This is a genomic window from Allobosea sp. GW823-FHT01F03 (assembly GCF_058798075.1).
Map to the genome: position 1 here is coordinate 4,211,807 of NZ_CM179505.1, position 225,422 is coordinate 4,437,228.

General features: G+C 67.8%; 205 protein-coding genes (2 of these 205 running past the window's edge). 92 read left to right on the forward strand and 113 right to left on the reverse strand.

Annotated features, from left to right (window positions below; genetic code table 11):
* The 21 genes from AC3RCC_RS20225 to AC3RCC_RS20325 form a co-directional block, all read right to left on the reverse strand.
* Positions 1–1,013 carry the 5' portion of a HAMP domain-containing sensor histidine kinase gene (locus AC3RCC_RS20225; protein ID WP_492256387.1) on the reverse strand. 487 nt of this gene lie to the left of the window's left edge, so only the first 1,013 of its 1,500 coding nucleotides appear in the window; it begins with the start codon at positions 1,011–1,013; its stop codon lies beyond the left edge, outside the window.
* A complete protein-coding gene (locus AC3RCC_RS20230) occupies positions 997–1,680 on the reverse strand; it encodes a response regulator transcription factor (RefSeq protein ID WP_066470705.1) in 684 nt (227 codons plus the stop codon). Before AC3RCC_RS20230 ends, AC3RCC_RS20225 begins: the two co-directional genes overlap by 17 nt.
* A gap of 188 nt (positions 1,681–1,868) precedes the next feature.
* On the reverse strand, positions 1,869–3,092 hold the full coding sequence (locus AC3RCC_RS20235; RefSeq protein WP_492256388.1) for a trypsin-like peptidase domain-containing protein: 1,224 nt from the start codon (positions 3,090–3,092) through the stop codon (positions 1,869–1,871).
* A gap of 130 nt (positions 3,093–3,222) precedes the next feature.
* Positions 3,223–3,690 carry a cytochrome c-type biogenesis protein gene (locus tag AC3RCC_RS20240; RefSeq protein WP_492256389.1) on the reverse strand — a complete coding sequence of 156 codons (468 nt, stop codon included), beginning with the start codon at positions 3,688–3,690 and terminating at the stop codon, positions 3,223–3,225.
* A 5-nt stretch (positions 3,691–3,695) separates the two neighbouring features.
* Positions 3,696–5,678 (reverse strand): heme lyase CcmF/NrfE family subunit, encoded by a 1,983-nt coding sequence (locus AC3RCC_RS20245; protein WP_452119513.1) that lies wholly within the window; start codon positions 5,676–5,678, stop codon positions 3,696–3,698.
* A 10-nt stretch (positions 5,679–5,688) separates the two neighbouring features.
* Positions 5,689–6,171 (reverse strand): cytochrome c maturation protein CcmE, encoded by a 483-nt coding sequence (gene ccmE, locus AC3RCC_RS20250; RefSeq protein WP_291635036.1) that lies wholly within the window; start codon positions 6,169–6,171, stop codon positions 5,689–5,691.
* 41 nt (positions 6,172–6,212) lie between these two features.
* Positions 6,213–7,322: a c-type cytochrome biogenesis protein CcmI gene (gene ccmI, locus AC3RCC_RS20255; protein WP_492256390.1), complete on the reverse strand. Its 1,110-nt coding sequence runs from the start codon at positions 7,320–7,322 to the stop codon at positions 6,213–6,215.
* Between the two features lie 78 nt (positions 7,323–7,400).
* Positions 7,401–8,777: a sensor histidine kinase gene (locus AC3RCC_RS20260; protein WP_492256391.1), complete on the reverse strand. Its 1,377-nt coding sequence runs from the start codon at positions 8,775–8,777 to the stop codon at positions 7,401–7,403.
* Positions 8,778–8,784: 7 nt separating this feature from the next.
* Positions 8,785–9,450, reverse strand: coding sequence for a response regulator transcription factor (locus AC3RCC_RS20265; protein ID WP_291634883.1), 666 nt, complete (start codon positions 9,448–9,450; stop codon positions 8,785–8,787).
* Between the two features lie 43 nt (positions 9,451–9,493).
* The gene (locus tag AC3RCC_RS20270) at positions 9,494–9,820 is read right to left on the reverse strand and encodes a PepSY domain-containing protein (RefSeq protein WP_291634881.1); all 327 of its coding nucleotides are present in this window, start codon (positions 9,818–9,820) and stop codon (positions 9,494–9,496) included.
* A 186-nt stretch (positions 9,821–10,006) separates the two neighbouring features.
* On the reverse strand, positions 10,007–13,939 hold the full coding sequence (locus AC3RCC_RS20275; protein ID WP_492256392.1) for a baseplate multidomain protein megatron: 3,933 nt from the start codon (positions 13,937–13,939) through the stop codon (positions 10,007–10,009).
* Complete coding sequence (locus AC3RCC_RS20280; protein ID WP_492256393.1) at positions 13,939–14,397, reverse strand: NlpC/P60 family protein; 459 nt, start codon at positions 14,395–14,397, stop codon at positions 13,939–13,941. The genes AC3RCC_RS20275 and AC3RCC_RS20280 overlap by 1 nt, the downstream gene beginning before the upstream one ends.
* Positions 14,394–15,284: a phage/gene transfer agent baseplate hub protein gene (locus AC3RCC_RS20285; RefSeq protein ID WP_492256394.1), complete on the reverse strand. Its 891-nt coding sequence runs from the start codon at positions 15,282–15,284 to the stop codon at positions 14,394–14,396. Before AC3RCC_RS20285 ends, AC3RCC_RS20280 begins: the two co-directional genes overlap by 4 nt.
* A gap of 10 nt (positions 15,285–15,294) precedes the next feature.
* Positions 15,295–15,936, reverse strand: a complete 642-nt coding sequence (locus tag AC3RCC_RS20290; RefSeq protein WP_291634874.1) for a DUF2460 domain-containing protein — start codon at positions 15,934–15,936, stop codon at positions 15,295–15,297.
* 54 nt (positions 15,937–15,990) lie between these two features.
* Positions 15,991–16,578 (reverse strand): phage tail tape measure protein, encoded by a 588-nt coding sequence (locus AC3RCC_RS20295; protein ID WP_492256395.1) that lies wholly within the window; start codon positions 16,576–16,578, stop codon positions 15,991–15,993.
* 35 nt (positions 16,579–16,613) lie between these two features.
* Positions 16,614–16,781, reverse strand: coding sequence for a phage tail assembly chaperone (locus AC3RCC_RS20300; RefSeq protein WP_492256396.1), 168 nt, complete (start codon positions 16,779–16,781; stop codon positions 16,614–16,616).
* Between the two features lie 41 nt (positions 16,782–16,822).
* Positions 16,823–17,176, reverse strand: a complete 354-nt coding sequence (locus AC3RCC_RS20305; RefSeq protein ID WP_492256397.1) for a gene transfer agent family protein — start codon at positions 17,174–17,176, stop codon at positions 16,823–16,825.
* Positions 17,177–17,188: 12 nt separating this feature from the next.
* A complete protein-coding gene (locus AC3RCC_RS20310; RefSeq protein WP_492256398.1) occupies positions 17,189–17,599 on the reverse strand; it encodes a phage major tail protein, TP901-1 family in 411 nt (136 codons plus the stop codon).
* A gap of 22 nt (positions 17,600–17,621) precedes the next feature.
* Positions 17,622–18,032 (reverse strand): DUF3168 domain-containing protein, encoded by a 411-nt coding sequence (locus AC3RCC_RS20315; protein WP_291634866.1) that lies wholly within the window; start codon positions 18,030–18,032, stop codon positions 17,622–17,624.
* Complete coding sequence (locus tag AC3RCC_RS20320) at positions 18,029–18,370, reverse strand: phage head closure protein (RefSeq protein WP_492256399.1); 342 nt, start codon at positions 18,368–18,370, stop codon at positions 18,029–18,031. The genes AC3RCC_RS20315 and AC3RCC_RS20320 overlap by 4 nt, the downstream gene beginning before the upstream one ends.
* A gap of 11 nt (positions 18,371–18,381) precedes the next feature.
* Positions 18,382–18,966 (reverse strand): head-tail connector protein, encoded by a 585-nt coding sequence (locus AC3RCC_RS20325; protein ID WP_492256400.1) that lies wholly within the window; start codon positions 18,964–18,966, stop codon positions 18,382–18,384.
* A gap of 72 nt (positions 18,967–19,038) precedes the next feature.
* Here AC3RCC_RS20325 and AC3RCC_RS20330 point away from each other — a divergent pair, with 72 nt between their 5' ends.
* On the forward strand, positions 19,039–19,818 hold the full coding sequence (locus AC3RCC_RS20330; RefSeq protein WP_492256401.1) for a S1 family peptidase: 780 nt from the start codon (positions 19,039–19,041) through the stop codon (positions 19,816–19,818).
* A gap of 118 nt (positions 19,819–19,936) precedes the next feature.
* Entirely contained in the window at positions 19,937–20,803 is an 867-nt protein-coding gene (locus AC3RCC_RS20335; RefSeq protein ID WP_291634858.1) for a S1 family peptidase, read from the forward strand.
* Positions 20,804–20,827: 24 nt separating this feature from the next.
* Here AC3RCC_RS20335 and AC3RCC_RS20340 read toward each other — a convergent pair whose 3' ends face one another.
* The 10 genes from AC3RCC_RS20340 to AC3RCC_RS20385 all read right to left on the reverse strand — a co-directional run bounded on the left by AC3RCC_RS20340 (position 20,828) and on the right by AC3RCC_RS20385 (position 29,795).
* Positions 20,828–22,069, reverse strand: coding sequence for a phage major capsid protein (locus AC3RCC_RS20340; RefSeq protein WP_492256402.1), 1,242 nt, complete (start codon positions 22,067–22,069; stop codon positions 20,828–20,830).
* Between the two features lie 50 nt (positions 22,070–22,119).
* Positions 22,120–22,641, reverse strand: coding sequence for an HK97 family phage prohead protease (locus AC3RCC_RS20345; protein ID WP_492256403.1), 522 nt, complete (start codon positions 22,639–22,641; stop codon positions 22,120–22,122).
* Positions 22,638–22,814 (reverse strand): hypothetical protein, encoded by a 177-nt coding sequence (locus AC3RCC_RS20350; protein ID WP_291634853.1) that lies wholly within the window; start codon positions 22,812–22,814, stop codon positions 22,638–22,640. The genes AC3RCC_RS20345 and AC3RCC_RS20350 overlap by 4 nt, the downstream gene beginning before the upstream one ends.
* Positions 22,811–23,011 (reverse strand): hypothetical protein, encoded by a 201-nt coding sequence (locus tag AC3RCC_RS20355; protein ID WP_291634851.1) that lies wholly within the window; start codon positions 23,009–23,011, stop codon positions 22,811–22,813. Before AC3RCC_RS20355 ends, AC3RCC_RS20350 begins: the two co-directional genes overlap by 4 nt.
* Entirely contained in the window at positions 23,008–24,180 is a 1,173-nt protein-coding gene (locus AC3RCC_RS20360; RefSeq protein WP_492256404.1) for a phage portal protein, read from the reverse strand. Before AC3RCC_RS20360 ends, AC3RCC_RS20355 begins: the two co-directional genes overlap by 4 nt.
* Positions 24,181–24,364: 184 nt before the next feature.
* A complete protein-coding gene (locus AC3RCC_RS20365; RefSeq protein ID WP_492256405.1) occupies positions 24,365–25,651 on the reverse strand; it encodes a DNA-packaging protein in 1,287 nt (428 codons plus the stop codon).
* Positions 25,602–26,009, reverse strand: a complete 408-nt coding sequence (locus AC3RCC_RS20370) for a hypothetical protein (RefSeq protein WP_492256406.1) — start codon at positions 26,007–26,009, stop codon at positions 25,602–25,604. Before AC3RCC_RS20370 ends, AC3RCC_RS20365 begins: the two co-directional genes overlap by 50 nt.
* A 161-nt stretch (positions 26,010–26,170) precedes the next feature.
* A complete protein-coding gene (locus AC3RCC_RS20375; RefSeq protein ID WP_492256407.1) occupies positions 26,171–26,752 on the reverse strand; it encodes an LOG family protein in 582 nt (193 codons plus the stop codon).
* Positions 26,749–28,131, reverse strand: a complete 1,383-nt coding sequence (locus AC3RCC_RS20380; RefSeq protein WP_492256408.1) for a M20/M25/M40 family metallo-hydrolase — start codon at positions 28,129–28,131, stop codon at positions 26,749–26,751. Before AC3RCC_RS20380 ends, AC3RCC_RS20375 begins: the two co-directional genes overlap by 4 nt.
* A gap of 128 nt (positions 28,132–28,259) precedes the next feature.
* A complete protein-coding gene (locus AC3RCC_RS20385) occupies positions 28,260–29,795 on the reverse strand; it encodes a helicase HerA-like domain-containing protein (RefSeq protein WP_492256409.1) in 1,536 nt (511 codons plus the stop codon).
* Positions 29,796–29,945: 150 nt separating this feature from the next.
* Between AC3RCC_RS20385 and AC3RCC_RS20390 the strand changes: the two genes are divergently transcribed.
* From AC3RCC_RS20390 to scpA, 4 genes are all read left to right on the forward strand, one after another.
* On the forward strand, positions 29,946–30,332 hold the full coding sequence (locus tag AC3RCC_RS20390; RefSeq protein WP_291642830.1) for a DUF2267 domain-containing protein: 387 nt from the start codon (positions 29,946–29,948) through the stop codon (positions 30,330–30,332).
* 172 nt (positions 30,333–30,504) lie between these two features.
* Positions 30,505–32,430 carry a methylmalonyl-CoA mutase family protein gene (locus AC3RCC_RS20395; protein ID WP_492256410.1) on the forward strand — a complete coding sequence of 642 codons (1,926 nt, stop codon included), beginning with the start codon at positions 30,505–30,507 and terminating at the stop codon, positions 32,428–32,430.
* Positions 32,427–33,254 carry a bifunctional hydroxymethylpyrimidine kinase/phosphomethylpyrimidine kinase gene (gene thiD / locus AC3RCC_RS20400; protein WP_492256411.1) on the forward strand — a complete coding sequence of 276 codons (828 nt, stop codon included), beginning with the start codon at positions 32,427–32,429 and terminating at the stop codon, positions 33,252–33,254. Before AC3RCC_RS20395 ends, thiD begins: the two co-directional genes overlap by 4 nt.
* A complete protein-coding gene (gene scpA, locus AC3RCC_RS20405; protein WP_492256412.1) occupies positions 33,251–35,416 on the forward strand; it encodes a methylmalonyl-CoA mutase in 2,166 nt (721 codons plus the stop codon). The genes thiD and scpA overlap by 4 nt, the downstream gene beginning before the upstream one ends.
* 178 nt (positions 35,417–35,594) lie before the next feature.
* On the opposite strand, the gene AC3RCC_RS20410 is transcribed toward scpA, so the two are convergent.
* The 5 genes from AC3RCC_RS20410 to AC3RCC_RS20430 all read right to left on the reverse strand — a co-directional run bounded on the left by AC3RCC_RS20410 (position 35,595) and on the right by AC3RCC_RS20430 (position 39,961).
* Entirely contained in the window at positions 35,595–35,861 is a 267-nt protein-coding gene (locus AC3RCC_RS20410; protein ID WP_492256413.1) for a hypothetical protein, read from the reverse strand.
* 101 nt (positions 35,862–35,962) lie between these two features.
* Positions 35,963–36,757 carry an ABC transporter permease gene (locus AC3RCC_RS20415; protein WP_291641936.1) on the reverse strand — a complete coding sequence of 265 codons (795 nt, stop codon included), beginning with the start codon at positions 36,755–36,757 and terminating at the stop codon, positions 35,963–35,965.
* A complete protein-coding gene (locus tag AC3RCC_RS20420; RefSeq protein WP_492256414.1) occupies positions 36,754–37,653 on the reverse strand; it encodes an ABC transporter permease in 900 nt (299 codons plus the stop codon). Before AC3RCC_RS20420 ends, AC3RCC_RS20415 begins: the two co-directional genes overlap by 4 nt.
* Positions 37,650–38,828, reverse strand: a complete 1,179-nt coding sequence (locus tag AC3RCC_RS20425) for an ABC transporter ATP-binding protein (RefSeq protein ID WP_291649537.1) — start codon at positions 38,826–38,828, stop codon at positions 37,650–37,652. The genes AC3RCC_RS20420 and AC3RCC_RS20425 overlap by 4 nt, the downstream gene beginning before the upstream one ends.
* A complete protein-coding gene (locus AC3RCC_RS20430; protein ID WP_452119087.1) occupies positions 38,825–39,961 on the reverse strand; it encodes a polyamine ABC transporter substrate-binding protein in 1,137 nt (378 codons plus the stop codon). The genes AC3RCC_RS20425 and AC3RCC_RS20430 overlap by 4 nt, the downstream gene beginning before the upstream one ends.
* A gap of 130 nt (positions 39,962–40,091) precedes the next feature.
* Here AC3RCC_RS20430 and AC3RCC_RS20435 point away from each other — a divergent pair, with 130 nt between their 5' ends.
* Positions 40,092–40,811: a DUF3750 domain-containing protein gene (locus AC3RCC_RS20435; protein WP_492256415.1), complete on the forward strand. Its 720-nt coding sequence runs from the start codon at positions 40,092–40,094 to the stop codon at positions 40,809–40,811.
* A gap of 147 nt (positions 40,812–40,958) precedes the next feature.
* On the opposite strand, the gene AC3RCC_RS20440 is transcribed toward AC3RCC_RS20435, so the two are convergent.
* Together AC3RCC_RS20440 and AC3RCC_RS20445 are read right to left on the reverse strand one after the other, a co-directional pair.
* Positions 40,959–41,801, reverse strand: coding sequence for a lytic transglycosylase domain-containing protein (locus tag AC3RCC_RS20440; protein WP_492256416.1), 843 nt, complete (start codon positions 41,799–41,801; stop codon positions 40,959–40,961).
* Positions 41,798–43,081, reverse strand: a complete 1,284-nt coding sequence (locus tag AC3RCC_RS20445) for a cystathionine gamma-synthase family protein (protein WP_492256417.1) — start codon at positions 43,079–43,081, stop codon at positions 41,798–41,800. The genes AC3RCC_RS20440 and AC3RCC_RS20445 overlap by 4 nt, the downstream gene beginning before the upstream one ends.
* Before the next feature lie 132 nt (positions 43,082–43,213).
* Here AC3RCC_RS20445 and AC3RCC_RS20450 point away from each other — a divergent pair, with 132 nt between their 5' ends.
* Positions 43,214–43,684 carry an Lrp/AsnC family transcriptional regulator gene (locus AC3RCC_RS20450; RefSeq protein WP_291641924.1) on the forward strand — a complete coding sequence of 157 codons (471 nt, stop codon included), beginning with the start codon at positions 43,214–43,216 and terminating at the stop codon, positions 43,682–43,684.
* Between the two features lie 3 nt (positions 43,685–43,687).
* On the opposite strand, the gene AC3RCC_RS20455 is transcribed toward AC3RCC_RS20450, so the two are convergent.
* Both AC3RCC_RS20455 and AC3RCC_RS20460 read right to left on the reverse strand, forming a co-directional pair.
* Entirely contained in the window at positions 43,688–44,692 is a 1,005-nt protein-coding gene (locus tag AC3RCC_RS20455; protein ID WP_492256418.1) for an alpha/beta hydrolase, read from the reverse strand.
* Positions 44,693–44,786: 94 nt separating this feature from the next.
* On the reverse strand, positions 44,787–45,938 hold the full coding sequence (locus AC3RCC_RS20460; RefSeq protein ID WP_291649532.1) for an alpha/beta hydrolase: 1,152 nt from the start codon (positions 45,936–45,938) through the stop codon (positions 44,787–44,789).
* Between the two features lie 125 nt (positions 45,939–46,063).
* Here AC3RCC_RS20460 and meaB point away from each other — a divergent pair, with 125 nt between their 5' ends.
* Genes meaB through AC3RCC_RS20475 form a run of 3 tightly spaced genes read left to right on the forward strand, consistent with a single transcriptional unit; the run spans position 46,064 to position 49,117 of the window.
* Positions 46,064–47,038 carry a methylmalonyl Co-A mutase-associated GTPase MeaB gene (gene meaB / locus AC3RCC_RS20465; protein WP_492256419.1) on the forward strand — a complete coding sequence of 325 codons (975 nt, stop codon included), beginning with the start codon at positions 46,064–46,066 and terminating at the stop codon, positions 47,036–47,038.
* Between the two features lie 14 nt (positions 47,039–47,052).
* The gene (locus AC3RCC_RS20470; protein ID WP_492256420.1) at positions 47,053–47,694 is read left to right on the forward strand and encodes a pyroglutamyl-peptidase I; all 642 of its coding nucleotides are present in this window, start codon (positions 47,053–47,055) and stop codon (positions 47,692–47,694) included.
* Between the two features lie 43 nt (positions 47,695–47,737).
* Positions 47,738–49,117 (forward strand): TIGR03808 family TAT-translocated repetitive protein, encoded by a 1,380-nt coding sequence (locus AC3RCC_RS20475; protein WP_492256421.1) that lies wholly within the window; start codon positions 47,738–47,740, stop codon positions 49,115–49,117.
* A gap of 8 nt (positions 49,118–49,125) precedes the next feature.
* Here the strand turns inward: AC3RCC_RS20475 and AC3RCC_RS20480 are convergent, their stop codons facing one another.
* From AC3RCC_RS20480 to AC3RCC_RS20490, 3 genes are read right to left on the reverse strand one after another with little or no spacing between them, the layout of a single operon-like run.
* Positions 49,126–49,743, reverse strand: a complete 618-nt coding sequence (locus AC3RCC_RS20480) for a ParB-like protein (protein WP_492256422.1) — start codon at positions 49,741–49,743, stop codon at positions 49,126–49,128.
* Positions 49,743–51,419, reverse strand: coding sequence for a SulP family inorganic anion transporter (locus AC3RCC_RS20485; protein WP_492256423.1), 1,677 nt, complete (start codon positions 51,417–51,419; stop codon positions 49,743–49,745). Before AC3RCC_RS20485 ends, AC3RCC_RS20480 begins: the two co-directional genes overlap by 1 nt.
* Positions 51,420–51,479: 60 nt before the next feature.
* The gene (locus AC3RCC_RS20490; protein ID WP_492256424.1) at positions 51,480–52,484 is read right to left on the reverse strand and encodes an asparaginase; all 1,005 of its coding nucleotides are present in this window, start codon (positions 52,482–52,484) and stop codon (positions 51,480–51,482) included.
* Between the two features lie 118 nt (positions 52,485–52,602).
* Between AC3RCC_RS20490 and AC3RCC_RS20495 the strand changes: the two genes are divergently transcribed.
* Both AC3RCC_RS20495 and AC3RCC_RS20500 read left to right on the forward strand, forming a co-directional pair.
* Complete coding sequence (locus AC3RCC_RS20495) at positions 52,603–53,427, forward strand: alpha/beta hydrolase (protein WP_492256425.1); 825 nt, start codon at positions 52,603–52,605, stop codon at positions 53,425–53,427.
* Between the two features lie 59 nt (positions 53,428–53,486).
* On the forward strand, positions 53,487–53,723 hold the full coding sequence (locus AC3RCC_RS20500) for an Lrp/AsnC ligand binding domain-containing protein (RefSeq protein WP_291641903.1): 237 nt from the start codon (positions 53,487–53,489) through the stop codon (positions 53,721–53,723).
* A 12-nt stretch (positions 53,724–53,735) separates the two neighbouring features.
* Here the strand turns inward: AC3RCC_RS20500 and AC3RCC_RS20505 are convergent, their stop codons facing one another.
* On the reverse strand, positions 53,736–54,677 hold the full coding sequence (locus AC3RCC_RS20505; RefSeq protein ID WP_492256426.1) for a LysR family transcriptional regulator: 942 nt from the start codon (positions 54,675–54,677) through the stop codon (positions 53,736–53,738).
* Between the two features lie 211 nt (positions 54,678–54,888).
* Here AC3RCC_RS20505 and AC3RCC_RS20510 point away from each other — a divergent pair, with 211 nt between their 5' ends.
* The 11 genes from AC3RCC_RS20510 (at position 54,889) to AC3RCC_RS20560 (ending at position 69,705) form a co-directional block, all read left to right on the forward strand.
* On the forward strand, positions 54,889–56,490 hold the full coding sequence (locus tag AC3RCC_RS20510) for an ABC transporter substrate-binding protein (protein ID WP_291634200.1): 1,602 nt from the start codon (positions 54,889–54,891) through the stop codon (positions 56,488–56,490).
* Between the two features lie 145 nt (positions 56,491–56,635).
* The gene (locus tag AC3RCC_RS20515) at positions 56,636–57,613 is read left to right on the forward strand and encodes an ABC transporter permease (RefSeq protein WP_291634198.1); all 978 of its coding nucleotides are present in this window, start codon (positions 56,636–56,638) and stop codon (positions 57,611–57,613) included.
* Positions 57,610–58,536: an ABC transporter permease gene (locus AC3RCC_RS20520; protein WP_291634196.1), complete on the forward strand. Its 927-nt coding sequence runs from the start codon at positions 57,610–57,612 to the stop codon at positions 58,534–58,536. Before AC3RCC_RS20515 ends, AC3RCC_RS20520 begins: the two co-directional genes overlap by 4 nt.
* Positions 58,537–58,538: 2 nt before the next feature.
* Positions 58,539–59,522: an ABC transporter ATP-binding protein gene (locus tag AC3RCC_RS20525; RefSeq protein WP_492256427.1), complete on the forward strand. Its 984-nt coding sequence runs from the start codon at positions 58,539–58,541 to the stop codon at positions 59,520–59,522.
* The gene (locus AC3RCC_RS20530) at positions 59,519–60,535 is read left to right on the forward strand and encodes an ABC transporter ATP-binding protein (protein WP_492256428.1); all 1,017 of its coding nucleotides are present in this window, start codon (positions 59,519–59,521) and stop codon (positions 60,533–60,535) included. The genes AC3RCC_RS20525 and AC3RCC_RS20530 overlap by 4 nt, the downstream gene beginning before the upstream one ends.
* A 141-nt stretch (positions 60,536–60,676) precedes the next feature.
* A complete protein-coding gene (locus AC3RCC_RS20535; RefSeq protein WP_452119106.1) occupies positions 60,677–62,968 on the forward strand; it encodes an NADP-dependent malic enzyme in 2,292 nt (763 codons plus the stop codon).
* Between the two features lie 202 nt (positions 62,969–63,170).
* Positions 63,171–64,790: a peptide ABC transporter substrate-binding protein gene (locus AC3RCC_RS20540; protein WP_291634188.1), complete on the forward strand. Its 1,620-nt coding sequence runs from the start codon at positions 63,171–63,173 to the stop codon at positions 64,788–64,790.
* A 287-nt stretch (positions 64,791–65,077) separates the two neighbouring features.
* Positions 65,078–65,998: an ABC transporter permease subunit gene (locus AC3RCC_RS20545; protein ID WP_492256429.1), complete on the forward strand. Its 921-nt coding sequence runs from the start codon at positions 65,078–65,080 to the stop codon at positions 65,996–65,998.
* Positions 65,999–66,002: 4 nt separating this feature from the next.
* Positions 66,003–67,124, forward strand: coding sequence for an ABC transporter permease subunit (locus AC3RCC_RS20550; RefSeq protein WP_492256430.1), 1,122 nt, complete (start codon positions 66,003–66,005; stop codon positions 67,122–67,124).
* A gap of 1 nt (position 67,125) precedes the next feature.
* The gene (locus tag AC3RCC_RS20555; protein WP_492256431.1) at positions 67,126–68,721 is read left to right on the forward strand and encodes an ABC transporter ATP-binding protein; all 1,596 of its coding nucleotides are present in this window, start codon (positions 67,126–67,128) and stop codon (positions 68,719–68,721) included.
* A 126-nt stretch (positions 68,722–68,847) separates the two neighbouring features.
* A complete protein-coding gene (locus AC3RCC_RS20560) occupies positions 68,848–69,705 on the forward strand; it encodes a D-amino-acid transaminase (RefSeq protein ID WP_492256432.1) in 858 nt (285 codons plus the stop codon).
* A gap of 56 nt (positions 69,706–69,761) precedes the next feature.
* Here the strand turns inward: AC3RCC_RS20560 and guaD are convergent, their stop codons facing one another.
* Positions 69,762–71,078 carry a guanine deaminase gene (guaD, locus tag AC3RCC_RS20565; RefSeq protein ID WP_492256433.1) on the reverse strand — a complete coding sequence of 439 codons (1,317 nt, stop codon included), beginning with the start codon at positions 71,076–71,078 and terminating at the stop codon, positions 69,762–69,764.
* Between the two features lie 68 nt (positions 71,079–71,146).
* On the opposite strand from guaD, the gene xdhA reads away from it, so the two are divergent.
* The 16 genes from xdhA to AC3RCC_RS20645 all read left to right on the forward strand — a co-directional run bounded on the left by xdhA (position 71,147) and on the right by AC3RCC_RS20645 (position 88,699).
* Positions 71,147–72,670: a xanthine dehydrogenase small subunit gene (gene xdhA / locus AC3RCC_RS20570; protein ID WP_492256434.1), complete on the forward strand. Its 1,524-nt coding sequence runs from the start codon at positions 71,147–71,149 to the stop codon at positions 72,668–72,670.
* Between the two features lie 22 nt (positions 72,671–72,692).
* Positions 72,693–75,020 carry a xanthine dehydrogenase molybdopterin binding subunit gene (gene xdhB, locus AC3RCC_RS20575; protein WP_492258810.1) on the forward strand — a complete coding sequence of 776 codons (2,328 nt, stop codon included), beginning with the start codon at positions 72,693–72,695 and terminating at the stop codon, positions 75,018–75,020.
* Positions 75,017–75,883: a xanthine dehydrogenase accessory protein XdhC gene (gene xdhC, locus AC3RCC_RS20580; protein ID WP_492256435.1), complete on the forward strand. Its 867-nt coding sequence runs from the start codon at positions 75,017–75,019 to the stop codon at positions 75,881–75,883. The genes xdhB and xdhC overlap by 4 nt, the downstream gene beginning before the upstream one ends.
* On the forward strand, positions 75,867–77,426 hold the full coding sequence (locus AC3RCC_RS20585; RefSeq protein WP_492256436.1) for an ABC transporter ATP-binding protein: 1,560 nt from the start codon (positions 75,867–75,869) through the stop codon (positions 77,424–77,426). The genes xdhC and AC3RCC_RS20585 overlap by 17 nt, the downstream gene beginning before the upstream one ends.
* A complete protein-coding gene (locus tag AC3RCC_RS20590; RefSeq protein WP_492256437.1) occupies positions 77,413–78,495 on the forward strand; it encodes an ABC transporter permease in 1,083 nt (360 codons plus the stop codon). Before AC3RCC_RS20585 ends, AC3RCC_RS20590 begins: the two co-directional genes overlap by 14 nt.
* Positions 78,492–79,415 carry an ABC transporter permease gene (locus AC3RCC_RS20595; RefSeq protein ID WP_291634167.1) on the forward strand — a complete coding sequence of 308 codons (924 nt, stop codon included), beginning with the start codon at positions 78,492–78,494 and terminating at the stop codon, positions 79,413–79,415. Before AC3RCC_RS20590 ends, AC3RCC_RS20595 begins: the two co-directional genes overlap by 4 nt.
* 28 nt (positions 79,416–79,443) lie before the next feature.
* The gene (locus tag AC3RCC_RS20600; RefSeq protein WP_492256438.1) at positions 79,444–80,520 is read left to right on the forward strand and encodes a BMP family ABC transporter substrate-binding protein; all 1,077 of its coding nucleotides are present in this window, start codon (positions 79,444–79,446) and stop codon (positions 80,518–80,520) included.
* Between the two features lie 194 nt (positions 80,521–80,714).
* Positions 80,715–81,884 carry an ABC transporter substrate-binding protein gene (locus AC3RCC_RS20605; RefSeq protein ID WP_291649508.1) on the forward strand — a complete coding sequence of 390 codons (1,170 nt, stop codon included), beginning with the start codon at positions 80,715–80,717 and terminating at the stop codon, positions 81,882–81,884.
* 196 nt (positions 81,885–82,080) lie between these two features.
* Positions 82,081–83,007, forward strand: a complete 927-nt coding sequence (locus tag AC3RCC_RS20610) for a branched-chain amino acid ABC transporter permease (protein ID WP_291634161.1) — start codon at positions 82,081–82,083, stop codon at positions 83,005–83,007.
* The gene (locus AC3RCC_RS20615; protein ID WP_492256439.1) at positions 83,004–83,999 is read left to right on the forward strand and encodes a branched-chain amino acid ABC transporter permease; all 996 of its coding nucleotides are present in this window, start codon (positions 83,004–83,006) and stop codon (positions 83,997–83,999) included. Before AC3RCC_RS20610 ends, AC3RCC_RS20615 begins: the two co-directional genes overlap by 4 nt.
* A complete protein-coding gene (locus AC3RCC_RS20620; RefSeq protein WP_492256440.1) occupies positions 83,996–84,745 on the forward strand; it encodes an ABC transporter ATP-binding protein in 750 nt (249 codons plus the stop codon). Before AC3RCC_RS20615 ends, AC3RCC_RS20620 begins: the two co-directional genes overlap by 4 nt.
* A 3-nt stretch (positions 84,746–84,748) precedes the next feature.
* Complete coding sequence (locus AC3RCC_RS20625; protein WP_492256441.1) at positions 84,749–85,447, forward strand: ABC transporter ATP-binding protein; 699 nt, start codon at positions 84,749–84,751, stop codon at positions 85,445–85,447.
* A 68-nt stretch (positions 85,448–85,515) separates the two neighbouring features.
* Entirely contained in the window at positions 85,516–86,904 is a 1,389-nt protein-coding gene (locus AC3RCC_RS20630) for an ethanolamine ammonia-lyase subunit EutB (RefSeq protein WP_492256442.1), read from the forward strand.
* Positions 86,901–87,758, forward strand: coding sequence for an ethanolamine ammonia-lyase subunit EutC (gene eutC, locus AC3RCC_RS20635; protein ID WP_492256443.1), 858 nt, complete (start codon positions 86,901–86,903; stop codon positions 87,756–87,758). Before AC3RCC_RS20630 ends, eutC begins: the two co-directional genes overlap by 4 nt.
* Entirely contained in the window at positions 87,758–88,216 is a 459-nt protein-coding gene (locus tag AC3RCC_RS20640; protein WP_492256444.1) for a cupin domain-containing protein, read from the forward strand. The genes eutC and AC3RCC_RS20640 overlap by 1 nt, the downstream gene beginning before the upstream one ends.
* A 108-nt stretch (positions 88,217–88,324) precedes the next feature.
* Positions 88,325–88,699 (forward strand): PilZ domain-containing protein, encoded by a 375-nt coding sequence (locus tag AC3RCC_RS20645; protein ID WP_291634147.1) that lies wholly within the window; start codon positions 88,325–88,327, stop codon positions 88,697–88,699.
* A 190-nt stretch (positions 88,700–88,889) separates the two neighbouring features.
* On the opposite strand, the gene AC3RCC_RS20650 is transcribed toward AC3RCC_RS20645, so the two are convergent.
* Positions 88,890–90,134 (reverse strand): flavin-dependent oxidoreductase, encoded by a 1,245-nt coding sequence (locus AC3RCC_RS20650; RefSeq protein WP_492256445.1) that lies wholly within the window; start codon positions 90,132–90,134, stop codon positions 88,890–88,892.
* A gap of 174 nt (positions 90,135–90,308) precedes the next feature.
* On the opposite strand from AC3RCC_RS20650, the gene AC3RCC_RS20655 reads away from it, so the two are divergent.
* From AC3RCC_RS20655 to AC3RCC_RS20665, 3 genes are all read left to right on the forward strand, one after another.
* Positions 90,309–90,695, forward strand: a complete 387-nt coding sequence (locus tag AC3RCC_RS20655) for an HU family DNA-binding protein (protein ID WP_184231591.1) — start codon at positions 90,309–90,311, stop codon at positions 90,693–90,695.
* A gap of 183 nt (positions 90,696–90,878) precedes the next feature.
* Positions 90,879–92,054, forward strand: a complete 1,176-nt coding sequence (locus tag AC3RCC_RS20660; protein WP_492256446.1) for a vWA domain-containing protein — start codon at positions 90,879–90,881, stop codon at positions 92,052–92,054.
* 106 nt (positions 92,055–92,160) lie between these two features.
* Positions 92,161–92,757, forward strand: coding sequence for a hypothetical protein (locus AC3RCC_RS20665; RefSeq protein ID WP_492256447.1), 597 nt, complete (start codon positions 92,161–92,163; stop codon positions 92,755–92,757).
* Positions 92,758–92,927: 170 nt separating this feature from the next.
* Here the strand turns inward: AC3RCC_RS20665 and AC3RCC_RS20670 are convergent, their stop codons facing one another.
* Complete coding sequence (locus AC3RCC_RS20670; protein ID WP_291634138.1) at positions 92,928–93,350, reverse strand: universal stress protein; 423 nt, start codon at positions 93,348–93,350, stop codon at positions 92,928–92,930.
* Positions 93,351–93,554: 204 nt separating this feature from the next.
* On the opposite strand from AC3RCC_RS20670, the gene AC3RCC_RS20675 reads away from it, so the two are divergent.
* Positions 93,555–94,790, forward strand: a complete 1,236-nt coding sequence (locus tag AC3RCC_RS20675; protein WP_291634136.1) for an MFS transporter — start codon at positions 93,555–93,557, stop codon at positions 94,788–94,790.
* 6 nt (positions 94,791–94,796) lie between these two features.
* On the opposite strand, the gene AC3RCC_RS20680 is transcribed toward AC3RCC_RS20675, so the two are convergent.
* Both AC3RCC_RS20680 and AC3RCC_RS20685 read right to left on the reverse strand, forming a co-directional pair.
* Positions 94,797–95,117 carry a 2Fe-2S iron-sulfur cluster-binding protein gene (locus tag AC3RCC_RS20680; RefSeq protein WP_291634134.1) on the reverse strand — a complete coding sequence of 107 codons (321 nt, stop codon included), beginning with the start codon at positions 95,115–95,117 and terminating at the stop codon, positions 94,797–94,799.
* 172 nt (positions 95,118–95,289) lie between these two features.
* Positions 95,290–95,628, reverse strand: coding sequence for an Hpt domain-containing protein (locus tag AC3RCC_RS20685; RefSeq protein ID WP_291634132.1), 339 nt, complete (start codon positions 95,626–95,628; stop codon positions 95,290–95,292).
* A gap of 270 nt (positions 95,629–95,898) precedes the next feature.
* On the opposite strand from AC3RCC_RS20685, the gene AC3RCC_RS20690 reads away from it, so the two are divergent.
* Positions 95,899–102,591: an apolipoprotein A-IV repeat region-like domain-containing protein gene (locus AC3RCC_RS20690; RefSeq protein WP_492256448.1), complete on the forward strand. Its 6,693-nt coding sequence runs from the start codon at positions 95,899–95,901 to the stop codon at positions 102,589–102,591.
* Positions 102,592–102,720: 129 nt separating this feature from the next.
* On the forward strand, positions 102,721–104,202 hold the full coding sequence (locus AC3RCC_RS20695; RefSeq protein WP_492256449.1) for a protein adenylyltransferase SelO: 1,482 nt from the start codon (positions 102,721–102,723) through the stop codon (positions 104,200–104,202).
* Positions 104,203–104,309: 107 nt separating this feature from the next.
* On the opposite strand, the gene AC3RCC_RS20700 is transcribed toward AC3RCC_RS20695, so the two are convergent.
* From AC3RCC_RS20700 to AC3RCC_RS20725, 6 genes are read right to left on the reverse strand one after another with little or no spacing between them, the layout of a single operon-like run.
* On the reverse strand, positions 104,310–104,786 hold the full coding sequence (locus AC3RCC_RS20700) for a hypothetical protein (RefSeq protein ID WP_492256450.1): 477 nt from the start codon (positions 104,784–104,786) through the stop codon (positions 104,310–104,312).
* Between the two features lie 5 nt (positions 104,787–104,791).
* Positions 104,792–105,400 (reverse strand): ABC-type transport auxiliary lipoprotein family protein, encoded by a 609-nt coding sequence (locus AC3RCC_RS20705; protein ID WP_492256451.1) that lies wholly within the window; start codon positions 105,398–105,400, stop codon positions 104,792–104,794.
* Between the two features lie 4 nt (positions 105,401–105,404).
* On the reverse strand, positions 105,405–106,538 hold the full coding sequence (locus tag AC3RCC_RS20710) for an MlaD family protein (RefSeq protein ID WP_291634121.1): 1,134 nt from the start codon (positions 106,536–106,538) through the stop codon (positions 105,405–105,407).
* Between the two features lie 9 nt (positions 106,539–106,547).
* The gene (locus tag AC3RCC_RS20715; RefSeq protein WP_492256452.1) at positions 106,548–107,360 is read right to left on the reverse strand and encodes an ABC transporter ATP-binding protein; all 813 of its coding nucleotides are present in this window, start codon (positions 107,358–107,360) and stop codon (positions 106,548–106,550) included.
* A 35-nt stretch (positions 107,361–107,395) separates the two neighbouring features.
* Positions 107,396–108,541, reverse strand: coding sequence for an MlaE family lipid ABC transporter permease subunit (locus tag AC3RCC_RS20720; RefSeq protein ID WP_492256453.1), 1,146 nt, complete (start codon positions 108,539–108,541; stop codon positions 107,396–107,398).
* 6 nt (positions 108,542–108,547) lie between these two features.
* Positions 108,548–109,699 (reverse strand): MFS transporter, encoded by a 1,152-nt coding sequence (locus AC3RCC_RS20725; RefSeq protein WP_492256454.1) that lies wholly within the window; start codon positions 109,697–109,699, stop codon positions 108,548–108,550.
* Here AC3RCC_RS20725 and AC3RCC_RS20730 point away from each other — a divergent pair.
* On the forward strand, positions 109,694–110,755 hold the full coding sequence (locus tag AC3RCC_RS20730) for a hypothetical protein (RefSeq protein WP_492256455.1): 1,062 nt from the start codon (positions 109,694–109,696) through the stop codon (positions 110,753–110,755). The two genes, AC3RCC_RS20725 and AC3RCC_RS20730, sit on opposite strands and share 6 nt — an antisense overlap.
* A gap of 18 nt (positions 110,756–110,773) precedes the next feature.
* Here AC3RCC_RS20730 and AC3RCC_RS20735 read toward each other — a convergent pair whose 3' ends face one another.
* The 3 genes from AC3RCC_RS20735 to AC3RCC_RS20745 all read right to left on the reverse strand — a co-directional run bounded on the left by AC3RCC_RS20735 (position 110,774) and on the right by AC3RCC_RS20745 (position 113,663).
* Positions 110,774–111,658, reverse strand: a complete 885-nt coding sequence (locus tag AC3RCC_RS20735; protein ID WP_291634110.1) for an ABC transporter permease — start codon at positions 111,656–111,658, stop codon at positions 110,774–110,776.
* A complete protein-coding gene (locus AC3RCC_RS20740) occupies positions 111,655–112,470 on the reverse strand; it encodes an ABC transporter ATP-binding protein (RefSeq protein ID WP_291634108.1) in 816 nt (271 codons plus the stop codon). Before AC3RCC_RS20740 ends, AC3RCC_RS20735 begins: the two co-directional genes overlap by 4 nt.
* A gap of 164 nt (positions 112,471–112,634) precedes the next feature.
* Positions 112,635–113,663 carry an ABC transporter substrate-binding protein gene (locus tag AC3RCC_RS20745; protein WP_291634106.1) on the reverse strand — a complete coding sequence of 343 codons (1,029 nt, stop codon included), beginning with the start codon at positions 113,661–113,663 and terminating at the stop codon, positions 112,635–112,637.
* 285 nt (positions 113,664–113,948) lie between these two features.
* On the opposite strand from AC3RCC_RS20745, the gene AC3RCC_RS20750 reads away from it, so the two are divergent.
* Entirely contained in the window at positions 113,949–114,746 is a 798-nt protein-coding gene (locus AC3RCC_RS20750) for a creatininase family protein (RefSeq protein ID WP_291634104.1), read from the forward strand.
* 187 nt (positions 114,747–114,933) lie between these two features.
* Here AC3RCC_RS20750 and soxR read toward each other — a convergent pair whose 3' ends face one another.
* On the reverse strand, positions 114,934–115,395 hold the full coding sequence (gene soxR, locus AC3RCC_RS20755; protein WP_291634102.1) for a redox-sensitive transcriptional activator SoxR: 462 nt from the start codon (positions 115,393–115,395) through the stop codon (positions 114,934–114,936).
* 74 nt (positions 115,396–115,469) lie between these two features.
* Here soxR and AC3RCC_RS20760 point away from each other — a divergent pair, with 74 nt between their 5' ends.
* The gene (locus AC3RCC_RS20760; protein ID WP_291649950.1) at positions 115,470–116,024 is read left to right on the forward strand and encodes an NADPH-dependent FMN reductase; all 555 of its coding nucleotides are present in this window, start codon (positions 115,470–115,472) and stop codon (positions 116,022–116,024) included.
* Positions 116,025–116,171: 147 nt separating this feature from the next.
* Positions 116,172–116,942 carry an MBL fold metallo-hydrolase gene (locus tag AC3RCC_RS20765; protein ID WP_492256456.1) on the forward strand — a complete coding sequence of 257 codons (771 nt, stop codon included), beginning with the start codon at positions 116,172–116,174 and terminating at the stop codon, positions 116,940–116,942.
* Between the two features lie 141 nt (positions 116,943–117,083).
* On the opposite strand, the gene AC3RCC_RS20770 is transcribed toward AC3RCC_RS20765, so the two are convergent.
* From AC3RCC_RS20770 to otnK, 3 genes are all read right to left on the reverse strand, one after another.
* Positions 117,084–118,595, reverse strand: coding sequence for a malonate--CoA ligase (locus AC3RCC_RS20770; RefSeq protein ID WP_291634096.1), 1,512 nt, complete (start codon positions 118,593–118,595; stop codon positions 117,084–117,086).
* Positions 118,596–118,633: 38 nt separating this feature from the next.
* Positions 118,634–119,968: a malonyl-CoA decarboxylase gene (locus AC3RCC_RS20775; RefSeq protein WP_291634094.1), complete on the reverse strand. Its 1,335-nt coding sequence runs from the start codon at positions 119,966–119,968 to the stop codon at positions 118,634–118,636.
* Between the two features lie 136 nt (positions 119,969–120,104).
* Positions 120,105–121,370 (reverse strand): 3-oxo-tetronate kinase, encoded by a 1,266-nt coding sequence (otnK, locus tag AC3RCC_RS20780; protein ID WP_492256457.1) that lies wholly within the window; start codon positions 121,368–121,370, stop codon positions 120,105–120,107.
* A gap of 293 nt (positions 121,371–121,663) precedes the next feature.
* Here otnK and AC3RCC_RS20785 point away from each other — a divergent pair, with 293 nt between their 5' ends.
* From AC3RCC_RS20785 to AC3RCC_RS20815, 7 genes are all read left to right on the forward strand, one after another.
* Positions 121,664–122,710, forward strand: a complete 1,047-nt coding sequence (locus AC3RCC_RS20785; RefSeq protein ID WP_492256458.1) for an ABC transporter ATP-binding protein — start codon at positions 121,664–121,666, stop codon at positions 122,708–122,710.
* Positions 122,707–123,804 carry an ABC transporter ATP-binding protein gene (locus AC3RCC_RS20790; protein WP_492256459.1) on the forward strand — a complete coding sequence of 366 codons (1,098 nt, stop codon included), beginning with the start codon at positions 122,707–122,709 and terminating at the stop codon, positions 123,802–123,804. Before AC3RCC_RS20785 ends, AC3RCC_RS20790 begins: the two co-directional genes overlap by 4 nt.
* A 25-nt stretch (positions 123,805–123,829) precedes the next feature.
* On the forward strand, positions 123,830–125,335 hold the full coding sequence (locus AC3RCC_RS20795; RefSeq protein ID WP_492256460.1) for an ABC transporter substrate-binding protein: 1,506 nt from the start codon (positions 123,830–123,832) through the stop codon (positions 125,333–125,335).
* Positions 125,336–125,519: 184 nt separating this feature from the next.
* The gene (locus AC3RCC_RS20800) at positions 125,520–126,464 is read left to right on the forward strand and encodes an ABC transporter permease (RefSeq protein WP_492256461.1); all 945 of its coding nucleotides are present in this window, start codon (positions 125,520–125,522) and stop codon (positions 126,462–126,464) included.
* Positions 126,464–127,351: an ABC transporter permease gene (locus tag AC3RCC_RS20805; protein ID WP_452119150.1), complete on the forward strand. Its 888-nt coding sequence runs from the start codon at positions 126,464–126,466 to the stop codon at positions 127,349–127,351. The genes AC3RCC_RS20800 and AC3RCC_RS20805 overlap by 1 nt, the downstream gene beginning before the upstream one ends.
* Before the next feature lie 23 nt (positions 127,352–127,374).
* Positions 127,375–129,177: a gamma-glutamyltransferase family protein gene (locus AC3RCC_RS20810; RefSeq protein ID WP_492256462.1), complete on the forward strand. Its 1,803-nt coding sequence runs from the start codon at positions 127,375–127,377 to the stop codon at positions 129,175–129,177.
* Between the two features lie 118 nt (positions 129,178–129,295).
* On the forward strand, positions 129,296–130,021 hold the full coding sequence (locus AC3RCC_RS20815; RefSeq protein ID WP_492256463.1) for a DUF1028 domain-containing protein: 726 nt from the start codon (positions 129,296–129,298) through the stop codon (positions 130,019–130,021).
* Positions 130,022–130,252: 231 nt separating this feature from the next.
* On the opposite strand, the gene AC3RCC_RS20820 is transcribed toward AC3RCC_RS20815, so the two are convergent.
* The 4 genes from AC3RCC_RS20820 to AC3RCC_RS20835 form a co-directional block, all read right to left on the reverse strand.
* Positions 130,253–131,209 (reverse strand): dihydrodipicolinate synthase family protein, encoded by a 957-nt coding sequence (locus AC3RCC_RS20820; RefSeq protein WP_291634076.1) that lies wholly within the window; start codon positions 131,207–131,209, stop codon positions 130,253–130,255.
* A gap of 66 nt (positions 131,210–131,275) precedes the next feature.
* Positions 131,276–132,265: a TRAP transporter substrate-binding protein gene (locus AC3RCC_RS20825; RefSeq protein WP_291634074.1), complete on the reverse strand. Its 990-nt coding sequence runs from the start codon at positions 132,263–132,265 to the stop codon at positions 131,276–131,278.
* Positions 132,266–132,297: 32 nt separating this feature from the next.
* Positions 132,298–133,566, reverse strand: a complete 1,269-nt coding sequence (locus tag AC3RCC_RS20830; protein WP_291634072.1) for a TRAP transporter large permease — start codon at positions 133,564–133,566, stop codon at positions 132,298–132,300.
* Complete coding sequence (locus AC3RCC_RS20835) at positions 133,566–134,189, reverse strand: TRAP transporter small permease (protein WP_492258811.1); 624 nt, start codon at positions 134,187–134,189, stop codon at positions 133,566–133,568. Before AC3RCC_RS20835 ends, AC3RCC_RS20830 begins: the two co-directional genes overlap by 1 nt.
* A gap of 91 nt (positions 134,190–134,280) precedes the next feature.
* Here AC3RCC_RS20835 and AC3RCC_RS20840 point away from each other — a divergent pair, with 91 nt between their 5' ends.
* Positions 134,281–134,946 (forward strand): GntR family transcriptional regulator, encoded by a 666-nt coding sequence (locus AC3RCC_RS20840; RefSeq protein WP_492256464.1) that lies wholly within the window; start codon positions 134,281–134,283, stop codon positions 134,944–134,946.
* A gap of 176 nt (positions 134,947–135,122) precedes the next feature.
* Here AC3RCC_RS20840 and AC3RCC_RS20845 read toward each other — a convergent pair whose 3' ends face one another.
* The 10 genes from AC3RCC_RS20845 to AC3RCC_RS20890 all read right to left on the reverse strand — a co-directional run bounded on the left by AC3RCC_RS20845 (position 135,123) and on the right by AC3RCC_RS20890 (position 144,617).
* Entirely contained in the window at positions 135,123–136,202 is a 1,080-nt protein-coding gene (locus AC3RCC_RS20845) for a D-TA family PLP-dependent enzyme (protein ID WP_492256465.1), read from the reverse strand.
* Positions 136,199–136,657, reverse strand: coding sequence for a RidA family protein (locus AC3RCC_RS20850; RefSeq protein WP_291634064.1), 459 nt, complete (start codon positions 136,655–136,657; stop codon positions 136,199–136,201). Before AC3RCC_RS20850 ends, AC3RCC_RS20845 begins: the two co-directional genes overlap by 4 nt.
* A gap of 46 nt (positions 136,658–136,703) precedes the next feature.
* Complete coding sequence (locus AC3RCC_RS20855) at positions 136,704–137,210, reverse strand: GNAT family N-acetyltransferase (protein WP_492256466.1); 507 nt, start codon at positions 137,208–137,210, stop codon at positions 136,704–136,706.
* A 95-nt stretch (positions 137,211–137,305) separates the two neighbouring features.
* Positions 137,306–138,472 carry an amidohydrolase/deacetylase family metallohydrolase gene (locus AC3RCC_RS20860; RefSeq protein ID WP_492256467.1) on the reverse strand — a complete coding sequence of 389 codons (1,167 nt, stop codon included), beginning with the start codon at positions 138,470–138,472 and terminating at the stop codon, positions 137,306–137,308.
* 165 nt (positions 138,473–138,637) lie between these two features.
* On the reverse strand, positions 138,638–139,570 hold the full coding sequence (locus AC3RCC_RS20865) for an N-carbamoyl-D-amino-acid hydrolase (protein ID WP_291634058.1): 933 nt from the start codon (positions 139,568–139,570) through the stop codon (positions 138,638–138,640).
* Positions 139,567–140,706: a diaminopropionate ammonia-lyase gene (locus tag AC3RCC_RS20870; RefSeq protein WP_492256468.1), complete on the reverse strand. Its 1,140-nt coding sequence runs from the start codon at positions 140,704–140,706 to the stop codon at positions 139,567–139,569. Before AC3RCC_RS20870 ends, AC3RCC_RS20865 begins: the two co-directional genes overlap by 4 nt.
* A gap of 32 nt (positions 140,707–140,738) precedes the next feature.
* A complete protein-coding gene (locus tag AC3RCC_RS20875) occupies positions 140,739–141,773 on the reverse strand; it encodes an ABC transporter ATP-binding protein (RefSeq protein ID WP_291634054.1) in 1,035 nt (344 codons plus the stop codon).
* The gene (locus AC3RCC_RS20880) at positions 141,770–142,759 is read right to left on the reverse strand and encodes an ABC transporter ATP-binding protein (RefSeq protein WP_291634052.1); all 990 of its coding nucleotides are present in this window, start codon (positions 142,757–142,759) and stop codon (positions 141,770–141,772) included. Before AC3RCC_RS20880 ends, AC3RCC_RS20875 begins: the two co-directional genes overlap by 4 nt.
* A 2-nt stretch (positions 142,760–142,761) precedes the next feature.
* Positions 142,762–143,679: an ABC transporter permease gene (locus AC3RCC_RS20885; protein ID WP_291649980.1), complete on the reverse strand. Its 918-nt coding sequence runs from the start codon at positions 143,677–143,679 to the stop codon at positions 142,762–142,764.
* Positions 143,676–144,617 (reverse strand): ABC transporter permease, encoded by a 942-nt coding sequence (locus AC3RCC_RS20890; RefSeq protein WP_291634049.1) that lies wholly within the window; start codon positions 144,615–144,617, stop codon positions 143,676–143,678. Before AC3RCC_RS20890 ends, AC3RCC_RS20885 begins: the two co-directional genes overlap by 4 nt.
* On the opposite strand from AC3RCC_RS20890, the gene AC3RCC_RS20895 reads away from it, so the two are divergent.
* Positions 144,571–144,696, forward strand: coding sequence for a hypothetical protein (locus AC3RCC_RS20895; RefSeq protein WP_291634206.1), 126 nt, complete (start codon positions 144,571–144,573; stop codon positions 144,694–144,696). The two genes, AC3RCC_RS20890 and AC3RCC_RS20895, sit on opposite strands and share 47 nt — an antisense overlap.
* A gap of 45 nt (positions 144,697–144,741) precedes the next feature.
* On the opposite strand, the gene AC3RCC_RS20900 is transcribed toward AC3RCC_RS20895, so the two are convergent.
* From AC3RCC_RS20900 to AC3RCC_RS20910, 3 genes are all read right to left on the reverse strand, one after another.
* The gene (locus AC3RCC_RS20900; RefSeq protein WP_291649982.1) at positions 144,742–146,340 is read right to left on the reverse strand and encodes an ABC transporter substrate-binding protein; all 1,599 of its coding nucleotides are present in this window, start codon (positions 146,338–146,340) and stop codon (positions 144,742–144,744) included.
* Positions 146,341–146,557: 217 nt separating this feature from the next.
* Positions 146,558–147,970 (reverse strand): amidase, encoded by a 1,413-nt coding sequence (locus AC3RCC_RS20905; protein WP_492256469.1) that lies wholly within the window; start codon positions 147,968–147,970, stop codon positions 146,558–146,560.
* 166 nt (positions 147,971–148,136) lie between these two features.
* A complete protein-coding gene (locus AC3RCC_RS20910) occupies positions 148,137–149,369 on the reverse strand; it encodes a M20 family metallo-hydrolase (RefSeq protein ID WP_492256470.1) in 1,233 nt (410 codons plus the stop codon).
* Between the two features lie 184 nt (positions 149,370–149,553).
* Between AC3RCC_RS20910 and AC3RCC_RS20915 the strand changes: the two genes are divergently transcribed.
* Positions 149,554–150,966: an MATE family efflux transporter gene (locus tag AC3RCC_RS20915; RefSeq protein WP_452119163.1), complete on the forward strand. Its 1,413-nt coding sequence runs from the start codon at positions 149,554–149,556 to the stop codon at positions 150,964–150,966.
* A gap of 416 nt (positions 150,967–151,382) precedes the next feature.
* Here AC3RCC_RS20915 and AC3RCC_RS20920 read toward each other — a convergent pair whose 3' ends face one another.
* Positions 151,383–153,479 (reverse strand): methyl-accepting chemotaxis protein, encoded by a 2,097-nt coding sequence (locus AC3RCC_RS20920; protein WP_291634039.1) that lies wholly within the window; start codon positions 153,477–153,479, stop codon positions 151,383–151,385.
* 419 nt (positions 153,480–153,898) lie between these two features.
* On the opposite strand from AC3RCC_RS20920, the gene AC3RCC_RS20925 reads away from it, so the two are divergent.
* From AC3RCC_RS20925 to AC3RCC_RS20940, 4 genes are all read left to right on the forward strand, one after another.
* Positions 153,899–154,654 carry a L,D-transpeptidase gene (locus tag AC3RCC_RS20925; RefSeq protein WP_291634037.1) on the forward strand — a complete coding sequence of 252 codons (756 nt, stop codon included), beginning with the start codon at positions 153,899–153,901 and terminating at the stop codon, positions 154,652–154,654.
* Positions 154,623–155,276, forward strand: coding sequence for a HutD/Ves family protein (locus AC3RCC_RS20930; RefSeq protein ID WP_492256471.1), 654 nt, complete (start codon positions 154,623–154,625; stop codon positions 155,274–155,276). Before AC3RCC_RS20925 ends, AC3RCC_RS20930 begins: the two co-directional genes overlap by 32 nt.
* 92 nt (positions 155,277–155,368) lie before the next feature.
* Positions 155,369–156,673: a UDP-glucose dehydrogenase family protein gene (locus tag AC3RCC_RS20935; protein ID WP_492256472.1), complete on the forward strand. Its 1,305-nt coding sequence runs from the start codon at positions 155,369–155,371 to the stop codon at positions 156,671–156,673.
* Between the two features lie 98 nt (positions 156,674–156,771).
* A complete protein-coding gene (locus tag AC3RCC_RS20940; RefSeq protein ID WP_492256473.1) occupies positions 156,772–157,536 on the forward strand; it encodes a DUF2076 domain-containing protein in 765 nt (254 codons plus the stop codon).
* Between the two features lie 162 nt (positions 157,537–157,698).
* Here AC3RCC_RS20940 and AC3RCC_RS20945 read toward each other — a convergent pair whose 3' ends face one another.
* From AC3RCC_RS20945 to AC3RCC_RS20970, 6 genes are all read right to left on the reverse strand, one after another.
* The gene (locus tag AC3RCC_RS20945; protein WP_492256474.1) at positions 157,699–158,628 is read right to left on the reverse strand and encodes a lipid kinase; all 930 of its coding nucleotides are present in this window, start codon (positions 158,626–158,628) and stop codon (positions 157,699–157,701) included.
* Between the two features lie 157 nt (positions 158,629–158,785).
* The gene (locus tag AC3RCC_RS20950; protein WP_492256475.1) at positions 158,786–159,598 is read right to left on the reverse strand and encodes an LssY C-terminal domain-containing protein; all 813 of its coding nucleotides are present in this window, start codon (positions 159,596–159,598) and stop codon (positions 158,786–158,788) included.
* A gap of 156 nt (positions 159,599–159,754) precedes the next feature.
* A complete protein-coding gene (locus AC3RCC_RS20955) occupies positions 159,755–160,567 on the reverse strand; it encodes a L,D-transpeptidase (RefSeq protein ID WP_291645238.1) in 813 nt (270 codons plus the stop codon).
* A gap of 168 nt (positions 160,568–160,735) precedes the next feature.
* On the reverse strand, positions 160,736–161,155 hold the full coding sequence (locus tag AC3RCC_RS20960; protein WP_291634024.1) for a hypothetical protein: 420 nt from the start codon (positions 161,153–161,155) through the stop codon (positions 160,736–160,738).
* Entirely contained in the window at positions 161,152–161,583 is a 432-nt protein-coding gene (locus tag AC3RCC_RS20965; protein WP_291634022.1) for a T6SS effector amidase Tae4 family protein, read from the reverse strand. Before AC3RCC_RS20965 ends, AC3RCC_RS20960 begins: the two co-directional genes overlap by 4 nt.
* A 90-nt stretch (positions 161,584–161,673) precedes the next feature.
* Positions 161,674–163,128, reverse strand: a complete 1,455-nt coding sequence (locus tag AC3RCC_RS20970; RefSeq protein ID WP_492256476.1) for a lipopolysaccharide biosynthesis protein — start codon at positions 163,126–163,128, stop codon at positions 161,674–161,676.
* A gap of 194 nt (positions 163,129–163,322) precedes the next feature.
* Between AC3RCC_RS20970 and AC3RCC_RS20975 the strand changes: the two genes are divergently transcribed.
* The 3 genes from AC3RCC_RS20975 (at position 163,323) to AC3RCC_RS20985 (ending at position 165,490) form a co-directional block, all read left to right on the forward strand.
* The gene (locus tag AC3RCC_RS20975; protein ID WP_492256477.1) at positions 163,323–164,087 is read left to right on the forward strand and encodes a sulfite exporter TauE/SafE family protein; all 765 of its coding nucleotides are present in this window, start codon (positions 163,323–163,325) and stop codon (positions 164,085–164,087) included.
* Positions 164,088–164,153: 66 nt separating this feature from the next.
* Complete coding sequence (locus tag AC3RCC_RS20980) at positions 164,154–164,651, forward strand: GNAT family N-acetyltransferase (RefSeq protein WP_291645230.1); 498 nt, start codon at positions 164,154–164,156, stop codon at positions 164,649–164,651.
* Complete coding sequence (locus tag AC3RCC_RS20985; protein ID WP_492256478.1) at positions 164,648–165,490, forward strand: DMT family transporter; 843 nt, start codon at positions 164,648–164,650, stop codon at positions 165,488–165,490. The genes AC3RCC_RS20980 and AC3RCC_RS20985 overlap by 4 nt, the downstream gene beginning before the upstream one ends.
* 36 nt (positions 165,491–165,526) lie before the next feature.
* Here the strand turns inward: AC3RCC_RS20985 and AC3RCC_RS20990 are convergent, their stop codons facing one another.
* Complete coding sequence (locus tag AC3RCC_RS20990) at positions 165,527–166,012, reverse strand: PaaI family thioesterase (protein WP_291645226.1); 486 nt, start codon at positions 166,010–166,012, stop codon at positions 165,527–165,529.
* 97 nt (positions 166,013–166,109) lie between these two features.
* Positions 166,110–166,565 carry a MarR family winged helix-turn-helix transcriptional regulator gene (locus AC3RCC_RS20995; RefSeq protein ID WP_291634010.1) on the reverse strand — a complete coding sequence of 152 codons (456 nt, stop codon included), beginning with the start codon at positions 166,563–166,565 and terminating at the stop codon, positions 166,110–166,112.
* 310 nt (positions 166,566–166,875) lie between these two features.
* Between AC3RCC_RS20995 and groES the strand changes: the two genes are divergently transcribed.
* From groES to AC3RCC_RS21015, 4 genes are all read left to right on the forward strand, one after another.
* On the forward strand, positions 166,876–167,163 hold the full coding sequence (gene groES, locus AC3RCC_RS21000) for a co-chaperone GroES (protein WP_291634008.1): 288 nt from the start codon (positions 166,876–166,878) through the stop codon (positions 167,161–167,163).
* A gap of 47 nt (positions 167,164–167,210) precedes the next feature.
* Complete coding sequence (groL, locus tag AC3RCC_RS21005; RefSeq protein ID WP_291634005.1) at positions 167,211–168,848, forward strand: chaperonin GroEL; 1,638 nt, start codon at positions 167,211–167,213, stop codon at positions 168,846–168,848.
* 318 nt (positions 168,849–169,166) lie between these two features.
* On the forward strand, positions 169,167–169,553 hold the full coding sequence (locus AC3RCC_RS21010) for a DoxX family protein (RefSeq protein WP_492256479.1): 387 nt from the start codon (positions 169,167–169,169) through the stop codon (positions 169,551–169,553).
* A gap of 221 nt (positions 169,554–169,774) precedes the next feature.
* Complete coding sequence (locus AC3RCC_RS21015; protein ID WP_492256480.1) at positions 169,775–171,874, forward strand: ABC transporter ATP-binding protein/permease; 2,100 nt, start codon at positions 169,775–169,777, stop codon at positions 171,872–171,874.
* Between the two features lie 364 nt (positions 171,875–172,238).
* On the opposite strand, the gene AC3RCC_RS21020 is transcribed toward AC3RCC_RS21015, so the two are convergent.
* The 8 genes from AC3RCC_RS21020 to AC3RCC_RS21055 form a co-directional block, all read right to left on the reverse strand.
* Entirely contained in the window at positions 172,239–172,712 is a 474-nt protein-coding gene (locus tag AC3RCC_RS21020) for an META domain-containing protein (RefSeq protein WP_291642477.1), read from the reverse strand.
* A gap of 294 nt (positions 172,713–173,006) precedes the next feature.
* Entirely contained in the window at positions 173,007–173,981 is a 975-nt protein-coding gene (hisG, locus tag AC3RCC_RS21025) for an ATP phosphoribosyltransferase (protein ID WP_291642479.1), read from the reverse strand.
* A gap of 17 nt (positions 173,982–173,998) precedes the next feature.
* A complete protein-coding gene (locus AC3RCC_RS21030; protein ID WP_492256481.1) occupies positions 173,999–175,111 on the reverse strand; it encodes an ATP phosphoribosyltransferase regulatory subunit in 1,113 nt (370 codons plus the stop codon).
* Between the two features lie 252 nt (positions 175,112–175,363).
* Positions 175,364–176,938, reverse strand: coding sequence for a histidine--tRNA ligase (gene hisS / locus AC3RCC_RS21035; RefSeq protein WP_492256482.1), 1,575 nt, complete (start codon positions 176,936–176,938; stop codon positions 175,364–175,366).
* 243 nt (positions 176,939–177,181) lie between these two features.
* Positions 177,182–178,552, reverse strand: coding sequence for a glycolate oxidase subunit GlcF (gene glcF, locus AC3RCC_RS21040; RefSeq protein ID WP_492258812.1), 1,371 nt, complete (start codon positions 178,550–178,552; stop codon positions 177,182–177,184).
* Positions 178,553–178,675: 123 nt separating this feature from the next.
* Positions 178,676–179,863, reverse strand: a complete 1,188-nt coding sequence (locus tag AC3RCC_RS21045; RefSeq protein WP_492256483.1) for an FAD-binding protein — start codon at positions 179,861–179,863, stop codon at positions 178,676–178,678.
* A 69-nt stretch (positions 179,864–179,932) separates the two neighbouring features.
* Positions 179,933–180,217: a GIY-YIG nuclease family protein gene (locus AC3RCC_RS21050; protein ID WP_492256484.1), complete on the reverse strand. Its 285-nt coding sequence runs from the start codon at positions 180,215–180,217 to the stop codon at positions 179,933–179,935.
* Positions 180,218–180,276: 59 nt separating this feature from the next.
* The gene (locus AC3RCC_RS21055; protein WP_291642725.1) at positions 180,277–181,713 is read right to left on the reverse strand and encodes an FAD-linked oxidase C-terminal domain-containing protein; all 1,437 of its coding nucleotides are present in this window, start codon (positions 181,711–181,713) and stop codon (positions 180,277–180,279) included.
* Between the two features lie 164 nt (positions 181,714–181,877).
* Between AC3RCC_RS21055 and AC3RCC_RS21060 the strand changes: the two genes are divergently transcribed.
* From AC3RCC_RS21060 to AC3RCC_RS21070, 3 genes are all read left to right on the forward strand, one after another.
* Positions 181,878–182,783: a LysR family transcriptional regulator gene (locus AC3RCC_RS21060; protein ID WP_291642723.1), complete on the forward strand. Its 906-nt coding sequence runs from the start codon at positions 181,878–181,880 to the stop codon at positions 182,781–182,783.
* Positions 182,784–183,092: 309 nt separating this feature from the next.
* The gene (locus AC3RCC_RS21065) at positions 183,093–183,965 is read left to right on the forward strand and encodes a hypothetical protein (RefSeq protein WP_492256485.1); all 873 of its coding nucleotides are present in this window, start codon (positions 183,093–183,095) and stop codon (positions 183,963–183,965) included.
* A 65-nt stretch (positions 183,966–184,030) separates the two neighbouring features.
* Positions 184,031–184,957: an SMP-30/gluconolactonase/LRE family protein gene (locus AC3RCC_RS21070; RefSeq protein WP_291642720.1), complete on the forward strand. Its 927-nt coding sequence runs from the start codon at positions 184,031–184,033 to the stop codon at positions 184,955–184,957.
* Between the two features lie 169 nt (positions 184,958–185,126).
* Here the strand turns inward: AC3RCC_RS21070 and AC3RCC_RS21075 are convergent, their stop codons facing one another.
* From AC3RCC_RS21075 to mscL, 3 genes are all read right to left on the reverse strand, one after another.
* Positions 185,127–186,203, reverse strand: a complete 1,077-nt coding sequence (locus AC3RCC_RS21075) for an AbrB family transcriptional regulator (RefSeq protein WP_492256486.1) — start codon at positions 186,201–186,203, stop codon at positions 185,127–185,129.
* A gap of 99 nt (positions 186,204–186,302) precedes the next feature.
* Positions 186,303–187,493, reverse strand: a complete 1,191-nt coding sequence (locus tag AC3RCC_RS21080) for a pyridoxal phosphate-dependent aminotransferase (protein WP_492256487.1) — start codon at positions 187,491–187,493, stop codon at positions 186,303–186,305.
* Positions 187,494–187,634: 141 nt separating this feature from the next.
* Positions 187,635–188,054 (reverse strand): large conductance mechanosensitive channel protein MscL, encoded by a 420-nt coding sequence (gene mscL / locus AC3RCC_RS21085; protein ID WP_492256488.1) that lies wholly within the window; start codon positions 188,052–188,054, stop codon positions 187,635–187,637.
* Positions 188,055–188,378: 324 nt separating this feature from the next.
* Here mscL and AC3RCC_RS21090 point away from each other — a divergent pair, with 324 nt between their 5' ends.
* Positions 188,379–191,951 carry a PAS domain-containing hybrid sensor histidine kinase/response regulator gene (locus tag AC3RCC_RS21090; protein ID WP_492256489.1) on the forward strand — a complete coding sequence of 1,191 codons (3,573 nt, stop codon included), beginning with the start codon at positions 188,379–188,381 and terminating at the stop codon, positions 191,949–191,951.
* 99 nt (positions 191,952–192,050) lie between these two features.
* Here AC3RCC_RS21090 and AC3RCC_RS21095 read toward each other — a convergent pair whose 3' ends face one another.
* Positions 192,051–192,635 carry a thioesterase family protein gene (locus AC3RCC_RS21095; RefSeq protein WP_492256490.1) on the reverse strand — a complete coding sequence of 195 codons (585 nt, stop codon included), beginning with the start codon at positions 192,633–192,635 and terminating at the stop codon, positions 192,051–192,053.
* Positions 192,636–192,756: 121 nt separating this feature from the next.
* Here AC3RCC_RS21095 and AC3RCC_RS21100 point away from each other — a divergent pair, with 121 nt between their 5' ends.
* The 3 genes from AC3RCC_RS21100 (at position 192,757) to AC3RCC_RS21110 (ending at position 194,230) form a co-directional block, all read left to right on the forward strand.
* Positions 192,757–193,269 (forward strand): tyrosine phosphatase family protein, encoded by a 513-nt coding sequence (locus AC3RCC_RS21100; protein WP_291638887.1) that lies wholly within the window; start codon positions 192,757–192,759, stop codon positions 193,267–193,269.
* A 173-nt stretch (positions 193,270–193,442) separates the two neighbouring features.
* A complete protein-coding gene (locus AC3RCC_RS21105; RefSeq protein WP_291638888.1) occupies positions 193,443–193,907 on the forward strand; it encodes an Lrp/AsnC family transcriptional regulator in 465 nt (154 codons plus the stop codon).
* Between the two features lie 65 nt (positions 193,908–193,972).
* Positions 193,973–194,230: an exodeoxyribonuclease VII small subunit gene (locus AC3RCC_RS21110; protein WP_291638889.1), complete on the forward strand. Its 258-nt coding sequence runs from the start codon at positions 193,973–193,975 to the stop codon at positions 194,228–194,230.
* Positions 194,231–194,509: 279 nt separating this feature from the next.
* On the opposite strand, the gene AC3RCC_RS21115 is transcribed toward AC3RCC_RS21110, so the two are convergent.
* Together AC3RCC_RS21115 and AC3RCC_RS21120 are read right to left on the reverse strand one after the other, a co-directional pair.
* Entirely contained in the window at positions 194,510–195,097 is a 588-nt protein-coding gene (locus AC3RCC_RS21115; RefSeq protein ID WP_492256491.1) for a biotin transporter BioY, read from the reverse strand.
* A 93-nt stretch (positions 195,098–195,190) separates the two neighbouring features.
* Positions 195,191–195,859 (reverse strand): GntR family transcriptional regulator, encoded by a 669-nt coding sequence (locus AC3RCC_RS21120; protein WP_291638891.1) that lies wholly within the window; start codon positions 195,857–195,859, stop codon positions 195,191–195,193.
* 127 nt (positions 195,860–195,986) lie between these two features.
* Between AC3RCC_RS21120 and AC3RCC_RS21125 the strand changes: the two genes are divergently transcribed.
* Together AC3RCC_RS21125 and AC3RCC_RS21130 are read left to right on the forward strand one after the other, a co-directional pair.
* Entirely contained in the window at positions 195,987–196,907 is a 921-nt protein-coding gene (locus AC3RCC_RS21125; RefSeq protein ID WP_452116531.1) for a pirin family protein, read from the forward strand.
* 46 nt (positions 196,908–196,953) lie between these two features.
* Complete coding sequence (locus tag AC3RCC_RS21130; RefSeq protein ID WP_492256492.1) at positions 196,954–197,865, forward strand: DMT family transporter; 912 nt, start codon at positions 196,954–196,956, stop codon at positions 197,863–197,865.
* A gap of 17 nt (positions 197,866–197,882) precedes the next feature.
* Here the strand turns inward: AC3RCC_RS21130 and AC3RCC_RS21135 are convergent, their stop codons facing one another.
* A complete protein-coding gene (locus tag AC3RCC_RS21135; protein WP_492256493.1) occupies positions 197,883–199,109 on the reverse strand; it encodes an MFS transporter in 1,227 nt (408 codons plus the stop codon).
* A gap of 157 nt (positions 199,110–199,266) precedes the next feature.
* On the opposite strand from AC3RCC_RS21135, the gene dxs reads away from it, so the two are divergent.
* Positions 199,267–201,177 carry a 1-deoxy-D-xylulose-5-phosphate synthase gene (gene dxs / locus AC3RCC_RS21140; RefSeq protein ID WP_492256494.1) on the forward strand — a complete coding sequence of 637 codons (1,911 nt, stop codon included), beginning with the start codon at positions 199,267–199,269 and terminating at the stop codon, positions 201,175–201,177.
* A 4-nt stretch (positions 201,178–201,181) separates the two neighbouring features.
* Positions 201,182–201,922, forward strand: a complete 741-nt coding sequence (locus AC3RCC_RS21145; protein WP_492256495.1) for a TlyA family RNA methyltransferase — start codon at positions 201,182–201,184, stop codon at positions 201,920–201,922.
* A 3-nt stretch (positions 201,923–201,925) separates the two neighbouring features.
* On the opposite strand, the gene AC3RCC_RS21150 is transcribed toward AC3RCC_RS21145, so the two are convergent.
* Positions 201,926–202,360 (reverse strand): hypothetical protein, encoded by a 435-nt coding sequence (locus tag AC3RCC_RS21150; RefSeq protein ID WP_291645174.1) that lies wholly within the window; start codon positions 202,358–202,360, stop codon positions 201,926–201,928.
* Between the two features lie 155 nt (positions 202,361–202,515).
* On the opposite strand from AC3RCC_RS21150, the gene AC3RCC_RS21155 reads away from it, so the two are divergent.
* The 3 genes from AC3RCC_RS21155 to AC3RCC_RS21165 all read left to right on the forward strand — a co-directional run bounded on the left by AC3RCC_RS21155 (position 202,516) and on the right by AC3RCC_RS21165 (position 206,226).
* Positions 202,516–203,277, forward strand: a complete 762-nt coding sequence (locus AC3RCC_RS21155) for an SOS response-associated peptidase (RefSeq protein WP_492256496.1) — start codon at positions 202,516–202,518, stop codon at positions 203,275–203,277.
* Between the two features lie 63 nt (positions 203,278–203,340).
* Positions 203,341–204,948 carry a gamma-glutamyltransferase family protein gene (locus tag AC3RCC_RS21160; protein ID WP_492256497.1) on the forward strand — a complete coding sequence of 536 codons (1,608 nt, stop codon included), beginning with the start codon at positions 203,341–203,343 and terminating at the stop codon, positions 204,946–204,948.
* A gap of 141 nt (positions 204,949–205,089) precedes the next feature.
* Entirely contained in the window at positions 205,090–206,226 is a 1,137-nt protein-coding gene (locus tag AC3RCC_RS21165; protein WP_492256498.1) for an AGE family epimerase/isomerase, read from the forward strand.
* Between the two features lie 160 nt (positions 206,227–206,386).
* Here AC3RCC_RS21165 and AC3RCC_RS21170 read toward each other — a convergent pair whose 3' ends face one another.
* Positions 206,387–207,793, reverse strand: a complete 1,407-nt coding sequence (locus AC3RCC_RS21170; protein WP_492256499.1) for an FAD-binding oxidoreductase — start codon at positions 207,791–207,793, stop codon at positions 206,387–206,389.
* Positions 207,794–207,812: 19 nt separating this feature from the next.
* Positions 207,813–209,069, reverse strand: coding sequence for a class I SAM-dependent RNA methyltransferase (locus AC3RCC_RS21175; RefSeq protein WP_492256500.1), 1,257 nt, complete (start codon positions 209,067–209,069; stop codon positions 207,813–207,815).
* A gap of 185 nt (positions 209,070–209,254) precedes the next feature.
* Between AC3RCC_RS21175 and AC3RCC_RS21180 the strand changes: the two genes are divergently transcribed.
* Positions 209,255–210,298, forward strand: coding sequence for a cysteine synthase A (locus tag AC3RCC_RS21180; RefSeq protein WP_492256501.1), 1,044 nt, complete (start codon positions 209,255–209,257; stop codon positions 210,296–210,298).
* 87 nt (positions 210,299–210,385) lie between these two features.
* Here AC3RCC_RS21180 and AC3RCC_RS21185 read toward each other — a convergent pair whose 3' ends face one another.
* The 5 genes from AC3RCC_RS21185 to AC3RCC_RS21205 form a co-directional block, all read right to left on the reverse strand.
* Positions 210,386–211,753 carry a dicarboxylate/amino acid:cation symporter gene (locus AC3RCC_RS21185; RefSeq protein WP_291638904.1) on the reverse strand — a complete coding sequence of 456 codons (1,368 nt, stop codon included), beginning with the start codon at positions 211,751–211,753 and terminating at the stop codon, positions 210,386–210,388.
* A gap of 187 nt (positions 211,754–211,940) precedes the next feature.
* A complete protein-coding gene (locus tag AC3RCC_RS21190; protein ID WP_291638905.1) occupies positions 211,941–213,719 on the reverse strand; it encodes an SLC13 family permease in 1,779 nt (592 codons plus the stop codon).
* Between the two features lie 72 nt (positions 213,720–213,791).
* Entirely contained in the window at positions 213,792–214,781 is a 990-nt protein-coding gene (locus tag AC3RCC_RS21195; RefSeq protein ID WP_291638906.1) for a magnesium transporter CorA family protein, read from the reverse strand.
* Between the two features lie 92 nt (positions 214,782–214,873).
* Complete coding sequence (locus AC3RCC_RS21200; protein WP_492256502.1) at positions 214,874–215,734, reverse strand: SDR family oxidoreductase; 861 nt, start codon at positions 215,732–215,734, stop codon at positions 214,874–214,876.
* A 17-nt stretch (positions 215,735–215,751) separates the two neighbouring features.
* Positions 215,752–216,597 carry an SDR family NAD(P)-dependent oxidoreductase gene (locus AC3RCC_RS21205; RefSeq protein WP_492256503.1) on the reverse strand — a complete coding sequence of 282 codons (846 nt, stop codon included), beginning with the start codon at positions 216,595–216,597 and terminating at the stop codon, positions 215,752–215,754.
* A gap of 254 nt (positions 216,598–216,851) precedes the next feature.
* On the opposite strand from AC3RCC_RS21205, the gene AC3RCC_RS21210 reads away from it, so the two are divergent.
* Complete coding sequence (locus AC3RCC_RS21210; protein WP_291645150.1) at positions 216,852–217,649, forward strand: class I SAM-dependent methyltransferase; 798 nt, start codon at positions 216,852–216,854, stop codon at positions 217,647–217,649.
* A gap of 17 nt (positions 217,650–217,666) precedes the next feature.
* Here the strand turns inward: AC3RCC_RS21210 and AC3RCC_RS21215 are convergent, their stop codons facing one another.
* Complete coding sequence (locus AC3RCC_RS21215; RefSeq protein ID WP_492256504.1) at positions 217,667–219,442, reverse strand: acyl-CoA dehydrogenase family protein; 1,776 nt, start codon at positions 219,440–219,442, stop codon at positions 217,667–217,669.
* A 168-nt stretch (positions 219,443–219,610) separates the two neighbouring features.
* On the opposite strand from AC3RCC_RS21215, the gene AC3RCC_RS21220 reads away from it, so the two are divergent.
* Together AC3RCC_RS21220 and AC3RCC_RS21225 are read left to right on the forward strand one after the other, a co-directional pair.
* On the forward strand, positions 219,611–220,591 hold the full coding sequence (locus AC3RCC_RS21220) for an L-threonylcarbamoyladenylate synthase (RefSeq protein ID WP_291645146.1): 981 nt from the start codon (positions 219,611–219,613) through the stop codon (positions 220,589–220,591).
* 101 nt (positions 220,592–220,692) lie between these two features.
* Entirely contained in the window at positions 220,693–221,592 is a 900-nt protein-coding gene (locus AC3RCC_RS21225; RefSeq protein ID WP_492256505.1) for a LysR family transcriptional regulator, read from the forward strand.
* A gap of 17 nt (positions 221,593–221,609) precedes the next feature.
* Here the strand turns inward: AC3RCC_RS21225 and AC3RCC_RS21230 are convergent, their stop codons facing one another.
* On the reverse strand, positions 221,610–222,752 hold the full coding sequence (locus AC3RCC_RS21230) for a glycoside hydrolase family 19 protein (protein WP_492256506.1): 1,143 nt from the start codon (positions 222,750–222,752) through the stop codon (positions 221,610–221,612).
* 287 nt (positions 222,753–223,039) lie between these two features.
* Here AC3RCC_RS21230 and AC3RCC_RS21235 point away from each other — a divergent pair, with 287 nt between their 5' ends.
* The 3 genes in view from AC3RCC_RS21235 to AC3RCC_RS21245 are tightly spaced (at most 48 nt apart) and all read left to right on the forward strand, a layout consistent with a single transcriptional unit that may run on beyond the window.
* Positions 223,040–223,759, forward strand: a complete 720-nt coding sequence (locus AC3RCC_RS21235; RefSeq protein WP_492256507.1) for a GntR family transcriptional regulator — start codon at positions 223,040–223,042, stop codon at positions 223,757–223,759.
* Positions 223,756–225,147: a hypothetical protein gene (locus tag AC3RCC_RS21240; protein WP_492256508.1), complete on the forward strand. Its 1,392-nt coding sequence runs from the start codon at positions 223,756–223,758 to the stop codon at positions 225,145–225,147. Before AC3RCC_RS21235 ends, AC3RCC_RS21240 begins: the two co-directional genes overlap by 4 nt.
* 48 nt (positions 225,148–225,195) lie before the next feature.
* Positions 225,196–225,422, forward strand: the 5' portion of a protein-coding gene (locus AC3RCC_RS21245; protein WP_291645138.1) for a Bug family tripartite tricarboxylate transporter substrate binding protein. The gene runs 748 nt beyond the window's last position; only the first 227 of its 975 coding nucleotides appear in the window; its start codon is at positions 225,196–225,198; the stop codon falls past the right edge of the window.

Below are 225,422 nucleotides of genomic sequence, written 5' to 3' on the forward strand. Positions count from 1 at the left end.
TCGTAGAGCTCGCCGAGCCCATCGACGATCTCGGCGAGGTCGAGCGGGGCCATGCTGTCGCTGATTTGCCTGGTCTCGAGGCGAGCGATCATCAGGAGCGCGTTGAAGACGCGGATCAGCCCGTCGGCCTCGTCGATCGCGCCGTCCAATGCAGCGCGCAGCTGCTCCGGTGTCTCAGCGGTACGCAGCGCCTCCTCGGCGCGGTTGCGCAGGCGCGTCAGCGGCGTCTTGAGGTCATGGGCGATATTGTCGGAGACCTGCTGCATGCCGCTCATCAGCTCGCCGATGCGGTCGAGCATTGCGTTGAGATTGAGGGCGAGACGGTCGAGTTCGTCACCGGTGCCGGAGACGGCGAGCCGGCCCTTGAGGTCGCCGGCCATGATCGAGCGGGCGCTGTCGGTCATGCCGTCGATGCGCTTGAGCACGCGCCGCGCCACGAACCAGCCGCCGAAGCAGCCGAGCACCACGACGAGCACGAGCGACCAGGCGGCGGCGCGCTTGATGATGACGCGCAGCCGCTCGCGCTCCTCGACATCACGGCCGACGAGCAGCCGGAAACCGGCCGGCAGCATGAAGACGCGGACGATCGCGTGGTTGACCTGATCGAGCGCCTCCGACGAGCGCGCATACTGGATTTCCTTTTCACCCGGTCGGTCGAGCGTGCCGGGCTGGAGCGCCTCGATGTTCCCCGCGACGCGCTCGCCCGTCGGCGTGACCACGAGATAGAGCGAGGCGCCCGGACCGCGCGAGCGCCGTTCGATGACCTGGACCAGCCGCCGGATGCCGCCGAGGCGCTGCTGCTCGGCCAGGCCCTGGATCTCCGCATCGATGGTCGAGCGGATCTGGTCGTCGAGCAGGCTCTTGGCGTTCCAGGCGACATAGCCGAGCACGAAGGCGGCGAAGAGCGCGAAGACGACGAGATACACCGCCGTCAGCTTGAAGGCGGTGGTGCGGAAGAGGTTCGGCAGGAAGCGCTGGCCGCCGGCCGGCGCCGGATCAGCGAGCTGTGTCACGGACCATGTATCCCGCGCCGCGGATGGTGTGGATCATCGCATGCTCGAAGCCCTTGTCGATCTTGGCGCGCAGCCGCGAGACATGGACGTCGATCACATTGGTCTGGGGGTCGAAATGATAGTCCCAGACGTTCTCCAGCAGCATGGTGCGGGTCACGACCTGCCCGGCATGCTTCATCAGATATTCGAGCAGGCGGAACTCGCGCGGCTGCAGCACGATCTCCTCGCCGGCGCGGGTGACGCGATGGGCGAGCCGATCAAGCACGAGATCGCCGACCCGGTAGGTGGTCGGCTCGGAGGCCGGCGCGCCGCGCCGGCGGGCCAGAACCTCGACGCGGGCGAGCAGCTCGGAGAAGGCGTAGGGCTTGGGCAGGTAGTCGTCGCCGCCGGCCCGCAGGCCCTTGACCCGGTCGTCGACCTGAGCGAGCGCCGAAAGGATCAGGGCCGGCGTCGCGTCGTCCTGCTCGCGCAGCGAGCGGATCAGCGAGAGCCCGTCCATGCGCGGCAACATGCGGTCGACGACCAGCACGTCGTAGCCGCCGCCCTGGGCGAGCGCATAGCCCTCCAGCCCATCGGCTGCATGGTCGGGAACATGCCCGGCTTCACGGAAAGCCTTGACCAGATAGGCCGCCGCTTCGGCGTCGTCTTCGACGATCAGGAGTCGCATGGCGGCAAGTTACCTCAGCAAAAGGAAAAGCGGCAGGCCGGATGTGACGATCCGACCTGCCGCGGAAGCGGTGGGGTTCCCCGGCATGGGGGCGACGTGACAGCCGGGGAAATCCATCCGCCCGGAGCATGTTCCAGCTATAAGTTACGCTGACGCGCTGGAACACGCCCGACTTGGACTAGCCCGGATCAGGCCGCCGGCTGGCGACCGACCTCGAAGGAGAACTCGCGCTCCTTCCCGTCGCGCCAGACGGTCAGCTTGGTCTTGCTGCCCGGCGCGAAGGTAGCGATCTTGCGGGAGAGATCGCGGGCGTCGGCGATCTTCTCGCCATTGACGGCCAGGATCGTGTCGCCGCGCTTCAGGCCGGCCTTGGCGGCCGGACCGTCGAGCTGCGCCGAGGCGATCAGGGCGCCCTTGGCGTCCTTCAGGCCGATCGCATCGGCGACCTCGGCCGTGACCGGCTGGATCTGCACGCCGATGAAGCCGCGCGCCACCGTGCCGTCCTTCTTCAGCGATTCGACGACGCTGTTGACGGTCGCCGCCGGAATGGCGAAGGCGATGCCGACATTGCCGCCGGACGGCGAGAAGATCGCGGTGTTGACGCCGACGACCTCGCCCTTGAGGTTGAAGGTCGGGCCGCCGGAATTGCCACGGTTCACCGCCGCGTCGATCTGCAGGAAGTCGTCATAGGGACCCGAGCCGATGTCGCGGCCCTGGGCCGAGACGATGCCGGCCGTGACCGTGCCGCCGAGACCGAACGGGTTGCCGACCGCCATCACCCACTCGCCGATGCGCGGCTTGGCGCCGGCCAGCTGGACGAAGGGATAGTTGCCGGACTCGTTGACCTTGAGCAGAGCAAGATCGGTACGCGGATCGGTGCCGACGACCTTGGCGGTCAGGGTCTTGCCATCATCGGTGACGAGCTCGACCTGGGACGCCTTCTCGACGACGTGGTTGTTGGTGACGACATAGCCGTCCTGGCTGACGAAGAAGCCCGAACCCTGCGACATCGCACGACGCTCCGGCGCCGGCCGGCCGAGGCGCGGGTTCTGCTGCTCGTCGAACTGGCGGAAGAAGCGCTCCAGCGGGTGGCCGGGCGGCAGGACGTTCGGGCCGCCCTCGCCTTCCTCACCGGTGGCGGCGAGGCGCGAGTTGACGCGGACCGAGACGACGGCCGGCTTCACCTTCTCGGCGACGTCGGCGAAGGAGGGCAGCTGCATCTGCACGCCCGAAAGCTGGATCGGCTGGGCGTTGGCGCCGCCATGGCTGGTCAGCAGGTTGTCGGCAAGACCGGCCATCAGGCCGATGCTCAGGGTCGCAGCGCCGGCGATCAGAGCGCCGCGCTTCAGGATCGAGCGGGCCGGAGCCGGCTGACGGAAGGTGTTCTCGGTCTTGTTCTCGTTGGTATTCATGATGCAAACCTCGCGGCGGATCGCAGGGTCTTTCCTGCTTCGTCCCCTGCACCATGAGGCTTGGCGCCTTACCCGGATTTCGCCCGAGCATGACGATTTCGTAAGGTTCGCTGTGAGGCTTCGACCGGGCTCAATCGGACTCGGCGCGCGTCAATTCGTCGAGGCGGCGCTGCTCGTCGGCGGTCAGCGCCGGGGTCGCCGTGGCAGGCGCGTCGTTCATCCGCCGGCGCCGCCAGAGGAAGAGCAGGCCGGCGGCCAGGATCGTGAAAGGCGCCATCCAGAGCGCAAGCGTGCGGGCATTGACCGGCGGCCGCAGCAGCACGAAGTCGCCATAGCGGGCCACGACGAAATCGGTAACGGCACGATCGCTGTCGCCGGCGACCAGCCGCTCGCGCACGAGGATGCGCAGATCCTTGGCCAGCGGCGCATCGGAATCGTCGATCGACTGGTTCTGGCAGACCAGGCAACGCAGCCCCGAGGAGATCTCGCGCGCTCGCTGCTCGAGCGCAGCGTCGGGCAGGATCTCGTCGGGCTGAACGGCCATGGCCGGCCCGGCGAAGGCGAGCCCGAGGCAGATCAGCAGAGAGGCGACGCGCATCGACCTCACTCCGCCGGCTGCGGCATGGTAGCGGCAGGCGCGGCGCGGCGCGGCGCAGCCACCCGGAAGCGCCGGTCGGTCAGCGAGAGCGCGCCACCGAAGGCCATGATCAGCGAGCCGATCCAGATCAGCAGGACCAGCGGCTTGTCATAGGCCCTGACGGCGATGCTGCCATCGGCCTCGCGCTCACCGAGGCTGACATAGGCCTGGCTGAATCCGTCGCTGCGGATACCGGCCTCGGTCGTCGGCATGGCGCGTGCCGTATACATCCGCTTCATCGATTCGACCGGCTTCATCTCGCGCTCGCCGGACCGGATCTTGAAGCGCGCGACCTCCTCGGTGAAGTTCGGCCCGCTACGCGGCGCGATCGATTCCAGCGTGAAGGTGTAGCGGCCGCTGGTCAGGCTCTGGCCGGGCTTCAGGAAGCCGATCCCCTCGGTGCTCCAGGCGGTCGCGGCGATGCCGATCACGGTGACGCCGACGCCGGCATGGGCGAAGGCCGTGCCCCAGATCGAGCGCGGCAGGCCGCGTGCCCGCGACCAGATCGCGGCGGCGCCGCTGGCGCGGGCGACGACGCGCTCGCCGAGATCCCAGAACGCGCTCACGACCAGGAAGACGCCGAGCCCGACGCCGAGCGGGGCGAGCACGGGGCCGCCGCGCGTCAGGGCGAGCAGCGCGATCGTCACCAGCACGGCGAAGCCGAAAGCGAACTGGGCGCGCTGGGCCGCACCGAGCAGATCGCCGCGCTTCCAGGCGAGCGACTGGCCGATCGGAAGCAGCAGCAGCAGGGGCACGATCACCGGCACGAAGGTCGCGTTGAAGAAGGGCGGACCGACCGAGATCTTGTCGCCGGTCAGCATCTCCAGCACCAGCGGATAGAGCGTTCCGACGAAGACGGTGGCGCAGGCGGTGGCGAGGAAGAGATTGTTGACGACGAGCGCGCTCTCACGCGAGATCGGCGCAAACAGCCCCCCCTGCCGCAGGAGCGGCGCCCGCCAGGCGAACAGCGCCAGCGAGCCGCCGACGAAGAAGACCAGAATGGCCAGGATGAACAGGCCGCGCTGCGGGTCGGTGGCGAAGGAATGCACCGAGGTCAGGACGCCCGAACGGACGATGAAGGCGCCGAGCAGCGAGAGCGAGAAGGTCAGGATCGCAAGCAGGATCGTCCAGACCTTGAGCGCGTCGCGCTTCTCCATCACCACGGTCGAATGGATCAGCGCCGTACCGGCGATCCAGGGCATCAGCGAGGCGTTCTCGACCGGATCCCAGAACCACCAGCCGCCCCAGCCGAGCTCGTAATAGGCCCAGTAGGAGCCCATGGAGATGCCGAGCGTCAGGAAGGTCCAGGCCAGCAGCGTCCAGGGCCGGACCGCGCGCGCCCAGACGGCATCGATGCGCCCGTCGATCAGCGCCGCCACGGCGAAGGCATAGGAGATCGAAAAGCCGACATAGCCGACATAGAGCAGCGGCGGATGGATCGCGAGACCGAGATCCTGGAGCAACGGGTTGAGGTCCTGCCCCTCGGCCGGCGCCGGGACGAGTCGGCGGAACGGGTTGGAGGTCAGCAGCGTGAAGGCAAGGAAGGCGACCGTGATGGAGCCCTGGGCGGCCAACGCGCCGGCCCGCAGCCGCGCCGGAAGCGAGCGCCGGGACAGCGCGACCAACGCGCCGAAAAGGACGAGGATGAGGACCCAGAGTAGCATCGAGCCCTCATGGTTCCCCCAGACCGACGTCAGCTTGAAGATCAGGGGCTGCGCCGAATGCGAATTCGAAGCGACGTTCTCGACCGAGAAATCCGAGGCGACATAGGAGAACATCAGGCTGCCGAAGGCGAGCGCAACGAGCAGGAAACAGGCGATCGCGGCGGCCGGGCCGACCGAAGCCAGCACGGGATCCTGACGGGCGACGCCCCAGAGCGGCACCACCGTTTGGATAACGGCGACGCCCAGCGCCAGCGCCAAGGCGAAGTGACCAATTTCGACGATCATCGCTTTAGCCCTATTTCGCCGGCGCCGGCGTGGTGGCGGCGTCCGCCCCCGCCTTGGCGTCACCCGGCTGCCAATGTCCCTGCTTCTTCAAAGCGTCCGCAACTTCGCGAGGCATGTAGTTCTCGTCATGCTTGGCGAGCACCGAGTCGGCGCGGAAGCGGCCTGGCGCTTCGAGCACGCCCTCGGTGACGACGCCCTGGCCCTCGCGGAAGAGATCGGGCAGAAGGCCGGTATAGTTGACGGTGATCGTCGTCTTGGCATCGGTCACCGTGAAGCTGACCTTCTGGCCGGGCGTACGCACGACCGAACCCTCGCCGACCAGACCGCCGAGCCGCAGGCGCGTGCCCGGCATGAGCCCCTTCTCGACCACCTCGGTCGGCCCGTAGAAGAAGACGATGCTGTCGCGCAGCGCATAGGCGACGAGCCCGGCCGAGATCGCGAGCACCGCTCCGGCCGAGGCGATCAGCACCATGCGGCGCTGCTTTCGCGTCATGCCCTTGCGCACCGGGCTGCGTGGAAAGCCGGTCTGCGCGGTCATCGGGATGCCTCCTGCAAGCCGAGTTCGCCAGCGAGCGCGGCCAGCGCCGCGAGCGCGTCGGGATCGGCCGCGAGCCGCTCGCGCGCCGTCGCCAGGGATTTGAGAGCCGCCGACCGATCCGCGAGCACGCTCTGCGAGCGGATCAGGCGCGACCACTCGGCCAGCGTGCCGCCGCCCTCGCCGAGCCTGGCGGCCAGGCTGTCGACCATGCCGCGGATCGCCGCCGACTGGTCCTGGGCGGGCAATTTGGCGATCGCCGCCGCGGCAGAATCGGCAGGGCCCTGCAGGCTTTCGAGACGCGCCGCGACCGGCCCCCTCCAGGGTGCGTCCGCCGGCGCGCCGGCGAGCAGGGCCTGGAGCGAGGCGATCGCCTCCGGAATCTTGCCGTCCTGCTCCTGGCCGATCGCCAGGAAGAAGCGGGCGCGGGGATTGGCGGGGTCGAGCTTGACCGCTTCCGCCAGAGCCTCGCGCGCGCCGACGGTGACGACCCCTCCGGCCGCCAAGATCAAGGCCTCGCCGCGCCCCGCATGGCGCTCGGCAGTCGGACCGTCCAGGCGGATCGCGGCGGCGAAAGCCTTCGCGGCGTCCTCGAAGCGGCCCTGCCGCAGATAGACCGGCGCCAGCACCGACCAGCCCTTGCCGTCATTCGGATTGGCAGCGAGATGGGCCTCTATCCGTGCCAGCGCGATCGCGAAATCCTGCCCGGCGGCATCGGATTTGAGGCGCGCCGCCAGCGGCTGGTCCGGCATGCTCGGCGAGCCATAGGCGCCATAGACAAGCAAGGCCAGCAGCGGCACGCAAGAGAGCGCGATCGCCGAAGCGGCGCGGCGCCGGCGCAGGGAAGGTTCGCTGTCGCCCGCAGGCGCGGCTTCGACCTCGGCCGCCCGCAGCAGCCGGCGCGCCGCCTCGGCCTTGGCGGCCTCCGCCTCGGCGGCACCGATCAGGCGACGGCCGAGATCGCGCTCGATCTCGGCGACCTGGGCCCGGTAAAGCGAAGCCGCCCCCGCCGTGTCGGCGAAGATCGGCGGCTGGCGACGGCCGAGCGGCCAGAGCACGGAGAGGACCGCAGCCCCCGTCATGACCGCAAAGATGATCCAGATCAGCATCGGCCGTTCATAACCAATCGCGCGACGCGCTTCATGCCCGAAGATGGCGACAAAGGGTCACGCGGGCAATGCGCGGCATCAAACAGCCGGCAGAATCAGCCGGGCCCTGAGACCGCCCAGCGGCGAGTGCTCGAGCGTCAGCCCACCGCCATAGAGCTTGGCGAGATCGACGACGATGGAGAGCCCGAGCCCCGAACCCGGCGTGGTCTCGTCCAGCCGGCGGCCGCGCTTGATCACATCGGCCATGGCCTCGTCCGGCAAACCGGGACCGTCGTCGTCGATCAGCAGGGCGAGGCGCCCTTCCGGCAGGTCGCGGCCGGTATCCAGGCTGACCCGGACCTGAGAGCGAGCCCATTTGAAGGCGTTGTCGAGCAGGTTTCCGAGCATTTCCTCGAGATCCTGCCGCTCGCCGCGGAACCTGGCGTCGGGTGCGACGTCATGCCCCCCCCGGACGGCGCGCCCATGCGCGATCTTCTGAAAGGTCCGGATCAACGCATCGAGGGAAGGCGCGATCTCGGTGACGCCGCCGAGCGCACCGGACAGTGCCGCCGCCCGGGCACGGTCGAGATAGTACTGGACCTGATCGCGCATGATCGCCGTCTGATGGCGAACGGTCTGGGACAGCGGCCCCTGCGCGGCTTCAGCCTCGTTCTGCATCACGCTGAGCGGCGTCTTCAGTGCATGAGCGAGGTTGCCGACCTGCGTCCGCGCCCGCTCCAGGATCTCGCGGTTGGCGTCGATCAACTGGTTGAGCTCGCCGGCGAGCGGAGCGAGATCAGGAGGATATTCGCCGCCGATGCGGGCGCTCTCGCCGGTGCGGACCTTGCCGACGGCAGAGCCGAGACGAACCAGGGGGCGCAAACCGAAGCGGACCTGGATCAGGGTCGAAGCGACGAGCGCCAGGCCGAGCAGCAGGAAGGTCAGGGTCAGGGCGAAGCGGAAATCGCGGATATCGCCGTCGATCTCGTCGGCGGGGGCGGCGACGCCGACAGTAAAGCGGCCATCCTCGCCGACATCGATCTCGCGCTCGAGAATGCGCAGCTCGCGATCGTCAGGCCCGGAGATATAGCTTTCGCGCAGGCCGCGCGCATTGGGCCGCAAGGGCTGGTCGAGCAGCTTGGGCAATTGCCCGCCGACCAGCGAGCGCGAAGTGCGGACGTTCGGGCGCTCGCCGTCGAGCCTGATGATCTGCCAGTACCAGCCGGACAGCGGCAGATCGAATCGCGGCTCGCCGAGATCGCCGATCGCCTGCCGCTCGGCTTCGGGCGGGGCGGCGAGATCGGCGACGAGTTCCTTGATGTAGACGCTGAGGCGCTCGTCGAAGCCGCGCTCGGCCGAACGGCGGTAGAAGGTGGTCAGGCCGAAGCCCGCGAGGATCAGCACCAGCGCGCAGCAAATCACCGCCGAGACGAAGAGCCGCGCCCCGAGCGAGAAACGGCGTCGCGTGGCGGGCATATGCGCGTCAGGCCTTGGCGGCCGCGGCGATATAGCCCAGGCCGCGCACGGTTTCGATGATCTCGACGCCGAGCTTTTTGCGCAAACGGCCGACGAAAACCTCGATCGTGTTGGAGTCGCGGTCGAAATCCTGGTCGTAGAGATGCTCGACCAGTTCGGTGCGCGAGACGACGCGCCCCTGATGGTGCATCAGATAGGCCAGAAGCCGGTATTCATGCGAGGTCAGCTTGACCGGATTGCCGTCGACGACGACGCGGCTGGCGCGCGTATCGAGGCGGACGGGACCGCAGGTCAGTTCGGAGGTAGCGTGCCCGGCAGCCCGGCGCAGCAGCGCACGCACCCGGGCGAGCAGCTCCTCGATATGGAAAGGCTTGACGACATAGTCGTCGGCGCCGGCGTCGAAGCCGGCGACCTTGTCACTCCAGCGGTCGCGCGCGGTCAAAATCAGGACAGGCATCGTCTTTTCCGCCCGGCGCCAGCCCTGGAGCACCGAGACGCCGTCGATCTTCGGCAGGCCGAGATCGAGGATGACGGCGTCATAGGGCTCGGTCTCGCCGAGATAGAGCCCCTCCTCGCCGTCGAAAGCCTTGTCGACGGCATAGCCGGCATTCTCGAGCGCGTTGACGATCTGGCGGTTGAGGTCCTTGTCGTCCTCGACGACGAGCAGTCGCACGGCGGGATCACTCCATTGCAAATGTCAGGGGGAAATAGCCGAACTAGCGGATATCCGCCACCTTGCCCGAATGCCCGTCGAGGGTCACGCGAGCGACCCGCCCATCGCGCTTCAAGGTCGTGACGACATAGACATAGTCGTCGCCGAGCCGGCAGAGGCGGATTCGGACGACCTCTCCGGGCGCCGCATCGCGCGCGTGCCGGGAGGCCGCGGCCGGCTGCATGACCTTGCCTTCCGAAACCGCATCGCGTGTCTCGCTGGCCGACAGGCAGGAGATTGGCGGCGCGGTGTCGGCCGTGATTACCGGCGAAGCCGCGAGCGTCAGCGTGGCGAAGATGGCGGTGGTCGGAGCGAGCGGCATCATCAGCATGCGCTAATCCTGCCCGCGTGAATGCGCCATGAACACCCCTGCCCGGCAGGTTTCCGAAGCGCTGAAGGCCGGGCAAGCCCCAAGCATTTCCGGCCCTCTCCTGAAACGCGGCGATTCCCCGATAGGCCGGTTTATCGCATTGTCTTCACGCAAACCGATACCCGCTTCGTTCGAAAACACGTCAGCTCAGCGAATCGTGACGAGGCCGCGCCAGGCCTGTCCGGCGCCGGCCGCGGTGCTGAGCTGCGCGACCGCGATGTCCAGCTGCAGCTGCACCACCCCGAAATCCGCGATCTCGTTGGCGGAAGTGTAGAGCAGGCTCGGACGGTCAGTATCGATGATGCGTATGACCGCGCCCGCCCGATGGATGGTCAGCCGATAGGCTTCGCTTTCCTCGCCGAGGGGCGCCTCGAAGGCTTCCCAGGAATCGCCGTCGATGCGCGTGCGCCTGATCCAGCTCAGCATCACGCCCTCCGTCAGGCGGCGGGCCCGCGGATGTACCGGCGCCAAAGGACGCAATGCCAGGCTGCCGACGGTCGCGACGAACTCGCGCATCGCCGTCCCGCCCAGATCGGCGTTGGCAGGGCCGACCCGGTAGCGCCAGGCACGACCGATATCGTCATGGGAGAAGCTCAGCGGCTCGAGGGCGCCATCGAGAACGACCAGGCGTGAACCGGCCGCCAGAACCCGCCCGGTGGCCGGCTCGGAGCCGCCGAGGCCGCGGACCAGATGCGAAAGCCGAAAGCGCCGCGGACCGATCAGCTCGACGCGCGCGGCGGTCAGGAGCTCGACTACACCGTCCCCGTCGAGCAGGGCGAACGCGTTGGCGCCGGCAAGGGCCGCCTCCTGCGTGACCGAGGCCAGCGCACCGCCTCGCAGGCGGATATCGACACTGGCTTGCCGATCCGTCCGCCAGAGCGGCCCGGGCGCCAGCACGGTCAGCGTCTCGCCCATGAGCGATGGTGCCGCCACGAGGCCGTGCAAGCCGAAAGGCATGCCTTCCGCCGCACGCCAGATCGCCAGCGCACCCGGCCAGGGATCGGCGAAAGCTGCGAGGTATTGCAGTGCCGGCGGATTTTCGCGGGCGATCGGCAGATCGAGCATCAGCACATCCGGGCGCCCCGCCACCCGCGGCGCGAGCTTCACCGCGCGCCCAGCCACAGCGCCCGGCGTGGCGGCCCGGTAGATCGCCGGCTCGACCGCCCGGGCGCTCGCCTTGCGCGTGCTGCCGTCGCTGATCCGCACGAGCCTGAACAGGCGGGCGTGCCCGGCGATCTCCAGCGAGACGACATCGCCGGGTTCGAGATCGATGCAGCGGGGAGAGAGTTCGAGCTCCAGCGTCTCGCGACCGGCCCATGTTTCCTGGAGACGTTGCTCGGCCAGGCGCTGGCCCTCGCTGCGCCGGGTCACGATCGCGGTTTCAATCGCGCTTGCGCGCCGGGCGGCACCGGCAAGCCGGCGCGAACGCGCAGCGACGCGGCGATAATCGCTGTCGCCATCGATATGAGCGAAGCGCAGCTCGCGTGGCAGTTCGCTTTCCTCCGCCCGGCGAAGCTCGAAAGGCTGCCCATCGCGATCCAGCACCAGATCATCGGAGGAAAGCCGGCGCGGGACCGCAGCGCCGCGGCCCCGAAAGCACAGCCGGCCGGAAGACATGGTGACGTCGAAGCCGAAAGCCTGGGCGAGCGGTTCGAGAGCCTGCCGCGCCGAAAGCGGCCGGTCGAGGACATAGCCGTCGAGGAAGCCGTCGATCGCGATCTCGTCGGGGACCGGCAGCCCGTATTCGGCGAGGATTGCCCGCACCAGCCGATCCAGCGTCGCCCCTTCGATCCGGCCGTTGATCCAGTGGCCGGTGTCGTAGTTGGGACCATCCGCCCAGACTGTTTCCAGCTCGGGAAAGGCGGGGAAAGGCCGCGCATCCCAGGTCCAGACATAGACATTGGCTGGATCGACCATGCGCCGCCCGCCCGGCCCGAAAATCGGATTGATCGCCGGATCGAAGCCCGGCAGCGCCGGATCGAAACCGGAGAGGAGCGCCTCGAGGCCGCGCGCCTGCACGAGATCGTCGCGAGCGCGGGTCGAGAAATGCGGATAGCCGCCATCGACCGACTTAGGATCGGGGAACACATTCGGCGAATTCCCACCCTTGTCGACCGCAGGCAGCCCGATCTCGGTCAGCCAGATCGGCTTCGAGCCAGGTTGCCAGGGCGTGGCGGAGCCGAGCTCGAAGCCGAGCCAGCGTTCGACATGGAGGTTGGACCACCAGCCCGGCAGGTCCTTGGGCCGGAAGATCCAGGGCTTGCCATAGGCCCCGTCGCTGATCGGCAGGCGCGTCTGCGCCTGCCGATCAGCGAGGGACAGATAATACCAGTCATAGCCCTCGCCCGAGACCAGCCGCGCGCGAAGATGGTCGACATCGGCCGGCCCGCGCGCCAGGGCGATGTCGGCATGATCGGGCGTATCGCGCCAATCGGTCAGCGGCGCGTAATAGTCGATGCCGATCGCGTCGATGTCAGGCGAGGCCCAGAGCGGATCGAGCGGAAAACGCACTTCGAGCCCGCCGTCTCGGACATGGGCACCGTACTCGGTCCAGTCGGCGGCATAGACCAGCTGGGTCGGGGCCGGCAGCAAGGCCCGCACCTCGGCCGCCAGAGCGACCAGCCCCTCGACCATCGGATAAATGCCCGGCGCGCGGCGCACCCGTGTCAGGCCGACCAGCTCCGAGCCGAGAATGAAGCCGGCGACCCCGCCGGCCGCCCTGGCCAGCATCGCGGCATGCAGCACCGCGCGACGAAATCCCCAATCCTCCGGCACCGCGCAGACGACCCTGTCGCCATCGAGCGAGAAATCGCTCGCCCGCGCCGAGCCGAGGAAGCTCGCGATCTGCGCGGCGGCCACCGCACCACCATCGGCCGTGCCCGGCCGATCGGGCGCGGGCGAGCAGCTCAGCCGGCCACGCCAGGGATAGGGCGGCTGCGCGCCAGCGCCGGAATGGGGATCCGGCAGGGCGTTGTCGGCCGGGATGTCCATCATCACGAAGGGATAGAGCACGACCTCCAGCCCATAGACGTCCCGCAGCCTGCGGATCAGCGCGATGACGCTATCGTCCGAGGGCGTGCCGCCATAGGCGGGCTTGCCACCCGACCGGCTGACCAGGCGCGCCTCGGTACGTCCGAGCCCGGCCACCGACCACTGCGCGCCGGACGTCGTCTTCTCCGTGATCTCGACGCGCGGCGTGATGGTGCAGGAGCCGGCGCGCAGATCGTCGCCGAACCAGCTCACCACCAAGGAGACCCGCCGCAATTGGGGGCAGAGCGCCAGGAGATGGCCGATCGCGCCATCGACATCGGTCGCGCTGTGCCATTGATGGCGATTCTCGGCGAGGCTGACGCCCGGCTCGGGCTCCTGGTTCACCAGCGTCGGCTGATAGATGAACTCGCTAGCACCCGGGATCAGCGTCACGGCACGGATCATGCCGCCGAGCCCCGGCACCGCGCGCACCACCTCGAAGGAGAATTGCGGCACGCGATTGCCGTAGTCGGCGAGCGGAAAATGCTCGAACACGACATAAGCCATGCCGCGATAGCCCGGAGCAGCGCCCGCTTCCTTGGCAGCGATCAGCGGGTCGGGCTGCTGGTCGGGAAAGCCGCGATGGACGCGCAGCGTCACGGCATTGAAATCGATCTCGCGGCCATCGGCCCAGATCCGGCGCACGAAGGCGATCGGCCCCTCGCATAGTCCGATGGCGAGGTTGGCGTAGTAAGAATACGTCGTCTCATAGGTCTTCTGCGCCTTCTGCCCGCCCTTGCCGCCGCGCTTGCCGCGGCTGACCGTGGTCGTCACCTCCTCCTCGAACCGTGTCGCCCAGATCAGCTGCCCGCCGATCCGGACACGGCCATAGACGCGCGGGATCGCGGCACCCTCCGTCGAGGCGAGACCGTCGATCTCGGTCAGGCGCGGCCCTTCGATGACCCGCGTTCCACCGCCGCCACCGAGCAGCGACTGGTCGAGCCCGGCCCCGGCGACGGCGCCGAGCGCCCGGCCGAGCATCGCGCCGGCTGGGCCGCCGAGCATGCCGCCCAGCACCGAGCCGGCGACCTGAAGAACGAGCGTAGCCATCAGCAATCCAGCTCCGGGAACGAGAAGGCGTGGCTGCAATGGCGGCGCCACCAGCCCGTGAAGGCGACCTCGCTGACCGCAGCTCCGTCATGAGCGTGCAGGATCCGGCCCGGCTCGGTCAGGATGGCGCAATGCGCCGCAGGCCAATGGTCGCGCCAGCGAAAGAGCAAGACGTCGCCGGGAAAGGCCTGGGCCGGCTCGATGGCCGCCAGATGGCGCATCGCCGCGAGCGCCAGGGTCTCGTCGGCGGCATGCTGTGCCCAATAGGGGTCATAAGGCGGCAGCGGCTCGGGTTCGTCACCATAGAGCTCACGCCAGACGCCGCGCACCAGGCCGAGGCAGTCGCAGCCGACGCCGCGCAGGGAGGCCTGATGGTGATAGGGCGTGCCAAGCCAGGACCGGGCCGTCGCGACGATCCGGGCGCGCCTCGCGGTTCCATCGTACCTCGCCGCATTCATCGGAACAGGCTCCCGCCGTCGAACGGCCCCGCGCCAGGATCGGAGGCACGAACGCCGCCGATGATGAAGTCGTTGCCGGGCAGATGCGGGAAGCCGCGGAAATTGACGCCGTTTCCGAACTTGGACCGGCAGGTCGCGAAGCTCTTGTCGCAGCCGGCCGAGACCGTGAAGGCATCGCCGGCCGCGATCGGCGCCGGAGCGGCCTGCCAAAGCTGGAAGCTCACCACGCCATCGGCGTTGCGATGGCTTTTCACCTCGGTCGCGAAGCCGAGACTGGCGCCACTGGTAAAGCTCAGCTTGCCGCCGGCGTAAAACCCGTCGGCTGAACCCGCCAGGCCGTACGCCGTCAGTGTCAGCCTGCCATCCGTCGTGGCGACGCTGGCATGAGCCTGGCCGATCGCGGCGCCGCAGCGGGCATCGCCGAGATCGGCGGAGCAAGACGCGATATAGAGTCCGCCACGCTCCTCGTCGAAGGCCTTGCCGAGCCCGCGCACCTCCGCGCTGAAATGGCTGTCGCCTCGCTTCACCTCGCCGACGAAGCCGGTCTCCAGCAAAGCGCGCTGGCCGATATCGGCCCAGTTCACCAGCCAAAGCGAGACCCGGGCATCGTCATAGAGCCCGCGCGACAGTTCGGCCTCGCTGAGCCCGCTGGCGACGAAGGCGCCGAGCACCTCGCCACCACCGGTCGCGAAGCCGAGTTCGGCCGTCGCCTCGGCCGCCTCGAGCCCCGATCCGGCCCGGTAGAGGATGCCGTCGAAGGCCAGGTCGCGATCGTGGTCGGTGAAACCGAGCACGGCACCGTCGCGCCGCGTCAGGCTCCAGCAGCGGCAAAGCGTCGTCGCCTCGCCGGAAAGATGGGCGGCGAGCGCGGAGGATAGAGTGCGCATGGGCTTGGCCTTAGTCGACGATTTCGACGATCGGAATCTTCGGGATGTCGCCGGCCTCGAAGGCGGAAAGGTCGACCTCGATCATGTCGAGGTCGAAGCGCACCGGGACGTCGAAGGCGAAGCCGGCGCTGACGAGTGCATCCGCTGCCGGGGCGTGACCGACGGCGAAGGTCAGCTGACCCGTCGCATGGTCGCAGACGACGTTTCCGGGCTGGGCCTGGACGACGCCGTCCACGGCGACCTGCACCGAGCCGAGGACCGGCTTGGTGATCCGCCGGACATAGGGCGCATGCAGGCCGCCATAGAGCTTGCCGAGCTGGAAGACGCGCGTCACCCCGTCGCCGATGCCGATCTGCTGATCGCTCGCCGCCGGCTCGCCGGAGGGCACGCAGCTCTTCCAGTCGAGCCGATCGCGCCAGCGGAAACCGTAGAGCCGACCGCGACGCTCCTCGAAGAAGGCGACGATCGTCGCGAGCTGATCGAGCGTGCGCACGCCGAAGCCGGCATCATAGCGCCGGCGCGAATGGGCCCAGCGGCTGTTGCGGACCTCCCGGCCGGAGGCCAGCGTGACGACCTGCGTCAGCCGCTCCGGACCACCGCGGGCGCCGCGCGCGATCTCGATCGGGAAGCGTTCCTCATGGAAGCCGCTCATGCCGCATTCCTTGCTGGTTGGGGCGTGGCTGCCGGCTCATGCCGCACGGGCCGGTCAGAGCGCCCGGTTGCCGCGCGCCACAGCCCGCGCGATCGCGGCCGAAACCTGAGCCTCGGAGCGGCGGAAACTATCGGCGTCGGGGGTCGAAACCTGGACGACGACGCTGACCGGCCTGCGGCCATCCCCGCCGCCGACGCGCACACCGAGCTTGCCGTCGGGGCCTCGCGAAAGCGGCATGATCGCCTCGGCGCCGCGCTCGCCCATCAGGCCGAGGCCGCGTCCCATGGCGAAATAGGACGGCGCTGCAACCACTCCGCCATCGGCGAAGACCGACACGGAGGGGGCGAGATTGCCGCCAAGCCCGTTCGAGAACAGTCCGCCCAGGCTCTTCAACCCTGAGCCCAGCAGCCCGGAAAGCCCGGTCTGCAAGGGCTTCAGCGCCGATTTCAGCAGGCTCTCGCTCAGGGTCCGGCCAACGCTGCGCAGTACGTCCTCGAAGCGCCGGCCCTCGATGACGCCTCTGGCGAAGGCACCGCTGATCGACCGTCCGAAAGCTTCGGAAGCGCGAGTCAGGCCTTGCGTCAGCCCGGTCATGGCGCGCAGCCCGGAGAGATCGAATGAGGGTGTGTCGTCTTCTGACATGGCGATCGGTCCTTCGGTTCCGGCTCAGCCCGAGGTCACGGCCCGTCGGGATGGTCGCGCATCAGGGCCTCGAGCGTGCCGCGCGCCGGCGGCTCGCCCGCAGGAACGCGGCGAAGCGCTTCGCTCGCCGCGAAGATCTCGCGCGGGCTCGCCGCCCAGAAAATCTCCGGCGGCCAGCGCAGTTGGCCGAGCCCGAAGGCCATGACCTCGCACCAGGGAAACGGAGCAGGCGCCGCCGGCGCGGCTATGGCACCGGCGGCGACGGAGGGCGCGCAGGCTCGCCCTCGCCCACAGGTGCGAAGGTCGCGTCGAGCAAGGCGATCGCCGCCGCGATCGCCCCGTTCAGCCCGCCATCGAAGGCGAGCGCCGCGACGTCGTCATCGGCCAGCCCGACACCCGCGCCACGAAGGCCGGCCGCGAGGATGCGGGTGACATCGCGGGCGGACAGCCTGCCGGTGGCGAAACGTTCGCCCAAAGCGGGCAGATTCTCGACGGCAAAGGCGTGCTCCAGCTCGGCAAGCGCGCCCAGGGTGAGCCGCATCGGCCGCGCCCTGCCCTCGACCATGAGGGCGACCTCGCCCCGATAGCGATTGACCATGGAGGGATCTCCTCAGGCGAGCGTGAAGACGAGCTGTCCGGCCGATTCCAGCGAGAGCTCGAAGGTGACCTCGGCGGCGTGGTCGCCGCGATATTCGAGCGTGGAGATCTGGAACGGCCCGGTGATCACGCCGAAATCGGGTACCACCACCTGCCAGTCGCGAATGCTGCCGTCGAAGAAGATCTGCCGCACCAGCGCGTCCGAAGCCTCGTCCTTGAAGATGCCGACGCCGCTGATGCTGGCCCGCCGCATGCCGGCTCCCGCCAGCAACTCGCGCCAGCGTCCGGCCGATTCGGCATGGGTGACGTCGACCGCCTCGGCATTGAAGGCGATCTGGCGGGCGCGCAGCCCGGCGACGGTGACGAAGCTTCCGCCTGCATCGGCCGCCTTGAGCAGCAGGTCCTTGCCTTTCTGGGCCGGCATCGGCTGTTCCTTTCCAGTGTTCTCAAAGGGTTTCGGTGACGGCGCGGAAGCGCAGCGTCACCGTCGGAAGCTGGCTCCTGGCATCGCGAGCAAGCCGCGAGGACAGCCAGGTCAGATTGATCAGGCGATGTCCGTCGAGCCCGAGCGGTGCACCGTTCAGGCTGGCGACGATTGCAGCAGCCGCCTCGAGCGCCTGGCGCGCGGACGCGCTTTCGCCGGCCCAGACCACGAGGCCGAAGCGTTGCTCGCAGCCGGAATCGCTGCCGGTCGACCAGTCAGCGGCCTCGACCTCGCCATGGACGAGATAGGTTCCCTTCGCGGCGCGCGGCGGCTCCTCATAGAGCCGGCCGGCTCCGATCAGGGCGGACAGGCCTGTGTCGGCGGCCAGATGCGCCTGGACGGCGCGGCGCAGGGCAAGGACCGCTCCGCTCATGGACGAACCTCCTCCGCCAGGCAGACCAGGCGCCGGCGTCCGCCATCGGGGTCGGCGACGGCGCGGATCTCGAAAATCTGTGTCGCATCCCGCAGCCGCTGACCGGCATCGACCCCGGCGCGCCAGCGCAGGCTGATGCGATGGCTGAGCGCCTGCTCGGGACGTCCGGCGCGCCAGCGCTCTTCGCCCGACAGCCATTCGACCCGTGCCCAGACCGCTGCGACGAGCTCATGGCTCCGCATCTCGCCACCGCTTCCGTCGGGCACGCCCACCGGTCGCTCGAGCAGCAGGCGCCGCCGCATCGCGCCGACCGGGCCGGATCTGAAAGATTCGTCCATCACCGCCTCCGTCACAGCTTCAGGCGGCGAAAAGGGGCGAGGAGCGCCGCGATCTCGGCCGGCAGCTGCGCGGCATCCCGGCTGGCGACGTCACCGCGCTGCTCGAACCAGCGGCAGGCCAGCCGCAGGACAGCCTGGCGCAACGGCGACGGCACCAGATCCGGCGTCGCCCCGAAACCGGCGACGACATCGATCTCGACCGCCTCCCGCTCGCGGCCCGGTATCGGCACGGCCCCGGAGACCGCAATGACAGGCGGGTCCATGCCCTTGATCAGGACAAGCGAGGAGGCGGCCACGATCTGCGCGTTACCTGCGGCGTCGTAGACCCGCGCAGCGATGATGCGCTGGACCGGCGAAAGCGGCAGGCGCAGCTCTCCGCCGACCGGCCAGCGGTCGAGCACGAGGCGCCAGCCCTGGTCGATCAGCATGCGGCCGGATGCGGCCTCGACCATCAGACGCGCCGCCGTGACGAGCATGCCGAGGAGTTCGTCCTCGTCGGCAGCATCGAGCCGCAGGAAATCCCTGGCCTGCACCAGCGAGACGGGCTCGATTGCCGGCGGCGAGATCGCGAGCGGCGTCATCCTGGCCGTGTTCATGGCCTCTCCCTTTCCGGGGTTTGAACGAAGGAGCCGATGCGCTATCCAGCGCCCTCCCAACTGGAGGGCGTCATGCGCGACGGCACAGCGAAATGGTTTGCCGGACTGGCGGCCGGGGCAGCGGCGCTGCTGGCCTCGCCGGCCGGGGCGGTGGTCGGCGGACGCGAAGGGGGACCGCAGGCCAGCTCGACCGTAATGGTCCTCAACGCCCGCGGCGGCGTCTGCACCGGCATCGTGCTGTCACGTCGCGCGATCCTGACAGCGGCGCATTGCGCCGACGGACGCACCGATCTGCGCATCCATTGGCGCGAAGGCGGTGAACCCGTCCTGGTCGAACCCGCCGCGGTCGCCCTCCACCCGGAGTTCAACGCAAAGGCGGTCACGGCCAGGAAACGCTCGATCGACCTCGCGCTCATCCGTCTCGCGGCACCGCTCCCGGCCCGCTTCTCGGCGGCGTCGCTGGTCGACGGCCCCCTGCCGCGCACCGGCACGGCGATCACGCTCGCCGGCTATGGCGTCTCGCGCGAGGGCGAAGCGAGATCGACCGGCACCTATCGTTCGGCGGCGCTCGCCACTGTCGAGCCCTATGGCCCTGGCCGGGTTCTGATCTGGACGGCAGATCCTGCCGGCGGCGGCAAGCGCGCGGCGTCAGGCGCCTGCCAGGGCGATTCCGGCGGCCCGATGCTCGATCACGAAGGCGGCATCGTCGCAGTCACCAGCTGGTCAACCGGCCCCGGCGGCAAGCAATGCGGCCTGCTCAGCCAGGGCGTTCTGGTCGCCCCGCAACGCAGCTGGATCGACCGGACCCTGTCGGGCTGGGGCGAAAGCATCGATTGGACACAGAAACGCTGAGACGCAATGCGACAGCTCGGAACCGGATCTCGGCTGCCTTCCGACACTGTCGAAGGCGGGCGCGGAGAACGGCACTGGACTGCGCCGCAGCAAACCATAAAGTGACGCCATGGTCGCAATGAAACCGATCGCATCTCGCTCCCGCCGTCCGTTCAAGGCGGCCGTCATCCTGTTCGCAGCCGCGCTGCAGGCCACGCCGGCGAGCGCGGTCGTCGGCGGCGTCAAGTCGCGCTCCGCCGATGGCGTGCGCGCCTCGACCTTGCGGATCGAGACCAGCCGCGGCGAACTCTGCTCCGGCGCCGTGATCTCGACCGAGTTGATCCTGACGGCGGCGCATTGCCTGATGACGGGCGGCTCGGTGCGCGTCATCAGCCTCGACCGGCGCTTCCGCAGCCGCACCCATGCCGTCGCGGCCGTGCTGCCGCACCCGACCTTCGTGCCCGGCACGACGCCGCGCACCCAGCCCGGCGCCGACCTCGCGCTGATCCGCGTCGCCAGCCCGCTGCCTGCCGATCTCGAGCCTTTGACGCTGGGCGGCGGGCTCTGGCAGGGCGAAACGGTGACCATGGCCGGTTTCGGCCTGGCCTCGGAGAAAAACAAGCGCACCGCCCGGGTGCTGCGCGAGGCGACGCTGGTCAACGCCGGCAACTACACCACCGCGAACACCGTCAAGGTGGCCGTCGACACCGAAAACCGCGGCGAAGTGCCGGGCGCCGGCGCCTGCCGCGGCGATTCCGGCGGCCCGGTGCTGCGCGGGCCGCCGGGTTCGCGCGATCTCGTCGGAATCGTCTCCTGGTCGAGCGGTCCGTTGAGTTCGCGCGTCCGGCTGATTTGTGGCGGCTTCACGGCGATCACCCCGATCAGCGAGCACCGTGCCTGGATCAGCGAAGCCAGCGCTCGCCTGCTCAATTATGGCGATGATACCAGGCAGGTGCGCGACGATGCGAACCCGAGCGCCAGCTATAGCTGGTGGTTCAGCCGCTGAGCCGACGAGCGCCGGCCGCGGCCCTCAGGCGGAGAACTTCAGCCCCTTGATCGCGGCGAAGTCCTGGATGCCGCCGCCGACGCGCTTGGTCGTGTAGAACAGCACGTGCGGCTTGGCGGAATAGGGATCGCGCAGGATGCGCACCCCCGCCCGGTCGACCACGAGATAGCCGCGCCGGAAATCGCCGAAGGCGATCGCGATCGCATCCGTCGCGATGTTCGGCATGTCCTCCGCCTCGACCACCGGAAAGCCCAGCAGCGTCGCCTGCGCGCCCGCCGCGGCCGGTGGCTGCCAGAGATACTGACCGGTGGTGTCCTTGAACTTGCGCACCGCGGCCTGCGTCTTGCGATTCATCACGAAGCTGGCGTTCTGGCGGTAACCGGCCTTCAGCGCATAGACGAGGTCGACCAGGATGTCGGCCGGGTTCGCGGCGGCGAAGGCACCGGCGACGCCGGTCTTCAGCGTACCGATATTGCCCCAGCTCCAGCTGGCGTCGGCGACGCTCGGATAGGCGAGAAAGCCCCTGGGCTTGTCGACGCCGTCACCATTCACGAAGGCCGCGCCCTCCTGCTCGGCGAAGGCGCTCTCGACCTCCTCGGCGATCCACTGGTCGATATCGACGATGGCGTCGTCGAGCAGCGTCTGGGTCGCCGCCGGCATGGCATAGAGCTCCATCGCCGGGAAAGAGAGCTCGGCCAGAGCGGGCGTGCCGGTCTGCGGCCGGGCGACGCTCTCCGCCACCCAGCCCGAAGCCGGACCGCTGGTCGAGAACGCCTTCTTGTAGGTGCCCGAGGAGATGGTGCGCACCGTCGCCAGCGCGCGGATCGGCGAGACCGCGGAGAGGCGGCGCAGGATCTCGCTCTCGACGGTCGAGGGCGCGAGATAGCCGCCATCGGGGCCCGAACCGGCGGAGAGCGCCTTGCCCTCGAGCTGTTTCAGCCCAGCCGCCTCGCCATGGCGGACATAGGAGGCGAAGGCGGCCTTGTGCTCGGCCACGGCCGGGTCGCGCTCCTCCCCCGCACCCAGCGCCGGACGGCGGGCGTCGAGCGCGAGCCGATCGAGACGGCGGCGCGTCTCGTCGAGCGCGCCGTCGAGGCGCTGCAGTTTCTCGCTGGTCACGACATCGCCGCCCATGCGGGTTTCGAGTTCGGCCAGGCGCTCGTCATTGGCGGCCCGATAGGCCTCCAACGTGTAGCGCAGATCGTCATAGGCGAGCGCGATCTCGCCGGTCGCCTTGGTCTCGGGAGCCTGGTTCGACAGGGTCATGGGTTCTCCTCGCATGGCTTGTCCTCGGAAGTGAGCGGACGGTTTCAGATTCAGGGCAGGAAGGCGGGCGAAAGCGGGCGCGCCGTCTTGACCACCGCGACGCGGGCCTGCGGCTGCATCGGGAAGGTGACGAGCGAGATCTCCCAGAGATCGACCTTCTCCAGCCGGCGCAGGCCGGTGCGCGGATCGTTCCGGGCCCGCTCGGAACGGAAGCCGATCGAGAGCCCGTCTATCGCGCCGTCACGCATCAATGCGTGCAGCTCACGGGCCCGGGCGACGGCGAGCGAGAGCCGGCCGCGCACGCGGAGCCCGCGCGTATCCTCGCGCAGCTCGATCCAGCGGCCGATCGGCTCGGTCGGGTCATGCTGCCAGAGCAGCTTGACGCCGCCCGGCCCGCGGCGTGCCAGGCTTTCGCGGAAGGCGCCGGGCTCGACCACGTCCTTGCCGAGATCGGCGACGCGGAACAGGCTGGCATAGCCCTCGAAGGCGCCATCCGGCTCGATCCGGGTCGGCGGCTGCGGCAGGAACTTGGCCTCCCTGGCAAACGGGTTGTTCCCCAGAGCCAGCCTCATCGCGCGCCCTCCCTGGCAGGGCGGTCGGCCTGGTCGAGGCGGCCCAGCGTCTCGAAGAAGCGTCCGAAGACCTCGCGTGGCGGGCCGTCGCTGCGCGGCCCACGCGTTCCCGCCGTCGGCCGGCTGATGGCAGGCGCTGCCCGGGACGGCGATTTCGCGCCGGTCTTGCTCATGTCTGGTCTCCCTCGTAGCGGGCGTTGAAGCGGGCGAACTCGCGGACGAAATCGTCGAAGCGCCGGTTGGCCGCGACGAGTTCGCGCAGGACGAGCAAAGCGAGCGCCGAAGCGCCGAAGGCCCAGAGCAGCAGAGCGAGATGGCCGAGATCGCCGCGCGCGACGATGCCGCCGGCCGCCTGTTCGATCAGGTTCATGACGCCTCCTCCCGGCGGCCATAGCCGACCGCCTCGCGCTTCTCGTCGGTGCTGAGGAACTCCGCGGCCGAAACCCTGCGCCAGAGCGATTCCCGCTCCTCGGCGAGCGCCTCGACCGCATCGAGATCGGGTTCGAGCGAAAGATCGTCGCCGAAGGCCGGGCCGAGCCACTGCGCCAACGACTGCGCCGTGCGCCTGACCAGCGGGATCAGGGTCTGGCGCCAGAAGGCACGGTTGGCCTCGGCGAAATTGGCATGGGTGTTGTCGCCGGGCAGGCCGAGCAGCAAGGGCGGCACGCCGAAGGCGAGTGCGATCTCGCGCGCCGCGACGCCCTTGGCGGCGACGAAGTCGAGCTCGGCCGGCGACAAGGACAACGGCTTCCAGTCGAGCCCGCCTTCGAGCAGCAGCGGGCGGCCGGCATTGCGCGCGCCCTGGAAGCCCTCCTCCAGCTCCTGCTTCAGCCGCTCGAACTGCGCCTCGGTCAGCGTGCCGCCTTCCGGCCCGTCATAGACCAGCGCGCCCGAGGGCCGCGCCGCATTGTCGAGCAGCGCCTTGTGCCAGGAGCCGGCGGCATTGTGGACATCGAGCGAGCAGGCGGCCGCCTCGATCGGCGAGAGACCGTAATGGTCGTCGACCGGGTGGAACTGCGTGAGATGCAGGATCGGCGGCAGCGAGCCTTCATCCTGACGGAAGCGGATGGTCCGAGCCCCGACGCTGTAGTCATAAGCCTCGGCCCAGCCGTCGCGACCGGGGACGACCCGCATCCGGTCGGGCCTGAGCGCATGAAGCTCACGCGGCTCGCGGCCGATGCTGACGGCCTCGACATAGGCATTGCCGGCGACGACGAGGTGGCCATAGAGCGTCTCGCGAAAGGCGATGCCGCCCTGGCGCGGATTGGGCCGCTCGATCAGAGCCAGCGCCGGATGCTCGGCCTGCTCGCGCCCGCCGACCTTGGCGATCAGCTGCGTCTGCGCCGCCGCCTCGGCGATCAGGCGGACGCAGCGATGCACCACCGGATTGCGCTGATAGCCCTCCCGCGAGAGCGCGCCATAATCGCGCGGCGTCCAGACCGGGCGCCCGGCCTCGTGCAGGGCGATCAGCGGCCCGATGCGCGAGCGCTTCTGTTCCGGCGCGGCGAGGCCGCGCAGGCTGCGAAGGAAATTGAGCATGGGTTTCTCGCTGTTTAAGCGCACGTCATGCTCGGCCTTGAGCCGAGCATCTCATCACCCGAGTCATCCCGGGCGACCGCAGGGAGACCCGGGATCCATTCCTGAGCCTTTCCGAACGAGGCTCAGGCATGGATCCCGGATCGGCGCCGCTTCGCGGCTTGTCCGGGACGACCTCGAAGGTTGATCACAATCCCCTCACCCGCGGCCGGCCCTTCGGACCGAGCATCAGATGCGTCAGCGCCCAGACCAGCGCGTCGAGCCGGTCGGGCGAGCGGCCGGAGCTCAGCCCGGCCGGGCCGAAATCGCACATCTCGTCCTCGAGCGCCGGAAAGGCGCCGGCATGCCGCACGCGCCGTTGCGCATAGAGCGCCGCAACCGGCTCGGCCCGCAGGAATTTTCCGCGCGAAGCCCTGACCGGCGTCACCGGCACGCAAGGATCGACCTCGCGGATAACGCTTGTCGCCATCTCGCCGCCCTGGTTGACCTCGACGACCAGCGCATCGGCCTCAAGCCGACGATAGAGCGCCACCGCGGCCTGCGCCCATTCATGCGGCCTGGCGCCGGAAAGCGTCGCGTCCGCCAGCACATGGCCGATGCCGTCGCGGTCGATCCCGGCAGCAACCAGCCCGCAGCTATCGGCCCGCTTCGACGAAGAGGCCGGCGGGTCGACCGCGACGACGATCCGCGCCAAAGGCGGCCGCGTCTGCTCGCGAACCTCCTCGATCAGCGCCCGGCTCCAGAGCGCATCGGCACTTTCCTCGACGATCTCGCCTTCGAGCTCCTGCCGGCCTAGGCGCGTGCCGCCGTAAGTTTCCGTGACGCTGTCGAGGAAGCTCCGCGCCAGGTTGAAGCGATTGGCGCTGGTCGCCGCACGGCTGACGGCGACGCGCGGATCATCGAGCAGGCGCCGGATCAAAGGCAGGGGGCGCGGCGTCGTCGTCACCACCTGCCGTGGCCGGTCGCCGAGGCGCAAGCCGAGCTGCAGCATGTCCCAGGTCTCCTGCAGGTTCGGCCATTTCGCCAACTCGTCGGACCATGCGGCGCCAAATTGCGGCCCGCGCAGGCCTTCCGGGTCCTCGGCCGTGAAGATCTGCGCGATCGCGCCATTGCCCCATTCGAGCCGGCGCCGCGACGGCGACCAGATCGGCTTCTCCCAGCGATGATGGATCGCGAGCAGTCCGGAGACGCCCTCGATCATCACGTCACGGACCTGTCCTTGCGTCTCGCCGACCAGGGCGATGCGGCCGACGGGTTCGCCGGCGAACGGAGCCAGCCCCAGCGCCATCCCCTTGACCCACTCCGCCCCGGTCCGGGTCTTGCCGGCTCCGCGGCCACCGAGCACGAGCCAGGTCCACCAGGGCGGCAGACGGCGCGATTTCTGGTCGGCACGTCCGTAGAAGGTCCATTCCTGCTCGACGAGCCTAACCAGTTCCGGCGGCAGATCCGGCAGCAGCTTGAGAAACAGCTTCACCTGCGTGATCGGCGATAAGCCGTTCCATACGTCGTGCCAGCTCTTTTCGAAGCTCTTCGACCCGGCGCAATCCTTCGGCGGGGCTGGGTTCATCCTCGGGTTTCCCTCCCTCCCCCGCAGCGGCGCTATCCAGCGCGACCAGCTCGCGCACGGTGCGAGCGAGCGTCGCCAGCGTCTTGGCATCGGCCTCGCTCGCGGCCGTTCCGGCCGGCAATTCGGCGAGATGCGCCTCATGCGCTTCGAGCTGCGTCTGCGCGGCCTTCCAGAGTTTGCCGATCACGGCCTTGCGGCCGCGCGGCGCAGGCTTGCGCCTCGCCGCCGGCGGCGCCGGGGCGGAGTCATCACTATCGTCGGTCATCGGAAACCTCGGCTCGGGCCGGACATGCAAAAGCCGCCGGCTTTCAGCGCGGCGGCTTCGTTCGTCTCAGGCACAATTCGTGAGCGTCCCCGATCTCTACCCGATCAGCGTCACGATGTCAAGGACTAAATTCCTATAACGACCTCAACCGAGACTGCGGCTCAGGTCTCCTCCTTCTCAACCCATTTGATCTGGGCCAGCGGCTTGTAGGCCGCCATCTTGTCGAGCAGGGCCGCCGGCTCGCTCTCGGTCATCGCCATGTCGCGATGGGCCTGGCGCAGGAAGCCGGCGCTCGCCGTGTTGTCGAGGAAGGCGGCGAGCGGATCGTAGAAGCCGGCGATGTTGAAGAAGCCGAGCGGCTTGCCGTGGATGCCGAGCTGGCCCCAGGTCCAGATCTCGAAGATCTCCTCGAAGGTGCCGATGCCGCCGGACATGGCGACGAAACCGTCCGAAAGCTCGGCCATGCGGGCCTTGCGGATATGCATGGTCTCGACCACCTCGAGCCGGGTCAACCCGTTATGGCCGACCTCCTTCTCGCGCAGGGCCCGCGGGATCACGCCATGGACCTCGCCGCCGGCAGCGAGCGCCGCATCGGCGACAATGCCCATCAGCCCGACCGCACCGCCGCCATAGACGAGGGTCAAGCCGCGCCGGGCAATCTCGGTGCCCATGGCGCGCGCGCCCTCGGCATGGACGGGATCGTTGCCGGGGCTCGATCCGCAGAAGACGCAGACTGATTTCATGAGGCGAGCGCCTGCAGGATGCGGGCCCAGGAACGCTGGCCCTTGTGGAAGGAGGAGAGGTCGTATTTCTCGTTGGGCGAATGCACGCGGTCATCGTCGAGGCCGAAGCCGACGAAGAGCGTGTCGAGCCCGAGCGTGCGCTTGAAATCGCCGCCGACCGGGATCGAGCCGCCGCTGCCGATCGAGACGACGCGGCCGCCCCATTCCTCGGCAAGAGCCTTGCGCGCCTTCTGCAGGACGGGAGAATCGACAGGCACCGCCAGCGCCGGCGAGCCGGAATGGCTGATGAACTCGGCCGTCACATCCTCCGGCAGGCGCTCGCGTACGAACTGGTGGAAGGCCGCCTCGATCTTGGCCGGGTCCTGGTCGCCGACGAGGCGGAAGGAGACCTTGGCCGAGGCCTTGGCCGGGATGACGGTCTTCGAGCCCTCGCCGGTATAGCCGCCCCAGATGCCGTTGACGTCGCAGGTCGGGCGCGACTGGATCTGCTCGATCAGCATGCGGCCCTTCTCGCCGATCGAGCGCTTCAGCCCGATCTGGCCTAGGAACTCCTTCTCGGTCAGGTTGAGATCGGCCCATTCGGCCTTCTGCGCATTGGTCGGCTCGTGCACGCCGTCATAGAAGCCGGGAATGGTGATCCGGCCGGTCTCGTCATGGATCTCGGCGACGATCCTGGTCAGCACATGGATCGGGTTCGCGGCCGCGCCCCCGAACAGGCCGGAATGCAGGTCGCGATCGGCCGCGGTCAGGCGCACCTCCTGATAGACCATGCCGCGCAGGGTCGAGGTAATCAGCGGCGTGTCGCGGTCCCACATGCCGGTGTCGCAGACCAGCGCGAAATCGGCCTTCAGCTCGGCGGCATTGGCCTTGATGAAGCCCGGCAGGTTGACCGAGCCGGATTCCTCCTCGCCTTCGACCAGGATGGTGAGGCCGACCGGCAAGTCGCCGGTCTCGGCAAGCGTTGCGCGGATCGCCTCGATGAAGGTCATCACCTGACCTTTGTCGTCGCAGGCGCCGCGGGCGAGGATCACCTTGCGCCCGGGCTCGATCTCCTTGACGGCGGGCTTGAACGGGTCGCTGTCCCAGAGCTCGAGCGGATCGACCGGCTGGACATCGTAATGGCCGTAGAACAGCGCGTGCGGCGCGCCGGGCTTCGGGCGGTGGGCGAGCACAACCGGGTGACCGTCGGTCTCGCGCAGCTCTGCCTTGAAGCCGAGGCCCTCCAGATCGCGGCGGAGCCATTCGGCCGCCTGGCGCGTCTGCGTATCGAAGGCGGGATCAGTCCCGACAGAGGGAATTTCGAGCCAGGAGGAGAGCCGCGCCAGCGAGGCGTCGAGGTCGGCGTCGAGACGGGAGAGAATGGCGGGCAGCTTGGACATGGCGCTCACTGAGGCTGATTCCGATTGGCGCCATCATGACGAGCCGAGCGCCGGATGCCAGTGCCGCCAGGACATGACGGGAAACCCTGCCCCGCCCGGAAGGCGGGGCAGTGCAACCGATACCCGTGTCAGCGCTTCCCGCCCATCATCGAGCCGAGCACGCCGCGCAGGATGGCCTGGCCGACCTGGCGGCCGATCGTGGTCGCGGCAGAGCGCGCTGCTGAGGTGATCACCTTTTCCGCCATGCTCGGCGGCAGGCGCCCGCCCCGGCTGCCGGGGCCGGTCTTCGGGCGCTCGGTCGAACCGCCGAGCCAGCCGCCGATCGTGTCGAGGATGCCGCCGCCGCTATCCGCAGAGGCCTCGACGGCCGAACCGTCGGCGTTCATCCCCTTGCGCTTCATCAGCTCCTCATAGGCCGACTCCCGGTCGACCATCGTGTCGTATTTGCCGGCGAAGCCGGAGTCCCGCATGCACTGGGCGCGCTGCTGCGGGGTGATCGGCCCGACCTGCGCCATGGGGGGCGCGATCAGCGTGCGCTCGACCATGGTCGGCGTGCCCCTGCCCTCTAGCGTCGAGATCAGGGCCTCGCCGACGGCGAGCTGGGTGATCGCCTCCTCGGTCTTGAACTTCGGATTCTGGCGGAAGGTCTCGGCCGCGGCGCGGACCGCCTTCTGGTCGCGCGGTGTGAAGGCGCGCAGCGCGTGCTGGACGCGGTTGCCGAGCTGGGCGAGCACCGTATCAGGGATATCGAGCGGGTTCTGGGTGACGAAATAGACGCCGACGCCCTTGGAGCGGATCAGCCGCACGACCTGCTCGACCGCGGTTAGCAGCACCTTGGGTGCGCCGTTGAACAAGAGATGCGCCTCGTCGAAGAAGAAGACGAGCTTGGGCTTGTCGAGATCGCCGACCTCCGGCAGTTGCTCGAACAGCTCGGAGAGCAGCCAGAGCAGGAAGGTGGCGTAGAGTCGGGGATTGGCCATCAGCTTGTCGGCGGCGAGCATGTTGATGACGCCGCGCCCGTCGCGGTCGGTCTTCATCAGGTCGTTGATGTCGAGACCCGGCTCGCCGAAGAATTTCTCGCCCTTCTGGTTCTCCAGCACCAGTAGCGCCCGCTGGATCGTGCCGACCGACTGGGCCGAGACATTGCCGTATTTCGTCGTCAGCTCCGAGGCGTTCTCGGCGATGAAGGTCAGGACGGCGCGCAGGTCCTTGAGGTCGAGCAGCAGCAGTTTCTGCTCGTCGGCGATGCGGAAGGCGATGTTGAGCACGCCTTCTTGCGTGTCGTTGAGGTCGAGCAGCCGCGACAGCAGCAGCGGCCCCATCTCGGAAATGGTGGCGCGCACCGGGTGGCCCTGCTCGCCGAAGACGTCCCAGAACACGGTGGTGAACTGATCCGGCTGGTATTTCAGCCCGAGCTCCTCGGCGCGCTTGACGAAGGGCGGCTTGGAATCGCCCACGGCCGCGACGCCGGAAAGGTCGCCCTTGATGTCGGCCGCGAAGACCGGCACGCCTTGCGCGGCGAAGCCCTCGGCCAGGACCTGCAATGTCACGGTCTTTCCGGTGCCGGTCGCGCCTGTGATCAAACCATGCCGGTTGGCGAGCTTGAGCAGCAGCACCTCCGGCTTCACGCTCTTGCCGATCAGGATCGTGCCGTCATCCGCCATGGTCGCGCCTGCTCCGTTGCCTTAAGGTCGTGCAACCGATGTAGCGAAACGAGAAGTGGGGCGGAAGCATGAAGATCGCTTCCGTTCGAAATGGTTTATGCATAAACTATCTAGAGAGCACCAACTGGCTCGGCACGAGAGGATCGCACGATGGAAGAACTGATCTCCCGCATCATGGCCGCTTCCGGTCTGGATGAGTCCCTGGCGAAGAAGGCCATCGGCATCATCCTCGCCTTCCTGCAGAAGGAGGGTCCTGCGGCCGAGATCGGCCAGCTCTTCGCGGCCCTGCCGGGTTCCCAGGACCTCGCCGAGGCTGAAGGCGGCGCCAAGGGCGGGTTGATGGGCGCGATCGGCGGCCTGATGGGCGGTGGCGGCGGCGTCATGGCGCTCGGCGGCCAGCTGATGGGCGCGGGCCTCTCCATGGGCCAGATCCAGAGCGTATCGAAGGAGATGTTCGCGGTCGGCCGCGAACAGGCGGGCGAGGACACGATGGGCGCGATCGTCGGCGCGATCCCGGGGCTCGGGCAGTTCGTCTGAGCGGCCGAAAGCCAATAACTCCAATGAAACGCCGCCCCGTTCGGGCGGCGTTTTGCTGTCGCGTGCCCCATCATGGGCGTCATCTATACCGGCGCCCGGTACTTGCCTTCGCGGCGCCGCTTGGCGATGAGAGCTTCACGGCCGCACCAACGGCCGTCAGGAGTTCGCGCCGATGACCTCGACCTCGCTTGCCGACCTGCCCTATATGGGGGCCTTCGCGACACCTGCCGGCGAGCAATGGCGCAGCGCCGTCGACAAGGTGCTGAAGGGCGCCGATTTCGAGAAGAAGCTGGTCGGACGGACCGCCGACGGCATCCGCATCGAGCCGCTCTATCCGGCGGCGGCCGGTAGCGCGATCCGGCCGCTCCGCCAGCAGCAGGGGCGCTGGCACGTCGCGGCGCGGGTCGATCACCCGGACCCGGCCGAGGCCAACCGGCTGGCCCTGGCGGAGCTCGAAGGCGGCGCAGACTGTCTCAGCCTCGCTTTTAAAGGGGCCGCCGCAGCGCGCGGTTTCGGGCTTGCGGCGAAGACCGTCGCGGAGCTCGGCGCCGCCCTCTCCGGCGTGATGTTCGACCTCGTCCGCCTGCGGCTCGATCCGGCTCCGGGCGGCCGCCGCAATGCCCTGCTCCTGGCCGATCTCGTCGAGAGCCGCGGCCTTGCCGGCGATGCGGTCGAGATCGATTTCGGCATGGACCCGATCGGCGCACTCGCCAGCTCCGGTACGCTTTCGGTATCGCTGCCGGAACTCGGGCAGAACCTCGCCGAGACGATCGGGGCACTGAAAGCACGCGGCTTCCGCGGCCCCTTCCTGGCCGCCGACGGGCGTCCCTGGCACGAGGCCGGTGCCACCGAGGCGCAGGAGCTCGGCGCCGTGCTCGCCACGGCCGTGACCTATCTGCGCCTGCTCGAGGCGCAGGGCATGCCGCTGGCCGAAGCGCGTGATGCGATCTCCTTCACGCTCGTCGCCGATACCGACGAATTCCTGACCGTCGCCAAGCTGCGTGCGGCGCGCCTGCTCTGGGATCGCGTCCAGCAGGCCTGCGGCCTGGAGGCCCGGCCGGTCTTCATCCATGCCGAGACGGCCTGGCGCTCGCTGACCGGGCGCGATCCGCACGTCAACCTGCTGCGCGGCACGGTCGCGACCTTCTCGGCCGGGGTCGGCGGCGCCGACTCGATCGGCATCCAGCCCTTCACCGCGGCACTCGGCCTGCCCGATGCCTTCGCCCGGCGCATCGCCCGCAACACCCAGCTGATCCTGCTCGAGGAAGCCAATCTCTGGCGCGTCGCCGATCCGGCCGCCGGCGCCGGCGGCTTCGAGGCGCTGACGCAGGCGCTCTGCGAGCAGGGCTGGCGCAAGCTCCAGGATCTCGAGGCCGAGAGCGGCGACGGAATCTCGGGCATCGTCGGAGCGCTCGCCAACGGCCATGTCCAGCAGGGGCTGGCGCGCGAGCGGGCGAGCCGGGCCAAGGCGATCGCGACCCGGCGCGAGCCGATCACCGGGACGAGCGAGTTCCCGAACCTCGCCGAGGCCGTGGTCGCGGTGCTGGCACCGCCGCCTGGCCCCCGTCAGGCCGCGCCGGACGGCGATGCGGCGATCAGGGTCGAGGCGCTGCCGAGCCTGCGCCTCGCCGAGCCCTATGAGGCCTTGCGGGCGCAGTCCGACATCGTCGCAGCCGCAGGTGCAAGGCCGAGCGTGTTCCTGGCGACGCTGGGCAACATCGCCGCCTTCACCGCCCGTGCCGGCTTCGCCCGCAACCTGTTCGAGGCAGGCGGCCTCGCCGCCCCTTCCGGCGATGGCTTCGCCAATGACGGCGAGACCGATCTTGCGGCGCTGGTCGCCGCCTTCAAGGCCTCGGGCGCGAAGCTCGCCTGCCTGTGCGGCTCGGATGAAGGCTATGCGGCCGAAGCGACCCAGGCCGCCCAGGCGCTCGCGGAGGCCGGAGCGACCATCTGGCTGGCGGGACGCCCCGGCGGGCTGGAGGGCCGGCTGCGCGAAGCCGGCGTCGAGAATTTCGTCTTCGCCGGCACTGACGCTGTCGCGGTCCTGCAGGATGCGCTCGCGATCACCACATCCTCCGGACAGGTGGACAAGGAATGACCATGCCGATCGCACTCACCATCGCCGGCTCGGATTCGAGCGGCGGGGCTGGAATCCAGGCCGACCTCAAGAGCTTTGCAGCGCATCAGGTCTATGGCGCCAGCGTCATCGTCGCGCTGACCGCTCAGAACACGCAGGCCGTGCGGGCGATCCATCCGGTACCGGCCGATTTCGTCGCGGCCCAGATCGATGCGGTGTTCGAGGATCTCGACGTCGCGGCAGTCAAGATCGGCATGCTCGCGACCGCGGAGCTGATCGAGACCGTGGCCGACGGGCTTGAGCGCCATGGCGCCCGCAACATCGTGCTCGACCCGGTGATGATCGCGGCCTCGGGCGGGCGCCTGCTGCAGGAGGATGCGATCGAGGCGCTGAAGCGCCGCCTGCTGCCGCTTGCCACCCTCGTCACCCCGAATCTGCCGGAGGCAGCCGCCCTGCTCGGTACTGCCATGGCGCAGACCGAGGAAGCCGCCGCCGAACAGGGGAGCGCGATCGCCGCCCTCGGCGCCGCCAATGTGCTGGTCAAGGGCGGCCATGCTTCCGGCGCGGACAGCGTCGACGTGCTGGTATCGCAGGGTGGGCAGCGCCAGCGCTTCGTCGCACCACGCATCGAGACCTTGAACACCCATGGCACCGGCTGCACCCTGTCCTCGGCGATCGCGTCCGGTCTCGCCCATGGCATCGCGCTCGACGAGGCCGTTTCCCTGGCGAAACGCTACATCTCGTCTGCAATCGCCGCCTCCGACGAGGTCAGGGTTGGCCATGGCCACGGGCCGGTGCATCATTTCCACCATTGGTGGGACAGGACCGACGGGAGAGACCGATGAGCTTGATCCCGGATTTTACGAGGCTTGGCTTTTCGGAGATCGCCGGCGCGGCGGGCGCTGTGCCGGTCTCCGGCGAGGTTTGGGCGACGCCTGAGGGGATTGCGGTGAAGCCGGTCTATGCGGCTGAAGACCGCGCCGGGCTCGCCTTCGTCGACAGCCTGCCGGGGATCGCGCCCTATCTGCGCGGGCCCTACCCGACCATGTATGTCAACCAGCCCTGGACGATCCGGCAATATGCCGGCTTCTCGACGGCGGAGGATTCGAACGCCTTCTACCGGAGGAACCTCGCCGCCGGGCAGAAGGGGCTCTCGGTCGCCTTCGATCTCGCGACCCATCGCGGCTATGACAGCGACCATCCGCGGGTCGGCGGCGATGTCGGCATGGCCGGGGTCGCGATCGATTCGATCTACGATATGCGCACGCTGTTCTCGGGGATTCCCCTCGACCAGATGAGCGTCTCGATGACGATGAACGGCGCGGTGCTCCCCGTGCTGGCGCTCTACATCGTCGCGGCCGAAGAACAGGGCGTGCCGGCGGCCAAACTCTCGGGGACCATCCAGAACGACATCCTCAAGGAGTTCATGGTCCGCAACACCTATATCTATCCGCCCGGCCCCTCGATGCGGATCATCGGCGACATCTTCGCCTATACCTCGGCCCATATGCCGAAGTTCAACTCGATCTCGATCTCCGGCTACCATATGCAGGAGGCGGGGGCGACGCAGGACCTCGAGCTCGGCTACACCCTCGCCGACGGCGTCGAGTATATCCGCGCCGGTCAGCGCGCGGGGCTCTCCGTCGACGTCTTCGCGCCGCGCCTGTCGTTCTTCTGGGCGATCGGCATGAACTTCTTCATGGAGGTCGCCAAGCTCAGGGCGGCAAGGCTGATCTGGGCCAAGCTCGTCAAGGACTTTGGTGCGCAGAACGAGAAGTCGCTGCCGCTGCGCACCCATTGCCAGACCTCCGGCTGGTCGCTGACGGCGCAGGACGTGTTCAACAATGTGCCGCGCACGATGATCGAGGCGATGGCGGCGACGCAGGGCCATACCCAGTCGCTGCACACCAATGCGCTCGACGAGGCGCTCGCCCTGCCGACCGATTTCTCGGCCCGCATCGCGCGCAACACCCAGATCCTGCTGCAGCAGGAGAGCGGCACCACCCGGATCATCGACCCCTGGGGCGGCTCCTATTATGTCGAGCGTCTGACCGCCGAGCTCGCGGCAAAAGCCTGGGCGCATATCCAGGAGGTCGAGGCGCTCGGCGGCATGGCCAAGGCGATCGAGGCCGGCATCCCGAAGCTGCGGATCGAGGAGGCCGCCGCCAAGACCCAGGCGCGCATCGATGGCGGCCAGCAGGCGATCATCGGGGTCAACTGCTTCAAGCCGCAGGACGAGGCGGCGATCGAGGTGCTCAAGGTCGACAATGCCGCGGTCCGGGCCCGGCAGCTCGACAAGCTCGCCCGGCTGAAGGCCGAGCGCAACGAGGGCGAGGTCCAGGCGGCGCTGGCGGCGCTGACGCAGGGTGCCGCCGGCGAGGCCAATCTGCTCGACCTCGCCGTCAAGGCGGCGCGGGCCAAGGCGACGGTCGGCGAGATCTCCATGGCACTGGAAAAGGTCTTCGGGCGCCACCGGGCCGAGATCAAGGCGATCTCGGGGGTCTACAAGCGGGAGGTCGGCACGATGAACCCTGCGGTCGCACGGGTGCAGGCGATGACCGAGGCCTTCGCGGAGGCGGATGGGCGCCGCCCGCGCATCCTCGTCGCCAAGATGGGCCAGGACGGGCATGATCGCGGCCAGAAGGTGATCGCCTCGGCCTTCGCCGATCTCGGCTTCGACGTCGATATCGGCCCGCTCTTCGCCACCCCCGAGGAGGCGGCGCGCCAGGGCGTCGAGAACGACGTCCACATCATCGGCGTCTCCTCGCTCGCCGCCGGCCACCTGACCCTGGTGCCGGAGCTCAAGGCGGCGCTCGCCAAAGCCGGGCGCCCCGACATCATGATCGTCGTCGGCGGCGTGATCCCGCCACAGGACTTCGAGACCCTGCTCAAGGCCGGCGCCAGCGCGATCTTCCCGCCGGGAACCGTGATCGCCGACGCCGCCGAAAAGCTCCTCGAGGAACTCAACCAGAAACTCGGATACATCAAGAAATCAGCCGCGGAGTAAGCAGCCGGGGAGCCGAGAAACCCGCCAGCTCCCCTCAGCCACTTACCGTCATCCTGGCGAGCGAAGCTCGTCCCCGGATCCATCGAAGACCGCTGGCGCCCTACGATGGATCCCGGAGCTGCGCCGCTCTCGCGGCTGGTCCAGGATGACGCGGCGGGGCCGCGAAAGCGAAGGAACGCTAGCGCCAGTCGCGGTCGCCGTAGCGGCGGCCATAGCCGTAGACGTCGTCGCGCCGCTCTTCGTTCCAGCGCTGCCAGCGACGCTGGCCCCAATAGCCGTGGAAAACCGGTGGCGACGGGCGCCAGCCATAGGCGCGGCGTTCATATTGACGCTCATAGCGGTCATAGGCCTGAGCTTCGCCGCTGCCTACAAGGCTCAGCATGGCAAGCCCTCCGGAACCGAGGGCGAGGGCAGCGAGGCCGGCGGTAGCGAGCTTGCGGAACATGGTTCCTGTCCTGTGCTGTGGCCGGGGTCACTCCCCGTCCATGCCCCGGACCTTCGCAGCCCTGCCCTGAACCGGCCTTGAGGCCGGCATTCACCTGCCGTTCAACCCTTCTCGCCGGCCAGCGCCTCGCGCTTGAGCAGCAGCGAGGCGGCGATCACCGTGACCGCCACCGCTCCGATCAGGATCGTGCAGGCGGCGTTGATCTCCGGCGAGACGCCGAGGCGGATCGCCGAATAGAGCCGCATCGGCAAGGTCGTCGCACCCGGCCCGCTGGTGAAGCTCGCGATCACGAGATCGTCGAGCGAGAGCGTGAAGGCGAGCATCCAGGCGGCGAGCACGGCCGGCCAGATCAAGGGCAGCGTTACCGTGAAGAAGGTCGTCAGCGGCGTCGCGCCGAGATCGCGCGCCGCCTCCTCCAGCGAGCGGTCGAAGCCGGCGAGCCGCGCCTGCACCACGATGCAGGCGAAGCCGAGGCTGAAGGTCGCGTGGGCGATGACCACGGTCCAGTAACCGCGCTCGACATCGCCGGCGACGAAGAGCAACAGCAGCGACAGGCCGGTGATCACCTCCGGCATGACCAGCGGCGCCAGCACCATGCCGGAGAATAGGGTGCGACCGGCGAAGCTGCGATAGCGGACGAGCGCCAGCGCGGCGAGCGTGCCGAGGCCGGCCGCCAGCGTCGCCGAGACCAGCGCGACGCGGATCGTCAGCCAGGCGGCATCGAGCAGCGGCTGGTTGTTGAACAGCGCGACATACCAATGCGTCGAGAAGCCGCCCCAGACCGTGACCAGCCGCGAGGCGTTGAAGGAATAGGCGATCAGCGCGACGATCGGCAGATAGAGGAAGGCGAAGCCGAGGACGAGCGCGGCGAGATGGAAGCTGCCAAACCGCCTCATCGCGCCCCCCTCCCCGCCCGCTGTAGCAGCACGAGCGGCAGCACCAGCACGATCAGCAGCACGATCGCCACCGCCGAGGCCAGCGGCCAGTCGCGATTGGAGAAGAACTCGCTCCAGAGCACCTTGCCGACCATCAGCGTATCGGGCCCGCCGAGCAGATCGGGGATGACGAACTCGCCGATCGCCGGGATGAAGACCAAGGCCGAACCGGCGAGGATGCCCGGCAAGGACAGCGGCAAGGTCACGGTGCGGAAAGTGGTGAGCGGCGTCGCGCCAAGATCGGCGGCGGCCTCGACCAACGTGCCGTCGAGCTTCTGCAAGGTGGTGTAGAGCGGCAGCACCATGAAGGGCAGGTAGGAATAGACCATGCCGATCAGCACGGCGGTGTAGGTGTTGAGCAGGCGCAGCGGTTCGCTCGCCAGCCCGAGCCAGCCCAGCGCCATGTCGAGCAGCCCCTCCGGCCGCAGGATGCCGATCCAGGCGTAGACGCGGATCAGGAAGGAGGTCCAGAACGGCAGGATGACGAGCAGGAGCAGGATGCTCTGCCAGCGCTTCGGCGCCATCGCCATCGCATAGGCCAGGGGATAGCCGAGCGCGAGCGCGATCAGCGTGGTCAGGCCGGCGATGCGCAGCGAGGAGAGATAGCTCTGCCAATAGAGCGCATCCTCGCCAAGCAGGCGGAAATTCTCGAAATCGAGCCCGGCGAAGAACTCGCCAAGCGCGTCGAAGCCGAGAAAATGCGGCGCATAGGGCGGCTGGTCGGTCGCCGCGTCCGAGAGCGCGATCCGCAGCACGATGAGGAAGGGCGCCAGGAAGAAGGCGAGCAGCCAGAGATAGGGTATCGCGGCGACGAGCAGCCCGCGCCCGCCGGCGGCTCGGGGAACCGCGCCGCTCACGATGCCAGCACCAAGCCGGCTTCGATATCCCAGGACAGCCAGACCCGGTCTTCCCAGGCGAAGGGGCGCTCGATGCGCCGCGTGCGGTTGGTCAGCGAGACCTTGAGCAATTTTCCCTCGTCGCCGCCGACCATCACCTGGATCATGGTCATGTCGCCGAGATAGCCGATATCCCAGATCTCGCCGGCAACCTTGTTCACCGCCTGCTGCGGCTCGTCATGGCTGAGCCCGATCTTCTCGGGCCGCAGGCCGATGGCGAGCGCATCGCCCGGCTGGCAGGAGGGGGCATCCTCGTCGAGCTCGATCACGCCAACATGCTGGTTTTCCAGCGTGACGAGATCGCCCTCGACCGCTGTCACCCTGCCCTCGATCAGGTTGATATCACCGACGAACTCGGCGACGAAGCGATTGGCCGGCGCCTCGTAGATCAAATCGGGCGGCGCGATCTGGAGCAGACGGCCCTGGTCCATCACCGCCATGCGGTCGGCCATGGTCATGGCCTCGTCCTGGTCGTGGGTGACCACCATGAAGGTCAGGCCGAGATCGGTCTGGAGGTCCATCAGCTCGTATTGGGTCGCTTCGCGCAGCTTCTTGTCGAGCGCGCCCAGCGGCTCGTCGAGCAGCAGCAGCTTGGGCTGCTTGACCAGCGCACGGGCGAGCGCGACGCGCTGGCGCTGGCCGCCGGAGAGCTGGTCCGGCCGCCTGCCCTCGAAACCGTTCAGCCTGACGCGCTTCAGCATCGCGTCGACCCGCTCACGGACCTGCGCCTTGGGCAGCCCCTCGCGCTTCAATCCATAGGCGATGTTGTCGCCGACGGAGAGATGCGGGAACAGCGCATAGGACTGGAACATCATGTTCACCGGCCGCTGATGGGGCGGCACGGTGGTGATATCGACGCCGTCGAGCAGAATCTCGCCCTCGTCGGGCTGCTCGAAGCCGGCGAGCATGCGCATCAGCGTGGTCTTGCCGCAGCCGGACGGCCCGAGCAGCGCGAAGAACTCGCGCGCATGGATCGAAAGCGAGAGCGCATCGACCGCCGTCACCTTGCCGAAGCGCTTGGTGACATTGCGGAACTCGACCAGTGGCTTCGCCGCCGGGTCGTTCCAGGGCTGGAAGTCGCGACGGACGCTGCCTGGGGAGGAGCGCCGCGTCGCTGCGTCGGAGGACGCGTTCACCGCCCGCTCTTGACGCGGGTCCAGAGGCGATTGACCACCCGTTGCGTCTTCTGGTCGTAGGGGGTGATCGTATAGAGGCGGGCCATCACGGCATCGCTGGGATAGATGCCGGGATTGTCACGCACCTCGGCCGAGAGCATCGGCTTCGAGGCGATGTTGCCATTGGCATACTGGATGAAGTCCGAGTTCTTCGCCGCCATTTCCGGGCGGTTGACGAAGTCGATGAACTTCAGCGCCGCGTCCTGATTGGCGGCGTCCTTCGGGATCACGAAGGAGTCGAACCACATCAGCGCGCCTTCCTTCGGGATCGAATAGGCGATCTCGACCTTGTTCTTGGCTTCCTCGGCGCGCTTCTTCGCCTGCAGGATGTCGCCGGAATAGCCGACGGCCAGGCAGATATCGCCATTGGCGAGCGCGTTGATGTATTCCGACGAGTGGAATTTCTGGATATGCGGGCGCATCTTGCGCAGCAATTCACCGGCCTTGTTGAGGTCGGCTTCCTTCTTGGAGTCGGGATCGAGCCCGAGATAGCGCAGCGCCGCCGGAAACATCTCCTCGACCGCGTCGAGCACGTGGACGCCGCAATTGGAGAGCTTCTTCAGCTTCTCGGCGTCGAACAGGATGCTCCAGGAATCGATCACCGCATCGGGGCCGAGCCGTTCCTTGATCTTGGCGACGTTGTAGCCGATCCCGGTCGTACCCCACATGTAGTTCACGGCGTATTTGTTGCCGGGATCGTATTTTGCGAGCCGCTGCTGGATTTCCGGCCAGGCATTTTTGAGGTTCGGCACCTTGGCGGCGTCGACCGGCGTGTAGAGGCCGAGCGGGATATGCCGCGGCAGGAAGGATGCGGTGACGACGACGAGATCATAGCCGGTCTTGCCGGCGAGCAGCTTGGTCTCGACCGTCTCCATCTGGTCGAACGTGTCGTAGACGACCGTGATTCCGGTCTCTTTCTTGAAGGCGTCGAGCACCTCCGGATTGACGTAGTCGGACCAGTTGAAGATGCGCAGTTCCTTGTCCTGCGCCTGGGCCGGGGTTCCCGCGAGAAGGGCGAGGCCGAGGGCCGCTCCGGTCGCGATGCTTTTCAGAACCGACGTCAATTCACTCAATCTGCCCCTCCTCACGGACATGCTGCGCTAGCGGCGGCAAGCTATCAGCTTGTCGAAAACGCTCAACCTCGATTTCGTGATCTTGAAGCGGTGACCACAGCTTGCGAGGCGCAGGCTCGGCCCTATTTCCTACTGCCACATGACACGACGCTTGCTCCTCCTCTTTTGCGTGCTCTTCCTGCTGCCGCTCGCCACTCATGCGGCCTGGTGGTCCTGGCAGCCCCTGGCCGCCGACTGGCGCAGGGCCGACTGGTCGAGCGCTTCCCTGCTGCCTGCCGCCGCGACCGAATCCGAGGCGACCATCCACGTCTTCGCGGCACGGGTCGGCCGCTGGCGTGGCGTCTTCGCGCATCATTCCTGGGTGGTGGTGAAGGAGGCCGGCGCCAAGGCCTATACCCGCTTCGACGTGGTCGGCTGGGGCAATCCGGTGCGCGTCAACCATCGCGAGGCCGACGGACGCTGGTTCGGCAATGCACCGGAACTCGTCGCCGAGGTGAAGGGCGATGCGGCGGCGGCCCTGATCCCGCGCATCCGCGCGGCCGTGAAGAGCTATGGCTACAGCGAATACGGCACCTACGCCGCCTGGCCGGGACCGAACTCGAACAGCTTCGTCCAGCATGTGCTGGCTGAGGTCCCGGAGCTCGGCCGTGCCCTGCCGCCGACCGCGATCGGCAAGGACTGGCGCGAAAGCGGGCTCTATGCCGGCCTGACGCCGAGCCGCACCGGGGTGCAGGCCTCGCTCTACGGGCTCGCGGGCTTTTCGCTCGGCTGGGTCGAGGGCATCGAGATCAACCTGCTCGGTCTCGTCGCCGGCCTCGATCTCCGCCAGCCGGCGCTGAAGCTGCCCGGCTGGGGGCGCGTGGGAATTTGAATTCCCCTGCCTGTCCGAACCCTCATCCTGAGGAGCCGCGGAGCGGCGTCTCGAAGGATGGTCCAAAAATCTTCGGGTGCATCTGGAACATCCTCCGAGACACGGACTTCGTCCGCTCCTCAGGACGAGGGCTTTGAGCCGGCTCGCTCAATTCCTCAGCACGAGGCAGGCCCCGCCGGCCTGCCGCAGGCGGTTGCAGGTCACGGTAGCCTCGCGCAGGCTCTGCGCCGGCAGCCGGACCCGGTAGTAGCGCCCCCTGCCCCGGCCCGGCACCGCCGAGCCCAGAACCATGGTGGGCTTGCCGGCGAGCAATGCGGCGAAGCGGGCGGCGACGCGCTGATAGGAGGCGATGGCGCGGGCCTTCGAAGGATTTCCGGCAAGCTGGACACCGAACGGGCCATAGGCGCCCTCGATCAGCACGGCCGGGGCGGTCGTCCGGATCGAGGCGACGGCGGTCAGGCAGTCGGTTTCCTGCGTCGTCGCCGGCGGGGGTGATTCGCCGGGACCGAGGCGCCATTCCTCGACCGAGCGTCCGGTGATGAAGCGGACATAGGCTTGCGTCTCATAGGGCAGCGAACCGCCGCGCGCGACCCAGCGGGCGAGCCGGTTGGGGCCGCCATTATAGGCGGCGGCAGCGAGGCCGAGATTGCCGAACTGCCCCTTCAGCGCCGCCAGGAAGGCGGCCGAATGCGGGATCGCCGCCTCAGGGTCGAAAGGATCGGCGAGGCCGCGTTCGTTCGCAGTGCCCGGCATGAACTGGGCGATGCCCTGCGCCCCGGCCGGACTGGTGACATGAGGGCGGAAGCTGCTCTCCCGCCAGATCAGCCGGGTGAAGAAGGCGACCGGCAGCTCATGCTGCTTCGCCGCCCCCTCGATCAGGCGGCAGATGGTCTGCGCCACGCTCTCCTGCTGCGGCTCGGCCAACGCCGGGCCACCGGACAAGGTCGCGGCCAGCGCCGCGACGACAGCGCGGCGCCCACCCTGCCTCACGCAGCTTCCAGCGCCTGCGCCAGATCGGAGATCAGGTCCTCGATGTTCTCGATGCCGACCGAGATCCGGATCAGCGCATCGGTCAGGCCGATCTCCTCGCGCAGTTCGCGAGCGACGCCGGAATGGGTCATCGCGGCGGGGTGCGAGACCAGCGTCTCCGTACCGCCTAGGCTGACCGCGAGCTTCATGATCTGGAGATTGTCGAGGACCGCGAAGGCCTCCTTCTCGCCGCCCTTCACATCGAAGGCGAAGGTCGAGCCGGGCTGGCTGCACTGCCGGTCGAAAACCGCCTTGCGCGGATCGCCCTCCCTGAGATTGCCGAGATAATGCACCTTGGCGATCTTCGGGTGGTTCAGCAGGTAATCCGCGACCTTGCGGCCGTTCTCATTGGCCCGCTGCATGCGGATGTCGAGCGTCTCCAGCGAGCGCATCAGCATCCAGCACGAGTTCGGATCGAGCTGCGTGCCGAGCGAGCCGCGCCAGGCCTTGACCTGCCGCACCAGGGCTTCCGAGCCGCTGATCGAACCGCCAACGAGATCACTGTGGCCGCCGACATATTTCGTCAGCGAGAGCAGGGAGAGATCGGCGCCGTGCTTCAGCGGCTTCTGGAAGATCGGCCCGAGCATGGTGTTGTCGACCACGACCGGCGGGCGATGGCCCTGGCTCTTCTCCAGCTCGTCGGCGATCGCCTTGCAGGCCGAGAGATCGACGAGGCCATTGGTCGGATTGGCCGGCGTCTCGACCAGGATCATCGCGACCCGGCCCTTGGCGGCGGCGTTCTGCGCGACCTTGCGCATCTGGGCAACGTCGATGCCGTCGGTGAAGCCGAAAGGCGTGACGCCGAAAGCGCCCATCTGGTTCTTCAGCAGGGTCTCGGTGCCGCCATAGAGCGGGCGGCTGTGGAGGATGGTATCGCCCGGCCGCAGGAAGGCGAAGCAGGTGGTAGCGATCGCCGCCATGCCGCTGGCGAAGACCGCGCATTTCTCGGCCTCGTCCCAGATCGCCAGACGGTCCTCCAGGATCTCCATGTTCGGATGGTTGAAGCGCGAATAGACCAGGCCCGACTTCTCGCCCGGCTTGAGCTGGCGGCGGCCGGCGGTCAGGTCGAAGAAATCCTTGCCCTGCTGAGCGTTCTCGAAAACGAAGGTCGAGGTCAGGAAGACCGGCGGCTTGAGCGAGCCCTCGGACATCGCCGGCGAATAGCCGAAGCCCATCATCAGGGTTTCGGGGTGAAGCTTGCGATTGGCGATCCGGTCCTTGTGATAGTCGTCCTGGCTCATGATCCGCCTCCGTTGCCGGTGCACCGCACCGCTTTCGTGGCCCCAGCCTATGACGATCCGGGCGCCATTGCATGAATGATCATCGACATTCTAAGGATCGCTTGAGCAAGATTCCGCTCAATCTTTCTGGAGATGGAGCAGATCATGCTCGACAGCACCGACCGCCGCATGCTCGCCCTGCTGCAGGAGGATGGCCGCATCACCAATCACGATCTCTCGCAGAAGGTCGGGCTGTCGCCGACGCCCTGCCTGCGCCGGCTGAAACGGCTGGAAGAGAGCGGCGTGATCAAGGGCTATTCGGCGATCGTCGACCCCAAGGCCTATGGCCTGCCCTTCAGCGTCTTCGTCTCGGTGCGCCTCAGCCAGCAGACCCAGGAGCACATCGCCGAATTCGAAAAAGCCGTCGAAACCTGGCCGGAAGTCGCCGAATGCTATCTGATGACGGGATCGCAGGATTATCTGCTGCGCGTGCTGACCGACGGCATCGAGGGCTATGAGCGCTTCCTGAAGCTCAAGGTCACGCGACTGAAATGCATCCAGTCGGTCGAGTCGAACTTCGCGCTGGCGACGATCAAGAAGCGGGTCGGGCTGCCGCCGCTGTGAGCCTCAGCCGCCGGCGCGGTCGATCGCGCGCCTGACCACCTGCGTGACCTCGCTGTCCGAGAGGAAGAGGTCATGGCGCAGCATGCTCCAGCCGCGCCCGGCCGTATCGGCGACGCGCACCCCGAGCCCTTCGAGACGCTCGCGATCGGCAGCGCCAGCCCGGGCGACGCCGCCGGCGATGCGCGAGGAGACGGCCAGCGCCCGGTCGCCGGGGTCGATGATTACGGTCATGCGCCTGGCGATCGGGCCGAGCTTCGACACCGTCTGCTCGAAGGCATCGATGTCGACATCGGGTGAAGCGAAGACGACGGAGCCGATCCTGTCGTTGAAGCCCGGCAGGTCGCGCAGTTCGCGCAGGCCTTCCAGAGCCAGGAAGGTCCCCATCGAATGGGCGACGATGTGGACACGACCGGCGATCGGGTTGGCGACCAGCGCCTTCAGCGTCTGGACGAAGCCGTCGCGCGACCAGAGCGCGCTCTCGCGGTCATAGCCATAGGCGAGCAGCCCGCCGCCGGAGGGCCAGGTGAAGAGCGCGGTCCGGCCATCGAAGGCGAGCGCATGCGAGAGCTGGCCGGCGCTGCGAGCCGCCGATTCAAAGGTTTCGTTGTAGCCATGGACATAAAGCAGCACGTCGCGGCCATTGGCGGCCTCGGCGAAGACCCGCGCCGCGTCGCCCGAATTGCGACGCTGGACGCCGAGCACCGCCCAGTCGCCGCTGACGACGGAACTCACCTGCGCCGCGACGCCACGGCCCGGCGCCGCCAGGCGCGCCTCGGCGAAGGTCAGCCCGCTGCCGCGATCCGAACCGAAATAGGGCGGCCGGTCGCCCGTCGGCTTGCGGGTCGTGGCGACGAGCAGTTGCGGCTCCTTGCCGAAGGTCGATGCATCGGCCGGGCCGGTGAACGGCGAGACCATCGCCTCGCTCGGGACGCAGGCGGCGAGCGCCGGCCCGAGCAGCGGAACGAGAAGGAAGGAACGACGGGACACGGCAGGCCGCGAGGCTGACATGGCAGGAATCCGGGAACTGGGGAGCGCGCGCCATCCGGCCGCGAAGGCCTTAAGCCAAATCAACGCGGCCAGAATGCGGCGCAGCGACGACCGCTCAGCGGCCGGCGATCGCTGCCGGCGCCGTCACCACCAATTCGACGGTCGAGCCGAAGGTGCCGACCACGCCGCCGGCGATGTCGCCGAGCCTGTCGCCGAAGCCGGGACCGGCGATCGCTATGCCCCGGTCGGCCTGGAGGCGGCGGCCGATCAATTGCACCACCTTGGGCGAGGAGGCGAATTTGCCGTGGTTGAGCTGGTCGCTCGTCGAGATGTCGGAGAGATCGATGATATGGGCGCCGTTGCGGGCGAGATCAGCGACGATCTCGGTATCCTTGGCGGAGATGGCGCCGAGCCGCGTCTTGTCGCCGGCGAAGCGTCGCGAGAAGGCGAGCGCGCGGTCATCGGCGGAGACGAACACGGTGATCTCGCGCTTGATCTCCCTGAGCTGCGTCTTGAACACGTCGAGATCGATATCGGGCGCCGCGAGCATGACGTTGCGCAGCTTGCCGCCGAAATTGCCGTCACCGCGGATAGCCGCCTGCCGCAAGGCCTCCAGCGTCACCAGCGTGCCCATGGAATGAGCGAGGATGTCGATCCGGCTCGCCCCGAGCTCGCGCGAGATGCCCCGCAGGGCCGCCTCGAGGAAATCCCGCGAATAGAAGGCGCTCTCGCGATCATAGGGATATTGCAGCAATTGCCCGCGCGAAGGCCAGGTGAACAGCACGGCCACGCCCTTGAAGCCGGCATCATGGACGATCTGGGCGAAGCGATAGGAGGCGTCGGCGAAATTGGTGTTGTAGCCATGGACGAAGACGAGCACGTCACGGTCGACCGGCTTGCGTCTGGCGAGTTCGGCGCGGACCTGCGCGGTGATCGGGGCGCGTTCCAGCGACGTGACCTTGCTGACGGCGAAATGCAGCGAGGGATCGGCCTTCGCACCGACGGCCGGCAACTCGAGCTCGCCGGTCTTGTGGGCCCGCGGCACCGTCATGTCGAGCCGGGCGAAGGACAGCGTCGCGGCCCGCTCGCCGGTAAAATAGCTCGGCTCCTCGGCCGGCGCGCGCGTCGTCGCGACGAAGATCGGGAAGCTGGCGACGGTGTCGCCCTGCGCCGTGTCGGCCAGGACCAGGGTACGCGGCGTGCCCCCGCAGGCGCCGAGCGCAAGAGGGGCCAGCAAGGCCAGCACGATCAATCGAAACCGGGACAACAGGCGGCGCTCCAACAACCGGCGATTCGTCCCACCGCGGTGCCCGCGGATCAAGTGCCGCCAGGACACAGGCCCCTTACAATCGCGCTCTTCCTCCGCCGCCATCCACTTGCTACCAGCAGGGCATGATCGACCTGAACGCGCTCGGCAATGCGATTCTGGCGGGTGATCGGGCAGCGCTGGCGCGAGCCATCACGCTGGCCGAAAGTCGCCGGGCCGACCATCGCGAATTGGCGCAAGCCCTGCTGCAAAGGCTCTTGCCGCATGCCGGCAAGGCGATCCGCGTCGGCATCACCGGCGTGCCGGGCGTCGGCAAGTCGACGACGATCGACGCGCTCGGCTCCTATCTGACCGGGCTCGGCCACAAGGTCGCCGTGCTGGCGGTCGATCCGTCCTCGACCCGCACCGGCGGCTCGATTCTCGGCGACAAGACGCGGATGGCCCGGCTCGCGGTCGACCCCAACGCCTATATCCGGCCCTCGCCCTCGTCCGGAACGCTCGGCGGCGTCGCCGCGAAGACGCGCGAGACCATGCTGCTCTGCGAGGCCGCCGGCTTCGATGTGATCCTGGTCGAGACCGTCGGCGTCGGCCAGTCGGAGACTGCGGTCGCCGATCTCACCGACTTCTTCCTGGTGCTGATGCTGCCCAATGCCGGCGACGAATTGCAGGGCATCAAGAAGGGCATCATCGAGCTCGCCGATATGATCGCGGTCAACAAGGCCGACGGCGACGGGGCCACCGCGGCGCGGGCTGCAGCGGCCCAGTACAAGGCGGCGCTGCACATCCTCGCACCGGCCTCGGCGCTCTGGTCGACGCCGGTCGTGACCATCTCCGGGCTGACCGGAGACGGGCTCGAGAAGCTCTGGGCGAAGATCGAGGAGCACCGCGACCGCTTCGAGGCCAAGGGCCTGATCGCCGAGAAGCGGCGCCAGCAGGACGTGAAATGGATGTGGGCGATGGTCCAGGACCGGCTCCAGGCCAGGCTGCGGCACGATCCGGCGCTGAAGGCGCGCACGCCGAAGCTCGAGGCCGCAGTGGCGAGCGGCGAGATGCCACCGACGCTGGCTGCCGCCGAAATCGCCCGGGCGCTCGGCCTGTGACCGCGGCGACGGGCATGGACCTGCTCGTCACCGGCTTCGGCCCCTTTCCCCATGTCCGGGTTAACCCGACCGCGGCACTCGCCCGGGCTGTCGCGGACCGGCTGGCCCGGGCCGGCATGGACGCAAGAGCGTTGGTTCTGGAAACCAGCTATTCGGGCGGCCTTCCGGCACTGCGCCGGCATCTCGACGAGACCCGTCCGCGCGCGGTGCTGATGCTCGGCCTCGCCGCCCGCGCCCGCTTCGTCCGGGTCGAGCTGTTCGCGCGCGGGCGCTCGAGCCGGCTGCACGCCGACGCCCGCGGCGCGACGCCGATGGCAGCGCCCGCCCCTGCGCGGGGCCTGCCGCTGCGCAGCTCAGCCAGCACAGGCGCCGCACTCGAAACACTGCGCCGGGCCGGTATCAGGACCAGGATCTCGCCGACCGCAGGGCGCTATCTCTGCGACGCCTGTTACGCCGCCGCCCTCAGCGGCCGCGATGCCGGCGTGCCGGTGATCTTCATCCATGTCCCCTGGCTGCGGCCGAGTGCCGGGACGAGACCGGCGAACCGGATCGCCCGGTTCCGGCCGGGGCCTGCGCAGCTCGCCGCGGCGCTGGCGGAGCTCGGCCGCGCGCTCGCCGGCACCGGCAAGCGGAACGCCGGGCAGCGCAGCCGCTGACGCGGCACGCAGCTTGAACCCCTCCGCGCCGATGGAGGGTCTCATGACGGTTTCGCGCCGAAATCTGCTGCAGGCGGCCCTGTTTGGCACAGTCGCTGGCTCGGCCGCTCCCGCTTTGGCGCAACCGGCGCCGCGCGCCGCCTCCGCCACGCCGCTCGGCGCGCTCGGCATCGAGGCCTCGCAATACGGGCTGCGCCCAGGCTCGACCGACGATCAGTCTCGCATCCTGCAGAATGCCCTCGTCGAAGCGGTCAAGCGCGATGCGCCGCTGCTCGTCGCGCCCGGCCGCTACCGCATCGCCAATGTCGTACTGCCGGAAGGGGCGCGGCTGGTCGGCGTGCCCGGCGCCACCCAACTCATCGCGGCGCAGGCCGCCCCGCTGCTGGTCGCGCGCCGGATCAAGCGGGCGGCCGTTTCCGGCATCCTCCTCGACGGGCTCGACATCCGCATCGGCCAGCGCAACGGGCTGATGGCGGTGGACGAAGTGCCCGATCTCGGCCTCGCCGATTGCGAGTTCGCCAATGCCGGCTCGGTCGGCCTGACGCTGAACCGGACGGGCGGACGCATCGAGCGCAACCGCTTCCGCAGCATGCGCGATTCCGCCCTGTTCTCCCTGGATTCGCGCGGGCTTTCGATCGAGGCGAACACGGTCGAGGACTGCGGCAATAACGGCATCCAGCTCTGGCGCAGCCAGGCCGGCGACGAGCAGAGCCTCATCCGCGGCAACCGGGTCAACCGCATCCGCAACGATGCCGGCGGCGACGGCCCGAACGGCAACGGCATCAGCCTGTTCCGGGCCGGCGGCGTGATCATCGAAGGCAATACGCTGCGCGATTGCGCGCTGACCTTCATCCGCAACAATTCCGGTTCCGGCGTGCAGATGCTCGGCAATCAGGGCAGGCGCTGCGGCGAGGTCGGGCTCTATTCGGAATTCGCCTTCGAGGGCGCGATCATCGCGGGCAACCTCGTCGAGGACTGCGCCCAGGGCGCCAACATCACCAATCTCGACCATGGCGGGCGCCTGTCCGTCTTCGCCAACAACATCGTCCGCAATGCCCAGAAGGGCCTGGCGCCGAAGGGCAAGGAGCTGATCGGCGGCATGGGCGTGCATGTCGAGGCCGAGGCCAGCGTCACCGGCAACGTCATCGAGAACGCCAGCGAGGTCGGCATCTCGCTCGGCTGGTCCTGGGGGATGCGCAATCTCGTCGCCACCGGCAACATGGTGCGCAAGACCGGCATCGGCATCTCGGTCTCGCTGGTGCCGAAGGAGCGCAACGCCCTGATCGCCAACAACGTGATCAGCGAGGCGACGCTCGGCGCGGTCGTCGGCACCGAATATGGCAAGGCCGTCACCGGCGACCTGACGAAGGCGCAGGACAAGCGCGCCGCCGGCGTCAGGGTCGAGAACAACGCGGTGGGCTGAAGCGACGGCTAAGCCTGCGGCCCGCACCAGCCGGGCAGGTGCTCGGCATCGCTCTTCCTGGCTTCGACCAGCGCCCGCTTCAACGCCTTCCCGAATGCGCCCTCCACGGTCGTGCGCTTGATCCGCCGGCGCAGGTGATCGGCCCAGAGAAATTCAGCGAACGGCATCTCGGTCTTGGCATAGCCGCCGGCGAGCCGCAGCGCCCCGGCGAGCGAGCGATAGGGATCGTCGACCAGATCGGAAATGCTGCGCGGAATATGGCCGTAGCCGCGTCGCCGCCCGTCGGCATCGAAGGGGTGCATCCAGCCGCGATTGTCGAGGAAGGTCCAGAAGGCCTGCCTGTCGAGCCGGCTCAGATCAGCGAGCTGCGTCGTCAGGACACGGTGCTCACCTTCGAGATGCAGGGCGAGCACCAGGTGATGGTGGTCGACCAGATAGGGCCGCCTCTTCGGACCCAGGACGACGGGAACCGCGTGCCCGCCCAGATACAGCGCGTCCCTGCCCACGCTCTCCTCGCGCCAGCGCAGGCGCTTGGCCTCGACCTCACGCATGCCGACGGTGATCTGGGTCGGGCGCAGATCCGTGATCGCCGTCGCGATCAGTTGCGGCTCGATCTCGAACTTCATCAGCTCCTCCCGCCGCTGTGCTGGTCGAGGGTCCGAAGCGCCTCCTCGACGCTGTGGAACAGGTGGTCTTCGCCGATTTCGGCGATGACGCCGAAGCGGCGAAGCGCCTCGAGCGCGCGCACCGACTCGACGCGCGCAATGGCGACGGCGGTGCCGCCTTCCCGGCAGTCCCGTATCAGGGAGAGCAGCGCCTGTGCCGCGGTATAGTCGACCGCCGCGATCCCGCCGGCCTCGAGCACCAAGAGCGCCGGCCGTCGCTGCGCGATCAACGCCATCATGCCGTGCCTGAAGCTCTCGGCATTGGCGAAGAGCAACGGCGCCTGGAAGGCCGCGACCAGCACGCCTTCCTCATTCTGCGTCACATAGCCGTCACCGGGCGGCCACCAGATCGTCGTCCCGGGCAGCCGCCCGAGCTCCAGCGGCCGGCTCCGGGTGGTCATCCAGACGCCGTGCAGCAGCGAAAGCGCGATGCCGATGGCGACGCCGGTCTCGATCGGCAGCCAGATTATCGCAATGGCCGTGAGCAGGATGAGCGCGAATTCCGCCGGCGATTGGCGGGCGATGGCGCGGATCTGCCGGAGACGGAAGATGCGCTGGGCGATGAAGAGCAGCACTCCGGCGAGGGCCGCGACCGGCACCTGCGCCAGCAGCGCGCCGCCGGCAACCGCCAGCGCGAGCACGATGGCGGCGGCCAGCAGCGCGGCGCGCTGCGAAACGCCGCCGCTTTCGACGACCACGGCCGTCCGCGGCGGGCTGGCATTGACCGGAAAGGCGCCGGCGAGTCCGGACAGGAGATTGCCCGCGCCGAGGCCGACGAAATCGCGGTCGATCCGCGGTTCGGCGCCTTCGCCGTCGGGAAAGGAGCGGCTCACCGTCGCCGTCTGCATCATCACGACCAGCGCGAGCAAAAGAGCGAGCGGCACCAGACCACGCAAATCGGCCCAATCGAAGTGCGGCCAGGCCAGCGCCGGCCAGCCCGAAGGCAGGACGCCGAGAACCGCGACGCCGCGTGCCGCCAGTCCGAACAGCGCGACGGCGGCGGTCGCGGCCGCCAGCGCGATCAGCGCGCCGGGCAGGCGCGGCGCCAGGCGCTCGCACAGATTCATCGTCGCCAGGGTGAACAGGCCGATGGCAAGGGCGAACGGGCTGGCATCGCCAATCCGGCTCCAGATCGCCTGGAGCTGCCCGGCGATGTGGTGTCCGCCGCCGGGAATGCCGAGCAGCCCCGGCAACTGCGAGACCGCGATGTGGACCGCGATGCCGGCGAGGAAGCCGGTCAGAACCGGCACCGAAAGCAGGTCGGCGATCCAGCCGAGCCGGAGTCCGCCAGCGGTCAGCAGGGCGATACCGACGAGCAATGCCAGGAGCGCGGCGGCGCCCGGTGGAATGGCGCCGCTCGCGGCGAGCGCCGCGAGGCCGCTGACGAAGATCGGCGTGATGGTCGAATCGGCGCCGGCCGTCAGGACGCGACTGGCGCCGAAGGCGGCGAACCCCAGCGTCGCCGCGACGAAGGCGAAGAAGCCGAGTTGCGGCGCGAAGCCTCCGAGCTGTGCCGTCGCCATCTGCTCGGGAATGGTGATCGCCGCCAGCGTCAGACCGGCGAGCAAATCACGGCCGAGCAGGCCCGCGCCATTGGCGGCGGTGGAACGGTCGGCTTTGTCGAGATCTTGCGGCATGGAGCGGACCCGGCAGGGCCAGCCGAGCCTGCGCGCAGCTATCAGCAGCCGTCAAGCGCCTCAGGCGAGGCCTGCCGCCGCCCGGATCCTGCCGACCTCGATGCCGTTCCAGTTCTTCAGCACGCTTTCGCGGAAACCGGCGAAGGCGGCCTTGCCGTCCTCGTCCAGCGGCAGCAGGCGCTCGATCAGCGCCGCCATCGCGACCTCCGCGGCCCGGCCGGCGCCATCATCGCATTTCAGCGCGATGCCGTAGCCCAGCTCCGGCAGCGCGCCGCAATAGACACCCTCGGCGCCGGTCTTGATGAAGGCGCGCACCCCGAACTTCTCCATGAAGCGGGTATCGAAGCGGCCGGTGCCAGCGACCATGAAGGGATTGGCCGCCACCGCCTCGCGGATGCGCCGCGCCGCCTCGGCGCGCTTCGGGCCGAAGCCGTGGCCGGTGCCGAAGCGGGCGAAGCCGAGCGCCAGCGCCTTCAGCGGCACGGCATAGGTCGGGATCGAGCAGCCATCGGTGCCGGAAAGTTCGCTTGTGTGGGCGGCGCCGGTCGTCTCCTCCAACGCCTCCCTCACCGCCCTCTGCACGGCATGGCCGGGCTTCACATAGCCGGCAGGGTCCTCGTCGAGACCGCAGGAGAGGCAGACGAAGCCCGCATGCTTGCCCGAGCAGTTGTTGTTGAGCGCGGTCGGCTCCCTGCCCGCCTTGGCGAGGGCGCGCGCAGCGGCCTCGCCCATCGGCCAATGCGCGCCGCATTCGAGGCAGCCGGCCTCCCGGCCCGCCTTGCGCAGCATGCCGAGCGCCGTCTGCGCATGCGCCTCCTCGCCGGAATGCGAGGCAACGGCGAGGGCGATCTCGGCCGGCGTCAGGCCGTAGCGCTCGGCCGCACCGCTCTCCAGCAGCGGCAGCGCCTGCAGTGCCTTGACCGCCGAGCGCGGGAAAACCGGGCGCTCGACATCGCCGAGCGCCAGCACCACGGCCCCGTCGGCGTCCGTGACGATCGCCGCGCCGCGATGGCGCGATTCGACGACGCCGCCACGCGTGACTTCGGCGAGAACGGGATTGTCCATAAGAGCCTCCGGCGGAACTGCGGCGGATTTGTCGCGTTTGTCGCTCGACCTGTCAAAGACCATGACGCAGAGTGGCGGACGCCTGCCGAGGCAGGGATCTCCCATCAGCCGGAACGCCATGTCCCAGGACTACGAGACGCAATACAACAACCGCGCCCGCGTGCCGGAGCATCCCGCGCTGATCGCCGGCTGGGCGGCCGATGCCGCCACCTATCGCAGCGAGGCCGTCTCGGAGCTCGGCGTCGGCTATGGCGAGAGCCCGCGGCAATATTACGACCTGTTCAAGCCGGAGACGGTCAACAGCCGGGCGATCGTGCTGTTCATCCATGGCGGCTACTGGCAGGCACTCGATCCCAGCTATTTCTCGCATATGGCGCGCGGCCTGAACCGGCTCGGCGTGCCGGTCGCCGTCGCCGGCTACGACCTCTGCCCGCAGGTCGAGATCGGCCATATCGTCTGGGAAATGCAGCAGGCGGCGGCGGCGCTCTGGCGGCGCTTCGGCCTGCCCGTGGTGGCGGCCGGGCATTCCGCGGGCGGCCAGCTTTCGGCCTGCCTGCTCGCGACCGACTGGAAGAATGTCGACCCCGAGCTGCCGGAGCATCTGGTCCCTGCCGCCTATGGGATTTCCGGGCTCTACAATCTGAAGCCCCTGACGGAGACCAGCCTCAACAAGGCACTGGGCCTGACGATGGAAGCGGCCGAGCTGGAAAGCCCGCTGTTCTGGCCGGCGCCCGCCGGGCTGGTCATGGACGCCGTGGTCGGCGGGGCGGAGAGCGAGGAATATCTGAAGCAGAGCCGGCGCATCACCGATGTCTGGGGTCTCGGCGGCGTCCGGACGCGCTATGAGGAGATCGAGGGCGCCAATCACTTCACCGTGCTGGCGACCCTCCCCGATCCGGACAGCGCCATGTGCCGGCGTATCGCCGCGCTCGCCGGCGCTTGATCTTCCGGCGCAAGCCTCTATCCAGAAGCGATTCAGGGCACAGGGTTCCGGAGCGCGCGATGCAGACCTTCTTCGTCGAGATCAAGTGCAGGCTCGGCAAGACCTACGAGGTCGCCAGCGAACTCGCCGACCGCGAGATCGCCTCGGAGATCTATTCGACCGCCGGCAATTACGACATCCTGGCCAAGTTCCATGTCGCCGCCGATGTCGATATCGGCCATTTCGTCGCCGAGAAGGTGCAGTCGATCCCCGAGATCGCCGACACCCACACCATCATCACCTTCAAGGCGTTCTGAACCTCCCGGGCCTCAGCGGATCGGCGTCGTCAGCCCGTCCTCGGGCTGCCAGGCACGCAGGAGATCGGCGAAGCGCCGCGCCGCCGGCGCGACCGGGCCGGTCGCGGGGAACAGCAGCGAGGTGCGATAGGCGATCCGCGGTGCAAAGCGCCGGGCCGCCAGCCCCTGCATGCCGCCGAGCGTCAGCGGAAACGGGTTGAGCAGCGCGAGGCCGACGCGCTGCCGCACCAGCTCCGCCATGAAGGTCGCGGTCGCCCCTTCGGCGACCAGCCGGGGCGCGATGCCCGCAGCGGCGAAGGCTCTGTCGGCCTCGAAGCGGACCGGGAAGCGCCGCGCCGCCGCGATGAGCGGCTCGTCGGCAAGGTCGCGCGGCGCGAGCAACGCGCGCGCCGCAAGCGGATGATCCTCCGGCATCACCACATGCGCCACCGCCTCGCGGAAAACCTCGCTGCGAACGCCGATATGCGGCACGGGAACATCGACCAGACCGATATCGGCAGCGCGATCGGCGACCTGAGCGATGACGGAGGAGCTGGTGCCGATCTCGACATTGGCCACGACGTCCGGCTCCTGAATCCGGAAGCGCGCCAGCGCCGGCGGCAGCACAAACTGCGCCAGCGTCGCCGCGGCGGCGATGCGCAGCACGCTCGCCGGCGCGGTCTGCGAAGGCCAGCCGGCCAGGCGCTCGAGCGCGTCGAAGATCGGCTGCGCCTCCGCCTCGAGCGCGAAGGCGTCGCCGGTCGGCACGAGGCGACCGCCCTCGCGCATGAAGAGCGGCCGTCCGACATGCGCTTCCAATGCCGCCAGCGCCCGCGACACCGCCGGCTGCGAAATGCCGAGCATCTGCGCGGCAGCCACGGTCTTCCGGGTCGCGATCATCGCCTGCAGGATCTCGAGCTCGCGCAGACTGGGCGCTTGCCGCGCTCCCCCTTTGCCGGCCACCGGCTTCTCCATCGCAACCGCCCTCGCCCCTGCATGAATCCGCATGCCGCATTCGAATATGCGCAGACGTTATACAGTCGACTGCCATCTATAATTTACAAGCATAGAAAACGCCTCTAGGCTCCGTGCCAAGGCGAAAAAAGGGGAAGCTCCGGAGAACCGGTGACTCGCCAGCCATAGTTCAGTTGTTCAAGATGGCGGCTCAGGCCATCGGGAGGGCATAATGGAAAAGATCAGCAGGATCGGGCTGAAAGGCCTGAAGGCCGCGCTTCTCGCGGCGCCCGTCATGGCTATCGCTGGAGGGGCATCGGCCCAGGAACTGCGCGTCGGCATCTCGGCCGAGCTCAGTGCGATGGATCCGCATTATCACAACGTCTCGCCCAACAACATGCTGGCGCGGCACATCTATCAGCCGCTGGTCGGGCAGGACGAAAAGCAGACGCTGACCCCGCTGCTCGCCGAGAGCTGGAAGGCGATCGACGACACGACCTGGGAGTTCAAGCTCCGCAAGAACGTCAAGTTCCATGACGGCTCGCCGTTCACGGCGGACGATGTGATCGCCACCATGCAGCGCGCGCCGAACGTGCCGAAAAGCCCGTCGAGCTTCTCCGCCTATGTACGCGGCAAGGAATTCAGCAAGGTCGACGATTTCACCATTCGCGTGAAAACCGCGACGCCGGCGCCGCTGGTGCCGACCGATCTTTCGACCTTCGGCATCATCTCGGCCAAGTGCAAGGACACGACCACCGAGGAGTTCAATCTCGGCAAATGCGCCGCCGGTGGCACCGGCGCCTACAAGCAGGCCGAATATGTCGCTGGCGACCGCGTCGTGCTGACGCCGAACGAGGACTACTGGGGCGGCAAGGAGCCCTGGTCGAAGGTCACCTTCAAGATGATCACCTCGGCGCCGACGCGCGTCGCGGCGCTGCTGGCCGGCGATGTCGACGTGATCGACAACGTGCCGACCTCCGACGTCGCCCGCCTCAAGGGCGATGCCAAGCTCAGCGTCGCCAGCACGGTCTCGAACCGGGTGATCTATTTCCACATGGATCACTTCCGCGAGGTCTCGCCCTTCATCAAGGGCAAGGACGGCTCCGAGATCAAGAACCCGCTGCAGAACCTCAAGGTCCGCCAGGCCCTGTCGATGGCGATCAACCGTCCGGCGATCGTCGACCGTATCATGGAGAAGGAGGCGATTCCCGCCGGCCAGCTCCTGCCCGACGGTTTCTTCGGCACCTCCAAGAAGCTGAAGCCCGTCGCCTTCGACCTCAACGGCGCCAAGAAGCTGCTCGCCGAGGCCGGCTATCCGAACGGCTTCAAGATGAAGCTGCACGGGCCGACCAACCGCTATCTCAACGACACCAAGATCATCGAGGCGGTGGCGCAGATGTTCTCGCGCCTCGGCATCGAGACCGAGGTCGAGACGCTGCCTTCGGCCAACTTCTTCACCCGCGCCTCGCAGGGCGGCCAGGGCAATGTGCCGGAGTTCTCCTTCATCCTCGTCGGCTGGGGCGCGGGCACGGGCGAATCCTCCGACTCGCTCAAGGCGCTGCTCGCGACCTTCGACCCGCCGAAGGGCATGGGCGCGACCAATCGCGGCCGCTACTCCAACAAGGCCTTCGACGCCAAGCTGGAAGAGGCGCTGCGCACGGTCGACGACGCCAAGCGCGACCAGGCTCTGGCCGAGGCGATGGAGATCGGCATGAACGATGTCGGCCTGATCCCGACCCATTACCAGCTGAACACCTGGGCTTCGCGCAAGGGTGTCAAGGTCCAGGCCCGGACGGACGAGTACACCCTCGCCACCGGCATCCGGAAAGAATAAGCCGGACTATCGACACCCGTCCGGACCCGCTTGAAGCCCGGTCCGGACGGCGCGAAACTCTTTTCTTGTTGGACTGCGAGAGCGCCATCCGGCCGGCACACCGGTCGGCTGGCGTTTCGCATCCCGCTCCGGAAGGTCCCGGACCATGCTCGCATTCGTCCTGCGCCGCCTGGCGCAAGCGCTCTTCGTCATCGCGGCGATGCTCGTGATCGTCTTCTTCGGCGTCAACGTCGTCGGCGATCCCATCTACATGCTGATCTCGCCGGAGATGGACCAGCAGCAGATCGCCGAGACGGCGCGGGCGCTCGGTCTCGACCGGCCGATCTGGGAACAATTCCTGATCTTCCTGAAGAACGCCGTCCAGGGCGATCTCGGCCGCTCCTTCGTGCATGGCGAATCGGCGATTAAGCTGATCCTGCACCGTATGCCGGCGACGCTGGAGCTCGCCTTCGTCGCCCTCTTCATGGCGATCGTGATCGGCCTGCCGCTCGGCCTCTATGCCGGGCTGAAGCCCGAGAGCCGGATCTCGCGGCTGATCATGGCGATCTCGATCCTCGGCTTCTCGCTGCCGACCTTCTGGGTCGGTCTGATGCTGATCCTGACCTTCGCCGTCAGCCTCGGCTGGCTGCCGGCGACGGGGCGCGGGCCGACCGTCTCGATCCTCGGCATCGATACCTCGCTGCTCTCGCTCAAGGGCTGGCAGCATGTCGCCCTGCCGGCGCTCAACCTCGCTCTGCTCAAGATCTCGCTGGTGATCCGTCTCGCCCGGGCCGGCGCCCGCGAGGCGGCGCTGATGGACTATGTCAAATTCGCGCGGGCCAAGGGCCTGTCGCAGAGCCGGATCATCGGCGTCCACATCCTCAAGAACATCATGATCCCAATCGTCACCGTGCTCGGGCTCGAATTCGGCTCGCTGGTCGCCTTCTCGGTGGTGACCGAGACGATCTTCGCCTGGCCGGGCATGGGCCGCCTGCTGCTCGAGGCGATCACCCGCCTCGATCGGCCGGTGATCGTCGCCTATGTGATGGTCGTCGTGGTGCTGTTCGTCACGATCAACCTCCTGGTCGACCTGATCTATTCCGCGCTCGATCCACGCGTGCGCCTGACGGAGGCCACATCATGAGCGAGGCGACCTTGCCCACCGCCGCTGCCGCCCCGCCGGTCGAAGCGAAGGAGGAGACGCCGTTCCGGCGCTTCGCCCGTTCCTTCTTCGAGGACAGGCTCGCGACCTTCGGTCTCTGCCTCTTCGCCCTCATCGTCCTGCTGGCGCTGGCTGCGCCCCTGATCGCGCCGCAGAATCCTTACGACCTCGCCAGCGTCGACGTGATGGATTCGCGCCTGCCGCCCGGCGACGTCGCCGGCGAGGGCTTCACCATGTGGCTCGGTTCCGACGGCGTCGGGCGTGACCTGCTCTCAGGCATCCTCTACGGCCTTCGCATCTCGCTGATGGTCGGCGCCTTCTCGGGCATCCTCGCCGCCGGCGTCGGCATGGCGATCGGCCTGATCGCCGCCTATGCCGGCGGGCGCACCGAGAACATCATCATGCGCATCGTCGACCTGCAGCTCTCGCTGCCTTCGGTCCTGGTCGCGCTGATCCTGGTCGCCGGGCTCGGCAAGGGCGTCGACAAGATCATCATCGCGCTGGTGATGGTGCAATGGGCCTATTACGCCCGCACCGTGCGCGGATCGGCGCTGGTCGAGCGGCGCAAGGAATATGTCGAGGCGGCCCAGTCGCTCGGCCTTTCCCACGCCCGCACCGTGTTCCGGCACATTTTGCCGAACTGCCTCGCCCCGGTGATCGTCATCGTCACCGTGCAGACGGCGCATGCGATCTCGCTGGAAGCCACCCTCTCCTTCCTCGGCGTCGGCCTGCCCCAGACCGAGCCCTCGCTCGGCGTGCTGATCGCCAACGGCTTCCAGTACATGCTCTCCGGCAAGTACTGGATCTCGGTCTTCCCCGGCATCGCGCTGCTCCTGACCATCGTCTCGATCAACCTGGTCGGCGACCGGCTGCGCGACGTGCTCAACCCGCGGCTGGAGAAGTGAGGATGGCGCCTGTTCTCGAAGTTTCCGGCCTGAAGACCCATTTCTTCACCCGTGCCGGCACGGTGAAGTCGGTCGACGGCGTCGACTTCCATGTCGACCGCGGCGAGGTGCTCGGCCTCGTCGGTGAATCCGGCTCGGGCAAGTCGGTCACCGGGTTCTCGATCATGGGATTGATCGACCCGCCCGGGAAGATCGTCGAGGGCTCGATCAGGCTCAACGGCAAGGAGCTCGTCGGACTCGACGAGGAGGGCTTCCGCAAGGTCCGCGGCCGCGAGGTCGCAATGATCTTCCAGGACCCGATGATGACGCTGAACCCGGTGCTGCGCGTCGACACGCAGATGATCGAGGCCGTCACCGCCCATGACAGGGTCTCGCACAAGGCGGCGCGGGAGCGCGCCCGCGACGCCCTCGCCAAGGTCGGCATCCCCTCGCCCGAGGAGCGGCTCAACGCCTATCCGCACCAGTTCTCCGGCGGCATGCGCCAGCGCGTCGCCATCGCGATCGCGCTGCTGCACCGCCCGCCCCTGATCATCTGCGACGAGCCGACGACCGCGCTCGACGTCACCATCCAGAGCCAGATCCTGGCCGAGATGCAGTCACTCTGCGCCGAGACCGGCACGGCTCTGGTCTGGATCACCCATGACCTCGGCGTCGTCGCCGGCCTCGCCGACCGGATCGCGGTGATGTATGCCGGGCGCATCGTCGAGACCGGCGCGGTCGATCCCGTCCTCGACGCGCCCCTCCATCCCTATACCAGCGGCCTGCTCGGCTCGCTGCCGGCCGAGGGCGAGCCCGGCGCCCCCTTGCGCCAGATCCGTGGTTCGACGCCGTCGCTGGCCAAGCTGCCCCAGGGCTGCGCCTTCGCGCCGCGCTGCGATTATGCGCAGGCCGATTGCCTCGCCCAGGCACCAGCCGTCACCGCCTTCCCGGGTGAGCGCGGCGTGCGCTGCCATCACCCGCTGAACCTCGCCGGAGTCGCGGCATGAGCGCGCCGATCCTGACCCTCGACGGCGTCTCCAAGCGTTTCGTCAAGCCGCTCGACGCCGCCTCGAAATTCGCCAACCTGCTGGGGGCCGGTTACACCGAGCAGGTGGTGCATGCGGTCGACGGGGTCGATCTCTCGGTGACCCAGGGCGAGGTCGTCGGGCTGGTCGGCGAATCCGGCTGCGGCAAGTCGACGCTCGGACGCGTCGTCGCCGGCATCCACCCGCCGAGCGCCGGCCGGGTGTCCTGGCGCGGCCAGTTCACCAACGAGATGGACGCTCAGCAGCGCCGGGCCGCGACGCTGGCGATCCAGATGATCTTCCAGGACCCCATGTCCTCTTTGAATCCACGCCTGCGGGTCACCGACATCGTCGGCGAGGCCCCGGTCGTGCACGGCCTCGTCGGCAAGGCGCAGCAGGACGCCTATGTCGTCGAGATGCTGGAACGGGTCGGGCTCGATCCGAGCTATCGCCGGCGCTACCCGCACCAGTTCTCGGGCGGGCAACGGGCCCGCATCGGCATCGCCCGGGCGCTGGCGGTGAACCCGCAATTCCTGGTCTGCGACGAGAGCGTCGCCGCACTCGATGTCTCGATTCAGGCCCAGGTCCTGAATCTCTTCATGAAGCTGCGCGACGAGCTCAACCTGACCTATCTGTTCATCAGCCACGATCTCAGCGTGGTCCGGCATCTCTCGGACCGGGTGGTGATCATGTATCTGGGCCGGGTCGTCGAGGCGGCGCCGGCGAGCGAGCTGTTCAAGGGGCCGCAGCACCCTTACGCCCAGGCGCTGCTCGCCAATGTGCCCTCGATCACGGCACGCAAGAAGCGTTTCGCGCCGCTGAAGGGCGAGATCCCCTCGCCCCTGCACCCGCCCCCGGGCTGCCATTTCCATCCGCGCTGCCCGATGGCCGGGCCGCGCTGCAAGGCCGAGCGGCCGGTGCTGAAGCAGATCGCGCCCGGCCATGTCGCCGCCTGCCATCTCCATGATGGCGGGGTCGGGGCGCTCGCCGCCTAGAGCCTGGCCCACCCAGTTCCGGCCGGGACGTTCTGAACAAGGATTATTGCCGGTTCGCGGCTTGACGCGGGCCGGCTTACGGGCGACCTCCGAACAGCCCGGCGCCGGTTGCGCCGGGCGTACGCCTGGGGAATCGGAACCATGAAGAGCACCCTGTCGGCCGACCTTCGCGCTGGCGCCCTCGTCTATCATCGCCAGCCGCGGGCCGGAAAACTCGAGATCCAGGCGACCAAGCCGCTCGGCAACCAGCGCGACCTCGCGCTCGCCTATTCGCCGGGCGTCGCCGCAGCCTGCGAGGCGATCGTCGACGATCCCAGCCAGGCGGCCGAGCTGACCTCGCGCCAGAACCTCGTCGCGGTCATCACCGACGGCACCGCCGTGCTCGGCCTCGGCGACATCGGCCCGCTGGCCTCGAAGCCGGTGATGGAAGGCAAGGCCGTCCTGTTCAAGAAGTTCGCCGGCATCGACTGCTTCGACATCGAGGTCGACCAGCGCAATCTGGAGAAGTTCGTCGAGGTCGTCGCGGCGCTGGAGCCGACCTTCGGCGGCATCAATCTGGAAGACATCAAGGGCCCCGAATGCTTCGAGATCGAGGAGCAGCTCAAGGCCCGGATGAACATCCCGGTCTTCCATGACGACCAGCACGGCACGGCGATCATCGTCGGCGCCGCCGTCCTCAACGGGCTCGATCTCGCCGGCAAGAAGATCGCCGACGTCAAGATCGTCGTCTCCGGCGCCGGCGCCGCCGCGCTCGCCTGCCTCAACCTCCTAGTCTCGCTCGGCGCGCAGCGCAAGAACATCTGGGTCACCGATCTCGAAGGCGTCGTCCACAAGGGCCGCAACACGCTGATGGACCGCTGGAAGGAGGTCTACGCCCAGGAGACCGACGCCCGCACGCTGTCCGACGTGATCGGCGACGCCGACGTCTTCCTCGGTCTCTCGGCAGCCGGCGTGCTGAAGCCGGACATGGCCAAGCGCATGGGGCCGAAGCCGCTGATCCTGGCGCTCGCCAATCCCAATCCGGAGATCACGCCCGAGGATGCGCTGGCCGCCCGGCCGGACGCGATGATCTGCACCGGCCGCTCGGATTATCCGAACCAGGTCAACAACGTCCTGTGCTTCCCCTACATCTTCCGCGGCGCGCTCGACGTGCAGGCGACGACGATCAACGAGGCGATGAAGCTCGCCGCGGTGCGTGCCATTGCGGCGCTCGCCCGCGAGGCGACCTCGGACATCGCGGCGCGGGCCTATGGCGGCGAGGCGCAGACCTTCGGCGCGACATCGCTGATCCCGAACCCGTTCGATCCGCGCCTGATCCTGCGCATCGCCCCGGCCGTCGCCGAGGCGGCGATGATCACCGGCGTCGCCAAGAAGCCGCTGATCGATATCGAGGCCTATCGCGAGGACCTGTCGCGCTTCGTCTTCCGCTCGGGCTTCCTGATGAAGCCGCTCTTCGCCAAGGCGAAGGCCGACCCGAAGCGGGTGGTCTACGCCGAGGGCGAGGATGAACGCGTGCTGCGCGCGGCGCAGGTGGCGCTCGAGGAAGGCCTGGCGGTGCCGATCCTGATCGGCCGGCCGAGCGTGGTCGAGGCCCGTATCGCGCGTTTCGGCCTGACGATCCGGCCCGGCGTCGATTTCGAGCTGATCAATCCCGAGGACGACCCGCGCTATCGCGACTATGTCCAGACCTATCTCGAGATCGCCGGCAGGCGCGGCATCACCCCGGAAGCCGCCCGCTCGCTGGTGCGCACCAATAATACGGTGATCGCGGCGCTCGCCGTGGTGCGCGGCGAGGCCGACGCGATGATCACCGGCCTCGAAGGCCGCTTCCTCTCGCGGCTGCGGCATATCCGCGACATCATCGGGCTCGAGCCCGGCGTCAGCGACATCGCGGCGATGACGCTGATCATCACCAGCAAGGGCGCCTTCTTCCTCACCGATACCCATGTGAAGCATGATCCGACCGCCGAGGAGATTGCCGACATGACCGTGCTCGCGGCCGGCCATGTCGAGCGCTTCGGCATCGAACCGAAGATTGCCCTGCTCTCGCATTCCGATTTCGGCGCGGCCGACACGCCCTCCTCGCTGAAGATGCGCAAGGCGCTGGGGTTGATCCGCGAACGTGCGCCGGATCTCGAATGCGACGGCGAGATGGAGGCCGATTCGGCGCTGGTGGCGGCGATCCGCGACCGGGTCCTGCCCTCCTCGCGGCTGAAGGGCGTCGCCAATGTCCTCGTCTTCCCGAATCTGGATGCGGCGAACATCGCCTACCAGTTCGCCAAGGTGCTGGGCGACGCGCTGCCGGTCGGGCCGATCCTGATCGGCGCGGCGAAGCCCGTGCATATCCTGACGGGCTCGGTGACCTCGCGCGGCGTCGTCAACATGACCGCGGTCGCGGTGGTCGAGGCGCAGGGGCGCGGCCAGAAGGGCTGAAGAGCGAACAGCGAGCCGGGCTGGTTCGCCCGCCCGGCCTCCTGCCTGCGTCAGCCGCGCGGGTGCTTTTCGGCACCCGCCGACACCTCCCGAAGAACGGTTGAAGCCCCCGTTTTCCTCCTTGGCTCCGGCCTCAGGATCGGCCCATACTTCCCGCACGAGCGGGAAAGGGGCCCGTCCGGCTAAGCTTCGGAGAGCGCTCATGAAAAGCTTCACGCGTCAGTCGCCGCTCCTGCGCCGGCTGCGGCCTCTCGCCCTTGCCGCCAGCCTCGCCTGCGGCCTCGGCGGAACGGCTCTCGCGGAAGTGGTCTTCCATCGCGGCAATGACGGCGACCCCGAGACGCTCGATGCCCACAAGACCTCCACGGTGAGCGAGGCGCATCTGCTGCGCGACCTCTCCGAGGGGCTGGTCATCCACCATATCAGCGGCAATGTCGTGCCCGGCGTCGCCGAGAGCTGGACGATGAGCGAGGACGGCAAGAGCTACACGTTCAAGCTCCGCGCCAACGCCAGATGGTCGAATGGCGATCCGGTCAAGGCCGGCGACTTCGTCTATTCGCTGAAGCGGATCATCAATCCCGCGACCGGCGCGAAATACGCCAACATCCTCTACCCCATCCTCAACGCCGAGAAGATCAACAAATCGGGCGAAGGCGCGGGCCTCGACGAGCTCGGCGTCAAGGCGCCGGACGACACGACGCTGGAAATCAAGCTGGAGCGGCCGACGCCCTATTTCCTGGAATTGCTGACGCACCAGACCGGCCTGCCGGTGCATCCGGCCTCCGTCGAGAAATTCGGCAAGGACTTCGTCAAGCCGGAGAACTGGGTCTCCAACGGCGCCTACACGCTGAAGGAGTTCGTGCCGAACTCCCACATCAAGATGGAGAAGAACAAGAACTTCCACGATGCGGCGAATGTGCAGATCGACACGATCCTGTACTATCCCGCCTCCGACCTCGCCGCCGCCGCGCGCCGCTTCCAGGCCGGCGAACTGCATATGACGACCGACATCCCGGCCGACCAGATCCAGCAATTGCGCGAGAAGCTCGGCAATCAGGTCAAGGTCGCGCCCTATCTCGGGACCTATTTCCTGATCGTGAACACGGCGAAGAAGCCCTTCGACGACCTGCGCGTACGCCGGGCGCTGTCGCTGGTGATCGACCGCGAGTTCATCGCCGAGGAGATCTGGGGGGGCACCATGCTGCCGGCCTATGGCGTGATCCCGCCCAATATCGGCAATTACGGCGAGCGCGCCGAGGCCGACTTCAAGAGCGTCTCGCCGCTCGACCGCGAGGAGGAGGCCAAGCGCCTGCTCGCCGCCGCGGGCTACGGTCCCGGCATGCCGCTACGGGTGCAGCTGCGCTACAACACCACCGACAACAACCGCCGCACGATGATCGCCATCGCCGAGCAGTGGAAGGTGCTCGGCGTCGAGACCAGTTTCATCAACACCGACGGCAAGACCCATTTCGCCCTGCTGCGCGACGGCGGCGATTTCGACATCGCCCGCTATGGCTGGATCGGCGACTATTCCGATCCGCAGAACTTCCTGTTCCTGTTCCTCAGCGACAATAAGGGCTTCAATTCCGGCAAATATGCCAATCCGAAATTCGACGCGCTGCTGCAGCAGGGCGCCGACGAACTCGATCTCGCCAAGCGCGCCGCAGTGCTACGCGAGGCCGACGCCATTCTCGCGGCCGAGATGCCGTGGATCCCGCTGATGTACTATTCCTCGAAGAACCTGGTTTCGCCGAAGCTCGTCGGCTTCCAGCAGAATCTGCGCGGCGCGCTGCCGACGCGGTTCATGAGCCTGAAGCCGTGACCGACGTACGTCATGGCCGGGCTTGACCGACTGAACAGGCACGACCTTCCCCCTCTCCCCCTGCGGGAGAGGGTTGGGGTGAGGGGGCGGACGACGCTTCATCGTCATGATCGGGCTTGTCCCGACCATCCACGTCTTCCTGTGACGAATGCGGTGCTCGAGACGTGGATGCTCGCCACAAGGGCGAGCATGACGGGTAGACCTGAGCGCCCCCTCATCCGGCCCTTCGGGCCACCTTCTCCCGCAGAGGGAGAAGGGAAGAATGGCGGGGATCCCGGCGCAATCTGATGCTCACCTACATCCTGCGCCGCTTCGCCACCGCGATCCCCACCCTGTTCGTGATCGTCACGCTCTCGTTCTTCCTGATGCGGCTCGCACCGGGCGGGCCGTTCGATCTCGAACAGCCGCTCGAAGCCAAGGTGATGGAGAACCTGCGGCGGATCTACCAGCTCGACCAGCCGCTTCACGCCCAGTACCTGACCTATCTTGGCGCTCTGCTGCGCGGCGATTTCGGCCCCTCCTTCTATTTCCGCGATTTCTCGATCGCCGAACTGTTCGCGCAGGGGCTGCCGGTCTCGATGCGGCTCGGCGCCTCGGCGCTCCTGCTCGCCCTCGCCATCGGCGGCCCGCTCGGCGCGCTCGCCGCCTTCGGCCAGAATGGTGGGGCCGACCATGCGGTGATGGGCTTCGCCACCGCCGGCATCACCATCCCGAACTTCGTCGTCGCCCCGGTGCTGCAGATCATCTTCGGGCTGACTCTGGCCTGGCTCCCGGTCGGCGGCTGGAATGGTGGTGCCTTGCGCAACACCGTCCTGCCGATCGTGACGCTCGCTTTGCCGCAGATCGCCGTGATCGCCAGGATGACGCGGGCGGCGATGATCGAGACGCTGCGCGCCAACCATATCCGGACCCTGCGGGCGCAGGGCCTCTCGGGCGCGACCATCGCCCTGCATGCCGGGCGCGGGGCCGCCCTGCCGGTCATCTCCTATCTCGGCCCGGCGGCGGCGAGCCTGCTCACCGGCTCGGTGGTGGTCGAGACGATCTTCGGTATTCCCGGCATCGGGCGCTATTTCGTCGAAGGCGCGCTCAACCGCGACTACACGCTGGTGATGGGCACGGTGGTCGTCGTCGCCATCTTCGTGCTCGTCTTCAATCTCGTCGTCGATATCCTCTACGCGCTGCTCGACCCGCGCGTCAGGCTGGATTGAGCCGATGAGCGAGGCCGTACCACTCCCCGCCCCGCCCGCCGGCCGCACGCTCTGGCAGGATGCCCGCATCCGCCTGCTGCGCAATCGCGCCGCGGTCGCGAGTCTCGTCGTGCTGGCGCTGATGACGCTGATCTGCAGCTTCGGGCCCTGGTTCACCGGCCACCCTTACGACCGGGTCTATCAGGACTATGTCCGCGTGCCCGCCAGCCTCTCGGCCTATCCGAAGGCCGAGGCCCTGCCCGCCGCCGTCCAGCGCATCGCCTCGCGCATAAGGGCGACGCCGAGCGAGATCACGGTGGAAGCGCAGGAGGTCCGGCTGGTCCTGACGGCGCAAAGACCGATCGACCAGCGCCTGCTGGTCTATTTCGACCGATCCGACCAGTTCGGCACGCCGCGGCTCCTCGCGAGCGAGCAGGATGGCCGCCGGCTCGCGCTGGCCGTGCCGATCAAGCGCCAGCATTTCCTGTTCGGAACCGACAGCAATGGCCGCGACCTCCTGACCCGGACCCTGGTCGCCGGCCGCGTCTCGCTCGCCATCGGCCTGCTCGCCACCGGCGTCGCGCTGGTGATCGGCGTCGCCTATGGCGCCACCGCCGGCTATCTCGGCGGGCGCATCGACATGGTGATGATGCGCATCGTCGACGTGCTCTATTCGCTGCCCTTCATCTTCCTGGTGATCCTGCTGGTCGTGTTCTTCGGCCGGAACTTCATCCTGATGTTCCTCGCCGTCGGCGCGATCGAATGGCTCGACATGGCCCGGATCGTCCGGGGCCAGACGCTCTCGATCAAGCGCCAGGACTATGTGCTGGCAGCCGAAGCGCTCGGCGTCTCCACCGGCGGCATCCTGAAGCGCCATGTCATCCCCAACACGCTCGGCCCGGTGATCGTCTACGTCACCCTGCTGGTGCCGAAGGTGATCCTGCTCGAAAGCTTCCTCTCCTTCCTCGGCCTCGGCGTGCAGGAGCCGATGACGAGCTGGGGCGTTCTGATCTCGGACGGGGCACGGGCGATCCAGGCGACGCCCTGGATGCTCGCTTTCCCGGCGGCCTTCCTGGTGACCACCCTGTTCGCCCTGAATTTCCTCGGCGACGGCCTGCGCGATGCGCTCGACCCCAGGGATCGCTGAGATGGCGAGCGAACCCGTCCTCGCCATCCGCAACCTCAAGGTTCGCTTCCGCACCAATGACGGGCCGTGCGAGGCGGTGCGCGGCATCGACCTCGACGTCGCAGCCGGCGAGTTCGTCGCCATCGTCGGCGAATCCGGCTCAGGCAAAAGCCAGAGCGTGATGGCGGCGATGGGTCTCCTCGCCAGCAATGGCGAGGCTTCCGGCTCGATCCGCTATCGCGGCACAGAGCTGCTCGGCCTGTCCCCGGCCAGGCTCAACGCCTATCGCGGCAGGAAGCTCGCCATGATCTTCCAGGAGCCGATGACCTCGCTCGATCCGCTGTTCCGGATCGGGGCGCAGATGGCCGCGCCGCTGCGCCGGCATCAGGGCCTGTCGCGCAAGGCGGCGCGGGCGCGGGCGCTCGAACTGCTCAAGCTGGTGCGCATTCCACATCCGGAGCGGCGGCTCGATTCCTATCCGCACGAGCTTTCCGGCGGCCAGCGCCAGCGCGTGATGATCGCCATGGCGCTCGCCAATGATCCCGACATCCTGATCGCCGACGAGCCCACCACCGCGCTCGACGTCACCATCGAGGCCGAAATCCTGGCGCTGATCGCCGAGCTCAGGCAGCGCCTCGGCATGGCGGTGATCCTGATCAGCCATGATCTCGGCCTCGTCAGGAAATATGCCGAGCGCGTCCATGTGATGAAGGCCGGCGAGATCGTCGAGAGCGGCGCGACCTCGGCGATCTTCGAGCGGCCGGTGCACCCCTATACCCGCGCCCTGCTCGCGGCCGAGCCGCATGGCCGCAAGGCTCCGCCTCCCGCTAATGTGCCGATCCTGCTCGAAGCCCGCGACCTGCGCGTGACTTTCGACCTTTCACGGGGCCTGTTCGGGCGGCACAAGGCGGTGCTGCATGCCGTCGATGGTGTCGATCTCAGCCTGCGGCGCGGCCAGACCATCGGCATCGTCGGCGAATCCGGCTCGGGCAAGTCGACGCTCGGCCGGGCGGTCCTGCAATTGGTGCCGGCGGGCGGGCTGGTGCGCTTCGAGGACCGGGCACTGACCGGGCTCGACCGGGCTGCGATGCGCCCGCTGCGCCGGAGCCTGCAGGCGGTGTTCCAGGACCCGTTCGGCTCGCTCTCGCCAAGGCTGACCGTCGGCGAGATCGTCACCGAAGGGCTGCTCGTCCATGAGCCCGGCCTGTCGCGCACCGAGCGGGAGCGCCGCGCCGCGCAAGCGCTCGCCGAGGTCGCACTCGAGCCCGCCCTGCGCAACCGCTATCCACACGAGTTCTCAGGCGGCCAGCGCCAGCGCATCGCGATCGCCCGCGCCATGATCCTGCACCCGGCCTTGGTCGTGCTCGACGAGCCGACCTCGGCGCTCGACCGCACGGTTCAGGCCAGCATCGTCGCTTTGCTCAAGCAGCTGCAGGCGCGGCACGGCCTGTCATATCTCTTCATCAGCCATGACCTTGCCGTGGTCCGGGCGATGTCCGACGAGATCATGGTGATGAAGGACGGCAAGGTGATCGAACGCGGGCCGACCGAAGCGATCTTCGAGACTCCGCAGGAGGAGTACACGCAAAGATTGATCGCTGCCGCGCTGAAATGCTGAACCGTCAGGCATCCGGCCGCGCTCTGCGCCTGGCGCCGAGCGGCAACACGGCCTGCCCTCTCGCATCGCCAGCTCCGCTCGGATAGGAAAGGTGCGCCTTTGTCCACCCAGCAAGAGACCCGAGCGATGAGCCGTACTGTCTATGTCAATGGCGCCTATCTTCCCGAGGAAGACGCCACGATCTCGATTTTCGACCGCGGCTTCATCTTCGGCGACGGCATCTACGAGGTTTCGGCCGTGCTCGGCGGCAAACTCGTCGATTGCGAGGCCCATCTGATCCGGCTGGAGCGCTCCTGCAACGAGATCGGCCTGAAGCTGGCCTGGAGCCGCGACGAACTGATCGCGATCCATCAGGAACTGATCGTTCGCAACAAGCTCGACGAGGGCTCGATCTATCTGCAGGTCTCGCGCGGCGCCGCCGACCGCGACTTCGCCTTCCCGAAGGACATCAAGCCGACGATCGTCCTGTTCACCCAGGCGCGCCAGTTCGCCGACATCCCGCAGGTCAAGACCGGGATCAAGGTGGTCAGCACGCCGGATCTGCGCTGGGCCCGCCGCGACATCAAGAGCGTCAACCTGCTCGGGCCGGTGCTGGCCAAGCAGTTCGCCGCCGAGAACGGCGCGCAGGAAGCCTGGCTGATCGAGGACGGCGTCGTCACCGAAGGCGCCTCGTCGACCGCCTGGATCGTCAAGGGCAAGACGCTGATCTCGCGCCCGCTTTCCAACAAGGTGCTGCCCGGCATCACCCGCAAGGCCGTGCTCGCCTTCCTCGCCGAGAGCGGCTTCAGCTTCGAGGAGCGCGAATTCACGCTGGCCGAAGCGCTCGATGCCGAGGAAGCTTTCATCACCTCGGCGACCAGCCTGGTGATGCCGGTGACCACGATCGACGGCCATAGCATCCACAATGGCGCGCCGGGACCGGCGACGCTCCGCCTGCGCGAAATCTATCTCGAGCATGCCCGCAAGGGCGGTGCGCTCGGCTGATTGACTATCCGTCAGCGTTCACATCGCCGTCCGTCGTCCGGATGTTCAACAATTTTTCAATGTGTTGAACATCCGGAGGCAAGCTCGCCCATCACATAGGTCGCGATCACGTTGCGCTCGTCGCCGAGCGTGACCAGCACGAAGAGTTCCTCCGAAAGATCGCGCACGGTCTCGAGCCTGTGCGCCATCGCCCGCGTCGCGGCGGGATCGAGCACCACGACATCCGCCTCACGGCCGGGCTCGAACGAGCCGATCAGCTGGTCGAGGCCGAGCGCGACCGCATTGCCGAGCGTAATCGCGTGCAGGGCCTCGAAGGCCGAGAGCGACTGCCCCTGCAATTGCAGCACCTTGTAGGCCTCGGCCATGGTCCGCAGCATCGAGTAGGAGGTGCCGCCGCCGATATCGGTGGCGAGCGCGACCTTGACGCCCTCGCGCCGGGCCCGCTCCCAGTCGAACAGGCCGGAACCGAGGAAGAGATTCGAGGTCGGGCAGAAGACCGCGACCGCACCATGCTCGGCGAAGGCGCGCCATTCGCGCTTGGTCATGTGGATGCAGTGGCCGAGCAGGCTCTTCTGGCCCAGCAGGCCGTAATCCTCGTAGATGCCGGCATAGTCGGCGGCTTCTGGATAAAGCTCGCGGGCGAAGGCGATCTCGGCCCGATTCTCGTTGATATGGGTCTGGACGAAGCAGCCTGGATGCTCCGCGACCAGGCGCTGCGAGGCCGCCATCTGCTCAGGCGACGAGGTCACGGCGAAGCGCGGCGTGATCGCGTAGAGTTGCCTGCCCTTGCCGTGCCAGCGGCCGATCAGCGCCTTGCTCTCGGCATAGCCGCTTTCGGCCGTGTCGGTCAGCGCCGGCGGCGCGTTGCGGTCCATCATCACCTTGCCGGCGATCATCCTTGTGTTGCGGCGATGCGATTCGGCGAAGAACGCCTCCGCCGATTTTTCGTGCACCGAGCAATAGACCGCCGCGGTCGTGGTGCCGCTCGCCAGGAGTTCGTCGAGCAGGAAGCGCGAGAGCTTTTCGGCATGGCCCTGCTGCTCGAGCTTCTGCTCCTCGACGAAGGTGTATTTGTTCAGCCACTCCATCAGCTGCGCGCCATAGGAGGCGATCACCTGCGTCTGCGGCATGTGGATATGGGCGTCGATGAAGCCAGGCATGATCAGATGCGGGCGATGGTCGATGATCTCGGCCCCCGCCGGCAGGGTCGGCAGCAGCCCCCTCGCCTCGCCGGCCGCCCGGATCAGCCCGCCCTCGACGATCAGCAGCCCGTCCTCGACATAGCGATGCGCGGCCGCGCCGGCGCCATGGGGATCGCCGACGAACCAGAGAAGCCGGCCCCTCAGGGCGCGGACCGCATCCTGCCTGCTCAACCTGCACACTCCGGCGCCGATACCTATCTTATCTGCACCAAATCAAAGCTTCCGGCCAAGCGACGAACATGCCTAATCTCAGGGCATGTTCGCGATTTGCTCTCGACGGGGCTGCCATGCGTGAAACCGTCCGCTTCCTGCTCGGCGACGAGCTGGTCGAGATCGCAAGCTGCGATCCGACCCGGACGGTGCTGGACTGGCTCCGGCTCGACCGGCGCCGCACCGGCAGCAAGGAAGGCTGTGCCGAAGGCGATTGCGGCGCCTGCACCGTCGTCATCGGCCGCCTCGACGAAGGCCATCTGCGCTACGAGGCGATCAATGCCTGCATCCGCTTCCTCCCGACATTGGACGGCTGCCAGCTCCTGACGGTGGAGCATCTGAAAGGCGCGGACGGCACGCTTCATCCCGTGCAGCAGGCGATGGTCGACTGCCATGGCTCACAATGCGGCTTCTGCACGCCGGGCATCGTGATGTCGCTGTTCGCACTCTGGCTGAACGAGGCGGCACCATCCATCGCGCGCATCGAGGAAGCGCTCGCCGGCAATCTCTGCCGTTGCACAGGCTACGAACCAATCATCGCGGCCGGGCTGCGGGCGGCTGCGGCCGACCGCTCTCAGGACCGCTTCGTCGCAACGCAGGCCGGCATCGCCGCCCGCCTCGCCGAACTGCGTGACAGACAGACTGTGGCGATAGGCGATGGCGAGCGACGCTATTACGCCCCGGCCACTACGGAAGCCCTCGCCGAGCTCGTCGCCGCCCACCCGCAGGCGACGCTGATCGCCGGCGCGACCGATGTCGGGCTCTGGGTGACCAAGGGCATGCGCCGGCTCGATCCCGTGATCCATCTCGGCCGGATCGAGGCACTGCGCGCCATCTCCGACGAAGGCGACCATCTGCGCCTCGGCGCGATGGCGAACCATGTCGCCGTGCGCAAGGCGCTCGCAGCCATCTCTCCGCAGCTCGACGAAATGATGCGCCGCTTCGGCGGCGAACAGGTGCGCAATGCCGGCACGATCGGCGGCAACATCGCCAATGGCTCGCCGATCGGCGACCTGCCACCCGCGCTGATCGCTTTGGGAGCGACGCTGGTGCTGCGCCAAGGCAGTGAACACCGGACAATCCCGCTCGAAGCTTTTTTCCTCGACTATCGCAAGCAGGACCGGCGCGAGAGCGAGTTCGTCGAAGCCGTGCTGGTACCGAAACTGCCGGCCGATGCGCTGTTCCACGTCTCGAAGATCTCGAAGCGCTTCGACGAGGACATCTCGGCCCTGTGCGGCGCCTTCCTGCTGCGCCGTGATGCCAACGGCCGCATCGCCGAGGCCTGCCTCGCCTTCGGCGGCATGGCCGGCATCCCGAAGCGCGCGAAGGCGGCGGAGGCGGCCCTGCTTGGCCGGTACTGGAACGAGGCCACCGTCGCCGCCGCCATCGCCGCGCTCGCGGGTGATTTCACGCCGCTCACCGACATGCGCGCCTCGGCGGCCTACCGGCTGAAAGTCGCGGGCAACCTGCTGCGGCGGTTCCTGCTCGAAACGACCGTTCCCGAAGCGGCGACCCGGGTCGCCGGCCTGCTGGCGGAGGCCGCCCATGGCTGACGCACGCAAACGGCTCGACGCCATGGAGACGCGGCCGATCGTCGGCTCGCCGCTGAAGCACGACTCCGCTGCCAAGCACGTCGCCGGCGAGGCCGTCTATGTCGACGACATCCTGGAGCCGGCGGGAACCGCCCATGCGTGCCTCGGCCTCTCCAGCATCGCCCATGGCCGGCTTCTGTCGCTCGACCTGTCGGCGGTCGAAGCCGCGCCCGGCGTCCTCGCCGTCCTGAGCGCCGCCGATATTCCGGGCGAGAACGACATCTCCTCGACGCACAAGCATGACGAGCCGGTCTTCGCGGCCGAGGCGATCCTGCATCACGGCCAGCCGCTCTTCGCGGTGATCGCCACGACCCGCGAGCAGGCGCGGCATGCCGCGGCGCTGGCGAAAGCGGAATACGAGGAAGCTGCGCCCCTGCTCGACGTCGCTTCGGCGCGCGCCGCAGGCGGCGAACTCGTCACCGAGCCGCTGAAGCTCGAACGCGGCGATGTCGCCGCCGGTCTCGCGGCGAGCCCGCGCCGGCTCAAGGGCGCGATGGCGATCGGCGGGCAGGACCACTTCTATCTCGAAAGCCAGATCGCCCTCGCCATTCCCGGCGAGGATGACGACATGCTGGTGCACTCCTCGACGCAGCATCCGAGCGAGGTCCAGCACATGGTCGCGACTGTGCTCGGCGTCGGCGCCCATGCGGTGACGATCGAGGTCAGGCGCATGGGCGGCGGCTTCGGCGGCAAGGAAACGCAGGCCAATCTCTTCGCCTGCGTCGCAGCGCTGGCGGCCCGCAAGCTCGGGCGGCCGGTGAAGCTCAGGCCCGATCGCGACGACGACATGGTGATCACCGGCAAGCGCCATGACTTCGTCGTCGATTACGAGATCGGCTTCGACGATGACGGGCGCATCCATGCGGTCGACGCCGTCTATGCGGCGCGCTGCGGCTGGAATGCCGACCTTTCCGGCCCGGTCACCGACCGCGCTTTGTTCCACATGGACAATTGCTATTTCTACCCGGCAGTACGGGCCCGCTCCGAGCCTCTACGGACGCATACGGTCTCGAACACCGCCTTCCGCGGCTTCGGCGGGCCGCAGGGCATGGTCGGGGCCGAACGCTTCATCGAGGAGGTCGCCTACGCCACCGGGCTCGACCCGCTGGAGGTGAGACGGCGCAATCTCTATGGCGGCGAGGACCGGCTGACGACGCCTTATCACCAGCAGGTCGAGGACATGATCGCCGGCGAGGTGATCGACGAGCTGGAACGCGACTGCCATTACCGCGAGCGGCAGCAGGCGATCCGCGCCTTCAACCGCGAGAGCCCCGTCATCAAGCGCGGCATCGCGCTGACCCCGGTGAAATTCGGCATCTCCTTCACCGCGACCTGGTACAATCAGGCCGGCGCGCTGGTGCATGTCTACACGGACGGCACGATCTCGCTGAACCATGGCGGCACCGAAATGGGCCAGGGGCTCTACCAGAAGGTGGCGCAGGTCGTAGCCCAGGCCTTCGGCATCGGCCTCGACAAGATCAGGATCACCGCGACGACGACCGGCAAGGTGCCGAACACCTCGGCGACCGCCGCCTCCTCCGGCTCCGACCTCAACGGCATGGCGGCGCTCGATGCCTGCGAGACGATCAAGGCACGGCTCGTCGCCTTCGCCGCCGAGCGCTGGCAGGAGGCCCCGGAAGCGATCGCCTTCCTGCCGGGGCGAGTTCGGATCGGGGCGCGCGAGATCGCCTTCGTCGAGCTGGTCAAGGCCGCCTATATGGCGCGTATCCAGCTTTCGGCCACCGGCTTCTATGCGACGCCGAAAATCCACTGGGACCGCAAGGCCGGGCGCGGCCACCCGTTCTACTATTTCGCCTATGGCGCAGCGGCGACCGAGGTCGCGATCGACACGCTGACCGGCGAGTACAAGGTCGAACGCGTCGACATCCTCCATGATTGCGGCAACTCGCTGAACCCGGCGATCGACAAGGGTCAGATCGAGGGCGGCTTCGTCCAGGGTATGGGCTGGCTGACCACCGAGGAGCTGGTCTGGGACGAGAAGGGGCGCCTCAGGACCCATGCGCCCTCGACCTACAAAATCCCCGTCGCCTCCGACCGCCCGCGCATCTTCAACGTCGCATTGCTGGAGAACGCCCCGAACCGCGAGCACACGATCCATCGCTCCAAGGCGGTCGGCGAGCCGCCGCTGATGCTGGCGATCAGCGTGCTGCACGCTCTGTCGGATGCGGTCGCCAGCGTCGGCGAGCATCGCTTCTGTCCGAAGCTCGACGCACCGGCGACGCCCGAGCGCGTGCTCGACGCGGTCGAGCGGGTGCGGGCCCTGGCTGCAGCCGCGGAGGGCGCATCATGACGCTCTCCGATTTTCTCGGCAGGCAGCTCGGTGAAGGCGCGATCATCGTCCGCATCGAACGCGCGCAGGGCTCGACGCCACGCGAGGCCGGGGCGACGATGATCGTCTCGCACCATGCCAGCGCCGGCACGATCGGCGGCGGACAGCTCGAATTCCATTGCCTCGACCTCGCCCGCGAGATGCTGGCGACCGGCGAGGATCGGCGCCGGATCGACCTGCCGCTCGGCCCGCAAATGGGCCAATGCTGCGGCGGGCGCGTCGAGGTCTCGCTGACGCGCGCCATCCCCGCCGACCTCGCCGCCCTGCGCGCGAGCGAGACGAAAGCGGCTGCCCGCCGGCCGCAGGTGCTGATCTTCGGCGCGGGGCATACCGGCCGGGCGCTCGCGCACTGCCTTTCCCTGCTGCCCTTGGCAGTGACGCTGATCGACGACCGCCCTGACCAGTTCGCGGACCTGCCCGAGGCCATTTCCTGCCTGCACCTCGACGATCCCGAGCAGGCACTCGTCACGGCGCATGCCGGCGCTGCCTTCATCGTCCTGACCCACAGCCATCCGCTCGACTACCGGCTGGCCGAGGCGGCGCTTCTGCGCGGCGATGCGGCCTATGTCGGGATGATCGGCTCAGGCACGAAACGCGCCCGCTTCGAGGCGAGCTTCCGCCGCCGGCATCCCGGAAGCACGGCTTTGACGCGCCTGACCTGCCCGATCGGTGGATCGGATGTGCATGACAAGCGTCCGGAGGTGATCGCGGCCTTGACGGCGGCCGAGCTGGTACGTTGGTTGCTTGGCGAGAAGGCGGCCTTCGCGGGGAAGGACGCCACCCTGCCAGAGAAAGGCCGAGCCGCCCATGACGCAGCCGCCTGACGAGACGGCCTCCTTACGTCTGGCGCTCGCCCATGTCTCCAAGAGCTTTCCGGGCGTGAAGGCCAATCAGGACATCAGCTTCGGTGTCCGCCCCGGCGAGATCCATGCCCTGCTCGGCGAGAACGGCGCCGGCAAGTCGACCCTGGTCAAGATCATCTACGGCGTGCAGCGCGCCGACGAAGGCGAAATCCGCTGGGACGGCCACCCCGTCGAAGTCCTCTCGCCCAAGGCCGCCCGCAAGCTCGGCATCGGCATGGTATTCCAGCATTTCTCGCTGTTCGACGGCATGACGGTGCTGGAGAACATCGCGCTGGGCCTCGACGAGAAGGTCCCGGCGGAAGAGCTGAAACGGCGGATCAAGGCGATCCTCGACAGCTATTCGCTGCCGCTCGACCCGAACCGCGAGGTGCACACGCTTTCGGTCGGCGAGCGCCAGCGCATCGAGATCGTGCGCTGCCTGCTGCAGAAGCCAAAACTCCTGATCATGGACGAGCCGACTTCGGTGCTGACCCCGCAGGAGGTCGAGCGCCTGTTCGACACCCTGCGCCAGATCGCCGCCGAGGGCTGCTCGATCCTCTACATCAGCCACAAGCTCCACGAAATCAAAGCGCTGTGCTCGGCCGCGACCATCCTGCGGGCCGGCCGGGTCGTCGCAACCTGCGATCCGCGCACGGAATCGACCCGGCGCATGGCCGAGCTGATGATCGGAGCGGAGCTGAAAAGCATCGAGCGTCCCGCGGGAACCGGCGAGGCGCGCCGAGCCCGCCTCGTCGTCAGCGGACTGAACATGCCGGGCGAGCCGCCCTTCGGCACCGACCTGAAGACCATCGGCTTTACCGCTTATGCCGGCGAAATCCTCGGTATCGCCGGCGTCGCGGGCAATGGACAGGCCGAGCTGCTGCTGGCTCTGTCGGGCGAGCGCCGCACCGCCTCGGACGATGCCGTCAAGCTCGACGGGCAGGCGCTCGGTCATGCCGATGCCGGCCGGCGCCGCGCCGCCGGACTCGCCTGCGTGCCTGAGGAGCGCAACGGTCACGCCGCAGTGCCGGATTTCTCGCTCGCCGACAATGTCGTGCTGACGGCGCGGCATCGGCTGCCGCTGGCGCCTTCGGGCCTGATCCGGCAAGGTCCGGTCGATGCCTATACGCGCGAGGTGATCCAGCGCTTCGACGTTCGCACCACCGGCCCCGCAGCCTTCGCCGGCGCGCTCTCCGGCGGCAATCTGCAGAAGTTCATCATGGGTCGCGAAATCGGCCAGAATCCTGAGGTCCTGGTCGTCGAGCAGCCGACCTGGGGCGTCGATGCCGGCGCCGCCGCCGCGATCCGGCAGGCGCTGGTCGATCTCGCCGCCAGGGGCTCGGCGATCGTGGTGATCTCGCAGGACCTCGACGAGCTGCTCGAATTGGCCGACCGGCTCTGCGTCATCAATGAGGGCCGGCTTTCGGAAGCCAGGCCGGTCGCCGGGCTTAAGCTGGAGGAGATCGGCCTGCTGATGGGCGGCGTCCATGGCGAGGCGGTAGCAGCGGACCATGCCCATGCTTGAATGGCGCCGCCGCAGCGAACCAAGCCGGGCGATGCTCTATCTGAGCCCGCTGATCGCCATCGCCCTGACCATGCTGACCGGCATGCTGGTGTTCAGCGCGATCGGCTATGACGGCTTTCACGCGGTCAAGGCGATCTTCCTGACGCCGCTGCTCGAACCGCAGCGCTGGGCCGATCTCGGCGTCAAGGCCGCGCCGCTGGTGATCATCGCGCTCGGCCTCGCCATCGGTTTCCGGGCCAATGTCTGGAACATCGGCGCCGAGGGGCAATATGTGATGGGCGCCATCGCCGGCACCGGCGTCGCCTTGCTCACCCATGACATGACCGGCTGGTGGATCCTGCCCGCTATGGCGCTGGCCGGCGTCATCGGCGGCGGCGCCTGGGCCGCGATCCCCGCCCTCCTCAAGGTCCGGCTGCAGGTCAGCGAGATCCTGACCAGCCTGATGCTGAGCTATGTCGCCGTCCAGTTCCTGTACTACCTCGTACGTGGCCCGTGGAAAGACCCGGACGGCTTCAACTTCCCGCAGACCAAGATGTTCAGCGGCGATCAGGTCCTGCCCGCCATCGCGGAGGGCTCGCTGGTCCATCTCGGCGTTCCCGTCGCATTGCTGCTGGCGGTCATCGCCTGGTTCGTTCTGGGCAGGACGGTCGCCGGCTACGCGGTCAGGGTCGTGGGGCGGGCGCCAGCGGCCGCTCGCCATGGCGGCTTCGACGCGAACCGCATCACCTGGGCCGCCCTGCTCGCCAGCGGCGGGCTCGCGGGCCTGGCCGGGCTGTTCGAAGCGGCGGGTCCCTTCGGCCAGCTCACCCCGCAATTTCCGGTCGGCTACGGCTTCACCGCGATCATCGTCGCCTTTCTCGGACGGCTCTCGCCGATCGGCATCGTCTTCGGCGGCCTCGTCCTCGCGGTAACCTATGTCGGCGGCGAGATCGCGCAGAGCACCGTCCGGCTGCCGCAGGCGGCGACCGGCATGTTCCAGGCGATGCTGCTGTTCTTCCTGCTCGCCACCGACGTGCTGGTGCGCTGGCGGCTCGCCTTCCGGCGCGGCCACGCGAAGGTCGCGCCATGACCAGCATCATCCTCGTCTCGATCTTCATGACGCTGGCAGCGGCGGCGACGCCGATCCTGCTGGCCGGCCTCGGCGAGCTCGTCACCGAGAAGGCCGGCGTTCTCAATCTCGGCGTCGAGGGCATGATGCTCTGCGGCGCGGTGACCGGCTTCGCGGTCGCCTACAGCAGCGGCAGCGTCACGCTCGGCCTCGTCGCCGCGGCAGTCGCCGGCCTCCTGGCGGCGATGATCTTCGCCCTGCTGACGCTCGGCCTCGGCTCCAATCAGGTCGCGACGGGGCTCGCGCTGACGATCTTCGGCATCGGGGTCTCCTCGCTGTTCGGCGCCGGCTTCGTCGGCCGCACCATCCAGCGGCTCGGCCCGCTCTTCCCCGCCGACTACGCCAACCATCCCTGGCTGCGCCTGGTCTTCGGCCATGACGCGCTGGTCTATCTCTCGCTGCTGCTGGTTCTCGCCGTCAGCCTGTTCCTGCGGCGCACGCGGGCCGGGCTGATCCTGCGCGCCGTCGGCGAGAACGCCGAGTCCGCCCATGCGATCGGCTATCGCGTGCTCGCTATCAGGGCCGCCGCGACCGGCTTCGGTGGCGCGCTCGCCGGGCTCGGCGGCGCCTATTTCTCGCTGGCGCTGACGCCGATGTGGGCCGACCGGCTGACCGCCGGGCGCGGCTGGATCGCGCTCGCCCTCGTCGTCTTCGCCGCCTGGAAACCGGGGCGGCTGCTGCTCGGCGCCTATCTCTTCGGCGCGGTCGCGACCTTCGAGCTGCAGGCCAAGGCGGCCGGCATCAGCTGGATCGCGCCGGAGGTGCTGGCGATGACACCCTACCTTGCGACCATTGTGGTTCTGACGATGATGTCGCTAGGAACGAGAACCGGCGGCCGCAACGCGCCCGCCTGCCTTGGCAAGCCTTTCCCGGCGCCCTAGCGCCGAAACCGACAACGGGGAGCACATCATGTCGACCATCATCACCCGCAGGACGCTTCTGGCCGGCGCCGCCGCGACCTCGGCCCTGCCGCTCATCGGCAGCGCCAGCGCGCAGGAGCCCTTCGGCGTCGGCTTCATCTATGTCGGACCGGTCGGCGACCATGGCTGGAGCTGGACGCATGACCAGGGCCGCCTCGCCCTCGAGAAGGAATACGGCGCCAAGATCAAGACCAGCTTCATCGAGAACGTCGCCGAAGGCCCGGATGCGACGCGCGCGCTGCGCCAGCTCGCCCAGGCCGGCAACAAGCTGATCTTCGCCACCTCGTTCGGCTTCATGAACCCGACCATCCAGGTCGCCAAGCAGTTCCCGAAGATCTTCTTCGAGCACGCCACCGGCTATCAGCGCGCCGAGAACGTCGCGACCTACAATGCCCGCTTCTATGAGGGCCGCGCCGTGATCGGCACCATCGCCGGGCACATGTCGAAGGCCGGTCAGGCCGGCTACATCGCCTCCTTCCCGATCCCCGAGGTGGTGATGGGCATCAACGCCTTCCATCTCGCCGCCAGGAAGGTAAACCCGAACTTCAAGACCAAGGTCATCTGGGCCTCGACCTGGTACGACCCGGCCAAGGAAGCCGACGCCGCCAAGGCGCTGATCGACCAGGGCGCCGACGTCATCACCCAACATACCGACAGCCCCGCCGCCCTGCAGGCGGCCGAGCAGCGCGGCGTCTTCGCCTTCGGCCAGGCCTCCGACATGAAGGCCTTCGCGCCCAAGGCGCATCTGACCGCGATCGTCGACGACTGGTCGGGCTATTACATCCGCCGCGTCAAGGAGGCGATGGACGGCAGCTGGAAGAGCGGCGACATCTGGGGCGGCCTCAAGGAGGGCATGGTCAAGATCGCCCCCTATAACGACGCGATGACGCCGGCTGCCCGCGCCGCCGCCGACGAGGTCCAGAAGGGCATCATCGCCGGCACGCTCCACCCCTTCACCGGCGAGCTCAAGGACCAGAAGGGCACGCTGCGCCTGAAGGCCGGCGAGACCGCCAGCGACGAGATGCTGTCGAAGATGGACTGGTATGTCGACGGCGTGCAGGCCTGAGGCAGCTATCGAATAAGGCGTCATGCTCGGGCTTGGCCCGAGAATGGCGCCTCGATCCACGCACGAAAATTACCCGCAGGCCCCCCCTTGCAGATATTTTAAGCTTGAAACAATATGACTGCCGACGCCGTCTGGACGGGGATGGGGAACCCCGCCGGCGGCCGTATCTGGCACGTCCCGGGAGGACATCAGACATGAATCTCAAATTCGCATTGTCGCTCAGCGCCGGCATGCTCGCGCTCGGGCTTTCGAGCGCCCAGGCGCAGGAACCGTTGAAGATCGGCGTGGTCAGCGTGCTGACCGGGCCTGCGGCGGCCCTCGGCCAGCAGGTTCGCGACGGCTTCCAGCTCGCGGTCGACCAGAACGGCGGCAAGCTCGGCGGCGTGCCGGTGCAGATCACCATCATCGACGACGAGCTGAAGCCCGATGTCGCGGTCGGCAAGGTGCGCAGCTTCGTCGAGGGCGGCAAGGTCGACTTCGTCGTCGGCCCGGTGTTCTCCAACATCCTCGGCGCGATCGCCAAACCCGTGCTGGATTCCGGCGCCATCCTGATCAGCCCGAACGCCGGCCCGTCGACCATGGCCGGCAAGGCCTGCCACCAGAACTTCTTCGTGACCTCGTACCAGAACGACCAGGTCCACGAGGTGCTCGGCAAATACGCCCAGGACCAGAACTACAAGAAGGCCTATATCATCGCGCCGAACTACCAGGCGGGTAAGGACTCGCTGGCCGGCTTCAAGCGCTATTTCAAGGGCGAGGTCCTCGACGAGGTCTATGTCCCGCTGACCTCGCTCGATTTCTCGGCCGAGCTCGCCAAGATCGCTTCGGCGAAGCCCGACGTGGTCTTCGCCTTCCTGCCCGGTGGCCTCGGCGTCAACTTCGTCAAGCAGTGGTCGCAGGCCGGCCTCACCGGCAAGGTGCCGTTCCTCTCCGCCTTCACGGTCGACGAGTCGACCCTGCCGGCGCAGCAGGACGCCGCGGTCGGCATGTTCGGCGGCATGACCTGGGCGCCGAACATGGACAATCCGCAGACGAAGAAGTTCGTCGCGGCCTATGAGGCGGCCTACAAGATCGTGCCCGGCTCCTATGCCCAGCAGGCCTTCGACGCCGCGCAGCTGATCGACTCGGCCGTGAAGGCGGCGGGCGGCACCGGCGACAAGGACAAACTGCGCGCCGCGCTCAAGAAGGCCGATTTCACCTCGCTTCGCGGCAAGTTCAAGTTCAACACCAATGGCTACCCGATCCAGGACTTCTACCTGGTCAAGGTCGCCAAGCGGCCGGACGGCAAGTTCCAGACCGAGATCGCCCAGAAGGTGTTCACGGACTACGCCGATCCGCACGCCAAGGATTGCGCGCTCAAATAGGGCGGCTGAACCTCGGGAACCCCTCTCCTGAAAGGAGAGGGGTAGGGGTGAGGTGTTCGTAGCAACATCGTTGGCCTGAACCTGACCGCGCGGTCAACGCTCGCGGCGCTGGTCCGGCGACCCACACCTCACCCTGCCCTCTCCTTACAGGAGAGGGTTCCCCGCGCCTTTTCCGACAGCCGATCGCGAACGACCGATGACCACCGGCCTCCTCCTTGTCCAGATCCTGAACGGGCTGCAGTTCGGCATCCTGCTGTTCCTGGTGGCGGCAGGGCTGACCCTCGTTTTCGGCGTGATGGATTTCATCAACCTGGCGCATGGCGTGCAGTACATGCTCGGCGCCTATCTTGCGGTGACCTTCGTCGCACTGACCGGCTCCTTCGTGCTCGGGCTGGTGCTGGCGCTGGCGGCGGCGCTGGTCTTCGGCCTCGCGCTCGAATTCCTGGTCTTCCGACATCTCTACGAACGCGACCATCTCGACCAGGTGCTGGCGACCTTCGGGCTGATCCTGCTGCTCAACCAGGGCGTCAAGATCATCTGGGGCGCGGCGCCGCTCTCGGTGCCGGTGCCGGAGTTCCTCTCTGGCAATGTCGCGCTGCTGGACGGCATCCTCTATCCGACCTACCGCTTCGCACTGATCGGGGCGGGGCTCGCCGTCGGCCTGCTGCTCTGGTTCGTCGTCGACCGCACCCGCACCGGCATGCTGCTGCGCGCCGGCGCCTCGAACGCCCCGATGGTCTCGGCGCTCGGCGTCGACATCCGCAAGCTGTTCATGATCGTCTTCGCCTTCGGCACCATGCTGGCCGGCTTCGCGGGGGCGATGGCGGCGCCGATCCTCTCGGTCGAGCCCGGCATGGGCGACACCGTCCTGATCCTCGCCTTCGTCGTCATCGTCATCGGCGGCATCGGCTCGATCCGCGGCGCCTTCGTCGCGGCCCTGATCGTCGGCCTCGTCGACACGCTCGGCCGCTCCTTCATGAACGATTTGCTGCGCCTGTTCATGAGCGCGCCCTCGGCCCGGGCCACCGGCGCCGCCCTCTCCTCCATGCTGATCTACCTCCTGATGGCGGTGGTGCTGTTCCTGAGGCCTGAGGGGCTCCTGCCCTCGCGGGGTCGCACATGAGCACGGCTCCGGCGCTGGCGGAGACGGTGGCCGCCCCGGCCCCGCGCAGGCGCGGCCGGCTGCTGCTGCCGATCCTGCTCTTTGGGCTGCTGGCGCTGGCGCCGCTCGCCGTCAGCCTCGGCATGCCCTCCGGCTGGCTCGCTCTGCTGACGCGGGCGATGATCTTCGCGATCGCGGCGCTCTCGCTCGACCTCATCCTCGGCGTCGGCGGGCTCGTCTCCTTCGGCCATGCGGCCTTCCTCGGCATAGGCGCCTATGTCACCGGCATCATGATCACCGAAGGACAGGCCGAGGCGCTGCTGATCCTGCCGGTGGTGCTCGGCATCTGCGCCCTGTTCGCCGCGATCACCGGGGCGATCTGCCTGCGCACCCGCGGCGTCACCTTCATCATGATCACGCTCGCCTTCGGCCAGATGGTCTATTTCCTGGCGCAGGCGCTCTCGGCCTATGGCGGCGATGACGGGCTGACGCTCTACGAGAAGAGCACCATTGCCGGCCTCGATCTGTTCTCGACCCGCACGGGCTTCTTCTATTGCGTGCTCGCCGCGCTCGCCGGCTGCTATGTGCTGGTGCGCATCCTCGTCGCCTCGCGCTTCGGACGCATCCTGCGGGCGACGCGCGAGAATCCGGTGCGGGTCTCTGTCACCGGCTTCGACGTCACCCGCATACGGCTCGTCGCCTATGTGATCAGCGGCATGGTCGCAGGGATCGCCGGCTTCTTCCTCGCCAACCACACCGATTTCGTCAGCCCGGCCTTCATGTCCTGGCAGCGCTCGGGCGAGCTGATCTTCATGGCGGTGCTCGGCGGCGTCGGCTCGCTGCATGGCGCGATCATCGGCGCCATCGCCTATCTCATCGCCGAAGACGGGCTCTCGCATCTGACCGAGCATTGGCGGGTGATCTTCGGGCCGCTGATCATTCTTTTCGTGCTGTTCACCCGTGGCGGCATCGTCGGCATGCTGCGCAAGCTGGGCGGGGGTGGCGGCGCATGAACGAGCCCGTCCTCACGCTCGAATCCGTGCGCAAATCCTTCGGTGCGCTCAAGGTCACCGACGATGTCAGCCTCTCCTTGGCACCCGGCGAACTGCATGCGCTGATCGGCCCGAACGGCGCCGGCAAGACCACGCTCGTCCACCAGATCTCCGGCATGCTCAAGCCCGACAGCGGCGCGATCCGCTTTCGCGGCGAGGACATTTCGGCGCTGCCGCCGGAGAAGCGGGCGCGGCGCGGCCTCGCCCGCACCTTCCAGATCACCTCGACGATCGCCTCGCTTTCGGTGCTGGAGAATGTCGCACTCGGCGTCCAGGCCAAGGCGGCGCATCCGCTCTCGCTGTTCCGTAATGCGGCGCGCGACGCGGCGCTGAACCGCCCTGCCCTGGCGGCGCTGGAGGCGGTAGGTCTCGCCGACCGTGCCGAGGTTCCTGCCGGGCGCCTCTCGCATGGCGAGAAGCGGGCGCTCGAACTCGCCATGGCGCTGGCGCTGGAGCCGGCCGCGATCCTGCTCGACGAGCCCTTGGCCGGCGTAGGCCGCGAGGAAGGCGAGCGCTTGATCGAGCTGCTCTCCAGCCTGAAGGGCCGCTATGCCATGCTCCTGGTCGAGCACGACATGGCGGCGGTGTTCGCGCTCGCCGACAAGGTCAGCGTGCTGGTCTATGGCCGCGTCATCGCCTCGGGCGAGCCGGCCGACGTCAGGGCCGACCCGGCCGTGCGCGAAGCCTATCTCGGCGAGGAGGGCTGAACCGTGCTGACGGTCGAGAACCTCGATGCCGGCTATGGCGAGGCGCAGATCCTGTTCGGCGTCGATCTTGCGGTCGGCGCCGGCGAGGTCGTGACCCTGCTCGGCCGCAACGGCATGGGCAAGACCACGACGATTCGCTCGATCATGGGGCTGATCCGCCCGAAGGCCGGGCGCGTCAGCTTCGGCGGCGTCGACCTCACCGGCAGCGCGCCCTTCCGCCTCGCCCAGGCCGGGATCGGCCTCGTCCCGGAAGGCCGCCAGATCTTCCCGACGCTCTCGGTCGAGGAGAACCTGATCGCGACGGCGGCCAGCCGCTTCGGCCAGCCGCGCTGGACGCTGGAGCGGGTCTACGCCTTCCTGCCGCGACTCAGGGAGCGCCGCGCCAATCGCGGTAACCAGCTGTCCGGCGGCGAGCAGCAGATGCTGGCGATCGGCCGGGCGCTGATGACCAATCCCAAGCTCGTCATCCTCGACGAGGCGACCGAGGGGCTGGCGCCGATCATCCGTCAGGAGATCTGGGCCTGCCTCGCGGCGCTGAAGGCCGAGGGCGAGTCGATCCTGGTGATCGACAAGAATGTCGATGCGCTGGCCAAGATCGCCGACCGGCATATCGTGCTGGAGAAGGGCCGCGTCGTCTGGCGCGGCACGAGCGAGGAGTTGCGAAGCGATAGTGCGGTCAAGGACCGCTTCCTGAATCTGTAGAGGCAGGTCCGCCTCCAACGCGATGACCGGACCGTGCTCTGGCGAGAGCTGGGGAGGGAGACAGGCAAATGGGGTATCGCGTCGCGGTCGGCGGAACCAGCCATGCCTTCGCCGATCTCCGCGAGCTGATGGCGAAGGCGTCGCCGCCGCGCTCCGGCGACCAGCTGGCGGGGCTCGCCGCCGGCAGCATGCAGGAGATCATGGCGGCGCGGATCGCGCTGGCGGACCTGCCGCTGCGGACCTTCCTGCATGAAGCGCTGATCCCTTACGAGGACGACGAGGTCACGCGCCTTATCATCGACACGCATGATGCGGCGGCCTTCGCGCCGGTCGCCGCGCTCACCGTCGGCGAGTTCCGCGACTGGCTCTGCTCCGATGCGGCGACGAGCGAGGTGCTGGCCCGGCTCGCCCGGGGCATCACGCCGGAAATGGCGGCGGCGGTGTCGAAGCTGATGCGCAACCAGGACCTGATCCTGGTCGCGCGCAAATGCCGGGTCGTCAGCCGTTTCCGCAATACGCTCGGCCTGCCCGGGCGGCTCGCTGTGCGCCTCCAGCCCAATCACCCGACCGACGATGCCGCCGGCATCCTCGCCTCGATCATAGACGGGCTGAGCTATGGCTGCGGCGATGCGGTGATCGGCATCAACCCGGCCTCGGACAGCCTCGGCCGGATCGGCGAGCTGCTGCGCCTACTCGACGAGCTGATCGCCCGCTTCGAGATCCCCACGCAGGGCTGCGTCCTGACGCATGTCACCAGTGCGATCGCTCTGATCGGGCAAGGCGCGCCGGTCGACCTCGTCTTCCAGTCCGTCGCGGGTACGCAGGCCGCCAACACCTCCTTCGGCATCGACCTTTCCCTTCTGCAGGAGGGGATGGAGGCCGGCCGCTCGCAGCAACGCGGCACGACCGGCGACAACCTGATGTATTTCGAAACCGGCCAGGGCTCAGCCCTTTCGGCCAACGCCCATCACGGCGTCGACCAGCAGACGCTGGAAGCGCGCGCCTATGCCGTCTGCCGGGCTTACGAGCCGCTATTGGTCAACACCGTCGTCGGCTTCATCGGGCCGGAATATCTCTATGACGGCAAGCAGATCATCCGGGCGGGGCTGGAAGACCATTTCTGCGGCAAGCTGCTGGGCGTGCCGATGGGTTGCGACATCTGCTACACCAATCATGCCGAGGCCGACCAGGACGACATGGACACGCTGCTGACCCTGCTGGGCACAGCCGGCGTCAATTTCATCATGGGCGTGCCCGGCGCCGACGATGTGATGCTGAACTACCAGTCCACCTCGTTCCACGACCAACTCTATATCCGCGAGGTTCTCGGCCTGAAGCGCGCCCCCGAGTTCGAGGCCTGGTTGCAGCGCATGGACATCACGGATGCGACCGGGCGCCTGAGCGCGAGGCAGGGCGGACAGGCCCTTCTGGCGGCCCTGCCAGGCAGGGCAGCATGAGCGAGAAGCCAAAATCCGGCGCGCCGCAACTGGCCGAGCTCGCGACGCTCACGCCGGCCCGCGTCGCGCTCGGCCGTTCGGGCGCCTCCGTGCCGACGCGGGAAGTGCTCCGCTTCGGCATGGCCCATGCCCAGGCCCGCGACGCAGTGCATGCGCCGTTCGACGCCGACGACGTGGCCCGCCGGCTTGCAGCACTCGGCCTCGCGGTGATCCAGGTCGACAGCGCGGCGGGCTCGCGCGAGGCGTATCTGCGCCGGCCCGATCTCGGGCGAAGTCTCTCACCCGGAAGCCGCGAGGCGCTGACGGCACGGTATGGCGACTTCGACCTGGCGATCATCGTCGCGGACGGGCTCTCCTCGACGGCGGTTCATCGAAATGCCATTCCCTTGGTCGCGGCGCTGTTGCCATTATTGGCCCGGCAGGGCCTGCGGCTCGCCCCGCTCGTTGTCGGGCGCCAGGCGCGGGTTGCTCTCGGTGACGAGATCGGCGCGGCGTTCGGCGCACGTGCTGTGGCCATACTGATCGGTGAACGTCCCGGCCTGTCCTCGCCGGATTCTCTCGGCGCCTATCTGACTTTCGCGCCAAGAGCAGGCCTCACCGACGCCAACCGCAACTGCATCTCGAATATCCGACCGGGGGGCCTCGCCTATGAGCCCGCGGCCTTCAAGCTCTCCTGGCTGATCGCCGAGGCTCTTCGCCGTTCGCTGACCGGAATCGGCCTCAAGGACGAGAGCGATCTCGCTATCGAGACGAGCGAAACTGCGATCTCTGACGCCGCCTCGCTTTCCGGCGCGGTTGCGAACACGGAACCACCTCGCACTTCCGACGCATTCACTGGAGAAGGAGACCGATGATGAAGCCGCTGACCGCCGGCGTGACGCGCGCCAATGAGGGCATCGACGCGATCACCTGGAACATTCTGGGCCAGACCTATGTGCCCAAGACCCTGAGCGAGGACAGCTTTTCCTGGCATGCCACCTTCCCGCCCGGCACCTTCGTGCCGCCGCATATCCATCCGACCCAGGACGAGTTCATCTACATGCTGGAAGGCCGGCTCGATCTCGTGCTGGACGGCCAGGAATCGCATGCGCTACCGGGCGACCTGATCCGGCTGCCGCGCAACGTCCCGCACGGCCTGTTCAACAAGGGCGACACGCCGGTGAAATGCCTGTTCTGGGTCGCGCCGACCGGCCGGCTCTATGATCTGTTCTGGGCGATTCACTCGATGAAGGAGCAGAAACCGGCCGAAGTCGTGGCGCTCTCGGCTCGCTACGAGATCGACTTCCTGCCGCCTCCACCGGACGCCGGCTGAACCGGCTCCGGCAGGTGCGTCGCCGGCATTAGGGTTAATCAAGGGTAAGGCGCGCGAAGGATGGTATTTCGGCGCATGATGCGGGCCTCCACCAGGAAGGTTCGGCCCATGCCCGCCGTCACCACCGAACGCCGCCAGCATGCCCGCAGCCGCACGCTCATCGGCGCCCAGATCATCTTCAACCAGCGTCGGTCGACGCTGGATTGCACCGTCAGGAATCTGTCCGAGCACGGGGCGCTGCTCGTCCTCTCCGACGCGGTCTCGACGCCCGAGCTGTTCGAGCTTTATCTGCCGCTCAAGCGCGAAAGCCACATGGTGCGCGCGCGCTGGCGCGACGGCGCGCGTCAGGGCGTCGAGTTCACGCGGCCTGCCAAGCCGGATAACGAGCCGGCCCCGCTCGACCTGCTGCACCGCCTCAAGCAGCTCGAGCAGGAGAACGCGCAGCTGAAGGCAAGAATCGCCCAGCTGACGGAAGCCGGCTGAGCCCGGGCGGGTGCTCCCGGCATCTGGACGAACCGGATCGACAGGGTCGTTCGGCTCATGCCGTCATTCCAGCCGGAGCGAGGCGGAACACCGGAAGCCGTCATAGGACTCCGGCGCTCTATGATGGTTTTCGGAGCTGCCCCACTTTGCGGCTTGTCCGGATGACGAGCCAGCGCGAGCGAAATTCGTTCTACCGGCGCGGCGCCAGTTGCTCCTTGGCGAAGCCGGCCTTGCCGGCATAGGTCTTCACGATCATCTCGCGCTTGGCATAGGACAGCACGCGCTCGACATCGTCGAAGCCGTTCGGCGCCAGCTCCTCGACGGCATCGATGACCCGCTCCGGGCCGCCGGCCCGGTTCATCGCCACGATCTCGGCCGTCGCCGGCAGGCGCTGCGCCTCATAAGCGGCGAGGGCCTGGCGCGGATGCTCGGCCCGGACCAGCAGGTCGGCGAGACAGCGGGCATCGAGGATCGCCTGCGAGGCGCCGTTCGAGCCGACCGGGTACATCGGATGGGCGGCATCGCCGAGCAGGGTTACGCGGCCATGGGTCCAGCGCGGCAGCGGATCGCGGTCGCACATCGGATAGTCCCAGAAGCCCGGCGTCGCCTGGATCAAGGCGAGGATGTCGACGCCCGGCACCGTGAATCTGCGGGCGAAGGGCAGCACGTCCTCGAGCCGGCCGGGCTTCGACCAGGCCTCTTTCGGCGGTGGCTTGGCGGGATCGCCGGTGCGGATGTTGACCACCCAATTGGTCAGCCGCGTTCCCGGCTTATTCCCTTCCGCTATCGGATAGAGCACGAGCTTGCCGGCCATGCCGCCGGCAATGATCATGCTCTCGCCATCGAGAAAGGCCGGCCAGTCGCAGGCGCCGCGCCACATCTGCACGCCGTTCCAGCGCGGTGCGCCCTGGTCGGGGAAGTAGTGGGCCCGTACCGTCGAATGGATACCGTCGGCGGCGATCATCAGGTCGGCTCGCGCGGTTTCTCCGCCCTCCCCGCGGCGGGAATCGGTGAAATGCGCGGTGACGCCGCCTTCGTCCTGCAAGAAGCCCTGGAGGCGCCGGCCACAGCGCAGCGCCTCCGGCCCGAGCCGGGCCACGACCGCGTCCCTGATCACGCCCTGGAGCCGGCCGCGATGGATCGAGAACTGCGGGACCGGCGCACCTGCATGCAGGCCGCGCGGTTCGCGCCAGACCGCCTGCCCGAAGCGGTTCATGTAGACGAGTTCGCGGGTGCGGATCGCCACGGCGTCGAGAGCCGGCAGCAGGCCGAGCTCGGCAAGCTCGCGAATGGCGTGCGGCAAGGTGTTGATGCCGACGCCGACCTCCCGGATATCGCTGGACTGCTCGTAGACGGTCGCGGCGATGCCGCGTGCGTGCAGCATGAGCGCCAAGGTGAGGCCGCCGATGCCGCCGCCGACGATAATGACCTTCATGCGCGCTCGTTCCCCATTATTATTTCAAGCTTGAAATATCAGCGCGAAGCTTGTCAATCGCCCCGCTCCGTTGCTTCCGCCACCCGGGCAGGGCCGGAAAAGCGCATTTTCCGCGGAACGAAGCCGTATTCTGTGCGTATCTAGGCCCAATGCTGTCGTTTTTGGATGGCAGCCATGCAACACGGTGGGTTCGCGCGCGACAGCGCACCGATTCGCCGCGACGCTCCGGCCTTCAAAAGCGGTGCCGGAGCGAGGCTACTCTCATCATTGCTCTTCCAGGAGGGTTGTATGACCAAGAACGAACTGATCGCCGCCATCGCCGACGAGACCGGCAAGACCAAGGCTGACGTCTCGGCCATCCTCGGCTCGCTCGCCGGCGTCGTCGCCAAGACCCTGAAGTCCGGTGGTGACGTCACGCTCGGCGGCATCGGCAAGCTGGCGGCGGCCAAGCGCGAGGCCCGCGAAGCCCGCAATCCGTCGACCGGCGCGACGATCAAGGTTCCCGCCAAGACCGTCGTGAAGTTCAAGGTCACCAAGGATCTCGCCGACGCCGTCGCCTGAGGCGCCCGGCTTTCAAAGATCAGGAGCATGGCGAAAGGCGCGGCGTCCTTTCGCCATGCTCCATCTTGGCGGGCAAGATCGGCAGGCCGGACCATGCCCCCGACCGCCGCGCGCTGCCGAGTGGAACTCGTCCCGGGTCCCGGCATGGCTTGACCGCGGCGCGGCGCTGCCCACAGTAGCGCGATGTTCCTGCGCCTCTTCACCGATCTGCGAACTGCCAAGGTCCCCGTCACGCTGCGGGAGTATCTCGCCTTGCTCGAGGGCGTCGAGGCCGACCTCGCCGAGCATCGCGTCGACGAATTCTACCATCTCGCCCGCACCTGCCTGGTCAAGGACGAGCGTCATCTCGACCGCTTCGACCGGGTCTTCGCCCAGGTCTTCAAGGGCATGGAGACGCTTGGCGAGGCCTTCGAGGAAGCCGGTATTCCCGAGGAATGGCTGCGCAAGCTGGCCGAGAAATTCCTGACCGAGGAGGAGAAGGCCCAGCTCGAGGCGCTCGGCTGGGACAAGCTGCTCGAGACGCTGAAGCAGCGCCTCGCCGAGCAGAAGGGCCGCCACCAGGGCGGCTCGAAATGGATCGGCACCGCCGGCACCTCACCCTATGGCGCCTATGGCTACAATCCCGAGGGCGTACGCATCGGCCAGGACAAGAACCGCAATTTCCGTGCGGTGAAGGTCTGGGACAAGCGCGAGTTCAAGGATTTCGACGACACACGCGAGCTCGGTGTCCGCAATTTGAGGGTTGCGCTGCGCCGCCTGCGGAAATTCGCCCGGACCGGCGCCGCCGAGGAGCTCGACCTCGACGAAACGATCACCGAAACGGCCAAGCATGGCTATCTCGACGTCAAGCTCAGGCCCGAGCGGCACAATGCCGTGAAGGTGCTGCTCTTCCTCGATGTCGGCGGCTCGATGGACTGGCATGTCGAGCTGGCGGAAGAGCTGTTCTCCGCGGCGCGGGCCGAATTCAAGCATTTCGAGCATTTCTACTTCCACAACTGCCCTTATGAGCGGGTCTGGAAGGAGAACCGGCGCCGGCACGACCAGGTCATCCCGACCTTCGACATCCTGCGCACCTATCCGCCCGACTACCGGCTGGTCTTCGTCGGCGACGCCTCGATGAGCCCCTATGAGATCGCCATGCCCGGCGGCTCGGTCGAGCACTGGAACGAGGAGCCCGGCGAGGTGTGGATGCGGCGGCTGACCGAGCGCTTCCCGAAATCGGTCTGGCTCAACCCGGTTCAGCAGCATCTGTGGAGCTACACCCAGTCGATCCGGCAGATCGGCGGGCTGATGGGCGGGCGCATGTTCCCGCTGACGCTGGATGGGCTCGACGGCGCGATCAAGGCGCTGACGCGGTAACATCCACCGGCTCGGTCATGCGCGGGCCCAAACAGCGCATGTTCTTCAGGAGATTTTCAACTCCGCGCTTTGCTCTCCGCGGCAAGGCCGGCTAGAGCTTCGCGCCATGCAAGCCGAAGACGACGACGCCCCTCCCTCCTGGCGCCAGCGCCCCAAGCCGATCGGCTTCGAGATTGCCTATCGGCTCTATGGCGACACGCTGGAGATCGACAGTACGCGCAAGGTCGACCGTGTCAGGCTGGCTGCGGTCGAGCAGGTCCGCTTCCTCTACGCGCCGAGCAATGTCACCGCGAAGAGCTTCCGGACGCAGCTGCGGCTCAGCGACGGCAAGAGCATCACCTTCGGCAATCTGTCCTGGCGCTCGCTGACCGATATCGAGCGCGACGATCCGCGCTATCACGCCTTCGTCACGGCTCTATCGGCCACGATCAGCCGCGCCAATCCGCGCGCCCGCTTCGTCGCCGGCAAGCCGTTTCCACTCTGGCTGGCCCTGGCTATCGTCGGCGGGCTCTCGCTGGTCATGCTCGCCTTCTTCAGCCTCAGCGCCTTCCGAAGCGGCGCGAGCACGGCCGGCTGGCTCGGGATCGTGCTGGGAGCCGCCTCCTTCTGGCAAGTCTGGCCGATGGTCAGGCTCAACCGCCCCCGCGAGCTCGCCAATGGCGAGGTGCCGGGCGAGCTCGTGCCCGGGGGCAAACCGAACTGAGGGCCTCGGGCCACAGCCGAGCGTCTCACCTCGGGTGAGCCGATCTCGTCATCCTGGACGAGCTCGCCCGGAATCCATCGGAAGGCACCGGGCCCGTCGATGAATCCCGAACCTGCGCTGTTTCACGGCATTCCAGGGTGACGGCTGCTTTTCCGTGAGGGGAGCGTATCCTAGCGCACCACGAGCACCGAGCATTTCGCCCGCCTGACGATGGTCGAGGCATTGGAGCCGATGACATAGGCGAGCATGCCCGGCTCATGCGAGGCGATCACGATCAGATCGGCGCCGCTGGCATCGGCCTCCGCCAGGACCTCGCCATGGACCGAGCCGACCAGCACCTTGGCGGAGACACGCTCGGCCGGCAGCTTCACCTTGGCGGCAATTTCGGCGAGCTTCGCCTCGGCCTCGGCCTGCTGCCCGGCGTCGAAATCGGCCGGAACGAATTCCATATAGGTGATCGGCACCAGCGAGCGGACATAAACCAGCCGGATCGTACCGTCCGAAGCCGTGGCGAAGGATTCCGCAGCGGCGATGGCGGGATCGGCGAGTTCTGCCTCGGCAAGATCGACCGGTACCAAAATCGATTTGTACATCGCGTTCTCCTCGCTCTACTCGACTGAGATGAAATCTGGCACCGAGCGCGTTCCGGGTCGTTGCGCTCGATCAACCGGCTTCGCGCATGGTCGTCATGATGCCGCGGAATTTGACGTGGATCGGCATGGGTTTAACAGTCCCGCCGATGCTGCGTTCGCGGCCTCGGTCGCCCCGCCGCGACGTCCTCGATTTCGGGTGCGCCGATGTCCGAAGCCTCCCCCCCTCGCCGGCTGACCGGACTGATCGCCTCTCCGACCAGCTTCCTGATGGTGCTCGCCTTCGTCAACTGGTTCGGCTACGCGAGCTGGAGCGCGCTGCTGAACAATTTCGCCAAGGAGGCGGCGGGTTTCACCGGGCAGGATATCGGCATCCTGCAATCGGTGCGCGAAATTCCCGGTTTCCTGGCCTTCACCGCGATCATCCTGTTCTGGATCATGCGCGAGCAGGTGCTGGCCTATCTCAGCCTGCTGACGCTGGGCCTCGGCGTCGCCCTCACCGGCTTCTATCCGAGCCTCGGCGGGCTGCTGCTGACGACGACGATCATGTCGATCGGCTTCCACTATTACGAGACGGCCCAGCAATCCCTGCAATTGCAACTGCTGCCCAAATCGGAGGCGCCGCGCCTGCTCGGGCGGATCGCCGGCGCCTCGGCGGTCGCGCAATTGCTGGCCTTCGGCTCGATCGCGTTGATCTGGCGGACCCTGCAGCCGAGCTATGCCACCGTCTTCCTCGGTGCCGGTCTCGTCACCATTGCGCTGACCATCGTCGCGATCGCGCTGTTCCCGCGTTTCCAGGGCGCCGTGCCGCAGAACAAGGGCTTCGTGCTGCGCAAGCGCTACTGGCTCTATTACGCACTGACCTTCGCGTCGGGGGCGCGACGCCAGATCTTCATGGCCTTCGGCGGCTTCCTGCTGGTCGAGCGCTTCGGTTACGACGTCGCGGCGACGGCGACGCTGCTGCTGGCGACCTACGGCATCAACATGTTCGCCGGCCCGCTGCTGGGCGCCTTGGTCGGGCGGATCGGCGAACGCGCCACCATCCAGCTCGAAAACATCTCGCTGATCGTCGTCTTCGTCGGCTACGCGCTGGCGAGCCACGGCACCTTCGGCAACTGGGGCGCCCTGTTCGCTGGCGCCTTCTTCGTCATCGACGGCGTCTGCTTCACGCTCGTCCTCGCCCAGCGGACCTATTTCCAGAAGATCGCAGACCCCGCCGACATCGCCCCGACCTCGGCGGTCGCCTTCACGATCAACCACATCGCGGCCGTATTCCTGCCGATCACCTTCGGGCTGATCTGGCTGCGCGATCCGGCTCTGGTGTTCTATATCGGTGCCGGCGTCGCGACCGCCTCGCTCGGGCTTTCGCTGCTCGTGCCACGCCATCCGGTCGCCGGCCACGAGACGACGCTGTCAGCCCCTGCCCCCGCAGCGGCGGAGTAGGCGTCCTCAGCCCTGCCGGGCGGGCGTACGGACGATCAAGCCGTCGAGCTCGTCGCGGACGCGGATCTGGCAGGACAGGCGCGAACCCGGGCGCACGTCGAAGGCGAAATCGAGCATATCCTCCTCCATCGGCTCGGCCTGGCCGGTCGCCGCGAGCCAGGCATCGTCGACATAGACATGGCAGGTGGCGCAGGCGCAGGCGCCGCCGCATTCGGCCTCGATGCCGGGCACGCCATTGCGGACGGCGACCTCCATCACGGTCGAGCCGGTCTCCGCCTCGACCGTGCGGCTCGTCCCCTGGGCGTCGATGAAAGTGATCTTCGGCATCGTGAACTCCGGCGCGCCGTCCTGGCGGCTTCGCGGCTTGCGTGTCCGGGCGATGCCGGGCCCGGCCTTCAGTGCCGTGCCGCGCCTGCCGCCCGCGAATGGGATTGGCGTCCGCGGAGCCCGCGGACCCGATCGTCTCTAGAGGATTTCGAAAGCGCGGGAAACGGCGATTTCAGGCGGCGCAGTCGAAGCGCGCGATCGCAGCCCGCGCCTCGGCCGCCGCCAGGGCCAGCGCGTCCATGCCCGCCTCGAGCGCAAGCTGGTCGGGTGCGCCCAGTTGCTGCTCGACGAGATCGGCCGCATCGGCGACCTGCCAGGCGCCGATCGCCCGCGCCGCGCCCTTGAGCGTGTGCGCGGCATCGCGCCTCGCCTGGTCGTCGGTGCTGCCATGGATGGTGCGCAGGTGCCGGACGCATTGCTGGGAGAACAGGACGAGCAGTTCGCGCTCCAGCGCGAGATCGCCGCCGGTCTGGCGGGCGAGATGCTCGAAATCAATGGCTGTGTTGGTCATCACGGGGAACTCGACTTTAAAGGTCCGAGGCGGCGTCCCGGCGCGCCTCCTGACCTCTTAGGAAGCGCCAACATGGTGAATGAGGCGTTAACGACGTTTGTGAATCGGCGGGGGAAACAGGTTTCATTCACCGCCTGCCTCAACTACGCTTCGAGCCAGTAAACGATGGGCGTCGTGTCGCTTGCGGAATCTCGGCTTGAGGCGGCCGTTCTTCCGTCGCGCGGCGCGGGACGACGCGCCCATCGCCAGTAGCGTAGCGAGGCGGCATTCATGACCCGGCAGAACAAGCTCCAGGATCCGACCGAAGCCGCGATGTCGGCGATCGAGGAAGCGCTGAGGCTGGACCAGCCCAAGGGCGACAACTCAACCGGCGATCCCGAGCTGAAGCTGCCCGCTGCTACCGGCGGCGACCTCAAGGTCGAGCTGCCGCGCGTCGAATCCGCTCCGCCGAAGCCGGAAGCGGCCGAGCCCGCGACACCGCCGCGCCCGGCCATCGCCCCCGACACCAGCCGCGTCGCCAATGACGACCGCCGCGATTCCAGCTCCCTCGTCCAGGCCTTCTCCGCCCGCCCCTCCGCCAAGCCCTACTGGTTCGCCGCCCTCGCGACCCTGGCCTGGCTCGGCGGCGTCGGCTTCACCCTGGTCAGCCGCTACGGCTCCTTCGCCGAGGGCCTGCCGCCCGGCATCGTCGCCTTCGGCCCGGGCCAATGGGCCCTGCTCACGCTGGGCGCCGGCGCACCGGTCGTGTTCTTCTTCGTTCTGGCGGCGCTCTATCGCCGCACCCAGGAGATGCGCCTGGTCTCGCGCGCGATGACCGAGGTCGCGCTGCGCCTGGCCGAGCCCGAGATCGTCGCCACCGATTCCGTGCTCTCGCTGAGCCAGACCATCCGCCGCGAGGTCGCGGCGATGGGCGACGGCATCGAACGCGCCGTGGCGCGGGCCGGCGAGCTCGAGACCATTGTCCGCGGCGAGATCGCGACGCTGGAGCGCGCCTATGCCGACAACGAGATCCGGCTGCGCTCGCTGATCGACGAATTGGTGACGCAGCGCGAATCCGTCGTCGGCAATGCCGAGCGGGTCAAGTTCGCCATCAGCGGCGCCCATGAGAACATCAGCAAGGACCTCGAAACCGCCAGCCGTTCGATCGCCGAGGCGGTCGCCCAGGCGGGCGAACGCGTCACCGTGACGCTGAGCGACAAGGGCGACCAGATCACCCTCGCGCTCGGTCGCGCCGGCGAGCGCATGGTCGACGAGATCAGCGGACGCGGCAACGAACTGGTCGAGCGCCTGCAGGTCACATCGGGCGAAGTCGGCGAGCGCCTGACCGGCGCCAGCCACAGCATCACCGGTCTGATCGACAGCCGGGTCCAGGAAATCGCAAGCTCGCTCGAACGCACCGGCTCGGTCCTGACCGAGGGCCTCACCGCCGGCGCCCGCGACGTCACCCGCGCGATCAGCGAGACCGGCGCGCAGGTCGCCGAGACGCTCGCCAACCGGGCCGAGACGGTCAACGAGACGCTGCGCAGCACCGGCGAGACGCTGGCGCAGGAGATCTCCCAGCGCGGCACCACCGTGGCCGAACGCTTCGAGCACAGCGGCCGCACCCTGGTCGGGCTGATCGAGGAGCAGAGCAGCAACCTGACCGCGCGCCTGGCCGAGACCGGCGAGACGCTGCGCACCACCATCTCCGACGAGGGCGAGAGCGTCACCACCCGCCTGGCCGAGGTCGGCCGCGGCGTGCACGTGCTGCTCAGCAAGCAGAACGAACTCGTCGCCTCCCGCATCCAGGAGGCCGGCGACACCGTCCACAGCCTGCTCGGCAAGCAGGGCGAGACGCTGGTCGAGCGGCTGACCGAGACGGTGCAGACCGTCGACGGCCTGCTGCGCGAGCAGAGCGACTCGATCATCCTGCGCTTCGACGAAGCCGGAAAGGGACTGAACACGCTGATCGGCGAGCGCGGCGAGGAATTGACCGCCCGCATCTCCGCCGTCGGCGCGACCGTGCACAGCCTGTTCTCAGAAGAGGCCGGCAGCCTGGTCACCCGCCTCTCCGATATCGGCCATGACGTCCGCGGTGCCATCGGCAGCCAGGGCGACACGCTGATCGAGCGCCTGACCGAGGTCGGCAAGGGCATGCAGGAGGCTCTCGGCGAGCGCGGAGACGGCTTGGTCGCGCGCTTCGCGAACGTCACCCGCGAGGTCGAAGAGGCGATCGGCGCCCGCGGCGACGGTCTGGTCCTGCGCCTGGCCGAGGTCACCCGCGAGGTCGAGGCGGCCATCGATCAGCGCGGCGGCGGGCTGGTCAGCAGCCTCGCCAACGTCACGCGCGAGGTCGAGGACACGATCGGCGCCCGCGGCGACGGTCTGGTCGCCCGGCTCGCCGAAGTCACCCGCGACGTCGAGGCGGCCATCGATCAGCGCGGCGGTGGGCTGGTCAGCAGCCTCGCCAACGTCGCCCGCGAGGTCGAGGACACGATCGGTGCCCGCGGCGACGGGCTGATCGCCCGCCTCGCCGACGCCTCGCGCGAGGTCGAGAACGCCCTCGGCGTCCGCGGCGAAGGCCTGGTCGCGCGCCTCGCCGAAGTCACCCGCGACGTCGAGAATTCCATCGGTGCGCGCGGCGACGGCCTCGTCGCCCGGCTCGCCGACGTGACCCGCGACGTCGAGAACGCCATCGGCGCTCGCGGCGACGGTCTGGTCACCCGCCTCGCCGACGTCACCCGCGAAGTCGAAACCGCAATCGACGAGCGCGGCGGCGGACTGGTGTCGCGTCTGTCGGATGTCGGCCGCGAGGTCCAGAGCGCGCTCGGCGAGCGCGGCGAGAGCCTGGTGGCGCGCCTCTCCGAGGTCGGCGCCGACGTGCAGGCCGCGATCGGCGAGCAGCGCGAGAACCTCATCCTGCAGCTGGCAGAGGCCGGCTCGGGCGTGCGCAACCTCTTGATCGCGGAGAGCGAGGCCCTGAGCGGCCGCGTCATCGCCACCGGCCAGGACATGCAGGAGCTGCTCTCCGGCCAGAGCCAGGCGCTCGTCACCCGCGTCGCCGATGTCGGCCGCTCCGTGCACGGCCTCCTCGCCGAGCGCAGCGGCGCGCTGATCAGCCAGCTCGCCAGTGCCGGCCAGTCGCTGCATGATCGCCTCGGCGACCAGGGCGAGGCGATCGCAGCCCGCATCAACGCCGCGAGCGACAGCGCTCGCGCGGTGTTCGACGACCAGCAGGCCGCCTTCATCGTCCGCCTGTCGCAGACCGGCGACGAGGTCGCCGGCGCGCTCGGCAGCCAGCGCGAGAGCATCATCGCCGGCCTCGCCGCGACCGGACAGGAAGTCCACGGCCTGATCGGCTCGCAGCGCGAGAAGCTGCTCGCCGACCTCAGCGCCACCGGCCGCGAGGTCCATGGCCTGCTCGGCGAACAGGGCGAGCATCTCGCCGAGCGCCTCGGCGAGGCGGCCCGCAAGCTCGCAGAGACGATCAATGTCGATGGCCGCCATGTCGCCGACCGCGTCAGCGACGCGACGATCGCGCTGCGCGAGACCTTCACCACCCAGGCCGACCAGGCGAGCGGCATGCTCGCCGCGACCGGCAAGGAGGTTGTGATCGCGCTCACCCAGCAGGGCGGACGCGTCAACGAGGCTCTGGCCGCCAATGCCGAGTCGCTGATGCGCTCGGTCGATGTGCGCTCGCAGACGCTGAACGAGCTGCTGGCCGGGCGCCATGACGCCTTCACCCGCCTGTTCGACGTCCAGGGCCGGGAGATCGAGGCTTCGATCAGCGCCCGCCTCGGCGCGCTCGAGGAAATCGTGGTCACCCGCGGCGGCACGCTCGCCTCGAAGATCGGCAACGATGCGCGCTCCTTCACCGACGCGGTCACGCTGCGCCTCAACCAGGTCGAGAAGCTGCTCGGCGAGGAAGGGCAGGCCCTGGCCGAACGCATCGGCGAGCGCTCGCAGCACGCAGCCGAGATCATGAGCACGCGGACGCAGGAAGCGGCCGCGGCGATGGAGAACCAGATCCGCGTCTTCGAGGAGCGCTCCAGCGCCAAGAGCGCCGAGATCGCCGGCTCGCTCGACAGCCTGATCGCCCGCATCGACGGCAATCTCGGCTCGCGCGCCACCGCCCTCAACGAGGCGCTGGTCGAGCGCACCGTCGATATCGCTCGCGTCATGGCCGAGGGCGGCCGCGAGGTCACCCGCGCCCTGGCCGCCAAGGCCGACGAGATCGGCGAGGTCGTGACGTCGAAGAGCGAGGCGCTGACGCGCACCCTCGCCGACAAGGCCGACAGCATCAACGCGACGCTCGGTGGGCGTGCCCTCCAGATCGCCGACACGCTCGACCAGAGCGTGGCGCGCTTCGAGGAGCGCGTGGTCAACCGGCTCGACACCGTCTCCGGCACGCTGGATTCGCGCGGCACCGAAATCGCCGAGCGCCTCCAGGGCACCTCGGACGCGATCTCGCTCACCCTCGGCGCCCGCGCCGAAGAGCTGCGCGCCTTGTTCGACGACAAGGGCGGCGGCATGATCAGCACGCTCGACCAGCACGGCTCGCAGATCGCCCTCACCTTGCAGAGCAAGTCGGACGAGATCGCTGCGGCGCTCGGCGCCAGCAGCGAGCAGCTGCGCGCCCTGTTCGACGAGAAGGGCGGCGGCATGATCAGCACGCTCGACCAGCACGGCTCGCAGATCGCCCTCACCTTGCAGAGCAAGTCGGACGAGATCGCCGCGGCGCTCGGCGCCAGCGACGCGCAGCTGCGCGCCCTGTTCGACGACAAGGGCGGCGGCATGATCAGCACGCTCGGCGAGTACGGCTCGCAGATCGCCCTTACCTTGCAGAGCAAGTCGGACGAGTTCACCACGACGCTGGGCGCCAGCGACGCGCAGCTGCGCGCCCTGTTCGACGAGAAGGGCAATGGCATGATCAGCGCGCTCGGCCAGCGCGGCGCGATGATCGCCCACACCCTGCAGTCGAAATCGGACGCGCTCGCCGCGGCGCTCGGCGCCAGCACCGAAGAGCTGCGGACGCTGCTCGACGAGCGCGGCGGCAGCGTGATCAGCACCCTCGACCAGCGCGGCATCCAGATCGCGCAGACCCTGGACACCAAGTCCGGCGAGCTCGCCGCGACGCTCGGTGCCCGGACCGAGGAACTGCGCGCGCTGTTCGCCCAGACCGGCGGCGGCATGATCGAGGCGCTCAGCCAGAAGGGCGAAGCGATCGCCAGCGAGGTCGCCAATGTCGGCGAAGCGGTGGTGCGGACCCTCACCAGCCGCGGCAGCTCGATCATCGAAGGGCTGCGCGAGCGCGGTGCCGACATCGCCGGCGCGCTCGAGACGGCCTCCAGCCAGCTGCGCGAGACGCTCGAAAGCGGCACCAGCCAGTCGGTCGAGGCCCTGCTCAAGACCAATGAGCAGCTGCGCGGCGAGCTCGGCGGCATGCTCGGCCGCCTCGGCGAGGCGAACAAGCTGATGCAGCAGATCGTCACCGGCGCGAACAAGAACCTCGTCGCGATCGAGGGTAGCCTGTCCGGCCGCGTCGAGGAGCTGCAGAACGTGCTCTCGAGCGTGGTCGAGGAGACCGGCCGCGCCTCGATGCAGGTCGCGGGCCAGATCGAGGCGCTGAAGGGCTTCTCGGAAGGCACGCTGCGCGAGACCGCGGGGCTGATCTCCAGGATCGACGAGCAGGGCTCCTCGATGACCGAGGCGACGCAGACCAATGCCGCGGCACTGAACGCGGTCGCGGCCCGGCTCGAGCAGGTCGAAGCCCGCGTCGGCAATGCGCTGGCCGACCGCAAGGAGGCGCTCGAGCATCTGCACGGCCTGATCGCCACGCGCACCGACGACATCGAGCAGATCACCCGCTCCTTCTCGTCGACGCTCGACGAGTCGCTCAGCGCAGCCGAGACGCGTACCCGCCAGATCGGCGGCGTCCTCAGCGAATCCGCCGAGACGACGACCAATGCGATCACCGCGCAGTTCGACACGATCCGCGCCGCCAGCGGCCGCGAGCGCGAGCGCATCACCCAGGCGCTGCGTGCCTCCTATGAGCAGGTCGTCAACGAAGTCGGCGCGGAGATCGCCAAGGTCACCGAGCGCTTCCAGAGTGCGGCCGAGGACATGCGCACCATGTCGGCCGAGATCCAGCAGGAGCTGGAAGCGACGCGTTCCGAGCTGAAGCGCGGCGTGCTCGATCTGCCGCGCGAGACGCAGGAATCGACCGCCGCCATGCGCCGCGTCGTCGCCGACCAGATCAAGGCGCTGAACGAGCTGACCGAGATCGTGACCCGGTCGGGCCGCAGCAGCGACGTCGCGCGCCCGTCGAGCGATGCCGCCGGCCGCCGTGCCGCGGCCAGTGCCGCGAGTGCTCCCGCGCAGGTCGTGGCGACGGTACCGAGCCCGCGCATGCCGGCCCTGATGGAGCCGCTGCGCGCCTCGATCGACCCGACGCCGGAACCGGCGCGGCCGGAGCCGGCGCGCAGCCCGGCGGCCGAGCCGGTCCGCCAGGAAGTGGCGCGCACGGAAGCGGCGCGCCGGCAGCCGGAGCCGGCTCCGGCCAAGTCCGGCTGGCTCTCCGATCTGCTCAACCGGGCCTCGCGCGACGACCGCGCGCCGGAGACGCCCAAGCCGACCGCCCACAGCATCGAGAAGCTCGATTCGCTCTCGGTCGACATCGCCCGGATGATCGACCATGACGCCGCCGTCGAGCTCTGGGACCGCTACAAGCGCGGCGAGCGCAACGTCTTCACGCGCCGGCTCTACACCTTGCAGGGCCAGCAGACCTTCGACGAGATCCGGCGCAAATACCGCCGCGACGCCGAGTTCAAGGAGACCGTCGACCGCTATATCGAGGAGTTCGAGCGCCTGCTCGGCGAGGCGGCCAAGGATGACCGCGACTCGATGGTGGCCAAAACCTACCTGACCTCGGAAACCGGCAAGGTCTACACCATGCTGGCCCATGCCAGCGGGCGCTTCGAGTAAGGCGCGCGCCTGAGACGACAGAATGAAGAGGCCGCCCGCAAGGCGGCCTTTTTCTTGTCGGCGGCGGGCGCTGGCAGCGCGCGGGCGCCATCCCTTTGCGAAGCCGACAGCCCGGACTATCTACGAGCAATGAGCAGGATCGCTTTCGACAACTCCTATGCGCGGCTTCCCCCACGCTTTTTCGCGTCGGTCGAGCCGACGGCAGTCAGCGCGCCACGCCTCATCAAGCTCAACGAGACGCTGGCAACGGAGCTCGGCCTCGATCCCGCCTGGCTGAGCAGCCCACAGGGCGTTGCGATGCTGGCTGGCAACAGCCTCGTCGAGGGGGCGATGCCGATCGCGACCGCCTATGCCGGACACCAGTTCGGTGGCTTCAACCCGCAACTCGGCGACGGCCGCGCCATCCTGCTCGGCGAGGTGGTCGACCGCGCGGGCCGCCGTCGCGACATCCAGCTCAAGGGCGCGGGCCCGACCCCGTTCTCGCGCCGGGGAGACGGCCGGGCCGCACTCGGGCCGGTTCTGCGCGAATACATCGTCGGCGAGGCGATGGCGGCACTCGGCATTCCGACGACGCGGGCGCTCGCGGCAGTGCGGACGGGGGATTGGGTCAGACGGGAGCGTCCCCTGCCCGGCGCCATCCTGACGCGCGTCGCCGCCAGCCATATCAGGATCGGCACCTTCCAGTTCTTCGCGGCGCGCGGCGATGTCGAGGGCCTGCGCGTGCTCGCAGACCACGCGATCGCCCGGCACTATCCGGATTGCGCCGGCAGCGAGGCGCCCTATCTCCGTCTGCTCGAGGCCGTCATCGCGGCGCAGGCCGCGCTCGTCGGGCAATGGCTGCTGATCGGCTTCATCCACGGCGTCATGAACACCGACAACATGTCGATCGCCGGCGAGACCATCGATTACGGGCCGTGCGCCTTCATGGACAGCTATGATGCCGGCACGGTGTTCAGCTCGATCGACGAGCATGGCCGCTACGCCTATGGCAACCAGTCGGCGATCGCGCGCTGGAACCTGACCCGCCTCGCCGAGGCGCTGCTGCCCCTGCTGGCCGAGGATGTCGATCGGGCGATTCCGATCGCGCAGGCGGCGCTCGACTGCTTCGAGCCCCTGTTCCAGAGCGGGCTCGTCGCCGGCTTCCGCCGCAAGCTCGGCCTCGCCACGGAAGAGCCCGAGGACATCGAGCTGATCAGGACGCTGCTGGAAACGATGCAGCGCGGCAAGGCCGACTTCACCCTGACCTTCCGACGGCTTGGCCAGGACAGCACCTCTCCCGCCGATGGCGAGGCCTGCCGCGACCTGTTCGAGAACCCCGCCGAATTCGATGGCTGGGAAAGCCGCTGGCGCCAGCGGCTGCAGAAGGAGGCGCTCGCGGCCGAGGCCGAGGCGCGTCGGGCGGCGATGCGCTCCGTCAACCCGCTCTTCATCCCGCGCAACCACCGTATCGAAGCGGTGATCCAGGCAGCCGAGGAACGGGACGACCTCGCCCCCTTCGAGGAACTGCTTTCCGTGCTGGCGAAGCCCTATGAGGAGCAGCCGGGGCGCGAGAGCTATGCTTTGCCGCCAGCCGTCCATGAGCGCGTTCTGGCGACTTTCTGCGGCACCTAGAGAATTTCCGCGATCGCGGGTCGTGGAAATGCTCTATCTCCTTGTTGTTCAATCGTCTTTTTCGGTTTGTGGCCTTTTCCTCACACGAACCGATACCCGCTTCGCGCTCAATCTCGCGGCAGGAGGTCGGCGCGCCGCAGGTCCTTGGCCCGCCCGAAGCTCTCGACGATCGCGCGCAGCTCCTCGCGTTCGGGAACAGGGAGCGCGACGCCGCCGACCCGGACGACCTGCCGCGTCGCGGGAACGATCTCGCGCCAGGCATCTCCGGAGCGGACCGCGAAGCCGGCCATGAACTCGACGGGAAGCGGAGCACCGCCCCAGGAGAGATAGACCTCGGAGCGGAACCGGGGATGCGGCGCGGGAGCACGCAGTTCAAGACCGAGCTGGCGCGCGACGCGCCTCGCATCCGCGACGCTGGCCAGGATATCGACGTCGGCGACGTCGCTCACGCGCCCGCCATGCAAGGCGATGGCTGCGCTGGCGATGACCCACCACGGCTCCCGTGCGACGGCCATGATGCCGGCGGCGGCGGCGAGCGTCTCGTGCAGGGCCTCGGGCAAGACGACAGGTGCCGCCCCACGCATCGGTGTCAGCCGCGGCCGGCCCAGCGCACGATCTCGATCAGCACCTGCGACAGCGCCTTGTCGAGCGCATGGGCCGCGGCAGCCCCGTCGGCCGTGCCGGCCGGCACCCGCGCCGAGAACAGCTTGGCCCGCTGGATCTTGCCGGTGCGGTCGCCGACCAGCTTGGCGGTGATCTCGACCACGGCCTGGCCGCTCGCGGCATCGATGTTGAAGCTGCGGATGTCGGTGTTGAGCTGGACGTCGGGCACCATGCGCTCGCCCGGCCGGCTGACCGCAGCGATCCGGCTGCCGTTCTCGAAGGTCTGGATCAGCCGGGTCTGGACCAGGCGCGGCACGCGGTCGGCCCATTGCGCGCTGCCGAGGAAGGAGAGCGCGCCGGCCGAATCCCTGACGATCAGCCGATCGGAATCGAGTGCCAGCACCGTCGTCGGCTCGGCGACGACGAGGGCGGCCTGAGAGCCTCCGACCCGGCCGAAATCGCGTGGGGCCGAGAGGTCGAAGGTCGTCGGTGTCGGGCCACCACCGCAGCCGGTCAGCAGCAAGGCGATCGCGATCGCGCCGGAGGCGGCACGCGCGCGAACGGAAAGCGACGAAAGCGGGCTGGGCATCAGCATCGAACTAGCGCGATCCACCGTATTGGGGAAGCGGCGGGCGGCCGCCGAAGATGAACTGCTGGGGATTACGCTCGAAGCTGCGCAAAGTTCGATTCACATCGGCCAAAGTCCGCTTGCCGTCGGCGGCCAGCGATTCGAGATCGCGCAGGCCGGGACCGGTGAAGCGGTTGATCCCGGTGGTGATCTCCGCCGTCCGCTTATCGAGATTGTCGGCGAGGACGCGAATCGACTTCGCGGCATTGCCAACCTCGGCGAGGGCGCCCTGCCCGTCTTCCGCATTCAGGAAGGACTGCGCCGCCTTCAGCACGCCCTCGACCTGATCGGCGGCGCGGTTGAGCTTCTCGGTGATCGAGGCGACGTCGCTGACCACCTTCGAGACGTCGTTGCTGGAGCCGCCGAGCGCCGCGGTGAACTTGTCGATATTGCCGATGATGTTGGAGATCTTCTGCTCGTCGACCGAGCGGACGACCAAGGTCAGCTCCTCGCTGAGCACGCCGAGCTTCTGGGTCAGCGGCGAGATCGTCTCGGCGATCTGCCCGAAGCTCGCCATCAGCTTGTCGATGCCGTCCGCATTGTTGCCGAGCGCGGCCGAGAACCTCTCGACATTGCGGACGGTCGCGGTGATCGAACCGGCGTTTTCCTTGATCAGGCCGTCGAGGCTGCCGAGCACCTCGTCCGCCTTCTGCGCGACATTGCGCACGGATTCGATGATGTCCTGGAACTCCGAGCGGTCGGCGTAGATCGTCGGCAGCGCCTCGCCCTGCTTCGCCTGGAGGACCGGCGCGTCCTGCTGGCCACCGATCAATTGCAGCGCGACCACGCCGGCCAAGCCCTGCGCCTCGATGCGGGCGCGCGTGTCTATCCGCAGCGGAGTCGTGTTCTCGACCTCGATCACCCCGTAGATGCGACTGGGATCGTCAGGCTGGAGCCCGATCTGCTTGACCTCGCCGACGCGCAGGCCGTTGAAGAGCACGCTCGAGCCGCGCGCCAGCCCGGTCACCGACCCCGTGAAGATCACCCGGACGTCCTGCTTGCGGCCGGAGCCGCCGCTGCCGAACCAATAGACGAAGCCGAACATCGCCGCGATCACCGCGAGCGTGAAAAGACCGACCAGAGCATAGTTGGCGCGAGACTCCATGTTGCTCCGTCAGGTCCTCATACTGTCTTGCGGCAATCGGGCCCGGGCCCGCTCGCCGCCGAAATAGGCTTTCAGCCAGGGATGGTCGCAGGCCAGCATGTCAGCGAGCGAACCGACCGCGATGACACGCTTATCCGCCAGGGCGGCTATTCTGTCGCACGCAACGAAGAGACTGTCCAAATCATGCGTTACCATGAACACGGTCAGTCCCAAAGTCTGCTTCAGCGTCATGATCAGTTCGTCGAAATCGGCGGCGCCGATCGGGTCGAGCCCGGATGTCGGCTCGTCGAGGAAGACGATCTCGGGGTCGAGGGCGAGCGCGCGGGCGAGTGCGGCCCGTTTGATCATGCCGCCGGAGAGCTCCGAGGGCGTCTTGTCGGCGGCGTCCGGCGGCAGGCCGACCATCTCGATCTTGAGCATGGCGAGCTCGCCGAGCAGCTTCGGCGAAAGCTTGAGATATTCCCGCATCGGCAGCTGGATGTTCTGCTTGACGCTCAGTGCCGAGAACAGCGCACCATGCTGGAACATCACGCCGAAGCGCCGCTCGAGCGTCCGGCGGCCACGTGCGTCGAGCCGGTCGACATCCTCGCCGAAGACCTCGATCGTCCCGCGCTGCTTGCCGACGAGACCGAGAATGGTGCGCGTCAGCACCGATTTGCCCTGCCCGGAACCGCCGACAAAGCCGAGAATCTCGCCGCGCATCACCTCGAGGTTCAAGCCATCCATGATGACCTTCTCGCCGAACGCGACCTTCAGATTGCGCACGCGAATGACGGCCTCGCCGGCGCCGGCAGAGGCAGGCTCCCTCGCGGCCATCGGCATTGCCAGATCCCCCTGCTCCGCCATCGCCCTGCCCTTCAGAAACTGATCGAGGCGAAGAACATGGCGAAGAGCCCGTCGACGACGATGACCATGAAGATCGCCTTCACCACCGAGGCCGTGACCTGGCGCCCGAGCGATTCGGCCGAGCCCTTCACGGCGAGCCCTTCGATCGAGGCGATCAGGCCGATGACGAAGGCCATGAACGGCGCCTTGATGAGGCCGACAGCGAAATGCTGCCAGGTGATCACCGATTTCAGCCTGGCGAGGAAGGTATCGGGGCCGATGCCGCCATAGAGCCAGGCGACGAGCCCGGCACCGACCAGCCCCGCCATCGCGGAGATGAAGGTCAGGATCGGCAGCGAGATCATCAGCGCCAGGATGCGCGGCACGACCAGGACCTCGATCGGCTCGAGCCCCATCACCCGCAGCGCGTCGATCTCCTCGCGCATCTTCATCGAGCCGATCTCGGCGGTGAAGGCCGAGCCGGAGCGCCCGGCGACCATGATCGAGGTCAGGAGCACGGCAAGCTCGCGCAGGATCAGGATGCCGGTCAGGTTGACCACGAAGGCCGCGGCGCCGAACTGCTGCAGCTGGAAGATGCCCTGCTGCGCGACGATACAGCCGACCAGGAACGAGATCAGGATGATGATCGGCGCGCCGCTGAAGGCGATCAGCTCGATCTGGTTGATCAGGGACGGGCCGCGAAACTTGCGCGGTCCGAACAACGCCCCGCCGCAGGCGATCATCACCTCGCCGAGAAAAACGGCGCCTCCGACCAGGTCACGGCCGAAATTGGTGATGGCCTTGCCGACATTGACGAGGACGGTGACGAGCCCGATCGGCTTACCCGGCGGCTTGTAGTCGGAGGAGCGCGGAGCGACCTCGCCGAGCAACACGCCGTGCTCGGGGCGGCGGCTGGCGAGCTCGACCTTGGCGCCACTGGTCTCGCCGACATCCTTGAGGCGGGCGAGGAGGTAGGCGCCGAGCGTATCGAGGCGGGAAATAGCCGAGAGATCGAGCCGCGCCTGCCGGACCGCTGCAACGCGCTCGCCGATCTCCGCGGTGAGCGCCTCCAGACGCGGGGCGCGATCGGCGCTCCAATTGCCGGTGAGCGCGACAGCCAGGACTCCGCCCTCATCGCGATAGACCGCTTGCGGTTCAGCGTCGTCGACGGCGGTCATGAGGGTTTACCGGCCTCTTGCGATCGAATCTGTCGCCCCCCGGCCTGTATCGCCGCGCAACCCCGCAATGGCAAGCGCCGCGAGCCCGGCGCCGACCAGCGCGACCGGAACCATGGCCAGGAAGACGCCAGGGCCAAGAAGCCGGTAGAGATAGCCGGCGAGCACGGTCAGGGTTCCCATCGCCAGCGCGCCGACCGCCACGAGACGCCCTTGCGCCGCCGCCCGGCGCGCCTCCGGAGCCAAGGCCGAGACCGCGGCGAGCGCGCCCAGATGCGCGCAGGCGAAGCTGACGCCGTGCAGGAGCTGGAGCCCGATGGTGAAGGCGAAACCGGGGTCTAAGGCCATCAGACCAAAGCGGAGCGCTGCTGCCATGGCGGCGATGACGGTCCAGCGCAGTCCGCCGACGCCACGGGCGGCAATGCCACCGGCGAAGAGGAAGACGCCGATCTCGGCGACCACCGCGATGGCCCAGAGAAAGCCGATGCGCTCGTCGCTGAAGCCGAGACTGCGCCAGTGCAGCGAGCCGAAGGCATAGAGCGCGGCATGGGTGGCGTTGACGCAGGCCGCGGCCATGATGGCCAGCCAGAAACTGGTCGAGAAGCCGCGGATGGGCATATCCCGCCCGCTCGCCTCGGCCGCCGCCGCCGGGGGCGGCGGAGCCTGCAAGGCCGCCAGCGCCGCCATCAGGCTGCAGCCCGCGAGAACGAGCGGTATCGGCCAGGCACCATGGCGCGCCACGAGATAGCCTCCGGCGAGATTGCCGAGCACGAAGGTGACCGAGCCCCAGAGGCGGACCCGACCATAGTCGCGCAGGCGGCCGGCGCGGACCTGGGTCGTGGTCAGGATGTCGGCGAGCGGCACGACGCCCGAGAGCGCGACCGCGGCGAGCGTGGTCACGAGCGCGATCGGAACCAGCCCTTCGAGCCTCGACAGCGTGTAATAGGCCGCTGCGGCACAGGCGTTCAGCAGCGCCAGCAGCAGAACCGGGGGGATGCGCCGGTCGGCAAGGCCGGTGATCCACGACGCCGCCAGGACGCGCACCAGGATGGGAACGGCGAGGACATAGCCGATCTCGACATCGCTCAGCCCCTTCGCGCCGAGCCAGACCGGGAAGAACGGCAGATAGAAGCCGATGCCGACGAAGTTCAGCCCGTGCATCAGGGAGAGGCGCGCAGCAAGCCAGCGCCCGGAACCGAACCCGGAATATGGCGAGGAGGACATGGCCGTGGCAGCGATTTCTTAAAGAATCACCAGCAGATTGCCGGATGGCCATCTTCGATCGGCTCGACTCGATTTGACCAGCCCGTGGAGAGCAGCCTTGCCATGAGCGATGCGCGTTCGCTGACGCCTCTGAGCGAGGTGGACTATGAAGCCATCTCGGCCGCGGTCATGGAAACCGGGCGCGGCCGCTGGTTCCTCGCGGAATACGCCAAGCGCAACCGCCAGTCCGACACCGAAATGGTGCTCTCGGCCATTGGCCGGCTCGAACGGCTCCTGGTTGCCCCTTCTGCCGTGCTCGAAGCCAATCTCGGCTTTCCGGATGCGGCGCGCGCGATCGCGGAACTGCGCGAGGATCTCGAACGCGTCGGCAGCGCGGCCCCGTCGCGGCTGTCCGGCCGGATCCAGGAGGCCGCCTCCGGTATCATCGGCGCCGCCGAAGCCATTCAGGAAGCGGCCTGGACGCTGCGCGAGAGCGGCGCAGCCCCCGATATCTGCGACAAGCTCGACCGTCGCGCCGCCGAGATCCACGGCGCCACGGCGACCGTCGAAGCGGCGGCGGACCAGATCGAGAAGATGACCGCCACCGTCGCCATGCTCGATTCCAGCCTGCGCGCCCTGGTCGAGGGCACGGCCGTTCCGCTCGAGGCCACGCCAGCCGCCGTGATCGTGGAAATCCCGGAGCCGCGCCCCCCGCTGCAACTGCGCCAACCGCTCACCGATCCCGGCGATATCGACATCGTCGAAGTCGACACGCAAAGGCGCGCACCGCTGGCACAGGACGGGCCGCAGCCCGGCAGGCAGCGCCTACGCCGGTTGGCCGGCCGTTCCATGGTCGACGAGGACATCGTCTTCAGCGATATCGGCGCGCCCGCGGAGGCGTTTCCCGCCGTGCCGCCGAGCAGCTCGGCGCGCCTCGAGATCAGCTATTCCGAGGCGGATCTGCGGGCGATCGGCTCGCTGCCGGTCGAGGAAAGGCTGCGTTTCTTCGCCTGAGCCGACCGTTCCCATCTTTCAGTTCTCGCGCTTCAGTGCGCTCTCGTGCCAGCGCCGCAGCAGGAGATGCGAGATCCAGCTCGTCGCCAGGAAGATCGCGACGCCCGTCAGCGAGATCATGATCAGCGCCGCGAAGACCCGCGGGATCTTGAGCTGGTAGCCGGACTCCAGGATGCGATAGGCCAGCCCCGAAGCGCTGCCGCCGGTGCCGGCGACGAATTCGGCGACGACCGCGCCGATCAGCGCCAGCCCGCCCGAGATCTTCAACCCGGCGAGGAAATACGGCAGGGCCGCCGGCAGCTTGAGATAGCGCAGCGTCTGCCAGCGCGTGGCGCCATGCAGCTTGAAATAGTCGACGAGATTGTGGTCGGCCGAGTTCAGCCCGAGGATGGTGTTGGAGAGAATCGGGAAGAAGGCGACGATCCAGGCGCAGATCAAGAGCGAAAGATCGATATCGCCGGCCCAGATGATGATCAGCGGCGCGATCGCGACGATCGGCGTCACCTGCAGGATCACCGCATAGGGCAAGAGCGCCATTTCCAGCCATTTCGACTGGGTGAACAGCACGGCGAGCGTGACGCCGAAGAACACCGCCGCCGCCAGCGCCATGAAGGTGATGCGCAAGGTGATCCAGAGCGAGCCGGAAAGCGTCGCCCAGTCCTCGACCAGCGTCTGCCCGATCAGCAGCGGCCCGGGCAGGACATAGGACGGCACCTCGTTCCAGCGGACGAGAAACTCCCAGAGCCCGAGCGCCAGGGCGCCGATGCAGAGCGGCGCCAGCAGGCGCGGCCAGGCGCTGGCCGGCAGGCCGAAGAGATGCGGCTCCCGATCGAGGACCGGGCGGGCCTCGGCATCGGTGCCGTCATGGGCCGGGGAGGCTGTGGCTGTGGCGGGGGCGCTCATGAGCCGATGGCCTCCTTGAGCCGGCCGGAAGCGAGCCTGCAGAGGCTGGCATAGTCGGCGGAGGTACGGAACAGATCGTCGCGCGGATAAGGCGCGTCGACCGCGAAATCGGCCATGACCCGGCCGGGGCGCGCCGCCATCACGACGATGCGCTGCGAGAGGTAGACCGACTCGAATACCGAATGGGTGACGAACACCGCGGTGAAGCGCTCCTTCCACCAGAGCTGGAGCAAGTCGTCGTTCAGGCGGTGGCGGGTGATCTCGTCGAGCGCGGCGAAGGGCTCGTCCATCAGCAGGATCTTCGGCCGCATCACCAGCGCACGGGCGATCGAAACGCGCATCTTCATGCCGCCGGAGAGCTCGCGCGGATAGGAGTTCTCGAAGCCCTTGAGGCCGACCAGAGCCAGCATCTCGGCGGCACGCTCGGCCGCCTCGCGCCTGGGAACATGCTTGAGCTTGAGCGGCAGCATGACATTGGCCAGAGCGTTGGCCCAGGGCATCAGCGTCGGGTCCTGGAAGACGAAGCCGAGATCGGGCCGCGCGCCCGCTGCGCCGTCCTGTCCGGCGCCACGCCATTCGATCGCGCCCGTGCTGGGGCTGGCGAGGCCGGCGATCATGCGCAGCAAGGTCGACTTGCCGCAGCCGGAGGGGCCGAGCAGGCTGATGAACTCGCCGGCGCCGAGGTCGAGATCGACATCGCGCACGGCGAGCGTGCCGTTGGCGAACTGCTTCGAGACCCGGCGGACGCTGACCAGCGGGCTCGTGCCGCTCGCCGATGTCGCCGGGGATGTGCTCAGATAGGCCGTGTCCAAAGCCTGATGGTCCAATCGCTTAGGGCTTGTCTGGAATGGCGATAACCCGGATGGGCCGCGGCGCAAAGCGCGCTGCGGTCATTCCGGGCTACCCATCCCCAGGAGGGTTCCCCGCACATCCGCCGGCGATGGCCGATGGCGGCGGAACCGGGCGGTCGCGACGATCAGGCCTTGCCGACGCCCTTGTTGACGAATTCCAGGCTGTAGGCCTTGCGGAAATCGACGCCGGCCGGAATGACCCCGGCCTGCGTCATGCTGTTGTAGAAGCGCTCCCAGCGCGCATCGGTCATGGCACCGATGCCCAGAGTGAGCGCGTCGCCGGAGAGGACGATGCCGTTCTCGGTCATCGCCTTGAGGGCGTAGTCGAGCTTCTCCTGGTCGATATCCGGATTGTCCTTCAGGATCCGGGCATTGGCCGCGGCGATGCCCGGTCCGCCCTTCAGATACTCGGCCCAGCCCTCGAGCGAGGCGGTGACGAAGCGCTGGACCAGATCCTTCTTCTCGTCGACCATCTTCTTCGAGATGGTGATGGTGGTATTGTAGTTCTCGAAGCCGGCATCGGCGAGGAGATGCACCACCGGCTCGACCCCGGCCTTGCGGATGGCGAAGGGCTCGGAGGAGAGGAAACCCTGCTGTGAAAGCCGCTTATCCGCCAGGAAAGGCGCCATGTTGAAGGTGTACGGCCGCACCTGCTCGTCGCGATAGCCGAATTTCAGCTTGAGGAAGGGCCAGAAAGCGACCCGGCCCTGCGCGCCGATCAGGATCGGCTTGTCCTTCAGGGCCGCAAGCGAATCATTGCCCTGGCCGGGATGCGAGATCAGGACCTGCGGGTCCTTCTGGAAGATCGAGGCGATGCAGAGGAAGGGAATGCCTTCCTTGGCGAAATGCAGCGCTTCCAGCGAATTGCCCATGATCATGTCGACGCGGCCGCCGAGCAGGAGCTGGGTCGGGTTCTGCTGCGGGCCACCCGGGCGGATGTCGACGTCGAGGCCGTACTTCTTGTAGATGCCGTTGGCGGCGGCGAGGTAGAAGCCGCCATGCTCGCCCTGGGCGCGCCAATTGGTCTGGTAGCTGACCTTGTCGAGCGTCTGCGCGTTGACGCGCGCGCCGGGAACCGGGATCAGCACCGAAGCGGCCGAACCACCGAGCAGACCGAGCGCGGCGCGCCGATCGAGGCGATACTTCATCGTCATGTCTGAAATCCCTTCCGCAACTGATGGTGGCGGCTCGCGGTGGGCGATGCACGAGCGCTGGGCTGCGACCGGCGGAGAATGCCCCCGGCTCAGCCGGCGCACAAGCGCCAGTCAGCGGCTTCGGCAGCGCTTGTCCATGCATGGCGGCGCCCGATCCGGCGCGATCCACAGCTAAGCCTTCGCGCCCTGCCTCGCTGCCATGGCGCAAAGGCGGGTTCCAGCGCGGTCTTTGCAATGTAGAAGACAGCGACGGGACCTGACCCGGCCTAGCGAGGACCAGACGAGATGAGCGCGCGCTTCTGGGGCGATCTGAAGACCACCGATTTCCAGGGTCTCTCGCCCGAAACCACCCTTGCCGTACTGCCGCTGGCGGCGATCGAGCAGCATGGTCCGCATCTGCCCGTCTCGGTCGACACCACCGTGATGAACGCGATGCTGGCGCTGTCGATGCCGCAGGTCCCGGCCGGGCTCGACGTGCTCGTGCTGCCGACGCTGGCGATCTGCAAGTCGAACGAGCACCTGCACTCGCCGGGCACGCTCACCCTTTCCTGGGAAAGCGCGATCCGCAGCTGGATCGAGATCGGCGAGAGCGTGAAGCGCGCCGGGTTGCGCAAGCTCGTTCTCGTCACCTCGCATGGCGGCAATGTCGACCCGATGAAGGTCGTCGCCCGCGAACTGCGCGTCGCCCACGGCATGCTCGCGGTCTCGACCTCCTGGAGCAATTTCGGCCTGCCGCCGGGCCTGTTCGCGCCGCTGGACGCGCTGCACGGCATCCATGGCGGCGATGTCGAGACCGCGCTGATGCTGCATTTCCGGCCGGACCTCGTCGACATGAGCAAGGCCGGCCGCTTCGAGCCGCTGACGGTCGCCATGGCCGAGGACTACAAATGGCTGCGTCCGACCGGTGCGCACCCGTTCGCCTGGATGGCGCAGGACGTGAACCCCTCCGGCGCGGTCGGCGATGCCAGCCTCGCGACGGCCGAAAAGGGCAAGGCGACGGCCGAGTTCCAGGCGAAGGGCTTCGTGGAACTTCTGGCGGATGTCGCGAAATTCCCGCTGGAAAAGCTCTACAAGGCGGGGTGAACCCGTCTTTCCGGGACGCTGCGTAAAATGCCCAGACTCTCCGCGCGACATTGCCCCAGCGCGTCATGCTCGCCCTTGGGGCGAGCATCCACGTCCTGAACGCCGTATTGCAAAAATGCAGACGTGGATGGTCGGGACAAGCCCGACCATGACGGTAACGCACGGCATCTGCGCCACCGCAGCAATCTCAATCCGGATCGAGCAGGCGCGGCCCCGGCCCCTGCTGACCGAGCTCGTCCCAGGGATTGTGGAGCGGACAGCTCTTCACCGAGAGGCAGCCGCAGCCGATGCAGTCGGTGAGATGGTCGCGCAGCCGGGTCAGGCGGTCGATCCGACGCTCCAGCTCGAGCTTCCACGCCGCGGAGAGTCGGCTCCAGTCCTCGGCCGTCGGGGTGCGTTCGGCCGGCAGGGTCTGGAAGGCCTCGCGGATGGTCTTGAGCGGAATGCCGGTGCGCTGGGCGACCTTGATGATGGCGACCCGGCGCAGGACCTCGCGCGCATAACGGCGCTGGTTGCCGGCACTGCGGCGGCTGCGGATCAGCCCTTCCGCCTCGTAGAAATGCAGGGCCGAGACGGCAAGGCCGCTACGCCGCGCCACCTCGCCGACGCTCAGATCCTCCGCGAAAACCCTGCGTGCCTTTGCGACCACGGTGCTTGACCTCAACCTTAGTTGAGGTCTTATACGGTGTGCTCCGCTGGTTCACCAGCCCAAGGAGCGTTCCCATGCATCGCCGGCTCACCCACTCCATCCACCTCGCCGTGATCTACGGCAGCTCCCGCGAAGGCCGCCTTTGCGACAAGATCGCCGGCTGGACTCTGGCGCAGGTCGAGGGCGAAGGCCCATTCTCGGTGGAAGCAGTCGATCCGGCCGCGCACGACCTCGCCGAGGTCAAGGCGAGGCTCGGCCGCGCCGATGCCTTCATCGTGGTGACGCCGGAATACAACCGGAGCTTTCCGGCGCCGCTGAAGGCGATCATCGACGATACCGGCCCCGAATGGCGCGGCAAGCCGGTCGCCTTCGTCTCCTATGGCGGTGTCTCGGGAGGCTTGCGGGCCGTCGAGCAGCTCCGGCTCGTCTTCGCCGAGCTGCATGCCGCGACGATCCGCGACGGCGTCTGCTTCGCCAATGCCTGGAACCAGTTCGACGAGGCAGGCCGGCTCGCCGATGCGGAACGGGCCGAACGGGCGATGGCGACGATGCTCGGGCAATTGCACTGGTGGGCGAGCGCCCTGCGCAGCGCCCGCAACAGCGTACCTTACGGGCAGTTCGCGGCCTGAGCGGCGGCTAGCACTCCATGCTGGGCCTGTTGAAATCCGAAACGAGCCTAACGCCGCGATGCAGTTTCCTTCACAAATCGGAACTGGTCGCGGCGCGGCTTTGGCGGAAGGATCGGCGGGGTCCGATCCACCTGCCTAGGAACCGCCATGCAGCTTCAGCTCCTGCGCAACGCCCTGCTCAAGCTCACCTATGCCGGCAGGACGCTGCTGATCGACCCGGATCTGGGCTCGAAGCACAGCCGGCCTTCCTTCACCGGCCGCTCACAGAATCCGATGGTCGCTCTTCCGGAGCCGATCGAGAGCATTCTTGCCGGGGTCGAGCAGGTCATCGTTTCGCATCTGCATGCCGACCATTTCGACGCGGTCGCGAAGGAGCGCATTCCGAAGGAGCTGCCGCTGCTCTGCCAGCCCGGCGACGAGGCGGCGATCCGCCAGGCAGGCTTCGTCAATGTGACGCCGCTCGAGCATTTCCTGCGGCTCGGCACGATCGTGATCACCCGGCAGCCGGCCCAGCACGGCACCGGTGCGGTGGTCGAAAAAATGGGGCCGGTGATGGGGCTGGTCTTCGAGGCGCCCGGCGAGCCGACGCTCTATTGGTGCGGCGACAGCGTGCTCTATCCGCCTTTGCGCGATGCCGTCGCGACGACCGCCCCCGACGTGATCGTCACCCATTCCTGCGGCGCGCAATGGGACGACACGCTGATCGTGATGGACGCGGAACAGACGCTGGAACTTTGCGAAGCACACCCCGAAGCCATCGTGATCGCGACCCATATGGAGGCGCTGGACCATGCGACGGTCGATCGCACCACCCTGCGCCGGGCGGCCGAGGCGCGCGGCATCGGGGCAAAGCGGCTGCGTATCCCGAGCGATGGCGAGACGATCGCGATCAGGTGTCCGGCGCCGGCGGGCGCCTGAACAGAATTTTTGTCATCCCGGACGAGCCGCGCCAGCGGCACCGATGCGGGATCCATGCCTGAACCGTTCCGGCATGGATCCCGGGTCGGACTTCTCCGCCCGGGATGACCAGGCTTGGATCCGGACTTTCCCCGTTCTCAGCTACTTGGCGTAGATGTCCTTGTAGGTGTCGCGCAGCAGGTTCTTCTGGACCTTGCCCATGGTGTTGCGCGGCAGTTCGGCGACGACGAAGACCTGCTTGGGCTGCTTGAACTTCGCCAGCCTCTGCTCCAGCGCCTTGGCGATGCCCTGCGCCGTGATGTCCGCACCGGACTTTGCGACGACCACCGCCGTCACGCCCTCGCCGAAATCAGGATGCGGCACGCCGATGACGGCGCTCTCGATCACGCCCGGCATCTCGTCGATCTCGGTCTCGACTTCCTTCGGATAGACATTGTAGCCGCCGGTGATGATCAGGTCCTTGCCGCGTCCGACGATATGGACATAGCCGGCAGGGTCGATCTTGCCGAGGTCGCCGGTGATGAAGAAGCCGTCCTCGCGGAACTCGGCCTTGGTCTTCTCGGGGTTGCGCCAATAGCCCTTGAAGACGTTCGGGCCCTTGACCTCGATCATGCCGATCTCGTCGCGGGCGAGTTCCTTGCCCGTCTCCGGATCGACCACCCGGGCCGAGACGCCCGGCAGCGGGAAGCCGACCGTGCCGGCGACCCGGTCGCCCGCATAGGGGTTGGAGGTGCTCATATTGGTCTCGGTCATGCCGTAGCGCTCGAGAATGGCGTGGCCGGTACGTTCGCGCCATTCGCGATGGGTCTCGGCGAGCAGCGGCGCCGAGCCGGAGACGAACAGGCGCATATGCTTGGTCGCTGCGGGCGTCAGCCTCTGATCCTGGAGCAGGCGGACATAGAAGGTCGGCACGCCCATCATGCAGGTCGCCTGCGGCAGGTATTTGAAGACCTGGTCAGGATCGAATTTCGGCAGCAGGATCATCGAGGCGCCGGAGAACAGCACGGTATTGGTGGCGACGAACAGGCCGTGCGTGTGGAAGATCGGCAAGGCGTGCAGCAGCACGTCCTCCTTGCCGAAGCGCCAATAGTCGACCAGCGCCAGCGCGTTCGACGAGAGATTGTCATGGCTGAGCATCGCCCCCTTGGAGCGACCGGTCGTGCCCGAGGTGTAGAGGATGGCGGCGAGATCGTCGGCGCCACGCGCGACATCGGCGAAGTCGGCGGGGGCCGCCGCAGCCTTCTCGATCAGGCTGCCGGTGCCGACGCCGAGCGTCTCCAGCTTCGCACCGGCCTTTTCGGCATAGGGGCGCAGCGCCTGCGCCTTGGCGGGGTCGCAGACGAAGACCGCCGGCTCGGCGTCGCCGAGGAAGTACTCGATCTCGGCCGGGGTATAGGCGGTGTTGAGCGGCAGGAAGATCGCACCGGCGCGGACCGCGCCGAGATAGAGCATCAACGCCTCGATGCTCTTCTCGACCTGGACGGCGACGCGGTCGCCCGGCTTGACGCCGAGGGCGACGAGCGCCCCGGCATAGCGGCCGGAAGCCGCGACCATGTCGGCATAGCTGAAGACCCGGCCGTCATCGATCAGCGCAAAGCGGGCGTCCGGCGCCGGAATCCGCGCCCGGATGAGATCGAACAGATGGTTACCCATGATTGCGGGTCCTTTCAGGCAGTGTCGGTTCGTGTGGTTCAGGCGCCGGCCGGGCGCAGGAGCTTCTTGACCGAGGATGAGGCGACCACGGTGGAGCGGCTGGCGAAGGCCTCGTGATTGGCTTCGATGTCGGCGAGGTCGTAGCGGTAATTGACCATCACGCCATGCGACTCGCGCAGCCCGCGCTCAGCCAGGTTGCCGCCGACATTGATGCGCTCCAGTCTCGCGCCATTGCCGAGATGGAAGCGCGCCACCGGATCGATCACGCGGCCCGAGCCGGTCCGGGCCCGCAGCATGTACTGCGCCATCATCTGGCCGAGCAGCTTGTCGCGCCGGGCGCGGCCGGCCTCGTCGAGCGCCGCGACCTCGGCGGGCTTGGCCATCAGGGCCGCAGCCTCCTCGTTGCCGAGGCCGAGCGCCGCAGGCTCGGCCAGCTCCCTGGCGAGCCAGCGCGCGAAACCCGGCACGGGCGAGAGCGTGACGAACACGTCGAGCCCCGGCAATTCGCGCTTCAGGTCCTCGGCAACCTGCTTGATCAGGAAATTGCCGAAGGAGATACCGCGCAGGCCCTCCTGGCAGTTGGAGATCGAGTAGAACACCGCCGTGGTCGCGGCCGAAGCCGGCAGAATTTCACGCTGCTCGCTGAGCAGATCGTCGATCCGCCGCGGAATCTCGCCGGTCAACGCCACCTCGACGAAGATCAGAGGCTCGTCCACGAGCTGGGGATGGAAGAAGGCGAAGCAGCGCCGGTCGGCCGGCTCCAGCCGGCGGCGCAATTCGTCCCAGTCCTCGATCGTATGCACCGCCTCGTAGCGGATGATCTTTTCCAGCACATTGGCCGGGGTGTGCCAGTCGATCCGGCGCAGCACCAGGAAGCCGCGATTGAACCAGGAGGCGAAGAGATGCCGGAAATCGGCATCGACCACCGAAAGCCCCGGCTCGGTTTCGAGTTCCCGCAGCAGGCTCTCGCGCATCCTCACCAGCACATGGGTCCCCCCCGGCGCGAGGTTGAGCCGGCGAAAAAGCTCCTGCCGACGCGGCTCGGAGGCGAGATGCAGCTCCGAGACCGCGCTGGCGTCCGGCGCCTCGCGATAACGCGCGATCGCGGCTTCGAGCCGGTCGTGATCCGGCCCGAAACGCTCCTGCAGCATCCGGAAGAAGCCGAGCCGGCCGGCAGGGTCGAGCCGCTCCCATTCCTCGAGCACGGCTTGCGCCAGGGCCATGCCGGAGGCCTCGCCGCGCCCTGAAAGCAGATGCTCGCAGAGCTTGGCCAACGGCTCGCGCCGGCCAGACGAAAAGCGCTCGAAATTGATCAGCGCCCGTCCGCGATCGGCAACCGTCGTCAGGAGATCGCCGAGAAACGCCATGTCCATTCCCGTGCCTGCCTCTCATCCGGGAGCCCGGGCAGGTTCAGGCGGGAACGAATTCCCGCCCGGCTCGCATCCTGCTCAAGCCTCGCCGGCATCCTATACGAGTTTCCCAAGGAGCAAACGCGAGCGCCGCGGCAGGTCAGCGCAGCAGGCTCCAGGCCTTGAGGAAGAAGTCGGGCGCGCCGAAATTCCCGGATTTGAGCGCCACGACCAGTTCGGGACCGTCGACCACGCGGGTCCAGGGCACGCCCGGATCGATCTCGGGACCGATCTCCAGGGTGCGCACGTCGAGCCCCTGCACCACCGCGCCAGAGGTCTCGCCGCCCGCGACCAGCAGGCGGGAAACGCCGCCCGCGATCAAGAGACGCGCCGCTTCGGCGAAGGCATGCTCGACGGTCTCGCCCGCCTTCTCGCGGCCGAGCTTGTCCTGGACTGCGGCAACCTCGGCCGGATCGTCGCTCGAATAGACCAGGAAGGGCTTGTCTTCCGGCTGGGCGAGCGCCCAGGCGGCGAGATCGGCGGCCTTCTGCGAGCCCGCGGCCAGAGCGAGCGGATCGACCTTCAGCGCCGGGATGCCGGCGGCGCGTGCCGTCGCGATCTGGCCGCGTGTCGCGGTCGAGCAGCTGCCCGAGATGATGCCGGCGCGGCCGGCCGGCGCGGAAAGATGGGTCGCCGTCTCGCGCCGCGGCAGCAGCCCGGCCTTGCGGAAGTTCTCGGGCAGGCCCATCGCGATGCCCGAGCCGCCGGTCAGCAGGACATGGTCGGAAATGGCCTCGCCCAGCACCATCAGATGACCGTTGTCGAGCGCGTCGGTGACGACATAGCGCACGCCCTCGGCGGCGAGCTCGGCCAGGCGCTTGCGGACGGCGCTAGCCCCCTGCGAGACGGCGGAATAGGCGACGAGGTCGACCGGATGCTGCGTCTGTGCGCCCATCAGGCGCATCAGATTGGAATCGCGCATCGGCGTCAGCGGGTGATCCTTCATCGAGCTTTCGTGCAGCGGCACGGCGCCGACGAAGAGATAACCCTGGAAGATCGAGCGGCCATTGGCCGGGAAAGCCGGACAGATGATCGCCTGGCTGGCGCCGAGACGCTGCATCAGCGCGTCGGCCACCGGGCCGATATTGCCCTGAGCCGTCGAATCGAAGGTCGAGCAATACTTGAACAGGATCTGGCGGGCGCCCGCGGCGAGCAGGGCCTCGCAGGCGGCGAGCGAATCGGCGACCGCCTCGGCGACCGGATTAGTGCGCGACTTCAGGGCGACGACGACGGCGTCCGCCTCCGGCAGCGCAGCGCCCTTGGCGGGCGCGCCGATGACCTGGAGGGTGCGCATGCCGGCGCGGTTCAGCATCAGCGCGACATCGGTCGCCCCGGTCATGTCGTCGGCGATCACTCCCAGCAGCATGGTCTCGCGCTTCCTCGTCGGCTCTTCAGATCGTTGGCTCGTCCGGCGGATCGCCGGACGCGCGCCTGAATAACAGAGTTCCTCGGCGATGCGACAGACCTGACCGCGCCTCAGCCATGCATGCCAGGGCAATCCCTTGGAATAGCGGTTTACTTGCATCCGCGGCCGCGAGCGGGGCAGGATGCATGCAAGCTTGAGAAAAGCGCGAGGGGTCGGGGCGGTGCTGTTGGCGGCGATGCTATCGACGCAGACCGTGAAATGCGCCACGCTGGTCCCGCGTGGGACCAATCCGCATGGCTGACCGGAGCAATGCCGAACAGGGAGCCTCAGGCCGGCCGACCCCGGTCGGAGCCCCGGTGCTTGCTGTCGAGGACCTGTCGATCCGCTTCGACGGATTGCCCGAAGGGCTTTCGCTGGTCGACGGCTTGAGTTTTTCGGTCGCGACCGGGCGCACGCTCTGCCTCGTCGGCGAATCCGGCTGCGGCAAGAGCCTGGTCTCCCTCGCGATCATGGGCCTCCTCGCCTCGCCCCCGGCCCGCATCACCTCGGGCTCCGTCATCCTCGAGGGCGAAGCGATCCTCGGTGCCCCGGCAGAGCGGCTGATGCAGCTGCGCGGCGAGCGGATGGCGATGATCTTCCAGGAGCCGATGACCTCGCTGAACCCGGCCTTCACCATCGGCAACCAGCTCACCGAGGCCGTGCTCTGCCATCACCAGGTCTCATCCGAGGAAGCCCGCCGCCGGGCGATCGAGATGCTGCGCAAGGTGCGGATTCCGGCGCCGGAGGCGCGGATGAACGCCTACCCGCACCAGATGTCGGGCGGCATGCGCCAGCGCGCCATGATCGCAATGGCACTTGCCAACAGCCCGAAGCTGCTGATCGCGGACGAGCCGACGACGGCGCTCGACGTCACCATCCAGGCCCAGATCCTGAAGCTGATCCGCGACCTCCAGAAGGAGACCGGCACGGCGATGATCCTGGTGACGCATGATCTCGGCGTCGTCGCCGAGGTCGCGGACGAAGTCGCGGTGATGTATGCCGGCCGCATCGTCGAGCAGGGCCCGGTCGAGCGCATCTTCGAGGACCCGCAGCATCCCTATACGCTCGGGCTGATGGGCTCGCTGCCATCGCTCGGGCCGCGCCAAGGCAAGCTCGCGGCCATCCCCGGCGCGGTGCCGCCGCCGGCGCGCTGGCCGCAGAGCTGCCGCTTCGCCTCGCGCTGCCCCTTCGTCGCGCCCGAATGCACGCAAAGCCGCCCGCCGCTGCGCGAATTCGGCGGCGGACACAGCGCCGCCTGCTTCCGGGCGCCGGTCGAGGACCTCGCCATGGTGGCGGCATGAGCGGAGCCGGCGCGGAACCGATCGTCGAGGCCCTCGGCCTCACCCGTCATTTCAAGGCGAAGAAGCCCTCGCTCTTCGCCAGGGCGCCGCTGGTCCGCGCGGTCGAGAACGTCTCCTTCCAGGTCCGACGCGGCGAGACCTTCGCCATCGTCGGCGAATCCGGCTGCGGCAAGTCGACCCTGTCGCGCCTGCTGCTGCGATTGATCGAGCCGACCGCGGGCGCCATCCGCTTCGAGGGCCGCGACATCACCGCCCTCCCCGCCGAGGAGATGCGCCAGCTCAGACGGCGCATGCAGATGATCTTCCAGGACCCTTACGCCTCACTCAATCCGCGCATGAGCGTCGGCGAGCTGATCGGCGAGCCGCTTTCCGTCCATCGCATCGCCAGCGGCAAGGAGAAGGCGGCGCGCGTCGCCGAACTGCTCGCCAAGGTCGGTCTCTTGCCCGACTATGCCAACCGCTATCCGCACGAGTTCTCGGGCGGCCAGCGTCAGCGCATCGGCATCGCCCGAGCGCTGGCCTGTGGCCCGAGCCTGCTGATCGGTGACGAGCCGGTCTCGGCGCTCGACGTCTCGATCCGGGCGCAGGTGATCAACCTGCTCGAGGACCTCAAGGCCGCGTTCGGGCTGACCATCATCCTGGTCGCGCACGACCTCGCCGTGATCCGCCACACCAGCGACCGGGTGGCGGTGATGTATCTCGGCGAGATCGTCGAGCTGGCGGAGGCGGCGACATTGTTCTCGCGGCCACTCCACCCCTACACGCGCATGCTGATGGCGGCGATCCCGGTGCCGGATCCGCGCGCCCGCAGCGCCGAGCCGATCACTGAAGGCGATTTGCCGAGCCCGACCGCGCCGCCGCCCGGCTGCCGTTTCCATCCGCGCTGCCCGCATGCCCGCGCGCGCTGCCGGCAGGAGCATCCGGCGCTGCGGGACAGCGCCGCAGGGCACGCCGTCGCCTGCCATTTCGCCGAGGAGATCGCGGCTAGCCAGTCCGCCGGGCTGGCGCCGCCGCCGGAGAGCCAGAACCGCCGCCGCCGGATCGCGCTGTTCGCCGCCGCGCAGGCGGCAGGAGGCGCGGCACCACCGCCATAGAACGACAAGAAGAGGGGACGTTACGATGAAACGCTTCGCATTGCTCGCTTCCGCCGCCCTTATCGGCCTTTCCGCCCTACCGGCGCTGGCCCAGTCGCCCTCGACCCTGCGCATCGGCCTGCAGGAAGACCCGGACATTCTCGACCCGCACAAGGCACGCACCTTCGTCGGCCGCATCGTCTTCAAGGGCCTCTGCGACAAGCTGCTCGACATCACGCCGGAGCTGAAGATCGTCCCGCGGCTCGCCACCGAATGGTCGTTCTCGACCGATGGGCTGACGCTGACGATGAAGCTGCGCTCGGATGCCAAGTTCCATGATGGCGAGGCCTTCGACGCCGCCGCCGCCAAGGCCAATCTCGAACGGGCGATGACGCTGCCGGATTCGCTGCGCAAATCCGAGCTCGCCTCGATCGAGAGCATCAGCGTGGTCGATCCAACGACGATCGCGCTGAAGCTGAAGCGGCCGGACGCGACCCTGCTCGCGCAGCTCACCGACCGGGCCGGCATGATGCTCTCGCCGAAGAGCCTCGGCGCCGATATCGGCGCCAAGCCGGTCTGCTCCGGCCCCTACCAGTTCGTCGAGCGCGTCCAGAACGACCGGATCGTGCTCGACAGGTTCAAGGGCCATTGGGAGGCCGCGAACTACCATTTCGACCGGGTGATCTACCGCGCCATCCCCGACACCACGGTCAGGCTCGCGAACCTGCGCGCCGGCGAGCTCGACATGCTGGAACGGCTCGCGCCGACCGATGTGAAATCGGCGCAGGGCGACAAGACGCTCAAGGTCGCGAGCATGCCCAATCTCGGCTACCAGGGCATCACCATCAACACCAACCATGGCGACGCCGCCAACCAGCCCATGGGCAAGGACAAGCGCGTGCGCCAGGCGCTCTCGCTCTCGATCGACCGCAAGGTGCTGAGCCAGGTGGTGTTCGAGGGGCTCTATGCCCCGATCATCCAGCCCTTCCCGCCGACCAGCACCTTCGTCGACGCCAAGCTGCCGGTGCCCGAGCGCGACGTCGCCAAGGCCAAGGCCCTGCTCAAGGAGGCCGGGCAGAGCAAAGTCTCGGTCGAGCTCTTCGTCACCAACAACCCCGTCGACGCGCAGCTCGGCCAGGTCATCCAGGCGATGGCGCAGGAGGCCGGCATCGAGATCCAGATCCGCTCGACCGAATTCGCCAGCCAGCTGCGCGACCAGCAGCAGGGCAAGTTCCAGATGAGCCGGATCGGCTGGTCCGGCCGCATCGACCCGGACGGCAACATCCACCAGTTCGTCACCACCAAGGGCAACCAGAACGACGGCCGTTACTCCAACGCCGAGGTCGACAAACTGCTCGACGAGGCCCGCACCATCTATGACGTCGCCGAGCGCAAGAAGCGCTATGATGCGGCGCAGAAGATCCTCCAGGACGAGCTGCCGATCGTCTATCTCTACAACCAGACCGTCTTCTTCGCCCTGCGCTCGAACATCGAGGGTTTCGTGATCAACCCGGACGGGATGATCCGGCTTTCCGGGCTGAAGCGGTCGTAACGGCCTTGCTCCAGCTCGCACCAACCGCCCCGTCATCCCGGACGACCGAAGGTCGCTCCGGGATCCATCGAAGGGCGTCGTGCTCGATAATCGATCCCGGCGCTCCGCGGCGCTTGCCCTTGGGCCGACCCAAGGTCGGTCCCGAGGGCTGCGGCCGGGATGACGGCGAATCCGGAAGCGTCCCATGCTCGCCCTGATCGGCCGGCGCGTCCTGATCGCCATCCCGACGCTGTTCCTGGTGTCGCTCTTCGTCTTCGCGCTGCAGAGGGCGCTGCCGGGCGATCCGTTCCTGGTCATAGCCGGCGAGGAACGCGATCCGGAAGTGATCGCGCGACTGCGCGAGATCTACCGGATGGACGATCCGATCGTCGTGCAGTTCTTCGCCTGGCTCGGGCAGGTCGTGCAGGGCGATTTCGGCCGCTCGCTGCGCACGGGCGAGCCGGTGCTCAACCTGATCCTGCAGAAGCTGCCGGTGACGATCCAGCTCGCCACCGCCTCGATCATCATCGCGATCGGCATCGGCATTCCCGCCGGGATCCTGGCGGCGCGGCGCAAGGGCACGATGATCGATTACTCGACGAGCGCGCTGGCGTTGTCGGGGCTTTCGATCCCGAATTTCTGGCTTGGCATCATGCTGATCCTGCTGTTCTCGGTCGAGCTCAAGCTGCTGCCGCCCTCAGGCTACGAATCGATCTTCAGCAATCCCTGGGGGGCGATCGAGCGGCTCATCATGCCGGCCTTCGTGCTCGGCGGCGGGCTCGCCGCCTTCATCATGCGTCATACCCGCTCGGCGATGCTGGAGGTGCTGCGCTCCGACTATATCCGCACTGCCCGCGCCAAGGGGCTCGACGAGCGCAAGGTCGTCAACAAGCACGCGCTCGCCAACGCGCTGGTGCCGATCATCACGCTCTCGACCCTGCTGTTCGGCGAATTGCTGGCCGGCGCGGTGCTGACCGAGCAGATTTTCACCATTCCCGGTTTCGGCAAGCTGATCGTCGATGCCGTCTTCAACCGCGACTACGGCGTCGTCCAGGGCGTGGTGCTGTGCACCGCCATCGGCTTCATCGTCATGAACCTCGTCGCCGACGTGCTCTATGTCCTGGTCAATCCGCGCCTGAGGACGGCCTGATGGCGGATGCCGCACTTCCTGCCGGCGCCGCCGGCCGCCCCGCCAGCGCCGAAACGCCGCTGCGCCGGGCCTGGCGCAAGCTCCGGCGCAACCGGGCGGCGCTGATCGGCGGCACGATCGTGCTGGTGTTCGTGCTGATGGCCGTGCTGGCCCCGCTGCTGCCGCTCGCCGACCCCCTGAAGTCGAACTTCCTCGCCATCCGCAAGCCGCCCTCGGCGCTGCATTGGTTCGGCACCGACGAGCTCGGCCGCGACCAGGTTTCGCGCCTGTTCTTCGGCGCGCAGGCCTCGCTGCTCGCCGGCATCGTCTCGGTGCTGATCGCGCTCGGCGTCGGCGTGCCGGTCGGGCTCGCCGCCGGCTGGTATGGCGGCTGGGTCGATGCCGTGATCTCGCGGATCACCGAGGCACTGCTCGCCTGCCCCTTCCTGATCCTCGCCATCGCCTTGGCCGCCGTGCTCGGCCCGTCCTTGACCAATGCGATGATCGCGATCGGCCTGTCGGCGGTGCCGATCTTCATCCGGCTGGTCCGCGGCCAGGTGATCAGCGTCAAGACCGAAGATTTCGTCGAGGGCGCACGCGCCGTCGGCGTGCGCGATTCCGTCATCCTGTTCCGCCATGTCGCGCCGAACACGCTGCCGCCGATCGTGGTGCAGTCGACGCTGTTCATGGCGCAGGCGATCATCCTGGAAGCCGCCCTCTCCTTCCTCGGCCTCGGCCAGCAGCCGCCCTCCCCGTCCTGGGGCCAGATGCTCAACGTCGCCAAGAACTTCATGGAGCAGGCGCCCTGGATGTCGGTGGCCCCCGGCGCCGCCATCTTCCTCGCCGTGCTCGGCTTCAACCTCCTCGGCGACGGGCTGCGCGACGCGCTCGATCCGAAGGAATCCTGATCCGCCTCTCCAAGGATACCCTCATGTTCACCACCCGTCCCGAAATCCTCGGCACTTTCGGCGTCGTCACCTCGACGCATTGGCTCGCCACCGCCTCAGGCATGGCGATGCTGGAGAAGGGCGGCAACGCCTTCGACGCCTGCGCCGCCGCCGCCTTCGTCTTGCAGGTGGTCGAGCCGCACCTCGTCGGTCCGGGCGGCGACATGCCGGCCGTGTTCTATTCGGCGGAAAGCAAGAAGGTCGAGGTGCTGTGCGCGCAAGGGACGGCACCGCAAGCGGCGACGATCCAGGCCTACAAGGCGCTCGGGCTCGACATGATCCCGGGCGACGGGCTGCTCGCCACGGTCGTGCCCGGCGCATTCGGCGGCTGGATGGCGCTGCTGCGCGACCATGGCCGGCTTTCGCTGCGCGAGGTGCTGGAGCCGGCGATCGGCTATTTCGAGAACGGCCACCCGATGCTGCCGCGCGTCTCCGACACCATCGCCGGGCTGACCGAGCTGTTCAGCGGCGGCTGGCCGAGCTCCGGCGCGGTCTATCTGCCGGGCGGGAACGTCCCGAAGGGCCGCGAGCTCTTCCGCAACCCGGCGGCCGCCCGGACCTACAAGCGCATCCTCACCGAGGCGGAGGCCGCGGGCAGCGACCGGCAGGAGCAGATCCAGGCGGCCCATGACGCCTGGTACAAGGGCTTCGTCGCCGAGGCGATGGATGCCTTCTGCCGTGGCGAAGCCGTCCTCGATTCCTCGGGCCGGCGCCATAAGGGGCTGCTCACCGCCGACGATATGGCGCGCTGGCAGCCGCGCTACGAGGCGCCGGCGAGCGCGACCTATCATGGCTGGGAGGTCTTCAAGACCGGGCCCTGGGGGCAGGGACCGGTCTTTCTCCAGACCCTGAAGATCCTGGAAGGCATCGACCTCGCCGGCATGGGCCCGGCCAGCCCGGAATACGTCCACCACGTCACCGAAGCGATGAAGCTCGCCTTCGCCGATCGCGAGGCCTATTACGGCGACCCCGATTTCGTGAAAGTGCCGCTGACGACGCTGCTTTCGGAGGATTACGCCAGCGGCCGTCGCGCGCTGATCGGCGAACAGGCCTCGCATGAGCTGCGCCCCGGCATGGTCGCCGGCTATGAGGGCCAGGTCGAGGCGATGCTCGGCAATCTGCGCATCGCCGGCCAGAACGGCAAGCCCGCCAGCGCGACCGTCGGCGAGCCGACCCTGGCCTCGATGGTCGCCGCCTCGCGCCGCGGCGACACCGTCCATATCGACGTGATCGACCGCTGGGGCAACATGATCGCGGCGACGCCGTCCGGCGGCTGGCTGCAATCCTCGCCCGTCATTCCCGAACTCGGCTTCCCGCTGAACTCGCGGGCCCAGTCCTTCTATCTTGAGGAGGGACTGCCCTCGTCGCTGGCGCCTGGCAAGCGACCGCGCACGACGCTGACGCCGAGCCTTGCCTTCGAGAACGGCGAGCCGCGCCTCGCCTTCGGCACGCCCGGCGGCGACCAGCAGGAGCAATGGCAGCTCGGCATGTTCCTGCGCCGGGTGCATCACGGCCTCAATCTGCAGGAGGCCATCGACCTGCCGCTGTTCCACACCCAGCATTTCCCCTCGAGCTTCTATCCGCGCGAGGCGCGGCCGGGGCAGATCACCGTCGAGGAGAGCCTGGGTGAGGCGGCGCTGGCCGAGCTCGTCCGGCGCGGCCATGCAGTCGAGCGGGCTCCGGCCTGGACCGTCGGGCGGCTGACCGCGGCCGAACGCAGCGCCAACGGGCTCTTGCGCGCGGCTGCGACCCCGCGTCTGATGCAAGCCTACGCGGTCGGGCGCTAGAACATGCTGCGAAAAAGCGGCCACGGTTTCTCGCAGCATGTTCTAAACTATTAGAATCGATCACGCTGCATGCGGACGATTCCGTCCGCATGCAGCGTGATCCAGGAGTTCTGCATCCATGACATGGTCAATCGTCGCCCGCGACGCCGCGACCGGCGCCTATGGCGTCGCTGTCTCGACCTGCGCCTTCGCTGCGGGCGCGCGCGTACCCTATGGCGGCGGGCGCGTCGGCGCGATCGCGACGCAGGCCTACACCAATCCTCTCTATGGCGTGGATGGGCTGAGATTGCTGCAGGAGGGACGCTCGGCGGTCGAGATCATCGCCAGCCTCACCGCTGCCGATGAGGGGCGCGCCCATCGCCAGCTCCACCTGATCGACCGCAACGGCAAGATCGCCGCCTATACCGGCAATGCCTGCATCGACTGGTGCGGCGCGGTCGATGGGCCGCAGGTCTCCGTCGCCGGCAACATGCTGGCCGGGCCGGAGGTCGTCCAGGAGACGCTGAAGGCCTATGTCCAGAATTCGGGCCTCGATTTCGACGAGCGCCTGCTGGTCGCGCTCGAAGCCGGCGAGAAGGCCGGCGGCGATAAGCGCGGACGGCAATCCTGCGCCATCCGGATCTGGGCCGACGACCCTGTGCCGAGCTTCGATATCCGCGTCGACGATCATGCCGATCCGCTCGGCGAGCTGCGGCGGGTCTGGCGTGTCGCGCATCAGCGCTATGTGCCCTACCAGAAGGCCTCGCCCTCGCGGACGCGGCCTACCGGGGTAACCGACCGGGCGGAACTCGATCGGTTGTGCGCGGACTATGCCGCAGCGTGGAACGAGCGGCACCCGCAATAGGCGCAACCGGTCCCCTCTCCCCTTGCGGGAGAGAGTCAGGGTGAGGGCGCGCGCGACGCTTCATCGTCATGGTCGGGCTTGTCCCGGCCATCCACGTCTTCCTTCGGCCCGCGCAGTGTTCAAGACGTGGATGCTCGCCACGAGGGCGAGCATGACGGAGAAGCCTGAGCGACCCCTCATCCGGCCCTTCGGGCCACCTTCTCCCGCAAGGGGAGAAGGGAAGCACGTGCCTCAAGCCGCCTTCGCGGCCCTGCCCTCGCCGGCCCAGTTGGCGTACCAGCTCTTGAAGCGGCGCCATTCGGCCTCGACGAAATTGCGCTGCGCCGTGGAAAGCGCGTCGCTCTCGTTGAAGTGCAGCGCATAGGCCGAGTGGCCTTCGAGCACCATCAGGTGCTTGTAGAACAGCACGAGATCGACGCCCTCGTCGAACTTCGAGAGCACGTAGAGGGCGCGCTCCAGTTCGAGCGCCCGGCGCTCGGCCTCCGGATCGCCCGCCGCCGCCCTCTCGCTGAGGGCGACGAGGTGGAGCACCTCCTTCGGCAGGGCGTTGCCGATGCCGGTGATCGAGCCGGTGGCTCCGCAGCGGATGAAGCCATGCGTCACCTGCGTGTCGACGCCGACCATCAGGGTCAGGGCGCGGTCCTTGCTGGTGATGTGCTCGGCCGCATAGGACAGCGCCTCGCCGCCGCCGAACTCCTTGAAGCCGCGCAGATGCGGATAGCGCTCGCGCAGGGCGAAGAACAGGTCGGCCCGGGTCTCGTAGCCGTAATGCGGGCTGTTGTAGATCACCGAAGGCAGGTCGACGGCCGCTTCCAACACCGCCTCGAAATGGGCGCGCTGGGCCGGGACCGAGGAGCCGCGCGAGAGCACGCGCGGGATGATCATCAGGCCCTGGGCACCGACCTGCTTGGCATGGGCGGCGAGCGCGGCGGCGCGCTTCGGGTTCTGCGCGCCGGTGCCGACGATCAGCGGGATGCCGGCCTCGACCAGGCGCCGCACGCCTTCCATGCGCTGCTCGTCGGTGAGCAGCGGCCAGTCGCCCATCGAGCCGCAATAGACCACGGCCGACATGCCGGCGCCGATCAGATGGCGGCCGGTGCGAACGAGCTCGTCATAGTCGACGTCGCGCGAGGGGGTGCAGGGGGTCATCAGAGCGGGGATCGTCCCGCTGAAGATATTCTGGGTCATGACATAAGGTCCGCTTGGAGGAGGCAGACGGCCGCCGAGCGCGGCGGCCGCGATGATATCGTGGGATCAGGCCGTGATCGACTGGCCGGCCTTGCGCAGCTCGGCCAGCACCGGCGCCTTGGGCAGCCAGATCTTGTCGAACTCCGCGACAACGGCCTCCGCATCCTTCGGATTGGCGAGCTTGAAATTGGCACCGGCGGCCTTGAACTGCTCGACGAGCTTGGGCTCGTTGACGGCGAGCTCGTCGATCTGCTGGTCGAGCGCCGCCTTGATGGTCTTGGTGATCAGCTCGCGGTCGGCGGCCGGCATGCCCTGCCAGACGCGGCCGGAAGCGAGCGCGATCACCGGCATGAAGATGGCGTTCATCTGGAGGATGGTCTTCGAGACCTTGTCGAAGCGCTGGTTCCAGGAGAATTCGAGATCGGCCTCGAGCCCGTCGACCTGGCCGTTGGTCATCGCGTCGAAGACCTGCGGCGTCGGGATCGGGGTCGGGGCAGCCCCGAGCAGCTGGTAGAAGTCGCGATAGACCGGGGTCGGGTTGATGCGCAGCTTCATGCCCTTGATGCCGGCGACGCCGTCGATCTCCTTGGCGGCAAAGACGGCGCGCATGCCGGTAATGCCCCAGGCCAGGCCGACGCAGCCGGTCTCGCGCGGCAGCACGTCGAAGAGCTTCATCGCCACGGGGTGGCGGACGAGCTTGGCGATCTTGGCGGTGGAGTCGACAATATAGGGCGCGGTGATCGCGCCGATCGCCGGGACACGCGAACCGAGCTCGGCCGCCATGATCCAGCCCATATCGAGCGCGCCCGACTGCATCTGCTGCAGCATCGCCGCCTCGTTGCCGAGCTGGCCGGAGTGGAAGACCGTCAGGTTCAGCCGGCCATTGGTCTCGGCCTTGAGCACTTCGCCAACCTTCACGGCCGCGCGATTCCAGGGATGACCGTTCGGGGTCAGGATGCCGAGCCGCAGCTCCTTGCTCTGGGCCCGTAGCAGCGCGGGCTTTGCGACGGGCAGGACGGCGGCGGCGGCGAGCAGATGACGGCGTGAGATGGTCATGACGGAACTCCCCTTATGGATGGCAGGCGGTTTCACTTCACCAGGGCCAGCGAGAGCCATGGGTAGATCGAGAGCAGCACCAGGAGGACGCAGGAGATGATGAAGAAGGGCAGCGTCACCAGGAACATCTTGCCGGGCTTGGCTCCCGTCACCGCAGCGGCGACGAAGAAGCACAGGCCGACCGGCGGCGAGAGCAGGCCGAGCACGAGGTTGATCACCACGACCACGCCGAAATGGCGGGGGTCGATGGCGTAGACCTCGGTCGCGATCGGCAGGAGGATCGGTACCGTCATGATCAGGCCGGGGATGCCGTCGATCACCGTGCCGATGACCAGCAGGATGACATTGACCAGCAGCATGAAGGTCACCGGATCCTTGGCGATCGCCTGGATCGAAGCTGCGACGCTCTGCGGGACCTTGCCGTAGACCAGCACCCAGGAGAACACGGCGGCGGCGGCGACGAGGAAGAGGACGATCGCCGAATAGACGCCGGCGCGCAGCATCATCTGCGGCAACTGGTCGAAGCTGAGCTGCCTGGTCCAGTAGCGGCCGATCAGCAGTGCCGCGACCGAGCCGACGGCCGCGGCCTCGGTCGCATTGGCGAGCCCGCCGAGGATCGAGCCGACGATGACGATCGGGATCAGCAGCGTCGGCGCCGACTTCAGCACAATCCTGGCGCGCTCGCGCAGGGAAAGCTTGTCGCCGGCCGGGTAATTGTAGACGAAGCCCATGGCGGCGATGATCAGGAAGAACAGGACGGTCAGGAGCACGCCCGGCACGATGCCGGAGATCAGCATGTCGCTGACCGAGACCTGGGCCAGCACGGCATAGACGACGAACATCACCGAGGGCGGGATGATCGGGCCGAGCATGCCGCCATAGGCGGTGAGGCCGGCGGCGAAGTCCTTGTCGTAGCCCTTGCGCTCCATCTCGGGGACCATGACCTGCGCCATGATCGCGACCTGGGCCGTGGCCGAGCCGAGGATCGAGGCGACGAACATGTTGGCGAGAATGTTGACATAAGCGAGCCCGCCCTTGAGCGAGCCGACAAAGGCCATGGCGAGGTCGACGATGCGGCGCGTGATGCCGCCGCCATTCATGATCTCGCCGATCAGGATGAAGAGCGGGATCGCGATCAGCCCGTAGCTGTCGACGCCCCCGAACATCTGCAGCGGGTAGTTGGGCAGAAGCTGCATGCTGCCGGTGGCGGCGATGAAGACCAGCGCGCCGAGGCAGAGGCAGAGCGCGATCGGCACTCCCGCCAGCATGATCGCGAAGAAGGCTCCGATCGTGAGTGCCATCAGTTCACCACCCCGTCTGCATTGGCGGCAAAGCCGGGCAGCTTCTGCTTTTCGACGAGGCCGAGATCCTCGAAGAGATTGGCGAGCGCATGCAGGCTCATCGAGAGCGCGAAGAGCGGCATGATCAGGTAGATCACCCAGGTCGGCCAGTTCAGCGTCTGGGTCCGCTCGGTATAGATGAAGTTGAAGGACTGGCCGGCGTATTCCCTGGCGTCGAAGCCGGCCTGCGCGATGCCGACCGGATCGAGCCAGAGCCAGCACATCACCAGAAGCCCGATGCCGAAGAGCAGCACGCCGAGCGTCGCAATAATCCGGAAGATCGCGGCACCGCGCTCCGAGAAGCGCTCCGTCAGCATGGTCACCGCGAAATCGAGCCGCATGCGGGTCATGGCGGAGGCGCCGATGAAGGTCAGCCAGACCACGCTGTAAACAGCCGATTCATCGATCCAGTAGATCGGTCGCCCGGCATAGCGCGTCGCGACATTGAGCAGGATCAGGGCCGAGAGCAGGAACATCAATCCCTGGATCGCCCTGTGCTCGAGCCGCAGCCAGTGCCCTGAGAGCGCGACCACCACCTCCGGAACAGCCATCGCACGACTTTTCGCCGCCATCGCCTGGTTGATCATTCTTATGTCCCCTTGTGACTTTTGTAGATTGTATAAAATCTACATGTCAATGGCTTTTCGCCACGCGGCCCGCTAGGATGCCCCGGCCATGTCAACCACCCTGAAGCACCGGACGCTGTCCTCGGCGATCGTCGACCAGCTCCGCCAAGCCATCCTCGACGGCAGCTATCCGGCCGGCTCGCAATTGCGGCAGGACGCACTGGCGCAAGCCTATGCGGTCAGCCGCATCCCGGTGCGCGAGGCGCTGTTCCAGCTCGAGGCGGAAGGTTTCGTGAAGATCGTGCCGCACAAGGGCGCGATCGTCTCGGGGCTGTCGCTCGACGAGATCAACGACGTCTTCGAGCTGCGCAAACTGCTCGAGCCCCGGCTCTTGGCGAGCGCGATCCCGGCGATGACGGCTGCCGATTTCGAGGCGGTGGCGGGCATGGAGGCCGCCTTCGAGGAGGCGATGTCGGCCGGCGACATCAGCCGCTGGGGCCTGCTCAACGCGGATTTCCATCTCGCGCTCTATGCCCGCGCCACCCAGCCGCGCACGCTGTCGATCGTCGCGGGCCTCTTGCAGACCAGCGACCGCTATACGCGGCTGCAGCTCCAGCGCGGCTCCTCGATCGAGCGGGCGCAGGCCGAGCACAATGAGCTGATCAGCCTGTGCCGCAATGGGCAGCTAGCCGAGGCCGAGCGCCTGCTGGTCGACCATATCGAGATGGTCCGGCGCGACCTGGTCGAGTTTCTGGAGGCTGGCGGGAAGGGGTAGGCGGAAGACACATCCCCTGCCCCTCTCCTGTAAGGAGAGGGGCAGGGGTGAGGTGTTCGTAAGAGAAATCGCGAGCTTGAACTCAACAGCGCGGCGACGGTTCACGGAACTGGTACGACGGCCTACACCTCACCCTGCCCTCTCCTTACAGGAGAGGGTTCCCCGCGCATTTCTCTTCAGGTCAGCTTGCCGCGCGCCGCGACCGGCAGTTCGCCCACCAGCTTATCGCCGCGCACCGTCACCAGACGGTCGACCATGTTGACGACGACGCAGACATGGTTCGGCACGATGCGCACGACCTCGCCGACCTTGGGCCGCTCATTGCTGGCGGAAAGGTCGAGGAAGCCGTGCTCCTCGGCGAATTTGGCGATCTTCGCCGAAGGGTACTCGAGGATCAGCCCATGCCCGTCGAGGCCGCCAAGATCGCTGGTCAGCGTCTTCGAGCCGGAATCGAGGATGCCACGCTCGGGCGCCGCACGGCTGACCACCGTCGCATAGACCGTCAACGCGCATTCTTCGAGCGAGGCGACCCCGGCTGCGATCTGCATGCGGTCATTGAAGATCGAGGTGCCGGCGCGGTGCTCGGTCGCGCCCTTGAGCTTGCCGATATTGGGCACGTTGGGCGAGCCGCCGGTCGAGACCATCCCCGCCTCGAGCCCGGCCTCGCGCAGACCGGCATTGGCGGTGTCGAGGAAAACCTGCGTGCGCTCCCAGCCATCCTCGGGCGGGTACATCATGAAGCCGGCGAAGGTCAGCCCCTTGGAGCCAGAGATAAGCTTGGCGAGCTCGACCGCCTCGCCCGGCGTGACGACGCCGGCGCGTTCGCGGCCAGTGTCGCATTCGACCACCACTTCGAGATCGCGCCCGGCGATCTCGGCCGCCTTGGGCAGGCCGGCGATGGTGACCGGATTGTCGGCGGCGACGATCATGCGCACCCGGCGCTGAAGCGCGCCGAGACGCCCGAGCTTCTCCTCGCCGAGGATGTTGTAGGAGATCAGGATGTCGTCGATGCCGCCATCGGCCATGACCTCGGCCTCGCCGAGCTTCTGGCAGGTGATGCCGCGCGCGCCGGCCGCGATCTGCAGCCGCGCCAGCTCGGGCGATTTATGGGTCTTGATGTGCGGACGGTTGGCGATGCCCGCGGCATCGCAGGCCGCCTGGAGCTTGGCGATATTCGCCTCGACCTTGTCGAGGTCGATGACGACGGCCGGCGTACCGTAGATGCGGGCGATTTCCTCGGCGAGCGCAGTCGTCATGGCAGTACCCGGATGATGACTTCGATCTCGACCGTCATGCGGTTCGGCAGCGAGCCCATGCCGACGGCCGAGCGGGCATGGCGGCCATTCTCGCCGAGCACGGCGACGAACAGGTCCGAGCAGCCATTGATGACCTTGGGGTGATCCGAGAAATCAGGCGCGGCATTGACCATGCCGAGTAGCTTGACGACCTCGACCTTGTCGAGCGAGCCGGCCGCCTTCTTCATCGCCGCAAGCAGGCCGAGCCCGGTCTGCTTGGCATGCTCATAGGCTTCCTCGATCGAGACGTCGGCGCCGACCTTGCCGGTCGGATAGGTGCCGTCGGCACGCTTGGGCCCCTGGCCCGAGAGATAGACCATGTCGCCGACCCGCTTGAAGCTGACATAGGTCGCGACCGGGCTCGGCACGTCCGGCAGGCTCAATCCGAGATCCTTGAGCTTCTGATCAGCACTCATTCGCATTTCCTCCAGGCAGATTCCGGCGCCGTCTCGGCACCGGCGATCAAAGTTCGCGCGTCATGTAGCGGGCGTCATCGTCATAGCTCGCCAGCTTGCGATCAAGCGATGCGTCATGCGTCAGGCGAAAGCCATGCCGCTGCCAGAAGCCGGCCGAGCGGTTGACCGCGATCAGCGCCATCCGGCGAAGCGCGGCCTTGCGCGCCTCCTCTTCCAGCAGCGCGACCACACGCGACGCCGCGCCGCTGCCCTGCGCACGCGGCAGCAGAGCAAGGTCATGGATGTAGTAGGCGTCGGCATCCGGCGGGATCGCGCCGAGCCGGCTGTTCAGTGCCGGCGCCTGCAGCAGCGGCCAGGGGTGACTGACGACATAGCCGGCGAGGCCGCCATCGGCGCCGGCAAGCGACAGGCACCCGGCCGGCGACAGCACCAGCCGCTCGGCGAAGACCGCCTCGTCCTCGGGAAAGCCGGGATGGACTTCCGCCGCGACGTTCATGACGCCCGGCAGATCGGCTGGCTCCATGGGGCGCCAAAGGAGAGCGGTCGCAGTCATCGTCTTCTTCTACCCGGAACGATCCCCCGCAGGCACCACTCAGCGCCGCGCCCGGGGAAGTCGTGCCGGGTGTAGCAGAAACGTTCGGGCGGCGGCTACGCCGCCTCGACCTTCCTGAACTTGTTGCTGCGCTTCGGGTGCCACCAGGCGCCCTTGAGCACGACGCCCTCGGAGACGATTTTCTTGTCGCCGATCAGATGCTCGCCGGTGACGTCGACATAGTCGAACTTGCCTTCCTTCACCGTCAGGATCGTCGCATCTCCAAGCGAGCCGACCTTGAGCGAACCGTATTCCGGCCGCTTCAGCGCCATGCCGGCATTCAGCGTCGAGGCGGCGACGACGTTGTTGAGGCTCATGCCCATGCAGAGGAACTTCGACATGGTGGTGACCTGGTCATAGGCCGGCCCGTCGATGCAGAGCTTGTGCACGTCGGAGGAGATCACGTCCGGCTCGAAGCCGTTGGCGAGCATGGCGCGCGTGGTCTTGAAGGAGAACGAGCCCTTGCCGTGGCCGATATCGAAGATGACGCCACGCTTGCGGGCTGCGAGCACCTCGGGCTTCACCGTGCCCTGCGCGGTCGAGGGCGCGTTCGGGAACGGGCGGAAGGCGTGGGTCAGCACGTCGCCCGGCCGCAGCATGCCGATGACCTCCTCATAGGATGGCGGCGGATGGTCGATATGGCACATCAGCGGCATGCCGACCTCGTTGGCGACCTGCAGCGCGATGTTGAGCGGCACGGTGCCCGAATTGCCGGAGGCGTGCAGGCCGACGCGGACCTTGATGCCGACGATCAGGTCGCGGTTCTTGTCGGCGACCTCGACGCAGTCGATCGGGTTCATCATCCTGAGGTCGCCGCTCTCGCCGACCATGACGCGGTGGTCGAAGCCGTAGATGCCGGCATGCGAGACATGGAGATAGGCGAGGATGCGCGCCTGGCTCTTCTCGATGACATGCTTGCGGAAGCCGGCCCAGTTGCCGGGACCGGCCGAGCCGGTATCGACCGAGGTGGTGACGCCGGAAACCCGGCAGAATTCGTCGGCATCGATGCCGAGCGAAGTGCCGCCCCAGTAGACATGGGTGTGCAGGTCGATCAGCCCGGGCGTGACGATATAGCCGGAGACGTCGCGGATCTCCTTGGCGCCCTTCAGGTCCTTGCCGAAGCCGGAGACCCTGCCGTCGGTGAAGGCGACGTCGAGGACGCCGTCATGCTTCTGCGAGGGGTCGATGACCCGGCCGCCCTTGAGAATGAGATCGTGGGTCATGCTGCTTCCCCGCCTTGGCGTTCATTGTCGAAATTCATCTCGTCATCCCGCCCCTAGCAAAGCAGGAATGCGGAATCCACGGCCGTGTCTTCATCGCGAAGGCGGCTGCAAAAATCGCGGCTCTCCCGGGATGGGCCCGCGACGATCCGGTGCGGGCCAGGGCGGTCACGCCACCGCCGCGCCCTTGCGCTCTACGATCATGCCGTAGGTCTGCGGCTCGCGGTGTTTCGCGAAGTTGAAGGTCGAGTTCTTGTAGCTCTTGCCGAGATCGAGATCGCAGCGGGCGATGACGAGCTCGTCGCCCTCGGTCACCGCCTGCGCCACGACCTCGCCGGTCGGCGCGATGATGCAGGAGCCGCCGATCTGGTCGACACCGGCTTCGAGGCCGGCCTTGGCGACGCCGACGACCCAGGTCGCGTTCTGGTAGGCGCCGGCCTGCATCACGAGCTGGTTGTGGAAATTGCCGAGCCGGTCATGGTCGGGCGCAGGCGGGTTGTGCTTGGGCGTGTTGTAGCCGAGCACGATCATCTCGACGTCCTGGAGCCCCATGACGCGGTAGCTCTCGGGCCAGCGCCGGTCGTTGCAGATCATCATGCCGAGGCGCCCGCCCATGGTCTCCCAGACCGGCCAGCCGAGATTACCGGTCTCGAAATAGCGCTTCTCGAGATTCTGGAAGGCTGCGTCGGGGCGGTGCTCGGGATGGCCGGGCAGATGGATCTTGCGGTATTTTCCGACGATCGCGCCGGATTTGTCGACCAGGATAGCGGTGTTGAAGCGGCGCTTGCGGCCATCCTCGAAAGCGAGCTCGGGATAGCCGAGATGGAAGCCGATGCCGAGCTTCGCAGCTTCGGCGAAGAGAGGCGCCGTCTCGTTCGAGGGCATGGCGCTCTCGAAATAGGAGTCGATCTCGGCCTCGTCCTCCATCCACCAATGCGGGAAGAAGGCGGTCAGCGCCGCCTCCGGGAAGACGACGAGATCGCAGCCATTGGCCTTGGCCTGGCGCATCAGCTCGATCATGCGGGCGACGGCCGAGGCGCGGCTCTCCTCGCGGTGGATCGGCCCGAGCTGGGCGGCGGCGACGGTCAGGATACGACTCATTTCAGCACGTCCTCGGCGGAGCGGCCGACAATGCCGCGATAGACTTCCGGATCGGTCGCGCCCTCGGTGCCGTAGCAGAGCACGCGGGACGAGGCGTCGAGGCGCAGCGCGCTGCGCAAGGCCGGATCGCGCGCCGCCTTGAACAGACCGGCGAGTCCGGCGACGCCGGATTCGCCGCCGACCACGCCGAGCGTCGCGAGTTGGCGCATCGCATCGGCGGCGCCGGCGTCGCGCACCGTCATGAAGGCATCGGCGCCGGGCTGGAGGATGCGCCAGGCCAGGATCGAGGGCTCGCCGCAGGCAAGGCCGGCCATGATCGTCTCGAGATCGCCGCCGACCGCCGTGACCGCCCCGGCCTTGGCCGATTCGAACAGGCAGGCGGCATTCTCCGGCTCGACCACCACGAAGATCGGCCGCGCCGCGCCATGGCGCTCCCAGCTATCGGAGAGCACGGCCGCCGCGATGCCGCCGACGCCGCCCTGGACAAAGACATGGGTCGGCTGCGCGCCTTGCGTCTCGACCTCGTTGGACAGGACCGAATAGCCCTGCATCACGTCCTTCGGCACCTGCTCATAGCCGGGCCAGGAGGTGTCGGAGACGATCTGCCAGCCATTGGCCTCGGCTGCCGCCGCGCAGGCGCGGACGCTGTCATCGTAATTGCGGCCCTCGCGGACCACGGTCGCGCCATAGGAGCGGATCGCCTCCGCCCTGCCCTCGCTGACGTTCTCGTGGATGTAGATCACCGCCTTGACGCCGGCACGCCTTGCGCCCCAGGCAACCGAGCGGCCGTGATTGCCATCGGTCGCGCAGGCGACGGTCAGCCCCTCCCGACCACGCGCCGCGACCAGCCGGTCGACGGCATAGGCGCCGCCGAGGGCCTTGAAGCTGCGCAGGCCGAAGCGGCCGCCCTCGTCCTTGTAGAGCACCTGGCCGAGATCGAGCGCGTCGGCGATGGCCGGAAGATCGCGCAATGGCGTCGGCGCATAACCGTCCCATGCGGCGATCGCCGCATGGGCGCTGCGGCCCTTGTCGCGGGAGAGGATGTTGCGCAGATCGTCGCCATAGGGCGCGCTCCGGGCGAGCCGCGGATTGAGGATGAAGTCCTGACCGCGGCTATCTGAATTGGCGTCTGTCATGGGCTGATCGTCGACCTCGCTCGGCCCCCTGGTCAAGCGTCGGCGAGCGCAGGCACGGCCTGCTTCAGGAGCGGGTTATCCTCCGCCGGCAGATCGTGCAGATGGCAGGCGGCGACATGGCCCTGCGCCATTGGGCGCAAAGCCGGCTCTTCCGTACGGCAGCGATCGAAGACGTAGGGACAGCGCGTGTTGAAGCGGCAGCCCTTGGGCGGATTGATCGGGCTCGGCACGTCGCCCTTGAGCAGGATGCGCTCGCGCCGGATTTTTGGATCGGGCACCGGCACGGCAGAGAGCAGAGCCACCGTATAGGGGTGGCGCGGCGCGCCGAAGATCTGCTCCTTGGTGCCCATCTCGACGATCTTGCCGAGATACATCACCGCGACGCGGTGGGTCATGTGCTCGACGATGGCGAGGTCGTGGCTGATGAAGAGCAGGGCCAGGCCAAGTTCCTTCTGCAGATCGCAGAGCAGGTTGACGATCTGCGCCTTGACCGAGACGTCGAGCGCCGAGACCGCCTCGTCGCAGATGATCAATTCCGGCTCGGCCGCGAGCGCCCGGGCGATGCCGATGCGCTGACGCTGGCCACCGGAGAATTCGTGCGGCCAGCGATTCACCGCGTCTCGCGGCAGGCCGACCTTGTCCATCAGCGCCATGGTGCGCTCGGTGACCGCCTCCTTGCCCTGGACGATGCCGAAATTGGTGATCGGCTCGGCCAGGATATCGCGGACGCGCATGCGCGGGTTGAGGCTGGAGAACGGGTCCTGGAACACGACCTGAACGCGCTGGCGCAGTGGCCGGAGCTTGCCGGTGGAGAGCTGGTCGATGCGCTGGCCGTCGAGCACCACCTCGCCGGAGGTGATGTCGAACAGGCGCAGGATCGCCTTGCCGACGGTCGACTTGCCGCAGCCGGATTCGCCGACCAGCGACAGCGTCTCGCCTTTGGCGATCTCGAAGGAGATGCCGTCGACGGCGTAGACATTCGCCGTGATACCCGAGAGCAGCCCGCCGCGGATCGGATAATGCTTCTTGAGGTCGTTGACCTGGAGGATGGGCTGGGTCGTGCTCATGCCGCGACCGCGTCCTTCGGCGCATAATGGCAGGCGGCGATATGACCGGCGGCCTTGAGTTCGAGGCCGGGCGCGACCTGGCGGCAGAGATCGGTCACCTTCGGGCAGCGGCCGGCGAAGACGCAGCCGTCGATGCGCTTCTTCAGGCTCGGCACCAGGCCGGGGATTTCGGAGAGGCGCTCGGTATGCCCGGAGAGCGAGGAGCCGAGCTTCGGCACCGCGCCGAGCAGGCCTTGCGTATAGGGATGGCGCGGATTGGCGAAGAGCTCGCCGACAGGCGCCTCCTCGACCTTGCGGCCGGCATACATCACCACGACCTGGTCGGCGACCTCGGCGACGACGCCGAGATCATGGGTGATCAGCATGATCGCGGCGCCGACGCGAGCCTTGAGGTCGCGCATCAGGTCGAGGATCTGGGCCTGGATGGTGACGTCGAGCGCGGTGGTCGGCTCGTCGGCGATCAGCAGCTTGGGCGAGCAGGCGAGCGCGATCGCGATCATCACGCGCTGGCGCATGCCGCCGGAGAGCTGGTGCGGGTATTCCGCGACGCGCCGGCGCGGCTCGGGAATGCCGACGAGCTGGAGCATCTCGACAGCGCGCTCGGTCGCCTGCGCCTTCGACATGTTCTGGTGCAGCCTGAGCGTCTCGCCGATCTGGCGGCCGACGGTCAGCACCGGATTGAGGCTGGTCATCGGCTCCTGGAAGATCATCGAGATCTCGTTGCCACGGATCTGGCGCATCTCGGCATCCGAGCATTCCAGGAGGTTCCGCCCCTGGAAGCGGATGGCGCCGGCCATCTTGCCGGGCGGCTCCGGAATCAGCCGCAGGATCGACATGGCGGTGACCGACTTGCCACAGCCGGACTCGCCGACCACAGCGAGCGTCTGGCCCGCCTCGATGGAGAAGGAGACACCGTCGACCGCGCGGTTGATGCCGTCGGGCGTGCGGAAATGGGTTTGGAGCTTGTCGATTTCGAGCAGGGCCATGGTCAGAGCCTTTTCGCCATGCGCGGGTCGAGCGCATCGCGCAGGCCGTCGCCGAGCATGTTCACGGCAAGGACGGTCAGCGACAGGAAGATGGCGGGGAAGAGGATGATGTGGGGCTTGACCTGCCAGAGCGCACGGCCCTCGGCCATGATGTTGCCCCAGGACGGCGTCGCGGGCGGCACGCCCGCCCCGATGAAGGACAGGATCGCCTCGACGATCATCGCGCTGGCGCAGATATAGGTCGCCTGCACGCTCATCGGCGCCAGGGTATTGGGCAGGATGTGACGGAAGACGATCATCGGCGTGCGCGTGCCGGCGGCGATCGCCGCATCGACATAGGGCTGCTCGCGCAGCGACAGCACGACACCGCGCACGAGGCGCGCGACGCGCGGGATCTCGGCGATGGTGATGGCGATGATGACGTTCTGGACCGAGCCGCGGGTCAGCGCCATCAGGGCGATGGCGAGCAGGATCGGCGGGATCGACATCATGCCGTCGATGACGCGCATGATGATACCGTCCGACCAGCGCACGAAGCCGGAGAACAGGCCGATGACCAGGCCTGCGATCGAGGCCAGGATCGCGACGCTGAAGCCGACAAGCAGCGAGACCCGCGCGCCGTACATGACGCGCGAATAGATGTCCCGCCCCAGCATGTCGGTGCCGAACCAGTAGAGCTCGGAGGGCACGCGGGTGCGCCGCGCGGTCGAGATCGCGGTCGGATCGACGGTGCCGAGCCAGGGCGCGAACAGGGCGATGAAGAACATGATCAGCAGCAGGACGCCGCCGATCGCGATCGAGGGGTTCTTGCGCAGGAAGCCGGTGAAGCCGGTCAGCGGCTTCCGGGCCTTCAGCACGTCGGGAAGTTCGGGAGCGACCGCGAGGTCGCCCGGAACCGGGGCGGGATGCTGCACGGTCAATAGCGTATCCTCGGATCGACGAGGGTGTAGATCAGGTCGATGGCCAGGTTCACCAGCACATAGACGAAGGAGAAGATCAGCACGACGCCCTGGATGACAGGGTAGTCGCGGCGCAGGATCGCATCGAGCGTGAGGCGTCCGAGCCCGGGAATGGCGAAGACGCTCTCCGTCACCACGGCGCCGCCGATCAGCAGCGCGACGCCGATGCCGATGATGGTGATGATCGGCACCGCCGCATTCTTCAGCGCATGCAGAAAGAGGATGCTGTTCTGCGCGACGCCCTTTGAGCGGGCGGTGCGGATATAGTCCTGCTGCAGCACGTCGAGCATGGTCGCGCGGGTGATGCGGGCGATCAGCGCGACATAGACCAGGCCGAGCGTGACCGCCGGCAGGATCAGGTTCTGGAACCAGGGCCAGAGCCCTTGCGAAATAGGCGTGTAGCCCTGCACCGGCACCCAGTCGAGCTTGAGCGCGAAGACATAGGCGAGCAGGTAGCCGACGACGAAGACCGGCACCGAAAAGCCGAAGACGGCGAAGGCGACGACGGCGCGGTCGATCCAGGTCCCAGCCTTCCAGGCGGCGACGACGCCGAGCGGCACGGCGACGCTGACGGCCAGGATCAGCGTCAGCACCATCAGCGAGAGTGTCGGCTCGATGCGCTGCGCGATCAGCTGCGTCACCGGCAGCGAGGTGAAGATCGAGGTGCCGAGATCACCCTGGAGCACCCGGAAGAACCATTCGCCGAAGCGGACGAGATAGGGCCGGTCCAGGCCCAGGCTGGCGCGGATGCGTTCGACATCGGCCGGCGAGGCCTGGTCGCCCGCGATGATGGCGGCGGGGTCGCCCGGTGCGATGTAGAGAAGCGAGAAGACGAACAGCGCCACGAAGGCCATGACGGGTATCGTCGTGATGATGCGTCTTACGATAAAAGCGAGCATCCGCAGCCTTTTGCTGGAAAGTGGGCGCCGCATCGTTTCGGACTGGAGCAATCCGAAGCCGCGCGACGGGCGTCGTTGAAAATCCAACGCCCGGGCAGCGGCCCGGGCGTCGATCTCATCCGTGTCAGGCCTTGGCGACGTTCCAGAAGAACGGCAGCGGGCCGCTGGTCACGCCGGTGACGTTCTTCCGCCAGGCCTGATAGCCGAGATAGAAGCCGGTCGGCGCGAAGACGACGTTCTCGACGGCGGCCTTGTTCAGGCGGGCCATTGCAGCCTTCTCCTCGGCCATGTCCTTGGCGTTGAACCAGTTGGTGACCTCGGTCTCGACCGCCGGCACATCCGGCCAGCCGAACCAGGCCTTGTCGCCATTGGCGCGGATCGCGGTGTAGGAGGACGGGTTGAGGCAGTCCGCACCGGCATGCCAGGTGTGGAACATGCTCCAGCCGCCCTGCCCCGGCGGGGTCTTCTGGGCGCGCCGCGCCCCGACCGTGCCCCAATCGGTGGCGACGAACTCGACCTTCATGCCGATGCTCTTCAACAGCTCGGCGGTGACGTCGCCCATCGACTTGGTCGCCGACATGTCCTGCGCGACCACGCAGATCACCGGCTCGCCCTTATAGCCGGCCTCGGCCAGAAGTTTCTTGGCGGCCTCGATGTTCTTCATCTTCAGCATCGCCCCGCCCTCTTCGGTGTAGAGCGGCGTGCCGGGGGTGAAGAAGCCGGGCAGCGGTTTCCAGAGCTTGTCGTCGTCGCCGACGATCGAGCGCATATAGTCTTCCTGGTTCATCGCCGTCAGCACCGCCTGGCGCACCTTCACATTGTTGAAGGGCGGATGCAGGTGGTTCATGCGGAAGGAACCGATATTGCCGAGCGGGTCGCCGATATCGACATTGATGTTGGCGTTGCTCTTGAGCACCGGGACGAGATCGGAGAGCGGGGTCTCCCACCAGTCGACCTCGCCGTTCTGCAGCGCGGCGGCGGCCGTCGCGGCGTCGGGCATGATCACCCATTCGATGCGGTCCACGAGCATCTTCTTGCCGCCGGCGAGCCAGTCCGCCGGCTCCGAGCGCGGCACATAGTCGGCGAATTTCTCGAACACTGCCTTGGCACCGGGGACCCATTCGCCGCGGGCGAATTTCATCGGGCCCGAGCCGACATATTCGGTGATCTGCGTGAAGGGATCGGTCTTGGCGATGCGCTCCGGCATGATGAAGGAGCAGGGCGCATTGTTCTTGGCCAGCGCCAGCAGCATCTTCGGATAGGGCTGTTTCAGCACCCATTTCCAGGTGCGGTCGTCGACGGCGGTCAGCTCGTTCTCGATCGCCCGGATCATCAGGCCCATCGGGTCGCGGGCCTGCCAGCGCTTCAGGCTCTGCACCACGTCCTTGGCGAGGACGGGGGTGCCGTCATGAAATTTGAGGCCGGGACGAAGCTTGAAGGTCCAGGTCAGCCCGTCGGCGGAGACCTCCTCGGCTTCGACCATCTGGCGCTGCGGCTGGAACTTGGAATCGATGCCGTAGAGCGTATCCCAGACCAGCGCCGCAGCATTGCGGACGACGTATTGCGTTCCCCAGATCGGATCGAAATTGGCGAGGTTGGCTTGCGGCACGAAGCGCAGGGTCTTGGCGGCGGCTCCCTGAGAAAGGGCCGGCATCGCCAGCCCGCCGGAAGCTGCAAGCACGCCCGTCCCTGCGGCAGACTTCAGAAAACTTCTGCGGTCCATCAATCTCTCCCCTGAAACGGCCACCTCTTGCGGGCGACCTTGGGGCGAGTGTGGGCGGAAAAATCCGCTCTGACAACACGCTCCGCGAACCGTCCGCGACGGCAGAAGAGCTTGCAGGGTTCGTGCCAGAAGGCAGATATCGGCGCCCTGCGGAGCCGAGATCGCGGAATGGTGCGCAAACCGGAGGTTATCCGGCAAAAAATTGCGCGCACCCTACCTAAATCGTTTCAATCGGCGCATCGACACGCGGGAAGGGTCGCAAGGCCTCGAAAGCCGCTGCCGCCTGCAACACCCGATAATCGCTTCCGTAAGGTCCGACGATCTGCAAACCGGCAGGCAAGCCGGCCCTGGTCAACCCGCAGGGCACCGAAGCCGCGGGGGCCTGGGTGATGTTGAACGGGTAGGTAAACGGGGTCCAGCGGGTCCAGTCCTCGCCATAGCCGCCATGGGCCGGCGTGTTGCGGCCGACGGCGAAGGCGGGCAGCGGCAGGGTCGGGGTCAGCAGCAGATCGAAGCGTGCATGAAATTGCGCCATGTGCAGAGCCAGCGCGTTGCGCCGATTGAGCAGGACATCGACATAGGTCGCACCGTCGATGCGCTCGCCGGCCTCCGCCACCGCGACGAGGCCTGGGTCCATCCGCGCCCTCGCCTCGGGGCCGGCACTGCGCAAAGCGAGGGCCGCGCCGGCCGACCAGAGCGTCATCAGCGTGTCGAGCGGATCGGCAAAACCCGGATCGACCTCCTCGACGCGGGCGCCGAGCTCGCGGAAGGCCAGAGCGGCATCGCGCGTCAGCGCCGCGATCTCAGGATCGACCGGCACATCGCCGCCGAGCGTCGCCGACCAGGCGATGCGCAGCCCCCGCACCCCGGCATCGAGGCCCGCGGTGAAATCGGGCGGCGCATCGGTCATCGCCGTCATGTCGCGCTCGTCCGGCTGGCCGATGGCGTTCATCGCCAGCGCGGCGTCGCGAACCGTGCGGGTCAGCGGGCCGAGATGGGCGAGAAAGCCCATGGTCGAAATCGGCCAGGCCGGGACGCGGCCATAAGTCGGCTTCAATCCGAAAACCCCGGTGAAGGCGGCGGGGATGCGCACCGAGCCGGCCCCGTCGGTGCCGAGATGGATGCAGCCGAGATTGAGCGCCGCCGCGGCTGCGGCTCCGGAGGACGAGCCGCCCGGCCCGGTCGCGACGTCCCAGGGATTGCGGGTGATGCCCGTAAGCGGCGAATCACCGACGCCCTTCCAGCCATATTCCGGCATCGTCGTCTTGCCGAGGAAGACGCAGCCGGCCTCGCGCAGCCGCGCCACCGCCGGAGAATCGGCGGTGAAAGGCGCATCGGACGCCACCGCCGAGCCGCGTCGCATCGGCCAGCCGGCGACACCGAGATTGTCCTTGATCGTCACCGGCACGCCGTCGAGAGGCCCGAGCGGCGCGCCCTTCAGCCAGCGAGCCTCGGCGTCCTGCGCCATGGCGAGCGGCGCCTTGTCGTCGCGGACGACGAAGGCATTGACCTGCGGCTCGAAGCGCTCGATGCGCGCCAGCGCATCCTTGGCGACCTCGAGCGGCGAGAGCTCGCGGGAGGCGTAGAGCGGCGCGAGTTCGGCGGCGGAAAGCGAGGCAATGGCGGTCATGACGGCACCCATTCGGAAGATGAGATCGGAACTCACCGTCATCCCGGACAAACGGCTTCAGCCGCGCCGACTCGGGATCCATCGCAGGGCTCCGCGCCCTACGATGGATCCCGAAGCTCCGCTTCGCCGCGTCCGGGATGATGGAGAGTGGTCGTGAACACTCTGGCTATCGGGCATTCGCCGCGCGCCAGGCGGCGCTGAGCAGGACATTGGCGCCGGCGACCATGTCCTCGTCGGTGCTGAGCTCGGCCGGATTGTGCGAGAGGCCGCCGATCGAGGGGATGAAGACCATCGCCGTCGGGCAGAGCCGCGACATCATCTGGGCATCGTGGCCGGCCCCGGAAATCATCCGGCGGATCGGCAGCCCGAACTCGGCGGCGCTCGCCTCGACGCCGGCGATCAGCTCCTCGGCGAAGGGCGTCGCCGGAAAACGGGCGAGATCGCGGAAGCCGATCGCGATGTCGTCGCGCGCCGAAAGTTCGGCGCAGAACTTGCGGACCGCCGCCTCGGCCTCGGCCAATGGCGCGTCCAGCGGGTTGCGCAGGTCGAGCGTCATCACCACCGTCTCGGGCACGACGTTGACATTGCCGGGCTGGACGCGGATCACGCCGCAATTGGCGAGCTGTCCGGGGATCGTCCTGGTCAGCTCATTGGCGAAGATGTTGATCCTGGCGGCCGCGAGGCCGGGATCCCGGCGATAGCGCATCGGCGTGGTGCCGGCATGGCTCGGCCGCCCGGTCAGGGTCAGTTCGAGCCAGCAGATCCCCTGGATGCCGGTGACCGCGCCGAGACCGCCGCCCTCGCTCTCCAGGATCGGGCCCTGCTCGATATGCAATTCGAGATAGGCATGCGCCGGCAGGAAGCCCGGCTGCTCGGGGCCTTCATAGCCGATGCGCGCCAGCTCCGTGCCGAGCACAGCTCCATCCGCATCCTTCTCGGCATGGGCCGCTGCGACGCTCATGCCGCCGGCCCAGACATAGGAGCCGAGCATGTCCGGATGGAAGCGCGCGCCCTCCTCATTGGTGAAGGCGATCACCGCCATGTCGCGCTTCGGCTGCAGGCCGGCATCGCGCAGGGCGGCAAGCACCTCCAGCGCGGCGATCACGCCGAGCGCGCCGTCGAAGCGCCCACCGGTGCCGACCGTGTCGATATGCGAGCCCATCACCACGGCCGGGCCGTCCTCCTGCCCCTTCAGGATGCCGACGATGTTGCCGATGGCGTCGACCTTCACCGTCAGGCCGAGCGCCTGCATCTGGCCGACCAGCCAGTCGCGCCCCTGCTTGTCCTCATCGCTCAGGGCGAGGCGCCGGCAACCGCCCTCCGGCGTCGCGCCGATGCGCGAGAGCGCCGCCAGCCGCGACACCAGTCGCTCCCCATCGATCCGCAGGTTGGTGCTCATCTCGCAGGCGCTCCTTGGCAGGCATGGCTTCGGTTCGGATACGCAGCAGGCAGGAAGCAGGCCGCCCGCGCAAGAGGCAGAATGGCGACCCGACGCGGAGCGAGGGCGCTCCATGCGCAATGCACCGCCTGCCACGACAGCATGGGGGCTGTTAAGTGGCTGCCTGCCCAGATAAAAGGCAGCCATGTCACAGATCGCGCTTCACATGCGGCCGGCGAGCCCCTGGCTCACCGAGGTCAAGGCCATGCTGGCGTTGAGCTGGCCGATGGTGCTGACCAATGTCGCACAGACCGCGATGACGGCGACCGACGTCATCATGATGGGCCATCTCGGGCCCGATGCGCTGGCCGCGGGTGCGCTCGCCACCAATCTCTACATGGCCGTGCTGATCTTCGGCATCGGCGTGATGGCGGCAGTCGCGCCGATGGTCGCGATCGAGCTCGGACGGAACCGGCATTCGGTTCGCGATGTGCGCCGCACCGTACGCCAGGGCTTCTGGGTGGCGGCGACCCTGGCGGGGCCGATGTGGCTCTTCCTCTGGCAGGCCGAAGCGATCCTCAAGGCGATGGGCCAGAACCCGGCGCTGGCGGAAGCCGCCGCCTCCTATCTGCACACGCTGCAATGGGGTCTGCTGCCGTTCTACATCTATCTCGTCCTGCGCGGCTTTCTCGCTGCTCTGCAGCGGCCGTTCTGGGTCTTCGTGACCGTGCTCTTCGCGGTCGTCTTCAACGCCTTCGCCAACTGGGTGCTGATGTTCGGGCGGCTCGGCTTCCCGGCGCTCGGCCTGCCGGGCTCGGGGCTGGCGACGTCGCTGGCCTCGACCCTGATGTTCGCCGGCCTCGCGATCGTGGTCTCGCTCGACCGACGCTTCCGGCGCTACCGCCTGTTCGGGCGCTTCTGGCGACCGGACTGGAGCCGCTATCGCGCCTTCTGGCGCATGGGCCTGCCGATCGGCACGACCGTGAGCTTCGAGGTCTGGATCTTCAACGGCGCCGCCTTCCTGATGGGCCTGCTCGGCCCGACCTCGCTCGCCGCCCATGCGATCGCGATCCAGATCGCCTCGCTGTGCTTCATGGTGCCGATGGGCATCGGCCAGGCCGGAACGGTCAGGGTCGGGCATGCCTATGGCGCCGGCGACAGGGAGGGCATCGCCCGGGCCGGCGCCACCGCGCTCATGCTGGCGACCGCTTTCATGTGCTTCACCGCGCTCCTGATGCTGCTGATCCCGCACTGGCTGGTCGTGCCGTTCCTCGACGCCAGCAAGCCGCGCGCGGCCGAGGTGGCGCAGCTTGCCATGCTGTTCCTGTTCTATGCGGCGATCTTCCAGATCGTCGACGGCATCCAGGTGGTCGGCGTCTCGATCCTGCGCGGCCTGCGCGACACGCGCGTGCCGATGTTCTTCGCCGGCCTCGGCTATTGGGGCATCGGCCTGCCGCTCTCGGCGGCACTAGGCTTCCTGACGCCGCTCGCCGGCGTCGGCATCTGGATCGGGCTCGCCACCGGTCTTGCGATCGTCGCCGTGCTGATGCTGACGCGCTGGTTCGCCCGCGAACGGCTCGGCCTGATCCGGAGGCCGGCAGCCACCGACGCCGCCTAGATCGTCGCGCGTCCGTTCGGACGCTGTCACGGTGATCTATCTTATTGTTATAGCATCGGAGTTTCCCGAAAAGTGGCGTCCACTCTTCGGTCCGATGCTACGAGACCGGCTCCAATCAGCTTGCTCAGTCATCCGGCTGGAGCCCTCGGCTCCGACCTCTGGGCGGAGCCGAGGATGAACGCCGCGGAATGCCGGAAGCCATCGCAAGCCTCCGGTGCTCTACGATGGCTTCCGGAGCTGCGACGCTTCGCCGCTTGTCCGGAGCGACGATCAAGTCAGAGCCTCCCGCTGCAGTTTCTGCCGCCCGACAGGGCTGCCGGACATGCGAAAAGGGCCGCTCCCGGCAGGAGCGGCCCTCGGATCGGCCTGGCGTAGAGCCCGGGCCGGCTCGATCAGGAGCCGGCCTTTCCCGTGCCTCAGAACTCCTCCCAACCGGCATCGCCCTGGCGGGAATTGGCGACCTTGCGCATCGGCGCGACCGGACGCGGCTCGCGGCGCGGCGTCGCTTTCTGCTGGGCGAAGGCGGCCTCCGCGAGCTGGCGCAGGCGCCGCGGCTCGCTGTCGGCCTCGCTCGCGGCAGGGGCGGCCCCACGCGACTGCGGCGCAGCGGCGAGCGGCGCGGCCGAAGCGGTCCCACCGGTGCGGAAGCTCGCCACCAGCGTATTGAGCTCGCCGATCTTGCCAGACAGAGACCCCGCCGAAGCGGCGCTCTGCTCGGCCAATGCGGCGTTCTGCTGGGTCATCTCGTCCATATGCGCCACGGTCTGGCTCATCTCCTCGATGCCGTTGGCCTGCTCCGCCGAAGCGGCCGCGACCTCGGAGACCGTGGTCTGGACCTTGCGCGAGGCATCGACGATCCGGGTCAGGGCATCGCCGGCCTGACGGACCAGCTTCACGCCCGCCTCGACCTCGGTGTTCGAGGAGGAGATCAGCCCGGAAATATCCTTGGCCGCCTCGCCCGAACGCTGTGCCAGCGTACGCACCTCGCTCGCCACCACGGCGAAACCCTTGCCGGCGTCGCCGGCGCGCGCCGCTTCGACCGCCGCGTTCAGCGCCAGAAGATTGGTCTGGAAGGCGATGTCGTCGATCACCCGGATGATGTCCGAGATCTTGCGCGAGGCGTCCTCGATACGGGCCATCGCGGAAACCGCCTCGTTGACGATGCCCCCGCCGGTCTGCGCGACCGCCATGGCCTCACCGGCCAGAACGACGCCCTGCTGCGCGGCCTGCGCCGACGCCTTGACCGAGGCCGCGAGCTCCTCGGTCGTGGCGGCGCTTTCCTCGAGCGAGGAGGCCTGCTCCTCCGTGCGCTTCGAGAGATCGTCTGCGCCGGTCGCGATCTCGCGCGCCGAAAGCCCGACATCGCCGGCGGTCGCCTGGATGGTGCGCAGCGTCAGCGACAGCTTGTCGGCGGTGTCGTTGATCGCGCCCTTGAGATCGGCGAAGCGGCCGCGATAGGCGCTGTCGATACGATGCGTGAGATCGCCGGCCGCGATCGCCTGGAGCGCCTCGGCGAACTCGGTGGTGGCGGCGTCGACGACGCGATTGATCTCGTTGATGCCCGCGACCAGCTTCGCCATCTCGGCATCGGCCCCGTCGAGCGCCAGCCGTGCCGAGAAATCGCCGGCTGCGGCGGCGGCAACGACCGTGCCGACATCGGAAACCACGAGCGCCATGGATTCGGCCCGTGCCAACCGCTCCTCCGCCGCCGCCCGCTCCTGGGCCTGCAGCAGCGCGACCTGCTCCGTGCTCTGACGCAGCACGGCGAGGGCGCGCGCCATGGCGCCGATTTCGTCGCCGCGCTTGGTGTGGGGAACCTCGATCTGCGTGTCGCCCGCGGTGACGCGGTCCATCGCCTGCCCGAGATCGAGCAGCGGGCGCGTGATCGAGCGCTGGGCGAACAACATGGCGGCAGCGAACGAGGCGATCAGGGTCGAGAACAGCAAGACCGGCAGAATCCACTGAACCTGCCGGGTGAAACTGGCGGCCTCCTCGGCGAGCGCATCGCCGACGGCCTCGTTGCGCTTGGCGAAGGCGACGAGGTTGTCGTTCAGGGCGCGCCGATTGGCGCGGTTGAGATCGTTATTGCCTTGCTCGTCGGCGGCAGCGGTCGAGACCTCGCGGCCGAGCCTGATCGTCTCGGCGCGGAAGGCGATGAACTCATCGACCGATTTCTGGACCTTGAGGGCGGATTCGCGCTCCGCCACCGGCACGCGTGCGACGAGATCGGCCGCGAGCTTGCGCATCACCGGGAAGCGCGCCTCCTTCGTCTTGGCGAAGGGCTCGGCCTCCTGGGAGGTCTTCGACATGTAGATGCCGCGCGAATCCATCACGACAGCGAAGACCTGCGTGTTGAGTCGCTCGGTCAGCAAGGTGATTTCGCCCTGCACGTCAGAGCGGAGATTGAGATCATGAGAGCGGGAAAGCGCATAGAGGCCGAGCCCGGCCGACAGAACCGCGCCGACGGCAATAATCCCCAGCATCGCCAGTATCTTGAAGCGAATCGATTTCATTGCGTCCCGCGCTCCCCAGCCCCGGGGCACGCGGCCGCGGGTCAACTGCCTCCGTCCGATGGCCGCGCGCCGCCGGAAACCCGAAGATTGAAGAAAGATTTGCCGAGCAACCTTTAAAACTCGCTTAAACTGCTGTTAAATTGGGCATATCACGACATTCTGATCGGATTCCCCGGTCGGGCGGCCGCCCGGGCGGCCCTCGCAAGCGCGAGCCGCCGAATCTCGTCATGCGCGCGGCGCATGAAAAACTGTTGCATCCGGGCAACGCTCTGCGGCGGCCTTACTTTCGCCATATCGTCTTCACCCGAGCGCCATGCCAAACCGCGAAGTGAAAAGCCGTCCGCCGGACACGGCTCTTTGGAACCGACCGGCCCTCCAATCGTTTTCGCCGCCAGTTGCCCTATTCACGAGCCGAGTTCATGCCCTCCCGCCAGCCTGCCGCCCCCGACCAGCTCTCCCGCCGCCGGTTCGTCACCCTCGCCTCCGCGTTCGCACCGGTCGCGCTGACCGGCTGTATCAGCACGGCGCAGCAGCCCTATGAGGTGCGGGCGCCGATCCATCAGAACGCCGCTTTCCTGTCGATGTATGATGAGCGGCCGGAGGAGACGTTCCCGCTGCCGGCCACCGACATTTCCGAGGTCGAGACGCGTTTCCTGCGGCAGGAAGTGAACTACCGCACCAATGAGGCGCCCGGCACGATCGTCGTCGACACCTCCGCGCGCTATCTCTACCTCGTGCGCGAGAACGGTCGCGCCATCCGCTACGGCATCGGCGTCGGCAAGCAGGGCATGTCCTGGCGTGGCCGCGCCACCGTGGCGCGCAAGGCGGCCTGGCCGCGCTGGACGCCGACCGCCGCGATGATCAAGCGCGAGCCCGAACGGAACGCTCCCTGGGCCGGCGGCATGAAGCCGGGGCTTGAAAACCCGCTCGGCGCGCGCGCGCTCTATCTCTACCAGGGCAGCCAGGACACGCTCTACCGCATCCATGGCACCAGCGAGCCCTGGTCGATCGGCAAGGCCGTGTCCTCGGGTTGCATCCGCCTGTTCAATCAGGACATCATCGACCTGCACAGCCGCGTACCGACCGGCACTCCGGTCGTCGTGCTGAACCGCAATCCCTCGAACGAGCCGCTCCTGGAGACGGATGCCCCCGCCCCCGAAGACGACTACATCTGATAGCTCGGGGCCCGACGGCCTCGCGCTGACGCTGCTGGATCCGGCCGAGTACGGCCGGGCGCCCTGGAAGAATGGCGGCGGTGTCTCAATCGACATCGCCGCGCGCTACCGTGACTTCGCCGCCATGGGCTCCGAGGAAGGACTGGTTTGGCGGCTCGGCCGCACGTCCATCTCGGCCGCAGCCCCCTTTTCGGATTATGCGGGCCATGATCGCCAGCAGGTGGTCGTGACCGGTCGCGGCCTGGTGCTGCAGACGCCTGACGGTGAACTCTCCCTGCGCGAACCCTTTCGCCCGATCGGCTATGACGGGGGCTTGAGCATCGTCAGCCGGCTCGAGGATGGCCCGGTCGAGGTCGTCAACCTGATCGCCGACCGCAGCATGGCGAGAATCGCGCTCGGCGTGCTGCAGGAAGGCTCGGCCCTCTTCCTCCAGCCGGGAACGCATATCGTTTACGCAGCGGCCGGCCCGCTGGCCCTCGAGGTCGAGGGCGCGGCGACACCGCTCGCTCATGACCAGGGCCTGCGGATCGAGGCCGCGCGCCCGCTGAAGCTGCGCGGCGAGGCTGGACGCGGGCTGATCGCCTCGATCTATCCGGCAACCCCGGACGCGCTTCCGGCCTGAACCGCGTGCGTCGCGAATTTGCCTGGCGCCCGATTTGCTATAGGGGCTGCGCCATCCGGCAGGCCCGCCGGGCAACAGGATAAGAGTGCCGCATGCGCGTTACGATGATTGGCTCGGGCTATGTCGGCCTGGTTTCGGGGGCGTGCTTCGCTGATTTCGGCCATGAGGTGATCTGCGTCGACCTGGACGCCGGCAAGATCGCGGCGCTGAACCGCGGCGAGATCCCGATCTTCGAGCCCGGGCTGGACGAGCTCGTGGCGAGCAATGTGCGGGCCGGGCGGCTCTCCTTCACCACCGAGCTGGCGGCGTCGGTGCGCCATGCCGAAGCGGTCTTCATCGCGGTCGGAACGCCCTCGCGCCGCGGCGACGGCCATGCCGATCTGTCCTATGTCCATCAGGCGGCGCGCGATGTCGCGGCCGCGATCGGCGGCTTCACGGTCGTGGTCACCAAATCGACCGTGCCGGTCGGGACCGGCGACGAGGTCGAGCGGATCATGCGCGAAGCCCGGCCGGATGGCGATTTCGCGGTGGTCTCGAACCCGGAATTCCTGCGCGAAGGCGCGGCGATCGCCGATTTCAAGCGCCCGGACCGGATCGTCATCGGCACCGAGGATCCGCGCGCCCGCAAGGTGATGGAAGAGCTCTACCGGCCGCTCTATCTCAACGCGGCGCCGCTCCTGTTCACGGCGCGGCGCACCTCCGAGCTGATCAAATACGCCGCCAACGCCTATCTGGCGACCAAGATCACCTTCATCAACGAGATCGCCGATCTGTGCGAGCAGGTCGGCGCCAATGTCCAGGAGGTGGCGCGCGGCATCGGCCTCGACAACCGCATCGGCGGCAAGTTCCTGCATGCCGGGCCGGGCTATGGCGGCTCCTGCTTCCCGAAGGACACGCTGGCCTTGATGAAGACGGCGCAGGACATGGCGAGCCCGCTGCGCATCGTCGAGACCGTGGTCGCGGTCAACGACCAGCGCAAGCGCGCCATGGCCCGCAAGGTCGTCGCCGCCTGCGGCGGTTCGGTCAGGGGCAAGCGCATCGCCGTGCTCGGCCTCGCCTTCAAGCCGAACACCGACGACATGCGCGAGGCGCCCTCGCTCGCCATCATCACGGCGCTGACCGATGCCGGGGCGCAGATCGTCGCCTATGATCCGGAAAGCATGGACAGCGCCCGCCCGCTGCTGCCGGAGATCACTTACGCCCCCGACGCCTATGCCTGTCTCGAAGGCGCCGACGCCCTGGTGATCGTCACCGAATGGAACGCCTTCCGCGCCCTCGACCTCGACCGGGTCAAGGCGGCGCTGAAGCGGCCCGTCGTCGTCGACCTGCGCAACATCTACCGCTCGAGCGAAATGCGTCAGCGCGGCTTCGAATACCTCAATATCGGAAACGCATGAGCCGAAAATTCCCCGGGGTCGCCTTGATAACGTCATAGGCCTCCCCCACCTCTCGCATGGCCGGGCAGCCGCCCGGCCCAACATGAGAGGAGATGACGATGACGCCGCAGGAACGCGACGTGATCGCCGGGATTTTCGACCGCCTGCGCCAGGCGGCCAACCAGCCCCGCGACCCCGAGGCTGAGAACTTCATCGCCGAGCGGCTGCGCGAACAGCCCTATGCCGCCTATGCGATGGCGCAGTCGATCTATGTCCAGGAACAGGCCCTCGCCAATCTGCAGGCCCAGGCCCAGCAGCTTCAGGCCGAGGTCGAGGCGTTGCGCCGCCAGCCGGCCGCAGCCCCCGCGCCGGCACAGTCGGGCGGCTTCCTGTCCGGGATCTTCGGCGGCGCGAGCCAGCCGGCCCGCAGCGGCTCCGTGCCATCCTTCCCGCAGCGCGCCGCGCCCCAGCCTGCCCCAGCGCAGCCGGCTTCACCGCCCTGGGGTTCGCAGCCCGGCCAGCAGGGCATGGCGGCGGCACCCGCTCCCGGCCCCTGGCAGAGCCAGCAGGCGCAAGCCCCGGCGCGCGGCGGCTTCATGGCGAGCGCCTTGACCACCGCGGCCGGCGTTGCCGGCGGCATGGTCGCCGGCAATCTGCTGATGAACGCCTTCGGCGGCGGCAAAAGCGCGTCATCGGAAGCAAAGCCGGCCGAGGCCAGCACGGCGCAGCAGAACGACACCGCCACGGCAGAGAATGCCCAGCCGGCGTCGAACCAGTCCTATGAGGATCCCGGTCACAGCTACCAGGAGCCGAGCTACCAGAACGCCAGCAACGAGGGCTATGATGACGGCTCGAGCGGCTTCGGCGACGACGAGTGGGCCTGAACGGCCGCTTCGTAGTCCCTGGATGAAATCAGCAGACCCGCCCGGCAACGGGCGGGTCTTTTCGTTGAGCGAACGTGCCCGGGCGCCCGATGCGGCGTATTGGGAGAGCGGCGGAGAGACGCAGCCGACCGCGCCTCCCGCGGCCATTTCGCCTTTTCCCAGCTATCTGTGGAACATGGGCATGCGCATCGGCTCCGCGCGAAGATCGGCCTCGGGCGCAAAAATGGCGACGGCTCCGGGGTGAACCTTGAAATGGGCCGGCGTCGCCGTGACGATCTCGCCATCGGTGTTCACCGGCATCGGCCGCCTGGTCAGGATGTCGAATTCGACGCAGCGCGCGGTGCGCACTTCCTGCCAGGCTCCGTGCGTGCCCGATCTGAACGAGCGCAGCATCAGCGCCAGTTTCCAGAGGTTCCTGAGTTCGAGGCTGTAGAGATCGAGATGGCCGTCATCGATCTCTGCGTCGTCCCGGACGACGTTTCCGCCGCCATAGTGCCTGCCGTTGCCGATCGCGATCTGGAAGGTGTCGACCTCGGTCGTCCGGCCCTTCTCAGTGATCGTGGCATGGAAACGCGAGGCCTTCGTCAGCACCTTGGTAGCCGCCAGAGCATAGCCGAGACGCCCGAAGCGCTTCTTCAGCGTCGGATCGAGCCCTTGCGCGAGTTCGCTGCTCAGGCCGATGCTGGCGACGTTGAAGAAGGCGTGGCCATTGACCGTCCCCATGTCGATGCGGCGCGTCTGCCCGGCGGCGATCACCCGAGCCGCGGCGATCAGATCCATCGGGATCGCGAGGGTCCGGGCCAGGTCGTTCGCCGTCCCCATCGGCATGATGCCGAGCGGCAGGCCGCTTTCCATCACCGCCATCGCGCCGGACGAGATCGAGCCGTCCCCGCCGCAGATGACGATCAGGTCGGCGATGCTGCGCAGACGCACGATGTCGCGCGCGATCTCCGGCAGGGCCTCGAATGTCTCGATCGTGACGTCGATCCCGGCGAGCTCCAGTTGCCTGAAGGGACCGTCGAGGGATTCCTGCCCGCGCCGCGCCTTCGGATTGCGTAGAACCAAAGCGCGTTTGCGATCAGCCTGCTTCATCTGCACAGTTCTCGTGGCGGGACAGCCGGGCTCACTTGGGAGCGCGGGCACGCAAATTCAATCGCGCGGGTCGGCAGGCTGGGAACGCTGCTGCTTCAGATCTTGGAGCCGGACGCATGCCGGCGACAGAGATCAGCGTTCGATCCGCGAACCGGGATCACTTGGCGAGCGCATCGCCGACGCCGTGCCAGATCTGGTCCTTCAGCGCGATCAGCGGCGGCGCGGGAATGGTCGCGGGCGGTTCGGTGCGCCTCACGCCGTCGGCCACCAAAGTGGCGATGTGGATCTCGCCATCGGTGTAATAGGGATCGCCTTCGCCATTGCGGCCGAACAGGGTCGGCCCCACCCCGGAGATCTGGAAGAAGTTCCGGACCATGCCGGCCTTGCCGAGGTCCTGCATCAGCAGGTCTCGCTCGGCATCGATGTCGGGCGCGATGTGGTGCGTCACCTGGCCGGTATCGTGGCTGAAGCCGACGCCCCGGTCGAAGGTGACCGAGCCAAGCCAGACCGGGCGGCCATCAATCCCCTTTTCGAGGACCATCCAGAAACGCACATGGTGCCGGCGATCCGCGCTGGTGCCCTCGGGCTTTTCGAAGGCGAGCTGCTCCTTCTTGCCCTCATAGTAGAGCGGGCTGACCGGTGCATCGCGATAGGGCCGGTCGAGCACCACGCTGCCGACGATCTCGATGCTGGTCCGCAAGGTGATCGGGTCGGCCGGATACCAGCCTGCGGCATGCATGGCGCGCAGAGCGTCGTCCTTGCTGCCGACGAAGCCGACATTGAGCGCATCACCCGGAATGCCGCTCGCGGTGCGCGTCACCATGGGCATGGCGGCGAGACCGGGTTCGCGCTCGTAATGTCGCCACAGGAGCGGCAATAGCAGATAGGCCAGCAGCAGGTAGCCGGCGAGCGCACCCGCCAGGACGATCCACCAGCGTCGCCTGCGCGTGATCTGTCCCATTTCCGGCATCGGCTCGATGGCAATTGCGGCGTTACGCAGCCCCGCCGAGGGAACACGCTGCCTGCTCAGGCTAATCTCCGGCGAAGTGCGCCGTCTATTGTCTCTTGGTGCTCCCGTCCAAGCGTGCCCGCGATCAGCAGGCACGGCTTTCGAGAGAGGCCGGCCTCAGATCACCAGCACCTTGGCGCCGACACGGACCCGGCCATAGAGATCGACCACATCGTCATTGGTCATCCGGATACAGCCGGAGGAGACCGCCTGGCCGATGGTGTTCGGCTCGTTGGTGCCGTGGATCCGATAGAGCGAAGAGCCGAGATAGAGCGCGCGGGCGCCCATCGGGTTGTCCGGCCCGCCGTTCATGAAGCGCGGCAGGTCGGGACGGCGCTTCAGCATCTCGGCCGGCGGGGTCCAGCTCGGCCATTCCGCCTTGCGGCTGACCGTCTTCATGCCCGCCCAGGAGAAGCCGGGGCGGCCGACACCGATGCCATAGCGCAGAGCCCGGCCGCCGGGCTGGACCAGGAAAAGGAAGCGGCGCGGCGTGTCGATGATGATGGTGCCGGGCTTGTGCGGGCCGTCATAGGCGACTTCCTGCTTCTGGAAGCGCGGATCGACGACGCGCTCGATCGGCCGCTCGGCCGGCATGGGCTGGCCGAGGGCTGCACTGCGGCGCTCCCGGCGCGGCTCGAGCGGATCGCCATAGACGGGCACCGCCGGTTCATAGTCGGAAAGCCGGCGGGTCGGCTGCTGGCCATAGGCGCTACGGGGCGGACGGTTGTAGACCGCGCCGCCCCTGCCATAATCGGTGGGGTCGCGCCCGGTCATCATCATCTCGATGAAGCCGCCGCCATATTGGCCGCTGCTGCGGGGAGCCGCCACCGTCGGATCGGCCGGCCGCCAATAGGTCTGAGCCTGCGCCTGGCCGGCGCTATGGACCAACCCTCCGAGCAAGGCGAGGGAAACGAGACGGATCGGACGCATGACGCAACTCTCTCGACACAATCTGCGAGGGAGCCTGGACAAGGCCTTGCAACGAATGATGAATCGTTGACTCCAACAGGCCGGAACGGCGTTGAAAGCAGGCAGTTCCGCGTATTAACCTTAGCATTCGGCAAGGGAACGCGGTGAATCAATCCTTGCTTCGGCGCATCAGAAAAGCCCGATGAACATCTTCTCGTCCCAGCGGAACGGCGGACAGGCGGCGACCTTCTCCAGCCCCGGCGACAGCGCCACGGCCTCCCCGTCGAACGCCACCCCGCGAATGGTCGTGAGGCAGCCGCCTCGGGCCGGGTCGGGCGTCGAATGCTCGATCAGGGCGAGACGGCGGCTCCCCATCAGATGATAGCGGACCGCGCCGCCGGGCTCCCTGTGAAAGGCGCAAGGGAAGGGAATGCCGACCGCGAGTTCCTCGCGGCCATTCTTGCCGGCCCAGGTCAAAACGCAGCGATCCCCCCTTGCTGCGAGTTCGGCGCTCTCGGCCGGGGGCATGACGGGCAGCGCCCCCGCGGCCTGGGCCAGGGCTCCACCGGTCAGCAACGAGAAAGCCAGGACGAGACCCGCAGTGTTCATTTCAGTTCCCAGAACCAGATCTGCTTCGCCTTGTTCTGCGGGTCGCTGTAGGACTTGGTGAAACCGGTATGCCAGAGATCGATATGGTCGCCGACCTGCCGCGTCTCTCCGGCCCGCACGAAGCAATCCTTGAAGAAAATGATCCCCTTCTTCTCCGCCAGGAGCAGTTTGGCCTTTGCCGGGTCATTGTAGACCTTCGGCGGACCGATCTTCCGGTACAGCCAGTTCGCCAGCGACTCGGCGCCCCGTGCATGCCCGTGCGAGCATTTCGGCTCGGAATAGGAGCCCTTGCTCACGGTGAGCGTCTTCTCCGCGTTCAGCGTCAGGCTCATTCTGATGGCGCATTCGTTGGCGAGCCCGTCAGAACAATGCCTGACCTCGGGATCCGGATAGCTCGCCCAGAGGTTGAGAAAGCTCGGCTTGGCCATCGGCAGCCTCCCCCAAACCGCGGCAGGATCGCGGGGACGGCCGTGTTCGTCAACTCGTGCGTTCAGACACTGGAGTCCGGGGAAAACTCGTCACGGCCCGTCGGTCCCGACGGCCGCGCTGCGGCGCATCTTGCGCGTGAGGAACCAGAGCTTCAGCAATGTGCGGCAGCGGGCGATGTCGAAGGCCAGCACCAGCCCGCAATAGACCAGTGCGCCGATCGTCCCTTGCAGGAGAAGCTCGAATACCGGAGGGAACCGGCCGGACAGCGGCGCGACACAGGCCGCCATCGCGGCAACCGCGACGAGGATCAGCCCGATATCGCGTCCTGAAGGCCAGACCGGCAGCGCCCGCAATGCCGCCCAGCCGGTAATGGCGAGTACCACGACGAAGCCGGCCGTCTGGCCGAGCGCGAAACGCTCCGGTCCGAGCAGCTCCCCTGCCCCGAAGACGAGGACGAGATTGACCGCCAGCCCGAAGCCGGCCGCGAGCGTCGCCATGCCGGTGCGCTTGCCGAGCAGGAAGACCGGATAGAGCCCGGCGACGAAGATCGTCAACGCCAGGAAACCCGGCAGCAGCTGCACCATATAGGCCGAGAAATGGCCGTGGAAATTCGCGGGGACGAGCAGCTTCTCGAAGGCCGGCAGCACCAGGAACAGCCCGAGCGCGACCGGCAGCGCCACCATCAGCACAATGACCAGATTGGCGGCGATACGCTTCTGCGCGGCGCGCCGGCCCTTGGTCTCGTCGAGGCGCAGGACCTCGCGCAGCAGGACGATCTCCAGCGTCGCACCCAGCGTGCCGAACAGGCGCAAGCCCATATCGGCGGCGAGCGAGAAATAGCCGGCTTCGGCAAAGCCATGGGCGTCGGCGAGCAGCGTGCGATTGATCAGCGGGATCAGCGAGTAGATCGCGTTCGCCCCGACCAGCGGCAGCGCATAGACGGCGAAGTTCCAGGCGAGGTCACGCCGCGCCGCCGACCAGGCGAGTGGCCGGTCGGCGAGCTGCCGGCGCACCGCCAGCAGCGCCGCCATGACGCTGATCACGCCACCGAACATCACGACGGTGGCGTCGCGCATCCACCAGGCACCGCCGACCATCAGCAGCAGCGCCAGCACGTTCTTGACGATGATCAGCCGGGCATAGGCGGCATCGAGGAAGCGGGCGCGCGCGATCGCACCGTGATAGTCGAACAGTCCGGCGCAGATGCCGCCTGCGACCGAGGCCGCGACCAGCATCGCCGGGAGCTTGAAATCGATGCCGACGACAAAGGCCGCGATCAGCAGGCCGGCCAGCGCGATCGTCATTCCGGCGGCGAGAACGTCGAGCGTCGCGCGGATCTCGGGCTGCGTCTCGCGGGTCTTCAGGGAATAGAAGCGGACGGCCGAAAGCCGGATCCAGTCGAGCAGCGCCGTGTTGAGCAGCACGATCAGCGCCGCGCCGATGGCGTAGCGTCCGAACTCGGCCGGCCCGAGGAAATAGGCGATCAGCAGGCCGAGAGCGAAGTTCAGCCCGGAATTGATCACGAAGGGCAGAAGGACGGTCATGGCGCCATTGCGAAGGGCTGAGTCGACTCAACATCGGGTGCGCAGCGGCGCGCCCTTCCCGCCTAGAGCATGTTCCGTCAAAGTGGAAACCCCTTTTGCGGCCGGCACAGGCTCAAGACATTGATTTGACGTGCTTTCCGACGCGAAATTGAATCCGCGGGCCACGCCGGCCGCAATGAGGACGACGAAGCCCGATGCCGAGCGACCCGCTGTTCTACCTCGTCGGCTGGGTGACGACGCTACTGATCGCGATCGGCAAGGGGGCCTTCGGCGGCGGGCTCGCCATTCTCGGCGTGCCGCTGCTCGCCCTCGTCATCGAGCCGCTGCAGGGCGCGATCATCGTAGCCTTGCTGGTCGCCGGGATGGATTTGTTCGCGTTCCGCGCCTTCGGCGTCGCAACCTGGTCCAAGCCCGACCTCGCCTGGCTCGTACCCGGGCTCGCCCTCGGAATCGGCATCGGCTACGCCGTCTTCCTGATGGTCGACGCCCGGATCGTCACCCTGGTCATCGGCCTGACCACGCTGAGCTTCACCGCGCACTGGTTTCTGCGCGGACGCCTCGCGCCTCCCGGAAGCCTGCCGGTCTCCCCGGTGCTGGCCCTCGCCGCCAGCACCACCTCCGGCTTCACCACCTTCGTCGCCCATGCCGGCGGGCCGCCGGTGGCAATGTACCTGCTGGCGCGCGGCCTCTCGAAGACCAGCTTCGTCGGCACCACCATCGCGCTCTTCATGCTCGGCAACCTGCTCAAGCTGCCGCCCTACCTTTCGCTGGCGCTGAAGCAGCCCGGGCTGCTCTGGGCGGCGCTCGCCCTCGCACCGGCGGCACCTCTCGGCGTCTGGCTCGGGCGCTGGCTGCATGATCGGCTCGACCAGAAAAGGCTGTTCTTCGCCTGCTATCTGCTGCTCGCCGCCGCGGCGCTGAAGCTGACGGCAGACGCCGCCCTGGCGCTGCTGCGATAGGAGCATGGCAGGCGAGCGAGAGCACCATCTTTGCAGCCGACCCGATTGGCCCTAAGCGCTTGGAGCATGAGCCTTCCGCCGCTTCGCGACGCCATCGACGCCGATTCCGAACGCCTCGCCGCGCTGGTCGCCGCGAGCTTCGCCGAATATCCCGGTTGCCTGTTCCACTGGCCGGAATTTCCGGAGCTGCGCCATCCCGCCCGCCATTTCGCCGGCAAGGGCGGGCGGCTCTGGGTCGCCGAGGGGAGTGACGGCCGCATCGTCGGCTCGATCGGCGTCGCCCCCGTGCCGGAGCAAAACGCGGCCGAGCTGACCAAGGTCTATGTCGATCCGGATTATCGCGGCGCCGGCCTCGCGCAGGCGCTGTTCGCCCGCGCGCTCGCCTTCGCCAGGGACAGGGGCTGCGCCGAGATGATGCTCTGGTCCGATACCCGCTTCGCCCGCGGCCACCGCTTCTACGAGAAGCTCGGCTTCGTGCGCTGGCCCGGCGAGCGCTACCTCGCCGACATCTCGGCGACCTGGGAATACCATTTCCGCAAGCCGCTGGCCGACATCCAGCCATGACCCCCGGCACTGCGCTGCGCGCCATCCTCGGCATTGCCCTGCTGACGCTGATGGATGTGGTGATCAAGGCGCAGATGCAGCAGCACCCGTTCATCGTGGCGCTGTTCATGCGTTTCGCCATGGGCGGAATCTGCGCGCTCACCGTCGTCGCGTTGCTGCGTCCGCCCGCTCCGACGCGGGCGAGCGTGATCGGCAACAGCCTGCGCGTCCCGGTCGTGGTCCTGACCGCCGGGAGCTTCTTCTACTCGATCGCGACGCTGCCCCTGGCGGAAGCGCTGACGCTGTCCTTCCTGGCGCCGGTCTTCGTCGCGCTGCTCGGCGCGCTGATCCTCAAGGAGCGGCTGGATGCGCGCATCCTGCAGGCGCTGGGCTTCGGCCTCGCCGGCATGCTGGTGATGGTCTGGCCGCGCCTGCAGGGTGGCATCACCGGGGCGGAGCTCGGCGTCGCCGCAGCGCTGTTCTCGGCCGTGTCCTACGCCTTCAACCTGATCCTGCTGCGCCGGATCGCGCTGAAGGAGCATCCGGCGATCATCGTGCTGTTCCAGAACGCCGGGCCGGCGCTCTGCCTCGTCATCCCGGCCGCGTTCCATTTCGTGCCGATGAGCGGTGGGGATCTGGCGGCCTATCTCCTCGCCGGGGCGCTCGGCGTCGGCGGCCATCTCCTGCTCACCTCGGCCTTCGCCCGGGCACCGGCATCGCGGCTGGCGCCGATCGAGTACACGGCGCTGGTCTGGGCGAGCCTGCTCGGCTGGCTCGTTTTCGCGGAGGTGCCGCCGCTCACGACCTATGCCGGTGCGCTGCTCATCGTCGCCGGCGCCTTCGCTATCAGCAGGCGCTAGATCGCCGCGCCCGACCGGACGCGGTCAGGCGACGGCTCAGCCGCCGGCGGCGCCCTGCGCAGCGAAAATCAGGCAGGTCTCGGTGCCATGGGCCAGCAGTTTTCCGCGCGCGTCGAGCAGCCGTCCTTCGGTGGTCGCGATCGTGCCGCCGCGATGGATCAACCGGCCCTCACAGCGGACCTCGCCACTCTCCGGCATCACCGGGCGGACATAGTTGAGCTTCATCTCGAGCGTGGTGTAGCCCTCGCCGACCTTCAGCGTCGAATGGGCGGCGCAGGCCATGGCGGAATCGAGGATCGTCGCGGTCCAGCCGCCATGGATCGTCCCGAGCGGGTTGAAGAAGCGCGGCGAGGGCTTTCCGACGAAGACCACCCTGCCCTCATCGACCTCGGCGAGCTCGAAATCCATGGCGTCGGCGAACGGCGCCCCCGGATGCCTGCCCTCCATCATGCCGCGCAGGAAACAGGCGCCATCCTCCGCGAGCAGGACATCACGACTGACGACACCGACGGTGCGGGACATGGGCAAGGCCTCGATCAATTTCGTGTAGATACACGTTATGAAGGAAGGCGCAGCCCGGTCAAGCGCTGCCGCGAGCGCGCGTGGCCTTCCCTCCGGCTCAGGTCGCCTGGCGGGCGGCGCGGCGGACGGCCTTCAGCGCATCGCGGGTCTCGACCCAGCGCTCGTGCCCGAGCCCGCCCTCGATGCGGTCCTGCGCCGCGCGCCAATACGGGATCGCCGCCTCGATCGCCGTACGCCCCTTGTCGGTGACCGCATAGACCAGCGCCCGCCCCTTGCGATCGACAGGCTCGATCAGCTGCTCGGCCGCCAGCAATTGCAGATTGCGGGTGAGCGAGGTCCGCTCCAGCGCAAAGCGATCGGCAAGCTCGGTAACCGAACGCCAGGCACCGGTCGAGAGCGCCGAGAGCAGCACGAACTGAGTGATCTTCAACCCGCTCGGCCGCATCGCCTCGTCATAGGCACGCGTGACCGCGCGAGCCGTCATGCGGATATGCAGCACGACGCAGGAGCGTGCGATCTCGTCGAGGCGCGGGTCGGGCTTGGGCGTGGTCATTGCGGCAGGATAGTTCATTGCGCGGAAAAGTGGGAACCGGATTTTGGTAGGCGCGGCAACTCTAAACTCATAGAAACGATCAGGTTTTCCCTGCCTGGCCTGCCGCTCCGACATGCGGCACGAGCGCGCGAGCCGGCAGGCATGAGCGGCGCATTCACCTTTTGCGCGGAGGCTTCCTTGACTCGGGAAAGGGGCGCGCCTATCTCCGCCCTGCCCGTTAGCACTCACGTTAGGAGACTGCTAACAGGCACCCCCACGGGCCAGCCCAGCGTGCGCCCGCCCAGATTTTGATCGAGAGGAAGACAGAACCATGAAGTTCCGTCCGCTGCATGACCGCGTTGTGGTCCGTCGCCTTGATAGCGAAGAGAAGACCAAGGGCGGCATCATCATCCCCGACACCGCCAAGGAAAAGCCCCAGGAGGGCGAGATCGTCGCCGTCGGCCCGGGCGCTCGTGACGAGGCCGGCAAGCTCGTTGCCCTCGATGTCAAGAAGGGCGATCGCGTCCTCTTCGGCAAGTGGAGCGGCACCGAGGTCAAGATCGACGGCCAGGACCTTCTGATCATGAAGGAATCCGACATCATGGGTATCGTCGGCTGATCAGCCTGAAGACCGCCCTTCCGTAAAGTTCAATCAGGAGTAGTCTCATGGCTGCCAAGGAAGTCAAATTCTCCACGGATGCCCGCGACCGCATGCTGCGCGGCGTTGAAATCCTCGCCAACGCCGTCAAGGTGACGCTCGGCCCGAAGGGCCGCAACGTCGTGATCGACAAGTCGTTCGGCGCTCCGCGCATCACCAAGGACGGCGTCACCGTCGCCAAGGAAGTCGAGCTCGCCGACAAGTTCGAGAACATGGGCGCCCAGATGGTGCGCGAAGTGGCCTCGAAGCAGAACGACGCCGCCGGTGACGGCACCACCACCGCGACCGTTCTGGCCGCCGCCATCGTCCGCGAGGGCACCAAGGCGGTTGCCGCCGGCATGAACCCGATGGACCTGAAGCGCGGCATCGACCTCGCCGTCGACGCCATCGTCTCGGACCTGAAGAAGAACTCGAAGAAGGTCACCTCGAACGCGGAAGTCGCGCAGGTCGGCACGATCTCGGCGAACGGCGACGAGTCGGTCGGCAAGATGATCTCGACCGCCATGCAGAAGGTCGGCAACGAGGGTGTCATCACCGTCGAGGAAGCCAAGACCGCCGAGACCGAGCTCGACGTCGTCGAGGGCATGCAGTTCGACCGTGGCTATCTCTCGCCCTACTTCATCACCAATGCCGAGAAGATGGTCGCCGAGCTCGAGGACCCCTACATCCTCGTGTTCGAGAAGAAGCTGTCGTCGCTCCAGGCGATGCTGCCGATCCTCGAGGCCGTCGTGCAGACCGGCAAGCCGCTCCTGATCATCGCCGAGGACGTGGAAGGTGAGGCTCTCGCCACCCTCGTCGTCAACAAGCTCCGTGGCGGCCTGAAGGTCGCGGCCGTCAAGGCTCCGGGCTTCGGCGACCGCCGCAAGGCCATGCTCGAGGACATCTCGATCCTGACCGCCGGCCAGATGATCTCGGAAGACCTCGGCATCAAGCTCGAGACCGTGACGCTCAACATGCTCGGCCGCGCCAAGAAGGTGCGCATCGAGAAGGAGAACACCACGATCATCGACGGCGCCGGCAAGAAGAAGGACATCGAGGCCCGCGTCTCGCAGATCAAGGCCCAGATCGAGGAGACCTCCTCGGACTACGACCGCGAGAAGCTCCAGGAGCGTCTGGCCAAGCTCGCCGGCGGCGTCGCGGTGATCCGCGTCGGCGGCGCGACCGAGGTCGAGGTCAAGGAGAAGAAGGACCGCGTCGACGACGCCCTGAACGCGACCCGCGCGGCCGTGGAAGAGGGCATCCTGCCGGGCGGCGGCGTCGCCCTGCTGCGTGCGCTCGCTTCGGTCAAGTCGCTCAAGACCCAGAACGACGACCAGAAGACCGGCGTCGAGATCGTCCGCAAGGCGATCACCGCTCCGGCCAAGCAGATCGTCGACAACGCTGGCGATGACGGCGCGGTCGTGGTCGGCAAGCTGCTGGAGTCGAAGGACTACGCCTACGGCTACAATGCCCAGACCGGCGAGTTCGGCGACATGGTCAAGGCCGGCATCATCGACCCGACCAAGGTCGTGCGCACGGCGATCCAGGACGCGGCTTCGATCGCCGGCCTGCTGATCACCACCGAGGCGATGATCGCCGAGCTTCCGAAGAAGGAAGCCCCGATGCCCCCGATGGGCGGCGGCGGCATGGGCGGCATGGACTTCTGAGGAAGTCCATACGCCCGAAGGCCTTGAGTGCCGAAACCGGGCAAGCCCGGTTTCGGTGGCGGCATGGACTTCTGAGGAAGTCCGAGCCCTCAAGCTCGATAATGACGGAAGGCCCGGCGCAAGCCGGGCCTTTTTCGTCTTCGGCTCCCCGTCATTCCGGCGCTCTGCTGCGCTGCGGCCGGAATGACGGCGCTCGGTCAGCATCCTTCGCCTTGCACCAGCGCAAGATCGACCGGACTTGCGTAGACTTTGGTTGTAGGTCTTAGTCGGCATAGGTGCGGCATCCTGCCGCGCCCCGATCCCTGCCGAGGCCAAGCCATGCTGAACAACCCAGCACTTTCAGACGCCGCCAAGCTCGTCGGCCGCATCCTGCTCGCCCTGATGTTCGTCCTGGGCGGCTGGTCCAAGATCTCCGGCTACGCCGGGACGCAAGCATACATGGCTTCGGCGGGTGTCCCCGGCATATTGCTGCCGCTGGTGATCATCGTCGAGCTGATCGGCGGGTTGATGATCGTCATCGGGTTCAAGACGCGGCTGGTGGCGCTCGCGCTTTTCGGCTTCACCATCGCCGCTTCGGTGCTCTTCCACATGAACTGGGCCGCGCCGATGCAACAATTGCTGTTCATGAAGAACCTCGGCATCGCCGGCGGCTTCCTCCTGCTCGTCGCGGCCGGCGCCGGCGCCTATTCGGTCGACAGGGACTGAGCCGGAGGCCGCCCGGCTGAGCCGGGCGCGCGAGGCCCTCGCGCCCGCGACGCTGCTTGCGCCCGCATCACCACCGCCGGCCCGAAGGCACGGAGCCGGATCACGATCCCGGAAAAATCCGGGCTCGGCCTTGAGTCCGGCCTTTTTTGTCGGCACGGCTGCTCTACAACAGCCATTCAGACTGGCGCGTCGTCGCGCCGATTCCCGACAAGGACCCATTCATGCGCTTGTTGAGTTTCGCTGTCGCCGGCCTCGCCCTGATCGCGCTGATCGTCGGACAGCAAAGCGGCAGCCCCGGCATGCTCGGAATGGGCGTGGTCGGCGTATTGCTGACCGCAGCGACCTGGCGCTCGGCCGGAATCAGCTATTTCCTCAAGATCTTCTCCGGCATCTTCGGCACCGAATATGTGATCTTCGGCGCCGGCGCGGTGCTCGCCCAGATCGGCTGGTGGCCGCAGGCCTGGGCCGCCGCGGCCCCGCCGACGAGCCTGGGCACCACCGTCGCGGTGTTCGGCATCCTGATCTACGCGATCTCCTTCGTGCCGGTGGTGCGGCGCATCGCCGACCTCGCCTCGCCCTATTTCCTGGCGCAGGACCCGAGCAGCATGAATTTGGGGCCGCTCGGCCGCTATCCGATGAAGCTCGGCCATTTCGCCGTGGCTGCGGTCGTCTTCCTGATCGTGCTCAACCAGGCGCAGGTCGGCATCTCACTGCGGATCAACTTCTTCTATCGCGACTTCTACAACGCACTGCAGGAGAAGAACGCGCCGGTCTTCTGGGACCAGCTCATCAACGTCTTCGGCGTCTGGGCCGCGATTTCGGTGATCAGCGTGCTGATCGAGACCGTGGCCAATTCGGTGCTGCTGATCCGCTGGCGCGAATGGATGGCGGCCGAATACAACCGGCGCTGGCTGCAGAACGGCAATCACTACCGCATCTCGCTCGCCGGTACCGCCGACAACCCGGACCAGCGCATCTCGGAAGACACCCGCTCCTTCCTCAACCAGACCTACGCCTTCTCGCTGACCCTGATCACCCAGGTCTCCACGCTGGTCTCGTTCTCGATCATCCTGTGGTCGATCCCGGTCGCGATCACGGTGCCGGGCACGGACATCGTCATCCCCGGCTTCATCTTCTGGGCGACGCTGATCTATGCGGCGGTCGCGACCTGGATCACCCATCTGATCGGCAAGCCGCTGATCGGACTCGAATTCGAGCAGGAGCGGCGCGAGGCGAATTTCCGCTTCTCTCTCGCCCGCCTGCGCGAATATTCCGAGCAGATCGCGCTGATGCGCGGCGAGACCGCCGAGCGCCGCCATCTCGGCGAGACCTTCGGCGGCATCGTCACCAATTTCTACAACCTGCTCTGGCGCCGGCTTAAGCTGACGACCTTCACCCTGTCCTACAACCAGGCTAACGTCGTCATCCCCTTCCTGCTGCTGGCGCCGTATTACTTCGCCGGCGCGATCGCCTTCGGCGTGCTGACCCAGGTCTCGTCGGCCTTCGGCCGGGTCGAGACGGCGATGTCCTTCTTCATCAACAGCTATCAGTCGATCGCCTCCTATCTCGCCTCGATCAACCGCCTCACCACCTTCGAGACCGCGATCGCGCAGGCCGAGGCCCAGGCGGCCGGCGCCGCCGGCGCCAATATCGAGATCGACGAGCAGCCGGGCCCCGATGCCCGGGTCAGGGACCTGACCCTGAACCTGCCGAACGGCTCGCCAATCGTGACGGTCCCCGAGCTCACGCTGCCTTCCGGCCGCTCGACGCTGGTGATCGGCCCCTCCGGATCCGGCAAGTCGACGCTGTTCCGGGCGCTCTCGGGCATCTGGCCGTTCGGCAAGGGCCAGGTCGAGACTCCCGCCAACACCCGCATGCTGCTCCTGCCGCAGCGGCCCTATCTGCCGCAGGGCACGCTGCGCGCCGTGATCGCCTATCCGGCCGAGCCGGATGCCTTCAGCGATGCCGAACTGCGCGCCGCGATGGAGAAGGTGAAACTCGGCCATCTCACCGAGCGCCTCGACGAGATCGACCTCTGGAGCCAGCGCCTCTCGGGCGGCGAGCAGCAGCGCCTGGCGGTGGCACGCGCGCTGCTCGCCAAGCCGGACTGGCTCTTCCTCGACGAGGCCACGGCCTCGCTCGACGAGAAGCTCGAAGGCGAGATCTACGCGATGATCCGGCGCGAACTGCCGCAGACCAGCGTGGTCTCGATCGGCCATCGCTCGACCTTGCGCGAGATGCACGAGGAGCTGATCGCGATGGAGCGCAACCCTGACGGCACGCACAGCCCGCGCGTCAGAGCGATGGAGCCGGCTGCCTAACCGATATTCCCGCTTTCACCGTCATTCCGGCCGGACCCGAGGGCTCCGGCCGGAACGATGTTTCGATCGGCGCGAGACTGCTCCGCGTACTCCTGGCCAGGACGTCGAATCCGTCCGTCCAACCAGCCCGGTACTTCCGAACAAAATCGCCGCGCTTCCGATCGGAAGCGCGGCGATCCGGAAACTGTCGATTTCAGGCGGAAGCGAAGCGGCTTTCCGCGAGCAGGCCGAACGACCTATAGCATCGGACCGAAAAGTGGACTCCGATTTTCGGAAAATTCCGATGCGATAACAATGAGATAGATCACCGTGACCGCGTCCGAGCCGACGCGCAGCGCTCTAGCCGCCGAAAGACCAGCGCGCCTCAGATACCGCGATCGAAGCGGATTTCGCCGGATGCGGTCTTCAGGACGAGCCGCCCCTCGACCAGGTCCCATTGCCGGGCGCCGCGCAGCGCCAGCAGGAAGCTGCGCTCGAAATCCATCACCGCCTTGTCGCAGGCGCGCTTGGTCACCGCGACCGGCCCGACGGCAAAGCCCTGCTGGCGCAACGGATAGGCCGAGGCCGAATAGGTGTTGCAGCCGGAGAAGCCGGTGCCGCGCAGATTGGCGTCGACCTTCAGCGTGATCCGCCGGTCGTTGAGCGGCTTGCCGTTGAACTGGACCGCCGTCCAGGACGCATCGAGCGGGAAGTTCTTCTCCTGCTTGGGCGGCGGCGCCGGCTGTCCTTGGTCCGGAATCTGCGAGGGGCGCTGACGGCCCTGCGCGAGGGCGTCACCGGCCAGAGCCGGCAACAGGGAAAAGGCGATGGCGGCCGCAAGGCCGAGGCGCGACTGCATGCTCAACTGGTCCAAACCCCGGATTGGAAATAGCGCGACGGGCAAAGGTTAGTTCCAAATGTCACCACTGCACCGAGAAAGCGGGCGAATGCAAGCCTCGATCGCTCCCTGAACAAGGTCAGCTGCGGCAAAAAACCGGCACCACGGCAACCTCGGCGCCATCGATACAGCCGCTGGCGCCACAGCCGCGTAGCCCGAGAATGCGACGGGATTCCGGCACTCGCGCGGAACTCCAGCCAAAACAGCGACATGTGCCGAGGCCACCTCACGGCGAAAATCGGCCGTTTCTTCCGGTCAAATCCGCGCCTGGAGCCGCTCGATCAGCGGATTGGTGCGGCGGAAAACGTAGTCGAGCGCGCGCACGGTAATGTCGTCGGCACCGGCGCGGGTCAGTTCCTCGACCAGCGGAAACACAGCCTTCTTCGGACAATGCAGGGTCACGACGCCGTCTTCACCGCCGGCGCCGAAAGGCAGGCGGGCGCCGAGGCGCTGGGCGATTTCGCCGAGGCGCTGCGGCGAGACCGCATGCAGAACGGCGCGGACCTCGCGCAGCGAGCGCGCTTCCTCCTCGGCGGCGATCCGGCCGAGAATGGCGGCCGCGGCATTGCGAGCCCGCTCGCCCCAGGGCGCCCGGACCGAGGCGACGAGATTGGCCTCCGATGCCAGCATGACGCCGTCGTCGAGCACCTTCAGCGCGTTGGCGACGAGTGTCGAGCCGGTCGTGGTGATGTCGACAACGATCTCGGCCGTGCCGGCGGCCGGCGCGCCCTCTGTCGCGCCGAGGCTCTCGACGATGCGGTAATCGGCGAGGCCGTGGCTGGCGAAGAAGCGCCGGGTCAGGTTGACGTATTTGGTAGCGACGCGGAGCTTGTTGCCGGTGCGGGCCCGCATGGTCGCGGCGACATCGTCGAGATCGGCCATGGTGCGGACATCGATCCAGGCCTGCGGCACGGCGACGACGACATTGGCATTGCCGAAGCCGAGCGGGGTCAGCAGTTCGATCGCCGCATCGGCATCGGAGACCTGCTCACGGATGAGGTCCTCGCCGGTGATACCGAGATGGACCGCGCCCGAGGCGAGCTGCGATACGATCTCGGAGGCCGAGAGGAAGGCGACCTCGGCCCCTTCCAGCCCGGCGATGGCGCCGCGATACTCGCGCGAGCCGCGCGCCTGCACGAAGGACAGTCCGGCCCGGCCGAAGAAGGCGGTGGCGTTCTCCTGCAGCCGGCCCTTGGACGGCACGGCCAGGACGAGCGGGGCATCATTCATGCTGTTCTCCGCCGCGCTCATGCCGTCGCTCCTGCCAGCCGGTCGAGCCAGATCGAGGCGCCGACCGCCGCGACAGGCTCCGGCGCGCCGAGGCGCTGCAGCACGCCGTCATAGCGGCCGCCGCCGGCGATCGGCTTCAGCTCGGGCCTTGCCGGATCATGCAGCTCGAAGATGAAGCCGGTATAATAGTCGAGATTGCGGGCAAAGGCGGCCGAGAAGCCGATATTGCCGACATCGACGCCGCGCGCCGCCAGGAAACCGGTGCGTTCGTCGAAGACATCGAGCGGCGCGGCGAGATCGAGCCCCGCCTCGCTCGCCAGCTTGCGCCAGGCGGCCGAGGCGCTGTCGGGATCGCCGCTGATCGCCAGCGCGCGGCCGAGCAGCACCCTCGCCTCATCGCTGACCGGGTTGTCGCGCTCGGCGGCACGGGCCAGAAAGCGCTCGGCGATGTCACCCGCCGAGCGGCCGCCGACGGTCGAGATGCCGGCGATCGAGAGCACGTCCTCGACGAATGCCCGGGCAGCCTTGGGGTCCTGCCCTTCCAGCGCCTTGAGCAGCCCGGCATGGGTCGCTTCGGTCGCGGCCGCCGGCGCGTCGAGCGCCGAGACGGCATCGGCGCCCTTGCCCTGGGCGACGGCGCGCATCAGGCGGCGGCGAGCCGCCTGCGGCACGCCAAGCCCGTCGAGCAGAGCGGCGAGCAAAGCGACATCACCCATCAGCAGGCGCGGCTGGGCGAGCCCGAGCGCCGCGACGGCTTCAACGGCGAGCGCCATGATCTCGGCATCGGCGGCGGCGACGTCCCCGCGGCCGAAGGATTCGATCCCGGCCTGGGCGAACTCGCCGGGCTCGTTGGAGCGCATCCGGAAGACCGGGCCGGCATAGGCGTAGGAGGCCGGCTCGGTGGACCGGGCGGCGATATGGGCGAGCGCGACGGGGATCGTATATTCCGGCCGCAGGCACCATTCGCGACCGTCGAGATCCTGCGTCAGGAAGATGCGGCGGCGGATATCCTCGCCGGAGAGGTCGAGGAAGGGCTCGGCAGGCTGCAGGATCGCGGGTTCGGCGCGGGCATAGCCCTCGCGCTCGAACAGCGCGATCACGGTGTCGATGCTGGCACGGGTCGCGGTCACGGCATTGGTCCTGTTGCGGCGCCGTCCTAGCAGGGACGAACCGGATTTTCGACGGTTTTTAGGGAATTGGGTTAGCGGGAATTCGGAAGGCTCTTCCCTTCTCCCCCTGCGGGAGAAGGTGGCTCGGCGAAGCCGAGACGGATGAGGGGTCGCGCGACGACATGGCGAGCAAGCGAAATGCGTTACCGATCCGGGCGCAGCGCGACCCCTCATCCGCCTGCCGGCACCTTCTCCCGCAAGGGGAGAAGGGCGCTAGCGATGTCGCCCGATGACCCGCCTGACTCCTTCGACCAGCTCCGCCACCGGGACGGAGAACTGTGCTTCCGCCTGCCTCGCCTTGTGCTCGGCGGAATCCTTGACCTCGCGGCCCGCGGCGGCGAGCTCGGCGCCGAGGATCAGGTCCTTGATGACGACCGTGCCGGCCTCGCGCTCCGAAGAACCCTGGATCACCGCGCAGACGGCGCCGCGCCTGTCGGCATATTTCATCTGGGCGTTGAAGCCGGAAGCACCGAGATAGAGGTCCGCGCGCAGCAGCGGCTTGCCGTCCGCATCCTTCGCCTGCCGGAGCTGCGAGACAAAAGCCTGATAGGCCGGCATGAACTCCGGCGACTTGTTGTCCATGGCGGTGACGACGACCAGCGGCAGCTCGTTCCTCTGGTCGACGATCGGCGACTTCACCGCCTTCAGCGCCGAATAGAGCCTGGAGACGCCGATCGAGAAACCGGTCGCCGGCACGGGCTCGGGCCGGAAGCGACCGACGAGACCGTCATAGCGCCCACCACCCGCGACCGAGCCGAAGCGCACGACCTGACCGTCCTCATTGGTCACCGGGAAGGTCAGCTCCACCTCGTAGACCGGACCGGTATAGTATTCGAGGCCGCGCACGACGGAAGGGTCGATAATGATGCGGCCAAGATAGCCGGCGGCGGTGACGAGTTCTCGGATCTGCTCAAGCTCCGCGATGCCGGCGCGGCCATTCTCGGCGCTCTCGACCAGCTTGCCGAGCTCGCTGACGGCCTCGGCCGACAATTCAGCCGCCCGGGCGCTGTCGGCGGCGGTGGACTTGCCGAGCTCGGCGAGCTTCTGGCCCAGCTCGAGATAGCGCAGGATCGTCTCGGCTTGCGCGCCCGTCAGCCCGGCGCCCTTGGTGAAGTCGCCGCTCTCGTCCTTGCGGCCCTCGCCGAGCAGCTTGCCGACTTCGGCCAGCGGGAACTTGTCGGCCTTGTCGATGGCGCGCAGCACGGCTAGGCGCGCGGCCTGATCGATGCCGGCGGCATCCATCACCCCGTCGAGCACCTTGCGGTTGTTGACCTTGACGACATAGTCGCCGCGCCCGATGCCGAGCTTCTCCATCGTGTCGGCGGCGAGCATGCAGATCTCGGCATCGGCCGCGACCGTGCCGGAGCCGACGATGTCGGCGTCGAACTGCATGAACTGGCGGAAGCGCCCCGGCCCCGGCTTCTCGTTGCGGAAGACATAGCCGGCGCGATAGCTGCGATAAGGCTTCGGCAGCGCGTCGAAATTCTCGGCGACATAGCGGGCGAGCGGCGCCGTCAGATCATAGCGCAGCGAGAGCCACTGCTCGTCATCGTCCTGGAAGGAGAAGACGCCCTCGTTCGGCCGGTCCTGATCCGGCAGGAACTTGCCGAGCGCATCGGTATATTCGACGAAGGGCGTTTCGACAGGATCGAAGCCATAGAGCGAGAAGCTCTCACGGATGACGGACAGCATGCGCTCGGTGGCGGCGACATCGGCCGGGCCACGGTCGACGAAACCACGCGGCTGGCGGGCTTTCAGCTTGCTGGAGGCGGTCTTGTCGGCGGACATGGCTGCGGAACTCGATAAGTAAATGCTTATTGATGCCCGAGCGGGTTAGACCCTGAGGCCCCCGGGGGCAAGTCTTCCCGGCCACCACGCGAAGGTTGTCATTCCGGGGCGCTGCAAAGCAGCGAACCCGGAACCCACGACTGGGCGCACCTTTCGTCGAGCCGGGCTCGAAACGTCTCACCCGGTCGTGGGTTCCGGGCTCCTGCCTGCGGCAGGCTCCGGAATGACGGGGAGACGGCGAACTCACTCCGCCGCGACCAGGGCCTCCGCCGCCGGCGCCTCTCCGATCCCGGCCTGCGCCAGCTTCGCCGGGACCGGTCCGCCGGTCGCCCAGTCGAGCAGCTCGGCGGTGTGCACGACCGGCGTCGTCGCGCCCTTGTCGGCGAAGCCCTTGGCCAGCTGGGTCATGCAGCCGATATTGCCGGTGGCGACGAGATCGGGCCGGGTGCGGCCGATATTGCCGATCTTGCGCCCGCGCAATTGTCCGGCGATCTCCGGCTGGAGGATGTTGTAGACGCCGGCCGAGCCGCAGCAGATATGGCCCTCCGGCACTTCCTTGACCCTGAAGCCGGCGCGCGAAAGCAGGCGCTTCGGCCCGTCCTTGAGCTGCTGGCCGTGCTGCATCGAGCAGGCGGAGTGATAGGCGACCGTGAGGTCGAAGCCACGCACCGGCGCGATCTCCAGCGTCTCGACGAATTCGGTGACGTCCTTGGCCAGGGCCGAAACCTTGGCCGCCTTCTCGGCATAGGCTGGTTCGTTCCGGAACATGAAGCCGTAGTCCTTGATCGTCGTGCCGCAGCCCGAGGCGGTGATCAGGATGGCGTCCAGCCCCTCGCCGTCGATCTCGGCCGTCCAGGCGTCGATATTGGCGCGGGCGAAGGCGAGCGCGTCATGCTCGCGGCCCATATGGTGGACAAGCGCTCCGCAGCAGCCCTCTCCCTTCGGCAGCACGACCTCGACGCCATGGCGGGTCAGCAGCCGGATCGTCGCCTCGTTGATGCCGGGGTCGAGCACCGGCTGGGCGCAACCGGAGAGGATGGCGACGCGCCGCTTGCGCTCGCCGCTGGCCGGGAAGCTTTGCGGGCCTTCCATCGCCGAGCGGCTCGGCAGGCTCCAGGGCGCCAGCGCCAGCATCGCCTTCAGCGAGGCGCCGAGATGCGGCAGCGCGCCGAGCGCCCCCGCGAAGGGCTTTCCGAGCCGGGCGGCGAGCATGGCGAAGCGGAAGCGGCCGGGATAGGGCAGGATCGCGGCGAGGAGGCGCCTGAGCGCCCGGTCATGCCAGGGGCGCTGATAGGTCTCCTCGATATGGGCGCGGGCATGGTCGACGAGATGCATATAGTGCACGCCCGAGGGGCAGGTCGTCATGCAGGACAGGCAGGAAAGGCAGCGGTCGATATGCTTGACCACCTCCGCCGTCGCCGGCCGCTCGTTCTCGAGCATGTCCTTGATCTGGTAGATGCGCCCGCGCGGCGAATCGAGCTCGTCGCCGAGCAGGAGGTAGGTCGGGCAGGTCGCGGTGCAGAAACCGCAATGCACGCAGCTGCGCAGGATCTTCTCCGAGGCCTGCAGGCGCGGATCGGAAGCGAGATGCTCGGGGGTAAAGTTGGTCTGCATGATCTCGTCCGTGTCGCCCTGTACGTCATGGTCGAGCCTGTCCCGACCATCCACGTCTTTCCCTCAATCCGCGCCGCAAGACGTGGATGCTCGGCACAAGGCCGAGCATGACGGAAACGACGGTCAAATCCCCGCATAAATCCGGCCGGGCTCGAACACGCCCTCCGGATCGAAGCTCTTCTTGATGCCCGCCGTCACCCGCATCAGCGGTTCGGCGAGCGGTTCGAAGACCGGCACGACGGCGCGCACCGCATCCGGCGCCCGCACCAGCGTGGCATGGCCGCCGAGCGGCTTCGTCGCGGCGCGGATCGCGGCGGCGCCGCCATCGCCCGCCGCCGGAACCGCAAGCCAGACCAACCCGCCGCCCCAATCGTAGAACCAGCGCGCCTGTGGAATGGCGCGGGCGATGGCGGCGGTCGCCCTTGGGCCATTGCTCGGAGCCAGTGACAGCCGCCAGACGGCCTCGTCGCTGCCAGCGAAGAAAGCGGCGTCGCGGACCTCGCGCCAGAGCGCGTCCGAGCCGCGCCCTTCGATCAGCTCGGGCCGGCCATGGGCCTTGAGCAGGCGCGCGAGCTCGGCGGCGCGATAGCCGATCGAGGCGGAGAAATTCTCCAGCCTGATCAGGGTGCGCGCATCCTCGGCGCCGATCCCGACCGGCAGATGCGCCGCAGCCATCGGCTCGAAGGGCGAGCCGAGCGCGGCGGAGAGCAGTGCAACCGCCGCCTCGTCGGAAAGGCCCTCCCAGATCAGCGTGACGACGCGCTCAGGCCGCGGCAGGACACGGAAGGTCACTTCGGTCAGGAAGCCGAGCGTGCCGAAGCTGCCGGCGACGAGCTTCACCAGATCGAGACCGGTGACATTCTTCATCACCCGCCCGCCGGACTTCACCAGCTCGCCGCGGCCGTTGATCAGCCTGATGCCGATCAGCGAGTCACGAGCGGCGCCGGCATTGATCCGGCGCGGGCCGGAGATATTGCCGGCCGCGACGGCGCCGATCGTCGGCTCCCCCTCGCTGCCCAGCAAGGCGCGATGGTCCATCGGCTCAAAAGGCAGCATCTGGCCGCGCTCTGCCAGCGTCTGCTCGATCAGCTTCAGCGGCGTGCCGGCTTTGGCCCCGATCACCATTTCGGCGGGTTCATAAAGGGTGATGCCGGAGAGCCCGGCGCTGGAGAGCGTGCTGACGGCGTTGTCCGGCCGCCCCAGGCCGGAGCGCGTGCCGCCACCGCGGATGGCGAGCGGGATGCGCGCCTCGACGATCGAGGCGACGACGGCGCAGGCCTGCGCCTCTGTGGTGGGAGTGTGGAGCATCACGCGCCCACCGCTGTCATTCCGGGGCTTCGCTTCGCGAAGAACCCGGAACCCACGATTGGGTATCGCCGGTCAGGACAGCCCTTCATAGAAATCCTTCCATTCCGGATTCATGTCTTCGATGAGCTTGATCTTCCAGGCTCTGCGCCATTTCTTCAGGACCTTCTCCCGGTCGATCGCATCCCTGACATCCTCGAACTGCTCGTACCAGACCAGCCTGTCTATCCCGTAGCGGCTCGTGAATCCGATGTTCCGTTTCGATTTGTGCTCATAGGCCCGTCTCGCCAGATCGTTGGTGATTCCGAGGTAAAGCGTACCGCTTCGTTTGCTAGCCATGAGGTAGACGAAATACGCCATCCCGCTCACCCGGTCGTGGGTTCCGGGTTCTCGCTATGCGAGCCCCGGAATGACAAAGCTCACGCAGCGATCCGACCTTCGAGCGGGAAAACCTTGGCCGGGTTGAGCAGCCAACGCGGGTCGAACACCGCCCTCACCCGCTGCTGCTGATGCAGGTCCGCCTCGTTGAACTGCACGGTCATCAGGTCGCGCTTCTCGATGCCGACGCCATGCTCGCCGGTCAGGCAGCCGCCGACCTCGACGCAGAGCTTGAGGATGTCGTTGCCGGCATCCTCGGCCTTCTGCGCCTCGACCGGGTCGTTGCAGTTGTAGAGGATCAGCGGGTGGAGATTGCCGTCGCCGGCATGGAAGACATTGGCGACGCGCAGGCCATAGCCCTTGATGATCTCGTCCATGCGGCGCAGCACGAAGGGCAGCTGCCCAGTCGGAATGGTGCCGTCCATGCAGATATAGTCGGCGATCCGCCCGGTCGCGCCGAAGGCCGATTTGCGGCCCTTCCAGATCGCAGCCGTCTCCATCGCCGACTTGCTCTCCTTGACCGTCTTGACGCCGTGCTCCCTGGCGATGGCGACGATACGGGCGAGCTGGGCGTCCATCTCGGCCTCCGAGCCCTCGACCTCGATGATCAACAGCGCCTCGACATCCATCGGATAGCCGGCCTTGGCGAAGGCCTCGCAGATCTCGATCGCCGGCTTGTCCATGAATTCCATCGCGACCGGGATGATGCCGGCGCCGATGATGGCGGCGACCGCCGCCCCCGCCTCCTCGCTGCTCGGGAAGCCGAAGAGCACCGGGCGGGCGCCCTCGGCCGAGCGCAGGATGCGCACCGTCGCCTCGGTGACGATGCCGAGCTGCCCCTCCGAGCCGACGATCAGGCCGAGCAGGTCGAGCCCCGGCGCATCGAGATGGGCGCCGCCGATTTCGACGATGCTGCCATCCAGCATGACCAAAGTGACGCCGAGCACATTGTTGGTGGTGACGCCGTATTTCAGGCAATGCGCCCCGCCGGAATTCATGCCGATATTGCCGCCGATCGAGCAGGCGAGCTGCGAGGACGGGTCGGGCGCGTAGAAGAAGCCATCGGCCGAGACCGCGCCGGTGACGGCGAGATTGGTGACGCCGGCCTGCACCTTGGCGACGCGGTTGGCGTAGTCGATCTCGAGAATGCGGTTCATCTTGGAGACGCCGATCACCACCGCATCCTCCTGCGGGATGGCGCCGCCGGCGAGCGAGGTGCCGGCGCCGCGCGGCACGACCGGCACGCCCTGCTCGCCGCAATAGCGCAGCACGGCGGCGACCTCCTGCGTGGTCGAGGGCAGCACCACCGCGAGCGGCATGCGGCGATAGGCGGTCAGCGCGTCGGTTTCATAGGGCCGGCGCTCATCCTCGGTGGTGATCAGGGCCTCGGGCGCGACGAGCCGGGCGAGGCCGGCGAGAATCTGCTCGCGGCGAGCGAGGATATCGGCATCCGGCGCCGGAAAGGCGATGGCACTCATGGTCGATCCTTCTTCGTCCTCTCCAACCCCATCTCGAGGCGCCGCAGATCGGCGCCTCGAAGGGTGCGGGCTGAGCCGACCTTGTGACTCTAGAACAATTCTCGGGTTGTTGCAGCGAGAGTAACGTGCATGATTATTTCCGAAATGGAAAAAATGGAGGCTGTGTGGATCGGTTCGGCGACCTCGACGTTTTCGCCCACGTCGTCACCGCCAAGAGCATGTCGGCGGCCGGGCGCGAGCTCAGCCTGTCGCCGGCGGTGATCTCGAAGCGGATCCGCCGGCTCGAGGAGCGGCTCGGCGTGCGCCTGCTGCAGCGAACCACGCGGCAACTCTCGCTGACCGAGGCCGGCCAGGGCTTCTATGAGCGGGTCGTCGCGATCCTCGGCTCGATCGAGGAGGCGGAAGCCTGGGTGGCGAGCGGTGTCGGCCAGGCGCGCGGCACATTGCGCGTCTCGGCGCCGACCTCGTTCGGGCGGCTGCATGTCGCGCCGCATCTCAAGCCCTTCCTCGACGCCAATCCGATGGTCAATGTCGACCTGATCCTGACCGATGCCTTCGTCGACATCATCGGCGAGGGCTTCGACCTCGCGGTGCGGATCGCCGATCTCGGCGATTCCAGCCTGGTCGCGAAGCGGCTGGCGCCGAACCACCGCATCCTCTGCGCGACGCCGGCCTATCTCTCCGCCCATGGCCGTCCGGCGACGATCGAGGACCTCCAGAGCCATACGTTGATCGCCCATAATGCCGATCAATGGCGGCTCGACGGGCCGGAAGGGCCGGTCACGGTGCGCGTCACCGGGCAGTTGCGCACCAATTCCAGCGAGGTCGTGCGCGAGGCGCTGCTCGCCGGCGTCGGCATCGCCCTGCGCTCGACCTGGGATGTCGGGCCGGAGCTGAAATCAGGCGCGTTGACCAGGGTTCTGCCGGCCTATTCGGTCGGCAAGCGCGTCGCCGTCTACGCGGTCTATCCGAGCCGCCGCCACATGGAGCAGAAGGTCAGGGCCTTCGTCGATTTCCTGGCTGAACTCTACGGCGCGACGCCGTATTGGGACGAGGGCCTCGAACTGTAGAAGCCGCTTGCGCCGAACCGCGACCGCCCTGCATGATCGCCGCGAAGATCGGCGGCAGACCCGCCGCTACACTCCTCCTACTGCGTCGGACTTCTGTCGATGACTGATCTTGCTTGCCAGCGCCTCGCTGCCGCCGCACTGGGATCTCTACTGCTCGCAGCAACGACAACACCGGCGGCCGCCCAGATCAGGATCGACAGGGACCAGACCGGGCGAACCGTCGCGATCGTCGGCCTGCCGGGCTCATCCGGCTGCGTTCGGGGAACCTCCATCGGCCGGGTCGTCGATCGCGTCGTGGAGAAAGGCGAGTTGCAGGGCTTCACCTTCAACGAACCGCCCTATGACGACGGCTACATCAATCTGCCGGCGGCCTACGACATCAAGGACCGCGCCGCCTATCGCCGCCTTCAGGCCGCATTCGACGATCTTTTCCGCAAGGGCGCACGGCTCAAGATCACCTCGGTAGCATGCGGGGCGGCGGGCAGGATCGTCAAGCTGACGTCGGCGACGCTGCTTGACGACATGCCGCCGCGCAGAGCAGCGCCTGCCGCCGCGCCGGCGCCCTCGCCGGAACCTCGGTCCGCGGAGGCAGCGGGCGGCGACGGCGGCGTGAAGAGCGATGACGGCGACGACAGCGTGCTGCGGGCGCCGGATGGGCCCCGCATCGAGGAATCGGCCTCCGCCACCCCGCCACGACCAACCCCACAACGACCGGTACCGACACCGCAGCCGGCTCCGCAACAGCAAGCCCAAACGAAGCAGGCTGGCGAGGACGAAGCCCTGTGGGATTTCTCGACCTATGGCCGCAAGGCCAAGCTCGGCATCGCCGACGGCAATCATTTCGCGACGCTGATGCTCGACTGCGTACAGGGCTCCGGCCGCACGACAGTGCTGGCCGATGACCCGCAAGGCAAGTATCGACGCGGCTCGCGGCAGACCTTCAGGATCACCGCCGGCGAGGACATGGTCGCGATCACCGGCAAGGCGATCTACTCCGAAATGGACGCAGCGATGCAAATCGAGGCGACCATCGAACTGGAGCCGCTGCGGGACGTATTGTCGGAGATCGCGCGCCAAAGCCGTTTCGTCATCAGGACGCCCGGCGGCAGCCAGCCCGTCGACATCCGCGGCGCCAACATTGCAATCCCGAAATTTCTCGCAGCCTGTAGCAGGCGTCGCTGACGAGAAAACACATCCCGCAAGGCGGGTTGATCAAGTCGATCCATCAGGACCACCGGAGACAAGACATGTTCGGCTTCATCGAAGGCTTCAGCGTCGAGGTCTACGATTTGCGCTTCAACCGGATCGTGCCCGCCTCGGCCCGGATGGAGCGGCTCTGGACCGGCGCGCGCTGGACGGAAGGGCCGGCCTGGTTCCCGGCGCATAACACGGTGGTCTGGTCCGACATCCCGAACGACAGGATGATGCGCTACGACGCGCTCTCGGGTCATGTCGGTATCTTCCGGCAGCCGGCGCGCAATTCGAACGGCAACACGGTCGACCGCCAGGGACGACTCGTCACCTGCGAGCATGGCGGGCGCCAGGTGACGCGCACCGAGCATGACGGCTCGATCACCGTGCTCGCCAGCCATCATCAGGGCAAGCGGCTGAACTCGCCGAACGACGTCGTGGTCAAGTCGGACGGCTCGATCTGGTTCACGGACCCCGATTACGGCATCCTCAGCGATTATGAGGGCGACAAGGCCGAAAGCGAGATCGGCCGTTGCCATGTCTACCGCATCGACCCGCATTCGGGCGCACTGACCATCGTCGCCGACGATTTCGTCAAGCCGAACGGGCTCGCCTTCTCGCCCGACGAAAGCGAGCTCTACATTTCCGATACCGGCGCCAGCCACGACCCGCAGAACGGTCCGCGCCATATCCGCAAATTCGCGGTCACCGGCGACGGCACGACGCTCGGCGCCTCCTCCGTCTTCGCCGAAAGCACGGCCGGGCTGTTCGACGGCTTCCGCTTCGACGCAAGCGGGCGGCTCTGGACCAGCGCCGCCGACGGGATCCACGTCTACCACTCCGATGGCACGCTGATCGGCAAGGTTCTGGTGCCGGAGATCGTCGCCAATCTCTGCTTCGGCGGGCCGAAGCGGAACCGGCTGTTCATCTGCGGTACGACCTCGCTCTACGCGCTGATGACCCACACCAACGGCGCCGCGTAAAATCGGCAACCTCCCGCGGCCCTCATCCTGAGGAGCGGGCGGAGCCCGCGTCTCGAAAGATGATTCAGCTGTTTTCGGAGGCTTCTGGAGCATCCTTCGAGACGCCGCCTTGCGGCTCCTCAGGATGAGGGCTGTGGAAACTCTGCCACCAACGGGGCGCGGCTGACGCTCAGTTCTCCGACGGCGGCTTCTCGGGTTTGATCCAGCCGACGATGAAAGGCATCGAAAGCCCGAGCAGCATGAAGCGCGCGAGATGGTGCGCGCCGACATAGAGTGGGTCGAGCCCCATGGCGAAGGCGAGCATCGCCATCGCCTCGAGCCCACCCGGCGCGAACGCGGCCATGGCGCTGGCATAGGGCACGCCGGCAAGCCAGGCCGCCGGCCAGGCGAAAGCGAAGGCGACGAGCATCGAGACCACGAAGCCGCCGATCGCCAGCGGGAAGAGCGCCGCGATCTCGTTGCGCTTGAGATTGGAGACGCGCCCGCCCATGGCGGCGCCGAGCATCACCATCACCGCCGTGGCGATCTCCGGCGGCAGCGTGCCATGGACGATTCCGGCGCCGTGCAGCACGGCGCTCGCCAGCGTCGCGCCAAGGATATAGGGCGCCGTGACGCGCAGCCGGTCGAAGATCAGGCCAGTCGCGAGGGCGCAGCCGAGCACCAGCACCATGTCTGGAAGGCTGATCACCTGCAAAGGCGGCGGGACGCCGACCCCGCCACCACCGCCGCTGCTCAGTTTCATGATGCTGGGCAGGACGGCCACCAGCACGAGAATGCGGAAGAGCTGGATTGCGGCGATCCGGCCGATATTGGCGCCCTTGTCCTGTGCCACCGAGATCACCGCCGAGAGCGCGCCGGGAGCGGCGGCGAGCAGCGAATCGATCCAGGACCAGCGCGCCACAAAGCGCAGATACGCCCCCGTCGCCAGCATGATCGCCGCCAGCGCGACGAGCAGGATGAAGAGCGAGCCGGGATAGCGCGCCGTCGCCGCCAGCGCCTCGGGCGTGGCGGAGGAGCCGATCAGGGCGCCCGACATCACCATGGTCGAATCGAACCAGGGCTTGCGCAAATCTGGCAGCGGCCGGATCACGCCGATGATCGAGACCAGCAGCATCGAGCCCGAGAGCCAGGCGGCGGGAATGTCGAGCAAGGCGAAAAGCCCGCCGCCGACCGCGGCGCAGGCGATCAGGGCAGCTTCGCGCGACAGCGTGCGCAAGCGATAGGGCAGGAAATTCGGAACGGGCATGCCTCAGGCCATGCGCCGGCTCGGCGCATGGCGGCATCAATGAAGGGCGCGGCCGACTTGGTCAAACGCCCGCAGGGCGCGTCGGCCATGCATTCGCGCTCAGGCCGAGAGTGCCTTTTGCAACCGCGCGACGGCCTCGGTGAGATCGGACGCCTTGCGCGCGAAGCAGAGCCGCAGACCGGTCTCGCCGCCGGGGCCGAAGGCAGTGCCGGGCGCCAGGCCGACATTGGCGGTGTCGACCAGCTCGATGGCGAGCGCGCGCGAATCGGTGCGGCCGTCGACGGCGAAGAACTGGTAGAAGGCGCCGTCGGGCGCCTGCAGCGAAACGCGATTGGTCGCCTTCAAGCCCTCGGCGATGATGCGCCGGCCTTCCTTGGCCCGGGCGATCTGCTCGGCGACGAAAGGCTCGCCCTCGTCGAGCGCCGCGATGGCCGCGCGCTGGACGAAGACCGGCGAGCCCGAGGTCGAGTACTGGATCAGGTTCTCGATGATCTGGCCGAGGGCCGGCGGGGCCTCGATCCAGCCGATGCGCCAGCCGGTCATCGCCCAGTTCTTCGAGAAGGTCTGGACGAAGAGAAGCCGGTCCTCCTGCTCCATCACGTCATGGAAGGAGGCGGCGCGGGCCGAGCCGTCATAGACGAAGCGCGCATAGATCTCGTCGGCGATGATCCAGATGCCGTGCCTGCGGGCAAGCGCCAGGATCGCGGCGAGCTCGTCGCGGGTCGCGGTCCAGCCGGTCGGGTTCGCCGGCGAGTTGATGACGAGGGCACGCGTGCGCGGCGTGATCGCCGCTTCGAGCTTGGCGAGATCGAGGGTGAAGCGTCCCTGGTGGAAATCCATCGCCACGGAGACTGTCGCGGCTCCCGCGACGCCGAGGGCCGCGGCGACATTGGGCCAGGCCGGGGTCGGGATGACGATCTCGTCGCCGGCTCCGGCGATCATCCGCACCGCGATCTGGACCGACTGCATGCCCGAGCCGGTGACGAAGAAGCGATCGGCCGAGAAGGGCCGGCCATAGAGTGCGGCATGGTAGCGGGCCAGAGCCTCGCGCAGCTCGGGGATACCGCGCTGCCAAGTGTAGAAGGTCTCACCATCGGCCAGCGATTTGTTGGCGGCGCGGATGATGAATTCCGGCGTCGGCAGATCGCCCTCGCCGACCCAGAGCGGGATCAGGCCGGGCTTTAGCCGGCCGTGGTTGACGACCTCGACGATCCCGCTTTCGGGCGCGCTGCGGGCCTCGGGTCGCAGGTCGGCGATCAGGCTGGTGCCGGCCGGGGCATGCATGTTCATGGTCGATCCTTCGCGGGAAACATGCCGGCCAATCTAGCCCATCGTCGGGCGCGGCGGCATGAAATCGCGAGATCGACCCGATCGCTCGCAGTGATGGTTCGCGGGGCGCGTCCGAAGACCCGGCTCGCCCCGCGAAGGCAGTCAGGCCTGCTTCTGCTTCAGCAGGTCGCGGATCTCGCTGAGCAGGGCGATGTCCTGCGGCGGAGCCACCGGCTCGGCCGGCTTGGCCGCCTGCTTGCGCCGGAGGGTGTTGATGCCCTTGACGACGAGAAACAGCACGAAGGCGATGATCATGAAGTTGACCGCGACGGTCAGGAAATTGCCATAGGCGAGGACGGCGCCCTGCTTCTTGGCATCGGCGAGGACCGGCGACGTGACGCCGCTGTTCAGCCCGAAGAAGTAGTTGGAGAAGTCGACGCTGCCGATCGCGCCGATCAACGGCATGATGATGTCGCCGACGAGCGATTCGACGATCCTGCCGAAGGCCGCGCCGATGATCACGCCGATGGCGAGATCGACGACATTGCCCTTCAGCGCGAATTCCTTGAATTCATTTATCATGGAGCGCCTTTCCGAATGCTTGGCCAGTTTTCGGCACCGCGCTGCGCAATGCCGCCCCCGCCCGCACGCTAAACCAGCCGCGCCGGCCGAGGAAACAGTCTTCCGGCCGTTTTCCTCGGCCTTCCTCAAGAGAAAAGCAGCTTCCAGGCCTCGATTGGCCAGTTTGCGAAGATCAGGCGACGAAGAACACTGCGAAAGGCCCATGGGGATCATAAGCGGCATGGCAACCGCTGACGGATCGCCCGCGCCGGTCTAATGGCTGATGGCGGCCGGCGTCCTGCGGCGGTAGGCTGACTTCAAGAACAGTGGCTGCGAGGGAGCCCGATGATTCCGGCCTGGTCTGTCGTGCTGACGGCGCTCGCCTATCTCTGCGCGCTGTTCGCGATCGCCCATCTCGCCGACACCTCGGGCCGGCGCCTGATGAGCGGGCGGGCGCGCACGACGATCTATGCGCTGGCGCTCGGGGTCTACTGCACCTCCTGGACCTTCTACGGCTCGGTCGGCTTCGCGCATCGCAACGGCTTCGACTTCCTCGGCATCTATGTCGGGCCGATCCTCGTCATCGGCCTCGGCCACCGCTTCGTCGCACGCATCGTGACGATCGCGAAATCGCAGAACATCACCTCGATCGCCGACTTCGTCGGCGCGCGCTACGGCAAGAGCGAGCGCGTCGCCGCCATGGTCTGCCTCGTCGCGGTGATCGGCGCGCTGCCCTATATCTCGCTGCAGCTGAAGGCGGTGGCGAACTCGCTCTCGGTCTTCCTCGCCGCGACCGGCGGGCCGGCGCCGCTCGCCGATCTCCCGGTGCTGGGCGACCTCGCCTTCCTCGTCGCACTCGTCCTCGCCGGCTTCGCTTGCGCCTTCGGCACCCGCCATATCGACGCCACCGAACATCAGGACGGGCTCGTCCTGGCGATCGCGGTCGAATCCCTGATCAAGCTGATCGCCTTCCTCGCACTCGGCCTCTTCGTGGTCTACGGGCTGTTCGACGGCGGCGCCGACCTCTTGGCACAAGCGACCCGCGCGGCCGTGGATGCGCCGCCGATCTGGCAGCGGACCTCGAACTGGCCGACCTTCCTGACGCTGACCGTGCTGTCGTCCTTCGCAGCGCTCTTGCTGGCGCGGCAGTTCCACATGGCGATCGTCGAGAACCGCGACGTGCAGGACGTGCGCCGCGCCGCCTGGATGTTCCCGCTCTATCTGATCCTGATCAATCTCTTCGTCCTGCCGCTCGCAGCGGCGGGCGAGGTGATGCTGACCGGATCGAACATCGATCGCGACATGACGGTGCTCCTGCTGCCGTTGCAGGAGCGGGCGAGCCTCGTCGCCCTGCTCGTCTTCATCGGCGGGCTTTCGGCCGCGACCGCCATGGTGATCGTCGTCTCGGTCGCCCTCGCGATCATGATCTCGAACCACATCGTCATGCCGCTGCTGCTGCGCGGACGCGGCGTCGCGCCGGACCCAGATCGCGCCACTGCGGCCTGGGCGCGCGGAAGGAGCGCGAACGGCTCGACCGGCGGCGATCTCGGCTCACAGGTCGTCCATATCCGGCGCGGCGCGATCATCGCCGTGATCCTGCTCGGCTACGCCTATTATCGGGCATCCGGCGAAGCGGCTCTGGTCTCGATCGGCCTGCTCTCCTTCGCCGCCACGGCGCAGATCGCGCCGGCCTTCTTCGGCGGCCTGATCTGGCGGCGCGGCACCGCTCTGGGCGCCGTGGTCGGGCTGGGTGCCGGACTGCTGACCTGGCTCTACACGCTGCTGATGCCGAGCATCGCCCAGCCCGGCGGCTTCTGGAGCGATATCGTCCAGAACGGCCCGCTCGGCATCGGCCTGCTACGGCCGGAAGCGCTGTTCGGCGTCACCCTGCCCAGCCTGCCGCATGGCGTGCTGTGGAGCCTTTCGGTCAATCTCGCCTGCTATATCGGCTTCTCGCTCATGCGTCCGGCGAGCGCGATGGAGCGGCTCCAGGCCAATGCCTTCATCGATTCCGACCGCGCCACCATGGCCCAGTCCTTCTCGCTCTGGCGCTCCAGCGTCACCGCGGCCGAGTTGCAATCGACCATCGGCCGCTATCTCGGGCTGGAGCGCACGCAGCGTGCCTTCGAGGGCTTCGCGCAATCGCGCGGCGAGGAACTCAACGGCGCGCGCGAGGCCGACATCCACATGCTGCGCTTCGGCGAGCATCTGCTCTCCTCGGCGATCGGCGCCGCCTCCTCGCGGCTTGTGCTCTCGCTGCTGCTGCGCCGGCGCAACCTCTCGACCGAAGCCGCCTTCAAGCTGCTCGACGACGCCTCGGCGGCGCTGCAATACAATCGCGATATTCTTCAGAACGGCCTCGACCATGCCGGGCAAGGCATCACCGTGCTCGACCGCGACCTGCGCCTGCTCGCCTGGAACAAGGCCTTCATCCAGCTCTATGGCTTGCCGCCCTCGCTGGTGCGCTTCGGCACCGGGATCGACGAGGTCGTGCGCTACAATGCGGCGCGCGGCGCCTATGGCGAGGGAGCGCAGGACGAGCTGATGGCAGCGAGGCTGGAAAGCCTGGTGAACGACCGCGAGCCGGTCCGGCTGAAGCTCTATCCCTCGAAGAAGGTGATCGAGATCCGCTCCAACCCGCTGCCGGATGGAGGCCTCGTCACGACCTATACCGACATCACCGATTCCGTGGTCGCGGAGGAGGAGCTGGAGCGCACCAACGAGACACTGGAGGGACGCGTCGCCGAGCGCACCGAAGAACTGCAGCGCGTCAACACCGAGCTGCAGCGGGCCAAGGCCGAGGCGGAAGACGCCAACGCCTCGAAGACCCGCTTCCTCGCAGCCGCCAGCCACGATATTTTGCAGCCCTTGAACGCCGCCCGGCTCTATGCCTCGGCTCTGGTCGAGCGCGACCGGGCGGCGAACCGACCCGAGCTCGCCGAGAACATCGACGCCTCGCTCGACGCCGTCGAGGAAATCCTGACCGCGCTGCTCGAAATCTCGCGGCTCGATGGCGGGGCGCTCAAGCCGGAGATCTCGACCTTCCGGCTCGACGAGCTGATGCGGCAGCTGCAGCGCGAATTCGAGCCGAGCGCGCAGGAGAAAAGCCTGACGCTGGTATTCTCGCCGACTTCGGCGACGATCCGCTCCGACCGGCGGCTGCTGCGGCGCCTGCTGCAGAACCTGGTCTCGAACGCGATCAAATACACGCCGAACGGCAAGGTTCTGGTCGGCTGCCGTCGCCGCGGCGAACAGGTCGCCATCCAGGTGCTCGACACAGGCCTCGGCATCCATGCCAGCAAGCAGAAGATCGTCTTCCGCGAGTTCCTGCGCCTCGACCCCGGCGCCAAGGTGGCGCGCGGCCTCGGCCTCGGGCTCTCGATCGTCGAGCGCATCGCGCGCACGCTCGACCACACGCTGACCCTGTCCTCGACGCCGGGCCGCGGCACCCGCTTCTCGCTGCTGGTGCCGACGGCGGCGCAGATGCCCGCGGCCACGGCCTCCGCTCCCCGGCGCCTGCCTTCCGGCGGACAGCTCTCGGGACTGAAGATCCTGGCGATCGACAACGAGCCCTCGATCCTCGACGGCATGCGGCTGCTGCTCGGCGGCTGGGGCTGCACCGTCGCCACCGCGAGCGGCCTCGACGAGGCCCTGTCGCTGATGGACGCCGGCCTGAGCCCTGACGTGGTCATCGCCGATTACCATCTCGACGAGGGCGACGGCCTCGCCTCGATCGCCAGCCTGCGCAAGCGCGCCGGTGCCGGCCTGCCGGCAATCCTGCTGACAGCCGATCGCTCGCCGGAGATGCGCGAAGCCGCCGCTGCGCTCGACGTGCACGTGCTCAACAAGCCGCTGAAGCCCGGCGCCCTGCGCGCGCTGCTCGCGCAATGGCGGGCGACGCGGCTCGCGGCGGAGTGAGCGGACAGCGCTCCCGCCCTACCCCGTGATTTCGGCTGGAGCGCAACGGAACGCCGGGATGGCGTTTCAACGCGCCGTGAGGGACCTCGTCCAGGCCGCCTATTCCGGCAAGGCCTCCGTCAGCCCCCGCCCCGTCGCACCGGCCTGACGCATCGCCTCCTCGGCGCGCAGGAAGGCCTCGACCTCGGGGCTCGGCGGCGGGCTCTCTGCTTCGACGCCGAGCTCGGCGAGCAGACGGGCGACCGGAACGAAGGCCTTGCCCTTCCGGTCGTAGAGCGCGGCACGCACCAGCGCCACCGCCGCGACGATCTCACCGCCATCGCGACCATCGGCGAGGATGCGATGCTGCATCACCACCCAGCCCTCGGCCCAGCAGAGCATGCGGGTTTCGAGGCGGATGGCGCGGAACAGCCTGAGTTCGCGGCGAAAGCGGATCGTGCCGCAATTCACCACCGGCACCCAGCCATGGCGCAAAATGGCGCGCCAGAGGCCGCTGCGCAGCATCAGGTCGGTCCGGCCGAGATCCATCAGCCCCCAGTAGCGCGCATTGTTCATATGCAGGCTGGTGTCGAGATCGTGGAACCAGACCCGAAAAGGCAGGATCGAGGCCTCGAAGGGCGGCCTCAGCCGCGGCTGGAAGGGCCGGGAGAGCAGCAGCCAGAGCAGGCGCAACCAGAGATTCATGCCGGCAACCTTCGGCGTGGATGAAGTTCCCGCGCTTGTAGCCGGAAACCGGCGCCACGCCATAAGCTCGTCATCGACAGGCTCCAGAGATTCGCCGCCGTCAGCTCCCGAAAGCCCGCTCATGCCGACACTCCACGTCTCCTCCCTGTCGAAGCTGAACGAGACCGTCGCGGCGGTCGGCGCGAGCCATGTCGTCACCCTGATCAACGCCGCGACGGCGGTCGAGACCCCGCCCGGGATCGCCGCGGAACGGCATCTGATGCTCGCCATGTCCGACATCACCGCCGAAATGGCCGGGCACGTCATTCCAGCCAGCGAGCATGTCGAGCGCCTGCTCGGCTTCGTGCACGACTGGGACCGGCAGAACCCGATCGTCGTGCATTGCTGGGCCGGGATCAGCCGTTCGACGGCCGGCGCCTATATCGCGGTCTGCGCGCTTCGGCCGGAGCGGGACGAGGGCGAGATCGCCGAGCGCCTGCGCGCCCTCTCCCCGTCGGCGACGCCCAATGCCCGGCTGGTCGCGCTCGCCGACGAGATCCTCGGCCGCGGCGGGCGGATGAGCGCGGCGATCGAACGGATCGGCCGCGGCGCCGATGCCTTCGAGGGCAAGCCCTTCCGTTTCGACCTCGACTGACTTCGGCCTTCGCGCAGAATCATGCGGCGGGCCGGGTCGGTTCGCCGCACTGCGCAGAAAATGGCGCAGTGCACGCAAGGACCTGCTTGCCAGTGGCCATTTTTTCGCAGAAACATCCCGCCTCGAAAGCAGGCGCAAAGATAAGCGCCGCCGCCCGAGGATGCTGCGCAATAATGTCGATCGAACTCGATTCCCGTGACAGGACGATCCTGCGCATCCTGCAGAATGACGGGCGCATCACCAATTCGGATCTCGCCGAGAAGGTGCATCTCTCGCCCTCGGCCTGCCTGCGCCGGGTCCGCCAGCTCGAGGAGAGCGGGCTTATCCGCAGCTACGCCATGCTGCTCGACGAGAAGATCGCCGGCTTCCCCGGCACCGCCTTCGTCTTCGTCACGCTCGACCAGCAGGGCCGCGCCTCGCTCGAAGGCTTCGAACAGGCCGTGCAGGGGCTGCCCGAAATCCTCGAATGCCATCTGCTCGCCGGTGCGCACGACTATCTGATGCGGGTGATCTATCGCGATTCCGCCGATTTCGAGCGTATCCACACCGACATCATCACCCAGCTTCCCGGCGTGACGCGGGTGCAGTCGACACTGACGCTGCGCACCATCAAGAAGAGCTCGGCGCTGCCGGTCTGAGCCTGGGCGGGGTTGCGGGGCCCGGCCTCAAGGCCGATAACGGGCGCCCAACAGGATTCGCCTCAGTGACCGAAGCCAAGCCCAACGCCGATATCGCCACCCTGCCCTTCGAGGAGGCGCTGAAGCAGCTCGAGGCGATCGTCGCCCGGCTGGAGCGCGGCGACGTCGCGCTGGAGGAATCGATCGACATCTACACACGCGGCGAGGCGCTGAAGGCGCGCTGCGACGCGCTGCTGAAGCAGGCCGAAGCGCGCATCGAGAAAATCACCCTCGGCGCCGACGGCAAGCCGACGGGCACCGCCCCGCTCGATGTCGAGAAATAGGCGGGCACTCAAGCAGGGCGCTCCAGGCGCGCTCTACGCCGAATTCGTGACCACCATACTCGCCGAAAGCGCTTCAGGCGCTATGGCATCGGACCGAAAAGCGGACTCCACTTTTCGGAAAATTCTGATGCAACAACAATGAGATAGATCACCGTGACCGCGTCTGAACGGACGCGTGGTGATCTAGGCCTCGGATGATGCGACGCGGCTCGCCCGGCTGGCGAACCACGAAAAGATGGGTAAAGCCGCCGCCTGAGGCGACGGCTTTACCCCTGCGCGTCAGGCCGCGCGCTTCCGGCCACGCTCGAAGGCGACGAGGATCGCCGCGCCGAGCGCCGATTTCAGCACGCCACCGATCAGGAAGGGCAGGACGCCGGCGAGGATCGCCTTCTCGACGCCGATCAGGGTCGAGAGCCAGAGCGCGCCGAACACCAGGCAGAGTGCGTTGCCGATGAGCATGGCGACAAGGGCGAGGCTCGGGCGGCTGCCGTTCCAGCCGCGCTCGACCAGCCAGCCGACCAGCGCGCCGACGATCGGGAAGGCGAAGAGATAGCCGGCCGTCGGACCGACGAAGGACAGCAGGCTGCCATTGCCGTTGGCGAGGACCGGCAAGCCGAGCGCCGCCTCGAACAGCCAGGCGGTGATGGTGATCGCGCCGAGGCGCCAGCCATAGAGCGCGCCGATCAGCGTCACCGCCAGGGTCTGCATGGTCACCGGCACCGGAATCATCGGCACGCTGATCTGCGAGGAGATCGCGAGGATGAGGGTCCCGAGCAGGACGGCGGCGATCTGGACGGTCAGGGGCCGCGCGCCGAGGGCGAGCGGGGCGAGACCGGGCCGGGGCGCGGCCTGGGACAGAGGATTCATCGGCATCTCCTTGCTGGTGCAGAATTATAGATAATTTACATTCGCGATCTATTACTGACGCCACAGCCGGCGCCGATTTGCAAGCCTCGCCCGTCAGCCGACAATGGCGAAGGCATCGCGTGTCGCCCCCGAGGCCATGCGCACGGGCTTGCTGCCGACCCACTGCACATGCCGGGCAAGCACCGCCTCGGCCTCGTCCAGTCGCCCGGCCCGCAGTGCCGCCAGGATCACGCCATGATCATGGTCGGTGCGACCATCCCATTCCGAGCGCCAGGCGGAAAACAGGAAACGCGCGCTGGCGGCATGCAGGTCATCGATGGCGGCCAGCAGCCGCGGCATGGCGCAGGGCGTCAGGATCAGCCGATGGAACCGGCGATTCGCCGCCTCCCAGGAGCGGACGTCGCGGGAACGGTCGCCGGCTCTGGTGGCCTCCTCGGCCTCGTCGAGGATGGCGCGCGTCAGATGCGGCGCGGCATGGCGCAGCGCCAGCACCTCGAGCGCGGCGCGCATCTGTGCGACCTCACGCACTTCACGCAGGTCGAAGGCGGCGACGCGTACGCCGCGGCGTGGCTCGCTGACCGCCAATCCCTGCGCCTCGAGGCGCTGAAAAGCCTCGCGCACCGGCACATGGCTGGCGCCGAATTCGGCCGCGACATGGTCCTGCCGCAGGCGGCTGCCGGGCTCGAGCTGGCCGGAAATGATCCGCTCGGCCAAAGTGCGGCTGATCCGGACCGAAAGCGTCTCTGTCTTTTCCTTAGGCATGGATTATCGATAATTTTTCCGGAGGTCGGCGTCGAGCCGAATTGCAACCTTCTCACCCGGCACCTTGCCCAAGCGAGCTCGCACGCGCAGACTCGACGCCGGTTCAGCGCTCATGGGAGAAGCCGCCATGTCCCAGCTTCCAGACAACGACCCGGTCCCCGGCGATACACGCTCCTGCGAAGCGCTCGAGCAGGTGATCGTGCCGCGCGCGCATGATCTCGGCGGCTTCTCGGTCCGGCGGGCCCTGCCCTCGATCGGCCGCAAGATGGTCGGCCCCTTCATTTTCTTCGACCAGATGGGCCCGGCCGAGTTCCTGCTCGGCGAGGGCATCGATGTCCGCCCGCACCCGCATATCGGGCTCTCGACCGTGACCTATCTGTTCGACGGCGAGATCATGCATCGCGATTCGCTGGGGACGGCGCTGCCGATCCGCCCAGGCGCGGTGAACCTGATGACGGCCGGGCGCGGCATCGTCCATTCCGAGCGCACCGCCCCGGAGGAACGACTGAAGGCACCGAAGCTCTACGGCATCCAGACATGGCTCGCTCTGCCGAAGACGCATGAGGAGATCGCGCCGGGCTTCATCCACCACGCCGCGCCCGAGCTGCCGCGCATCGTCGGCGAAGGCAAGCGCATCAGCCTGATCATGGGCTCGGCCTATGGCCGGACGTCGCCGGTGAAATTCCCCTGGGACACGCTCTATGCCGAGGCGGTGATGGCGCCGGGCGCGATCCTGCCGCTCGACCCCGATTATGACGAGCGCGCCGTCTACATCGTCTCCGGCAAGATCGACATCGCAGGCGACGAATTCGGCGCCGGCCAGCTCCTGATCTTCAAGCCGGGCGACCGGATCTCGATCCTCGCCGTCGACCAGAGCCGGTTGATGCTGATCGGCGGCGAGCCGATGGACGGGCCGCGCCATATCTGGTGGAATTTCGTTTCCTCCTCGAAGGAGCGCATCGACCAGGCCAAGGCGGAATGGAAGACTGGCCGCTTCGACACCGTGCCCGGCGATTCCGAGGAATTCATCCCGCTGCCGGAAGGATAGAGCGGCCCGGGTTGCCGCCAGCACGAAACGCCTCTCGAAAGCCGCCATGCCATCGCAACGGGAATTGCCTGCGCCCGAATCGGGCCCGACGCGGCTACGCGGATTTCTCTGGGCCGGGCTCGCCGTCTCGATCTTCGCCGGCTGGTTCGTGGTCACGCGCTTCAGCGTCACCCGCACCCTCAATGTCTGGGACCTGACGGCGCTGCGCTACGGCATCGGCGCGATCCTGCTTGCGCCGGTGCTGCTGCGCCGGCTGCCGCCCAGGGCCTGGCGCAACGGCTTCGTCTTCGCGGCGCTCTGGGGCGCGCCCTTCGCCATCCTCGTCGCCTTCGGCGTGCAGATGACCTCGGCCGGCCGCGCCGCCTCGGTAACGCCGACGCTGATGCCGGTCTTCGCCGGCCTGCTCGGCTGGCTCCTGCTGCGCGAGCGGCCGGGCCGGATCAGGCTCGCCGGCTATGGCGCCATCGCCGCCGGGCTTTGCGGGCTCGTGCTGACCGCCGGTGGTGCGCAGGGAGCGCCGAGCCTGCTCGGCCTGGGCCTGCTCGTCCTCGCGGCCGTCATGTGGGCGAGCTACACGCTGATCCTGAGGCGCAGCGGCCTGACGCCGATCCAGTCGGCCGCACTGATCTGCTTCTGGTCGGCGGTGATCTTCGTGCCGACCTACATCACGCTCGGTCTCAGCCATCTCGGGCAGGCGCCGGCGGCCGAGATCGCGATCCAGAGCTTCTATCAGGGCGTGCTGATGAGCACCGTCGCGCTGATCAGCTTCAATCGCGGCGTGACGCTGCTCGGTGCCTCGGCCGGCGCGGCGATGATCGCGCTCGTGCCGGTCGCCGCCTCGCTGCTCGCCATCGTCTTTCTCGGCGAGATCCCCGACATGGCGGAGGGAATATCGATCGCCCTGATCGTCGGCGGCGTCCTGCTCGCTGCGAGGCCTGCGGGGAACAAGGCACGCTGAGGCGAGCCATCCACCGCTCAGCCCGAGTTCAGTTCCCCTGCCGGCATCACCTTGAGCCGCGGCATCTGCGAGGCGAGGATCGCCAGCGTCGACAAGCCGAACAGGACGACCGGCAGCCAGATCGCGGCCTCCAGCCCGAAGCGCTCCCCGGCCAGCCCGCCGGCGAGCGCGCCGAGCGGGCGCATGCCGTACATCGCAGTGGTGATGGTGGCGCTGACACGCCCGAGCAGGGGCTGCGGCGTCACGGCCTGGCGCAAGGTCGTCTGGGTGATGAACCAGAGGATCGGGCCGAAGCCGAACAGGAAGAAGGCGAGCGCCAGCGCCGGCCAGCCCCAGGCGGGTGGGGCCGATGCGAGCAAGGCTGCCCCGAGCAAAGAGACCGCCGGTCCGAAGACCAGCAGCATCCCGGTCGGCAGGCGCGCGATCAGCCAGGCGCCGGAGAGGGCCGCTGCGACCGCCCCGGCGCCGTAGACGGAGGAAGCCAGGCCGACAGCCTTCGGATCGAGCGCCAGCACCCGCAGCGCATAGGGCGCGACCAGCGCCATGAAGGCGAAGAAGGCGAGATTCCAGGCGATTGCGCAGAGCGCGATCGGCCGCAGATAAGGGTGACGGGCGACGAAGGCGCCGCCCTCGGCGATGGCGCGATGCAGCTTCTGCCGCGGCTGGGCCGGCGCGGCCTCTGCCGGCAGGCGCATGGCCGTGGCGATGACGACGAGGCCCGCCACAGCGCAGAGCGCCAGTCCGAGCCAGCCGCTGCCGCGCGCCACCGTCCAGCCGGCGATCAGCGGCGCGATCAGGTTGAAGCTCGCCCGGCCGAGTTCGAGGCGGCTGTTCGCTCGCGGCAGCAAGGCGAGCGTGACCGCGCGCGGCATCAGCACGAAGACCGAGAGCGCGATCACGACCGGCCCGGCCGCCGCGACGAAGGTCGAGAGCGCCAGCGCCGGGCCTATCATTCCCGCCGCAAGCAGGGCCGCACCGAAGCCCGAGCCGACAGCCATCAGCAGGCCGCCGAGCAGGATCAGGCTGCGCGGGGCGACCCGGTCGGCCAGTACGCCCGCCGGCAAGGAGATCAGCAGCCAGGCGGCGGACTGGGCGGCGACGAGCAGGCCGACGAAGCGCGCGCTCGCTCCCGCTTCGGTCGCTGCCAGCGTGATCGTGTCGAGCGCCAGCTTGTCGGCGAACTGCGCCGCGACGCCGGTCAGGAGCAGGACGAAAAAGAGCGGCGAGCTCAAGGCCGAGCGCATGGCAAGTTTCCGATTTCGCGGACGGGGCACGCGGATGTCCCACGCACCGATGCCCGCTCCCACCCGTTTCCTGCCCGGGCTGCGACCATCAGAGGTTTGCCAGCGCCGCCCCGAGCGACTATTCGGGAATGACGATCAAGCCAGCAGCGGCCAGCCCTTGACCCGTCCCAAGACACCCCTTCTCGACCAGGTTCCCGATCCGCAGGCCTTGCGCCGGCTCGACGATGCGCAGCTGCGCCAGCTCGCCGACGAGCTCCGGGCCGAGACGATCGACGCGGTCTCGGTGACCGGTGGCCATCTCGGCGCCGGGCTCGGCGTGGTCGAGCTCACAGTCGCGCTGCACCATGTCTTCGACACGCCGCGCGACCGGGTGATCTGGGATGTCGGCCACCAAGCCTATCCGCACAAGATCCTGACTGGCCGCCGCGCCGGCATCCGCACCCTGCGCCAGCCCGGCGGCCTTTCCGGCTTCACCAAGCGCTCGGAGAGTGAATACGACCCGTTCGGCGCGGCCCATTCCTCGACCTCGATCTCGGCCGGGCTCGGCATGGCGGTCGGCCGCGATCTTGCCGGCGGCGCCAACAATGTCATCGCGGTCATCGGCGACGGCGCGATGTCGGCCGGCATGGCCTATGAGGCGATGAACAATGCCGGCGCGCTCGGCTCGCGGCTGATCGTCATCCTCAACGACAACGACATGTCGATCGCCCCGCCGGTCGGCGCGATGTCGGCCTATCTGGCGCGGCTGGTCTCCGGCCGGACCTATCGCTCGCTGCGCGAGATCGCAAAATACCTCGCCGAGAAGCTGCCGCGCTTCTTCCACGAGAAGGCGAAGCGCACCGAGGAATATGCCCGCGGCTTCTGGACCGGCGGCACGCTGTTCGAGGAGCTCGGCTTCTACTATGTCGGCCCGATCGACGGGCATAATCTCGACCATCTCCTGCCGGTGCTGCGCAATGTCCGCGACGCCGAGAGCGGGCCGATCCTGGTCCATGTCGTCACGCAGAAAGGCAAGGGCTACGCCCCGGCCGAGGCCAGTGCCGACAAATATCACGGCGTCGTCAAATTCGACCCTGTCACCGGCCAGCAGGCCAAGGCGCCGGCCAATGCGCCGAGCTACACCAATGTCTTCGCCAATGCCCTGATCAAGGCGGCGCGCGAGGACGAGAAGATCGTCGCCGTGACTGCCGCCATGCCGTCCGGCACCGGGCTCGACGCCTTCGGCAAGGAATTCCCCGGCCGGACCTTCGATGTCGGCATTGCCGAGCAGCATGCGGTGACCTTCGCCGCCGGTCTCGCCAGCGAGGGCTTCAAGCCGTTCTGCGCGATCTATTCGACCTTCATGCAGCGCGCCTACGACCAGATCGTCCACGACGTCGCGCTCCAGAACCTGCCGGTACGCTTCGCGCTCGACCGGGCCGGGCTGGTCGGCGCCGATGGCGCGACCCATGCCGGCTCCTTCGACATCGCCTATCTCGCCTGTCTGCCCGGCATGGTGGTGATGGCGGCGGCCGACGAGGCCGAGCTGACCCATATGGTCGCGACGGCGGCCGCCCATGATGCCGGCCCCATCGCCTTCCGCTACCCGCGTGGCGAAGGCGTCGGCGTCGAGCTGCCGCAGCACGGCGTGCCGCTCGAGATCGGCAAGGGCCGGATCGTCAGGGAAGGCACGCAGATCGCCCTGCTCTCGCTCGGCACACGCCTCGCCGAATGCCTTTCGGCCGCCGAACTGCTCGGCCAACGCGGCCTCTCGACGACGGTCGCCGATGCCCGTTTCGCCAAGCCGCTCGACGAGGCGCTGATCGCGCGCCTCGCTCGCGAGCACGAGGTGCTGATCACGGTCGAGGAAGGCTCGGTCGGCGGCTTCGGCAGCCATGTCCTGCAATTGCTGGCGCAGAGGGGCCTGCTCGACAGCGGGTTGAAGATCCGCAGCCTGACCTTGCCCGACAGCTTCCAGGACCATGACAAGCCCGAGAAGATGTATGCCGATGCCGGCCTCGACGCCGCCGGCATCGTGCGCGCGGTCGAGGCGGCGCTCGGCCCGGCCAGCGCCATCAAGCGCGCCTGAACCCATGACCGCCGGCCTGCCGCGCCGCGTTCGCGCTGATCTCTGGCTGGTCGAGCGCGGTCTGTTCGAGAGCCGAGCCCGCGCCCAGGCGGCGATCGCCGCCGGGCTGGTCAGCGCCGATGGCGTTGTCCTGCGCAAGGCGTCGGAGACGGTCGCGGTCACGGCGACGATCGAGGCGCAGGCGCCCCATCCTTATGTCTCGCGCGGCGGGGTGAAGCTCGCGGCGGCGCTCGACGCCTTCGGCTTCGATCCGGCCGGGCTCGCCTGCCTCGATGTCGGCGCTTCGACCGGCGGCTTCAGCGACGTGCTGCTCCGGCGCGGCGCGGCCCATGTCCATGCCGTCGATGTCGGCCGGTCGCAATTGCATGAGAGCCTGCACGGCCATGCCAGGCTGACCAGCCTGGAGAGCCAGGATATCCGCACGCTCGATCCCGCCCTGCTCGGGGAGCCGCCGGGGCTCGCCGTCATCGATGTCAGCTTCATCTCACTGAAGCTGGTGCTGCCGGCCGTGGCGAAGCTGCTGGCCCCCCGGGCGCAGCTCGTCGCACTGGTGAAGCCGCAATTCGAGACGAAACGCTCGGCGCTGAAGAAGGGCGTGCTGCGCGACGAGGCCCTGCAGGCAGAGATCTGCGCCGAGATCGCCGAACTCACCGCCGCGCTCGGCTTCCGGGTCTCGGGTCCAATCCCCTCCCCGATCGAGGGCGGCGACGGCAACCGCGAATTCCTAATCGGCGGGGCGCGCTGAACCTCAACCGGAGATCAACCCATCGACCTCAGCCTGTATCGCACCGGGATCGATATGAGCGGCATCACCCTGGCCATTGGCATTGATGAAGGCTGCGGCCCGCGCGATCAGGCGGCGCAGGGACAGGCAGGCGACATCGACGATCAAGGCCGGGTCTTCGCTGTCCGGCATCTCGTCGAGCAGCGCCGTCGCGGTGAGGACGAGACGGTCCATGGCGGCGCAGAGCGCGTCGAAGCCTGCGACCTCGCGTGACCCGAGCCGCCGGTAAGCCTCGTGCGCTTCCGCGGCGCAGCGCAGCGACGAGGCCAAAAAATGCTCGGAATAGCTGACCGCCCGCCACGCCTGCAGCTCGACCAGGACGGTGCGGTCCATCGGCACCATCTCGAGCAGCATCAGCGCCTCGCTGTGGCGGTTCAGATAGTCCGTCGACAGGCGCATCGGCGAGGGCGCAGCTCCAGAGCCGGCCGCCGCGTTCGGCGCATCTGATCTTGCGGGAGCAGGCATCCGGGCGGCCTCGAAATCGCTGGGAATATGCGTGCCCAAACCCAAATAAAGTATTGATCGGACATAACGGAACGTCGACTGAACAGGACATGTGTGGCCGCTACGCCGTAACCTTGCCGCCGGAAGCGATGCGCCAGGCCTTCGCCTATCGCGAGCAGCCGAACTTTCCGCCGCGCTACAACATAGCGCCGACGCAGCCGGTGCCGGTGGTCAGGCTCGAACAGGGCACGCGCCAGTTCATGCTGATGCGCTGGGGCTTCATCCCCGGCTGGGTCAAGGACCCCAAGGACTTTCCGCTGGTCATCAACATCCGCAGCGAGAGCGCCGCCGAGAAGCCGTCCTTCCGCGCTGCCCTCGCCCGAAGGCGCTGCCTGATGCCGGCCGACGGCTTCTATGAATGGCACCGCCTCGGCGAGGGCCGCCGGCAGGAAAACCGGCCCTATCTCTTCCGCCGGCCAGATCGCGGCCTCTTCGCCTTCGCGGCGCTCTGGGAGACCTGGCACAGCCCGGATGGCTCGGAGATCGACACGGTCGCGATGATGACCGGTCCCGCCAACGGGCAGATGGCGGCGATCCATCATCGCTCGCCCGTCATCGTGCCACCCGAGGCTTTCGACGCCTGGCTCGATCCGGCGGCCGAGCCGGCGACGCTGCGGGGGCTGCTGCGCCCTCCCCCCGACGACTTCCTGGAGATGATCCGGCTCGGCGATGCCGTGAACAAGGTCGCCAATGACGGGCCGGAATTGCAGCAGCCCTTCGATCCCGCGTCGGCGCCTAAGCCGTCCGAACCCAAGCCCGCCATGCGTTCGCGGCGGGGCGGCAAGGACGATGCGCAGGGCAGCCTGTTCTAGCGCGGGAGGCGAGCGCGCGCTTACTCTCGGGCAACGACAAAAGCGATTTGAGGAACGCCCGACATGCATGGCCGCCGCCCGACGATGAGCTCCCTGCACGGCATGGTCGCTGCCGCCCACCCGCTGGCGGCCCAGGCCGGTGCCCGCATCCTCAGCCAGGGCGGGAATGCCTTCGATGCGGTCGGCGCTGTCGCCGCGGCGCTCAATGTCGTCGAGCCGTTCATGTCGAGCCTCGCCGGCATGGGCTCGGCGACGATGTGGGTGGCCGCCGAACGCCGCGTGCGCGTCCTCGATTTCGTGCCGCCCGTGCCGGACAGCTTCCCGCTCGAGCGCTTCAGCCAGCGTTCGGATCTGGAGCGCGGCGCGCTCGCCGTCGCCCCGCCCGGCAACCTCGCCGGCTGGTGCGAGCTCAACCGCACCTATGGCCGCCTGTCGCTGCCGCAGATCTTCGCACCGGCGATCGCGCTCGCTGCCGACGGGTTTCCGCTCGCCGAGTTCGGCGTCGCCGAGTTCAACGAACAGGCTCCGCTGCTGCGCGAGCGCCCGGAGCTGCATGCCGACTGGGCGAGAAACTACCTGCCGGATGGCGGCGATACGGTCGAACTCGGCCAGATCCTGAGCCAGCCCGCTCTCGCCCGTACGCTCTCCGACATCGCGGCCAAGGGGCCGGAGCACTTCTACCGCGGCGCGCTCGGCGAGACCGTGATCGCACATCTCAAGGCCAAGGGCGGCACGCTGACCATGGCCGATCTCGGCAAGGTCGCGCCGCGCTGGCGTGAGCCGATCGCCGCCGCCTATCGCGACCGGCTCGTGCATGTGCCGCCGCCGGCCTGCGAAGGCTTCCAGTTCCTCCTGACGCTGCGCATTCTCGACGGCTTCGAGCTCGCCGGGCTGGAGCGCAACGGCGTCGAGCATCTCGACATCGTCTACCGCGCCATCCGCCTCGCCGCCGGCCAGCGCATCGCCCACAACAATCCGAAGCCGGAAAAGCTCGCAGAGCTGCTGTCCGACGCCTCGGTCGAAAAACTGCGTGCCCGCCTGCGCGACGGCCAGCCGATCACCGGCCCGACCGAGCAATGGATGGCGGAAGCGCCCGCCGGCGAGGACCCGGCGCACACCACCTCCTTCTCGATCGCCGACCGCGAAGGCAATCTGATCTGCGTGACGCAGAGCATCGGCAGCCCGTTCGGCAGCGGCGTGGTCGTGCCGGGCACCGGCCTTTGTCTCAACAATTTCCTGTACTGGGCCGATGTCCAGCCCGGCAGCCCGAACCGCTCGCAGCCCGGCTCGGAACTGCCGATGTGCATGTCGCCGAGCCTGTCGACCCGCAATGGCGAGCCGGTGCTGGCGCTGGGTACACCCGGCAGCTACGGCATCCTGCAGACGCAGGCCCAGGCCATGGTCCAGCATGTCGATTTCGGCCTGCCGCTGCAGGAAGCGATCGAGGCGCCGCGCGCCCGGCTCTGGGATGGCCGCGCCATCGAGGTCGAGGATCGCATCGCGGCGCAGACCATCGCCGCCCTGCGGCAGCGCGGCCACGAGATCACGCCCTTCGATACCGGATGGACGATGCGGGTCGGCGGCATGCAGGCGGTCGCGCGCGATCCTGCGACTGGCAGACTGACAGGCGCCTGCGATCCGCGCCGCGACGGCTATGTCGCGACGCCCTGAGCGGGCGCGAGTAGGAAAAATCCGTGCTCGACTGAATGGCGGCGGTCCATGCGTCTGCCCTCTGGCTTCGCCGACGCCGAGGTGGCAGAGCAGCGGCCATGACCGCATGCCATGACGGCGGTGTCTTCGAGGACTGAAAGCATGTCGGCGCCTGCGCGGAACGATCTTCGCTCCTGGCTGACGGACAGCCTGCTGCCGGGCTGGATCGCGCGCGCCTACGACCCGGCGCGGCCGGGCTTCGTCGAATATCTCACACCGGACGGAAAGCCCGAGCTTGGCGAGATCCGCACGACGTTGGTCACGGCGCGCCTGACCTATGTCTTCAGCCATGCCCATCTGCTCGGCGTATCCGGCGCGCTGGCGGCGGCGCGGCACGGCATCGCCTTCCTGACCGGCGCCCTACGGCAGCCGGACGGACGCTTCGTCCATTCCTGTACTGCGGACGGAGAGGTCGTCGACGGCAGGTCCGATTTCTACGATCTCGCCTTCGTGCTGTTCGCCCTCGGCTGGTACGCAAAGGCGAGCGACGATCAGAGCGTGCTGGCAATGGCCGGCGAGGTCATGGACTTTCTGGAGCGGGAGCTGGCGCACCCGGCCGGCGGCTTTCAAGAGGATACGCTGGATACCCAGCCCCGGCGCCAGAACCCGCATATGCATTTGCTTGAGGCTTGCCACGCACTCGCAGCGGTTTCGCCCAATCCGCGCTGGCTGGCGACCGCCGACAAACTGGTTGTGCTGATGCGGGAGCGCATGCTGGACGGAAACGGCACGCTCGGCGAGTTCTTCGGCGAGGATTGGGCGGCCTTTCCCGGTCCGCGCGGGCTGATCCGGGAACCCGGTCATCATTTCGAATGGACCTGGCTGCTCTATCACCATGACCGGCTGACCGGCTCGGCCGAGGCGCGCGATCTGGCGCGCAAGCTCCATGCCTTCGGGCAGCGTCAGGTCGATACGCCGGGCAACGGCTCGGGCCTCGTCGTGAACGAGGTCGATCCGACGGGCCGCGTGCTCAACGGCGCGGCGCTGCTCTGGCCGCAGACCGAATATCTCAAGGCGCTCGTCGCGCGGATCGAGTTCGAGGGCGATGCGGATGCCGCGGCACGGCTCGAACGGCATGTGGAGCTAATCTTCCGACACTTCGTCGACCGCGAGAGCGGGCTCTGGGTCAACCAGATCGACGAGCGCGGGCGGCCGATCGCCGACCGGGCTCCGGTCAGGGTGCTCTACCATCTCGTGCTGGCGCTGGCCGAGATCTGCCGGGTTCGCGAGGGCGTATAAGGGCGATCTGGACCCGGCCGGATCGTCATTCCGGACAAGCGGCGAAGCCGCGCAGCTCCGGAATCCATTGAAGGACGCTGCGCCTTACGATGGATCCCGGCATTCCGCTTCGCTCCAGCCGGGATGACGGCGCTGGAACTGAAAGCCCTCGCCTGGCTCCCTACAGCACCGCGCCGGGGTTGAGCACGCCCTTGGGGTCGAGCGCCGCCTTGACCGTGCGCATCAGATCGAGCTCGACCGGGTCCTTGACGCCGGGCAGCAGCGCGCGTTTCAGGCGGCCGATTCCGTGCTCGGCCGAGATCGAGCCCTTGAGGTCGGTGACGATGGCGTGGACGGCGGCGTTCATCGCGTCCCAACCGGCGAGATAGGCCGCCTTGTCGGCGCCGACCGGCTGGCTGACGTTAAAATGGATGTTGCCGTCGCCGAGATGACCGAACGGCACCGGCCGGCAGCCCGGCACCAGCTCCTCGACCTTGGCGATGGCGCGTCTGAGGAATTCCGGGGCCGCGTGCAGCGGCACCGAGACGTCGTGCTTGATCGAGCCGCCCTCATGGGTCTGCACCTCCGAGAGCATCTCGCGCAGCTTCCAGAGATCGGCGCGTTGGCCGAGCGAGCCGGCGAGCACCGCATCGGTGACGAGCCCTGCCTCCATCGCCTCGCCGAGAAAATTCTCGACAGCTTCGGAAAGGCCGGTCTCGGCCTGGGCACAAACCTCCATCAGCACATACCAGGGCGAGGGCTCCGAGAGCGGATCGCGGGCGCCATCGGCATGGCGCACGACGAAATCGAGGCCGATGCGCGGCATCAGCTCGAAAGTGGTGAGCGTGCCGCCGGCGCTGGCCTTGGCCTTGTTCAGCAGCGCCAGTGCAGCGTCCGGATCGGGCACGGCGAGGAAGGCGGTAGCGCGTGCCGCCGGCAGCGGGAAGAGCTTCAGCACCGCGGCGGTGATGATGCCGAGCGTGCCTTCCGAGCCGATGAAGAGGTTCTTCAGGTCGTAGCCGGTATTGTCCTTGCGGAGCTGGCGCAGGCCGTTCCAGACGCGGCCATCGGGCAGCACGACCTCGAGACCGAGGCAGAGCTCGCGGGCATTGCCATAGGCGATCACCGCCGTGCCGCCGGCATTGGCCGAGAGATTGCCGCCGACCGTGCAGGAGCCTTCCGAAGCGAGCGAGAGCGGGAAGAGCCGCCCGGCAGCCTCGGCCGCCTCCTGCGCCTTCTGCAGGATGACGCCGGCCTCGACGGTCATGGTGTCGCCGGCAGCATCGACCGCGCGGACCTTGTCGAGCCGCTGCAGCGACAGGACGATCTCCCGGCCCTCGGCGACCGGGACCTGGCCACCGACCATGCCGGTATTGCCGCCCTGCGGGACGATCGTCGCACCCGTCTCGCTTGCCCATTTCATCAGGGCCGAGACCTCGGCGACCGAGCCCGGCCGCACCACCGCCTGCGCCTTGCCCTTGAACAGGCCGCGCGGCTCCTTGAGATAGGGCACCATCGCATCGGCGTCGGTGATGACGTGTTTCGCGCCGACGATGCCGGCCAGAGCTTCGGTAACGGACGCGCTCATCCTGCCTCCGGAGACGTGATCACTTGCGGCCGGCAGCCTTGCGGAAGACGCCGACGAGTTCGATGTGAGCGGAATAACGGAACTGATCGACCGGCGTCACGCGTTCCAGCGCATAGCCGCCTGCGACCAAAAGCGCCGCGTCGCGCGCGAAGCTGCCGACATCGCAGGAGACATAGGCGACGACGGGCACTTTCGATCCCGCGAGCCGCCGAACTTGCGCCTCAGCTCCGGCGCGCGGCGGATCGAGCACGACGGCGTCGAAAGCCGCGAGCTCGTGCTCCAGCAGCGGCCGGCGGAAGAGATCGCGGGCCTCGGCCACGATCGGCTTCAGCCCCTGCGCCTTGCTGGCGCCGCGCTGCAGCGCCTGCACCGCCGTCTTGTCGCTCTCGAAGCCGGTGATGTGGCAGCGCTCGGCCAGGCGGAAGCTGAACGGCCCACACCCGGCGAAGAGATCGGCGACGCGCTTCGCCTTGGGTAGGGCCGCGAGCACGAGTTCGGCCAAGACCTCCTCGCCACGCGCCGTCGCCTGCAGGAAGCCGCCCGGGCCGGGCGTGACCGCGGCCTTGCCCATGAGATGGAAGGGAGTGCGCCTTTCGACGATGACGTCGCCATGCATGGCAAGCCGCGCCAGATCGAGCCGCTCGGCCGCCTCGGTCAACGTGCGACGAAGCGCATTGCCGGCCGGGCCATGGCCGCGGATATCGACGTCGAGCCCGGCCTCGGAGGCGGTGATCTGCAGATCGAGTGGCTTGTTCGAGCCGCCGAGCCGGTTGGCGAGGTGCTGGGCGACGGAAGGGGCGCGCGCCAGACCAGGCGCCAGAACCGGGCAGGCATCGACGGCGATCAGGTCATGGCTGCGCGCCGCCATGAAGCCGATGCGCATGCCGTCATCCTCGCGCCGGGCGTGGAAGGTGACGCGCCGGCGCCCCGTACCATGGGCGTCGCACGGCGGCTCGACGGTCACTCCCGAGCCGACCCGCCCGAGCGCTGAGACGACCTGCTGGCGCTTCCATTCGGCGTAGAGCTCCTCGCCCATATGCTGGGCGACGCAGCCGCCACAGCGGGTGAAGAGCGGACAGATCGCGGCGATGCGCGACGCGGATGGTGCCAGGATCTCGACGACCTGCGCCCGTTCACCGTCCCGCACCGCACGGACGCTTTCGCCAGGCAATGCGAAGGGTACGAAGACCGGGCCGTCCGCCGTCTCGGCCACGCCGTCGCCGCGCTGGCCGAGCCGCGCGATCACCAGGGTTTCGTTCATGGCAAGGGCAGACATGCGGATCCGGGCAGGGTTGAGGACGAGGCGTGGCCTATCAGTTCCTGCGTCGCGAGGGAAATCATCATCTTTTTTCGCGGAGATTTGGAAGAACTATCCCGTGAAGTAACGGGCGAACCGATTATGGTGGCGACCTGCTGCTCCCGGCCGTTATCGGGCCGGCGCCAGCCAGAGAGGAAGTGGTCATGACTATCCGCAACGGCGTCGTCGAAGCGATCGGCAACACGCCCCTGATCCGGCTGAAGCGCGCCTCGCGGGAAACCGGCTGCGAAATCCTCGGCAAGGCCGAGTTCATGAATCCCGGCCAGTCGGTCAAGGATCGCGCGGCGCTCGCCATCATCCGTGACGCAGAAAAGCGCGGCGCGCTCCGCCCCGGCGGCGTCATCGTCGAGGGCACCGCCGGCAATACCGGCATCGGGCTCGCTCTGGTCGGTAATGCGCTCGGCTACCGCTCGGTGATCGTCATTCCCGAGACGCAGAGCCAGGAAAAGAAGGACATGCTGCGGCTCGCCGGCGCGACGCTGCTCGAGGTCCCGGCCGTCGGCTACGTCAATCCCAACAACTATGTGAAAGTCTCCGGCCGCCTCGCCGAGGAACTGGCCAAGACCGAACCCAATGGCGCGATCTGGGCCAACCAGTTCGACAATGTCGCCAACCGCCAGGGCCATATCGAGACGACCGGCCCGGAGATCTGGCAACAGACCGATGGCAAGGTCGACGGCTTCATCTGCGCGGTCGGAACCGGAGGCACGCTCGCCGGCACGGCGATCGCACTGAAGGGGTTCAACCCGAAGGTTCGGATCGGCCTCGCCGACCCGATGGGCGCGGCGCTCTATTCCTGGTTCAAGACCGGCGAGCTGAAGGCCGAGGGATCCTCGATCACCGAAGGCATCGGCCAGGGCCGGATCACCAAGAACATCGAGGGCGCTCCGATCGACACCGCCTTCCAGATCCCGGACGAAGAGGCGGTCCCACTGGTCTTCCAGCTTCTGGAGGAAGAGGGCCTCTGCCTCGGCGGCTCCTCGGGCATCAACGTCGCCGGCGCGATCCGGCTGGCGAAAGAGCTCGGCCCCGGCCACACCATCGTGACCATCCTCTGCGACTACGGCACGCGCTATCAGTCGAAGCTGTTCAATCCGGAATTCCTGCGCTCGAAGAACCTGCCGGTGCCCGGCTGGCTCGAACGCAATGGCGGATTGAAGGATGTGCTGGCCCGGGTGATGAGCTGAGGTCACGCGGTTATCGGTTCGGATTGAACCGGCCGTCTTTCCGGGGCGCCGCGAAGCGGCGAGCCCGGAAAGACGGCGTATTCCGCCTCAGGCGGTCTGCGCCTCAGCCTCGAGCGCGTCGATGTCGCCGGCGCGGTCGTATTGCGCCTGATCGAGCATGCCCTGGCGCTTGGCGACGATGGTCGGCACCAGAGCCTGGCCGGCGACGTTCACGGCCGTGCGGCCCATGTCGAGGATCGGGTCGATCGCGAGCAACAGACCGACACCGGCAAGCGGCAGGCCGAGCGTCGAGAGCGTCAGCGTCAGCATCACCGTCGCGCCGGTGAGCCCTGCGGTCGCCGCCGAGCCGATCACCGAGACGAAGACGATCAGCACATATTCCTGCAGGCCGAGCGGCAGGCCGTAGAACTGCGCGACGAAGATCGCCGAGATCGCCGGATAGATCGCGGCGCAGCCATCCATCTTGGTGGTCGCGCCGAGCGGCACGGCGAAGGCTGCGTATTCACGGGGCACGCCGAGGCTCTTCTCGGTCACGGTTTCGGTTACCGGCAAGGTGCCGACCGAGGAGCGCGAGACGAAGGCGAGCTGGATCGCCGGCCAGGCGCCCGCGAAGAAGCGCGCTGGCGAGAGGCCGTGCAGCAGAAGCAGCGCCGGGTAGACGATCAGCAGCACGATGGCGAGGCCGAGATAGATCGCGAAAGCATACCAGGAGAGCTGCTGCAGGGTCTGCCAGCCATATTGCGCCACGGCATTGCCGAGCAGGCCGATGGTGCCGATCGGGGTCAGCCGGATCACCCACCACAGGATCTTGCGGACGATGGCAAGCAGCGACTCGTTGAAGGACAGGAAGCTGTTGGCGCGCTCGCCGACCTTCAGCGCCGCGACGCCGACGACGATCGAGATCACCAGCAATTGCAGAACGTTGAAGCCGAGGCGGGTGGTCGCCGCGCCGCCGTCGACACGGGTCGTCGCCTGCAGGCCGAGCATGTTGGCGGGCACGAGGCCCTTCAGGAAATCGAGCCAGGAGCCGACCGTCGCGGGGGCCTTGGCGCTGGCCGCAGCGACGCCGGAATTGAGGCCGGGTTGAATGATCAAACCGAGCGCGATGCCGATCAGCACCGCGATGAAGGCGGTGACGGCGAACCAGAGCAGCGTCTGCCAGACCAGGGCAGCAGCATTGGAAAGCTGCCGGAGATTGCTGATCGAGGCGACGATCGCGGTGAAGATCAGCGGCGGCACCAACGCCTGCAGCAATTGCACGAAGATCGAGCCGGTGGTCTGGAGCGCGACGGTCAGCCCGTTCGGCTGCCCGGCCGCATCCGGGCCGATATTGCGCGCGATCCAGCCGAGCAGGAGCCCGACCAGCATGGCGAGCAGGACCTGGAAACCGAAGCTGGAATAGAACGGCTTTGTGCCGGCGCTCTTCACGCCGGCTGGGGACGTCATGGTTGTCATGTCAGAAACTCGTCGATCGCCGTCATGCGGCTGAATTTATGCCTGCATATATAGCGATTTGAGCAAGTTAAGCGAAGGCGCAGGCTTCCATTTTTCGCCGCCTCGGCAGATGGAACATTCTCCGCACAGGCTGTTTCTGGATGAAAATCTTCTCTTGCAGCAGGATCGCTGCCCGAAGGCGCCGAACTCAGCGCAGCGGCCAGACCCAGAGGATCAGTGGCACGGTCAAAAGGATGACCAGCAGCGAGAGCGGTGCGCCGAGCCTGGCATAGTCGCTGAAACGATAGCCTCCCGGCCCCATCACCAGCGTATTGCACTGATGGCCGATCGGGGTGAGGAAGTCGCAAGCCGCGCCGATCGCCACCGCCATCAGGAAGGCGTCGGGATTGTAGCCGAGCGTCTTGGCGAAGCCGGCGCCGATCGGCGCCATCACCAGCACCGTCGCGGCATTGTTGAGGAAGGGCGTCACCGCCATGGCGGCAATCAGGATGAGCCCGACGGCGCCCCAGCCGGGCAGGCCGGAGCCGGCCTGCGCCAGCCAGCCGGCGAGGACATCGGTGGTGCCGGTGGTCCGCAGGCTGTCGCTGACCGGGATCAGCGCCGCGAGCATGACGAGGATCGGCGCCTCGACCGAGGCATAGGCGTCGCGCAGCGAGAGCGCCCGCAGCGCCAGCAGCAGCACGGCCGCCGAGAAGAAGGCGACCGCGACGGGCACCAGGCCGAAAGCCACGACAGCAACCGTCCCCAGGACCACCGAGCCGGTGATCAGCCTGCGGCGGGCGCTGCCCAGCGACAGGCTGCGCGCCGCCAGCGGCAACAGGCCGAGTTCGCGCAGCCGCTCCGGCAGCAGTTTCTCGTCGCCCTGGAGCAGCACGACGTCGCCGGCATCGAGACGAATATCGCGCAGCCGCTCGGTGAAGCGCTCGCCGGCCCGGCTGATGCCGAGCAGGTTGACATGGAAGCGGGCGTGAAGATCGAGCTCGGCGGCGGTCGCGCCCGCCAGGACCGAGCCCTGCGTCACCACCGCCTCGCCGGTCCGGGCAGGATCGAGCGAGCCTTCGGTCTTCGTCGGCCGGTTCTGCCCGACGAGCTCGAGCTTGCCTTCGGCGACGACGCGCTCCAGCGCCTTGGCCTCGCCGCGCAGCAGCACGATGTCGCCGGCCTTCAGGCTGGCATCAGGCAGTGGCGCCTGCCGGCGCTTGCCGCCGCGCAGGATGGCGACGACTTCGACCTCGCCATCGGCAGGCTTCCTGAGATCGGCGATCGTCCGGCCGCTCAGCGGCGCATTCGCCGGGATCCTGGCTTCGGTGACGTAGTCCTTGATGTCGAGCGCCTGGTCGAGCGAGGCCGAGCCCTGCCGGTTCTTCGGCAGCAATCGGTAGCCGAAGCCGAGGAACAGACAACCGAAGAAGGCGACGCCGAGACCGACCGGCGTGAAGTCGAACATGGCGAAGGGCTGGCCGCCGAGCTCCTCGCGGACCCGCGAGACGATGACGTTGGGCGAGGTGCCGACCAGGGTGACGATGCCGCCGAGCAGCGAGGCAAAGGCCATCGGCATCAGGAAGACGGAAGGGGATTTGCCGTCCTTGCGCGCGAGTTGATAGGCGATCGGCAGCATCATCGCGAGCGCGCCGATGTTCTTGATGATCGCCGACATCACGGCGACCGTGAAGACCAGCGCCATGACCTGGGTCTGGGTGGTGCGCAAGGCAGGCGCGATACGCGACAGCGCGCTCTCGACGAGCCCCGAGCGCGCCACAGCGGCGCTAACGATCAGGGCGCTGGCGACGATGATGACGATGTCATCGGAAAAGCCCTTGAAGGCGTCCTTGGGCTGGACGACGCCGAGCGCGACGCCGGCGAGCAGCGCCAGCAGCGCGACCACGTCATAGCGCAGCCGCCCCCAGACGAAGGCGGCCATCATCGCGGCGACGAGCGAGCAGGAGAGAATCTGCGGCAGGGTCATCCGCGCCTTCTTACCGGGCGCGGGCGGCCGATGCGAAGCCGAAAAAGCGAAGCGCGCGCCGCCGTCAGCGGGTCAGAGCCATTTCTTCCAGCGGAAGAACAGATAGGGCAGCACGGCGAAGACCACCATCATCACCAGCGCCATCGGATAGCCGAGCTGCCAGTCGAGCTCCGGCATGAGCTTGAAGTTCATGCCGTAGATCGAGGCGACGAGGGTCGGCGGCATCAGCACCACCGAGACGACCGAGAACAGCTTGATGATCTTGTTCTGCTCGATGCTGACGAGACCGAGCGTCGCCCCCAGCATGAATTGCAGCTTGCTGGAGAGGAAGGTCGCGTGCTCCTCGATGGCCTGGACATCGCGGATCGAGGAGCGCCATTCCGGCGCGAAGCCGCTGGCCGCCTTCTTGGCGCGCTTGAAATTGGCCGAGAGGTAGAGCAGCACGCGCTCGACCGAGACCATGCTCTCCCGGACATTCGAGATGATGTGCTCGTACTGGCCGATGCGGCGCACCACGGCCTGATAGGCGCGCCCCTGCTCGACATTGGCGCTGTTGCCGTCGAAGATCTGGCGCGAGCGCATGTCGATCCGGTCGCCGACGCCGCGCAGCACCTCGGCGGCGCGATCGGTGATCGCGTCGATCAGCCCCTCTATGACCCCGGCGGGCTCGAGACTGCAGCCGCCCGGCTTGCCGACGCGGTTGAGGAAGATATTGAAGGCGCCCGGCTGGTCGTAGCGCACGGTGACGAGCGCCTGCTCGGTCAGGATGAAGGTGACATCGGCGAGCCGCGGGACATTGGTGTCCGACTGGCAGATCACCCGCATGGTCATGTAATGCGCGCCGTTCTCGGCGTAGATGATCTCGGAAGGCTCGAGATCATGCATTTCCTCCCGTGTCGGGATCGAGATGCCGAGATGCTGCTCGACCTTGCCGTCCTCCGGCGTCGACGGGTTGAGCAGGTCGATCCAGATCGTCCCGGCGGGGATCGGCTCCTCCGGTCCGAGTTCCTGATGAACGAGACGATCGCCTCGCACCGGGCAGATTCCATGGATCAGGAGCATCGGCGATCTTTCCGGAAGCATGGGCGCCGGAGCGCCGATCTGGGCGGCACCAACTCCAAACCTCCGACGGTGTCAAACCGATGACGGGCGTGTCACATGCCGCCTTTGACGCCCTGCGGCGGCTTGCTGTCGGCCGGCACGAAGAAGTCGGGCATCAGCGGCACCGAGGGGTCGACGCGATAGGGCGTGAAATCGGTAACGCCCTCGCCGGCCATGAAGCTGTCGTCGATCAGGAAATTGCCGGAAAATTCGCGCGACGGCTTGTTGAAGACCATCCAGGCGGCCTCGCCCAGCATGTCGGGCGTGCGGCTCGCCTGCACCATCTTGTCGCCGCCGAGCAGGTTCCTGACCGCCGCGGTCGCGACCGTGCTGCGCGGCCAGAGCGCGTTGACGGCGATGCCCTTCGGTGCGAGTTCGCCGGCGAGACCGAGCACGCACAGGCTCATCCCGTATTTCGCCATGCTGTAGGCGAGATGCGGGGCGAACCAGCGCATGCTCATGTCGAGCGGCGGCGAGAGCATCAGGATATGCGGGTTCTCCGCCTTCTCCAGAAAGGGAATCGCGTATTTCGAGACCATGAAGGTGCCGCGCGTATTGATCTCGTGCATCAGATCGAAGCGCTTCATCTCGGTCATCTGCGTATTGGTCAGCGAGATCGCACTGGCATTGTTCACGAGGATGTCGATGCCGCCGAAGGTCTCGGCCGTCTTGGCGATCGCCGCGACCACCGCCTCCTCCTCGCGGATGTCGACCATCAGCGGCAGGCATTTGCCGCCGGCCGCCTCGATCTCGGCGGCGGCCGTATAGATCGTGCCTTCGAGCTTGGGATGCGGCTCGGCCGTCTTGGCGGCGATGGTGACGTTGGCGCCGTCGCGCGCCGCCCGCAAGGCGATGGCGAGGCCGATGCCGCGTGATCCGCCGGTGATGAAAAGCGTCTTGCCCTTGAGCGACATGGTGGTTTCCTCCAGCCTTATGATTGCAGAGTGAAGCGTTCCGGCTGGCTGCCGTCCGCATCGGTGAAGCCGTAGGTCCGCGCGAGATCGGCGACATGCAGCACCTTGCCGGCATGGCGCGCGACCTCGGGATCGGCGGCCAGCGCCGCGACCGCCCGGCCGGCATAGAACGGCGTCTCGGTCGTCTCCTCCGCCATGCCGGCGTCGCGCACCCGCTCGGTCAGGACATGGCCTGGCGACAGGGCGAGCGCGGTGACGCCGAAGGGCCTGAGCTCCTGCGCCATGGCGAAGCTCAGCCGGTTCATCGCTGTCTTGGCGAGGTCGTAGAAGACATCGCCGAGATAGAAGCCGGCGGTGTCGAAGCTGACCGTGACGATCAGACCCTGGCGCATCTGGACCATGGCCGGCGCGACGGCGCGGGCCAGCAGCAATTGCGCATAGACGCCGCTCTCGAAGCTTTCGCCCAGCCTTGCGACGGGGCGACGCCAGAACGGAGCGCCGAAGGCCGAGCCGTCGGGATAGCGCTCGCCATCATAGCCCTCATTGCCGCCCCAGACCGCGTCGACGACGCAGTCGAGCCGGCCGAAGCGGCGCAACGCCCAGGAGACGAGCTGGTCGACCTCGCGCTCATTGGTGTGGTCGCAGCGATAGGGCTGGCCCTTGCCGCCGGCGGCCTCGACCTCGCGGGCCGTGTCCTCGAAGGTTTCTAGCCGCTGATCGGTCCGCGGCCCGGCCTCGCTCGAACGCCCGGTGCAGATCACCGTCGCGCCAGCCTGGCCGAGCGCTTTTGCAATGCCGCGCCCGAGCCCGCGCGAAGCGCCGGCGACGAGGCAGATCTTGCTTGCGAGGGGAGCCGCGGTCATCGAGCCCGCTCCATCATTCCGGAGCAGGCAGCAGGCGCGGGCCCGGAAGCCATGAGCACCGCCCAACCCGTCATGGTCGGGCTTGTCCCGACCATCCACGCCTTCGCTTGTCGCATGCGGTATTCAAGACGCGGATGCTCGCCACAAGGGCGAGCATGACGGGCGCCGCTGCGCAGCGCGCCGAAATGACGGCGTTGTTTCGCGCCGAACGGAAATGCCCTAGAAGCCTCCTCCCGCGAACGAGGAGGCGAGCCATGGATGCGAGCGAAGTCGCCGCCTGCTGGGAAGCCAATGCCGAAACCTGGACCCGCCATGCGCGGGCCGGCTACGACCTCTACCGGGACGCCCAGAACACCCCGGCCTTCCTCGCCAACCTGCCCGCTATCGCCGGCCTCGACGGGCTCGACATCGGCTGCGGCGAAGGCTCGAACACGCGCAAGCTGGCCGAGGCCGGCGCACGGATGACCGGGATCGACATCGCCCCGACCTTCATCCGGCACGCAACGGAAGCGGAGGCCGAGGCCCCGCTCGGCATCGCCTATCGCATCGCGGACGGCATGGCCCTGCCCTTCGCCGATGGCAGCTTCGACTTCGCCACCGCCTTCATGTCGCTGATGGACATGCCGCATCAGGACAGGGTGCTGGCCGAGGTGCTGCGTGTGCTGAAGCCCGGCGGCTTCCTGCAATTCTCGATCCTGCATCCCTGCTTCGCGACCCCGCACCGCAAAGTGGTGCGCGACGAGAACCGCAAGGTCCTCGCCATCGAGGTCCGCGATTATTTCCGCAGCACCGATGGCGAGATCGAGAGCTGGCGCTTCGGCGCCGCGCCGGAGCACGAGAAGGCCAGCGTCGCGCCGTTCAGGGTGCCGCGCTTTCACCGCACGCTGAGCGACTGGGTGAACCTGATCGTCGCGACGGGCTTTGCCATCGAGATGATGCACGAGCCCTCGATCGATCCCGAGACGGCCCGCGCCCTGCCCTATCTCGACGACACGCTCGTCGCACCGCTGTTCCTGCACATGCGCGTCCGCAAGGCGGCCCCGGCCATCTAGCGGGGCGCGCGCCTGCGTCACGCCGCGAAGACCGCGGCCGAATCCGCCACGGCCCCGGCGCCCTCGGTCACCGCGAGCTCCAGCCCCGGCGCCTCGGCGGCGTTGTGCTCGGCGAAGAAGCGGGCCGTCGCCAGCGCAGCCGCCCCGGCATCCTCGCCGCGCAGCCCCAGAGCCTTCCTGGCCAGGCCGGTGCCGCCCTGCGCCAGCGCGAAGAGCTTGAGATAGGGCGTCGCGCCGGCGAGCGCGCTCGCCTGGTCGTTGCCCATCGTCTGGAGCATCCACTGCGTCGCGCGCTCGAGCGAGTCGACGGCAGCGCCGAGCCGCGCCGCCGTGTGGCCGAAGCCCGGCGTATTGGCCTCGCGCACCTGCTCGACGACGCCGCGCATCTCCCCGATCATCGCCTTGACCGCCTCGCCATTGGAGAGCGGCAGCTTGCGCAGCACGAGGTCGATCGCCTGGATGCCGTTGGTGCCCTCGTAGATCGTGGCGATGCGGGCATCGCGCAGATGCTGGGCGGCGCCGGTCTCCTCGACATAGCCCATGCCGCCATGGATCTGCACGCCGGTCGAGGCGACCTCGACGCCGATATCGGTGGCATAGGCCTTGGCGACGGGCGTGATGATCGCGGCACGCTCGGCCGCGGCCTTGCGCTTGGCCTCGTCGGGCTCGCGGTGCGAGCGATCGAGCGTCGCGGCCAGCAGCAGCGAGAGCGTACGCGCCGCCTGCGTCTTGGCGCGCATTTCCATCAGCATGCGGCGGATGTCAGGGTGGACGATGATCGGGCTCATCGGCGCGCCCTTGGGGGCGTCGAGCGCCGTGCCCTGCTTGCGCTCATGGGCGAAGGCGAGCGCCTGCTGATAGGCCCGTTCGGCGATGGCGACGCCCTGCACGGCAACGTTGAGGCGGGCATTGTTCATCATCGTGAACATGCAGGCGAGACCGCGGTTCTCCTCGCCGATCAGCCAGCCGATCGCGCCGCCATTGTCGCCATAGCTCATCGCGCAGGTCGGCGAGGCGTGGATGCCGAGCTTGTGCTCGACGCCGGTGCAGCGGACATCGTTGCGCGCGCCGAGCGAGCCATCGGCATTGACCAGATATTTCGGCACGAGGAAGAGCGAGATGCCGCGCGTCCCGGCCGGCGCGTCGGGCAGGCGGGCGAGGACGAGATGGACGATATTGTCCGTCATCTCGTGCTCGCCATAGGTGATGAAGATCTTCTGGCCGGTGATGCGATAGGTGCCGTCGCCGACACGCTCCGCCTTGCAGCGCAAGGCGTTGAGATCCGAGCCAGCCTGCGGCTCGGTCAGGTTCATCGTGCCCATCCACTCGCCGGAGACGAGCTTGGCGAGATAGGTCTCCTTGAGATGATCGGAGCCGTGGGCATGCACCGCCTCGATCGCGCCGACTGTGAGCAACGGGCCGAGCGCGAAGGCGAAGGCGGCCGAATTCCACATTTCGGTACAGGCCGACTGCACCAGCGTCGGCAGGCCCTGGCCGCCATAGGCCTCCGGCCCCGGCAAGGCGTTCCAGCCCCCCTGGGCCCAGGCGTGATAGGCTTCCTTCCAACCCGGCGGGGTGGTGACGACACCGTCCTTCAGGGTCGAGCCATGCCGGTCACCCACCACATTCAACGGCGCGAGGACATCGCCGGCGAATTTCGCGGCCTCCTCGAGCACCGCCTCGGTGAGGCCGTCCTCCAGCTCGGGCACGAGGCCGTCCGCCTGCAGGGCATCGAGCCCGGCGACATGGCGCATGGTGGCCAGGATATCCTCGACCGGAGCACGATACGACATGAGCCTCTCCCTGGACGCCGCCGAATCCGCGGCGGGTCATTTTGCAGCGTTGCGTTTGACGGCGATGTTAGCGGCGAACTATGCCCTCCGCCAACGCGCAAGCCGGTGCGCGCCTGCGCAGACCGCCCGGCATTGTTATAGTTCATATATAAACATTCAAGAGCGATCGTGACCGAACCCCGCCAGACGCAGCGCCTTCGGGCCGACGAGGCCGGCATCGCCGAAGCGGCAAGGCTGCTTCGCGCCGGAAAACTGGTCGCCCTGCCGACCGAGACGGTCTACGGCCTCGCCGCCGATGCGACCGACGGCCGCGCCGTCGCCTCGATCTATGCAGCCAAGGAACGGCCGAGCTTCAATCCACTGATATCGCATCTGCCCGACACCGCGGCCGCGCGGCGCGAGGGCCTGTTCGATGCTGCCGCGCTCGCGCTGGCAAAAGCGTTCTGGCCGGGACCGCTGACGCTGATCGTACCGGTCTCACCGGGCTGCACGGTCAGCGACCTCGCCCGGGCCGGGCTCGCCAGCGTGGCGCTCAGGGTGCCCTCGCACCCGGTCGCACATGCCGTGCTCGCCGCCGCCGGCCGGCCGATCGCCGCCCCTTCGGCCAATCGCTCGGGACGGGTCAGCCCGACCCTGCCAGAACATGTCCTGGTCGATCTCGACGGGCGCATCGACGCCGTGCTCGAAGCCGGCCCGACCGAGATCGGGCTCGAATCGAGCATCGTTGCCTGTCTCGGCGGGGCGCCGAAACTGCTGCGCCCCGGCGGCGTGCCGCGCGCGGCGCTGGAGGCGGCGATCGGGCGCGAACTCGTCATCGCCGATGCGGCGCAGGGGGCCGCGCCGATCTCGCCGGGGCTGCTCGCCTCGCATTACGCGCCGGAGGCGGCCGTCAGGCTCGAGGCGGCGGCGCCGCTGCCCGGCGAGGCCTGGCTCGGCTTCGGGCCGGAGCCGGAGGGGCACGCCCTGCCACCGCTCTCGCTCAATCTCAGCACGAAGGGCGACCTCGCCGAAGCCGCGGCCAATCTCTTCGCCGCCCTGCGCCAGCTCGACGAAGCCGGCGCGACCACCATCGCCGTCGCTCCCGTGCCGATGCAGGGACTGGGCGAGGCGATCAACAACCGTCTCGGCCGGGCCGCCGCGCCGCGCTGACACCGGTACCGGGCGATCTGTCGCGCTCGCCGGGAGCAGCTTGCAATCGCGCAAGATTTCGCGATGCTGCCTTGAGCCTTCCGGGAGCCCAGCCGATTGCGATGCCGAAGCTAGCCTGGGACGATTTCCGCCTGATCAAGGCGATCGCCGATGCAGGCGGCCTGACCGGGGCCGCAGCCTCCCTCGAAGTCAACCATTCGACGGTGTTCCGACGGCTGGGCCAGATCGAGGACCAGCTCGGCCACGCGCTCTTCGAGCGCCGCAAGACCGGCTATGTACCGACCTCGGCCGGTGAGGAGATGGCGGCGCTGGCCTCGCGGATCGACGAGGACGTCACCGCTTTCGGCCGGCGGCTGGCCGGGCGCGACCTCACCCCCTCCGGCGAAGTCCGGATGACGACGACCGACACGCTCTATCTGCACATGCTTTTGCCGATCTTCGCGGCCTTCCGGCTCGCGCATCCGCTGATCCGGCTCGACGTCGTCATCGCCAGCCAGACCCTCAACCTGTCGCGCCGCGATGCCGACGTCGCCATCCGCGCCAGCGACTCGCCAGGTGAAACCCTGATCGGGCGCCGGCTCGCCGATCTCAACTGGGCCGTCTATGCGCGCGCCGATGCGCCGGCGACCGCCGAGGAAAGAGCCGACCCCAGCGCGCTGTACAAGCGGACCTGGGTCACGCTCGGCGACCATCTCGGCTATGTAAAGGCCGCCCGCTATGTCCGCGACCATGTCGACCCCGAGCGGATCGCGCTACGCTCCTCCGCCGTGCTCGGCCTGACGGAAGCGGTCGAGCAGGGCATTGGCATCGGCCCCCTGCCCTGCTTCATCGCCGACCAGCGGCCCGGGCTGGTGCGGCTGCTGCCGCCGCGGCCCGAATTCTCGACCGGGCTGTGGATCCTGACCCATCCCGATATCCGCCATGCACCACGCGTGCGCGCCTTCATGGATTTTTGTGGCGGCGAACTCGCGCGGCGCAAAGCGCTGCTCGAAGGTGCGTGAAGGACGAGGACGCCCCCTCAGACCTCGACACCATCCGGAATGAACTTGATGCCCTTGTCATAGGCATCCTTGAAGCGGTCGAAGCCGTGACTGCCCCCGTTCACCAATTTCCGGGCAGTCTTGAGATCCCCGGCAGCGAGGGCGGTTCGGATCGCGTCTTCCTTGTTCGCCAGGAAACAAGCGAGCAACTGGCCGGCGATTTTCGGATCGTTTGCGAGTTCCGGTTGAGCGACGAGATCGACGTTGATCTGTTTTCCGAGCTCCGCGTAATTCCAACGGCCGGTCAATTGCACGAAGCCGCGCCCCTTGAAGCGAGCACCGTCCCCCGCTTCCGTATTGCCGAGCTTCTTGCCTATCGGCGTGTCCGGCTCATAGAGATCAAACGGCACCTTCTCGGTGTTGTACTGGCTCTGGAACTCGTCGATCGGCACGAAGCCTTCGGTTTCCGCACGGATCGTCGCGAGCGCCATGAGCAGCATGTCGCGGTCGATCAGGCCATAGGCGCGCAGACCCGCCCGCACATTCGGCAGATGCCTCCTGATGTTGCCGAGCGGCGTCTCGGGCACGAAGAGTCGGGCCACGAGTTCGGGCGTCAGCAGCGTCGCCCCGCTCGCGCCTGACAGCAGCGACCAGCCGGCCTCGGTCATATTGCCCGCCAAGAGCGACCTGATCGACGCAACTTCGGCGCGCAGCCCGGCAGCCTCGGCATTGATCTGACTCGCCAGGATGGATTGCGTCCCCGAACCTGCAGCGAGACCATCACTGGCTGAGCCGCTCGCCGTTCCTGCGCCACTGCCGGAGGCCGATACGCCCGGCCCCGCTCCTGCGGTGATAGCGGGCGTCTTGGCAATAAAGCCTTCGATGAAATCGGACCCGACATAACCGGCGGCAGCGATGCCGAGCAGAATTTCTGGAGTTATCTTGCCCGCTCCGATCAGCTTCTCCAAACTGAGCGCAAAAGCTGCAAGAACACCGGCAATGAAACCGATCATGAGGCTGATCAGGAAGCGACTCGCCAGGAACAGGTCAGCCTGACCCGGATCCTTTCCTGCATTGGCATCATTAAGCTTCTTGAGCCCGATGACGGTCCTTGCCCCCTGACCGACCAACCCCATCATTCCAGAGAGAAAAATCGTGACCAGCAGTTCTGTGGCAGACATGGCATGCCCCGGATATCTTGCTTTCCCAGGATATACAACCATAGATTGCATTTATAATCAAGAACACGCTCAAGCATAACAAAGCCCTTGAGCCGAACCTCGCGGATTTCGTAGCGACCTAACCGGCTCGGCCCCACGGCTCGAAAATCCGGCAGGTGCGGCTCGTCAAGCGCCCCCGGAAAGCGAGGAGAAGGCACGCTCCAAAGCCGTCAGTGGCCCCGCAAGCCAACCGTCTTGCCATCGATCAATAACCGGTATACCGGTACTCAAGTTTTCAGGAACGCGAAATGCCCCGACCGTCGCGCGCGGCCCGCCCGCCTCAGCTTCCGGTGCTCACGATCGACCGCACGCTGCGGGCGCCGGAGCAGGTCTATCGCGGCTTGCGCGAGGCCATCGTCACGCTCGCCATCGCACCCGGCACCGCCCTCTCCGAGGGCGATGTGGCGGAAGCCTGCTCGATCAGCCGCACACCGGTGCGCGAGGCCTTCGCCCGGCTCAGCGAAGAGCAATTGCTCGATGTCTTCCCCAATCTCGGCACCTTCGTTTCGCTGATCGATCCGCAGGCGGTCGCGGAGGCGGTCACCATCCGCCGCCTGCTCGAGGGCGAGGCTGCGGCGAGCGCCGCGGCCAATGCCGAACCGGCTCTGCTGCGCGAGATGTCGGAGGCCGTCGCTCGGCATGAGCAGGCCGTCTCCCGCGGCGATGCGGCCGGCGCCTATGCCTGTGACGAAGCTTTCCACCACGCCCTCTTCGCCACGCAGAAGCTCAGCCAAATGTGGCAGAGCGTCAGCCGGGCGCGGACGCATTTGCAGCGCGTCCACCATCTCCGGATCTCGGAACGCGGGGCGCTCGGCGACGCGCTGGAGCAGCACCGCCTCGTCCTCGCCGCCATCGAGTCGGGCTCGCCGGAGGCGGCCAGGGCCGCCATGGCCGCCCATATCGAGGCCCATGGCCGCTTTCTCAGCCGCGCAGCCGGCCTCAAGCACCCCTACATCCGCGCCACATGACAAACGAACACCCATCCCTGGGCATCACCATCATGCCCGAGTACGCCCAGTCCGAGGGTGTCGACGCCGTTCTGGAGAACATTACCCAGCGCCTCGGCTGCACCGTGCTCTGCACCACGCCCTCGGTGGCGCAGCGCTGCCCGGAAGGCACGGGCGTGCGCGAACCGCCTTCCGACGCCGGCGCCGGCCTCGGACGCACGCTCGACCGCCCGCTCTGGGGCGACAGGGCGCTGTGGATGCAGACCGCGACCAGTTTCCGGCCGGACCCGGCGCTCTATCGCGAGAGCCCCTACCCGCCGCCGCTGCCGGATGATCTAACCGATCGCGAAGGCGGCACCGTAGCCGCCCTGCTCGCCGGGGCGAAGCGCGCCGGCATGCAGGTGCAGCTCCAGGTCATGGCCGCCGCGCCCCCCGGCCTGCGCGTCCAGTGCCGTGACAACGCCGCCGACGAGCAGCCGTTGACCATCCATGGCCGACCGGTTCCCGGCCGCGTCGACGCCAATCTCAGCCTCGCGAGCCAGGGGCTGCGCCGCTATATGCGCGCGCTCGTCGCCGACCTGCTGAGGAATTACCCGGAGATCGATGCGCTGCGCTTCGACTGGCCGGAATACCCGCCCTATGCACTCGAGAGTCTGCTGTTCGACTTCGGCCCCGCCGCGGTGAAGCGCGGCCAGGAGCTCGGCCATGATGTCGAGGCGGTCCGGGCGCGTGCGCTGGAGGGACTGCGCGAGCTCGGCCCGCGCCTCGCGACGGCACCGGAGACGATCGATCCGGAGCGGCTGGCGGCTGCCGGCAGCTGGGGCGCAGCGCTGCTGGCCTATCGCGCCGCGCTCGTCGGCGACTATGTCAGGGACCTCGCGGCCATCGTCCGGGAGGTATCGGACGGGCGCATCGGCATCGTGATGCAGGCCTTCCCGCCGCCGCTGAACCGGCTTTCCGGCTTCGATTTCGCCGGAATCGACGGCGCCGTCGACGAGGTCTCGGTCAAGCACTACACGATGCACTGGCCAATGATCGAGCGGGGCTATGTCGAGCGGCTGGCGCAGGCCACGGGCGCCGATCCCGACAAGGTGTTCGCGCTGGTGCATCGCTGGCTCGGCCTCAACGCCAATGCGCCGACGCGCGCGGCGCTGCGCTATCCCGAACCCGAGGAGGCGCATCCGGCCGACGATGCCGGCCTGCGGCGCGCGATCGAGATCGCGGCGGGAGAGCTGCGCCAGTCGCGCTTCTCGACGATCGTGCACGGCTATGGGCCGACCGAGGATGTCGAGCGCCGCTTCCGCGCCGTGCTCGAAAGCCCGTGCCGCCATCTGCAACTGAACCGCTACGGCTATCTGTCGGACGAGAAGATCGCCCGGCTTTCGGCCCTCTGGCGCACACATCGCTGATCCAACCCGCATCCCCGATGAGGGGCAGCGCCAAGCAGGGAGAGAACCATGTGGTCATTCAAATCGGGACTGGCCGCCGCGCTCGTCCTCGTCTCGACGCTAGCAGCCACCGCGCAGGAGCCCTATCCGACACGGCCGGTGCGGGTGATCGTGCCGTTCGCCGCCGGCGGCGCCTCGGACATGATCGCAAGGCTCGTCGCTGAACGGCTGCAGGCGCGCTGGGGCCAGGGCGTCGTCATCGAGAACATGGGCGGCGGCGGCAGCAATATCGGCGT

Excerpts from the sequence above, each read along its gene's own strand:
- AC3RCC_RS20360 (WP_492256404.1), bottom strand. The coding sequence starts at position 24,180 with ATGCTCAATTTCCTTCGCAGCCTGCGCGGCCTCGCCGCGCCGGAACAG.
- AC3RCC_RS20695 (WP_492256449.1), top strand. The coding sequence starts at position 102,721 with ATGAGCAGGATCGCTTTCGACAACTCCTATGCGCGGCTTCCCCCACGC.
- AC3RCC_RS20495 (WP_492256425.1), top strand. The coding sequence starts at position 52,603 with ATGTCCCAGGACTACGAGACGCAATACAACAACCGCGCCCGCGTGCCG.
- AC3RCC_RS20320 (WP_492256399.1), bottom strand. The coding sequence starts at position 18,370 with ATGGACGAATCTTTCAGATCCGGCCCGGTCGGCGCGATGCGGCGGCGC.
- AC3RCC_RS21015 (WP_492256480.1), top strand. The coding sequence starts at position 169,775 with ATGCGCTTGTTGAGTTTCGCTGTCGCCGGCCTCGCCCTGATCGCGCTG.
- AC3RCC_RS20470 (WP_492256420.1), top strand. The coding sequence starts at position 47,053 with ATGGACCTGCTCGTCACCGGCTTCGGCCCCTTTCCCCATGTCCGGGTT.
- AC3RCC_RS20855 (WP_492256466.1), bottom strand. The coding sequence starts at position 137,210 with ATGACTGCGACCGCTCTCCTTTGGCGCCCCATGGAGCCAGCCGATCTG.
- AC3RCC_RS20955 (WP_291645238.1), bottom strand. The coding sequence starts at position 160,567 with ATGCGTCCGATCCGTCTCGTTTCCCTCGCCTTGCTCGGAGGGTTGGTC.
- AC3RCC_RS20300 (WP_492256396.1), bottom strand. The coding sequence starts at position 16,781 with ATGGCCTTCGGGCTCGGCCAACTGCGCTGGCCGCCGGAGATTTTCTGG.
- AC3RCC_RS20600 (WP_492256438.1), top strand. The coding sequence starts at position 79,444 with ATGTCGACCATCATCACCCGCAGGACGCTTCTGGCCGGCGCCGCCGCG.
- AC3RCC_RS20850 (WP_291634064.1), bottom strand. The coding sequence starts at position 136,657 with ATGAGTGCTGATCAGAAGCTCAAGGATCTCGGATTGAGCCTGCCGGAC.
- AC3RCC_RS20350 (WP_291634853.1), bottom strand. The coding sequence starts at position 22,814 with ATGAGCAAGACCGGCGCGAAATCGCCGTCCCGGGCAGCGCCTGCCATC.
- AC3RCC_RS20705 (WP_492256451.1), bottom strand. The coding sequence starts at position 105,400 with ATGCTGATGCCCAGCCCGCTTTCGTCGCTTTCCGTTCGCGCGCGTGCC.
- AC3RCC_RS20785 (WP_492256458.1), top strand. The coding sequence starts at position 121,664 with ATGGCTGACCGGAGCAATGCCGAACAGGGAGCCTCAGGCCGGCCGACC.
- AC3RCC_RS20535 (WP_452119106.1), top strand. The coding sequence starts at position 60,677 with ATGAAGAGCACCCTGTCGGCCGACCTTCGCGCTGGCGCCCTCGTCTAT.
- AC3RCC_RS20930 (WP_492256471.1), top strand. The coding sequence starts at position 154,623 with ATGCCCCCGCCCCCGAAGACGACTACATCTGATAGCTCGGGGCCCGAC.
- AC3RCC_RS20840 (WP_492256464.1), top strand. The coding sequence starts at position 134,281 with ATGTCAACCACCCTGAAGCACCGGACGCTGTCCTCGGCGATCGTCGAC.
- AC3RCC_RS20525 (WP_492256427.1), top strand. The coding sequence starts at position 58,539 with ATGGCGCCTGTTCTCGAAGTTTCCGGCCTGAAGACCCATTTCTTCACC.
- AC3RCC_RS20910 (WP_492256470.1), bottom strand. The coding sequence starts at position 149,369 with ATGAGCACCAACCTGCGGATCGATGGGGAGCGACTGGTGTCGCGGCTG.
- scpA (WP_492256412.1), top strand. The coding sequence starts at position 33,251 with ATGAGCTTGATCCCGGATTTTACGAGGCTTGGCTTTTCGGAGATCGCC.
- AC3RCC_RS21050 (WP_492256484.1), bottom strand. The coding sequence starts at position 180,217 with ATGGCGTATTTCGTCTACCTCATGGCTAGCAAACGAAGCGGTACGCTT.
- AC3RCC_RS20725 (WP_492256454.1), bottom strand. The coding sequence starts at position 109,699 with ATGCACGGGCTGAACTTCGTCGGCATCGGCTTCTATCTGCCGTTCTTC.
- AC3RCC_RS20895 (WP_291634206.1), top strand. The coding sequence starts at position 144,571 with ATGACGGGTATCGTCGTGATGATGCGTCTTACGATAAAAGCGAGCATC.
- AC3RCC_RS20655 (WP_184231591.1), top strand. The coding sequence starts at position 90,309 with ATGCAACACGGTGGGTTCGCGCGCGACAGCGCACCGATTCGCCGCGAC.
- AC3RCC_RS20485 (WP_492256423.1), bottom strand. The coding sequence starts at position 51,419 with ATGCCGCAAGATCTCGACAAAGCCGACCGTTCCACCGCCGCCAATGGC.
- AC3RCC_RS20760 (WP_291649950.1), top strand. The coding sequence starts at position 115,470 with ATGCATCGCCGGCTCACCCACTCCATCCACCTCGCCGTGATCTACGGC.
- AC3RCC_RS21090 (WP_492256489.1), top strand. The coding sequence starts at position 188,379 with ATGATTCCGGCCTGGTCTGTCGTGCTGACGGCGCTCGCCTATCTCTGC.
- AC3RCC_RS20260 (WP_492256391.1), bottom strand. The coding sequence starts at position 8,777 with ATGCCCGCCACGCGACGCCGTTTCTCGCTCGGGGCGCGGCTCTTCGTC.
- AC3RCC_RS21230 (WP_492256506.1), bottom strand. The coding sequence starts at position 222,752 with ATGTCTGCCACAGAACTGCTGGTCACGATTTTTCTCTCTGGAATGATG.
- AC3RCC_RS20800 (WP_492256461.1), top strand. The coding sequence starts at position 125,520 with ATGCTCGCCCTGATCGGCCGGCGCGTCCTGATCGCCATCCCGACGCTG.
- AC3RCC_RS20380 (WP_492256408.1), bottom strand. The coding sequence starts at position 28,131 with ATGTCCAAGCTGCCCGCCATTCTCTCCCGTCTCGACGCCGACCTCGAC.
- AC3RCC_RS20245 (WP_452119513.1), bottom strand. The coding sequence starts at position 5,678 with ATGATCGTCGAAATTGGTCACTTCGCCTTGGCGCTGGCGCTGGGCGTC.
- AC3RCC_RS21225 (WP_492256505.1), top strand. The coding sequence starts at position 220,693 with ATGCCGAAGCTAGCCTGGGACGATTTCCGCCTGATCAAGGCGATCGCC.
- AC3RCC_RS20295 (WP_492256395.1), bottom strand. The coding sequence starts at position 16,578 with ATGTCAGAAGACGACACACCCTCATTCGATCTCTCCGGGCTGCGCGCC.
- AC3RCC_RS20975 (WP_492256477.1), top strand. The coding sequence starts at position 163,323 with ATGCCGAGCGACCCGCTGTTCTACCTCGTCGGCTGGGTGACGACGCTA.
- AC3RCC_RS20665 (WP_492256447.1), top strand. The coding sequence starts at position 92,161 with ATGCAAGCCGAAGACGACGACGCCCCTCCCTCCTGGCGCCAGCGCCCC.
- AC3RCC_RS20685 (WP_291634132.1), bottom strand. The coding sequence starts at position 95,628 with ATGACCAACACAGCCATTGATTTCGAGCATCTCGCCCGCCAGACCGGC.
- AC3RCC_RS20750 (WP_291634104.1), top strand. The coding sequence starts at position 113,949 with ATGAGCGCGCGCTTCTGGGGCGATCTGAAGACCACCGATTTCCAGGGT.
- AC3RCC_RS20315 (WP_291634866.1), bottom strand. The coding sequence starts at position 18,032 with ATGAGCGGAGCGGTCCTTGCCCTGCGCCGCGCCGTCCAGGCGCATCTG.
- AC3RCC_RS21170 (WP_492256499.1), bottom strand. The coding sequence starts at position 207,793 with ATGAGCGCGTCCGTTACCGAAGCTCTGGCCGGCATCGTCGGCGCGAAA.
- AC3RCC_RS20605 (WP_291649508.1), top strand. The coding sequence starts at position 80,715 with ATGAATCTCAAATTCGCATTGTCGCTCAGCGCCGGCATGCTCGCGCTC.
- AC3RCC_RS20455 (WP_492256418.1), bottom strand. The coding sequence starts at position 44,692 with ATGTCAGCCTCGCGGCCTGCCGTGTCCCGTCGTTCCTTCCTTCTCGTT.
- AC3RCC_RS20765 (WP_492256456.1), top strand. The coding sequence starts at position 116,172 with ATGCAGCTTCAGCTCCTGCGCAACGCCCTGCTCAAGCTCACCTATGCC.
- AC3RCC_RS20940 (WP_492256473.1), top strand. The coding sequence starts at position 156,772 with ATGACGCCGCAGGAACGCGACGTGATCGCCGGGATTTTCGACCGCCTG.
- AC3RCC_RS21095 (WP_492256490.1), bottom strand. The coding sequence starts at position 192,635 with ATGAATCTCTGGTTGCGCCTGCTCTGGCTGCTGCTCTCCCGGCCCTTC.
- AC3RCC_RS20500 (WP_291641903.1), top strand. The coding sequence starts at position 53,487 with ATGCAGACCTTCTTCGTCGAGATCAAGTGCAGGCTCGGCAAGACCTAC.
- AC3RCC_RS20415 (WP_291641936.1), bottom strand. The coding sequence starts at position 36,757 with ATGAGGCGGTTTGGCAGCTTCCATCTCGCCGCGCTCGTCCTCGGCTTC.
- AC3RCC_RS20865 (WP_291634058.1), bottom strand. The coding sequence starts at position 139,570 with ATGAGTCGTATCCTGACCGTCGCCGCCGCCCAGCTCGGGCCGATCCAC.
- AC3RCC_RS20970 (WP_492256476.1), bottom strand. The coding sequence starts at position 163,128 with ATGACCGTCCTTCTGCCCTTCGTGATCAATTCCGGGCTGAACTTCGCT.
- AC3RCC_RS21135 (WP_492256493.1), bottom strand. The coding sequence starts at position 199,109 with ATGCGCTCGGCCTTGAGCTCGCCGCTCTTTTTCGTCCTGCTCCTGACC.
- AC3RCC_RS21195 (WP_291638906.1), bottom strand. The coding sequence starts at position 214,781 with ATGCTCCTGATCCATGGAATCTGCCCGGTGCGAGGCGATCGTCTCGTT.
- xdhC (WP_492256435.1), top strand. The coding sequence starts at position 75,017 with ATGACGCTCTCCGATTTTCTCGGCAGGCAGCTCGGTGAAGGCGCGATC.
- AC3RCC_RS20810 (WP_492256462.1), top strand. The coding sequence starts at position 127,375 with ATGTTCACCACCCGTCCCGAAATCCTCGGCACTTTCGGCGTCGTCACC.
- xdhA (WP_492256434.1), top strand. The coding sequence starts at position 71,147 with ATGCCTAATCTCAGGGCATGTTCGCGATTTGCTCTCGACGGGGCTGCC.
- AC3RCC_RS20545 (WP_492256429.1), top strand. The coding sequence starts at position 65,078 with ATGCTCACCTACATCCTGCGCCGCTTCGCCACCGCGATCCCCACCCTG.
- AC3RCC_RS21210 (WP_291645150.1), top strand. The coding sequence starts at position 216,852 with ATGGATGCGAGCGAAGTCGCCGCCTGCTGGGAAGCCAATGCCGAAACC.
- AC3RCC_RS20770 (WP_291634096.1), bottom strand. The coding sequence starts at position 118,595 with ATGGGTAACCATCTGTTCGATCTCATCCGGGCGCGGATTCCGGCGCCG.
- AC3RCC_RS20845 (WP_492256465.1), bottom strand. The coding sequence starts at position 136,202 with ATGACGACTGCGCTCGCCGAGGAAATCGCCCGCATCTACGGTACGCCG.
- AC3RCC_RS20915 (WP_452119163.1), top strand. The coding sequence starts at position 149,554 with ATGTCACAGATCGCGCTTCACATGCGGCCGGCGAGCCCCTGGCTCACC.
- AC3RCC_RS20390 (WP_291642830.1), top strand. The coding sequence starts at position 29,946 with ATGGAAGAACTGATCTCCCGCATCATGGCCGCTTCCGGTCTGGATGAG.
- AC3RCC_RS20825 (WP_291634074.1), bottom strand. The coding sequence starts at position 132,265 with ATGACCATCTCACGCCGTCATCTGCTCGCCGCCGCCGCCGTCCTGCCC.
- AC3RCC_RS20875 (WP_291634054.1), bottom strand. The coding sequence starts at position 141,773 with ATGAGCACGACCCAGCCCATCCTCCAGGTCAACGACCTCAAGAAGCAT.
- AC3RCC_RS21115 (WP_492256491.1), bottom strand. The coding sequence starts at position 195,097 with ATGAATCCTCTGTCCCAGGCCGCGCCCCGGCCCGGTCTCGCCCCGCTC.
- AC3RCC_RS20410 (WP_492256413.1), bottom strand. The coding sequence starts at position 35,861 with ATGTTCCGCAAGCTCGCTACCGCCGGCCTCGCTGCCCTCGCCCTCGGT.
- AC3RCC_RS21020 (WP_291642477.1), bottom strand. The coding sequence starts at position 172,712 with ATGCAGTCGCGCCTCGGCCTTGCGGCCGCCATCGCCTTTTCCCTGTTG.
- AC3RCC_RS20560 (WP_492256432.1), top strand. The coding sequence starts at position 68,848 with ATGAGCCGTACTGTCTATGTCAATGGCGCCTATCTTCCCGAGGAAGAC.
- AC3RCC_RS21180 (WP_492256501.1), top strand. The coding sequence starts at position 209,255 with ATGACTATCCGCAACGGCGTCGTCGAAGCGATCGGCAACACGCCCCTG.
- AC3RCC_RS20595 (WP_291634167.1), top strand. The coding sequence starts at position 78,492 with ATGACCAGCATCATCCTCGTCTCGATCTTCATGACGCTGGCAGCGGCG.
- AC3RCC_RS20965 (WP_291634022.1), bottom strand. The coding sequence starts at position 161,583 with ATGGCCAAGCCGAGCTTTCTCAACCTCTGGGCGAGCTATCCGGATCCC.
- AC3RCC_RS20585 (WP_492256436.1), top strand. The coding sequence starts at position 75,867 with ATGACGCAGCCGCCTGACGAGACGGCCTCCTTACGTCTGGCGCTCGCC.
- glcF (WP_492258812.1), bottom strand. The coding sequence starts at position 178,552 with ATGCAGACCAACTTTACCCCCGAGCATCTCGCTTCCGATCCGCGCCTG.
- AC3RCC_RS20630 (WP_492256442.1), top strand. The coding sequence starts at position 85,516 with ATGGGGTATCGCGTCGCGGTCGGCGGAACCAGCCATGCCTTCGCCGAT.
- AC3RCC_RS20710 (WP_291634121.1), bottom strand. The coding sequence starts at position 106,538 with ATGGAGTCTCGCGCCAACTATGCTCTGGTCGGTCTTTTCACGCTCGCG.
- AC3RCC_RS20555 (WP_492256431.1), top strand. The coding sequence starts at position 67,126 with ATGGCGAGCGAACCCGTCCTCGCCATCCGCAACCTCAAGGTTCGCTTC.
- AC3RCC_RS20375 (WP_492256407.1), bottom strand. The coding sequence starts at position 26,752 with ATGAAATCAGTCTGCGTCTTCTGCGGATCGAGCCCCGGCAACGATCCC.
- AC3RCC_RS20280 (WP_492256393.1), bottom strand. The coding sequence starts at position 14,397 with ATGAATGCGGCGAGGTACGATGGAACCGCGAGGCGCGCCCGGATCGTC.
- AC3RCC_RS20235 (WP_492256388.1), bottom strand. The coding sequence starts at position 3,092 with ATGAATACCAACGAGAACAAGACCGAGAACACCTTCCGTCAGCCGGCT.
- AC3RCC_RS20775 (WP_291634094.1), bottom strand. The coding sequence starts at position 119,968 with ATGGACATGGCGTTTCTCGGCGATCTCCTGACGACGGTTGCCGATCGC.
- AC3RCC_RS20330 (WP_492256401.1), top strand. The coding sequence starts at position 19,039 with ATGCGCGACGGCACAGCGAAATGGTTTGCCGGACTGGCGGCCGGGGCA.
- AC3RCC_RS20990 (WP_291645226.1), bottom strand. The coding sequence starts at position 166,012 with ATGTCCCGCACCGTCGGTGTCGTCAGTCGTGATGTCCTGCTCGCGGAG.
- AC3RCC_RS21105 (WP_291638888.1), top strand. The coding sequence starts at position 193,443 with ATGTCGATCGAACTCGATTCCCGTGACAGGACGATCCTGCGCATCCTG.
- AC3RCC_RS20505 (WP_492256426.1), bottom strand. The coding sequence starts at position 54,677 with ATGGAGAAGCCGGTGGCCGGCAAAGGGGGAGCGCGGCAAGCGCCCAGT.
- AC3RCC_RS20610 (WP_291634161.1), top strand. The coding sequence starts at position 82,081 with ATGACCACCGGCCTCCTCCTTGTCCAGATCCTGAACGGGCTGCAGTTC.
- AC3RCC_RS20830 (WP_291634072.1), bottom strand. The coding sequence starts at position 133,566 with ATGGCACTCACGATCGGAGCCTTCTTCGCGATCATGCTGGCGGGAGTG.
- AC3RCC_RS21145 (WP_492256495.1), top strand. The coding sequence starts at position 201,182 with ATGACCGCCGGCCTGCCGCGCCGCGTTCGCGCTGATCTCTGGCTGGTC.
- AC3RCC_RS21100 (WP_291638887.1), top strand. The coding sequence starts at position 192,757 with ATGCCGACACTCCACGTCTCCTCCCTGTCGAAGCTGAACGAGACCGTC.
- AC3RCC_RS20640 (WP_492256444.1), top strand. The coding sequence starts at position 87,758 with ATGAAGCCGCTGACCGCCGGCGTGACGCGCGCCAATGAGGGCATCGAC.
- AC3RCC_RS20620 (WP_492256440.1), top strand. The coding sequence starts at position 83,996 with ATGAACGAGCCCGTCCTCACGCTCGAATCCGTGCGCAAATCCTTCGGT.
- ccmI (WP_492256390.1), bottom strand. The coding sequence starts at position 7,322 with ATGCTGATCTGGATCATCTTTGCGGTCATGACGGGGGCTGCGGTCCTC.
- AC3RCC_RS20275 (WP_492256392.1), bottom strand. The coding sequence starts at position 13,939 with ATGGCTACGCTCGTTCTTCAGGTCGCCGGCTCGGTGCTGGGCGGCATG.
- AC3RCC_RS20675 (WP_291634136.1), top strand. The coding sequence starts at position 93,555 with ATGTCCGAAGCCTCCCCCCCTCGCCGGCTGACCGGACTGATCGCCTCT.
- AC3RCC_RS21235 (WP_492256507.1), top strand. The coding sequence starts at position 223,040 with ATGCCCCGACCGTCGCGCGCGGCCCGCCCGCCTCAGCTTCCGGTGCTC.
- ccmE (WP_291635036.1), bottom strand. The coding sequence starts at position 6,171 with ATGACGCGAAAGCAGCGCCGCATGGTGCTGATCGCCTCGGCCGGAGCG.
- eutC (WP_492256443.1), top strand. The coding sequence starts at position 86,901 with ATGAGCGAGAAGCCAAAATCCGGCGCGCCGCAACTGGCCGAGCTCGCG.
- AC3RCC_RS20645 (WP_291634147.1), top strand. The coding sequence starts at position 88,325 with ATGCCCGCCGTCACCACCGAACGCCGCCAGCATGCCCGCAGCCGCACG.
- AC3RCC_RS20510 (WP_291634200.1), top strand. The coding sequence starts at position 54,889 with ATGGAAAAGATCAGCAGGATCGGGCTGAAAGGCCTGAAGGCCGCGCTT.
- AC3RCC_RS20735 (WP_291634110.1), bottom strand. The coding sequence starts at position 111,658 with ATGAGCGCCCCCGCCACAGCCACAGCCTCCCCGGCCCATGACGGCACC.
- groES (WP_291634008.1), top strand. The coding sequence starts at position 166,876 with ATGAAGTTCCGTCCGCTGCATGACCGCGTTGTGGTCCGTCGCCTTGAT.
- AC3RCC_RS21130 (WP_492256492.1), top strand. The coding sequence starts at position 196,954 with ATGCCATCGCAACGGGAATTGCCTGCGCCCGAATCGGGCCCGACGCGG.
- AC3RCC_RS20995 (WP_291634010.1), bottom strand. The coding sequence starts at position 166,565 with ATGACCACGCCCAAGCCCGACCCGCGCCTCGACGAGATCGCACGCTCC.
- AC3RCC_RS20745 (WP_291634106.1), bottom strand. The coding sequence starts at position 113,663 with ATGACGATGAAGTATCGCCTCGATCGGCGCGCCGCGCTCGGTCTGCTC.
- AC3RCC_RS21070 (WP_291642720.1), top strand. The coding sequence starts at position 184,031 with ATGTTCGGCTTCATCGAAGGCTTCAGCGTCGAGGTCTACGATTTGCGC.
- AC3RCC_RS21160 (WP_492256497.1), top strand. The coding sequence starts at position 203,341 with ATGCATGGCCGCCGCCCGACGATGAGCTCCCTGCACGGCATGGTCGCT.
- AC3RCC_RS21185 (WP_291638904.1), bottom strand. The coding sequence starts at position 211,753 with ATGACAACCATGACGTCCCCAGCCGGCGTGAAGAGCGCCGGCACAAAG.
- AC3RCC_RS20290 (WP_291634874.1), bottom strand. The coding sequence starts at position 15,936 with ATGAGCGGCTTCCATGAGGAACGCTTCCCGATCGAGATCGCGCGCGGC.
- AC3RCC_RS21155 (WP_492256496.1), top strand. The coding sequence starts at position 202,516 with ATGTGTGGCCGCTACGCCGTAACCTTGCCGCCGGAAGCGATGCGCCAG.
- AC3RCC_RS21215 (WP_492256504.1), bottom strand. The coding sequence starts at position 219,442 with ATGTCGTATCGTGCTCCGGTCGAGGATATCCTGGCCACCATGCGCCAT.
- AC3RCC_RS20880 (WP_291634052.1), bottom strand. The coding sequence starts at position 142,759 with ATGGCCCTGCTCGAAATCGACAAGCTCCAAACCCATTTCCGCACGCCC.
- otnK (WP_492256457.1), bottom strand. The coding sequence starts at position 121,370 with ATGCTGCTGGGAGTGATCGCCGACGACATGACCGGGGCGACCGATGTC.
- AC3RCC_RS20515 (WP_291634198.1), top strand. The coding sequence starts at position 56,636 with ATGCTCGCATTCGTCCTGCGCCGCCTGGCGCAAGCGCTCTTCGTCATC.
- AC3RCC_RS20945 (WP_492256474.1), bottom strand. The coding sequence starts at position 158,628 with ATGAAGCAGGCTGATCGCAAACGCGCTTTGGTTCTACGCAATCCGAAG.
- AC3RCC_RS20285 (WP_492256394.1), bottom strand. The coding sequence starts at position 15,284 with ATGCGCACTCTATCCTCCGCGCTCGCCGCCCATCTTTCCGGCGAGGCG.
- AC3RCC_RS21205 (WP_492256503.1), bottom strand. The coding sequence starts at position 216,597 with ATGACCGCGGCTCCCCTCGCAAGCAAGATCTGCCTCGTCGCCGGCGCT.
- AC3RCC_RS20370 (WP_492256406.1), bottom strand. The coding sequence starts at position 26,009 with ATGACCGACGATAGTGATGACTCCGCCCCGGCGCCGCCGGCGGCGAGG.
- AC3RCC_RS20795 (WP_492256460.1), top strand. The coding sequence starts at position 123,830 with ATGAAACGCTTCGCATTGCTCGCTTCCGCCGCCCTTATCGGCCTTTCC.
- AC3RCC_RS20680 (WP_291634134.1), bottom strand. The coding sequence starts at position 95,117 with ATGCCGAAGATCACTTTCATCGACGCCCAGGGGACGAGCCGCACGGTC.
- AC3RCC_RS20660 (WP_492256446.1), top strand. The coding sequence starts at position 90,879 with ATGTTCCTGCGCCTCTTCACCGATCTGCGAACTGCCAAGGTCCCCGTC.
- AC3RCC_RS20950 (WP_492256475.1), bottom strand. The coding sequence starts at position 159,598 with ATGCCGGAAATGGGACAGATCACGCGCAGGCGACGCTGGTGGATCGTC.
- groL (WP_291634005.1), top strand. The coding sequence starts at position 167,211 with ATGGCTGCCAAGGAAGTCAAATTCTCCACGGATGCCCGCGACCGCATG.
- hisS (WP_492256482.1), bottom strand. The coding sequence starts at position 176,938 with ATGTCCGCCGACAAGACCGCCTCCAGCAAGCTGAAAGCCCGCCAGCCG.
- AC3RCC_RS20230 (WP_066470705.1), bottom strand. The coding sequence starts at position 1,680 with ATGCGACTCCTGATCGTCGAAGACGACGCCGAAGCGGCGGCCTATCTG.
- AC3RCC_RS20890 (WP_291634049.1), bottom strand. The coding sequence starts at position 144,617 with ATGCTCGCTTTTATCGTAAGACGCATCATCACGACGATACCCGTCATG.
- AC3RCC_RS20670 (WP_291634138.1), bottom strand. The coding sequence starts at position 93,350 with ATGTACAAATCGATTTTGGTACCGGTCGATCTTGCCGAGGCAGAACTC.
- AC3RCC_RS21190 (WP_291638905.1), bottom strand. The coding sequence starts at position 213,719 with ATGACCCTGCCGCAGATTCTCTCCTGCTCGCTCGTCGCCGCGATGATG.
- AC3RCC_RS20395 (WP_492256410.1), top strand. The coding sequence starts at position 30,505 with ATGACCTCGACCTCGCTTGCCGACCTGCCCTATATGGGGGCCTTCGCG.
- AC3RCC_RS20540 (WP_291634188.1), top strand. The coding sequence starts at position 63,171 with ATGAAAAGCTTCACGCGTCAGTCGCCGCTCCTGCGCCGGCTGCGGCCT.
- AC3RCC_RS20715 (WP_492256452.1), bottom strand. The coding sequence starts at position 107,360 with ATGCCGATGGCCGCGAGGGAGCCTGCCTCTGCCGGCGCCGGCGAGGCC.
- AC3RCC_RS20905 (WP_492256469.1), bottom strand. The coding sequence starts at position 147,970 with ATGACCGCCATTGCCTCGCTTTCCGCCGCCGAACTCGCGCCGCTCTAC.
- AC3RCC_RS20690 (WP_492256448.1), top strand. The coding sequence starts at position 95,899 with ATGACCCGGCAGAACAAGCTCCAGGATCCGACCGAAGCCGCGATGTCG.
- AC3RCC_RS20870 (WP_492256468.1), bottom strand. The coding sequence starts at position 140,706 with ATGACAGACGCCAATTCAGATAGCCGCGGTCAGGACTTCATCCTCAAT.
- hisG (WP_291642479.1), bottom strand. The coding sequence starts at position 173,981 with ATGAATGATGCCCCGCTCGTCCTGGCCGTGCCGTCCAAGGGCCGGCTG.
- AC3RCC_RS20860 (WP_492256467.1), bottom strand. The coding sequence starts at position 138,472 with ATGACCCACGATCTCATTCTCAAGGGCGGCCGGGTCATCGACCCCTCG.
- AC3RCC_RS20925 (WP_291634037.1), top strand. The coding sequence starts at position 153,899 with ATGCCCTCCCGCCAGCCTGCCGCCCCCGACCAGCTCTCCCGCCGCCGG.
- AC3RCC_RS21010 (WP_492256479.1), top strand. The coding sequence starts at position 169,167 with ATGCTGAACAACCCAGCACTTTCAGACGCCGCCAAGCTCGTCGGCCGC.
- AC3RCC_RS21240 (WP_492256508.1), top strand. The coding sequence starts at position 223,756 with ATGACAAACGAACACCCATCCCTGGGCATCACCATCATGCCCGAGTAC.
- AC3RCC_RS21080 (WP_492256487.1), bottom strand. The coding sequence starts at position 187,493 with ATGAACATGCATGCCCCGGCCGGCACCAGCCTGATCGCCGACCTGCGA.
- AC3RCC_RS20590 (WP_492256437.1), top strand. The coding sequence starts at position 77,413 with ATGCCCATGCTTGAATGGCGCCGCCGCAGCGAACCAAGCCGGGCGATG.
- AC3RCC_RS20490 (WP_492256424.1), bottom strand. The coding sequence starts at position 52,484 with ATGGACAATCCCGTTCTCGCCGAAGTCACGCGTGGCGGCGTCGTCGAA.
- AC3RCC_RS20310 (WP_492256398.1), bottom strand. The coding sequence starts at position 17,599 with ATGCCGGCCCAGAAAGGCAAGGACCTGCTGCTCAAGGCGGCCGATGCA.
- AC3RCC_RS21055 (WP_291642725.1), bottom strand. The coding sequence starts at position 181,713 with ATGAGTGCCATCGCCTTTCCGGCGCCGGATGCCGATATCCTCGCTCGC.
- mscL (WP_492256488.1), bottom strand. The coding sequence starts at position 188,054 with ATGATAAATGAATTCAAGGAATTCGCGCTGAAGGGCAATGTCGTCGAT.
- AC3RCC_RS20305 (WP_492256397.1), bottom strand. The coding sequence starts at position 17,176 with ATGGTCAATCGCTATCGGGGCGAGGTCGCCCTCATGGTCGAGGGCAGG.
- AC3RCC_RS20520 (WP_291634196.1), top strand. The coding sequence starts at position 57,610 with ATGAGCGAGGCGACCTTGCCCACCGCCGCTGCCGCCCCGCCGGTCGAA.
- AC3RCC_RS20355 (WP_291634851.1), bottom strand. The coding sequence starts at position 23,011 with ATGAACCTGATCGAACAGGCGGCCGGCGGCATCGTCGCGCGCGGCGAT.
- AC3RCC_RS20475 (WP_492256421.1), top strand. The coding sequence starts at position 47,738 with ATGACGGTTTCGCGCCGAAATCTGCTGCAGGCGGCCCTGTTTGGCACA.
- AC3RCC_RS20385 (WP_492256409.1), bottom strand. The coding sequence starts at position 29,795 with ATGGCGGATGACGGCACGATCCTGATCGGCAAGAGCGTGAAGCCGGAG.
- AC3RCC_RS21150 (WP_291645174.1), bottom strand. The coding sequence starts at position 202,360 with ATGCGCCTGTCGACGGACTATCTGAACCGCCACAGCGAGGCGCTGATG.
- AC3RCC_RS20550 (WP_492256430.1), top strand. The coding sequence starts at position 66,003 with ATGAGCGAGGCCGTACCACTCCCCGCCCCGCCCGCCGGCCGCACGCTC.
- AC3RCC_RS20900 (WP_291649982.1), bottom strand. The coding sequence starts at position 146,340 with ATGGACCGCAGAAGTTTTCTGAAGTCTGCCGCAGGGACGGGCGTGCTT.
- AC3RCC_RS20920 (WP_291634039.1), bottom strand. The coding sequence starts at position 153,479 with ATGAAATCGATTCGCTTCAAGATACTGGCGATGCTGGGGATTATTGCC.
- AC3RCC_RS20815 (WP_492256463.1), top strand. The coding sequence starts at position 129,296 with ATGACATGGTCAATCGTCGCCCGCGACGCCGCGACCGGCGCCTATGGC.
- AC3RCC_RS21175 (WP_492256500.1), bottom strand. The coding sequence starts at position 209,069 with ATGTCTGCCCTTGCCATGAACGAAACCCTGGTGATCGCGCGGCTCGGC.
- meaB (WP_492256419.1), top strand. The coding sequence starts at position 46,064 with ATGATCGACCTGAACGCGCTCGGCAATGCGATTCTGGCGGGTGATCGG.
- AC3RCC_RS20820 (WP_291634076.1), bottom strand. The coding sequence starts at position 131,209 with ATGACCCAGAATATCTTCAGCGGGACGATCCCCGCTCTGATGACCCCC.
- AC3RCC_RS21125 (WP_452116531.1), top strand. The coding sequence starts at position 195,987 with ATGTCCCAGCTTCCAGACAACGACCCGGTCCCCGGCGATACACGCTCC.
- AC3RCC_RS20985 (WP_492256478.1), top strand. The coding sequence starts at position 164,648 with ATGACCCCCGGCACTGCGCTGCGCGCCATCCTCGGCATTGCCCTGCTG.
- AC3RCC_RS20650 (WP_492256445.1), bottom strand. The coding sequence starts at position 90,134 with ATGAAGGTCATTATCGTCGGCGGCGGCATCGGCGGCCTCACCTTGGCG.
- AC3RCC_RS21200 (WP_492256502.1), bottom strand. The coding sequence starts at position 215,734 with ATGTCGCTCAAGGGCAAGACGCTTTTCATCACCGGCGGATCACGCGGC.
- AC3RCC_RS20790 (WP_492256459.1), top strand. The coding sequence starts at position 122,707 with ATGAGCGGAGCCGGCGCGGAACCGATCGTCGAGGCCCTCGGCCTCACC.
- AC3RCC_RS21075 (WP_492256486.1), bottom strand. The coding sequence starts at position 186,203 with ATGCCCGTTCCGAATTTCCTGCCCTATCGCTTGCGCACGCTGTCGCGC.
- AC3RCC_RS20935 (WP_492256472.1), top strand. The coding sequence starts at position 155,369 with ATGCGCGTTACGATGATTGGCTCGGGCTATGTCGGCCTGGTTTCGGGG.
- thiD (WP_492256411.1), top strand. The coding sequence starts at position 32,427 with ATGACCATGCCGATCGCACTCACCATCGCCGGCTCGGATTCGAGCGGC.
- AC3RCC_RS20805 (WP_452119150.1), top strand. The coding sequence starts at position 126,464 with ATGGCGGATGCCGCACTTCCTGCCGGCGCCGCCGGCCGCCCCGCCAGC.
- AC3RCC_RS21120 (WP_291638891.1), bottom strand. The coding sequence starts at position 195,859 with ATGCCTAAGGAAAAGACAGAGACGCTTTCGGTCCGGATCAGCCGCACT.
- xdhB (WP_492258810.1), top strand. The coding sequence starts at position 72,693 with ATGGAGACGCGGCCGATCGTCGGCTCGCCGCTGAAGCACGACTCCGCT.
- AC3RCC_RS20345 (WP_492256403.1), bottom strand. The coding sequence starts at position 22,641 with ATGAGGCTGGCTCTGGGGAACAACCCGTTTGCCAGGGAGGCCAAGTTC.
- AC3RCC_RS20480 (WP_492256422.1), bottom strand. The coding sequence starts at position 49,743 with ATGAAGTTCGAGATCGAGCCGCAACTGATCGCGACGGCGATCACGGAT.
- AC3RCC_RS20270 (WP_291634881.1), bottom strand. The coding sequence starts at position 9,820 with ATGCTGATGATGCCGCTCGCTCCGACCACCGCCATCTTCGCCACGCTG.
- AC3RCC_RS20240 (WP_492256389.1), bottom strand. The coding sequence starts at position 3,690 with ATGCGCGTCGCCTCTCTGCTGATCTGCCTCGGGCTCGCCTTCGCCGGG.
- AC3RCC_RS20325 (WP_492256400.1), bottom strand. The coding sequence starts at position 18,966 with ATGAACACGGCCAGGATGACGCCGCTCGCGATCTCGCCGCCGGCAATC.
- AC3RCC_RS20430 (WP_452119087.1), bottom strand. The coding sequence starts at position 39,961 with ATGTCCGTGAGGAGGGGCAGATTGAGTGAATTGACGTCGGTTCTGAAA.
- AC3RCC_RS20720 (WP_492256453.1), bottom strand. The coding sequence starts at position 108,541 with ATGACCGCCGTCGACGACGCTGAACCGCAAGCGGTCTATCGCGATGAG.
- AC3RCC_RS20340 (WP_492256402.1), bottom strand. The coding sequence starts at position 22,069 with ATGACCCTGTCGAACCAGGCTCCCGAGACCAAGGCGACCGGCGAGATC.
- AC3RCC_RS20980 (WP_291645230.1), top strand. The coding sequence starts at position 164,154 with ATGAGCCTTCCGCCGCTTCGCGACGCCATCGACGCCGATTCCGAACGC.
- AC3RCC_RS20445 (WP_492256417.1), bottom strand. The coding sequence starts at position 43,081 with ATGAGCCAGGACGACTATCACAAGGACCGGATCGCCAATCGCAAGCTT.
- AC3RCC_RS20615 (WP_492256439.1), top strand. The coding sequence starts at position 83,004 with ATGAGCACGGCTCCGGCGCTGGCGGAGACGGTGGCCGCCCCGGCCCCG.
- AC3RCC_RS21165 (WP_492256498.1), top strand. The coding sequence starts at position 205,090 with ATGTCGGCGCCTGCGCGGAACGATCTTCGCTCCTGGCTGACGGACAGC.
- AC3RCC_RS20960 (WP_291634024.1), bottom strand. The coding sequence starts at position 161,155 with ATGAACACTGCGGGTCTCGTCCTGGCTTTCTCGTTGCTGACCGGTGGA.
- AC3RCC_RS20335 (WP_291634858.1), top strand. The coding sequence starts at position 19,937 with ATGAAACCGATCGCATCTCGCTCCCGCCGTCCGTTCAAGGCGGCCGTC.
- AC3RCC_RS20700 (WP_492256450.1), bottom strand. The coding sequence starts at position 104,786 with ATGCGTGGGGCGGCACCTGTCGTCTTGCCCGAGGCCCTGCACGAGACG.
- AC3RCC_RS20530 (WP_492256428.1), top strand. The coding sequence starts at position 59,519 with ATGAGCGCGCCGATCCTGACCCTCGACGGCGTCTCCAAGCGTTTCGTC.
- AC3RCC_RS20450 (WP_291641924.1), top strand. The coding sequence starts at position 43,214 with ATGGAGCAGATCATGCTCGACAGCACCGACCGCCGCATGCTCGCCCTG.